Genomic DNA, 230686 nt, shown 5'->3' on the forward strand with positions numbered 1-230686 from the left:
TCCCGATACCCCCTTTGGGGGTACAACTGGGGGTACTTCCAGCGATTCCCGCAAAGCCCGTGGCCCGATTTCCCCGCGAAACCTAGCGTTCACGGCCCTTTGCCGACCGATCAACGTCTGATCGATGACCACACGACACGTCGGCGTCAGGGATGTGAACAAAAGCCGTTGAGTGGCTAGGTTCGTCAGCGCTGATATTGTCGCAAAGAGGCCGCCCATGGGTGGCCTCATTTTTTTGGGCTGCAAATCTCGCACTATTAGTATGTTATAACATTCAACTAATAATAGAGCGGCCGGCCTCCTGTGGGGGAGCGAATCGGCCGCTCGATGTGCCGGGGTAGGGATCCAGGGGGATTGCCGCGTAAACCGGTGCATCCCTTGGAGAGGTTCATGCGCCCCTATCTACCTGGCTTGGCGGCTGCGAGCGAACGCCGGCCGCTGTCCTGCCTTGCCGTCCTGCCACTGATCTTTGCGCCCGTTCCCGGTTTCGCGGCCGAAGCAACGGAAGAAGCGGCTCAGAACCTTGAAACAATCACGGTGATCGGCACGCGTGAGCGCCCGTACCGTGCGTTTGTCGCACCTACCGCCAACAAGAGTGACACGCTGGTGAAGGAGACGCCTTTCTCCATCCAGACGGTCACGAGCGAGTTGATCGAAGACCGCGGCGTCACCACGCTGGGCGGCGCGATCAGTACCGTGCCGGGGGTGACGAGCCAAGTCGGCTGGGGCGGCAGCAATGATCGCTTTCGCCTGCGCGGCTTCGCCACGACAAGCAACCTGAAGAATGGCTTTCGCCGCAGTGTTTTCGCACCGGTCGACGAATTGGTGAATATTCAGCAGATCGAGGTATTGAAGGGGCCCGCGTCGGCGCTCTACGGCCGTTTCGAACCTGGCGGCGTGGTGAATATTGTCACCAAGAAGCCGCTGGACAAAGCCCAGACCGATATCGAGGTGACCGCGGGCCGCTATGACTTCTATCGCATCACGGCCGACAGCACGGGGCCGCTGGGCGACCAGCTCGGTTATCGCCTGACGGGCTCGGTGCAGAGCAACCATGGCTTCCGCGATTTCGCCGACAACGACACGCAGTTCATTTCGCCCGTGTTTCAGTGGACACCCTCTAGCCGTACCAGCGTCACCGCTGAATTCGAATTCGGAAAGAAGAAAGCGGCTTTCGACCGCGGCTTCGGCAATAGCCCGCTGTTCCTGCAAGTGCCTATCCACTACAACTACGGCGAACGGGACGCCAGTTTAGAGAACGACAGTGCGCTGGCCAGCCTGGTGTTGGACCATAAGCTGGAGAACGGTTGGGACATGCGCGCCGGCCTGCAGGGTTCGCGGGCACGGTCCGATGCGCTTTGGTATGCCTATGGCTTTCCGCCGGTGAACGGCGGGGATTCTGCGGATCCGATCGTCAATCGGCGTAAACAGCGCAGCATCGACGAACAGAAAGACATGTCCGCATTGGCGGAAGCGTCGCGACGCTTCACCACGGGAGGCATCGGGCACCGAGTCTTGGTGGGTACGGACTACAACTACGAAGACTGGGACTTTACGGCGGACGCCTACCTGAACGACTTCGGGTTTCCCGTCAACCTTCCCATCAGTTTGCGTAATCCGGTGCACGGCGTCCAAACCGGCGCTATGCGGCATTACGACTCTTCGCGCTACACGAGCCACAACTTCGGCATTTACGCTCAGGATGAATTGGAGTTGGGCACGCAGTGGCGCCTCCTGATGGGGCTGCGCTATGACCGCGCGCGCACCAAGGGCCGCGCGGAGTATCTCGTGGCGGACGGTCCTTTGACGCGCACGGATGACGCTTATTCTCCACGCATCGGATTGACGTGGACGCCCGCCGAGCAAGTGTCCGTCTATGGCAGCTGGTCAAAATCCTTCCTGACAGAGCCGGGCGGCGGCATGCTGCGAAGCGGAGGTCTGCCCGAGCCTTCGCGCGGCGAACAATTCGAGGTGGGCGCCAAGTTCAACCTATTGGAGGGACGCCTGGAACCCACGATCGCGCTATTCGACATCCGCCGTACCAATGGGGTGGTGAGCGACCCGGATGATTTCAATTACGTGATTCAGGTCGGCGAACAACGTAGCCGCGGCTGGGAGCTCGACATCCCGTACACGATCACGCCCCAGTGGCGCCTGCTTGCCTCCTACACCCATCTGACCGCTGAAGTCACCGAAGACAGCGACGCCACCCTGGTGGGCAACCGGGTCGCCAACGCACCGCGGCGCTCGGCGAGTCTGTGGACCACCTACGATCTTACCGGCTGGGCTCGGGGGCTGCGCGTCGGCCTGGGCGCCACCTACGTCGGTGCGCGGCAGGCAAACACGGCGAATACATTCGACTTGCCGGCCTACACCCGATGGGACGCCAACGCGATCTATCGTTTTGGGCCGGCCGAGCGCTACAAAGTCCAACTGACCCTGCAGAACCTGACAAACAAACGCTATTACGAATCCGGGGGGGCTTACGTCCCGACCTTTGCCGGTGCGCCACGCACGGTCATGGTTTCGTTGGGGATCCGGATCTGATGAGCTTGGTTGCCAGGAACTTGGTGGCCGGCTACGGAGGGCGGCCGTTGCTGGGGCCTTACCAGCTCCACGTGCCGTCGGGATATTTCTTGTGCCTGATCGGCGCTAACGGCGCCGGCAAGTCCACGCTGATCCGCACACTGTGCGGCATGCAGCCCACGCTGGCAGGCGATATCCTGCTGGACGGCCAGTCGTTGGCAGGGCTATCCAGTCTTGAACGTGCGCGTAGGCTGGCGGTCGTGCTCACCGACCGAGTGGATACGATGCTGATGACGGGCTTCGAATTGGCATGCCTGGGACGGTATCCCCACATCGGCTGGGGCGGCCGGCTGCGCGACGCCGACCACGAGATTGTGCAAGCTGCTCTGCACCAGGCTGGCGCCGCGTCCCTGTCGGGCAAGCTGGTATCGCGCATGTCTGACGGCGAACGGCAAAGGGTAATGATCGCGCGCGCGTTGGCGCAGCAGCCCAGCCTGCTGGTCTTGGACGAAGCCACGGCTTTTCTGGATCTTCCGCGACGCATTGAACTCATGCAGTTGCTGCAAGACCTGGCCCGCCAACAGCGCTTGACGATCGTTCTTTCTACCCACGATCTGGAGCTGGCGCTGCGTTACGCCGACGCGCTCTGGTTGATCGACCCCCAACGGCAACTGCACGCCGGCGCCCCGGAAGACCTGGCTTTGAATGGTGCGCTATCGGCTGCCTTTACGGGCGACGGCTTGGCATTCGATCTGGAGCGCGGGGAACTGCGCGTGGGCCGCGGCGGCGCCGTCCCGATTCGCGTTGTTGGCAGCGGCTCGCGGCGAGTATGGGCGGAACGGGCCTTACAACGTCTGGGCTACTACATCGGTGAAGACGCCAGGCAAACATTGAGTGTGCTGCCAGACGGCTACGCGCTGTCGTCTCCGCACGACGGCACTACTCGTTACGACACGCTGGCGGAGCTGGCAGTAGCGATACGTACGGCCGGCGATGAGCGGTCTCCGGCCAGCCCGCCGCCATGAAAACCCGACTCCTGGGCGCTTTCCTCGTCGTATCGCTTTCAGCTTGCATGCAGGTGTCCGCGCCGCCACGAAGCGCGCTGCCCGCTCGGGTCGTGGGCCCGGCTGGCCCTGCACAGAACCTGCAGGCTGCCTGCGTTGCCGATTACCGGCCCGGCGTTGACTATTTTCCCGATAAGACCGCGTTCCACCATTCGACGCAACTGCAGGTGCAATACGGTCTTCACTACAAGCGCGTGCGCTTCACGCCAAGCGTCGCTACTGGAGAGGTGCTTGAATACCTGTTGGTCCAATGCGGAACGCCGACGCCGGCGCACGCCCCGAATGTGCCCGTCATCCAGGTCCCCATACAACGACTCGTGACAGGGACCGCCGCCATCCTGGGCGCCCTTGATGAGCTGGACATGGTGGATGTCCTGGTCGGGGCGGAAAATACTCGCAACGCTACGGTGCCGGCCGTTCGTCAGCGTATTCAAGCCGGGCTGGTGCACGACATGTGGGGCTACGGCCACGGCAGTATCGAGCAGGTCATGGCGGCCAAGCCCGACGTCTACCTGAGTTTCTACTCTGCGTACCCTGCAAGCAACATGCACCCGCGCCTATGGGAACTGGGCGTACGCGCCATTGCTCAAGCCGATCACCACGAGACGCATCCGCTGGGCCGCGCAGAATGGATGAAGTTCCTGGCAATGCTCGGCAATCGCGAAGCGCGCGCGGATGCGCATCATAAGCGCATCGAAGCGGAGTACGAGCGATTAGCCCACTTGGTAGCTGGCGTGTCCACGCGCCCGGCAGTCATGTCCGGCTTTGGCGCGGGCCGCGACATGTTCGAGACGTTCGGTTCGGCCAATCAGCGTGCACAACTGATCCGTGATGCGGGCGGCGAGTATGTGCTGGATGACTCCCGGCCAAGCAGCCTGATCTATGTGCCCTTTGAAAAAATCTACGCGGAGGGCGCCCGTGCCGATGTCTGGCTCGGCACGCTGGGCGGTCAGCCTCAGATCAGTACCTGGATCCGCGCCAACCCGTTGCATGGCCGGTTTCGACCCGCCGCCACGCGTGAGGTCTACGCGTGGGATCGCGGCTATGTCGGCGCATGGGCCAACCCTTATCAGGATCAGAGCATGACCAAGCCGCATGTGCAGCTCGCCGAAGCCATCAGTGTCCTGCATCCCGAAAGGCTGGGTATGGCCGACAGCCAGTATGAATTCTTGCGGAGGCTTCCATGACCGTAACTGTCCGCACCCTGCACGCGACGCCCCGATCCGGCCCGGGGTTGCGCGCTTGCTCGTGGCCAGTGTTCCTGGCGCTTGCCGCCGCAATTGTGCTTCTGTTCATCGCGGAGCTGGCGCTGGGAAGCGTGGCGATTCCGCTTAAGGCAGTGTTGCAATCGTTGTTTTCAGGTGCGACGCTTGAGAACCCGGCTTGGCGCGACATCGTGCTCGGGTTTCGAATGCCGCGCGCCCTGAACGCGCTTGTGTCCGGTGCCGCGCTGGGTGTCGCAGGACTCATGCTGCAGACCCTGTTTCGCAACCCGTTGGCGGATCCGTTTGTCCTGGGCATTGTGCACGGCGCCAGATTGGGGAGCGCCGTCCTGGTGACGATCGCTGGTGTGGCCGGTAATGCTCTCTTGTTGAAATTCGGCCTTGTCGGAGATGTCGGCATGGCGGCAGCGTCCATCGCGGGCTCGACGCTTGTCCTGATGTTGCTGGCCAAGCTGTCACGGCATATCGGGCTTGTGACGTTGCTGATTGTGGGCCTGATGCTGGGTTATCTTGCGGTTGGATTGATCAGTGTATTGATGCACTTCATCGACGAAACCCAGGCTCGCGCTTTCAAGGTGTGGGATGACGCCAGCTTCGCCGGGGCGACGCGCCAGCAGCTTGAAATTCTGATTCCTGGGCTGTTGGCGGGCATGGCGGGCTGCGCCTTGCTGATAAAGCCAATGAACGGTCTATTGTTGGGGGAACGGTACGCGCAATCCATGGGCGTTCGGGTTGCGGCGGTAAAGCGCAGCGCGCTTCTGGGCGCCGCGTGGCTCTGCGGCCTGGTGTCGGCATTCTGCGGGCCCGTGGCGTTTCTCGGCTTGGTTGCTGCCCAGGTTGCTCGCGCGCTCACCCGTACGGCGGACCATCGCGTTTTGCTTCCTGCGGCAGGCCTGACCGGAGCGGCGCTGGGCTTGGCCGCCGACCTGGTCGTGCATCTGCCGTGGAGCCGGCACGTACTTCATCTGAACGCCGTCATCGGCCTGGTCGGCGCTCCGGTGGCGTTGTATATGCTCTACCGTACACGAGCGTTGCAGTCTGAGTAGGGCGTCGCATGAGTGGCGCGTCGAAAAGAGATCGCGCCCCCTGCACATGCCCCGCCACGCGGATCAAGGCGTAGCTGGCGTACTCGAAATTGGCCAGCGCAGGAATCCGCAAGAATAGCCAGGCGCCGGCCGTTATGCCGCGGCAGCGGGCTTGCCGCCCGCCGCACGCACGAAGTTCTCTTCCAGCACGCTCAACACCCGGTTCAAGGTCTCGACATCGGCGGCCGACAAGCCCTTTAGCGATTCGTCGAAGAAGGCCGCGCGCTTGGGCAGGGCTTCGTTCACCACGGCCTGCCCGGCCGGCGTGAGGGTGGCGTTGGTCAGCCGATTGTCTTGCGCATCGACCGCGCGCGAAATCCATCCCAGTTTCTGCATGGCCTGCAGTTGGCGGGTCAATGAGGCGGGGTCCAGGCGGCAGCGTTCGGCCAGATGTTTTTGCGAACACTGTCCGCACTCGTGCAGCGCCAGCAGGATGCGCCAGCGGGGCAGGGCGTGGCCGACTTTGCTGCTGAACGCGCTTTGCATCACACGGTACGTCTGCCCCATGTGTTGGATGACTTGCAGGCCTTGTTGTTGTTTGGGCAAAAGCTACTCTCCGACGCTTGCGGGCTCCGCTTTCGGAGGCCGGGCCAATTGCACCAGGGGCACGCGCCGCACGCACCACAGCGCGAAGATGGCGACGGCCAGGGCGATGAGCTGCCCTTCGTGGATGGCGCCTACCAGCGCGACCCGCGCGATCTCGATCAACGACGTCCCGTCCTGGCCTTGATGCGCCAATTGTGCCAGGAACTGCGTTTGCGCCGCCGGATTGACCAGCATCTGCGGGTCGTTCAGCTCGGGCAGCCATTGCGCCGAGGCGCCGCGCAAGGTGGATTCGACGCCGCTGAAGTAGCTGTGGCTCACCATGGTGCCGACGACCGCGGTGCCGAGCATGCCGCCGATCATGCGCAGGGACTGCAGCAGCGCCGTGGCGATGCCCAGGTGCGTGCGCCCGGCGGTCTGCTGCGCAAAGACGGTCAGGTTGGGCATGATGAAACCCATGCCCAGGCCGGCCATCAGCATGTAGGCGGCGATCAGCCCATGTGACGTATAGCTGTGGGTGGTAACAATACCCAAACAGGACAAGGCCATCAGCAGGAAGCCGGCGTAGAGCATCCGGTTGGGGTTGCGGATGCGCGTGATGACGCGGCCGTTGATGATGCTGCCCACGGTGATGAAGACGACCATGGGCGTGATCAGCAGGCCGGCGTCCTGGGGCGACAGGCCAAAGCCGCCTTGCAGCAGCAAGGGCGCGTAGAACAGCAGCGAATACATCGTCACGCCCACCAGCAGCGCCAGCGTGAAGAGCGTGGCCAGGCCGCGGTTGCGGAACATGTCTAGCGGCAAGAGCGGGTGCGGGCAACGCTTTTCCCACCAGTACAGCAGCGCAAAGGCGGCGATGCTGCCCACGCCCAGCAGCACGATCGCCGTGCTGATGCCTTCCTTGGGCAGCAGCTCGACCAGCAATTGCAGGCTGCCCAGCGCCAGTGCAATCAGCACCGCGCCCTGCCAGTCCAGCCGCACCTTGCCGGACGTATGGTTGCGCAGGTGCGGCAGGTAGCGCGCCACGAACCACAGGCCCAGGATGCCGATGGGCAGGTTCACGTAGAACACCGAGCGCCAGCCGTAGTGCTCGGTTAGCGCGCCGCCCAGCGTCGGACCCACCGCATTGGCGATGCCGAAGGCGGAGCTGAGCATCACCTGCCAGCGCAGGCGCACGTGGGGGTCGGGGAACAGATCGGGGATGGAGGCGAAGGCCGTGCCCACCAGCATGCCGCCGCCGATGCCCTGCAACGCCCGCGCCAGCACCAGCGTGAACATGCTGTTGGCCGCGCCGCACAGGACCGAGGCCAGGGTGAACAGGATGATCGCCGCCACCACGAAGGGTTTGCGGCCGTAGTAGTCGCCCAGCCTGCCGAAGATCGGCACCGTGATCACCGAGGTCAGCAGGTAAGACGTCGCAACCCATGCATACAGTTCGAATCCCTTGAGTTCGGCCACAATGGTCGGCAGCGCGGTGCCCACCACGGTCTGGTCGATGGCGACCATCATCATGACGAAGCACATGCCCAGCATGGCCAGCAAGGTTTGGCGGAAAGGAAGCACCTGTCCGGGCGAATGCGGGGTGCTGGGGGTGGGGGCGGGCATTGTTGGATGCATCAACGATTGATAGATCAATCATTCTAGTCCTACAATCCGCCTGACAGAAAACCGTCAGCTTCATGACCCCGCCAACGGTCTGCGGCGGGGGTGAATGGCCCGGGTTTTGGCATTGAGGCCCGATCGGGCATCGCGAAGCCGGTCTGATTTGTTACGATAGCGGAATCTGCACGCTGGTCATGCCGGCGTCTTCAGCAGGCCTTCCTTGGTAGACCCTCTTTCCTGGCGCCGTAGCCACAGGCTTCCGGCAGGAGCGAGGACTCGCCCTAAAAGGCATAAAGCTCCAATTGGCGCGTGGTTTTCCACCGCTACAGCACCATCCCCGCGCTTGGGCGCGGTGGGCGGCATTCAAGGATTTCCAGTCGAGGTACCGACGGGGCGGCAATGAAAACGTGGTTCAAGCGCATTTTGATAGGCCTGGTGGTGTTGGTTGTCGTGGCCGTCGTTGGCCTGGCCATCTTCTTGCTGACATTCGATCCCAACGCGTACAAGTACAAGCTGGAAGAGCTTGTGCAGGAACGCTATCACCGCACCCTCACGATCGACGGCGAGATCGAGCTTTCGCTCTTCCCGCGCATCGGCCTGTCGGTCCAGGGCGTCTCGCTGTCCGAGCCCAATAGCCCGGACACCTTCGCCTCTATCGAAAGCACCCGCCTGGCGGTTGCGGTGTGGCCGCTGCTGTCCAACAGCTTCGTGGTGGACCACGTGGCCATCAGCGGCTTCAAGGCGCGCGTGGTGCGCGACAAGGAAGGCCAGTTCAACTTCAGCAACCTCGTGGGCGGCACGCCCGCGATCACCTCCGCGCCTTCCAATCCGGCCGAAGCGCTGGTGGGAGCCGCCCAGACCGCGGCGCAGGCCATCACCAGCGGGACGTTGCCGCCGTCACGCAACAACATGCAGATCGACATCGCCGGCCTGGACTTGAAGGACGGCGAAGTGCAGTTGCAGGACGCGATTTCGGGCATGGCAGTGGCCGTGACGAAGATCAACGCCAACACCGGCCGCGTCACCTTCAACCAGCCTTTCGATGTGCGCCTGACGGCGCGCGTCGAAGGCGGCAACCCCCGTGTCGACGCCAACCTGACCGGCCAGGCCCTGCTGACGCTGGACCCCTCGGCCAAGCGCTATGCGGCCCAGAAGCTGGATCTGCGCATGGACGGCAAGCTGCCCGGCGCGGAAGCCAAGAGCCTGGCCATGCGCGGCAACCTGGCCTTCAACGGCCAGAAGTCGGCGCTGGACGTGGCGGGCCTGGAAGTGGTTTTCCAGGGCGACATCACCGACCCGGCCGCGCGCGCCACCAATGTGGAAGCCAGCGTGGCCATGCCCAAGCTGGCGATCGATCCGCACAAGAGCCAGCTGCAGATCGAAAAGCTGGCCGTGCGCGCCAAGGGCAATTCCCCGGACGGTCCGTTTGAATTGGCCGTGGACGCGCCCGCGCTGAACATTTCGCCCGCGTCAGCCACCGGCGAAGCGCTGACCGGCCGCGTGCGCATCAGCGGCCTGGACGCCAGCTTCGGCCTGAACGGCATCAGCGGCAACGCCGCCGAGCTGGACATCAAGGAAGCCAAGGTGGATAGCACGTCCAAGAATGGCGAGCGCGTGGTCAAGCTGAATTTCGCTTCGCCGCTGACCTTGAACCTGCTGCAGCGCAGTGGCGGCCTGTCCGGCCTGCGCGGCGACGTGAACATCACCGACCCGGGCCTGCCCAAGGGCAATCTTCAGATTCCCGTCATTGGCAGCTTGAACGTGGACCTGCTGAAAGACCAGGCCACCAGCAAGATCAACGCCGTGCTGGAAGGCGGCAAGTTCGACCTCAGCGCCGACATCACCAAGCTGTCCGATGCGCCGCTGGTGAATTTTGCGCTGGCGGTGGATACGCTGGATCTGGACAAGCTGGTGCCGCCTGTTGCGGCAGCGCCGGCCAAGCCGCCTGCCGATGGCAAGAAAGACGAGTCCAAGCCGGCTGCGCCTGCTGCACCGGCGGATGATTCGATCAACCTGTCCGCGTTGATCGGCCCCAGCGTCAACGGCACCCTGAAGGTCGGCAAGTTGGTCGTGCGCGGCCTGAAGGCCGATGACGTAGCCGCCGCCGTCAAGCTGGACAAGGGCAAGCTCGAGATCTCCAGCCTGACAGCCGGCCTGTACGGCGGCAAGCTGGCGGGTGCGCTGTCGGTTGATGCCGCGCAGGGCAACCAGTTGGCCACCAAGATGTCGTTGGCCGGAATTTCGATCGAACCGTTGCTGATGGACTTGGCAAAGCAGAACGTGCTGACCGGCGCGGGCAGCTTGGCGCTGGACCTGAAGACTGCGGGCGCCAATGTCTACGCCATGAAGAGCGGCCTGGGCGGTACCTTGCAATTGCGCCTGCGTGACGGTGCGGTCAAGGGGATCAACCTGACGCAGACGCTGCGTGAGCTCAAGGCGGCGTTCAAGCCGGAATCGCAAGACGAGACCGTGCCCGCCGACACCAGCAAGCAGACGGAGTTCTCCGAGATGGATGCCGACCTGGCCTTCACCAAGGGTGTGGCTGCCGTGAAGCGCCTGAACGTCGTATCGGCGTTGCTGCGCGTGACCCAAGGCGATCCGGCCAGCATCGACTTCGTGAAGGACGAGCTGAACCTGGTGGCGCGTGTGCGTGTCGTCAACCCGGCGGCCGACCCCGAAGGCAAGGAACTGATCGACCTGAAGGACGTGACGATCCCGGTGCACGTGAAGGGGCCTTTCGACAAGCCGTCCTACACGGTGATGTGGAAGGACGCCATCGGCAACATCCTCAAGCGCAGCCTGGAAAACAAGCTGCGTGAAGCGGTGACGGGCAAGGGCAAGAACGGCGCGGCCGTGGACAAGGCCTTGAAGGGATTGCTGGGAAAATGAGCACTTCGGACTTCCAGCCCATCGCGGAATGCGGCGTGACGCCGCAGCCCGCCGCGGCCGCCTACCACCGGCAATGGTTGATCGCCAATGATTCCGGCCAGTGGCTGAACCGCGAACTGTGCCCGCGGCTGGCCGATGTGTCGGTGGAATTGCGTTTGGGTTATCTGGTGCTGAAGGCGCCGGGCATGCTGCGCATGGACATCCCGCTGGACGTCATCGAAGACGACGACAGCGTGCGCTACAGCATGAAGGTGGGCGAACAGACCATCGACGTGGTCGACGAAGGCGAACTGGCCGCGGCCTGGATCTCGAACTTCGTGCAGGTGCCTTGCCGCATCATGAAGGTGCACCCGGATACGCCCGTGGCCGTCTGGCCCGCCTGAACTGGTTCAGGAAAGCTGCCGGAGGGATCCGGCGGCGCGCTCTCAGGCGCCTGCCTTGGCGCGCTTGTATTCGAAAGCGGTATGTGCCAGCAGGCCTGCCGCCAGGCCCCAGAAGGCCGATCCGATTCCCCAGAAACTGAAACCCGATGCCGTCGCCAGCAAGGTGATGAGCGCGGCTTCGCGCCGTTGCGGATTGGCCATGGCCGCCGCCATGCCGCCCACGATCGTGCCCAGCAGCGCCAGGCCGGCCAGCGCGGCCAGCAGTGCCGCGGGCAAGGCCTGGAAGAAGACCGCCACCGCGCCCGCCACGACGCTCAATCCGACATACCCCAGCCCATAGGTGGCCGCCGCGATATAGCGCTTGGCGGGATCCGGGTGGGCTTCGGGGCCGGTGCAGATGGCGGCGCTGATGGCGCCCATCGTCACGCTGTGCGCGCCGAAGGGGGCGGCCAGCAGGCCAAGCAGGCCCGTGGCGGCCACAATGCGGGAGGCAGGGGGGAGATAGCCGGCGGCTTGCAGGATCGCCAGGCCGGGCAGGTTCTGCGACGCCATGGCCACGACGAACAGCGGGATGCCCAGGCTGACCGCGGCCTGGGCGCTGAAAGCGGGCGTGGTCCAGACGAATTCCGTCAGGTGCCAGTCCAGCAGATCCAGCCGGATCAGATCCAGCCCGAACGCCAGCGCGATGGCGACCACCATCACCACCAGCACCGCATAGCGCGGCGCCCAGCGCCGACAGGCAAGGTAGGTGGCGCACATCGCCAGCACCAGCGCCGGCTGCTTGCCGACGTTGCTGAAGATGCCCATGCCGAAGTTGAGCAGTACGCCGGCCAGCATGGCGGCGGCGATTTCACCGGGAATCCGGCGCAGGATAGGGTCGATCCAGCCGAACAGCCCGCAGATCAACGTCAGGCCGGCGGCCAGCACGTAGGCGCCGATCGCCTCATTGAACGGGACCCCGACCAGTGCGGTGACGAGCAGCGCAGCGCCGGGCGTGGACCAGGCCATCACGATGGGCAGGCCGGTGCGCAGGCTGTAGAAGGCGCCGCCGAAGCCGAACGCCAGGCTCAGCGAGCCGATCCAGGAGCCGATGCGCGCCGCGTCCAGGCCGGCTGCATGGCCGGCTTGCACCATCAGGACGGCGGTGCCGCCGAAGCTGACCAGCACGGCGACCAGGCCGGCGGCGACCGCGGACGCGGAGATGTCGCGGCGGGCGTGATGGGGGGCGGGGGACGGGGAGGGAAGGTTGATGCCGGACTGCGTCGTGTCGCTCATGCGGCACCGGTCAGGCGGCGGTACTTGGCCATGAGCTGTTCCTGGCCTTCGTTCCATTGCGGGTGCAGTTCAATGCACTCCACCGGGCACACCACCTTGCACTGGGGTTCGTCGTGATGGCCGACGCACTCCGTGCATTTGTCGGGATCGATGACGTAATAGTCCTCGCCCATGGAAATCGCGTCGTTCGGGCACTGGGGCTCGCAAACGTCGCAATTGATGCATTCTTCGGTGATCAAGAGGGCCATGATGGGCAGCGGAGGAAAGCCGGGGGCGACCCACATTGTACTGCCGGGCAGAAAAGCGCAAGAAGGGCGCGAAATCGCGCCCTTCCGGGATGGTGCGGGGCGTGGCGGATCAGCCCGGCCAGGACTGTTCGCGGCGTTCTTTGGCCTTTTCCTGCAACCAGCGTTCCACGGACGGGAACACGAACTTGCTGACGTCGCCGCCCAGTTGGGCGATTTCGCGCACGATCGTGCCCGAAATGAACTGGTATTGATCCGACGGCGTCATGAACAGCGTTTCCACGTCGGGCAGCAGATGGCGGTTCATGCCGGCCATCTGGAATTCGTATTCGAAGTCGGACACGGCGCGCAGGCCGCGGACGATGACTCGCCCGCCTTGGTCGCGGACGAAATCCTTCAGCAGGCCGCCGAAGCTCTGCACTTCGACGTTGGGATAATGGCCCAGGACTTCACGGGCGATCTCCACACGTTCGTCGATGCTGAAGAAAGGCTTCTTGTTGCGGCTAAGGGCGATGCCCACCACCACTTTGTCGAAAAGCGTGGCCGCGCGGCGGACCAGGTCTTCGTGGCCCCGGGTCAGCGGGTCGAAAGTGCCGGGATATACAGCGATGATCATGCGAGCTCCGTACCGTTATTAGTGGTGTACACCATCCTCCGAAGCTCGGATTATTGATCTATTTCCGCAATGCAGCAAATTCGAGCAGATGGTAGTGGACCGCGCCTGCCTTGTCCTGCCGCAAGATCTGGAATCCTTCGGGGGCTTCGATGGGGGTTTCCGCCTCGACATAGACTAGCCCATGCTCGGCCAGAATGCCCGGCAGGATCGGCCACAGGCGCGGCAGCCAGCCCTGTCCGAAGGGCGGATCCAACAGGATGAGGTCAAATCGGGACGCATCCATCCGTTCGGCGACCTGCATCGCATCGCCCACATGGATGCGTATCATGTCGGCTTTGAGCTTGTCGCGCAGTGTCCGCAGCGCGGACGCCGCGGTCTTGTCCCGCTCGACCATCTGCACATGCGCCACGCCGCGCGAGGCCGCCTCGAATCCCAGGGCGCCGCTGCCGGCGAACAGATCCAGTACCTGCTTGTCGGCGAATTCGCCGGCCCACAGGTGATTCAGCCAGTTGAACAGCGTCTCGCGCACCCGGTCGGGCGTGGGGCGCAGCGTCTCCACGTCGGGCACGGCGATGGGGGTGCGCCTGTATTGGCCACCGACGATACGAATATACTTGTTACCCATGTTTAGCCGCTTCTTCAAGAAAAAAACCCCTCCGCCCGCCGCGCCGGCCCAGCCCGCGCCGCCGCCAGAGGTCGTAGACGCCGTCGTGGCGCCTGCGCAGCCCGCTGCCGCGCCGGTGATTCCGCCGCCGCCCGCCGCGCCTGCTCCGACTCCCGAGGTCGTTGCACCGGCGCCTGCGCCGGTTTCCCGTCCTGCTTTCGAGCCGACTCCCGCACCGACCGCGCCTGCCGCGCCGCCGGCTGCGACGCCTACGCCGACTGTAGCGCCGTATGCGCGAGCCGAGGCTCCGGTCCAGGCCCCCGTCCAGGCGCCGATCAGCCCGCCGCCGGTCGCCGTGGTTCCGGCCGCAGCGCCTGCACCCGCACCGGCGCCCATGCCGGCTCCAGCGCCGGCTCCAGCGCCGCCTGTCGCGGCAATCGCCCCGGCGCCGGCCCCTGTGCCTGCGCCGCCTCCCGCCGCTGAACCTGTTGCCGCCGAGGCGCCCAAGAAGGCGTCGTGGCTGTCGCGCTTGAAGCAGGGCTTGTCGCGCACCGGCCAGAGCATTGGCGGCATCTTCATCGGCGTCAAGGTCGACGAAAACCTGTTTGAGGAACTCGAATCGGCGCTCATTATGGCCGATGCCGGCCTGGAGGCCACCGAGAAGCTGCTGACCGCGCTGCGTGCGCGCGTCAAGAAGGAACGCATCGAAGACCCGGCCAAGGTGAAGACGGCGCTGCGCCAGTTGCTGGCCGATCACCTGCGTCCGCTGGAGCGCGCGTTTGACCTGACTCGCGCCAAGCCGCTGGTGGTGATGATCGCCGGCGTGAACGGCGCGGGCAAGACGACGTCCATCGGCAAGCTGGCCCACACGTTCCAACGCCAGGGCGCCAGCGTCCTGCTGGCCGCGGGCGACACGTTCCGCGCCGCGGCGCGCGAACAGCTCGTGGAATGGGGCAGCCGCAACAACGTCAGCGTGATCGCGCAGGATGGCGGCGACCCCGCCGCCGTGGCGTTCGACTCGGTCAACGCGGGCCGCGCGCGCGGCATGGGCGTGGTCATGGTGGATACCGCCGGCCGCTTGCCCACGCAACTGCACCTGATGGAAGAACTGAAGAAGATCCGCCGCGTCATCGGCAAGGCGGACGCCACCGCACCGCATGAAGTGCTGCTGGTGGTGGACGGCAACACCGGGCAGAACGCGCTGGCGCAGATCCGCGCGTTCGACGCGGCCATCACGCTGACGGGCCTGGTCGTGACCAAGCTGGACGGCACCGCCAAGGGCGGCACCTTGGCAGCGGTCGCGGCGGGCAGCCAGGGCGTACGCCCGATTCCGGTCTACTGGATCGGCGTGGGCGAAAGCCTGGAAGACTTGCAGCCGTTCGTGGCGGACGAGTTCGCCGCGGCCTTGCTGGCGGACTGAGCCACCCGCAGAAGGAACAGAGAAACGGGGCGGCGCGCAAGCGCCGCCCCGTTTCTATTGGCGCTGAATCAAGCCTCAGGCGACTTGGCCCATCGCCGGGTCGCTGACGCCGTCTTTGCCCGTTTCCATGCGCCCGGCAAAGCGGCGCTGGAATGCGCCGTAGCCGTCGCAGGCCACCGCAAAGTCGTACCACTGGCCGCTGTCGCCGACCGGCCAGCTCAGTTCGCCGGTCTGGCCCGGTTGCACGGTGGCGGTCCAGGGGCCGTCGCTGCGGTACGCCATCGCGCGCACGTTGAACGTGCAAGCCTGGCTGCCGTTGTTGTGCAGCTTGACCTGCACCTGCGGGTCGTCGCAAGGCACGTAGCAAACCTGGATCTCGGGCTGCGCGCCGCCCGTCTGCATCAGGTCGCCCGCGAAGGCGCGGTGGTAACCGTTCGGCCCCAGCACCCACAGGTCGTACTTGCCGCTGTCGCCCGCGACGTCCCAGGCATCGTCCAGCGATTTGCCCGCCTCGACCACATAGCGGCGGGGAATGCGATCCAGGTGCAGCTTGTCGTACACATGGAAGACGGCCGCCGCCTGGCTGCTGCTGGCGTTGGCGAACAGCAGCGTCACGCGGTTCTCGCGCGCGTCTTCGCGTGCGCTCGTATGCAGTTCGTAGGGCAGGGCGCGCGATGGGCGCGTGCCGGGCGCCTGCTTGGCCAGCGTCTGTTGCGTGGGGACGGCGATGGCGGGCTGCGCTTCCTGCCAGGTCGTCAGCCCGTCGGCGTCCGTCTTGGTCGTGCGGCCCGGCAAGGTCGGCAGCGCCGCGCTGTTGGGTGACACGAAATTCAGGGTTGAGGTGAGGTCGCCGCAAACGGCGCGGCGGAACGCGCTGATGTTGGGTTCGACGACGCCGAAGCGCTGCTCCAGAAAGCGCAGCGCCGAGGTGTGGTCGAACACTTGCGAATTGACCCAGCCGCCGCGGCTCCACGGCGAAATCACCCACATCGGCACGCGCATGCCGGGACCGAACGGCTTGCCGTCGGCCGTCAGTTGCTTGGGCGTGGCGGGCGGGTACGTGAAGTACTCGAATGCCATCTCGGCGTCCGTCAGCGTGGACTTGCCCACCAAGCTGCCGTCGTCGTTGCGTGACGGCGCGGACGGCGTGGGCATGTGGTCGAAGAAGCCGTCGTTCTCGTCGTAGGTGACGAGGAACACGGTCTTGCTCCAGACCTCGGGTGATTGCGTCAAGGCGTCCAGCGCGGCCTGGATGTACCACGCGCCCTTGGCGGGGCTGGAAGGGCCGGGGTGTTCGCTGTATGCGGCCGGCGGGATGATCCACGACACCTCGGGCAGCGTGCCGTTCATGACGTCGTCGCGCAGGCTCTGCAGGAAGCCGCCGTCGGGCATGGTGTTGCCGAAGCCCTTGGCCAGCGGGCTGTACTGGTCGTCGATGGCGGGGTTGTAGGCGGGGCCGCCCTGGTTGGTCACTTGCCGGTCAGCCGGCATCTTTTCGATCTCGGCGCGCCAGTGCCGGAAGCTCATCATCTCGTTGCAGCCGAAGTTGTCCGGGATGTTCTGGTAGACCTTCCAGCTGACGCCGGCCTTTTGCAGGCGGTCGGCGTAGGTGGTCCACGTCCAGCCTTCGGTGGACGGGCCCACGTCGGCGCCGTCGTTCATTTCGTTCATCACCACCGATACGTTGTCGCCGGACGGGCCGTTGGTGCCGGTCCAGAAGAACAGGCGGTTGGGGATGGTGCCCGCGTGCATCGCACAGTGGTAGTTGTCGCACAGCGTGAAGGCGTCAGCCAGCGCGCGGTGGAACGGGACTTCCGCGTTCTCGTAATAGCCCATCGACAACGGCTGCTTGGCGCTGGGCCACTTGTTCATGCGGCCATGATCCCAGGCCGCCTGGCAATTGGGCCACGAGTGCGGCGTGCTGCCGGCGCGTTGGGCGTTGCCCAGCGTGGTGTCCAGGTGATAGGGCAGCTCTTCGGTGCCGTCGCTGCGCGTCTGATGGAACACGGACTTGCCGTTGGCCAGCGGAATGGGGAAGCGGTCGCCGAAGCCGCGCACGCCGGGGAAGGTGCCGAAGTAGCCGTCGAAGGAACGGTTTTCCAGCATCAGCATCACGACGTGCTTGACGTCCTGGATGGTGCCGGTCGGGCTGCTGGCTTCAATGGCCAGGGCGCGGCGGATGCTGGGCGGGAACATCGATAAGGCGCTTACGGCGGCCGTGGTTCCCAGTGTGGTTTTGAAGAACTTTCTCTTTGAGGCGTCGAACGTCATTGGCTTCTCTGTCGTTGAGGGTCGGAGGGGAACGGGCTCATGGGGCGCAGTGCGACGCGCACGCGGCGGGCGGCGTGGTGGGCGTCGTAGGCGGGGGAGGAGCCGGTTCGTCCGAATCGTTGTCGTCGCCGCCGCAGGCGGACAGCGAAAACACGAGCGACAGTGCGCAAAAGGCCGCGAGGCCTCGTCTTGCATGGGCGAGCAAGTGGGAAGTGGGTTCCATGGTTCGGTCAGGTGTGGATGGGCTGACGGCCCGCAGGGGCCGTTGCCGTCACACAGGACGAATGTCGGGCGGATGCTGCGGGCCACGAGAGCGCCCGGCGCATGCTGGCCGGACGACAGCGATCCAGTATTGGCGCGTCGGATGTCGTTCTTTTGACAGCCAGCTGACCCGTTGCTGTGCGCGCCGCTTTTTTTGAAACGCGGTGCTAGATGCGTGTCGAAGTGAAAACGTATTCAACGATTGACTTACCGTTGCGGTAAACGCGCGCGCCCGCCATGGCCGCCCGGGCCATGGCGCGACATGCGGCGTTTTACTTCCAGAACGGCTTGCTGCGCGCCAGGTTATCGAAGGCTTTCTGCGCTTCGACGGCCAGCTCGTCCAGGCGTGCGCTGATCCAGCCCAGCGCGAACCAGGCTTGCGGGTGCGTGGCCGTACATGACTCGTAGTATTCCTTGGCGACGGCCAGGTCGTTGATTTCGCCCAGCACGTCCTGCACCTTGGACAGCAGCTTGCGGTAGCCGCGCAGCTTGCCCGAGGGCAACAGCGATTCCGCAAACGCCAGGCTGTAGCGCAGTCGCTTGCCGCGCTTGCGCAGCTCGTGTCGCGTGGGGATGTCCAGCGTGGCGAACTGCGTGCCCTGGTCGGCCACCTTGCTGTGCCAGCGATGCAGGCGGCGCGCCAATTGCTTGTGCAGGCGCTGCGGATCGGGTTCCGGCGCCAGCATGGGGATGATGGTGGGCTTGACGCTGGGGCCGGCCACGCCGCCTTCCAGGCGGATGGCAGGCTCGGGCGCCGCGTCGCTGGGCGTGCCGTTGGCGATGGTCTGGCCATTGCCGGCGGGCACCGCAGGCGGCACATCCAGGCTCCACTCCAGCAGTTCCAGCAACCAGGCCTGGAAGGCCTTGCCGCCGGCAATGGTCTGGGCGTCTTGTTCGGGCGGCGCGGCTTCCATCGGAATCACGGGCATGCCGGCGCGGATCAGCGCGGGCGCCACGGTTTCGTTCAGCACGTCCTGGTCGCGGTTGGCGCCGAAGGCGGCGAAGTGCGTGCGCACGCCTTGCAGCATGGCGTCAGGCACCGGCGCGATCCAGCCGTCGAAGAGTTTCCAGGCCGACCGCAGGCGGCGCACGCCCACGCGCAGCTGGTGCACGTGTTCGGAGTTGCCGGCGCGATAGACGCCTTCCGTGTCCACTTCGGCCAGCACCGCAGCGTTGCGCGCGATCTGGTCCAGGCATTCCGCGGCGATGCGGCCCATTGCCTGCGACGGCGTCATGTCGTCGCGCAGCTTCACGGCGGCCGCGCCGCGCGGCGCCCAGAACTGGGCGATGGCCTGGGCGCGGCGGGCTTCCTGATCGTCGCCGGGGAGGGCGTCCACATCGGCCAGGCGTTGCGCCAACTGGGCCAGCGCGTCACCGCGTTCGGATTTGCTGCGCGGGTCCAGCACGAGGCTGTGGCGCTGCTGCCAGCCGCGTGCGCAGGCAAAGATGGCGGCAGGGCGGCCCGACACCAGTTCGAATTCCAGTTCCGAGATGGGCAGTTCCAATGGGCCGGCGCGCAGGATGCCGGTGTCGTACGCAAGCTCTACGGTGCCAAAGCGCGTGCGGACCTTGCGCAGCAGGCGCTGCACATCGGTTTCGTAGCGCAGGCCAAGTTCGCCCTTGATGGCGGCAAGCGCCGCTTCGACTTCCGTGCCGGCATACACCGACAGGTCCAGCACGGGGCCTGGGCGCGGGTGGTTCAGTTCAATCCGGGTGATGGCGTTGATGCCGGGCATCTTCAGCGTCTGGACCCAGTCGCGGCCCTCCTGGCGCAGCCGGATGGCGATGCGCGCCCGCGCGAGTTCGCGTTCGGGCGTGTCGAAATACATGGCATGCAGGCGGATGCGCGTGGCCTCGCGTTGCTTGATCTCTCGCAGCACGGCCTGGCGCGAAGCCGTGGGCACGTGCAGTTTCAATTCCTGTTCCGACATGGCGGTGGGTGTCCAACGGCAAAAGCCGAGATCTTAATCAACCGGGGGGCGGGATTTGATGACGGTTCATATTTTGTTCACATTGAGCATAGACGTGAACGCGCGTCGCGGACAAGCGAAGGCGCATGCCACGCAAGAAAAAACGCCGCCCCTTTGCAAGGGCGGCGCCAAGGAGCGCTGGTCAGGGGAAACCGACAAGCGTAAAAGGGGACGCGATTAAAGAATGCGTTTGCGCGCCTGGGTGATGATGATTTCGGCCAATACGACCACCACGAAGATCGCGGCCAGCACCAGGGCGACGCGGTCCCACTGGAACAGGTTCAACGCGGTGTCCAGCGCCATGCCGATGCCGCCGGCGCCCACCAGCCCCAGCACGGCCGATTCGCGCACGTTGATGTCCCAGCGCAGCAGCACGATGGACCAGAACGCCGGGCGGATCTGCGGCCAGTAGGCGTACCACAGCACCGATGCCTTGCTGGCGCCGGTGGCGGTCACCGCCTCGATGGGGCCGCGCTGCGCTTCTTCGATGGCTTCGCCCACCAGCTTGCCCACGAAGCCGATCGAGCGGAACGCGATGGCCAGCGTGCCGGCGAGCGCGCCCGGCCCGAAGATGGCGATGAACAGCAGCGCCCAGACCAGCGAATTGACCGAGCGGCTGGACACCAGGATCAGCCGGGCCAGCATGTTGATGGTTTTGCTGGGCGTCAGGTTGTTGGCCGCAAGCAGGCCCACCGGCACCGCCATGAAGACGGACAGGATGGTGCCCAGGGTGGCGATGTGCAGCGTTTCGATCAGCGCGTTGTGCACGCCGTCCGGGTAGTAGGCCCAGTCGATCGGCCACATGCGGCGGAACAGGTCGGCCATCTGCTCGGGCGCGTCATACAGGAACTCCGGTATGACTTCGACGCCGCGGATGGCCTGGACGATGGCGGCCACGACCAGCAGGTACAGCGCGAAGCGCAGCAGCCGCTGGCCCATGCTGTAGCGCTGCCACACGCGCGGCGAACCCGCCGGGTTCAGGGTGGAGGCATGGACGTTCATTCTTCCACCTCCGCCTTGCGCGCCGCCGGCGGCTTGGTCGAGCCGATGCCGCGGGCACCCGCGAAACGGCCTTGCAGGATGCGGTCAAAGCCCAGGTTGTCCAGGAACACGGCGCGCACGAAGCCTGCGAGGATTTCGCCCAGCATGATGATGGCGATCAGCGTCAGCAGGATGGCGCTGACGAAGTCGTAATCAAAGCGCTGGAAGGCCGAGAACAGTGTGCCGCCCACGCCGCCCGCACCCACGATCCCCACCATGGTGGAGTTGCGCAGGTTGGAGTCGAACTGGTAGGTGGCAAAGCCGATGAAGCGGGCGAACACCTGCGGCAGCACGCCGAAGATGATGACGTTGGCGAACGAGGCGCCGCTTGCGCGCACCGCTTCCACCTGCTTGAGCGAGATTTCTTCGATGGCCTCGGTGAATAGCTTGCCGATAAAGCCGATGGAGGCCACCGTCAGCGCCAGGATGCCGGCCAGTGCGCCAAAGCCCACGGCCTTGACGAACAGGATGGCGACGATGACCGGGTGCAGGGCGCGGCACAGCGCCACCAGCGAACGCGCGGGCCACGACACCCAGGCAGGCATCATGTTGCGCGCGCCCAAAAGGCCCACGGGCAGCGCAAACAGGATGCCCAGCACCGAGGCCAGCACCGCGATTTCCAGGCTTTCCGCGATGCCCTTCCACAAGGTCGCGGGTTTTTCGAAATTGGGCGGGAACATGCGCGAAAGAAACGTCGACGCGTGTCCCATGCCGGTTTCAAAGCGTGCCCAGCTGAAATCCAGCTGCGCGCCGGCGTAGATGGTGTAGATCACCAGCAACACCAGGCCCGCCTTGGCGCGCCCGGACATGGCGAAGGGGCGGTTGCCCCGGGGGTGCGTCATTCCAGCCAAGACTCGCCTCCGTAGATCGTCTTGAGCATGGTCGCGTCCAGTCCCTGGCCGTCGCCGTCATACACCACGTGCCCGCCGGACATGCCGACGATGCGGGTGGCGTAGCGACGCGCCAGTTCGACGTCGTGGATGTTCACGATGACGGGAATACCGGTGGCGCTGCCCTGAACGGACAGCAGCTCCATGATTTCCACCGAGGTCTTGGGATCCAGCGACGACGTCGGTTCGTCCGCCAGCAGCAGCTGCGGCCGCTGCATCAGCGCGCGGGCGATGCCCACCCGCTGGCGCTGCCCGCCCGACAGCGCATCGGCGCGCTGGTCGGCAAAGCCGGCCAGGCCGACGGTATCCAGCAGCTTGTAGGCATGCTCGATGTCTTCGGGTTCGAAGCGGCGCATCCAGGCCTTCAGGGCGGAGGTGTAGCCCAGCCGCCCCGTCAGCAGGTTTTCCATGACGGTCAGGCGTTCGACCAGGTTGTATTCCTGGAACACCATGCCGATGCGCCGGCGCGCGCGGCGCAGCGACGCGCCGCGCACGCGAGCCAGATCCACGGAACCGTCCTTGGACTGCAGCACGATCTCGCCCTGGGTGGGTTCGATCAGCCGGTTGATGCAGCGCAGAAGCGTGCTCTTGCCGGTGCCGGAGGGGCCAATGATGGCGGTCAGTCCTTGACCGGCGATTTCAAGGTTGATGCCATTGAGAACCGGCCGGCCGGCCCGGTATTCCTTGACCAGGCCGGAAATGCGTAGCGACGTCGTCATGCTGGATTACTTCTTGCTCTTGGCGGATTCGCGGTCGTAGGCGGCGCGGTTGAAGCTTTCGCCACCCGATTCAGCCACTTGGCGGACGATGGCCCAGTCCTTCTGATAGGTCACCGGATAGAAGCGGTCGGCGCCGTCGAAGGCCTTCGACATCTCCGCGGGGAAGCGGTAGTCGTAGAAGCACTTGAGCATCTGGTCGCGGAACTTCGGCTCCAGGTCATGCGCGTAGGCGAACGACGAGGTGGGGAATTTCTCGCTCTTGTAGATCACGCGGAAGTCGGCTTCCTTGACCTGGCCGCGTTCGACCATGCGCTTGAACACGTCGGAGGCCACGGCGGCGGCGTCATAGTCGCCGGAGTTCACGCCCATGACGGACTGGTCGTGCTTGCCCGAGAAGACCACCTTGTAGTCCTTGTCCGGCGTCAGGCCTTCCTTGGGGAAGAGCGCCACGGGCGCCATGTGGCCCGAGTTCGAGGACGGCGCGGTGTGCGCCAGCTTCTTGCCCTTCAAGTCGGTCAGCTTCTGGTAGGGGCTGTCCTTCTTGACGATGACGATCAGGTTGTAGCCCTGGAAACCGTCGGCATAGCCCTTGACGGCGAACGGCACGGCGCCGGCGATGTTCACGGCGAACGCGGTCGGGCCGGTCGAAAAGCCGCCCACGTGCAGGCGGCCCGAGCGCATGGCTTCGATTTCGGCGGCGTTGCTTTGTACCTGGTAGAACACGACGCGCTTGCCCGTGCATTCGGACAGGTGTTTGGTGAACGGCTTGAAGATGTCTTCGTAGACCGCCGGGTCTTCGACCGGGGTGTAGGTGAACACCAGGGTCGACGGCGTCTTCTGCTTGGAAGCGTCGGTGGGGGTATCGGCCACCAGATCGTTATTGGCGTCGCAATACATCTGGTCCAGGTCGCCCCGGTTGGAGCAGGTGTCGGCGGCGTGGGCGGCGGTGCCGCCAACGGCGAACGCGGCCAGGGCGGCCGCTTGCAATAGACGCATTGCGTGCATGGTTTGTCTCCTCTTGTGGGATGAATTTGAATATTTGCTGAATTCAACCACACAAGCGGGGACGGGCACACTTGGGAAAGTCCCTGCCTTTCTTTTCGTGTTTTGTTCGAATTGTTCGCTTTATGTTCGTTTGTTTGCGATCAATCGAACAAGCCCGACACCGGGTCCGAGCCGGACCCGGGGGCCAGACCCGAGCCAACTCCGTGTCAGGCCCGGTAGCCGAGCTTGCGCGAGATCTCCTGCGCGCAGGCCAGCAGCGGCCGGGCAATGGCGCCGTCCCAGCTCACGTCGAACAGGCCCGTCGGCCCCAGGCTGGTCAGCCCCAGGACGATGTTGCCGGTGTTGTCGAACACGGGCACCGACAAGGCGTCCACGCCCGGCAGCGGGTTGCCCAGCGCGCGGGCCATGCCGTGCACGCGGATGTCGGCCAACTGGGCTTCGATGTTGGCGCGCGAGGCCTTGCGTGGGGGCGGCACGCTGGCGATGACGGCCGTATCGCCCTCTTCGCGGGCGATGTAGTGCTCGCTGACCTTGGGCGGCAGCCAGGCCGCGAATACCAGGCCGGTGGCGGTGTGCAGCATGGACATCACGGTGCCCTTGCGCATGTTCACGTGCACCGGGTAGCTGGCTTCGGTCATGTGGATCATGGTGGGCCCGTGCGAGCCCAGCACCGCGATGCCCAGCGTATGGCCGATCTCGGATTGCAGCTTGGCGATCTCGGGCATGGCGATGCGCACCGGGTCCAGCCGTTGCAGGCTGACCAGGCCCATCTGCAAGGCGAAGGGGCCCAGCTCGTACTGGCCGGTGATGGCGTCTTGCTGCACCAGGCCCACGCGGATGAAGCTGACCAGGTAGGGATGCGCCTTGGCGGACGTCATGCCGGCGCCCGCAGCCAGGTCGCGCAGGGTCAGGGGCTTGGCGGCGTCGACCAGGGCGGCCAGCAGCGGCACGCCAACTTCGATGGACTGGATGCTGCGGCGGCCGTCGTTGGCGGCGGGGGCGGGAGTCTTGGTGGTGGCCACGGTGTGCGGACCTCAGGCCGGTTGCGCGTGCAACTGCGGGGCCTGGCGGGCCGCCAGCAGCCGGTTCGCCATTTCGACGAAACCCGCGCCGCCGTGGAAGGCGGCGACAAAGGCGGGGCGATGCGTCAGGCGATGCAGCTGGGCCTGGATGTTGGCCACGCCGACTGAAATCGGGAAGTACGCGAACATGGGTTCGTCGTTGGGCGAATCGCCGATGAACAGCGTGCTGTCCAGGGCGCTGGCCACGTCCGCGCCGAATTCGCGCTGGAACATGGTGCGGGTCATGGTCAGCTTGTCGTAGTCGCCGAACCAGCCGTTGACGTGGATCGAACTGACTTTGGCCTGGGCGCCGGCGTCGTGGAAGATCTGGACGATCTTGCTGATGGCCGAGTCGGGCAGGGCGGGCACGTCTTCGCAGAAGTCGATGGCCAGGTCGGCCACACGGTAGTCCTGGTCGCTGGCGACGGCCGAGCCCGGCACTTCGGCCAGGACGCGGGCGCGGATCGCGTCGAGCTGCTTGCGGCTGGCCTGGCGCGAGGCGGCGTCCGTCCAGTAATGGGTCGTCATGCGGCGGGCCTGGCGGTCGTAGGCGTAGTAGAAGGCGCCGTTCTCCCCCACCACGGCGCGCACGGGCCACATGCGGGCGATATGGTCGCACCAGCCAGCTGGGCGGCCGGTGATCGGCACCACCTGGATGCCCGCCTGTTCCAGGCGCTCCAGCGCGGCGTAGGCGTCGGCCGGCAGGCGGCCTTCGGTGGTCAGCGTGTCGTCGATGTCGGTCAGGACGACCCGAACCGCCGCGGCGACGGTCAAAGGCATGGCCGCAAGGGCTTGCATGGGGTTTTTCCTCGTTGGGGACGTGATTTTTATGGGGGGATCTCCGGCCGAAAGTTTAACCGGATGGCCCGGCTGGACGCCGTTCTGGCGGCCCGATAGGGGATCCGGCGCCAGGGGCGGTAAAATCCGGGCTTTCCCGCCTGGTTTGCGTGCCCGCCATGTCCGTCCAGTTGTCCTCTTTGCCCGGCTCCGAGCCGGAATCCTTCGGTATCGCTTCCGTTGCCGAGATCATCGCCGAGCTGCGCGCCGGCCGTATCGTCATTCTTGTTGACGAAGAAGACCGTGAAAATGAAGGCGACCTGGTCATGGCCGCCGAATTCGTCACGCCTGAAGCCATCAACTTCATGGTGACCCACGGCCGCGGCCTGGTGTGCCTGACGCTGACCGAAGAGCGCTGCCGCCAACTCGAGCTGCCCATGATGGCGGCCCGTAACGGTACGCGATACGGCACCAATTTCACGCAGTCGATCGAAGCCGCCGTGGGCGTCGAAACCGGTATTTCGGCCGCCGACCGCGCCCGCACCATTCAGGTGGCGGTGGCGCGCGACGCCAAGCCGGCCGACCTGGTCCAGCCTGGCCACATCTTCCCCGTGCGGGCGGTGCCCGGCGGCGTGCTGGTGCGCGCCGGCCACACCGAAGCTGGCTGCGATCTGACCGCCATGGCCGGCCTGACGCCCGCCGCGGTGATCTGCGAAATCCTCAAGCCGGACGGCACCATGGCCCGCCTGCCGGACCTGGTGGAATTCGGCCGCCAGCACAACCTGAAGATCGGCACGATCGCCGACCTGATCCAATACCGCAGCGAACACGAATCCATCGTCAAGCGCGTGGGCAAGCGCCCCATGCAGACGGCCTGGGGCACCTTCGAGGCCGTGGCCTATGAAGACGCGGCCACCGGCTCCGCCCATTTGGCGCTGGTGCATGGTAACGTGAGCCCCGACGTCGAAACGCTGGTGCGCGTGCACGAGCCGGCCTCCGTGCTGGACGTGCTGGATACCGGCGCCAGCCCGCATAGCTGGGGCGTGGCGCAAGCCCTGCAGGCCATTGCAGCCGCTCCGGCCGGGGTGCTGGTGTTGATGAACTGCCAATCGTCCACCGAGCACCTGTTCGGCCAGATCGCCGGCTGGAACGACCCGAAGGCCCAGGCCGACGCGGCCGCCAGCACGGACCGTTTCGGCCTGCGCACTTACGGCATCGGCGCCCAGATCCTGCGCGACCTGAATGTGGGCCAGATGAAGCTGCTGGCCCGGCCGCGCAAGATGCCCAGCATGGCGGGCTTTTCGCTCACCATTACGGGTTACGATTGCGACCCGCAGAATACTCCCGCAACACACTGAAGGCCGACACATGAACCCTTACATCCTTACCCCCGACCTGAACGGCGAAGGGCTGCACATCGGCATCGTACGCGCCCGCTTCAATGAAGAAATCGGCCAGGCCGAACTCGAAGCGTGCCTGAAGGAACTGGCCGAACTGGGCGTGGACGAGCGCGACGTGATGGTCGCCACCGTTCCCGGCGCCCTGGAACTGGGCGTGGCCCTGTCCCACATGGCCGAAACGTTTGAATTCGACGCCTTGATCGCGCTGGGCGCCGTCATCCGTGGCGAGACCTATCACTTTGAAGTGGTCAGCAATGAAATGGCCATGGCAATCACCCGTATCTCCCTGGAAACCGGCATCCCCGTCGCAAACGGCGTGTTGACCGTCGACACCGACGAGCAGGCGCAAGCCCGCGCCGCCGGCAAGGGCCGCGATTGCGCTCAGGTGGCCGTTGAAATGGCCAACCTGGTGGCGGCGCTGGAACCTGAGGAAGAAGACGAAGACGACGAAGACGAGGACGAAGATTTTGACGACGAAGAAGACGACGACCAGCGCTGATAGCGCGGCGCAAGCCCGCGCCAATGCGCGCAGCGCCCGCCGCCGTGCACGCGAATTCGCACTGCAGGGCGTGTACGCGTGGCTGCTGCGCGGTGGCGAAGGCACGCAAGACGCCGGCGAGATCGATGCCCACCTGCGCGACACCGAGGATTTTTCCGAGGCCGACGCGCAGTGGTTCAAGACCTTGCTGCACGGCGTCCTGCGCGAAGCGCCCGCGTTGCGCGAGCGGTTCACGCCTTACGTCGACCGCCCGCTGGCCGAGCTGTCGCCCGTTGAGCATGGCATCCTGCTGATCGGCAGCTTCGAACTGATTCATCATGTCGAAGTGCCGTACAAGGTCGCCATCAATGAAGCCGTTGAACTTGCCAAATCGTTTGGCGGCACCGACGGCTTCAAGTTCGTCAACGGCGTGCTCGACAAGCTGGCTGCCGACGTGCGTGCGAACGAGGTCCAGGCCGCCGCCCAACAGCGGCGCTGACCCGCGCTTGCCGGACTCCGAAGGGGTCAGGCGCATGCCGCCCTGCGCGTACCCTAGCCGGTGCGCCAGGCGTGGCCTGCGTCTGACCCCTTCGGCTTGTTTCACCGCCGGTTTCCCGACCGGCTTCTCGGAGTTGCCGTGGCGTCCGAATTCGATCTGATCGCGCGCTATTTCACCCGGACCGCACCGGCGGGCCTGCTGGGCGTGGGCGACGATTGCGCCCTGTTTCCTGTACCGCCTGGCGAACAGGTCGCCACCAGCACCGACCTGCTGCTGGAAGGCCGCCATTTCTTTCCCGACGTGGATCCTCGCGCCCTGGGCCACAAGGCCCTGGCCGTGAACCTGTCTGACCTGGCCGCCATGGGCGCCCGGCCGATTGGCTGCGTGCTGGGGCTGGCCTTGCCGCGCCTGGACGAGCCCTGGCTGGCCGCCTTCGCGGACGGGTTTCACGCCTTGGCCGATGCCCATGGCTGCCCGCTGATCGGCGGCGACACCACGCGTAGCGCGCATGACCTGGCGATCAGCGTCACCGTGTTCGGCGCCGTGCCCGCCGGCCAGGCGCTGCGGCGCGACGGCGCGCAGGCGGGCGACGATATCTGGGTATCGGGCGAACTGGGCGCGGCCGACGTGGCCTATCGCCTGCTGGACGGCCAGTATCCGGCCGATGGGTCCTTGCTGGCCGCGACCCGTGACGCACTGGAATGGCCCCAACCGCAGGTTGCGCTGGGGCTGGCGCTGCGCGGCATCGCGCACGCCGCCATCGATCTGTCCGATGGGCTGCTGCAAGACCTGGGCCACATCCTGGCCGCCAGCCGGGTGGGCGCTTGCCTGGAGTACGCCCGGATGCCGGCGGCCACGGCCCTGGCGGGCCTGGACGAGGCGCTGTTGCGCCGCGCGGTGCTGGGCGGCGGCGACGTCTATCAGCTGTGCTTTACCGCGCCCGCCGCCCGCCGCGATGCTGTGGCGCAAGCCGCCCGCGCAGCCAATGCCCGCGTGACCCGGGTGGGCCACACGCTGGCGCAGGCGGGCCTCACCGTGCTGGACGGGCAGGGCCAGCCGATGACCGCGCTGCCGGCCGGTTTCGATCACTTTCCCGCAGCCTGATCCGCAGCGGTTCCCCTACCGACATTCCCCCTCTATCAACGGCCCAGGAACGCCATGTCCCTTACCGATAAGCCATCCCCGTCCATGCGTGAACGCTCGCGGGCCGTGTATCCGTCACTGTCCTGGGTGTGCCGCGATCCGGGCCGCCTGATCGCCTTTGGCCTGGGCAGCGGCCTCGTCCGGCCGGCCTCGGGCACCTGGGGCACCTTGCTGGCCTGGGGCATCTGGGTGGCGGCCGCGCCCGCCGCGTCGGACATGGCCATCGGTGTGTTCCTGGCGCTGGCCTTTCTTTATGGTTGCTGGGCCTGCCACCGCGTCGGCCGTGAACTTGGGCAGCCGGATCATGTCGGAATGGTCTGGGACGAGATGGTGGCGTTCTGGCTGGTGCTCTGGTTGACGCCCGCTGGCTGGCTGTCGCAGTTGCTGGCGTTCGGGCTGTTCCGCCTGTTCGACATCGTCAAGCCGCCGCCCATCAAGTTCTTCGACGCCCATATCAAGGGCGGCTTCGGCGTAATGTGGGACGATATCGTGGCGGCCGGCTATGCCTTGCTGGTGATGGCGCTGGTCGCACGCACAGGAGTCTTGGGATGAACGAGCAACAAGAAGTGGGATCGCGGTCGAACCTGTCGGCCGCCCAGTTGACTGAAGCCACCACCGTCGGCCTGGCCGAACGGCTGGGCGATTCGATGCGGCGCCATGGCTGGATGCTGGGCACTGCGGAATCCTGCACGGGCGGCCTGCTGGCCGGCGCGATGACGTCGGTCGCTGGCTCCAGCGAATGGTTCGAGCGGGGATTCGTCACCTACAGCAACGAAGCCAAGGTGGAAGAGCTGGACGTCTCTCCCGACGCGCTGCATCACTTCGGCGCGGTCAGCGAACCCGTTGCGCTGGAGATGGCAAATGGCGTGTTGCTGATGGCGCCTGCCGCGCATGTGGCCGTGTCCACCACCGGCATCGCCGGGCCGGGCGGCGCCACACCGGGCAAGCCGGTTGGCATGGTGTGCTTCGGTTTTGCGATGCGGGTGGGCGAGGGCATCACCAGCCGCGCCGTGACGCACGTGTTCCCGGGCGACCGCACGCAAGTGCGCCAGGCCGCGGTGGAATTCGCGTTGCGGGGATTGCTGGAGTTCGTGGGGGCGCCGGTCAATCGCCGCTAAGGTCGAAAAAAAAACGGGTTGCCTGTTAGCAACCCGTTTTTTTAGATTCAACGCACCGCGTTGATCGCGTCGCGCAGGCCCATGGCTGCGCGGCCGGCGGCCTCGCGCCAGTCGTCGCCGCCGCTGGCGTAGATGATGGCGCGCGAGGAGTTGATCATCATGCCGCTGCGGGCGGCGTTGGCGCCGGCGTTCACGGTGGCGGTGATGTCGCCGCCCTGGGCGCCGATGCCCGGGACCAGCAGGGGCAGGGCGTCGCCGATGCGCTGGCGCACGGCGGCCAGTTCGTTCGGGAACGTGGCGCCCACCACCAGGCCGCATTGGCCATTGGCGTTCCATTTGTCGGCCACCAGGCCTGCGACGTGCAGGTACAGCGGTTCGCCGTTATCCATCTTCAGGAACTGCAGGTCCGACCCACCGGGGTTGGACGTGCGGCACAGCACGATCACGCCGCGGTCGCGCCAGGCCAGGTAGGGCTCGACGGAATCCAGGCCCATGTAGGGGCTGACGGTGAGCGCGTGCGCCTGGTAGCGCTCGTAGGCTTCGCGGGCGTAGTTCTCGGCGGTGGAGCCGATGTCGCCACGCTTGGCGTCCAGCACGATGGGCAGGTCCGGGTGCTTGTCGCGGATGTGCTGGCACAGCGCTTCCAGCTGGTCTTCGGCGCGGTGCGCGGCGAAATACGCGATCTGCGGCTTGAAGCTGCAGGCGTAGGGCGCGGTGGCGTCGACGATGTCGCGGCAGAACTGGAAGATGGCGTCCGGCTTGTCCTGCAATTCGCGCGGAAAGCGCTGGGGATCGGGATCCAGCCCGACTTGCAGGAGCGAGTTGCTGGTGGTCCAGGCGTGTTCGAGTTTTTGCAGGAAATTCATGGGGGAGTTCAGTGCAGTTTGACCCGGGGGCGCGTGCGCCGCATAAGCAGGCGGGCCAGGGCCAGGGAGGCGGTGCGAGAGATGCCCAGCACCGCTTTGTGGTGCATCAGGTGCAGGCTCATGTACATCAAGCGCGCCAGTGTACCGCTTACGAACAGTCCCCGTCCGGCCAGCTTGCCCATCAGGCTGCCCACCCCGGCGTCCTGGCCCAGCGACACCAGCGAACCGTGATCCTGGTAGACATAGGGGCCGGTGGGCTCTGCCGTGTTGCGCAGGCGCGCCGTCAGCTTCTTGGCCAGGTAATCGGCCTGTTGGTGCGCGGCCTGGGCGCGGGCGGGCACCGTGCGGCCATCGCGCCAGGGCACCGAGCAGCAATCGCCCAGCGCCAGGATGTGCGGATCGGCGGTTTCCAGCCGTTCGTTCACTTCCAGCTGTCCCAGCTTGTTCAGCGGCAGGTCCAGGTCGGCAAGCAGGGCGGGGCCCTTGATGCCGGCGGCCCACATGCATAGCTGGGCGGGGAATTCGCGGCCGTCCGCGGTTTTCACGCTGTTGCCGGTCACTTCCGAGACGCGGCAGGACGTTTCCACGCCGATGCCCAGTTCCTTCAACCGGTTGGTTGCGGCTTCGGAGATCTTTTCGGGCAGCGCCGACAGGATGCGCGGCGCGCCTTCCACCAGCGTGATGGCCAGGTCGCGTTCGGCGCGGAAGTTCGGCAGGCCGTAGGCGCTGACGACGTGGCTGGCTTCGGTCAGTTCAACGGCCAGTTCGACGCCGGTGGCGCCGCCGCCCACGATGACCAGATCCAGCCGGGCCGACGGATTGCGCACCTTGGCCAGGTCAACCTGCGCCATCGCCTTCAGCATGGTCAGGCGGAACTGTTCGGCGTTTTCGGTGGTGTCGAGCGTGACGGCGTGTTCGGCCGCGCCGGGCGTATTGAAGAAATTGGAGGTGCTGCCCAGGGCCAGCACCAGCGTGTCGTAGCCGAGATCGCGGCGGGGCAGGACTTCCTGGCCTTGCGAATCGTTGACGGCGTCCACCACGATCTGGCGGCGCGCCCGGTCTACGCTGAGCAAGCGGCCCTGCGCGAACGAAAAGCCGTTCATGTGGGCCAGCATCAGGTAGGACAAGCCTTCCTGGTGGATGTCCAGCGTGCCCGCGGCTGCTTCGTGCAGCGAGGGCTTCCAGATATGGAAGGGGCGGCTGTCGACCAGGGCGATGTGTTGGCGGCCATGGATCCGGCCCAACTTGGCGGCCAATTCCAGGCCGCCGGCACCGCCGCCGACGATGACGATGCGTTGAGAGGGGGCTGACGTCGATTTAGGCATCATGGCTCCCAGTATAAAGACAGGCGCGTCCCCCGTGGGATGCGGCCCGTGTCAATGCATGACGAAACGGCTGATGGCCACCCCGATCCAGACCGCCCCGGCGAAGATCAGCAGCAGCATCACGGCTGCGCTGCCCAGGTCCTTGGCGCGCCCCAGCAGCGGGTGGCGTTCGACGGACAGCGCATCGGCCAGCGCCTCGATCGCGGAATTCAGCAATTCCGCCGCCAGCACCATGATCACCGTGCCCACCAGGAAAAAGACCTCGACGGTGGTGCGGCCCAGGAAGAACGCGGCGGGGATCATCAGCACGGCCAGCGCCAGTTCCTGGCGGAACGCAGCTTCGTATTTGACGGCCGCTTTCAAGCCCTGCCAGGAGTAGCGCAGCGCATTCAGGATGCGGCGCAGGCCGCCGGTGCTTTTAAAGGGCGAGTGTTGCGGGTCGTAGGTCATGGATTCGGAAGAAGGCCGGGTGTGGCGGCTTTTTAACAGATAAGGGTTGCCCGCGTGATGCGACGTGCGGCTATGGGCAAACCCTAATTGTGACCGATCGAAGGCAGGCGCACGATTCTGGTCAATTGGTAAGGCCACTTTACCTTTCCGTCGTTGCCACCCACCGACTCCCATGCCGATCCAGACTATCGAGCCGCGCCGCTTGTATCGCCAGATCGCCGATCAGCTCAGGTTGCTGATCGAGGCGGGCGAATTCCCGGTCGGCGCCCGGCTGCCGCCCGAGCGCGACCTGGCGCTGAAGCTGGGCGTGTCGCGGCCGTCGGTGCGGGAAGCGCTGATCGCGCTGGAGGTCGAAGGGTGGGTGGAAGTGCGCATGGGGTCGGGCGTCTACGTCCAAAGCCTGGCCGGCGCGCCGCGCGCCAGCCTGACCGCCGAAAGCCCGCTGGAAACCATCCGCGCACGCTGGACCATCGAAGGCGAACTTGCCGCCCAGGCGGCCCGCAACCCCGTCCCCGCGCTGGTTGACGGCCTGCTGGAAGCAGTGGGTGCGATGGAAGACGAGGCCCAGGCGGGCAGCGTGCCCATCCGCGGCGACCGCCTGTTCCATCTGCGCGTGGCGGAAATGGCGGGCAACACCGTCCTGGTCCGCGTCGTGGGCGAACTGTTCGACGAACGCCACAACCCCCTGTCCGTGAAGCTGGGCGATTACTTCGAGAACCCCGACAGCTGGGCCGTCGCCATCACCGAGCACCGCCGCGTCATCGCCGCCATCACGGCCGGCGACGAGACCGCCGCGCGGGCCGCCATGCATCACCATCTTTCTTGCTCGTTCGACCGTTTGACGGCCAGTTGGCCGGCGGGCGCGGACGCGTTGCGTGCCGATAGCAAAGAACCGGCGGCGTCTTGACGCCTTCGGGGAACCGTAGTCGCTGTACGAAGGTGCAACCTGTATGTGAAATCCCCATGTGAAACATAAAGCGGGCCGGCGCGTGACGACAGTCGCCGGACTCGCTACCTCAGAGAGAGGAGACATCATGAATCGAGGCAACGCTATCAAAGTGCTGTTTGCCGCCGCGCTGCTTGCCGCAACAGGCAGCGCGCTGGCGCAAACCAAGCTGAAATGGGCGCATGTGTACGAGACCTCCGAACCCTTCCATACCTCGTCGGTGTGGGCGGCCCAGGAGATCGAGAAACGCACCAACGGCCGCTATCACATCGATGTCTATCCCGCCTCTCAGCTGGGCAAGGAAAACGACATCAACCAGGGGCTGACCTTGGGCACGGTGGACATGATCATTTCCGGGTCCAGCTTTGCCGCCAAGAGCTTTCCCCGCATCGGCGTCACGTACTACCCCTACATATTCCGCAATCCCGAACACCTGATCGCCTACACCAAGAGCGATATCTACAAAGAGCTCACCCGCGGCTACGACGAGAAAAGCGGCAACCACATCGTCGCTACCACCTATTACGGCACGCGCCAGACGACCTCCAACCGCGCCTTCACCAAATGCTCTGAAATGAAGGGCATGAAGATCCGCGTGCCGGACGTGGCGGCCTACCTGGCGATGCCGCGCGCCTGTGGCGCCAACACCGCGCCCATCGCGTTCGCCGAGGTCTACCTGGCCTTGCAGAACGGCACGGTGGAAGCGCAGGAAAACCCGTTGACCACCATCGAGGCGAAGAAGTTCTATGAAGTGCAGAAGAACATCGTCCTGACGGGCCACATCGTCGATCACCTGAATACGGTGATCTCGGGCAAGCTGTGGAAGAGCCTGTCCGACGAAGACAAGAAGATCTTCTCCGAAGTCGCCCAACAGGCGTCGGAAAAGGCCTCGTCCGAAGTCGCCGAGAGCGAGAAGAAGATGGTCGAGGTATTCAAGAAGCGCGGGCTGAATGTGGCAGAGGTCAATGTCGAAGACTTCCGCAAGACTGTGCTGGAGAAGGTGCCGTTCGAGCAGTACGGCTATCAGAAGTCGGATTGGGAAAAGATCCAGGCGGTGAAGTAAGCCGCGCGGGCGGGCCCTAGCGGCCCGCCGCCCGACACCCGATTCCGACCAGGGGAACCCCATGCACTTGAACGCGAAGGCGGCGCCGATGGCGGCCGCCAGCCACGGCCCGAGCGTTGCGCCCGGCCACTCTGCCACTGCGGCAGGCCCGCACCAGACGTCCGTGGACGAGATCGTCCAAAGCTTCGAGGAGGCCGACCATCACGAGGTCAGCCTGGCGGGTTACCAACCCGAAGACTGGATCTGCCTGGCCATGTTCTGGACGATGGCGATGCTGGTCTTCCTGCAGTTCTTCTCCCGCTACGTGCTGAACGATTCCTACGCCTGGACCGAAGAGCTGGCGGTGTACTGCCTGATCGGCGTGGTGTTCCTGGGCTCTGCGATGTGCGTGCGGGCCTGTCGCCATATCCAGGTGGATTTCCTGTACCGCTACCTGCCCAAGCGGGTGGGCCGCGTGCTGGCGACGGTGATCGACATCCTGCGCACGGCCTTTTTCGGCTATGCCGTGTGGCTGACCTACCGCTACATCGTGCTGGTGGGCGACGAGCCCATGACCACGCTGTTCTGGAACAAGTCCTATGTCTACTGGGTCGCGCTGGCGGGCTTCGTCATGATGTTCCTGCGATCGCTGCAAGTGTCCGTGCAGAACTGGCGGCAAGGTTATTCGATCCTGGAAAACCCCGCGGCCTACGAGTCGCAGGACTGAGATCGCCGGATCGCTGCGCAGCACCGAAACCCTTACGAATCCGCAGTGCCTTTCCAGGAGCAAGACATGGGCACACTGATTGGAACCTTTCTACTGTTGATGATCCTGGGCCTGCCGGTGGCGGTGTCCATGGCGGGCGCGTCGCTGTTGTTCGTTTTGATCTCCGGCAGCGTGCCGGACGTGGTGGTCGCGCAGCGCATGATCGCGGGCGTCGAGTCGTTCCCGCTGCTGGCCGTGCCGTTTTTCATCCTGGCCGGCAACCTGATGAACATCGCCGGCATCACCGGGCGCATCTACAACTTCGCCGTGGCGCTGGTGGGCTGGATGCGCGGAGGTCTGGGGCAGGTGAACATCATCGGCTCCGTGGTGTTCGCCGGCATGTCGGGCACGGCCATCGCGGACGCCGCCGGCCTGGGCACCATCGAGATCAAGGCCATGAAAGACCATGGCTACGAGACCGAATTCGCGGTGGGCGTCACCGCCGCGTCTGCGACCTTGGGCCCCATCATTCCGCCGTCGCTGCCGTTCGTGATCTACGGCATGATGGCCAACGTGTCGATCGGTTCGCTGTTCCTGGCGGGCCTGCTGCCGGGCGCCGTGCTGACGATACTGATGATGCTGACCGTGGCCTACTACGCCCGCCGCAACAACTGGGGCGGCGATGTGGCCTTCAATTGGAAGCGGCTGGGCGGCGCAGGCCTGGAAGTGCTGATCGTGTTGTCCTTTCCCTTATCCATCTGGCTGATGACGCTGGCCGGCGTGTCGCCCAACGTGGCGACCGGCATCGCGTTCGTCGCATTGCTGGCGCTGGATTGGCGTTTCAATTTCTCGGCCGTGATGGCGTTGATGGCGCCGGTGATCCTGATCGGCGGCATGACGCTGGGCTGGTTCACGCCCACCGAGGCCGCCGTGGCCGCGGTCATCTGGGCGCTGTTCCTGGGGCTGGTGCGCTACCGCTCGATGACGTTCAAGACCTTGGCCAAAGCCACGTTCGACACCATCGAGACCACGGCCTCGGTGCTGTTCATCGTGACGGCTGCGTCCGTCTTCGCCTGGTTGCTGACCACCACGCAGGCGGCGCAGACGCTGACCGACGCCATCCTGAGCGTGACGCAGAACAAGTGGGTGTTCCTGCTGATGGCCAACGTGCTGATCCTGATCGTCGGCTGCTTCATCGACACCATCGCCGCCATCACGATCCTGGTGCCGATCCTGCTACCCATCGTACTGAAACTGGGCATCGACCCGATCCACTTCGGCCTGATCATGACCCTGAACCTGATGATCGGCCTGCTGCATCCACCCATGGGCATGGTGCTGTTCGTGCTGGCCCGCGTGGCGCGCCTGTCGGTCGAGCGCACCACGATGGCCATCCTTCCCTGGCTGGTGCCGCTGTTCGTGGCACTGATCGCCATCACCTACATCCCCCAGATCACGCTGTGGCTGCCCACTGCAATGGGCATGGCCGGCAAATAACAGGAGCGCATCCATGTCGGGAAGACTGCAAGGCAAGACCGCCATCGTGACCGCCGCGGGCCAGGGCATCGGCCGGGCGGTGGCCGAGGCGTACGCGCGCGAAGGCGCCGACGTGCTGGCCGTGGACATCAATGCGGGGGCGCTGCAAACGCTCTCCGGTTGCCGCACCCAGGTGCTGGACGTGACGGACGGGCGCGCCATCCAGGCGCTGGCCGACAGCGCGGGTGCCATCGACGTGCTGTTCAACGGCGCGGGCTTCGTGCACGCCGGCACCATCCTGGATTGCGACGAAGACGCCTGGGACTTTTCCTTCAACCTGAACGTGCGGTCCATGTACCGGCTGATCCGCGCCTGCCTGCCCGGCATGCTGGCGCAAGGGTCGGGCTCCATCGTCAACATGGCGTCGGTGGCCGGCAGCATCAAAGGGGCGCCGAACCGCTGCGCCTACGGGGCGACCAAGGCTGCGGTCATCGGGCTGACCAAGGCCGTCGCGGCCGACTTCGTGGCCCGGGGCATTCGCTGCAACGCCATCTGCCCGGGCACGGTAGAGTCGCCGTCGTTGCGCCAGCGCATCGAGGCGCAGGCGCAGGCCAGCGGCCAATCCATTGCCGCGGTGGAAGCCGCCTTCACGGCGCGCCAGCCCAAGGGCCGCATCGGGCGCACCACTGAAATCGCCGCGCTGGCGGTGTATCTTGCCAGCGACGAATCCGCCTTCACGACGGGCACCACCCAAGTGATCGACGGCGGCTGGTCCAATTGAACGCTTAACCCTTTCCGCAACAAGGAACCTGCTATGAAACTGATGCGCTATGGCGCCAAGGGCGCCGAGAAGCCCGGCCTGATCGATGCCCAGGGCAAGGTGCGCGACCTGTCCGGCGTGCTGCCCGACATCACCGCGCAGACGCTTGGGCGCGCCAAGCTTGCCGAACTGCGTGCGCTGGACCCGTCCGCGCTGCCGCTGGTGGCGAACCCCGGCCGCGTGGCGCCGCCCTGGAGCGGGATGGGCAAGTTCATCTGCATCGGCCTGAACTATGCCGACCATGCCGCCGAATCCGGCCTGGCCGTGCCGGCCGAACCGGTCATCTTCATGAAGCCCACGTCCGCCGTCGTGGGCCCCAACGACCCGGTCGTGCTGCCGCAGGATTCGGTCAAGACCGACTGGGAAGTCGAACTCGGCGTGGTGATCGGCGAGACGGCGCGCTATGTCAGCGAAGCCGACGCCATGAAGTACGTGGCGGGCTACTGCGTGGTGAACGACGTTTCCGAGCGCGAATACCAGATCGAACGCGGCGGCACCTGGGACAAAGGCAAGGGCTGCGACACGTTTGGCCCGGTCGGACCGTGGCTGGCAACCGCCGACGAAGTCCCCAATCCGCAAGACCTGGAGATGTGGCTGGAAGTGAACGGCAAGCGTTACCAGAACGGCAGCACGCGCACGATGGTGTTCGGCGTGGCGCAATTGGTGGCCTATGTCAGCCGCTTCATGACGCTGTATCCGGGCGACCTGATCAGCACCGGCACGCCGCCGGGCGTGGGCATGGGCCAGAAGCCCGCGCCCGTCTACCTGAAGGCGGGCGACGAGATGAAGCTGGGCATTGCCGGGCTGGGCGAACAGCGCCAGCGGGTCCATGCCTGGGATCCGGCGCTGATCGACGGGTAACCGCCCGCTGAATCCGCACCCCTTACTTTCCGGAGTCCTCATGTCCCAGAACGACACGGCAGTGATACGCATCCACCCGGCCGACAACGTCGTGATCGCCCGGCGTCAGCTGGTCAGCGGCACGCGGCTGGAAAGCGAAGGGGTGACGGTGCAGGGCCTGGTGCCGCCCGGCCACAAGGTGGCCGTGCGCGCCATCGCGGCGGGCCAACCCGTGCGCCGCTACAACCAGATCATCGGGGTGGCGCGGCAAGACATTGCGCCGGGCCAGCACGTGCACACGCACAACCTGGAGTTCTCGGACTTCGAGCGCGACTATGCCGTGGGGCAGGGCGCGCACGCGACAGACTACGTGGCGCAACCGGCCGCGTTCGACGGCATCGTGCGCGCCGACGGGCGCATTGCCACGCGCAACTACATCGGCATCCTGACCAGCGTGAACTGTTCGGCCACGGTGGCACGCGCCATCGCCGACCATTTCCGGCGCGACATCCACCCCGATGCGCTGGCGTCCTGTCCGAACGTGGACGGCGTGGTGGCGCTGACGCACGGCGCGGGCTGTGCCACGGGCAGCGAAGGCGAACCCTTGCGGGTGCTTCGGCGCACGCTGGGCGGCTATGCGCGCCATGCGAATTTCGGCGGGCTGATGGTGGTGGGGCTGGGTTGCGAAACCAACCAGATCGGCGGGCTGATGGAACAAGAGGGCTTGCGCGAAAGCGGCCTGCTGCACACCTTCAACATCCAGGACACCGGCGGCACGCGCAAGACAGTGGCGCGCGGCATCGAGCTGGCGGAGCGGATGCTGGAACAAGCCAATCAGGTGCGCCGCCAGCCCGTGCCGGCCAGCCATCTGACGGTGGGCCTGCAATGCGGCGGGTCCGACGGCTATTCGGGCATCAGCGCCAACCCGGCGTTGGGCGCGGCGGTGGACCTGCTGGTGCGGCACGGCGGCACCGCTATCCTGTCCGAAACGCCCGAGATCTATGGCGGCGAGCATCTGCTGACGCGCCGCGCTGAAACACCGGCCGTGGCAGACAAGCTGCTGGCCCGGGTGCGCTGGTGGGAAGACTACTGCGCCCGCAACGACGCTGAAATGGACAACAACCCGTCGGCCGGCAACAAGGCGGGCGGGCTGACCACCATCCTGGAAAAATCGCTGGGCGCGATCGCCAAGAGCGGCACCACCAACCTGACCGACGTGTTCGAGTACGCCGAACCCGTGCGCACGCGCGGGCTGGTGTTCATGGACACGCCGGGCTACGACCCCGTGTCGGCTACCGGGCAGGTAGCAGGCGGCGCCAACCTGATCTGCTTCACCACGGGGCGCGGTTCCGCCTATGGCTGCGCGCCGGCGCCGTCCCTGAAGCTGTCGACCAACACCGCGCTGTGGCAGCGCCAGAGCGACGACATCGACATCAATTGCGGCGAGGTTGTGGATGGTGCGCAGAGCGTGGCGCAGATGGGCGAGCGCATCTTCCAGCTGATGCTGCAGACTGCCTCGGGCCGTCGTACGCGCAGCGAAGAGCACGGCTACGGCCAGAACGAATTCGTGCCCTGGGCGCTGGGCGCGGTGATGTAGCGGCGGCATGGCGGGCGCCGGCGTTGCAATAGGTCACGCTGCCGATATCGACGAAATCGGCGTCAGCGGATATCCTCATCCGCGCGCCGACTGGCCGGTCATCCGACAGGTGCATGGCGCCTTACGCCATTGGTCAACCATGCTTGAACGTTTGAATACGGAGTCGTTGCCGCGCCTGCCCGCAGACGTGGAAAAACCCATCTATGACCGCAGCCGGCTCACGCCCGGCATCGTGCATCTGGGGCTGGGAGCCTTTCACCGTGCGCATCAGGCGGTGATGACGGATCTGGCCATGCAAGCCAGCGGCGACCTCAGTTGGGGCATATTGGGTGTCTCGTTACGCAGCGCCGCCACCCGCGATGCGCTGACGCCGCAAGACGGCCTGTACACCTTGGCCCTGCGCGACGGCGGGCCCGACGGCGAAACCCGCGAACAGCTGCGCGTGGTGGGTTCGGTGCTGCGCGTGATGGTCGCCGAGGAAGATCCCAACGCCGTCCTGGAACGGATCGCCTACCCGCAGACCCGCATCGTGAGCCTGACCGTGACCGAGAAGGGCTACAGCCACGAGCCCGCTACCGGCCACTTGCGCTGGGACGACCCCGACATCCTGCACGACCTCGACAACCCGCACCGCCCGCGCAGCACGATCGGCATTCTGGTCTATGGGTTGGCGCTGCGCCGCGAACGCGGGCTGCCGCCCGTCACGCTCTTGTCTTGCGACAACCTGCGTGGCAATGGCGATACCTTGCGCAGCCTGGTGCTGGCCTTTGCCTTGCGGGTGGATGTGGGGCTGACGCACTGGATCGACACGCATTGCACCTTCCCGAATTCCATGGTCGACCGCATCGTGCCGGGCACCGGCGACGATGACCGGCAGCGGATCACCCAGCGCCTGGGCGTGCAGGATGCCTGGCCGGTGGTCGGCGAGCCCTATATGAACTGGGTCATCGAAGACAAGTTCGCGGCGGGCCGGCCGGCTTGGGAAAGCCACGGCGGCGCGACCTTCGTGCGTAATGCCGCGCCCTACGAGCGGCTGAAGTTGCGCATGGTGAACGGCCCGCATTCCACCTTTGCCTATCTGGGCGCGTTGCTGGGGCACCAGACGATCTGCCAGTCGGTGCAAACACCCGCCCTGTGCGGTTTCGTCGACGCCATGATGCGGCTGGAGATCGCGCCGACGTTGAAGGGTATTCCCGATAGCGGACTGGAGGAATACCGCCGCCGATTCCTGGCACGCATCGCCAACCCGGCGCTGCCGCACCCGACGTCGCAGGTGGCGATGGATGGATCGCAAAAGGTCCCGCAGCGCCTCTTGGACACGATCCGCGACCGCTTGCGGACGGGCGACGATATCCAGCGCCTGACGCTGGCGGTGGCGGCTTGGCTGCATTACCTGCGCGGCGAAGACGAGTCGGGCGGCCGCTACAAGATCCAGGATCCGATGGCGGCACGCCTGGCCAAGCTGGTGGCGCGCGCCGACGTGGCCGCCCGCGCGTCGGCGCCGTCGCAGGCGGCCCACCGCCGCGCAATGGTGCTGTCGGGATTCAAACCCGTGTTCGGCGACCTGGGAGGCGCATCCGAATTCGTCTCGCTGCTGGCCGCGCATCTGGAAACCCTGCGTCAGCATGGCGTGATGCACGCCGTGGAGGCCGCTACCTGAGGAGTGCTGCATGAATGCGGAATGCCGAGTGGATGCTGTTGAATGGGGACGCTGGGGGCAGGACTGCCTGCGCGCCCAGGGCTTTACCGACGAGGATGCGCGGTGCCTGGCGGAAAGCCTGGCTCAGACCAGCCTGTGGGGCATCGACTCCCATGGCATCGCGCGGCTGCCCCATTATCTGAACCGCGTGGCGCACGGCTCCATCCTGGCCCGCCCCGAGATCCGCATCGAACGCACCGGCCCCGGCACCGCGCAACTGCATGGCGGCCAAGGACAGGGCATTGTGGTGGCGCATCGAGCCAATGCGTTGGCGATGGAACTGGCCCGCGACGCGGGCATTGCCGCAGTCGGTGTCAGCAACTCATCGCATTGCGGGGCGATTGGGCTGTATAGCCGCAAGGCGGCTGCGCAAGGCCTGATCGGCATCGCCTTCACGCATTCCGATTCGATCGCCGCGCCTTTTGGGGGCCATCAGGCATTCTTCGGCACCAATCCCATTTCGCTGGCGTTCCCGCGCGCGAGCGCCGAACCGCTATGCCTGGACATGGCGACCACCGCCATTCCCTGGAACCGCGTCATGAACGCCCGGCGCGACGGCGTGACGCTGCCGCCCGGCGTGGCGGTGGATGCGCAAGGGCATGATTGCGTCGACGCGGATCACGTCCGTGCGTTGCGCCCCTTGGGCGGCGAGCGCTACGGCTACAAGGGCTATGGCCTTGCCATGATGGTCGAACTGCTGTGCGGGCCCTTGAACGGCAATCCGTTCGGGCCGCATATCTCGCCCATGTACGACGCGCTGGATCGCCCGCGCGAGTTGGGCGCGTTCTTCATTGTGATCGATCCGTTGCGTTTCGCCGGCGGCGCGGCATTGGCCGGTGTCGTGGCGGCGATGGCGATGGAATTGTCCCAGGCGCCCGGTGCGCCTCGCATGCCGGGCGACCCGGAGGCCGCCGCGCAGGCCGAACGGCGGCAGCACGGCCTCCCCGTTCCGCCCGCGCTGTGGGACCAGATGGCGGACTGGAGCGCACGCCTGGGCGTGGCGCTCCCCGCGCACCGAACCTAAGGGCGCAGACCTTAAACCCCCAGGTACTGTAGCAGCCGCGGTTCGTCGTCCAGGAATGCCTGCGACGAGCCGGTCCACGCTACGCGCCCCTTTTCCACGATGGCGTGATGGTCGGCCGTGGCCAGCAGCGGTTCCAGGTTCTTGTCGATGCACAGCACCGCCAGCCCCGTCTGCTTCAGCGTGTCCAGTGCGGACCAGATTTCTTCGCGCACCACAGGCGCCAGGCCTTCGGTGGCCTCGTCCAGGATCAGCAAGCGGGGATTGGTCAGCAACGCCCGGCCGATCGCCAGCATCTGCTGTTCGCCGCCCGACAGATGGCTGCCCAGGTGACGGGCACGCTCCGACAGGCGGGGAAACAGCGCGTACACCCGGTCCAGCGTCCAGGGTTGCGACGCGCCCTGGCGGTTGTGGGCGGTGGCGACCAGGTTCTCGCGGACCGACAGGTTGGGGAAGATGTGGCGTCCTTCCGGCACCAGCCCGATGCCGCATTGCGCCACCTTATACGCGGGTAGCCGGCTGATGTCCCGTCCGTCGAAGACGATGCTGCCTTGGGACGCGCGGTTCAGCCCCATCACCGTTTTTACAGTCGTGGACTTGCCCATGCCGTTGCGTCCCAGCAGGGTCACGAATTCACCGGGCCCGATATCCAGGTCGATGCCGAACAGCGCCTGGCTGGCGCCATAGTGTGCGGTGACGCCCCGCAGTGACAGCAGGGCGCTCATGCGGGCACCGCCGGATTGCGTTGGCCCGCCGCGCGGCGGCTGCTGCGTTCGCTACCCAGGTAGCACTCGCGCACCTGCGGGTTGTTGCGAATGTCGTCGGCCGTGCCGCAAGCAAGCGCCCGGCCGTACACCAGGACCGTGATGCGGTCTGACAACGCGAAGACCGCTTGCATATCGTGTTCCACCAGCAGGATCGTGTATTGCCCGCGCAGTTGCAGCAGCAGGCGGGTCATGGCTTCGGACTCGTGCTGACTCATGCCTGCCATCGGTTCGTCCAGCAGCAGCAAGGTCGGCTGGCAGGCCAGCACCATCGCCAATTCCAGCTGGCGCAGTTCGCCGTGGGCAAGCTCGCCCGCCGGCGTGTAGGCGCGGGCGGACAGGCCGGCCAGCGCCAGGGCCTCTTGGGCGGGGTCCGTCAGCGCGGCGGTGGACAGCACCGGGCGCCAGAAGCGGAAGCTGTGACCGCGCCGCGCTTGAACCGCCATCACCACATTCTCCAAGGCCGTGAACGGCTTGAAGACCGACGTGATCTGGTACGAACGGGCCAGGCCGTGACGCACGCGCTTTTCCACCGGCATGCGGGTGATGTCGCGGCCGTCCAGCAGCACGCGGCCGCCGTCGGGCCGCAGTTCGCCGCTGAGCTGGCCGATCAACGTGGTCTTGCCCGCGCCGTTCGGCCCGATCACGGCGTGCAGTTCGCCGGCATGCACGTCCAGCGACAAGTCGTCGGTGACGGTCAGTCCGCCATAGCGCTTGAGCAGATTCTCCACACGCAGCGCGCTCATAGCGGTTCTCCCGAAGGCTGGCGCAGCGGCCGGGCCGCGCGGCGGCGCCAGGGCGTGTCGCGCAGATTGCCGTAGACGCCGCGTCGCGACACCAGCACTACGCCGACGATCAATAGCCCCATGATCAACATCCAATGGTCCGTCAGCAGCTTCAAGCCTTCTTCCAGCAACAGGAAGGCCAGCGCGCCCACGACGGGGCCGAACAGCGTGCCGATGCCGCCCAGCACCACCATCACGATCAATTCGCCCGACGTGGTCCAGGCCAGGTACGACGGCGACACATACATCGTCAGGTTAGCCAGCAACACGCCGGCCACGCCGCAGATCATTGCGGAAATCACATACGCAGCCAGGCGGTAGCGCAAGGTCGGAAAGCCCAGCGCGCGCATGCGCCGTTCATTCGCCTGGCAGCCGCGCAACGCCATGCCGAAGGGCGCGTGGACCATGCGGTGCATCAGCCCCAGCACGGCCAGCAGCACGCCGAAGGCCGCGTAGTACAGAGCCAGCGGCGTATCCAGCCGGAACGCGCCGAAGTCGCTGCCTGCGAACAGCGACATGCCGTCGTCGCCGCCGAAGCCGTCCAGGCCCGTCGCCAGGAAATAGAACATCTGCGCGAACGCCAGCGTGATCATGATGAAGGCGATGCCCGAGGTGCGCATCACCACATAACCGCTGACCAGCCCCACCACGGCGCACGCGCCGAGCGCGCCCGCCAGATGCAGCCAGCCGCTTTCGATGCCGTAGTGCGACATTACGCCAACGGAATACGCGCCCAGTCCCAGGTACAACGCGTGGCCGAAACTGACCATGCCGCCATATCCCAACAGCAGGTTCAGCGCCAGCGCGGCCACGCCGTAGACCAGCACGCGGCCGAACAGCGCCAGCAGGAAGGGTTCGCCTTGCCATTGCGCGTAGACGGGAACCAGCGCCAGCAACAGCAGCAATGTGCCGGCCACCAGGGTTCGAGGAGAAAGCCTGTGCATGGAATTCCCCCTTATCCGTGCTTGACGGGAAACAGGCCCTGCGGCCGCAAGGCCAGCACCAGCGCCATCACCACGTAGATCAGCATCGATGCGATGGCCGGGCCGGCCGCGTTGGCCGCGGCGGGTGGCAAGGCGGCGCGCAGCAACGTCGGCAGCAGCGCGCGGCCCAGCGTGTCGATCAGGCCCACCATCAGCGCGGCCAGAAAGGCGCCGCGCACCGAGCCGATGCCGCCGATCACGATCACCACCAGCGTCAGGATCAGGATGGGCTCGCCCATGCCAGTCTGCGCCGACAGGATGGGGCCGGCCATCAGCCCCGCCAGCCCCGCCAGCACCGCGCCCAGCACGAACAGCAGCGTATTCAGCCGTGCGATGTTCACCCCCAGCGCGCCGACCATCATGCGGTCGGTGGAACCCGCACGGATCAGCATGCCCAGCCGCGTGCGGTGGATCAGCACGTAGCAGCCCGCCGCCACCAGCAATCCCACAACGATGATCAGGAACCGGTAGAGCGGATACGTCACGCCCAGGATATCGATCGTGCCCGACAGCCACGATGGCAGGCCCATGCTGATGGGCGCCGGCCCCCAGATGATGCGGGTCAGCTCGTTGAAGAACAGGATGAAGCCGAATGTGGCCAGCACCTGGTCCAGATGTTCGCGCGGATACAGGCGCGCCAGCGCAATGCGGTCCAGCAGCAGGCCCAGCGCCGCCATGCCGGCGATGACCGCTGCGGCGGCCACCAGGAACGAGCCGGTGTGACGGAACACGGTGGCCGCGATGAAGGCGCCCATCATGTAGAGCGAGCCGTGCGCCAGGTTGATGAAATTCATGATGCCGAACACCAGCGTCAGGCCGGCGGCCAGCAGGAACAGCAGAATGCCAAGCTGCAGGCCGTTCAAGGCCTGCACCAGCAGCAGCGTCGTGGACATATCAGTTCACCTCTTGCCGGCGGCCGTGACAGATGTCTTGGCCGCCCGCTTTACTTCATGACGCACTGGGCGGCGTACTGGTCGGCGACTTTGGACAGGTCCGGAAAGATCGGGCCCTTGTTCACGAATGCCACCTTGCCGTCTGCGCCGGCTTCTACGTCGGCGCGGAAGAATCCGGCCACCGGGAAGTGGTTGGGCTGATAGCGGAATTCGCCGCGCACCGATGGGAAATCGGCGGCTTCCAGGGCCTTGCGCAAGGCGTCCTTGTCGTCGGTCTTGCCGCCCGTCTTCTTCAAGGCCGAGCCGATCAGCTGGGCGGCGTCGAAGGATTGCGCCGCATAGCTGGAGGGCTCGCGGCCGTACTTCTGGCGGAACGCCGCCGCAAAGGCCTTGTTGGCGGCGTTGTCCAGGTCGGGCGAGTACGGCACGTTGGTCACGGCGCCCAGCGCGTCTTTTTGCAGCGCGGGCAGGGTGGCGCCGTCGATGGTGTCCACCGACAGCAGCGGAATCTTGCCGAAGAGGCCGGCCTGGCGGTATTGCTTGATGAAGTTCACGCCCATGCCGCCGGGAAAGAATACGTAGGCGGCGTCCGGTTTGGCGTCCGCCAGCGCGGCCAGTTCCACGGAATAGTCCGGCTGGTTGACCTGGGTGAAGACTTCGTTGGCCACTTCGCCCTTGTAGAAGCGCTTGAAACCGGCCATGGCGTCCTTGCCGGCCTGATAGTTGGGCGCAAGCAGGTAGACCTTCTTGAACCCCATCTGGTTGGCCATTTCGCCGCTGCCTTCATGGCGCTGCGTGTTGTTCCAGGACGTGGAGAAGAAATAGGGCGAACAGTCCTTGCCCGCCAAATTGGTGGGGCCGGCGTTGGAACCCACCAGGAACACGCCGGCGGTCGTCACCGGCCGCACCACGGCCAACATTACGTTGGAATACACCACGCCGGTGATGATCGGCACCTTGTCGCTTTGCACCAGTTTGCGCGCGGCCTGCACACCGACTTCGGGCTTGAATTGGTCGTCTTCCTTGATGACCTGCACGGGTACGCCGCCCAGCTTGCCGCCGCCTTGCTCCACGGCCAGCATGAAGCCGTCCAGCTGGTCCTGGCCCAGCACGGAGCCGGGGCCGGTCAGTGTCGTCAGCAGGCCGATTTTCACATCGGCCATCGCGGTGGCCGATAAGGCCAGTCCCATGACCGCAGCGGCGGCCAGCGTGGTGGTGCGTTTCATGGTGTTTTCCCTTGAGTCGCCGTGTGGCACGGTCGTGGTGTTGTGAAGTGCGAAAAGCGCGTTATGCGTTCAGGCCGAAGAAGGTCAGCGTGTTGCGCAGCAGGATCTTCTGCTGCACTGTGGGGCTCAGGTCGGCATGCGTCACCAGGCGGCCGACTTCCTGTTCGCCCAGCGGGTAGGGATAGTCGGATCCCAACAGCACGCGGTCTTCGCCCATCACGTCGACCAACAGACGCAGCGAGCGCGGGTCGAACACCGCGCTGTCGGTATAGAAGCGATCGGTGTAGGACGACGGCAGTTGCGGGCAATCTTCGCGGATGATGTCGCGATGCCGCCAGGCGTTGTCCACGCGGCCCAGCAGGAAGGCGAAGCTGCCGCCGCCGTGCGCAAAACACAGCTTCAGGCTGCGGGGGATGCGTTCGAAGGCGCCGGACAGGATCAGCGACAGGATGCCCAGCTGCGTTTCGGCGGGCATGGCGACCAGCCACGGCAGCATCCATTTCTTCATGCGGCCGTCGGTCATCATGTCCCACGGATGCACCAGCACCGGGATGTCGTTGTTGGCGCAGTGGATCAGGAACTGCACCAGCGTGTCGTCATCCAGGTCGCGCGGACCGACGTGGTTGCCGATCTGTACGCCAAGATGGCCGGCGGCGCGCGAGCGCGACGCTTCCTTGCAGGCCAGATCCAGGTCTTGCAGCGGCACCTGCGCCAGCGCTTTCAGGCGCGATGGCGCGTGGGCGCAATGCTCAAGCGCCAGGTCGTTCATGCGCGCCGCCCAATCGGCCGCGGCCTGGCCCGGGTAGGTGTAGCCGAACATGATCGGCGTGGCGCACAGGATCTGTACGTCCACGCCGTGGCGGTCCATCTGGGCGATGCGCAGCGCCGGGTCCCACAGCGTCGCGTCTACGGGCCGGAACGGCCGGTCGCCGGCCATGATCTGGCCGGTGGCGCCATCGCCGTCAGCCCGCAGCCACGGCGCGTTGACGGGGTCCAGCGCGGCCGCTTCCTTCCGGGTGATCGGCGGAAAGAAGTGGGCGTGCATGTCGATTTTCTGGATCATGGGAAGCGGCTTCGCAGGGAGACTAGGCAGGGGTGGCTTGGGGCGAGGGCGCGTGGCCTTTGCCCGGGTGGATTGCTCCGCAACCAGGGCAGGTGCGCTTTTCCGTGCTGGCGTAAAAGCCTTGGAACAACGGCGGCAAGTCGGTGACGATGCTCTTTAACTGCACTTCGACGCGATGCACCAGGTGGCGGCAATGCGGGCAATACCATTCGAAGCCGTCGACCAGGCCCACGGGGCGCTGGCGCTCGATGACCAGACAGGCGCTGTCGGTCTCCGGGCGTTGCGGGGAGTGCCGCACGTGCGGGGGAAGCAGGAAGATGTCGCCTTCCTTCAGGTCCACGCGTTCGGGTTTGCCGTCCACCCACAGGGACAGCCAGGCGTTGCCTTTGATCTGGTAGAAGAATTCTTCCAGCGGGTCATCGTGATAGTCGGTGCGAAGGTTCGGGCCGCCGACGACGGTGACGATGAAGTCCGCGTCCTGCCAGATCTGCTGGTTGCCGACCGGCGGCTTCAGAAGATGCGCGTGGTCTTGTATCCAGCGCTGGAAATTCAACGGCGGGCCGTAGGCGGGCATGAGGGTCTCCGGGGAGGACGTTGTTGATGCAGTCTAGGCGGGGGGAGGGGGGCTGCATAATAGAAATTGTCGGGGTGGACATTCGGGTTATCTATCGCGGGGTTTCCCTGATGGGGCGGTTGTTGGTTCTTGAGACGCACGGCGTGGCGCGTGCCCGCGGTGCGCGGGTCAACGATTGCGGTCCGGAGCCTTCGCTCCGGACTTCCCCGTTGTCATCTTCGTTGCCGCCTACGGCGGCTGCCTTCAGATTCCCTCGGGCTTATCGACTCCCCGCGCACCGCGGGCACGCGCCACGCCGCGCTGCGTCAGCGGCAAGCGGCCGTCAGCGGGGGAGGAAGGTGTGCTTGGGGTGCTCGCCGCGGGTGGGGTGGGGGTGGAGGATCTTGCGGGGCTCGCCCCAGGCCGGCCGCGCGGGCGGCCTTTTGGGGCTTTGGCGGTGTCTTGCGTCGTGGCGTTTGAGTTGTGCTACTGGGATGGCGGATTGAATCGTGGGGGATCACGAGGTGATGACCCTGGGCACGAACGCGTGCGGTGGCATTTGTAGGATGGGTGGAGCGCGGCAAGCGGGGCAGAAGAACGCGGCTGTTCTTCGCGCGTAACCCATCATCGTGGCAAGGCCCGACGCCGCGCGCGTGCTACGGCCGTTGCGATGCGATCGCTTTCAGGTAGTCCACCAGGCGTTGGCACGCCGGGGTCAGCGGGCGGTCGGCGCGGATGGAGTAGCCGACGTCGCCGAAGTCACCGAAGACGTCGGTGGGCAGGCGGACGAGCAGGCCCATGGACAGGAATTGCGCGGCGGCGTCGTAGGGGATCAGGGCCAGGGCGTCGCTGTGCATCAGGATGCCGATATTGGTCAGCAGTGATAAGGACTCGACGTGGCGCGCGGGCAGGCGCAGGCCGGCGTCGAAGAAGGTGCGTTCGACGGAGGCGCGTAGCGGCGAGGTGGGCGCGGGCAGGATCCAGATGTGGTCGATCAGGTCAGGCAGCGATACCGATTGCGCGTGGGCCATCGGATGCTGGGCGCCCACCACCAGGCATAGCGATTCGCGGTACAGCTTGTGGTGGTCGACCGCCACGCCGGAAATCGAGGCCATGTCGGCGCCGGGCAGGCGGCCCACGACGATGTCGACGTCGCCGGTGGCCAGCGCGGGCAGCAGTTGGGCGGACGGACCTTCGCGCACCGTGACCTGGATGCCGGGGTGTTCCGTCATCAGGCGCGCGATGGCTTCGGGCAGCAGCTTCGCGGAGGCGGCGATCAGAGTGCCCACGACGACGTGGCCGCTGGCGCCGCCCAGCACGGCGTCGATGTCGTCGGCCATGTACCGGACTTCGGCCATCATGGCGTGGACTCGGCGGCCCAGCACCAGGGCCAGTTCGGTGGGCGTGACACCCCGGTTCGACCGTTCGAAGAGCGTGGCGCCGAAAAAGGCTTCCAGGTCGTGGATGGCTTTAGTGACGGTGGGCTGGGTCAGATGCAGTTCGCTGGCCGCGCGCGACAGCGAACGGCGCGCCAGCACGCGTTCGAAGATCTGCAGTTGGTGCAGCTTCAGCTTGTGGCTGAGCGCGTTGGGCGTGATGCGGAAGTTCGACATGCGTGGGGCGGCGCCGGCGGTGCGCCGCGAGCCGTCATCCTGTTCCCTGTGTGAACGCGAAATGCCGTCGCCCATCATCTGCCCGCCGCGTAGCCGGAAGCTAGCGCGCCAGCGGCTTGTAGGCGACCGCCTTGATCTCAATCAGCAATTGCGGGTGCGGCAACTGATGCACCGCGACGGTGGTGCGCGCCGGGCCATCGGCGTCGAAGAACTCGCCATAGACCTGATTGTATCCACCGAAGTCGTTCATGTTGACCAGGAAAGTACTGATCTCGACCACATCGGCCAGCGTGGCGCCGGCGGTCGCCAGGATGTCGCCGATGTTCTCGATGACGGCGCGCGTCTGCACGCGGATGTCCAGCGTGGTCGTGCCCATGGCGTCGACTTCAGCGCCAGCGATGCGATTGTCGGGCAGGCGCGAGCTGGTGCCGGAGACAAACAGGAAGTCGCCGGCGCGTTTGATGTGGGGATACTTGCCGCGCGGCGTGGCCTTGCCGGCGACGACGGTGGCGCTGACGTTGGACTGGGTCATCTTGCGTTCCTTTGTGGACAGGGTCAGAGCTTGATGCAGACGTTGGTGGGTTCAGTATAGAAATGCAGCGAATGGCGGCCGCCTTCACGGCCGATGCCGGACAGTCCGCTGCCGCCGAACGGCGTGCGCAGGTCGCGCAGGAACCAGCAGTTCACCCAGGCCAGGCCCACTTTCATGGCTTGCGCCACGCGGTGCCCGCGCGTCAGGTTCTGCGTCCAGACCGCAGCGGCCAGGCCGTAGCGCGTGTCGTTCGCCAGGCGGATGGCCTCTTCCTCGGTGTCGAAGGGCGCCACGTGGCACACCGGGCCGAACACTTCTTCCTTGATGCAGCGGGCGTCCTCTTTCAGGCCGGTCCAGATGGTGGGCTGCACATAGGCGCCCGCATCGCGAGCGTCGCCAAACACCGGCACGCCGCCGCCCGCCACCACGGTAGCGCCTTCTTCGCGCGCCAGCGCAAAGTACGACAGCACTTTCTCGCGATGCTCGCGCGACACCAGCGGGCCCATCTCCGTGGCGGGGTCCAGGGGCCAGCCGATGCGCATGTCGCGCGCGCGGGCCGCCAACGCGGCGACGAAGCGTTCGTAAATCGGGCGCTCTACGTACACGCGTTCCGTGCACAGGCAGACCTGTCCGCAATTGGCGAAGACCGACCGCGTGACGCCGTCGACCGCGGCGTCGAAGTCGGCATCGGCGAACACCAGCGCGGCATTCTTGCCGCCCAGTTCGAACGACACCGGCTTCACGCCCGGCGCGACGGCCCGCATGATGGTGGCGCCCGTGGCGGATTCACCGGTGAAGGTGATGCCGTCGATGTCCGGATGCGTGGTCAGGAATTCGCCGGCCGATCCCGGCCCGAAACCGTGCGTCAGGTTCAGCACGCCGGCGGGCAGCCCGGCCTGGTCCGCCACTTCGGCCAGCAGGGTGGCGGTGCTGGGCGTGACTTCCGACGGCTTCATGACCACGGTGTTGCCGAACGCCAACGCGGGCGCCACCTTCCAGGTCAACAGCAGCAGCGGCAGGTTCCACGGCGAGATCACGCCCACCACGCCCAGCGGCTTGCGGTAGGCGTAGTTCAGCGCCTGCCGGCCGTCGGGCGTGTCCGTCATGTAGCTTTCCATATCCAGCGTGCGGGCCAGTTCGGCAAAGGCACGAAAATTCGCGGCGCCGCGCGGGATGTCGATCTTGCCGGCCCAGCCTACCGGTTTGCCGGTGTCGCCAATCTCGGCCTGCAGGAAGTCGTCAAAGCGCCGGGTGATGCCGTCAGCCAGCGCCAGCAGGTGGTCCGTGCGCGCCTCGACCGACAAACCGGCCCAGGCCGGCAGCGCCCGATGCGCGGCCGCGATGGCGCGGTTGACCTGGTCCTGGCTCGCTTCATGGACCTGGGCAATATGCTGCCCGTCCACCGGGCTGTGCTTGTCGAAGGTGGACGCGCCGTCTTCAAAGCGGCCGTCGATGTAGTTGCGCAGTTGGCGGATCGTCACGATATGGCCCCTTGGATGGTGTTCGGGTTGGCGGTCAATAAATACGTATACGTACTATATTTTGGATCATAGGCAGTGGCCGGCGCCAAGTCAATGCGCATTTTCGAGGGAGCCAACGCCTACAATCGGCAGGCACAACCCATGGAAGCCCGATGACCGCCACCGCCCGTTCCGCAGCGGCTCCGCCCCGCGACCTGCAAGCTTTCGACCTGACCCAGGTCGCCTCGCACCTGCTGCGCCGCGCGCATTTCCGGGCCGAAGCCCTGTTCGCGCAAGCCTTCCCGGACGAAGACCTCACGCCGCGCCAGAAGGCCTTGTTGATCACCGTCTATCAGAACCCCGGCGCCACGCAGAACCGCATTGCCGAGCTGATCGCCCTGGACCGCAATTCCTTTGCAGAAATGATGGCCCGCATGACCGCGAAGGGATATGTGCGCCGCACGCGGTCCACGGAAGACGGGCGCGCCTATGCGCTGGAGATCACGGAGGAAGGGGTGGCGCTGCTGGCGCGCATCCTGCCGCAAGACGCCGACGTCGAGGCCGCGGTGCTGGCGCCGATTCCGCCAGAACTGCGGCCCGTATTTTTGAAGTGCCTGCGCTTGATGGTGGGGCTGGAGCCCCAGGATCCCGCCTGACAGCGGATCAGGCGGCGGGTGGGGGTGGGGAATCCGCCGAGGGCGGCTCCGTCGGGGCGACATCCGCCGCCTTGCCGAAGCGCAGCGCGAATTGCCGGGTGAACACCGCGCCGAAGAAGAAGATCTGCGCGGAGTAATAGATCCACAGCAGCAGGGCGATGAGCGAGCCGGCCGCGCCATACGCGGAGACCGCGGCGCCGCGGCTCAGGTAGACTCCGATGCCCCATTTGCCGACCAGGAACAGGGCCGCCGTCACGATGGCGCCGGGGATGACGTCCTGCCAGGAAATTCGCGCGCTGGGCAGCAGCTTGAAGATCACGGCGAACAGCGCCACCACCACCGAAAAAGAAAACAGGCTGGACAGCCAGTCTGCCACCGTGGCGAACGTGGACGCCATCCAGAGGTCGCCATAGAACTTGCGCGCGGCGCCCAGGCCGGCATTCACGGTCAGCGAGATCAGCAGGAACAGGGCCAGCACCAGCACCAGGCCGAACGACAGCATGCGGCTGCGCACCATGCCCTGGATGCCCCCCTTCTGGTTAGGCGGCACTTCCCACAGGTCGTCCAGGCTGGCCTTCAGTTCGGCAAACGCCGTCGTGGCGCTGAAGATCAACACAAAGATCGAAATCAGCGCCGCAATCCAGCCGCCACCCGATTCATGGGCGCTGGCCAGCACGGTCTGGATGACTTCCGCGCCACGTTCGCCAGTCAGGTCCCGCAGGGACGAGAACAACTCGGAGCGCACCGCATCCTCGCCAAAGAACGCGCCCGCCACCGCGATCACCAGGATCAGCATGGGCGCCAGCGAGAACACCATGTACAACGCCAGGGCTGCCCCCTTGCTGGAGGCGCGATGGCTTGACCATTGGTTGGCGGAATCCATCAGCAATCCGCCGATTTCTGACGGACGCAAGGCTCGCAGGCTCTGAGGAAGGCGCATGGGTCTGGACTCGGTCTGTGGACCCTTTATTGTAGGGACGCATGCGCCCAGGCGAAACCAACAGTTTGTGCGCAAACGTGTTCGCACCGCTCAGGGCGTAATTCGGCCAGTGGGCGTCCGGCGACCCCAAAAGAAAAACCCCCGGGGCGAAGGTCCGGGGGTTTCTCAGGATACTGCGTTCCCCGGCGTGAGCCGGGGAGGCGTTGCAAGGGAAGCGGGACTTAGAAGTCCATGCCGCCCATGCCGCCCATGCCACCCGGCATGGCCGGGGCAGCGGGCTTGTCTTCGGCCAGTTCGACCACGGCGGCTTCAGCCGTCAGCAGCAGGCTGGCGACGGAGGCAGCGTTTTGCAGGGCAGTGCGGGTCACCTTGGTGGGATCCAGCACGCCTTGCTCAACCAGGTCGGTGTACTCGCCGGTTGCAGCGTTGTAGCCGTAGTTGCCCTTGCCGTTCAGCACGTTGCTGACCACGACGCTGGCTTCTTCGCCGGCGTTCGTGACGATGGTGCGCAGCGGCTCTTCCACAGCACGCAGGATCAGCTTGATACCGGCGTTCTGGTCAGGCGTGTCGCCCTTCAGGTCAGCGATGGCTTGCTTGGCGCGCAGCAGTGCAACACCGCCGCCAGCCACAACGCCTTCTTCCACTGCAGCGCGGGTAGCGTGCAGGGCGTCTTCGACGCGAGCCTTCTTTTCCTTCATTTCGACTTCGGTGGCAGCGCCAACGCGAATCACGGCAACGCCGCCGGCCAGCTTGGCCACGCGTTCTTGCAGCTTTTCACGGTCGTAGTCGGACGTGGCTTCTTCGATCTGGATGCGGACTTGCTTGACGCGAGCCTCGATCGACTTGCTGTCGCCAGCGCCGTCGATGATCGTCGTGTTTTCCTTGCCCACTTCGATGCGCTTGGCTTGGCCCAATTCAGCCAGGCCGGCCTTTTCCAGCGACATGCCGGTTTCTTCGGAGATCACCGTGCCGCCCGTCAGGATGGCGATGTCTTCCAGCATGGCCTTGCGGCGGTCGCCGAAGCCCGGAGCCTTGACGGCGGTGGTCTTCAGGATGCCACGGATGTTGTTCACAACCAGGGTGGCCAGCGCTTCGCCTTCGACGTCTTCTGCGATGATCAGCAGGGGACGGCTCGACTTGGCAACTTGTTCCAGCACGGGCAGCAGGTCACGGATGTTGCTGATCTTCTTGTCGAAGATCAGGACAAACGGGTCTTCCAGCACGGCAACTTGCTTTTCCGGGCTGTTGATGAAGTAGGGCGACAGGTAGCCGCGGTCGAATTGCATACCTTCGACGACGTCCAGCTCGTTTTCCAGCGACTTGCCGTCTTCGACGGTGATGACGCCTTCCTTGCCAACCTTGTCCATCGCGTCAGCGATGATCTGGCCGATGGAGGAATCGCTGTTGGCCGAGATCGAGCCGACTTGAGCGATTTCCTTGCTGGTCGTGACCGGCTTGGATTGCTTCTTCAGTTCAGCCACGGCAGCGGCGACAGCCTTGTCGATGCCGCGCTTCAGGTCGATCGGGTTGAAACCGGCGGCAACGTACTTCAGGCCTTCCATGACGATGGCTTGAGCCAGCACGGTGGCGGTCGTGGTGCCGTCACCGGCGTTGTCGGAGGTCTTGGAAGCAACGTCCTTGACCAGTTGTGCGCCGATGTTTTCGAACTTGTCCTTCAGTTCGATTTCCTTGGCGACGGACACGCCGTCCTTGGTCACCGTCGGGGCGCCGAACGAGCGCTCCAGCACGACGTTGCGACCCTTGGGGCCCAGGGTGGTCTTGACAGCGTTGGCGAGAACATTCACGCCGCGGACGATGCGCACGCGGGCGTCGTCACCGAACAATACTTGCTTGGCAGCCATTTCTTAGCTTCCTTCGAAAATTCGTTTGAGGCGGGGGTTACTGAACCACGGCGAGGATTTCGTCCTCGCGGATGACGAGCAGTTCTTCGCCATCAACCTTCACGGACTGGCCGGCGTACTTGCCGAACAGAACCTTGTCGCCAGCCTTCAGGTCGACCGGCAGAATCTTGCCGTCTTCGGTCTTCTTGCCGGGGCCGACGGCCACGACTTCGCCTTGATCAGGCTTTTCTGCGGCGCTGTCGGGGATGACGATGCCCGAGGCAGTCTTGCGCTCGTTTTCGAGGCGTTTGACGATCACGCGATCGCCCAGGGGACGCAAGGCCATGAGGAACTCCTGTTTACTTGAAAAAAGTGAATGATCGGTTAGCCCCGGGAGGGCTGTTAGCACTCACCGGTGTCGAGTGCTAATTATAGGGATGATGTTCCGGGCTTCAAGGGGGGGAGGCCGTGTTGTTACATATTTGGGTGCGTGGAGCCGGCGTCGAACGCCACCCAACTGTCGAACGCCGCCCAACTTGGGATTTGCGTCATGCGGATTGAGATTAAACAAAATGTGTCAGCCCAAAGCAGATCTGGCACTTGGGTCGATTTCAGCCCCAAAGGTACTTAGCCCCGAGTCCGGTTTTTTGAGAATTTCTTGGCACCGGGTCGTCACGGGTGAGCGATAGCCTCGACCAGCTTTCAGAGAACTTCCGCTTTCGACCATTTGCTGACCCTCGCAAGGGACCGCATTCGCTCAGAAGTTGTGACTCGAAGATGTCTAGGATCCAAGAGTCGGTTCAGCCACTGACGGCCTGGACGCTGAGCGGATTATGTGCGCTCAGCCTGATATTCTCTTGGCTTCATTTCTTTGATGAGGCCGGTGCCTACGATGGGCTCTATCCCGAGCTGTGACTACAGAGAAGACGCCATTAGATCTCTCTCTGATATCTATGCGGTTTCCACTGAGCAAATCGACATAGTTCTTCGAAATCCGGAAGTGCTTAAAATCGCGGATGTTTACTCTCAGATTAATTCGCCGGGGTTCCACTTTGTGGTATGCCACCTGCTGAAAGCTTCCCCTCGTGCCGATATTACCCACGCTTGTTACTACCATTCGACAAGCTACGATGGCTGCCCTTCATGGTTTGATGAAGGACTGCTGGGCTCGTCGCAAGGTGTGGGGCGCTTTTTGGACAAGATCACCGAATGGCTCCCTCTTGAGAAGCAACTTGTTGCGAAGCAGTATGCTAAGGGAATCGTGAAGCTTCGCAGCGAGCTCGAGGGCACCGCAGCCGAGAAGTGTGGCCCCTACGCATGGAACACTTTCACTGCTGCCAGCTCTAGTCCAAGCGGAGTTCGTTACCGGGTTCCAGAGGCTATCCAGGATTTGTGGGTTCCCAGCTTTATTGGGCAAGGAGGGGTGGTCGATCTGAGCGGAATCATCGAAGAACGGCTGAAACCCGTCGTAGTGAAGTTCAAAGGAACAATCTCGAACATCGATGACTACTGCGCCACGCTCTGGGCCTATTTGCTATCAGATTACGGCGAGTGCCACCTTACTCATACCTTCAGGGGCAACGGATCCGCTATACCTAAAGAGGACATCGTTGCGCTGATGGACGTCCCGTAATACGCGGCTTGGGCGAAAAGGCCGGCTGCTCCACCGCGGACGCTGTGGAAACCGTTGGATACCCATGGGGGTTCCGAGTACCACTTGGATTGGTCGCTTTTGGCCGCGAGCAGTCCTTGATGAGGGGCCTCTTACGACCCGGAGCCGCCATCCAGATCCAGTCATGCAGCGTGACGGCAAGCCGAGTTCATATACATGAACACTCATTGCGCACACGATTGCTGGACACGCAGGCTATAGTGCTTACCTAATTCGATCGCAGAACTTTTATAGCGTTCACTAGCCGACGCAATGCCGCCCTGGACTGTAAATGCTAGGCCCAACACTGAGATTTATGGACTCACGACTCGCAGACGCCTGCAGTAATTACCGCGCATACGTGGCGCGCATACTCAATCCTGTAACATCAGAGTTCTCGAAAAACGTAACAAGCAACTCTGTTAGTTTGCACGAGGCCTTTGGGGTAAACCTATTTGTCGCCCATGCCGTTGACTATATACACGCAATCCGAAAGGTGGACGGTTTAAATGAGAGCCGAACTGCCTTTGTAAAAGCGTTCGACCAGCACTTTAGCGTAGAGGGAGCGCGCTTTCGCGGTAGGAAGTTCGAATTGATTGATGCGGTTAATAATTCACTCAAGCATATTCAACTCAACGAAGAGAGATACAAGAATATAATCGATCAATATGGTTCGATTTCATTCAAATGCCTTGCTCCAGAAAATGGACGGGTAATTTGTTTTCTTGAGGGGTATAGATTCGACTATGCTCGGTCCGTCCTCCTTCCTGCTATAAGTGCCGTTTCAGGGTTGGATTTCGATGATGACGACGAGGTTCTTGAGTTTGCACGCGGAAACATTCAAATCACGCATGACGACAGTATGGCCTCCTATGATTGGGAGGACCCTATTGAGCAGATGATTGAATATTGCAATCCGAACTGTGGTGAATGTAATGAGCCTGAGGATACCTGCATGTGTGCCACCTACGTTTTTGACGGCAAGCAAGGATCATTCGAGCCCAACTTTGATCCGACGTTTTCCTTTGACGACGTCATGTCTCGCATTTCCGGCGCATATCAGGCAGATAGGTAGGTGCTGCGGCCGTTAGCATCGAAGGTGAATGATGAATATTCGCTGATTGGGTCGCTTAGGAGGACGCCTCGCCTTCGGCTACGGCGCAGCTTCGTTAGCATTGAGTATCTGCCGCTTGACAGCGCCAGCGGCGGCACATTGCCGAAAACGCCCGGAGCGATCCTACGCCTCAGAAAACGGTGACCGCAAAGCAGTTGTTTGCATTGAATATTGCTGTCCTGGGACCGCACTTTGCGGTGCGTCGGAGCTTCTGCCTGAGATACACTCCGTGTGCGGCGCAACCCAAAATAGGTCAATGCCGCTTCAAAAAAGGCGCCGTGCTAGGCGAGGAAAATGATGGCATTATCAAGTGAGCCTAGACAGCACTTAGCCCGGCCTGGGCAGCACTCTGATCCATGGGGGCGATACTACACATCGTCGGACGTGAGCCGCTCGTTGATTGAGCATATTGACGTGCAAAAGCCGAGGCTAGTGGTCGAACTCGGTTCCGGTTCGGGATCCCTATGTTCTGCCGCCGCTGCCCGATGGCATGATGCCCAACTTGTCACGGTGGACGTTGATCGGCAAGCCCCAGACCGACTAGATGTGAAACGCTTTGGTTCGAGGCTGAGGCACAGCCACTTCGTGCATGACGCGCTTGATGCTGCGCTCTCTGAGAAGATCGGGTTGCGCATGGGCACAGTGGATGTGGCCGTCTGCAACCCTCCCTACATTCGGCCCCGGTGGCGCTCCGACTTTGGCAAGATTCTAGAGGATGCTGGTCTTTCAGGTGTGCTGACCTCGATCCATGACGCAGGCGCCGACCTGCTCTTCCTAGCCCAAAATCTACGTCTACTGCGCCGCAACGGAAAACTAGGCTTGATATTACCTGACGGCCTAATTGCGGCCGAGTGCTACCGTGGCGTGCGCCAAGCTCTACTGCGCCAACACATCGTCGAGCAGGTTGTGCAACTTCCGCGTCGTGTGTTCAGGGGCACGGAAGCTCAAACCTATCTCGTTATGCTCTCTAAGCTGGCGGGCGAGACTCACTACGTGAAGCTGCGGCAGATGGGAAATGACGGTAGTCTGAGCGAGCCCATTGGAGTCCCCCAGGATTTGGCGACTAAGCGGCTTGACTACAACTTTCACGCGCATACCGGCATCCGAGACGACCAACTAATCTCCGTAGGCACAGTGGTAAATGAGATCGTCCGTGGGACGATTTGCTCGTCAGAGATCGCGGATTTCGCTGCTCCGGTGTTCCACCTCGGAGATTTTGCGGCGCCGGCTGGTGAACTCGCCGTCCGCATCGTCCCAAAGCACTTCGCCCTCAGTGAGCGCGCAGCTAAGATTGCTCAGCGCGTTGCGCGCCTTGCGCAACCCGGCGACATCTTGCTGGCGCGGGTTGGGCGGGGGCTCGAGAACCGACTCGCACTCGTGGTGCACGGGCCATGCGTCATTAGTGATTGCATTTTTGCGCTGCGCACTAGCGACAAGTATCGAGAAAGGCTCTATCGCTTCTTTGAAAGCAAAGCAGGCCAGCACGCTCGAGCAACATCGGCCCACGGCGTTGCTGCCCGGTTTTTGTCGAAAGCCAATCTTTCTGAAATTCAATTCTAAACGAGCCAGACGATGTCGCAAATTCCCCAATACGGAGGTTTCGATCTACTTGGCGTGGAACGAGCAGTGCATGCGCTTAGCCGTTCGAATGTGCGCAACCCACTGTCCGTTGAGCGCATCAAGGTTTGGGTCAAGCAGTTTAGTGGAGACGAAGAAAAGACTTTGGCTTGGTTGATTCTACGCAACCTGATCTTCCGTACGAATGAGCAGCTTCAGTCATCCATGCGACAGGCGTTGAAACAGGCTGCGCTTCACTTCCTTGACGAAATTGGCGAGCGAGGGAAGGTAGCCTGGACGGATGCTTTGAGAGGTGCAGCCGGCCTCGATTTCTATTGTGGCCCGCCGTCGCTCGTCCAGTACGGCATGGGTCAACCTGGCAAAAGCGGTGACCTGATCGCGCGGGCGGTCAACCAGCGCTACGGCATCAAGAAGCAATTTCCATCGGGCGTCAACGTGCTAAGCGATAAGGAGCGGTTCATCGTCGTCGACGACGGCACCTACACTGGCACGCAACTCGCGACCTTCCTTCGGAGTTGGGACGTGAACTATTCCAGCGGCCGCGTCGCCATCGCCGTCGGTATCGCGCACCAAGATGCTTGTACTTATCTGCACGACGAGTTTCCTCAGGTAAAGTTGTTCCGCGGTGAGCTACTGACACCAGAAACCTGCTTTACTGCGCTTTCCAAAAAGTGGATCGAATCAGGGCAGTGGCAATATGAGAAGACGCCTCTTCAGGTCTACGCTGAGATTCACAAACGGGCACAACCATTTGATGAAGGCGACGGAGGAAATGGCTACGGAGACATCGGGGCATTGGTCGCATTCAGTCACGGCGTCCCCGATGACTCTATTCAGTTGCTCTGGGGCGTCTCAGCAGCTTGGAAACCTCTGATAGAACGATAGGCTTAACTATGCATATTGATGCTTCCATGCTTGCGCGCACCCGCGCAGAGGAGCTCAGCGCTGATGTGTGGGGCGAGTTCTTTATTCCTCCCTACTTCGATCGGCTGGCGCTCACGTCAGCCACACGCTCGGTCTACATTACCGGAAAGCGTGGGTGCGGCAAGACCATGCTGTTGAAGTACTTCGACTACCACACTGCGTTCTCCAAGCGTCGCAAGGAGATTCCGCCTGATGCAATCAACCATGTCGGCATCTACTGGCGAGTCGACACACAGTTCTGTAGTTCGCTTAAGTCCCGAGGTATCGAGGACAATGAATGGAGCGTGGTATTCGAGAGCTATTTCGGCTTGGTGATCGCTACCGAGTTGCTGCATTCCATCGAGGCCATTGCCGAAAGTGCTTTCCCGGGATTCACGTGTGAGGACCTCGCAGCCCTGAAATTGCTTAGCGCCGCGGACTATCTGGTAGAGGCACCCACCGACGTTCGCGAGCTTGCCAAATTCCTCGAATCGCTGCGCCGCAGGTTCACGACCTGGGTGTCCAACGTGAAAACTATGAGCTGCCCGACGCTGCCGCCGGGGCGTGAGTTCATTCAGTCTTTGATCACCGACTTGCAGGCCAATGAAGCGCTTTCGACGCTTGCAGTATTCGTATACGTCGATGAAGTCGAAAATTTGGTGCCCTACCAGCGCCACGTACTAAATGCATTCTTGAAACACAGCCAGCGCCCCTTGGTTGTGAGTTTCACTTCGAAGGAACACCCTTCGAATAACGATACGACGGGAGCCGAATCAATCAGCGCGACTCACGACTATCGACTCCTAGACCTAGATTACCTCCTCACTCTTAGCGGAGCTGCGATGCCTTTTTTTGCCGAGGTCTTCCTCGGCAACCTCGACATTGCCGCTGGCCATCTGGAGAGTGAGCGCCTGGGAATCGTCAGATCGCCTGCACGGCTGGCCGAGCGCCAGACCCCGGCGTATCAAAGGGCTGTGCTAGCGGAAATGCGCCAGCGTTTCCCACACATGACGGACAAAGAGATCGCGGTTCAAGCTTTGCAGCAGGCGCCTTTGCGCAAGAGCATTCACGAGCGAATAAGCAAGGCCCTGAAAGACCGTAAAAGCGCCCTGACTGTCGATGACTTTCTGTTTGAAGGAGCCCCGGCAGAAGCCATCGTGACATTGCCGGCGCTCTTGAACCGAGAGACACTTCAGCCCGCCAAGGTCTTAACCGAGCTAAAGAGTTTTGCGGTTGATCAGAAAGGTCAGTTCAATACCAGTTGGGTGCACAACAACTTGTTTGGCGCCCTGCTAGAGTTGTATCGGCCTTTCGGGCGGGAGTGTCCGCTGTACAGCGGCTTCGAAACCCTATGCACGATGTCCAACAACAACCTTCGAAATTTCCTGATCCTCTGCTACAAGACTCTCGAGGTGGCGGAATTGCGAGACGAGCCCGATTCGCCTTACGCTGTAGAAATCCAATGCCGCGCGGCCTATGACGCTTCAGAGCAGTTGATCAAAGAAATTCGAACCTTTGGACGGTTCGGAGAGCCGCTGCGAATGTTCGTATTGAGGCTGGGCAATATCTTCCGCGCTATGCAGGCTAGCCTGACCATGAGCGAGCCCGAACAGAATCAGTTCACGATAAATTCTGGCGGACGCGCCCTCGATGGAGAAGAGTTGGCTTTCATCGCGGAGGCTTTGCGCTATGGCATCTTGGTAGAGCAGTTAGAAACCAAATCAAAATCCGGCGTTGGCCAGGATATCGTCGACTACCAGCTCAATCCAATTTACTCGCCTTATTTCCAAATCAGCTATAGGCGAAAACGCAAGATTGAACTGTCGGTGGAACAGTTCCACATTCTCGTCTTAGGGAACGAGAACGAATACAAAGCCTTGGCACGTGGGCTTGCGCGGCAGCTTTCGGATACCGACGTGCAGCAACTGGGTCTGCATTTATCATGAGAGTAAAATTTTTTTCAGAAAAAGGAAAAAGTGCTGCGGACCTTCGGCTGCCACAGAACATGATTCTGCTGCACGGTGAAGAGCTCGATGATAGAGGGGTATCAGCATGCCAGAGCGCAGCGGAAGATGCCCGGGTTCCTCTCCACTTTGATGTGGACGACATGTCTTTGACTGTCGGTACACGGAAGGAATCCGGCGATTTGGCTGGGGAGCTACTGTCGGAATATGACTGGCGCAATGTCGTACTAGAAGCGACCACACTTGGTTTCGCCGAACTGTTTTGCGCCACGAACGCACTGCTTGCGAACGGCGCCACATCGATCAATATCATTTACGTGGAGCCGGCTGAGTACACGCGCGAGGGAAAGGGCGCTGACCTGTTCGCGCTATCCGAACCGACCCGCGGCTATGTAGCTATTCCGAATGCTATCGTAGACCTTGCAAGCGAGGAGGTGGAGGCGGGTGTCTTCTTCCTCGGCTTCGAGCCTGAGCGGCTAGACCGTGCGCTCGAGGAATATCAGATGATTGCATCCAAGGACGTAAAGGTAGTATTCGGAATCCCTGCCTTTCACCCTGGCTGGGAGCTCGATGCAATTATCCCGCACCTTGCCGCGCTGGAAGGACACAAGCTTCAGCCCGACTACTGTTCGGCCAATGACCCCGAGGCGGCGTTCGAATGCCTCGAACGCACTCGGGACACGCTTGGTCTCGACAAGCGGATGTTCGTTGCGCCTATCGGCCCGAAGCCCTGCGGTATCGCGGCTGCGATTTTTGCAAGTGTCTATCCCGAGCAGGTAGGCTTACTGTTTGATCACCCGCGTCGAAAGAAAAAGCGTTCGTCGGGTGTCGACGTATGGCACCGATTCACGGTAATGGTTGAGCGCGATAACATGTCGGCGGCCGAGGTTCCCGCCGTAACCGCTTGAAGTTGTTTAGGCCTGGGCGATGGCAGTTTGCAAGAGTTCCTTGATCTTAGGCTCGGGCTTCCAGTAATTCGGTCCCTTCAGAAACTTACCATTCCCGTCATAGATTGGTTTGCCATCTGCGCCGAGCTTGCTCTCATTGCTATCCATAATGATCGCTAATACCTCTTCGAGCGGAATGCCATACTTTAGCGCTTCAGAACGGCAATAGACGATCACGTCGCCGAGGAGATCGGCGACCGCCACAAGAACTTCCAATGGTGCCGCCTGCCGTTCGATGGCCGTGACGATCTCGTCAATCTCATTGACCTCGTCGAGCAGAGTCGCTTTGAATTTTCGCAACCTGTCGGCTGGATCAGCGGGGAGTGCGGGACTCGGCTGCGCCGGCAGCTTATACATTGCGTTCATCGCGGCGATGCGCATAGCGAAGGTCGGGGCGCTCATCTTTTTCTCCAATAAGGGTTCAGCCATCAGGGTATCGGCAACGGCCTGCCTCAATTTACTTCTTTTGGGTGCCTCCCCCAATAAAACCCAATAGAACGTCCGATACAGCTCATGCTGTCGAACGCAAGGACGCGCCAACGGTCTGCTCCTGGCCGAAATGGGTCAGAGGTGAACATCCCCAGCTAAGGTCGGTGTTGAGAGTGCCGCCGTATGAGGAAGCGACGTGGGGAGTTTCGAGAAAAATCTGGCAGTGGCGTAACCCTCGCTGTTTCTCGTTAAATCGCCGAGCAAACCGTCAGGGTTGGAGGCGGTCTCGGCCATCACGGGCGGCACCGCACCGATCAGCACCACTCGCGCAACGCGCTTGCTGCCGTGGCGGTCGATATAGCGGGCGACTTCGCCGCCGCCGGTGGAATGGCCGACCAACGTCCCGCCCTGGATGTCCAGCGCGTCAAGCAGGGCGGCCAGGTCATCGGCATAGGTGTCCATGTCGTTGCCCTGGGACGGCTGACCAGAACGGCCGTGGCCGCGACGGTCATGGGCAATGACACGAAAGCCGCGTTCCGACAGGAACAGCATCTGCGCGTCCCAGGCGTCGGCGTGCAACGGCCATCCGTGCGAGAAAACGACCGGCTGCCCTGCGCCCCAGTCCTTGTAATAGATATGGGTGCCGTCACGGGTGACGATGGTCTGGCCGGCGGTGCCCGATGCGGAGGCGGTCTGCGCTTGCGAATTCATGTTCGTTTGTCCTGTGTGCAAGATAGATTTATCGGGCCGCAACCCGGGCGATTGCCTCGTGCAATGTATGGGTGCGCTGCGGGGCCTTGTGCACCATCGTGTAGGCGTAGTCCACGCCCATGCCGTAGGCGCCGGAATGTTCCTTCACCAACGCCATCACGGCGTCGTAGGTGTCGCGGTGCGCCCAGTCGCGCTGCCATTCCAGCAGCACCTGCTGCCACGTCACCGGCACGACGCGCGCCTGGATCATGCGTTGCATGGCCTGGTCGTGCTCCTCCTTGCTGGTGCCGCCCGAGGCATCCGACATCATGTAGATCTCGTATTGGCCTTCCAGCATGGCGCACAGCGAAAACATCGTATTGCAGACTTCGGTCCATAAGCCCGCCACGACGACCTTCTTACGGCCGTTGGCGGCCAGCGCGTCACGCACCTTCTGGTCGTCCCACGAGTTCATCGACGTGCGTTCCAGCACCTTTTGGTCGGGAAACACATCCAGCAATTCGGGGTACGTGTAGCCCGAGAAACTCTCGGATTCCACGGTGGTGATCGTCGTGGGAATGTTGAAGATCTTGCCGGCCTTGGCCAGGCCGACCGTGTTGTTCTTCAGAACCTGGCGGTCGATGGACTGCACGCCAAATGCCATCTGGGGTTGGTGGTCGATGAAGATCAGTTGGCTGTTTTGCGGGGTCAAAACTTCAAGTTTGGATTGGGTCATGGCGTAGGATCAAAGGGTCTGTCGATGCGTGATTGCAGGGCGCAAGCAGACGGATTGTGAAAGGGGATGCGCGCGCATCCCGTGGCATTAAAAGGCGTCCGGCAGCGGACGAAACGAAGCTTATGGGTCGGCCCTCGGCGGCACAATAACGCCTTCGTATAGGCGTGGAATCCGATGTGTTGATGCGCCGGCGATTACCGGGCGGCGTCAGGCCTTGGCCGCGCGACGCCAAGCGCCTGGGGGCACGCCCACCACGTTGTGAAACACGCGCGTGAAGTGGGCCTGGTCGGAAAACCCGCAATCCAGCGCGATATCAGCCAGCGTCTTGTTCGGTATCTGCAATTGTTCGCGGGCTTCGGCAACACGCTGCAAAAGCACCCAATGGTGGGGCGTAGTGCCCTCCGCGTCGCGAAATACTGTCGTGAAATGCGTGCGTGACAGCTTGCAGGCACGGGCGACGTCGGCGACGGAGTTCTGGCCGCTTAGCAACATAGTCTTTGCCAGCCGCTCAAGCGTTATCGGCAAGCTGCGTTTGCGCGGCGCGAAACCGCAGGGCAGCGTGCCGCCGTCACCGGCGCGGGCGATGGATGGGCACATGGAATCCTCCGGGGAACTGGGAACGAGGGGCGTGCCCTCTCGATGGGTGAAAGGGGGCGTCGCCGCGCTTTAGCACGCAGGCGTCGGGGCCTGACGATCAGGCGCAGACGCAGAGTAGGACTCGGCTTCAACACCATCAATCAGCCATTGGTGTTAGCGATAGGTGCGCGCGCCCGAATAGCGCGCCAGGCGGGCCTGGGTTGATGACGCGACGTCGACTTTAGGCCCGCGATCAAGTCGATGGCGGTCTCCTTACGGCGTGTCGCAGATGATGAAAGCGATGCTAGCTGCGAGCGCTTTCACCCAGCCTCGGTCGGCAGCGACCTTTCGCTGAGGGCTGCTTTTGGCCGTCGAGTGCGCGCTTTGACGCGTGATCCGGCCTCGGCAGCGGGCCAAGCCCTCTCAGCGCAGGGCGTGGACGTCGTAAGGGGCGACTTTACTGATCCCACGAGCCTCGACGCCGCGCTGGCAGGAGTGGACGGCGTTTTTCAATGCAGATGGGATCGCACCCCGGAGACCCGGAGACCGAAATTCAAACCGACAGGGCTTTGATCGAGGCTGCGCACCGCGCAAATGTGCGCGTAATCGTGCACACCTCTGTCGCCCGCGCGGGTGACCACGAGAACTTTGTTGGCAGGGAGGAGGGACACTGGGAACCGCTGTATTGGAAGAACAAGGCGGCCGTGAACGACATGGTGAAGAAGCAAGGCTTCCGCCACTGGGTAATTCTGAAGCCGGCTCTGATCATGGAGGATCTGGTGCCACCCATGGCGGATTCCATGTTCCCCTCGCTCGCCGCGCGCGGTCAGTTTGAGACTGCGATTCAACCGGATACCAAGCTCGACTAGATCGCGGCGCAGGACATTGGGGCGTTCGCAGCCGCTGCCTTCGAGGACCCGGAGCGTTTCCACGGCCATGAAATTGATCTCGCCGCGGAGCCCGTCACCTTGGTAGAGGTCGCAGACAAGATTGAAAAGGTAAGGCTCGCTCAACAGCAGGTGGCGTGCCGATCTACATGAGCGTTGCCGGCGAATACGAATTTCTGGCGATAGAACGCGACTCGGGCCGCATCGTGCACGGCATCGAGCCGGAATTCGAGGACACCCGCGAGGTCGCCCCGAGCCTAGCGGCCCTGTTCGAAGACATGATCGCCGGCCGCGCCACGGCTGCGCTATGCGTCCCTTATGAACCTTGAACGACTGCGTCGCGAATTTCCCGACTTCGACGTAACAACCCTGCCTGCCCTGCCCGAAGGTTCGATGTTTTAGGGTTAGCCAGCACATCAGCATAAAAAACCCGCACCCCCGATCAGGATGCGGGTTTTTTGCGTCAGGCCCGAACCAAGCCCGCCGCGGACTCCGTCATTCCTTCTTGTATGCCAGGTAGTCCTGATGGATCCCGATATGGTCGGCGATGTAGCGGGCGTCGTGCCAAACCCCCCAGATGAATGAGGAACTGCGGTTGGTGAGGTTGGGCAGACCTAAGAAGTAGATGCCTTTTTCGGCGGAGATGCCGCGCTTGTGGATGGGGTAGCCCTTTTCGTCGAAGGTGTCGACGTCGATCCAGCTGAAGTCGACCTTGAAACCGGTTGCCCACAGGATGGTCTTGATGCCGGCCTCGGCCAGGTTCAGGCTGAGGATGGGGTAGGTGAGGCACTCCGGGTCGGGCAGCAGTTTCCAGGCGTCGGGCTCGGGCGGAAGGTCCAGGCCATTCTGCTCGATGTAGGCGTCGGCTTCGCGCAAGACTTCGAAGTAGTCGGCATCGCCCTGGGCGACATCGCGGCCGAGGTTGTCGGCGAAGTGCAGCACCCCGTTTTCGTAGGAGGTCGTGATGCCTACCAATTGGATGCCGTCGCGGGCAAGGCGCCGGAAGTCGACGGTTTTGCCGTTTTCGTAGCCGCTTACGGCGAAGGCGACGTGTTCGCGCTTGGGCTTTTTCTTGACTTCGTCCCACATGCCCAGCGCGCCCAGCCACCAGCAGTAGTCGCGTTCACGGTAGGAGCGGGGCGGCCGGTAGTGTTCGCCCACGGACAGGTAGACGGTGCGGCCAGCCTGGCGGAGCTCTTCGGCGATCTGCGAACCGGAGGCGCCCGCGCCGACGACGAGCACGGCGCCGTCGGCCAATTGCCCCGGGTTCTTGTAGGCCGAGGAATGAAGCTGCTGGATGCCGGCGCTTTCCGGCACGATTTTCGGATAGGTGGGGACCTGGAAGGGGCCAGTCGCGGCGACGACGTGCTGGGCTTCGATGGTGCCTGCGGAGGTGGTGACGGTGAAGCCCGGACGCTTCTCGTTGCGCTGGACGCGCAGGACTTCGACGCCGGTGCGCACCGGCGCATTGAGCATCTTGGCGTAGTCTTCAAAGTACTGGGCCATGCGCTCCTTAGGCGGGAAGACATCGGGTCCGACGTCATCGAACTTCAAGCCGGGAAAGCGGTCGTGCCAGGCGGGGCCGTTGGCCACCAACGAGTCCCAGCGTTCGGAGCGCCAGCGTTCGGCGATCCGCTTGCGTTCGAGCACGATATGCGCAATCCCCATGGCGCCGAGGTGCTCGCTCATTGCGATGCCGGCCTGGCCGGCGCCGATCACCAGCGTATTGGTTTTTTCAATTGACATGTGAAGATCCTAAGAAATACCGAGACCCTGGTGCGTCTCGAGGCTGACACGACGATCCGATTGGCACGCAGTGTGACCCCGAAGCCCTAAGTTGATAACTTCGTTTTTCAGACGGCTGACTTAGGAAAAAGCAAAGGTGTCTGTTTAGCCGGGCGGCACGCGCGAACGCGCTTGGGCCGTCGTGATTTCTTTTTTCCGATGGCCCCCATCAGCATCGGCAACGCACTGGAAACAGGGCTTTACCGTATTCTTGACTGCACCAGAAACGCTGGCGCCGCAGCCTTGCGTGCCATGCGGCCACCGCCTGTTTTTCCCGGAATCTTCGCGCCGGGAAACTGAACTCCGTGAGTGCAGCAGCCATGCCGAATAGTCCCTATTCCTCCGATAGCTCCAGCGCCGTCCGCCTGGAGGGAGTGGTCAAGAAATATCGCGATCACGCGGTGCTCCAACAGGTGTCCCTGAAGATTGAGCGCGGGGAGTTCCTGACGCTGCTGGGCCCGTCGGGCTGCGGCAAGACCACCTTGCTGAACCTGATTGCGGGCTTCGCCGACGCCGACGAGGGCGAGATCTTTATCGACGACACGCCCGTCACGGCGCTGCCGCCGTATCAGCGCCAGATCGGCATCGTGTTCCAGAACTACGCGTTGTTTCCGCACATGACCGTGGAACGCAACATTGCATACGGCCTGCGGATGCGGCGCGTGCCGGCCGCCGAGATCGAGCGGCGGGTGCGTGAAGCCATGGCCCTGGTAAAGCTGGAGGGATTGGGCGAGCGCAAGCCGCGCGAACTGTCAGGCGGCCAGCAGCAGCGGGTGGCGCTGGCGCGGGCGCTGGTGATCCGTCCCAAGGTCCTGTTGCTCGACGAGCCATTTTCCGCGCTGGACAAGAGCCTGCGCGGCGCCATGCAGGTGGAAATCCGCGATATCCAGCGCAGGCTGGGCGTGACGACGATCTTCGTCACGCATGACCAGGGCGAGGCCCTCAGCATGTCGGATCGCATCGCCGTGATGAACCAGGGCGTGATCCGGCAAGTCGCCACGCCCGACGAGCTCTACCGTAATCCGCAGGATCCGTTCGTGGCATCGTTCCTGGGCGACGTCAACATCCTGCCCGCGCACTATCACGGCACCAGCGCGGAAACCATCCAGCTGCGCCTGGGCGCGGGACTGACGCATATTCCCCGCCAGCGTCTGGTGGGCGGGTCGCATGAGGGCCACCGGCTTGATCTTTATGTACGGCCAGAACATATCAAGCTGGAAGCCCTGCATAGCGGATCAGTCCTGAGCGGCACGGTCGTCAACCACGTGTTCCAGGGCGATCACGTGGATCTGTACCTGGATGTGCACATTCCCGTGGAAGGGCGCCAGCACGTCATGGTGCGCACCTTCGACCTGAATTGCCTGCATGAATGGCCCGTGGGCGCCGTGGCGGGCCTTGCTCTGCCCGGCCACGGGGTCAGTGTCTTCAACGCGCCGTCCTGAAGACGGCTTCACGCGATGCCCTTTCCTGGCGGTGGCGCCTGCGCAGCCGCCGAGTTTCCATTCGTCCGCGAGGCACAGTGCCATGAATCAAATTCCCGCTGAAATGCAAGCCATCATCGCCCGCGAGCCCGGCGATGCCACGGTATTGACGCTGGCCGGCAGGCCCGTCCCGGCGCCCGGCCCGGGCGAAGTGTTGTTGCGCGTGCATTCGGCCGGCATCAACCGGCCCGACATCATGCAGCGCCAGGGCGTGAGCAAGCCGGCGCCGGGCGTGACCGACGTGCTGGGGCTGGAGGCTTGCGGCGAGGTAGTGGCTTGCGGGCCAGGCGTGCCGGATGCCTTGCGCGGGCGGCGCCTCATGAGCCTGCTTGCGGGCGGCGGCTATGCGCCGTGGTGCGTGGCGCGCGTGGATCACTCGCTGGCAGTGCCCGAGGCGTTGGACGATGCGCAGGCAAGCGCCCTGCCGGAAGGCCTGTTCACCGTGTGGCACAACCTGTTCGAACTGGGCCGCCTGCGCATGGGGGAGACCGTGCTGATCCATGGCGGCGGCGGCGGTATCGGCACGCTGGCCATCCAGATGGCGCACGCCGCCGGCGCGCGGGTCATCGCCACGGACGGCGAACGCGACCGCCTGGACGCCTTGCGCGAACTCGGCGCCGACGAGGTGATCTGCTTTCATGACACGGATTTCGTCGAAGCCTGCGCCACTTTCACGCAGGGCCGTGGCGTGGATGTCGTGCTGGATATCGTCGGCGGCGATTATGTGCGGCGCAATCTGCAGGCGCTGGCCTTCGGCGGGCGTCACGTGAGCCTTTCGTTCCTGCAGGGATCGGCCGTCACGATCGAACTGCTGACCCTGATGCAAAAGCAGTTGAGCCTGCATTCTTCGACCATGCGTCCGCAGACCGATGGCGAGAAGGCCCGGATGGCGGTTGCGCTCAGACGTCATGTGCTGCCGTTGGTGGCCGCGGGCCGTATCCGGCCGAGGATGGCGCAAAGCCTGCCCCTGGCCGAGGCCGTGCGTGCGCATCAGTTGCTGGAAAGCGGCAAGGTGTTTGGCAAGCTGGTCCTCAAACCCTGACAAACGGAGAATGGATTGAAACTGCTCTATGCCCCGACGTCCCCCTTCGTGCGCAAGGTGATGGTGTGCGCGCACTTGACCGGCCAGGCCAGACAGATCGAATGGCTGGCCAGCGCCGCGCATCCGGTCAACCGCGATACGCGCATCGCCGCCCACAATCCGCTGGCCAAGGTGCCCACCCTGATCCTGCCGGACGGTAGAGCGCTCTACGACAGCCGCGTGATCTGCGAGTATCTGGCCGAGGCTGCCGGCGATACGCAGTTGTTTCCGGCGGGGCCAGCCCGCTGGGTGGCGTTGACGCGCCAGGCCCTGGGCGACGGCCTGCTGGATGCCGCGCTGCTGGCGCGCTACGAGCACACGGCCCGGCCGGCCGAGATCCAGTGGCCCCAGTGGCGCGAGGCGCAGCTCGTCAAAGTCCAGGCCTGCCTGGCGGATATCGAGTCGCAGGCAGACGAGCTGCCGCGAACGCATCCGAGCATCGGAGACCTGACCCTCGCCTGCGCCCTGGGGTATCTGGATTTCCGCTTTCCTGAACTGGACTGGCGTACTGCGCATCCGAGCGCCGCAGCGTGGTTTTCCGTGTTCAACGAATTGCCTGCCATGCAGGTGACCCTTCCCCATGACGCCTGAGACTGCCTCCATGACGACGCCAAGCGCCACCACTACCTCTTCCACGGTCTGGTTTCTGAACGGGCCGAACGCCAATCTCTACGGGCTGGATGCCAACAAGACCTATGGCTCCGACAGTTTTCCCGTGCTGCAGCAGCGTTGCGAAAGCAAGGCCGCCTCGCTGGGCATCCAGTTGCACTTCGTCCAGTCCAACCACGAAGGCCAGTTGGTCGACTGGATCCAGGAAGCGCGCGGCGCCGCGCAGGGCGTCATCATCAACGCGGCTGGCCTGACCTATTCGTCGGTGCCGATCCTGGATGCCTTGTTATCCTTTCCAGGCAGGATCATCGAAGTTCACATGAGCAACATCTGGCGGCGGGAAGCCTTCCGCCATCATTCCTATATTTCCAAGGCCGCGGATGGTGTCATCGCGGGGCTGGGCGGCGATGGCTACGAACTTGCCATCGAGGCCATGTCCCGCCTGATCAACCGCGGCACCTGAGGTAGACCGGCCATGCACGCATCCCCCCGTCCCGCCGTGTCGGGCGCAATGATCTTCTATAGCGATTTCGACGACTACACGGCCTGGCGCGATGCCATGCAGGCCTGCCTGCCCGGTTTGCGTGTGGTGCACGGCAACGACGCGTACGATCCGGCCGACATCCATTACGCGTTGGTCTGGAAGGCGCCGCAGGGCTTCTTCGACCGCATGAAGAACCTGCGCCTTATCGTGAATCTGGGCGCTGGGGTGGATTCACTCGTGGGCCGCGAAGACCTGCCCGCCGAGGTACCCATCACCCGCCTCACCGATCCCAATATGGCGCGCATGATGGCGGGCTATGTGCTATTTGCCGCCCTGCGGTATGCGCGTGACATTCCACATTTCGAAGCGGCGCAGCGGCGGGGCGAGTGGGCCTATCGCCATCCCCGCTCGCCGGAGACGGTGCGCGTGGCGGTGCTGGGCCTGGGCGAACTGGGCGCCTATGCGGCGCGGGAACTGTCCCGCCAGGGGCTGACCGTGCTGGGTTGGTCGCGCAGCCCGCGCGACGTCGAAGGCGTCGAGTGCCACGCCGGCATGGCGGCGCTGGATACCGTACTGTCGCGCGCCGACATTTTGGTGGTGATGCTTCCGCTTACGCGGCAGACGCGTGGTCTGTTGGACCGTGAGCGTCTGCAGCGCCTGCCGCGCGGCGCGGCCCTGATCAATGTGGCCCGGGGGGCGCTGGTGGACCAGGCCGCCCTGACCGAGCTGCTGCGCAGTGGTCATCTGGACGGCGCGACGCTGGATGTCTTCGAGCGCGAGCCCCTGCCACCTGGCGACCCGCTCTGGGCAATGGAAAACGTGCTGATCACGCCGCACCTGGCATCGGTCGCCATTCCGGCATCCGCTGCCGAACAGATCGCCGACAACGTCCTGCGAGTCAGCCAGGGTCTGGAGCCCGACAACCGCGTCGATCCGGCGCGCGGCTATTGAAGGGCTGGGCGCGTCCGCTCGCGGTCGTTCTGGCGAATTTTTTGCTTGGGTGTTGATATTCGGGATCTTGATCGCTGGTGGTCAGGTTTCCAGCTTGTGGATGTCAGAGCTTGCGGATGTCGGGGTTCTGAACTCGCCGAGGCTGCCCTGCGCCATTCCGATGCTCGCCCCACTGGGGCTGTGCTTCGGATGGCTCCGGGGTCCTCGGCTGACAGCCGCGTCATGCGATTGTTTTGGCCCTGGTTCCTGGGTATATGCGGTGAGCCGGGGGCCGGGCGGAGGGATCCGAAGCGCAGGACCACCGGGCCGAGCATCGGAATCCCGCAGTCCGGACGCCGGCGGCTTCAGAACTCCGGCATTTCAAAGCCAACCTTCAACATTCCACCAAAAAATCTAGTGGTTGTCCTCGATATTGAGGATCCTGCCCAGCCCCAGGAAGCGGTTGGCGAAGATCAGCAACGTGGCTGTCACCACGATATACACCACCGACAACGCGGCCAAGGTCGGGTCGGCGAACTCGCGCACGTAGTTGTACATCGTCACGGGAAGGGTCTGCGTGCTCTGAGTGGTCACGAAGAGCGACGCGGTGAATTCGCTGAACGACATGATGGCGGCGAACAGCCAGCCGCCGAACAAGCCGGGCGCCAGCAAGGGCACGGTGATGGTGAACAGGACCCGCACGGGTGACGCTCCCAGGCTGGCGGCGCTTTGCTCCAGGCGCTCATCCAGGTTCTCCATCGAGACATAGACGCTGCGCAGCACGAAAGGCAGGACGAGGATGACGTGGCACAAGATCACGATGCCGTAGCCACGATCGATGTTCAGCTGCGCCACCAGGATCAACAGGCCCAATCCCACCGTGAAGTGAGGGATCACCAGCGGCGAGAGCAGAATCGCCTGCAGGATGTTCTTGCCGGGAAACGCCATGCGCTTGACGGCAATCGCCAGGCCGGTGCCGATGACCAGCGCCAGTAACGACGACCAGAACGTCACCACCACGCTGGCGTGAAAGCCGTCGCGAAAGTCGGAGTAGGTGAAGACACGCTCGAACCAGCGCCAGGACCAGGCCTGCGGCGGAAACGTGAGCAAGGCTTTTTCATTGAAGGAAGCCAGCACCACCACCACGACGGGCAGCAGCACAAAGGCCAGAATCAGCGTGATCAGCACCGGCGCGCCGATACGCAGCCACAGGGGCAGGGATTTACGGAGACCCATGTCAGTGTCCTCCAATGACCTTGAGACGGCGCGTGACGCGGCCAAGCAGCATCAGCGCAATCGCCGTCAGGCCCAGGCCCATGACGCTCAGGCTGGCCGCCAGGGGAAAGTTCATGGACGAGAACCCCAGCTGGTAGACCAATGTGGAAACCGTCGGAACGCGGCCCCCGCCGATCATTTGCGGCGTGGCGAAGGCGCTGAACGTCCAGGCGAACGAGGTCGTGATGCTGGCCAGGATGCCCGGCATCGACAGGGGAAGCGTGATGGTCAGGAAAGTGCGGACCGGCCCGGCGCCCAGGCTTTCGGCGGCTTTCTCGTAATCACGGTCGATGTGCGAGATGGCGGTGGCCAGCATCAGCACGACCACTGGAACGGTAACGTGCACCAGCGCCACCAGCACGCCAAGATGGCTGAACATCAGCGCCAGCGGCGTATCGATCAATCCCAGCTTGAGCAGCATCGAATTGATGAAGCCCGTGCTGCCCAGCACGATGATCCAGGAATAGGTGCGCACGATTTCGCCCAGGAACAGCGGCGTGATGGAGACGATCAGGATGAAAGACTTGATGTAGCGGTTTCGCACCCTGACCAGGGCATACGCCAAGGGGTACGCGACGAGCAGGGAGAAGACTGTCGTTTCCACGCTCAGGCGCAAGGTGTTGACAAAGGCATCGACGTAGATCTGCTTGCCCATGCCCGAAAAATTCGAGAGCGTCAGGCCGCCGACATCCAGCGAACCGGGAATGAAAGTGCGCAAGCTGTACTGCAGCACGGCCGCCATGGCGACGCAGATGCACAGCGCGATGAAGCTGGCCGGGGATATCAGCCATCCCCGCAGGGTGGAACGCGCATCCATGGTGGACCCATCCTTCGTGTACGGTGAAAGCGTGGCGGCGCCGCGGCCCGCAAGGCCGCGAGGCCGCGGTATCGGCAATCAATTCATGATGTTTTCGGTAAACCACTTGCGCCACTCAGCGGTTTTTTCGGCACGCAGCTTGTCGTCGATGACGATGGCCTGGGTATCCCATTGCTGCTTGGTCGTGAAGACGCCCGGCAGCGCGGCGTCTTCGGGCGAGACCTTGGCGTCGTCGATGACGGGGCTGGCCTTCTTGGCGGCCACGATCTTGGCCTGCACTTCCGGCGACAGCGCAATGTTCATGAACTTGTGCGCCAGGTCGGCTTTGGTGCTGCCTTTCATGATGGCCATGGTGTCCACCCCCAGGACTGCGCCTTCCTTGGGCATCGCGACCTTGATCGGCACCCCCTGGCCGATCATGTAATAGGCGTTCATGGACAGCACGATCTGCACGGGCGTCTCGCCGGCGGCGATCAGTTGCTGGCTGTTGGCATCGTTGGTGTAGAAGGCCTTGAAGTTGGGCTTCAGCGCCTTGAGTTTGTCCTGGCCCTTTTCCCAGCTGCTTGCGTCGCCGCCCGAGAGCAAGGCCGAAATGTCGATGATATGGCTGGGGTCGAAATCGGGCGCGGACAGCTTGCCTTTCAGCGCCGGGTTCCAGAGATCGTTCCAGCTGTTGAAGGTGATGCCGGCGGGAACCAGGTCGGGGCGATAGCCGATGGTGTACACATACGCCCAGCTGCCGATGTGGTACGGGCTGATCTTGGCGCGATCGACCAGGTGCGAATAGTTGGGGATTTTGCTCAGGTCCAGCTTCTCGTACAGACCGGCATTGACGTAGAGCCAGCCGATGTGCGATGTGGTGAACGTGATGTCGCTTTCCGGCTTGGTGGCGAGCTTGGCCTTGTTCAAGCGGTCGATGGTGCCGCCCGTGATGTACTTCACCGGCACTCCGGTCTGCCGCGTGAACTCCTTGGCGATGGTCTCATCGATAAGGTCCCGGAAGCTGCCGCCCCAGGTGCTTACCACCAGGGCATCCTGCGCATGCGCCGTGCCGGCGAGGGCCGCGCCGGCAAGCATGCCCGCGCAAATAAGTTTCTTGATCATGACAACCCCTTGTCTATGTTGTTGGCTACAGAACCTGTTCGAGGAAATGCTTCAGGCGCTCGCTCCTCGGCGAGGCAAAGAACTGTTCAGCGGGCGCGGTCTCGATGATTTCGCCGCACTCCATGAACACACAGCGGTCGGCCACCCTGCGGGCGAAGCCGATCTCGTGGGTGACGCAGATCATGGTGATGCCGGTCTGGGCCAGGTCTTCCATGATGCGCAGCACGGAACCGACCGATTCCGGATCCAGCGCGGACGTCGGTTCGTCGAAAAGCATGATGCGCGGCCGCAGGCAGAGCGCGCGCGCGATGGCCACGCGCTGCTGCTGCCCGCCGGAAAGCTGGATCGGATACTTGCCGGCCTGTTCGATCACATTGACCTTGGCGAGGTACTCCCGTGCGGTCTGCTCGGCCTCGGCGGCCGGCGTCTTCAAGGCGATCTTCAGCGCGAAGGTGCAGTTCTCCAGCACCGTCATGTGCGGAAAGAGATTGAAGCTCTGGAACACCATGCCCAGCTGGCGCCGGACTTGCTCCACGCTCTCCGGGCGCCGGGTGAGCGCCGTGCCATTGACGTGGATATCGCCAGAGTCGTGCTGTTCCAGATGGTTGATGCAGCGGATGAGCGACGACTTGCCGGATCCCGAAGGGCCGCACAGGATGACGATTTCGCCGCTGGATACCTCAAGGTGGATATCTCGCAACGCGTGGAACGACCCGTAGAACTTGTTCAATCCCGAGATGGATACCGCGGGCGCGCATTCAGAACGGACGGAGGACAACGGCGGCGTGATGCTGGACAGGATGGCAGTCATGATGGTTCGCGCTCTGAAGGACGGTCGGCCGGGCGGCTCAGACTCTGGCAAGATAGCGGTTCAACTTACGATCCGCGATCGAGAATCCAAGACGTATGCTGTTGGTAATGCACCAGTAGATGGCCGCCGCCGTGATCAGGGGCGTGAACGGGTCATAGGTGTAGTCGAACACGGTATTGGCGGCGGCCGTCAGGTCGACCAGGGTGATGGCGCTGACGGCCGCCGTGCTTTTCACCATGATCAGCAACTCGTTCTGATAGGCGCGCAGCACATAGCGCGCGACCAGCGGAAGCCGCAGTCGGAACAGGATTTGCGCGGGCTTCAGGCCCAGGGTCTGCGCGGCTTCGATGGTGCCCTTCGGAATTGCCGCCAGCCCGCCGCGGATGATTTCCGCCATGAAGCCGGAGTGCGTCAGCGCCAAGCCCAGCCAGGCGCAGACATACGCGCTGGAAAAGACGTTCCACAGAAAGGTATCGCGCACGAAAGAGAACTGCGGCAGTCCGCTATAAATCAGATACAGCAACACCAGGCTGGGCACTCCGCGGAAAAAACCGATGTAGCTGCTGGCGAAGAGGGCGCGCGGACCCGCGCGGAAGCTTGCCAGGGCAACCGGCAGCGCCAGCAGCAGGCCGATGACAAGCACCGGCAGCAGCACGGCGAATGTCGTGCCGGCGCCGGCCAGCAGTTTGGGCAGACTCTCCCAGGCCACCTGGAAATCAAAGTGCATGAGACGCTCCCTGGGTCACGATGGGATGGAAGCCGCGCGCGGCCCACGTTTCAACGCGACGGGCCACGTAGTAGGTCAGCCAGGTCATCAAGAGGAAGAAGAACGCCGCGAGCAGGTAGTAGACGAAAGGTTCCTTGGTTACGCCGGAAGCGAGCTTGGCGTAGGCCATGATTTCCTTCAGGCCGATCAACGAAATGAGAGCGGTGTCCTTGAGGACTACGATCCACATATTGGTCATGCCGGGCAAGGCCAGGCGCAGCATCTGGGGCAGGATCACCTTCAACCAGATGGCGCTGCGCGGCACCAGCAGCACGCGCGCGGCTTCGAACTGGCCGTGGGGCACGTTCTGGATGGCGCTGCGTATCAAGTCGGCCAGGTAGGCGCCGTACACCATGCCCAGCGCCGCCACTGCCGCCATGAAAGGCGTGATCTCGATACGCTGGCCGATGCCAAACGGCGAGAGCAAGCCGGCGACGATCTGCGAGCCGCCGTAATAGAACAGGAATCCCACCAGCAGCGAAGGCACGCCAGTGAAGATGGAGGCATACGGGATCCAGATGATCCTGGCCAGCCATGTCGGCCGTAGCGTGATCAGGGCGAAGAACGTCCCGATCGCCAGCGCCAGCAGATAGGCACAGACGGCGACCTGGATCGTCATCATCGCGCCGGTCGCGAGTTGCTGCACGAAACCCATCGAAGGCATGAGGTATTCCTATAGCCTGTTCACATTGAAAGGCGCCTTGCGCAGGCCCTGGCAAGCGTATGAAACATGCCGTCTGGCCCGCCGGCCTTGTGGCGGACGGCCCAGGCGGGGCGCGGGTATCCGGCTAGCGGCAGGCTGCTTCTTCGGGCAGGAGCTCCACTTCCATATAGGGTTTGCGCAGCGTGGTGAAGGTGCAGTCCTTGATAATGGTTTCCAGCGTGGCGCTCATGCGGTTGAGCAGTTCGCCGCCGTCCTTGCGGGCAATCCAGCTTGAGCCGGCTTCGCCGCCACCGGTCCACAAGTCGCCACCCGCGAATTTCCAGCCCTTGCCCTGGGGCTTGGACAGGAACTCGTTGGTCCAGCTGATCTTGGGACCCAGGCTCATGTCCAGCCGCCCGTTGGCAAGGTCTAGCCGGATCTGGTCGGGGTTGTCGTAGAACACGATCTGCACCCCGCTGCCGAACGTCTCGGACACGTATTTGGCTTGCGCCGACCCGCGTTGCAGGCCGATGCGCACGCCCTTGAGCCCTTCAGGCGTGAAGGTGTAGTTCTTCGCTTCCGGCACCACGTAGGAATCCGGATTGAACAGCACCGGGCGGCCAAACAACACCTTTTCCTTGCGTTCCGGCAGCGGCTTTGTCTGGCTGACCACGGCGTCCAGCTTTTTCTGCAGCAGTGCTGGAATCAGGGCCTTGAAGTCCATGACGACGATTTCGCAATCGACTTTCATCCGCTTGCACATTTCGCGCGCCAGGTCGGGTTCGAAGCCCGTCAGGCGACCCGAGGGATCGACCATGCTGAACGGGGGATAACTTCCCTCGTTGCCAAGCACCAGCTTCTCGGCGTGGGCCGGCGCCAGGACGAATAACGAGGCGCTTGCGAGTGTCAGCGCCGTGATGGTTTTGTGCAGATGCATCTTTTTTCCCCTTGTTTATTGGTTATCCGCCGTGGCGAAGTGCTTACATCGTGTTGGCCTTGGTCAGGTGGGCGTTGAACAGCGACCCGTAACCGGGCTTGGCGCCTGCCGCGCCGGTAAGTTCCAGGCAGTGCCAGAACGAGGCCTGGATGGCTGAGATCACCGGCTTGCCCAGTTTCTGTTCCAGCGCCTCGATGGCCCCGACGGTCCGGAAGTTGGTGCACGAAACGAAGATGGCGGTGGCATCGGGGTGGTCGACCGAGATCACATGGTCATAGACCTTCTCTAGCGACACCTCGGCCAGCGCATGGTCATCCGAAATGCCCAGGCAGGCGCTCTTGACGACCTCGTGGCCGTTTTCCTGCAGAAAGCGGATGGCGCGCTCATGGATTTCCGGCAGATACGGCGTGGCCAGCGCAACCTTGCCCGCCTTCACCTGCTTCAAGGCCGCGAGCGTGGCGGTGGACGCCGTGGTGATCTGCGGCCCTGGCACCCATTGCCGCAGCTTCTGGATCAGCGCCTGGTCGTAGGCGGTGCCGTGCAGAAACGAGGCGCTGGTCCCGCCGAACAGCAACACGTCGATGGGTGCCGCGCCGGCCAGGCGCGCGGCCTGTTCGAGTTCCGGCGCGTTCATCATTTCCTCGATGCCCTGCACGGTGACCTTGGGCAGCTTGATGCGCGCGGTATGGGTGGAAACCCCCGGACCGGACATGGCCCACATTTCTTCTTCCATCACGACGCTGGAGGCGATGTAGATCAGCCCGATGCGGGCAAGATCGCCAGAGCCGTCGTAGCGGAATCGGGGGTAAGCGGCGGGTAGGGGCGTTCGTGCGGTGTTCATCCGGTTTCCCTGCAATAAGAGGTTGCTTCGGCCAGCGAAAACCAATGATGAGAGACGGGGTCCGAGCGACCAAGTCGCCTTTTCCGTTGGCATGGATCGATTTTCCTGATGGCCGGACGAGGCGTCCCAAGCCATGGTGAGGGCGCATCGCCGGGGCGCCGCCCGCGTCAGGATTTCCGAGACGGGACGCCGGAAAAAACAAATAGGCTGCCGCCCCGCTTGAGCCGACCATCAGCGGGCAGGTCACGGCCTTATGCGATGCCGCTTGCCAGGCAGACGCAGGGTCCCCGGATAAACCCTAATAATGAGTCGAGCCATGAAGCACAAGCGCATACGCACCTTCAATACCAAGGCAACCTACCCGGAACAGAAACTCGACAACGATCTGTGCCAGGCCGTCGTCGCGCGCGGCAGCACCGTCTTCCTGCGCGGGCAGATCGGCCAGAACCTGGACACGTCCGAGAGCGTCTGCATCGGCGATGCCACCGGCCAGGCGGAGCAGGCGATGAAGAACATCGACATGCTGCTTAAGGAAGCCGGCGGCGAACTGCAGGACATCTGCAAGATCACGATCTACATCATCGATCCCCGTTATCGCGAGGCGGTCTATCTTGTGGTCGGCAAGTGGCTCAAGGGCGTGTTCCCTGTGTCCACCGGCATCGTGGTGTCGGCATTGGCGCGCCCGGAATGGCTGGTGGAAATCGACGCGACTGCTGTTATTCCGGATTGACGCCTCAGGAGGCCCAGGTCATGACTTTTTCGATCATTGCCCGTTGTCCAGCCACAGGCCAATTCGGCGCGGCCGTCTCATCGTCGTCGCCCGCGGTCGCAGCGCGTTGCGTCCGCGCGCGCGCAGGCGTTGGCGCCGCGGTCAGCCAGAACATCACCGACCCCGCCCTTGGGCCGCTGATCCTTGACGCGATGGGCCAGGGCCACTCGCCTGAACGCGCGCTGCAGTCCCTGGCCGAACGTCCTTTCATCAGCTACCGGCAACTGATGGCCATCGATGCCACGCAGGCGCCGGCCATCTTCACCGGGTCGAACGCGCTGGGCCGGCTGGCCAGCGCAAAGGGCGAGCACGCCGCGTGCGCGGGCAATATGCTGGCGTCGCTGGATGTGCCCGCCGCCATGCTGTCGGCGTTCGAGAAGACGCCGGGTTCGCTGGCTGAACGCCTGATGCAGGCCATGCTGGCGGGGCAGGCGGCGGGCGGCGAAGAGGGGCCGGTGCATTCGGCCGGGCTGCTGGTGGTTGCGGAGCTGGATTGGCCTATCGTCGACCTGCGCATGGACTGGGTGGAGCAATGCCCCGTCGAGACGCTTTACGAGGCCTGGAAGGTCTACGAGCCCCAGATCCAGGACTACGTTACCCGCGCCCGGGATCCGCGCGCCGCGCCAAGCTTCGGCGTGCCCGGCAATCTGTGACAGGCTGTGGAAGTTGGCGAGTGCGAGAAAACCCGAGGAGCGTCCTGGCCGCTGTCCGGGCATAGTGGGACACTTTTCCTCGGTGCGGCGCATGCCGGCGCCGGGCCACGGTGACGGTCTGCCAGCCGGAACGCCATCTCCCTCCAGCCTGCTCCAGTTTTCTCACTTCGAACTATGCTCAATCGCATTTCGCTGCGCCAGATGGAGTACTTCGTCGCCACGGCCAAGCATGGCAGTATCGCCGCGGCATCCAGCCAGATCCACATTTCGGCGCCTTCGATTTCGGCCGCCATCGCACATGTCGAAACCGAGTTGGACGTGCAGTTGTTCGTCCGGCATCCGTCCAAGGGCCTGGCCCTGACGGTGCTAGGCCAACAGGTCATGAGCGAATGCGAAGACCTGCTCGACCGCGCGTCCCGCCTCTACAAGATCGCGTCCGTCTCCAGCAATGCCATTCAGGGCGCTTTGCGCGTGGGCTGCTTTCAGTCGCTCACGGCCATGATCGCGCCCGAGGTGATCTTCGGTTTCGCGCGCGCATTCGACAAGGTCGAGCTGCATATGGTCGAAGGCGACCAGCAGTTGCTGATCGACAAGCTGCATACCCTGGAGATCGACGTCGCGCTGAGCTACGACCTGAGGCTGGGCGACGAGATATCGTTCGAGGCATTGGCGCGCCTGCCGCCGCATGTGGTGGTCAGCGAACTGCATCCGCTTTCGCAGCAGATCGCGGTGACGCTGGAGGACCTGGCCCGCCTGCCCATGGTGTTGCTGGACCTGCCTTTGAGCCGTGACTACTTCATGTCCCTATTCGCGAAGGTCGGGCTGGAACCAAACATCGTGGCGCGTTCGCGTTCGGAGGAAGTGGTGCGGTCCATGGTGGCCAACGGGATCGGCTATGCCCTGTTCAACGTGCGGCCGAAGTCCACGCAAGCGCTGGATGGCAAGCGGCTGGTACGGCTGCGCCTGGTGGGTGAACACCGTCCCATGCTGCTAGGCCTGACGACCTACAAGCCGATGAAGCCGTCGCGCCTGACCGAGGTGTTCATGCAGCGCTGCCGCTCCTATATCTCGGATCAATACATTCCCGGCATGAGCGAAGGCAGTTTCTTCGATCCTTACGTGCTTCCCGAAAACAAATGAACGGACGGCGCGCGCCGCCGCCTTCCACAGTCTTGCAGGCCCATGCCATGAACAAGCCGACTCCGGACAACAGTCCAGACCTATTGCGCGAATTGCTCGCGTTCCAATCCGTCACGCTGACGCCGAACATCGAACTCATCGAGCGTGTGCGGGAATTGCTGGCGCAGGCCGGCATCGCGTCCACGCTGGTGGCAGACCCGCAGGACGCCGGGCGCAGCAATCTGTACGCGTCCGTAGGCCCGTTGGATGTGCCCGGCATCTTGCTCTCGGGCCACACCGATGTGGTCCCCGTGACGGGTCAGCCCTGGACCTCGCCGCCCTTCGAGGCAACCCTGCGCGATGGGCGCATTTATGGACGGGGCAGCGCCGACATGAAGGGCTTTGTCGCCTGCGCCGTGATGGCCATGATCCGCGCCGCCCGCCAGCCGCTTGCGCGTCCCTTGCAACTGGCGCTGTCGTTCGATGAGGAAATCGGCTGCGTGGGTGTGCGCCATATGCTGCGGGCGCTGGAACACATGGAACCGGCTCCCCTACTCTGCGTCGTAGGAGAGCCCACGCTGATGAAGATCGGCACCGGCAACAAGGGCAAAGCGGCCTACCGGGCCTTGTGCTGCGGCCAGGCAGGCCACTCGGGGCTGGCGCCTCATTTCGTCAATGCCATCCACACGGCCAGCGATCTGATCAGCGCCTTGCGCGACGTGCAGCACGACCTTGCCGAACACGGGCCGCGCGAATCCGGCTATGACGTGCCGTACACGACAGTGCATGCGGGCACCATCAAGGGCGGCACGGCGCTGAACATCGTGCCCGCGGAATGTGAAGTCAATTTCGAGATCCGCAACGTCGCGCAGGATGACCCGAACCAGATCCTGGAGCGGGTGTTGGCGCTTACCAGAACGAAAATGCGCGCCGCGGGCGCCCGGCCCGATGCCGAGCCGCCCCAGGTCACGACCGTCAATACCTATCCCGGCCTTGCCACGGCGGACGACTCGGAAGCCGTCACGCTGCTGGCCTCGTGGCTGCCGCCGGACACGCCGCTCGTCAAAGCCGCTTTCGGCACCGAGGGCGGGTTGTTCCAGCAGCTGTGGGCGCAGACGTCGGTGCTGATCTGTGGACCGGGCAGCATCGAAGTGGCGCACAAGGCCGACGAGTACGTCGAGCTATCGCAGCTGGAAGCGTGCGACGCCATGATGGAGAAGCTGACGCAGTATCTGATGGCGTAAAGCCGGGATCCGGATCTTCACTAGAGGATTCAGTCTCGCCTGTTGCCTGCCGCACGCGCCACGAACCACGCTTCGGTGTGGTTAGTCAGATAGCGGCCATCGCTGCCATTGAATCGCGCGGCGGCGTCGGGCCAGGCTATCAGCTTGCGCTCGGCCCGGCGCGCGGTCTCGCCATTGACAAGGTCCAAGCCGTAGACCTTGTGCGCCTGCGCCGCAGTATCGAAGGCGATGTCAGCAAGCGCAGCGGTCTCGGTGTCAGACGCCGGGATGGCGGCGCGAAGTTCGCCGTTCAGCAGGCAGTCGGGCGCATAGTTCGCCGGCGTGGCGCGCAGCAGGTTGATCAGCCCGCGCCCAACGATGGCGTATATCCAGTGATCGCCACCGGGATGGCGAACCACGTACCGCGCGTGAAAGTCGGATTCCGGAACGAGGTCTGAATCGACCAGCGTGACGAGGCGGCCCGCGCAAGCGGAAATATCAGTCCCATAGACGGGCGTGGCGGTATGAGTTTGTTGGGACACATCGATGCAGCGAATCGCCGGCAATCGAGTGTGAAGCGCATTGAAGAACGCCACTTCGTCGTCAGCGGTCATGAATACGCCCAACTGGCGCGTTTTGTTGGTTCCCATCCCGGGCTCCGGCTCCTGGCGGTGTTCGAGATGGTATCGCTTTATGGATGCGGGTCCTGTCCTTTTTGCGAACGGCTTCCGTTCAGGGAAAGGATTGATGATGACTCAAGGCGTGACCTGATACCCGCGTTGTTGCATGCAACTCGTGTAGGCCGAAGACGCGGCGGCGTTGGTTTGCGCCGTTTCGCGCCGATCCTGGCGCTGGCGGGAACCGCCTACCACTGCGCCGGCCACCGCGGCGTTTTTCGCCTTCTCTTGTCGATAGTCTTGCTTGACGTCGTCGTCGACGCGGTCAGAGAGCGCTTCGTGTTGATTGCTACGTACGCCCGCGACCGCCGCGCCGGCAACCGCTCCGGTCGCCGCGCCTCGGGCACGGCCGCCGGATGGCGGCGGCGCGGCGTTGCCTGTGCCGCCAGCTTGCGATTGGCATGCGGCGACGTCTTGCTGAGTCAATTCGGCAGACTGGCCGTTCATTGGCGTCACGGTCTGTGCGGTCGCGCAAAGGCAATAAAGAACTAGGGGAGCCGCCCCGGGGAAGATGGACTTTTTCATGAAAAACTCCATTCAGGTGATGGGGACCCTGACGCTTTCAGTCTAGCTTGGCCTAGGGGTACCGAGTCCCGCTCATCCATACCCAAGATGGGGTATGGGCCTTTGCCTGGCCTGTTTTTTACTAATTTATATCCGGGTAATATTGACGGATTTATTTAATCCGGGTAAAAATGCGTCCAGCGATTATCGCGATCAAGGATGCAACGATGAGCTCATTCGATTTGAACGCTGGCGCCACCGCGCCGCTGTCCAATGAAATCGACCTGATGGACCTGCCCGTGGAGGGCGCGCTGCCGCCCGAGCTGGACGGGGTGCTGGTGCGCAACGGCCCCAATCCGCTGCGCGGGCGCTTCGAGGGCAATGACGTGCTGTCGTGGTGGCCCCAGCCGGCGATGCTGCACGCCATTGAATTCCGGGAGGGCCGGGCGGCAAGCTACCGCAACCGCTGGGCTCGCACCCGGATCTGGGCGAGCGAACATGCGCCGCATCTGGCGGCCGACCTGCCTGACACCAACCCCAACGTCAACGTGCTGCGCCACGCCGGTGAAACGCTGGCGCTGGCCGAGGGCGGCGCGCCGCTGGCGATGACGCCGGGATTGGACTTTCTGGGAACCAGCCGGCGTCATCCAGGCCTGGCGGGCAGCATGACCGCGCATCCGAAGGTGGACCCCGTGACCGGCGAGTTGATGAGCTTCCGTTCCCACTGGGAACAGCCCTGGTTGCGCTATGGCGTGGCGGACGCAGATGGCCAGCCGGTGCTGGACCAACTGATCGACATGCCTGCGTCGTCGATGATGCACGACATGGCGATCACCGGCCGCTACAGCATCCTGTTGGACCTGAACGTCGCGTACGACTTTTCCATGCTGTCGCGCGGCTACCGCATGCCGCTGCGCTGGCACGACGAACGGCAGTCGCGACTGGGCGTGATTGCGCGCCATGGCGGGCCGATACGCTGGTTCGAGGTGGCGCCATGCTTCATCCTGCACGTGGTGAACGCGTACGATCTGGATGCCACGACGCTGGTGCTGGATGTGGTGCGCTACCCGGAATACCTGCGTGTGTCGCGCAGCGGCGCGGGCTTCGAAGAGAACCCCTTGGGCGCGCTGTGGCGTTATGTGATCGATCTGGCGCGCGGCGGGGTCAGCGAGCGGCAATGGGACGAGGCCGGCATCGAATTGCCGCGCATCAACGAGGGCCGCACCGGGCGCTCTTACCGTTATGCCTACGCGGTGCAGCAGCCTAGCAACGTGGAAATGCGCGGCGTGGTGCGCTACGACCTGGAAAACGGCCCGACCCAGCAGTATCGCGTGCCGCCCGGCGACCAGAACAGCGAGCCGGTCTTCGTGCCGCGTCCCGACGCGCGGGATGAGGACGATGGCTGGGTGCTCGCGTGCGTGTATCGCCAGGCCAGCGACACCAGTGACGTGGTGGTGCTGGATGGGCGTGATCTGGATGCGGGGCCGTTGGCGACAGTGCGGTTGCCGCAGCGGATTCCGGCGGGGTTCCATGGGGCGTGGCTGCCACGGGGAGACGGAACGGGTTAAGGCACTGGGTCAGCGCGTGCCACCCCGGCCGACAGGGCAAGGCATGCAAATGCGATCACGGCGTAATGGGCCGTCAGCCGGTCCATCAGCAGCCCGAAGCCTGCGGCCCCTGCGGTCTGCCCAATAGCCAGGGCCAGAAACGCGATCGTCACGCCGGTGGCGGGCCGGTGGGGCAGCGCCGCCACTCCCCACAGCAGATAGACCCCTGTCAGCATGATGTAGGCGGCGCCGAATAGCACGCCGCCGCTTAGCGTCAGGGCTGTCGAAGTGCCTTCGACGCCGATCAGCAGAATGCTTGCCGCCATCGCCGTCAGAAACGCCCGATGCACCCCGTCGATGCCAAACCGCGCGATCAAATGGCCGGCGCCTGCACCTGCGATACCGGCCGTCCCGATGGCGATCCAAAGCAGGCCCGCTCCGGTGCTGCCCCAGTTGAGTCGAAGGGCGACAAGTTGCCCGCCAAAGGACCAGACCGCCGTGCTGGCCGCGCCCGCGAGGAACGCCGCCAACACCAGGCGCTGGAGCACGCCGTCAAGCGATGGCATGCCATGCGCGCCTGTTGTCGTGCGGGGTGGGTTTCGCGGCAGGGTCAGCGCCACGGCGAATGCCAGGGCGATCGCGGCGGCGGCAAACCCCGCGAACGCGAAGCGCCATAGGTCGCCCATCATTAGCGCCACGGCACCCGACAAGGCAACGCCTGCACCGGTGCCGGCGTTGATGATCGTGTTGGTCGCGTCCTGCCGATCGGGCCTGACCGCCGCAGCCACTGCCGCCGCCAACGGCGGCGAAGCCAGCCCCGTGCTTGATCCGGCCAGCATGACCGCGCCGGCAAGCCAGGCGGGCGAGGGCGCTGCCGCGATGCCCGCCATGCCTGCTGCTGCGATCAGCGCGGCGCCGATGGTCACAGCGCGCGCGCCGATTCGTTCGGTCAGCCACGCGGACAGCGTGACCGCAATGCAATATGTCAGGAACGCTGCGCCTGAAATCAACCCGCTCAAGGTCGACGACAAAGTCAGGTCCGCATCGATCCGGGGCAGAAACAACCCGAACGCGAAGCGGGCAAACCCGTAGCAGACGGCGATCAGCGCGAAGCCCGTTGCACCCAGCTTAAGCCCCGGGTTCATGGACTCGTCCGTCCCTGGGGCAGACCTGGCGCTGGCGTCACTCGGCATCCAACGGAACGAGACTTCCACCTTCGGCCTGCAAGCGAGACAGATACGTGCGTTGATCGATGACCTGGAAGGGGAAATACAAGCCGGCCGGGGTCGGCGTATTGCCGTCCAGGCCCGCCAGCCGCTCAAGAATCATGCTGACGCCCAGTGCGGTCAGGTTGGCGGCGCCGCGCGGATGGACGACGGCATGACGTGTGTGCTGCGCTAGCCCGTCATGATCCTTGCCCGACAGTTCGATGATGATCTCCGTCGATTTGGGTTCGCCGCGACGCCGGGACGAAGTGATTCCGGTCGCCATGTTGAACTGCACGTTCGGCGCCCCGGTTGCGGCCGCCAGGCCGGCAACATCGATAGACGAGAAGCCGGTCCCTTGCATCGTCGTGCCATCGATGGCACGGAATTCGGCTTTGGCATCGTCTTCATCGCGCCAGATATAACGGCCGTCCTGACGCGTCAGTGCCGCGGGCATCATGCGGTTCAGGCGCTCGAAATCCTCGGCGACGGCGGGGCCGCCGCCATCCTGTTCATCGACAAGCGCACCGATCTTGATGTCGTGCAGCTGCGCGTAGGCTTTCGCGCACGCGAACGTGGCGACGGTCGTGGCGCCCACCAGCCATTCGTAGCCCAGCACGATCGCGGCGGCGTCGGGCGCCTGCATATAGGCCGCGACTTTGGGGGCGATTTCATAGATGCCGGAAGAAATGCCCAGGTGGGGCAGGTTGCGACCTTGCGCGTAGCGCAGTCCGGCCAGTCGATCATCCGCGTAAAACACCGCGACGGCTGCTACCGGGCGATCACCCAGGCCAAGGTCTTCTGCGCTGGGGTCAATCGCCACCCCCTCGGCGTTACCCAAGTCGCTCGCGGCTTGGGCACTTTTTACCGCGTCGCGCCCGCCGATCAGTAGCGGCACATCAGGGTAGACGGCGCGCAGTGCGCCTGCGCTCAAGCGGCCGATAGCGCCTGTACCGCCCATCAACAAAATAGGTTTTGTCATCAAGGTACCTCCGGACGTGGGCCCCGGCGCAGGCGTGCAAGGGATGACCAAGCCGCACCTTGAAAAACGCGGTGCTGGCGAACGGGTCATCCCCCGGCACGATCAGCCTGCCGTGGCGGGTACCGGCGTGTTCAGCAACTGCTGTTCCCACAGATAGGCAATGCCGCTACCGGCGGCATGCTGAACGAGGATGTCGGTCAGCCCGGCGGCGGTGTCGACGCGCGCCCAGTCGCGTTGCCACTCGGCGGCCACCGCCATCCACGTCATCAGATTCACGCCGGCCGCCGCCATGCGCTGAAGGGCGACTTCGTGCGCTTCGACCGACACGCCGCCGGAGGCATCGGTGACGACCGTCACATCCCAACCTTCGCCCGCCGCCTGGATCGCCGGCATTGCGACGCAGACCTCCGTCCACAGCCCGGCGATGATCAGCTGCTTGCGGCCTGTGGCCTTGGCCGCGTCGACCACTTTTTTGTCTTCCCACGTGTTGATGAACGTGCGATCTATGACTTCCTGGCCGGGATAGACATCGGTGATCTGGGGAAAGATGACGCCGCCCCGCGCCGCGATCACGCTCGTCAGAATCGTGGGCACGCCGAAGACCTTGGCGGCCTTTGCCAACGCCGTCGAGTTGTTGACCACGGCATGCGGGTCGTGGCTGTTCAGGTTGGTAAGTTGATAAGGCTGGTGGTCGATCAGGACGAGTACCGAGTCCTCAGGACGGAGAAGCGAATCGAGGCCATTACGAAAAGTCATTAGTGATCCCTGGTTTGCTGTAGTTGCGAAGATTGCATTGCGAGTCGCGCTGCAAGTGCCTTCCGGAAAGCGTGCGCTTGTGGCGACGTTGCCCGGATCCCGCATTATGTTTTCGCGCATCTTGATGCGGTAGTTCCGTTCCAAGGCAAGCTGTGTCGCACAAACGGGAACACCACCACAGTAGGCTGTCGCAACGCGGAGCAGGCTGATTCAACGCGGGTCACGTAGTGCTATCCTGCGGCGAAGTGCGTCGCAAAACGGGGAGCCACGCAAATTGGATATCGAAGAACTTCAGACCTTCATCGAAGTCGCCGATGCGGGCGGCGTATCGCCCGCTGCACTTAGACTAGGCATTTCCAAATCGATCGTCAGCCGTCGGTTGCTGCGCTTGGAAACGGAGCTTGGCGTCCAGTTGCTTGCGCGAACCACACGCGGGGCGGCGCTTACCGAGGCCGGGGCGATTTTCCGGGACCATGCGGCCAGGGCCTGCGCTGAAATCGACATCGCCCGGGAAACGATCGTACCCGCCGGCGAGCTGCATGGCCGCTTGCGAGTTGCCGTGCCGGTGTCGTTCGGCCTGACGCATTTTGCGCCGGTGGTCGCGGAGTTGGCGCGACGCCACCCCAAGCTTCATGTCCAGACCTGCTACAGCGATCGCTTCGTCGATCTCATCGCTGAAGGCTACGACTGTGCGATACGAGTGGGCTATCTGCAGGACTCCAACCTGATCGCACGGCGCGTCGGTCCCATTCACGGCAAGCTGCTCGCCAGCCCCGGCTACATCCAGGCGCATGGGGCGCCCGAGGCGCCAAACGAACTCGCCGCGCATGAGGCCCTTATGCAGGGCACCGAGACCTGGGAGTTCATGGATGGCGACAAGACCATCACGGTCCGCCCGCAAGGGCGCTTCAAGGCCGACAACGGCGCGGCCTTGGTCGCCGCCGCGACGGCCGGACTGGGGGTCGCTTATCTGCCCGATTGCCTCACCCATGGCTACGTGGCCGCCGGTGCGTTGGTGCCCATCATGACCCGTTATCCCCCGCCGCCTGCCGGCGCCTACGTGATCCGCCCGCCGGGCCAGCATCCCGCACGAAAGATACGCGTCTTGACGGACCTGTTGATCGAGCATTTCGGGCCGTCGCCGCATTTTGCGGGGAGCTGAGGTGGGGCGAAGGGGCGGCTTCCGACCTTTCTGTCCTGCACGCCCGGTCCGTGCTGCGCGTTCCTAGGCTGGGTCCGTCCGCCGCAACGTATCCAGGAAATGCAGGGCTGCCGCCGACAAGGAGCGCTGCTTCTTGAGCAATATGCCAATTTCGCGCGAAGCGATGGGCGAGTGCAGGGCCAAGCTGCACAGGCGCGTGGCATCCATCAGGCGCAGGGCCAACTGCGGTACCGCCGCGATGCCTACGCCGGCGGCCACCATCGCGCCCACCACCGAAATATTGTCGGACACGTAGTTCATTTCCGGCATCCGCCCCGAGGCGGCAAGGATGCGGTCGGTTACCTGGCGAATGCTGCTGGCCGGACCGCTCGCGATATAGGGACGGTCGGCGAAAACACTCCAGTCCACGCGCTTTTTCCGCGCCAGCGGATCGTCGATGGGGCAGATCAGCACGAACTTTTCTTGCAGCAGCGGAGAGAAGGTCACGCTGGCCGGCTGGTCGGGAACTTCGATGGAGATGCCGATGTCCGCATTGCCTTCCGACACGGCCTGCGTGATCTGGCGCGCAGACACGGCGTGGATATTCAGCCGCACCTGGGGGTGCGACTTCTGGAAGGCCCGTGCCGCCGTTGGCAACAAGGCGGAAGCTACCGAGGGCAACGCCCACACGTTGATGCTGCCGCGACGGCCCGCGATGAACTCCGACAGATCGCTGAGGGAATCGCGGAATTCCGACAGCATGCGCGTCGCGATGGGCACCAGTTCCGCGCCGGCGGCGGTAAGCGCGACGCCGTGCTTGTCACGATCAAAGAGCCTGGCATCAAGCTTTTGTTCCGCGGCCTGCACGCGGCGGCTCAGGGCCGGCTGCGAGATATGCGCGCGTTCGGCAGCCATGCGGAAGTTCAGCGTCTCAGCCACCAACAGCACGGCTTCCAATTCGGAAATGGTCAGGGTCATCGCTTGCGTGATGCGTTTGGGTTATCACCAAGATGTAAATATAGCAATTTCCATATCAGGAAAGTCGAACCATACTGGGGTGAAACGTAAGTACGGACGGAGACAGACATGAATGAACCGCGCAAGCGGCTACGCATCGGCGTTGGCGCCGGCATGGCCGATGACCGCATCGGCCCCGCCATGCCATTGCTGGAAAGCTGCGATATCGACTATCTGGTGTGCGAGTGCCTGGCCGAGCGAACCATCGCGCGCGAAACACTTTCGCGCAGGCACGACGGGGCTCACGGCTATAACCCGATGCTGCAGGAGCGCATGCGCGCCTTTCTGCCCGCCTGCCGGGACAAGGGCGTTCGGCTGGTGTCCAACATGGGCGCGGCTAATCCGGCGGGCGCCGCCCAGGCCGCGCTGGAGATCGGCCACGAGTTGGGGTGGGGCGACCTGAAATGCGCCGCCATCGTCGGCGATGACGTCGCCGACCGAGTGCGCCAGCATCCAGGACTTCGATTGATGGACCGCGACCTGCCGCTGGAATCGATCCTGCCACAGCTGGCTTCCGCGAATGCGTATCTGGGCGCCGATGTCGTCCGCGATGCGCTGGCCACCGGTGCGCACGTCGTCATGACTGGCCGAGTTGCTGATCCCTCGCTGTTTCTCGGGGTGGCCCTGCATCACCACGGTTGGGGCTACGACGACCTGCCCAGACTGGCGGCCGGCACCATCATGGGCCACCTGTTGGAATGCTCTGCCCAGATCACCGGCGGCTACTTCGCCGACCCCGGCAAGAAAGACGTTCCGCGATTGGCCGAGCTGGCGTATCCCTATGCCGATCTATACAGCGACGGGGAGCTTTATATCGGTAAGCCCGCCGGCTCGGGCGGGCGCCTGGACCGCATGACGTGCGCCGAGCAGGCCCTCTACGAAATTCACGACCCAAGGGCCTATGTCACGCCCGATTGCGTACTGAACCTGGATGGCCTGCATTTCGAAGAACAGAACGCTGACCGGGTGGCTGTGCGCGGTATTCACGCCGCGCCGCGCACCGACAGCTATAAGGTCGTGGTCGGATACTTCGACGGCTGGATCGGCACGGGAGAAGTGGCCTACGCAGGCGTGAATGCCATCGCGCGGGCCCGGCTGGCAGCCGACACGGTGAAGGAACGGTTTCGTCTCGATGGCGGCGAGGCCAGCGAAATCCAGGTCGACCTGATCGGCATCACCAGCCTACATGGCGACCATGCGCAAGCGCTGGCCGGCCATCCCTACGAGGTTCGGCTGCGGGTCGCCGCGCGCTGCCCGGACAGAAAGAGCGCCCACTTGCTTGGCGACCACGTTCGGCAGCTGAATATGCAGGGGCCTTACGGCGCAGGCGGCCCGGTGAACCTGGGCGCCAAGGAGGTCATCGCTGTGGATTCCTTGCTGATTCCGCGCGATTGGGTCACCCCGGAAGTGCTTACCTTGGGAGCTTGACCATGAGCATTCTGGTTTATGACCTGGCGCATGCGCGCGCCGGCGACAAGGGCAATACCTCGAGCATCGCCGTCATTGCTTACGACGACGACGGTTGGCGGGTGCTGCGCCAGGCGCTTACCGACGAACGCGTCGAGCGGGCCTTTGCGCATCTGGGAGCAGGAAAGGTGCGTCGTTACGAGGTGGAAAGCCTGAGGGCGCTGAATTTCGTCATCCCGAACGTGCTGTCCGGCGGCGTCACGCGGTCGCTGCGGCTGGATCCGCACGGCAAGTCGCTCAGTTCGCTGATCCTGGGAATCGAGCTTCCGGCCAATCAACCGCAATCCTGAAAGGATCACCCATGTATCCACCCGCCGAACCCATGGGCACCGAGGTATTCGCCCGGCTGCCCGAATCCCTGTACCTGACCGAGCAGGCTTCAAGCTGGCTGGCCGCGCGCCACGTGAAGATGCACTCTTTTCTGGAGGGGCCTTCGTTCGATCGCGCCGGCAATCTGTGGTGCGTCGATCTGGCGCATGGGCGCATCCTGCGCGTGGATCCCGCAGGCAACTTCGAGGTCATCGTCAGCTACGAAGGCGAGCCCAACGGCCTGAAAATCCATCGCGACGGACGCATCTTCGTTGCCGATCACCTGCACGGGCTGATGCTGCTGGATCCCGAGGCCCGCACCATCCGGCCGTACCTGCAGCACGTGCAGCGTGAAGGGCTGAAGGGCTTGAACGATCTGTTCTTCGCATCCAACGGCGACCTGTACTTCACCGATCAGGGTGAAAGCGCGCTGGAGAACCCAACTGGCCGCGTCTTCCGCCTGCGCGCCGACGGCAAGACCGTGGATCTCCTGATGGATGGCCTGGCTGGGCCGAACGGCCTGGTCATGAACAAAGCCGAGACGGTGCTTTATGTGGCCATCACGCACGACAACGCGATCTATGCGTTGCGGCTGGAACCCGGTGGCCAGATGAAGAAAGCCAGCCGCTTCATCCAGCTGTCCGGCAGCACCGCCGGGCCGGACGGCATGGCCATCGACGACGCCGGCAATCTGGCGGTGGTCCACGCGCAGGCCGGCACCGTATGGCTATTCAGCCCGCTGGGCGAACCCCTCTACCGCATCCGGTCCTGCGCAGGCATGCGCACCACCAATGTCGCATTCGGCGGCGAGGACATGCGCAGCTTGTATATCACAGAAGCGGAGCAGGGCGTCATTCTGCGGGCCCGCCTGCCGCATCCCGGCAAGCCGATGTACTCGCATAGAGATTGACCTGCATACCGCGCACACCATTCACGCATAAAAATCACCGTACACCGGAGACAAGATCATGATTTCTTTCCGATTGATTGCCGGGCTGGCGTTGAGCCTGGCGGCCTTCACGAGCGCACAGGCTGCCGATTCCTATCCCGCGCGTCCCATCCGCCTGATCGCCACCTTTGGCCCGGGCAGCTCCATCGACATCATTGCTCGCCTGGTCGCCAAGCCTTTGGGCGAGCAACTCGGCCAGCCCGTGATCGTCGAGAACAAGTCCGGGGCCGGCGGAGACCTGGGCACCGACCTCGTCGCCAAGTCCGCCAAGGATGGCTACACCATCGGCTTCGCCTCCGCCGGGCCGATCACGGTCAATCCCAATGCGCGCAGCAGGATGCCCTATGACCCGCTCAAAGACCTGACGCCCGTCGCCCTGGTGGCGACGGGCCCGAACGTCATCCTGGTCAACGCCTCGATTCCGGTAACGAACCTGAAAGAATTGATCGCCTACATCAAGGCTAATCCGAACAAGGTCAATTACGCCTCGGCGGGCGTCGGCACCAGCGGCCATATCGCCGGTGAGTTGTTCCAGCACCTGTCCAAGACCGAAATCCTGCACGTGCCCTACAAGGGCAATAGCGATGCCATCACCGACACCCTGGGCGGTCGCACCCAGATGGTCATCAGCGGCGTTCCGCCCATCCTGTCGTTCGTGAAGTCCGGCCAGCTACGCGCCTTGGCCGTGGCGGACACCAAACGCTCGCCCCTGCTGCCGGACGTTCCCACCGTTGCCGAAGCCGGCCTGCCGGGCGCGGAAAGCGTCGCCTGGTACGGAATCGTGGCGCCCGCCGGTACGCCGCAGGCCATCCTGGACCGTCTGCACGACGAAATCGTCAAGGCGGTGAATACCCCGGAAACGCAGGAAAAGTTCGCCAGCCTGGGCGTGGTTCCGTCCACGGACAGCCGCGCGGTCTTCGGCAAGCGCATGACGGATGAGTACGTGCGCTTCAAGGAGCTCTTCAAGCAGATCAACCTTGTAATGGACTGAGGCAATCATGTCGCGTACCGTTATCGTCACTGGGGCCAGCGGGTTGGTGGGCTCCGCGGCCATCGACTCCTTCCTGAACGCCGGCTGGGAAGTCATCGCCGTCTCCCGGCGGCGTCCGGAGATCATCAGCCAACGGCCGTTCACCCATCTGCAGATAGACCTGCAGGACGCCGAGGCCTGCCGTCGCGCCTTCGAGTCCTTGCCGCAAGTCACCCATGTCTTCTATGCGGCCGTCTATGAAAAGCCGGGCCTCATTGCGGGCTGGCAGGATCCGGAGCAGATGACCACCAACCTGACCATGATCAGGAACGTGATCGAGCCGCTGGCCCGCAGCGGTGGGCTGCGCCATGTCACGGTGCTGCAGGGCACCAAGGCCTATGGCGTGCACCTGCACCCCATCCGCATTCCCGCGCGCGAGCGCCAGCCCCGGGACGACCATCCGAACTCTTACTGGTTCCAGGAAGACTACATTCGCGAAACCGCCGCGCGGTGCGGCTTCGGCTGGACGATATTCCGTCCCACTATCGTGGTCGGCCCCAACGTGGGCGTGGCCATGAATACCGTGCCAGTCATCGGTGTCTATGCGGCGGTGTGCCGCGCCGAAGGCAAGCCGTTCGGGTATCCCGGGCATATTTCCTATCCGCGCGAAGCCGTGGATGTGCGTCTCATCGGCGATGCGGGCGTCTGGACCGCGGAGAACCCGCAGTCCTGGAACGAACACTTCAACCTGACTAACGGCGAGGTCTTCAGTTGGCGCGACCTGTGGCCGTCGCTGACGGAGTTCCTGGGCGTCGAACCTGGTCCGGATCACCCCGTCCGTCTGGCCGATTATCTGCCCAGCCGCGCGAGGCTGTGGGACGAGATCGTCAAGCGGCATGGCTTGCGCCCTCTGACCATGGCCCAAATCCTGGGTGAATCCCATTATTCCGCCGATGCCCGGTTCGGCTACGGCCTGAAAACGCCACCACCCCCGGCCTTTGTCAGCACGGTGAAGATCAAGCAGGCGGGTTTCACGCAGGTCTACGACACCGAGGCGTGCGTCAAGCACTGGCTGGAGGTGCTGATGGAGCGCAAGATCATTCCGCCCCGCCCATCGCATGGCGCTTGCGCGCAAACGAACTCGGCGACATCCCGATCGACCGACTGAACGCCGCACTGAATGCGCTGGCGGACTGATACCCGATGGCGTGCGCCACCTCGCCCAGCGACAGGCCGTCATGCCACAGCAGGTCCTTGGCCAACGCCATCCGCCACCGCAGCACATATTCCATCGGCGCAACGCCCAGTACCTGCGTGAACCGCGCCGCGAAGGCCGCGCGCGACATGCTGACCTTGGCGGCCAAGTCCGCAATCGTCCAGCGTCGGGCCACGTCGTCGTGAATATGCCGCAATGCCTGCGATAGGCGCGCATCCGCCAGCCCTGCCAGTAATCCTGCCAGGGGCGCGGCTTCTTGCGTGGGTGTCCATCGCAACGCCTCGATCAGCATCACTTCGACCAGCCTCACCAGGATGGCGTCGGCGCCCGGTCGCGACTGGGCGGTCTCTTCGCCAATCGCGCGGGCGATCCAGCCCAGCCGGGCGCTGCCAGGGTCTGACGCCTTGATGTGCACGACAGGGGGCAACAGCCCCACCAATAGCGGCGCGTTCACCGGGTCGAACAGGAAATGGCCGCCCAGCATCCGCACCGCGGGTTCCCCGTCGACGGCCCCGTGACGGACCTCGTTGATCTCGCAGACTTCGGCCACGCGTGGGATCGGGTATTGCAGGGCGTCCAGGTCGCTGCCCATCCGGAAACCCGGGGTCGCGGGCAGCAGTACGTAGTCCCCCGTCTGCATCAGGAAGGGCTCCGCGCCTTCAAGCGCCAGCCAGCTTGCGCCCGCCGTCATCAGGCCGAAGCTGGGATGGCCGAAAGTGGGGTATTGGACGGCCCAGCGGCCCGCCCCGCTGACGAATTTCGACAGCACGGTCCGGGGGCGCAGCAACGCCACGATGGATGCCAGGGGGTCATTATTTAGACGATCTCGCATAATTCAAAGACTATACGCTATTGGTCGTCTTGGCTGACGCGCCTAGCATGAGGTCTGGATCAACTGGAGCCTCTATGCAAACCGTCCTTATCACCGGCGCCTCGTCCGGCTACGGCCACGCCACTGCCAACCATTTCCTGCAGCAGGGGTGGAGCGTCATTGCCACCATGCGCCGGCCCGACTCGACCCTGTTTGCGCCGTCCGAACGCTTGCGAGTGGTGGAACTGGATGTCACCGATGACGCCAGCATCGCGCGCGCCATTCGTGACGGCATCCAGGCCTTTGGCGGGATCGACGCGCTGGTCAACAACGCCGGCATCGGCCTGTTCTCGGCGGTGGAGGCCACGCCTGCCGCCACCTTCCGCGCCGTGTTCGACACCAACACCTTTGGCGTCATGGCCGTAAGCCAGGCCCTCATTCCCCATCTGCGCGAACGGGGGGGTGGCGTCATCATCAACGTCACCTCCAGCGTCTGCTTTGCCGGCATGCCGCTGGTGGCGCCGTACGCCGCCAGCAAATGGGCAGTCGAAGGGTTCACCGAAGCCCTGTTCTACGAGCTTGATGCCGTGGGCGTACGCGTCAAGCTGGTCGAACCGGGCTATGCCCCCAGCACGCGTTTCACCGCGAACGTCCAGGACCGGGGAGCAGGCCTTATCCCTCCGGCCTACCAGGCCTACGCCGACCAGTTCATCCAGTCTTTTGCTGACGCGGGCAGCGTGACGCTGCCCGAGCACGTTGCCAGCGCCATCTTCGCCGCGGCCAACGACGTGAGTGACCGCCTGCGCTTTCCCGCCGGGCCGGATAGCGAAGCCCTGGCGAACGCGCGGTGGAACAGCACGGATGAGCAGTTCCTTACGGGGATGCGGTCGGTGATGCGGATGAAGCGATAGGCGCAACGCGCGGGGGCGGGGGCGTTGGTCAATGACGTGCTGGGTGTCCTTTGCGCCGAATGCGGAAAGCCCTTCTCCGAATGATCAGTCCCCAATAAGCCCGGGACGCCGGTCGGTTTGATCCCGGGCGCCCGGATGGGCTGTCGCCGCAAACAGTCGGCCGCCCCGGCCCACACCTTTCCGTCAGACGGCTATTATTGGCATCCATCGGGCGATAGAGGTGCTAATCAATGAACGCCCCGACATTGCGAGACAAGAATTTCACGGAAAGAGCCGTCTATGAAGAGCATTAAAAAATCCAGCAAGCTGGCGCACGTCCTGTACGACATCCGTGGTCCCATCATGGATCGCGCCAAGCAGATGGAAGACGAAGGCCAGCAGCTCATCAAGCTCAATATCGGCAATCTGGCCGTGTTCGGCTTCGATGCCCCCGAGGAAGTCCAACAGGACATGATCCGCAACCTGCCCAATTCGGCGGGCTATTCGGACAGCAAGGGCATCTTCGCGGCGCGCAAGGCGGTCATGCACTACACCCAGCAGCAGGGCGTGCAGGGTGTGACGCTGGAAGACGTCTATTTGGGCAACGGCGCGTCCGACCTGATTGCGATGGCGACCAACGCGCTGCTGGACGATGGCGACGAATTGCTGCTGCCCACGCCCGATTACCCGCTGTGGACGGCGGTGACGAGCCTGTCGGGCGGGACGCCCGTGCATTACCTGTGCGACGAAGACAAGGGCTGGATCCCGGACCTGGACGACATACGCGCCAAGATCACGCCGCGCACCAAGGGCATCGTGGTCATCAACCCGAACAACCCGACCGGCGTGCTCTACCCCGATGACGTGCTGCGGGAAATCATCGCCATCGCGCGCGAACACGGGCTGGTCATCCTGGCCGACGAGGTCTATGACAAGGTGCTGTACGACGACGTGCAGCACACCGCGCTGGCAAGCTTGTCGACTGATGTGCTGACGCTGACCTTCAATTCGCTGTCCAAGAGCTACCGCGCCTGCGGGTATCGCGCAGGGTGGCTGGTGGTCTCGGGTGACAAGCACAGCGCCCGCGACTACATCGAAGGCTTGAACATGCTTGCCAACATGAGGCTGTGCGCAAACGTGCCCGGCCAGTGGGCAATCCAGACGGCACTGGGCGGCTACCAGAGCATCAATGACCTGGTATGCGAAGGCGGGCGGTTGCGCCGCCAGCGCGACCTGGCCTACGAGTTGATCACCGCCATTCCGGGCGTGACTTGCGTCAAGCCGCAGGCTGCGCTGTACATGTTCCCGCGGCTGGACCCGGACGTCTATCCCATCGAGGACGACCGCCAGTTCTTCCTGCAGCTTCTTGAAGCGACCCGCGTGATGCTGGTGCAGGGCACGGGCTTTAACTGGTCGCGTCCCGACCACTTCCGTATCGTGTTCTTGCCGCACGAGCCAGACCTGCGGATCGCCATTGGCCGGATCGCCAAGTTCCTGGAAGACTACCGCGCCAAACAGGGCAAGAAGCTGCCGGCTTCTGCCAATGCCGAGTCGGCAAAGGACGCCGTCGCGTCGCCCGTGGAATTGGCGGTGGACGCCGATTAAATGAAGGCCGGACCGGCGAGGATGCCGGTCCACCTCTCGCCGCCTGTCTGGCGGTGGATATCCCCGTATTGACCCCCAGGCGCGAGCGGCGTTCGTTCGCCGCCATCAGCGTAGTCACTGCGTACCCCTTCCCGTGTCACGGTCAAGTCATCTGGCTGAGCTAGCCTGCTGGCCGGCGTAGCCCTGTCCGGGCGTCCGCCGGCCCATTCCATTTCCCGACGTCCATATCGCGCAATGATAGGTACCCCGGCACCGCTCAGTGTGTTGGCGCTGGTTGGCGTGTGTCTCCTGTGTTTGGGGATGCCCGTCCTGGCGGGCGGCGCCGCGTCTGCGTCCGCCGCGTCGCCGGACCGCTTGCGCGGCGAGCGCTATGAATTCGCATTGCCGGCGCAGCCACTGGGCGACAGCCTGGAGGCCATCGGGCGTCTGGCGGGCGTGGCGGTGCTGGTCGACGAGCGTCACGCGCGGCAACGTGCGCCAGCGCTGTCGGGCCGCCATACGGTCATGGAGGCGCTGCGCCGGCTGCTGGACGGATCGGGGCTGCGCATCCGCCAGACAGACGGCGAAGCCATCGTGGTCTACGCGCCGGCCGCCGACGGGACGGCCCGGCAGCCCACGAGCGGCGCGGCCCCGCTGAACGTCGAGGACATTCCGGGGGCGCGGGCCGGCGGCGCGGATTTCAGCGGTTATATCGGACGCTTGCAGAAGGCCATCTTGCGCACGCTGTGCGGCAATGCCGCCGCGAAGCCGGGCGGCTATCGCCTGGCGCTGCAACTGCGGCTGGATGACGGTGGGCATGTGGCGCGGATGCGCCTGCTGGACACGACTGGCAGCGACCGGGTGGATATGGCCGTGACGCGCGCCATCACCGGGATGGATGTCGGGGCGCCGCCGCCTGCGGGCATGCCGCAGCCCGTCTCGGTATTGCTGCTGCCTGGCGGCACCCATTGCGCGGCCCCGCGCCGGCCGGCGGAGTGACCGCATGTCCATGATTTCCGCCGCGCTGCTGCGCCTGCGCCTGATCACCCGCTACGCCGAACTGCGACGCAGCCTGGAACGCATCGTCGGATCGCGCGACCAGGCGTCGGCCGCGCTGCATGAAACCTGGTTGCGCCTGGACGTGGCCAAGCCCGCCAGTCCGGTGCTGAATCCCGATGCCTACCTGCTGCGCATGGCGGCGCGCATCGCCACCGACGATTGGCGGCGCAACCGCGAATTGCTGGGCGACGACGAGCGCGAGGCCTTGCTGCACGTGGTGGACGAAGCTGCGGACCCGCAGCGGATTGTCGCGGCGCGCCGCGACGTGCGAACGCTTGAGGCGGCCATGGACGAGCTGCCGCCGCGCCAGCGCGCCATCCTGGCGGCGGCGCGGGTGGACGGACTGCTCAATGCCGAGATCGCGGAACGTTTCCAGATATCGGTGGCCATGGTGAAAAAGGAACTGGCCGCGGCCATGCGGCATTGCCGCGAACGCCTGGCCGGCACGGAGGCCGTGGCCAATGGCGATCTTGTAGGCCGACGGAAATTCTGACACGATGCTCGGCGCCATGAACCCTTCAGAAGACCCCGACCGCTTGCGGCGCGAAGCCGAGCAATGGTGGTTGCGCCTGCGCGACCGCGACGCGACGCGCGGCGATGCCGAGGCGATGAAGCAATGGCGCGCGCGCAGCCCCTCGCACGCGCGCGCCTGGAACGAGGTGGCGCGCTTGTGGCAGGACATGGATCCGGTACTGCGGCGGGCCGTTAGTCGCGATCCCGGGCTGACCCATCCTCCCGCCCGGGGCCCGAGCCGGCCGGCCCGCCGGGCGTTCCTGGGGGCGATGGCCGCCGGCGGCGCCGCGGTGGCGGTGTGGCCGCCGCTGTCCTTGTGGCCGTCATTGCTGGATTTCACCGCGGACTTCCGTACCGGCACGGCGGAGCAGCGCGAGCTTGCGCTGTCGGACCAGCTACGCGTACAGATGAACACGCAGACGCGCATCAATCAGCGTGGCGCGCAAGCCGGCAACGAGGCCATTGAACTGGTGGCGGGCGAAGCCCAGGTCGAAGCCGCCGGCAGCGGCGCGCCGGTGGTCGTCTACGCCGGGGCGGGCGCCACGCGCGCACGGCAGGCGCGCTTCAACCTGCGCTATACCGGGCCGCAGGTCTGCGTCACGTGCTTGCAGGGGGCGGTCCAGGTGGAAGCGGCGGGCGCAATGCAGACTCTGGCGCCAGGCGAGCAGGTGATCTACGACGATACCGGCCTGCAACCGGCGCTGGCTGTGGATACCGCGCAAGTGGACGCCTGGCGCACGGGCACGCTCAGTTTTGCAGGGCAGACGCTTGCCGAGGTGGTCGACGAGATCAACCGTTATCGCGCCGGCCGCGTGCTGGTGCGCAACGCCGACCTGGCTGCCCGGCGTGTGCGCATGCGCTTCGAGATTACCCAGACCGATCTGGCGCTGCACATGCTGCGTGACCTGTATGGCGCGCAGCTGACGCGCCTGCCCGGCGGCATTGTGCTGTTGAGCTGATCGCGCTGTTACAAAAAAACCCGACGTTTCCGGTAGCCCTTCCATCGCGTCCTTTCGTCATTGGAGTATGAGCCGCCATCACGCGTCCTGACTGCGCCGATGACGTGCCCGTACTCCCTTGGCTACTCGGATCAGGATTGCCCGCTATGACATCGCGTCTCCGCAAACTCCCTATGACCCGCTCTGTTGCGGCCGGCTCGCGGACAGGCCGGCTCAAGCCGCTGCCGGCGGCGCTGGCGGTGTTGCTGGTGTCGGGGGGTGTCGCTGCGCCAGCGTCGGCCCAGCAGGCGTTTAGCGGCGGCTGGTTCGCGGCCAAGGGCGCGACGCAGGCCCAGGCCGCCGCCACGGGCCGGTTGCCCAATGGGGCGCCGGTGACCACGCTGACGGGCGCGCGGCAGTCGCAGGCGGCGCGCGAGCAGTTGCAGCGGTCGGTCGGCAATCTGGGCCGGACCGCGGCGGCGATCGCCGCGCAGCAGGCGGCGCAGCGCGCCGCGCGCGACGCAGCGTTGGCGTCAGGCGTGGCGGTGCCAGACGGTTTGGCTGAAGGTGGGCTGAAGGTGGACACCAATCCGCTGACGGCTGGCTGGCGCAATGCGAAGGCGCCCGTGCAGACCCTTCAGGACGGGCGCGCCAGGGTCGCCATCGAGCAGACGGGCGCGAAGGCCGTTCTGAACTGGGAGACCTTCAACGTGGGTTCGCGCACCACGGTGGAATTCCAGCAGGATTCGACCTGGGCGGTGCTTAACCGCGTCAACGACCCGCAAGCGCGGCCTTCGGTGATTCAAGGGCAGCTCAAGGCCGGCGGCACGGTCATGGTGGTCAACCGCAACGGCGTGATCTTCGACGGCTCGTCTCAGGTGAACGCACGCAACCTGGTGGCGGCGGCCGCGCGCATCACGGACGCGCAGTTCGAGAACAACGGCCTGTATGGACCCGACGACAAGACCCCGACTTTCACGGATGCGCTGGGCAAGGTGGAATTGCGGCCCGGCGCGGCTATCGAGACCAACCGTCCCGCGACCGTGACCCAGTCGGGCGGCTACGTGCTGTTGCTGGGCCGGGAAGTCGACAACGCGGGTTCCATCGTGACGGCCAAGGGGCAGGCGGCGCTGGCGGCAGGCGACAGCTTCGTGATCAAGCGCGGCCAGGGCACCGAGGGCAACGCCGCATCGACGACGCGCGGCAGCGAAATCGTGCCCACGGGCAGCGGCGTCGTGACCCATCGCGGCCTGATCCTGTCGCCGCAGGGCGACATCACCTTGGCGGCCCGGACGGTCGAGCAGGCCGGCGTGCTGGCGTCCACCACGTCGGTGGACTCGCGCGGCACGATCCATTTGAGCGGCGTGGGTGCCGATGCCGCCGTGACGCTGCGGCCGGGGGCCATCACCGCCATCCTGGTGGATGCGGACAACGCGACCGCGTTGGACGGCCAGCGCGACAACCTGATGCCGCCCAGCGTCAATTCGACCGCTACGCTGGCGCTTGCCGACCGCAATCGGCGCGACCTGTCGCTGGTGCAGGTCGACAGCGGCGGCACGGTCGACTTCCAGGGCGATTCGCTGACGCTGGCGACGGGCGGCCAGGTCGCGGTCAAGGCGGGCGCGCGCACGCTTGTGCGCGATGGCGCGCAGATCGACGTGGCCGGCGCGATCGGCGTGGCCGTGTCGATGGAATCGAACAACATCAAGATCAATCTGCAAGGCAACGAACAACGCGATTCGCCGCTGAACCGCGACGACGCCCGGCTCAATAATTCCGACGTGTGGCTGGACCGGCGCACGCTGATCCAGGTGGCCAGCGGGGCAGGCGGCTACGAGGGCGACCGCTGGTACAGCGGCGGCGGCCTGCTGGAAGTGGGCGGCTACCTGGGAACGCTGGCGGTGCCGGCAAGCCATTGGCTGGCGCAGGGTGGCCTGGTCCGCTTCGAAGGCGCCGAGGTGGTGACGCAGGCCGGTTCGACCATCAACCTGTCGGGCGGCACGCTGGACGTGCAGTCCGGGACCTTGCAGCAGACCTGGCTGCGCGGCCAGGACGGGCGGCTCTACTCGGCTGACCGGGCGCCGGCCGATATGCTGTTCACCGGCATCTACCGGGGCTACGAGCAGCGCTCCGAGCGCTGGGGCGACAAGGCCACGCGCCGCTTCTACAACGCGCTGCTGGCGCCGCGCACGCGCGACGAGGATGGCTACACGGTGGGGCGCGATGCGGGGACGCTGGTCATTGCGACCCGCAGCGCCGTGCTGGAAGGGGACCTCGCCAGCGATACCTACCAGGGCGTGCGCCAGGACCTCGCGCCGCAGGCCGGGCTGGACGGCTACAGCCAGTCGCAGCGTGCGGTGGCGCGCCGCGGCGCGCTGGTGGTGGGCAACGACTTGCGCTATTACGACCCCGTCACCAAGCTTGTGCACTATCAGCTGGGCGCCACCGGTGATACGGTGGCCGACGTGACGCTGGGCACGGGCAGGGAACGCTTGGCCGACGGCCTGGATCTTGCAGCCGCCTTGCCGCAAGAGAACCAGGGCAAGCTGTTCCTGGACGTAGACCGGCTCAATGGCTTTGCGCTGGGCCGGGTGCGCATCGCCGCCGGGCGGTCCATCACCGTCGACTCGGCCCTGCGTAGCGCCGATGGCGGCGAGATCACGCTCTATGCGCCCGAGGTGGATATCAAGGCCAACCTGGTCAGTCGCGGCGGCCTGATCCAGGCGGGCAACGTGTTGCTGCAACCCAGCTTCCTGGCCCCGCGGATCGAGGATGCGGCGCTGGCGCCCCAGCCCCAGCAGCTTGCGCGGCTGCACGTCGCCGCCGGGGTGGTGCTGGATGCGCGTGGCGTTTGGGCCAACTTGCTGCGCGACGCCGAGGGCCTGGCGGGACTGCCGGTGCGCGACGGCGGCCGCGTAGCGCTGCGCGGTACGGGCGACGTGGTCGTGGACGCGGGCAGCGTGCTGGATGTGTCGGCTGGCGCATCGGTGCTGGCGGACGGCAAACTGCGGGGCGGCAAGGGGGGCAGCGTGACGCTGGCCGCCCATGTTCAGAGCAGCGTTCAGTCCAGCGGCGGCCTGCTGTCGTTTGGCGCAGAGGTGCGCGGCTACGGCGTGACGGGCGGCGGGACGTTGTCCGTCTCCAGCGGCGGGCGCATCGTGCTGGGCGGTCCGTCGGACCCGTTGGAGGCGGAGGCGTTGCGGCTGGATCCCTCCTTGTTCCGCTCCGGTTTCGGCAAGTACGAGATCAATGGCTACCAGGGGCTGGCCGTGGCAGATGGCGCGCAAATCGACGTCGCCATGCCGGTGCTGCGGTTCGAGGGCGGCACCGCGCAGGCGCCCGGTTCCAGCGCCCAACCCGGTGACGTCCTGTCGCTGTGGACGCCGCCGCTGTACACGGAAGACCCGTTGCGCGCCCGGTTGACGCAACGCGTCGGCGCCGACCTGGCGCTGTATTCGGACCGGGCCGCGCAAGGCGGGCCGATCGTCGTGGGCGAAGGCGCGCGGGTCAGTGTCGACCCTGGCCGCTCCATTCAGATCAAGGGCGCCGACCAGATCACCGTGCTGGGCCGGCTGGACGCCTGGGGCGGGCGCATTTCGATTCAGGAACCGCGCATCGGCGAGCAGCCCTACGTGCCCAAGGCCAATCCTCGGTCGGTCTGGATCGGTGAACAGGCCGTGCTGGACGTGGCCGGACGCAGCCATGTCGCGGTGGATGCCAAGGGCCTGCGCTACGGGCTGGTGCATGCTGGAGGCACGATCGAGATCGGCGGCAAGCTCGACTGGGAGGCCGATGTCGACACCACCAGCCGTCCTATCGACCGGCACCTCATCCTGCGGCCGGGTTCGCTGCTGGACGCGTCCGGCACGCAGGCCGTTCTGGATCTGTCGGGCCGCGGCGCTACGGTCGTGGGTTCCGACGGCGGCACCATCGTGTTGTCTTCGGCCAATAGCCTGCACGTGGACGGCACGATGCGCGCGGCGGCGGGATCCGATCGCGCGGCCGGCGGCACCCTGGGCATTTCGTTCGGCGGCGCGTTCTATCAGCGCAATCTTTCGCCAGAAGCGGCGGTGCAAAAGGAGCGGCAACTGGTGCTGGCGCAGCACCAGGGCGACAGCATGCTGGCCGCGGACCTGCGTCCGGGTGAATCCACGCCGGCGCTGGCCTACGGCTATGGACGCCTGGGCGTGGACCGCATCGAGGCCGGGGGCTTTGACAACCTGGCGGTGAATGCCGACGTGCGCGCTGATGGCAGCGTCGCGCTGTCCATGCGGCAGAGCCTGCGGCTGTCTGGGGCGCTGTCGCTGGTCGATGCCGCGGCTGCCGCCAGCGAGGTGAGCCTGGCCGCGCCCTACGTCTTGCTCAACCAGGCGCGTTACAAGCCGCTGGACGGCGCCGACTTCTTCCTGCAGCTGGTTTCCGCGCCGTTGAAGTATTTCAACGTCGGTCACCGGCTGGACGTGTCGGCCGGCCTGCTGGATGTGCGGGGCAGCCGGAACCTGATCAGTTTCGACGATGTGCAGTTGGACGTGCGGGGTGACGTGCGCCTGGGCGCCGCGGGGTTCGGTGACCGCGGCTTGAACAACAAACTGGCCGCACCCAATCGGCTGACGCTGACCGCCGCGCAGATCTACCCGGTCACTCGGTCGGGTGGCATTATCTCCATGGGCGAATACACGGTGCAGGGGCCGCAGGGAGAAATCGCCAAATACAACCCCGATGCCGTCCTGACGCTTCGGCGCGCCGCGGGCGACACACCGGCCACGCCCTATTCCGCGTTCGGGGCCATCACGTTGGCTGCGCCGCTGATCGAGCAGGGTGGTGTGCTGCGCGCGCCGCTGGGCGCCATTACGTTCGAAAGCAAGAATGAAACCCCGAGCACCGTCCGGTTCCTGCCGGGCAGCCTGACCTCCATCAGCGGCGCCGGGCTGGTCATGCCCTACGGCGGCACGGTGGATGGCGTGAAATACCTGTATGCCGGCAAGGAGGTGGAGCTGGATGCGACCCGCTCCGACGGTCTCCTGGGCCGCAAGATCAACATCCAGGGCAAGGTCATCGAGGTGGCCGAAGGCGCTGTGCTGGACCTGTCCGGCGGCGGCGAATTGACGGGCGGCGCCTTCGTGCGCGGACGCGGCGGTTCGGTCGACGTGCTGCGCTATGCCATGGCCGATGCCAATCCGGGATTCGGCTTCAGCCGCTCGGGCAATGCGGTCTATGCCATCGTGCCCGGCTTCGGCGGCAGCCAGGCGCCGGTGGCTCCTGACACGGGCGCCGGCAGTCCCGCCGTGGGGCGGCAGGTGACGATCGAGGCCGGGGTGCCCGGCTTGCCGGCCGGCACCTATACGTTGCTGCCATCGACCTACGCGCTGCTGCCTGGCGCATTCCGCGTCGAACTGGGCGCGCAGGGCGTAAACGATGCATCCGCGGCGGCGCGCACGCGCGGCGGCTCGTGGGTGGGCAGCGGGAGGTTGGGCACGGCCCGGACCGACCAACTCGCGGCGCTGCCCACTCGCCTCTTGATCACGCCGGCCGACGTGGTGCGGCGTCATGCGCAATACAACGAGACGACCTACAACGCCTTCGTGCTTGCCGACGCGGCGCGCAAAGGCACCCAGCGAGGGATGCTGACCACGGATGCCCGCACGTTGCACCTGAGCCTGGCGCAAGGCGCCGGCATGGCGGATAGTCCGGCGCTGTCGTTCAAGGGGACGGCGCGTTTCGACGTTCCCCAAGGCAGCGGCGCCTATGCGGGCCGTCTGGCGGTGACGGGACCGACCAGCGGGATTGAGATCCTGGCCCCGGGACAGGCGCCCATCCTGCCCCCGACAGCTGCGGCCCTTTACGCCACGGATCTGAACGCGCTGTCCCCGGGGGCGATGTTCATCGGCGGCGTGGCGGGCGTGGCGGGAACCTATGAAACTGGCGCACGCAACGTGGGCGGCGATGCCCAGCAGGTGGTGGTGCGCAGCGGCGCGGTGCTGCGGGCGCCAGAAATCTTCCTGTATGCGGTCGATGGCGGGCGCGGCATCGTGGTCGAGCAAGGCGCGACGCTGTCCACGCTTGGCCGTGGCGACGTGGCACAGGATGCGCGCACCGGGCTCTATTTCCAGTCGATCTCCGGTGCCACGCTGGCCGTATCGAACGGCCTGGTAAACCTGTTGCCGCCGTCGAACGGCGCCGGCACGGCCGTGGACGTGGGGGGCTGCATCGCGGACTGCGCGGGCATGGCCCGCTTGTTGTCGGAAGGTTCCATCGGCGCGTCCACCAACGGCGCGTTCACCTGGCGCGACACGGTGCAATACGGCACACGCAACCTGGCGCTGAGCGTCTCGGCCGTCAACATGGGCAGCGCCGAGGCGCTGGCCCAGGCCGGCGCGGCGGGCCGCCTGCCGCCGGGCATGGTGCTGAATCAGGACGTGCTGGGCAATTTGCTGCGCGGGAACACGGCGCTGGAAGCCCCGGCGCTTGAGAGCCTGATCCTGAACGCTGGCGAATCCGTCAATGTGTATGGCTCGGTATCGCTGGACGCGCGCGGCGCCGGCGGCCGGTCGCTGCAGCGCCTGGTGCTGGGCGCGCCGGCCATCTACGGTTACGGCGCGGCAGGCGACACCGCCACCATCGCCGCCGCCGAATTCGTCTGGGCGGGTTCGGTTGCCGCCGACCGCAGCGGCGCGAGCGGAGCCGGCTCCAGCAAACCCCAGGCGCCTGGGGGCGCGATGCTGGACAGCCTGGGGAACGGCGGCCTGAACATCGTGGCCGACGTGATACGGCTGGAGTCCTCGCCCTTCCAGTTGCCGAACGTGCTGGTGCCCGCTGAACGCCTGATCCTGGGCTTTGCGTCCGTGTCGCTGGATGCTGCGCAGATGATCTCGGGCCGCGCCCGTGGCGGCCTGTCCGTCTATCAGGGGCAGGACGGCTACTCCGCCGAAGCGGGCTGGCGCTATCGCGGCGGCGACCTGCTGATCCGCACGCCGCTCCTGACCGGCGAGGCCGGTTCGGCGATGGCGATCACGGCTGGCGGCGTGTTGACGCTCTCCGGCACAGGCGCGGCTCCCGCCGTGCGTGATGCGCTGGGCGCCACCTTGAGCCTGGCGGGCCGCAGCGTCGTCCTGGATACGACGGTCGCGCTGCCGTCGGGCAAGCTCTCGATCAAGGCCGAGGGCGACATCGTGCTGGGCGCAGATTCGCGGATTGATGTGTCGGGCCGCGAGGTGCGCTTGCTGGACGCGCCGCGCTACAGCTGGGGCGGCGATGTGGAACTGCAAAGCATGGCAGGCGACATCACGCAGGCGCGGGGAGGGCTTATCGACGTGTCGGCGCAGAACAACCGCGCCGGCCGCATTCAGGCCATCGCGCTGGGCGCGGACGCTGGCCGGGTGGACCTGCGCGGCGCGTTCCGCGGCACGGCCTCCGGCCTGTACGACGCGGGCGGCACGCGGGTGGCGTACGAAAGCGCCGAAGCCGTGCTGCGGGCGCAGACTCTGGCCGACTTTGCCGACTTGAATGCGCGCCTGACCGAAGGGGGTGTCTTCGGCGCTCGGCGTTTCCAGATCAAGCGTGGCGACGTGGTGGTCGGCGATGAGCTGCGGGCCAGGCACGTCGAACTGGTGGTGGACGACGGCAGCCTGACCGTCAATGGCCGCATCGATGCCAGCGGCACGCAGGTGGGCAGCATCCGTCTTGCGGCCATGCGCGACCTGGTCATCAACGGCATGCTGGATGCCCATGGCGCCGGCCTGCGCGTGGACAGCTACGGCAAGATCATCGACAGCGCCAACCGCGCCATCGTCGACCTGACGTCCCGCGAAGGCACGCTGACCCTGGGGGCAGGCGCAAGCGTGGACCTGCGCGCCGGCACCGGGGCGCAGAACCACGACGGCGTCGCCCGGGGCACGCTGGACCTGAACGCGCGCCGCCTGGGCGGCGGCGCGGAGCAGGGCGCCATTGCCGGGTCGGGCGACGGCGCCCGCGACGTGGCCGTGGTGGTGGCGGGCAGTCCCGCCATCCTGGGCGCGAAGACGATCGCCGTGAACGCCTTCCGCCGTTACAACGACGCGCCGCTGTCCGACGCGCCCGACGTCACCGGTAAGCGTCCCCAGCAGATTACGCAGGGCTATCTGGACGGCATCGATCTGCAGAGCCAGTCCTTCATGACCGCGGCGCTGGGCAATCCCGCGCTGGCGGGCCGCCTGTCCGGCCTCGGCAATTACCATTTGCGTCCCGGCGTGGAGGTAGTCAGCGCCACGTCGGACGGAGACCTGAGCGTGGTCGGCGATATCGATCTGTCCAATTACCGCTATGGGCCGGGCGCAGACCGCATGACGCCCGCGCGGCGCGGCTTTGGCGAGCCGGGCGTGCTGGTGCTGCGCGCCGGCGGCAACCTCAACGTCTACGGCAGCATCAACGACGGCTTCGCGCCGCCGCCGGATTCGCCTGACGATGCGTCGGGCTGGCAGTTGGTGGAGGGGCGCTACGGCTTGCAGGCCGTGACACCTTACGGCGGCGACCTGGTGGTGCCCATCGACGGCGTCAAGCTGGAAGCGGGTTCCTCGTTCCCGGCCGGCCGCGCGCTGAACTACGACTTGCCCGCCAGCCCCGCGACGCTGCCCGTGGGCACGGTGCTGCCGGTGGCCATGACGCTGAACGCGCCCCTGTCGCTGCCGGGCGGCCTGGTGCTGACCGGCGATGTGACGACGGCCGGCGGCACCGTGCTGCGTGCCGGCACGGTATTGCCCGGCGAAGTCAGACTCGATCCCGGCGCGCAGTTGGGCGCGGGTTTTGTCCTGCGCAGCAGCGCTTCCATGCGCGCATTCACGTGGCCCAAGGGCGTGGCGCTACCGACCGAGCTGGTCGCCAGCAGGCAGATCGTGCTGGCGCAGGGCTCGCTGATTCCGTCCCAGACCAAAGTGGTGCTGCAAGACGGCAAGCCGGTGGACCTGCGGCCCAAGGGGCCGGACGGCAAGCAGGGCCGCAACTGGGCGCTGGCGCCCATGCTGGGCCCGGGCGCCAGCGCCTGGAGCCTGACTGCGGTGGCCGGCGCCGACCTGGATTCGGCCGACGTGCTCGCCCGCAACGTGCTCAGCAAGGGCGACCTGGTGCTGGCCGATACCCACTACGGCGTCTCGGGACGAGCGACCGAAACCACCAAGACGATTTTCGTTGGTGTGATGGTCTTGACGCAGTCGGGGGCCGATGATCTGTTCGGGGACTCCACGCTGGTCGGCAAGCCCATCAAGGAACTGGCCGAGGCATGGGGCTTCGATTGGGAGGAGATGTGCGGCTGGGGCGCCTATTGCGCGCCTGCGCCGCGCACGGTGTCCGAATCGGGGTCGCTGAACTGGTGGGGCGATTTAAGCTGGGTAGGCAAACCGGTGGAGCTGCTCATCGCCGAGCTAGGCGTGACGCTGGAGGAATTCTGCGCCGATGCCAGCAATTGTGTCGGCGGCGGAAAGTCGGAAACCATCGTCACCCGCGAGTACAAGTATGGCTTTGGCTCGCCCGCGTTCAGCGTGTTGCGCACCGGCGCCGGCGACCTCTCGCTGCTGGCCGGGCGCGACGTGGGCATGGCCTCGCTGTACGGCGTCTACACCGCGGGGACGCCATCGTCACTGGGCGCGGCCGACGCGCGCTTCAACCTGCCGCGTGGTTACGACATCAATACCGGCCCGCTGGGATTGATCCAGATGGACGGCAAGTACGACGCCGCCCTGGCGGCCTACCAGGCGTGGTACCCCGACCATGGCGGCAACCTGGTCGTGCAGGCCGGGCGCGACATCTATGGCGATGCGCTAGGTTCGGGCGCCGACAACGGCGTGGTGGTCGACTATTCGTCCGCCCGCGCGCGTTATGCCAGCACGATGACCGGCACCTGGCTCTGGCGCCAGGGCAGCCTCGGCACACCGGGCGTGGCCGACATCGCGCCCAGTTGGTGGATCAACTTCGGCACCTATGCGGTCGAGGGCGCCATCGGCGGCAACAACCCGGAACCCAGGCTGGTCGGCTTTACCGGGTTCGGCACGCTGGGCGGCGGCAACCTCAGCATCGCTGCGGGGCGCGACGCCGGCATTCGCGACGCGCGCGGCGACGCGGCCCGGTACGTCAACGGCGTGGAACCGCGCTCGCAAGGCTTGACTGCCGCGGTCGGCAGCACCGGCCGGGTGGTCGATGGCAATGTCGTGCTGACGGGCGGTGGCGACCTCGATCTGCGCATCGGCGGCAGCCTCAATCCGGCATTGAACGCCACCCAACTGGACGCGATGGGACCGTATACCGGCGGTACCGATCATCTGGACTTGAACGGTGTGCTGGTCAACTTGCGTGGCCGTCTGGCCGTGTCCGCGGGCCAGTTGGGCGGCATGGAATTGCGTTACGGTGACGGCGCGGGCCTGCGCGCCAAGGATCCCTTTGCCGTGGCGTCAGCCCGGCCCATGGGCGGCCCGAGGCTGGTGCTGGGCGACGCGGTGGCGTGGATCGATACGCGCTCGGACCTGGTGCTGGGTGGCGTCAGCGATCCGGGGCGTGTCACGCAGGTCAACTCCAGCCCGTACCAGCGCAGTGGCGATCCGCAGCCGGCGACCGGCGGCGGCAATGGCTGGTTCACGTTGTGGACTCCGAACACGGCCATCAATCTGTTTTCGGCGGGCGGCAACCTGACGCCGATGACCGTCAGCAACAGCCGGTTTTCGGGCGACGAACTGAACCCGGAATATACGCATATCGGCGCGACGGGACGCAGCTACTACGTCTATCCGTCGATCCTGCGCGCCGTGGCGGCCAACGGCAGCATCATGCTCGCCGACAATGCCGCGAACCAGGCCAACCCCGTGCTGCTGCTGGCGCCGTCGGCGAGCGGCCAGCTGGAAATGCTGGCGGGCCGCTCCATCCTGGCGCAGAACGCATACACCGTGTCGATATCGTCGGCCGACGCGCCATTGCCCACGCCCTTGCGTCCGGCTTTCAGCGCGTTCACCACCGATATCCACGGCAATCCCATCCTTACCAACACCAGCAGGGAAGGGGTGATGCAAGGGGCGGCCGCGTACGCGAAGCCGCTGTTCACGTTCGGACCCGGCACGCCGCTGGGCCGCGCATTGCATGCAGGGGATGACGCCGTCGCCCGCTTTTATGCGGCCACCGGCGATGTGGTGGGTCTGAAAAGCGGTTCGGTCGTCGACATGACGGGGTCGGTCGTTCGCAGCATAGACACCTGGTATGAAGCCGCTGTGCCGGTATCGGTTCGGGCCGGCCGCGACATCCTGGGTCTGGACATCACCGCCGTGCACAACAACGCGCGCGACCTGTCGTTGATCGAAGCCGGCCGCGATATCGTTTACGCCAATGCGCGGGTCGCTGGCCCGGGCACGTTGCTGATGCAGGCGGCGCGACAGCTGCGTCAGGACGATGTGGCCAGCGTGCGCAGCCTGGGCGCTATCGTGCGCGGCGACACCCGGCCCGGCGCAGACCTGGCCGTGCTGGCCGGCGTCGGCACGGCGGGCCCGGATTATGCGCGCTTCCTGGCGCGGTATCTCGATGGTGCGCGTGGGCTGCGGGCGGGCGAGGCGTTGGGCGCGAACCCGGACAAGGTCGTGCTGGCCTATGGCGGCGAACAGACGTTACGCGGATGGCTTGCCGCCGAATTCGGCTACACGGGCGATGACGTCGGGGCGCCGGCCGAACTGGCGCGCCAGCAGGCGCTGCGCGATGCGGATGCCGGCCAGGCCCGGCGGAATCTGGCAGCCGACTTCGAGCAGGATAGCGGCGCCTATCTGGTCAACTGGCTGCGCAAGCATCACGGCTACGCAGGCGGCGAGGAAGGCGCGGGCGCCGCGTTGGCGGCGCTGGCGCCAGCCGAGCACGGCATCTACGCGCGCGAGTTGTTCTTCGCCGAACTGAAGGCGGGCGGGCGCGAGTACAACGACGTTGGCGGCCCGCGTTTCGGCAGCTACCTGCGCGGGCGCCGCGCCATCGCGGCCCTGTTCCCCGATGCGGACTCCGCAGGCACACCCTTGCGTTATGAGGGCAGCTTCACGATGTATGGCGGCGCGGGCGTGCGCAGCAATTTTGGCGGCAACATCCAGCTGCTGACGCCGGGCGGCCAGCAGGTGCTGGGCGTTGAAGGCGTGGCGCCGCCGGCCAGCGCAGGCGTGGTGACGCAAGGGCAGGGCAACATCCAGCTGTTTGCGCAAGGCAGCCTGCTGCTGGGCCAAAGCCGCATCATGACCACGTTCGGCGGGCACATCCAGGCCTGGTCGGCCGAAGGCGACATCAACGCGGGCCGCGGCGCCAAGACGACGGTGCTGTACACCCCGCCGCGGCGGGTGTACGACGCCTATGGCAACGTGGTGCTGTCGCCCACCGTGCCTTCCACCGGCGCGGGCATCGGCACGCTGGCGCCGATTCCCGAGGTGCCGGCAGGCGACGTGGACCTGATTGCGCCATTAGGCACCATCGACGCCGGCGAGGCAGGCATTCGTGTGTCGGGCAACGTCAACGTGGCGGCGCTGCATGTGGTGAACGCGGCCAACATCCAGGTGCAGGGCGACAGCAAGGGCATTCCGATTGCGGTGTCGGTCAACACCAATGCGCTGACCAGCGCCAGCGCGGCGGCGACCACCGCTTCCTCCGCAGCGCAGGACGTCATGCAGCGCGAGCGCTCGGCGGCGCGCCAGAATCAGCCGTCCGTCTTCAACGTGCAGATCCTTGGCTTCGGCACGGAGCCGCTGCCGGCGGGCAGTGGCGGGGAAACGCCGCCGCCCAGGCCGCCGGCGCCGTCAGCCTCCTATGACCCCGGCAGTGCGGTGCGGGTCTTGGGGCTGGGCGACCTGCCGGCGCAGGCGCAGCAGCAACTGACCGAACGCGAGCAAAGCAATCTGGGCCGGCTGTAGCGGAAATGATGAATCCGATATCGACCATAAGCCGGCGGCCGGCCCCCGCCTTGCCGCCGCCCTGGCGCGAGGGCGAGGCGTGGCGCGCGCCGCGTCCCCTGGCGCGGCCGGCCCCGCCGGTGGCGAGGCCCGACGAAGCGCCGGCGGCCCGGCCCGCACTTGCCGACGACCTGGCTGCCGGCATCGACACCGCGGCGCGCTTGCGCGCGCATCTGAGCGTCAGCTACGCAACGTTGCATGGCCGGCTTGCGCGGCGGTTCGGCTGCGCCGACCTGGCGCGCGAATGCCTGCACGACACCTGGCTCCGACTGGCGCGGCCGGTGGCGAAAGACGTGCGGCAGGCGGATGCCTACGTGTTCCGCATGGCCTGTCATCTGGCGATCGACCGCCTGCGCGCGCAAGCGTCATGGCTATCGCTGGATGATCCGGACACGGGATTGCCTGAGCCCATCGACGAGAGTCCCGGCCCGCAGGCCGTGGCGGAGGGCAGGTCGGCCCTGATGGCGTTGGCGCGGATCATGGAGGGGTTGCCCCGCCGGCAGCGCGCCGTGTTGATCGCGTTGCGGGTGGAGGGGCGCAGCCGGGGCGATGCCGCCGAATGGCTGGGCATGTCGTTGCGGTCGGTGGATACCGCGCTGCGCCAGGCGCTGCGGCACTGCGAGCAGGCGGCAGCGCTGGTCCGGTGAGCGGCCCGCGGCCCCGCCGCCCCGGGGCCTTGACTTGCAACCGACCAACTAGTAGATTGGCTGCATTGCGAATATCCGGGGTGACGCCACGGCGTGCCAAGAGCGGGGCTTTCGCGCGTTTTTCAGCAAATCAGAGTGGATTCCTATGAGTTTGGCGCTTTCCCCGCGGGCCCTCGAGATCGTCGAGCAGACCAAGCTGCTGCTCGCTGCCGGCGGCTATCACGGGTTCAGCTATGCCGATGTGTCCGAACGGGTCCATATCGGCAAGCCCAGCATCCATCATCATTTTCCGGCCAAGGCGGACCTGGTCCTGACGGTGGTTGCCCAACATCGCGAACAGGCCCGCGAGGGGCTGGCGGCGCTTGACCAGCAGGTCCAGGATCCGCTTGCGCGGCTGACGGCGTACACGGAATATTGGGCCAAGTGCATCCGCGAAGGCTCGATGCCCATGTGCATTTGCGCGATGCTGGCCGCCGAATTGCCTTTGATTCCCCAAGCGGTCGCGGACGAAGTGCGCGCCTATTTCCATGAGTTGACGGGATGGCTCGCGGCGGTGCTTGAGGCCGGCGTCGCCAAGGGGCAATTCCATGTGCGCAATGGCGTCCAGGTGGAAGCGCAGGCCTTCATGTCGACCATACATGGCGCCATGCTGACCGCCCGGGCGTTCGGGGACACGGAGGTGTTCGCATCGATCACGCGCGGCGCGATCAAGCAGTTGAGCGTTCCGGCCTGACCGCATCAGGAAGCGCGCCCATGTGGCGCGCCATTTTTTTAACTTGGCTACCGATCAACTAGTTGGTTGTTTTATCGAAAGGAACCCTCTTCCATGCCACATCCTATTTCCGCCTTGGGCGCCGCGCATACCCTCATCAGCCTCGTGCCCGCCACCATCGGCCTATACAGTTTTGCACGGTATCGCGGGATCGACAGCGCCACGCGAACCGGCAAGATCTATCTGGTCGGGTTGCTCGTGGCCGTGCTCACCTCGTTCGGGCTATCCAGCTCTGGCGGGTTCAACGCAGGGCATGCGCTGGGCATTCTGGCGCTCCTCTCGGTCGCGGGCGCGCTGCTTGTACCGCGGCTGCCATGGCTGTCCCGGGCGCATCCCTATCTGTCGCAGCTGGGCTTTTCCTTCAGCTTCTTCCTGATGTGGGTGCCCGGGATTGCCGAGACCCTCACGCGCCTGCCGGTGTCTCATCCGCTTGCCGAGGGGCCGCAATCCCCCCTGGTGCGCGGCGCTCTGGCCACGTGGTTCGCGCTGTTCCTGGTGGGTTGTGCGGCGCAGTTGCTGTGGATCCGTTCGCAACGGCGCGCCCAGAGGGCCCCGGCGCGGCTTTCGTAGCCGCCCTTGCGTCATGACCGGGACGTCGCGCGGTCCGGCGCGACCAGCCAAGGAGTTGCCATGAATGCCAGAGCCAGTGATCCGATGGACACCGCCCGGATTGACGATGTCCGGGACCCTTACCGCGCCGAGCGGCTGCGTGCCCAGATGCGCGCCGACCGGGTGACGCGTCCGCAGGCACCGCCGTTCGCGCGCATCCAGGCGGCGCGCCCACCGGCTGCGCCGACGGCGGCCGCGCCGCAAAAGCCAGTCATCGTCAGGAAGGACGATCGGGATCAATCCGTGAATCCGCTGCGCGACCAATACGCGGCGCACTGTCTGATGCACGCCATTGAGGCCTTCCATGACCAGCAGGCCAGGTTGGAGGCGCAAGCGCTGGCCGGCAATCAAGCGTTAAAGGACGAACAGGTCGAGCAGCAAGCGCGCGCGGAGGCGGCCAATGACCTGGGCACGATCCAGGGCCTGCTGCCGCTGCAACCCTATCGCTTCGTGGCGGGGGTTCCGCCGATCATGGTGCAGCAGGTGGCCGCCGTGTCAGGCGCTGCACCGCTTGCCGTGGGCCCGGTGGCCCATGCCGCGCCGTTGCGCAACGCCACGGACGACGCGTTCGGCACCCACGCAAGCACGCGCGAGCGTGCGCGCCGCCCGCGGAAAGAGGGCGCCTGATGCACTGATTTCAATCTTCCAGATACGCTTGCCCGCCGGGCTTCAGATAAGGCGTCAGCGCCTGGAACGGCACGGTGGCGTGCGTGCCCAGGCAAGCCCCTGATGCATGGCCCACGCCGGACACCGACAGGCTTAGCGCGCCCGGCGTCTGTGCGCCCAGGGCCAGATACTGCGGCCAGAGATCCGCGCAGTCTTCCAGGTTGGGATGTTGATCGGCGCGGTCCTCTGGCGGCCCTGCCTTGACCACCTGGTTCACCACCGCAAGCAATGCGGGGCTGGCTTGCCGGCCGACGCTGCGGCTGGCCGGCACGTACGCGTCGAACACGCGATTCCAGTCCAGGTATTCGCCGCGCAGCAGGTCGAAGGTATACGGTTCGAAATGGTTGTCGGGATGCGCACCACCGCAATCCAGGCTGCCCGCTTCGGTCACCGTCATGAGCGAGCGCGACAGCCACGTGACGTTCACGTTTTCCTCGTCGAATCCGCCCAATGTGCCCGCGCCGGAATTCGCGCCGGTGTAGGCGGATGCCATGCACTCCAGTGCCCCGAGGCTCTTGCGCCAGTGGCGTTGCTCCAGGAGGTGATTGATGCGCTGCATGACCTGCGGATCGGGATGCCGGCTCAGCCGCGGGTAGGCGAATTTGGTGCGCGGGTCTACCCACATGCGATAGGCCACCGCACCGCTGCCGATATCCTTGCCTACCGGTTGTGCGTGGCCTGCCAGCTTCAGCGTCTGGTAGGGCGCACGCGTGGCGTCGATTGCCGCCTTGATATCGACGTCGCCAAGATCAACCTGCGCGGCCCGTACGGCGTTACCGTCACGCGCCAGTTGCTCGGTGTCGTACTCGGCGACCCGGCGCAAGTCGAAGTGGCGTTGCTTGCCGCTGCGGGTGTCCGTCCATTGCCCGCGATAGCCTTTGGCATCGCGCACGCCCTGCCAGCTGGCCGCGCGGTCGGTCGGGCTGATCGGGGCCTTGGCCGAGGCCGGTGGTTGCGTCGGGTGCAGCTTGGGCTCGAACAGGACCTCCTGCGTGCCGCGCAGCGGGATATCGACGCCGTTTCTGGTGTAGAAATAGCGTCCGCTCAACCCCCCGTCAGCGCCCGCGTCGTTGTCCAGTTCCAGCACGATCTGGCCGGCGCCTTGCAGTGTTCCCTGATAGACGGTTCGCTGGGCGGCGTGGGCGTCCAGGCCAGCCAGCGACAAGGTGGTCAGCGCCACGGCGCCAAGAAGGAAACGCTGACGGCGAACGGCCAGTGCGAGCATGGGAAGAGACATCCGGGAGGGGGCGGTCTGGTCGGGGATGAGGGCGTGGCGACTACTGCGGGCGCGTTGCCGAAATCGCCTTGAGCTGTGCGCAGGTCTTTTCCTTATCAGCCGCGCTTAGCGAGCCCAGTTGACCTTTGGTCGCGGTGTACGACTGCGAGAAGGCAGCGTCGAAGTCCGCGGCGGCCATGCCCTGGGCGCCTGCCGCCGTCTTCTGCTGTTGCTTCATCTGGTCAAGTTGCGCGGCCGTATAGGCATTGCAGTATTCGGCGGCGGCATGCATCTGGCCGCTCAGCCCGGCCAGGTTGGGCATCTGGCCGGGAACGGCCTGTTGCGCCACGGCGGCGCCGCTCCCGAAGGTGAGGGCGGCGGCCAGCCAAGCGGCCTTCTGGCCGCGAGAAATAACAGCACACGCTTGCTTGAGAATCGGCAATTCAGGTCTCCAAGAGGATAAACGGATCGGGGTTGTAGGCGGGTCGGCTGCAGAGGCCGCAAGCATCGGGAAATCCGCTTGCGCCGTTGTGCGGCGCAAGTGGCGGGTGCAATATGCCCTGCCCATTGTTATGAGCTTATGAATCGATTTAACAAAATGTAGCCGTGGCGGCCCGTCTGTTGGCCCCGACGGACTTGGGGTGGCCGCAGGAGAGGGACGGATAAACCTGCTGCATGTATACGTTTTGAAACAAGGTGGGTTACAGCGCGGGCTTGAGCACCATCAGGAAGTACACCCCCACCATGGCCAGGAAGGCGGGATAGCCCAGGCGTTCCCACCATTGCGCAAAGCGCCAGTAGCGCGCCGGCAGGGCGGTGTCGCCGGCGGCGTGGGCAGCGGCCGCCATTTTGGCCATCTCGTACTGCAGCCACACGACTGGCAGCCAGCACACGCCCGCCAGCAGATACAGCGCGATCGACAGGGTGACCCACGGCGTGGTCCATTGCCAGCCGGCGGCATGCGCCAGCCACAATCCCGACAGGGGCTGGAAGACTACGGCCGGTGTGGTGAACCACAGGTCTGCACGCACCACCAGTTTCGAGACAGCGGCAATCGCCGGAATGGAACCCGTCCGGTTGGCGAAGAACAGGTAAAACGCCGTGCCGAAGCCGGTGCCCACCAGCAGCACCGATGAGAGGATGTGCAGGGTCTTGACCGTCAGATACAGGTTCATGGCTTGGTTTCCTCGGTAAGCAGAATGAATAGCAGCGCAACGACGGCCACGTTTTTCAGGACGGGTCCGAAGGGATGCAGCAGGAATTCGGGCAAGGCCACGGCGATGACGGCCGTGTACCCCAGCACCAGCGCAAGCTGCGCGGCCCAGAGGCGCCGGCCAGGCCACCAGAGCGTGGCGATGCCCAGGACGAAATCCAGCGCTGCGGCCAGGTACAACGCCGCCCGCGCAGCGGCGCCGTGCAGGCCGACGGGTTCCAGCAACGCGAGGCTGCCCGCCACGGGGTAGAGAAACGCGCTGCACACGGCCGTCCACAGCCAGATCAGCGCCAGCGCGCCGCGCAGCAGGCCGGGGCGCCAGGCAGCCAGCGCCTGGTGGCGCAGTGGCGGCGCGTCGGCGGGGCCGATAAAGGATTCGATGCCGGCGGGCGCACGTCCCAGCGCCCGGGTCGTCGTCGCGGCATCGGCCGTATTGCCCGCGCGCAGCATCCGCCAGGTGTCGCGCGTCAGCAATGACCCCGGCAGCCGGTTCAGCAACATCGCGCCGCCCGACACCAGCCATGCCGGCACGGGCACCTGCCATGCCGGCGGAAATCCCATCGATGTCCGGTAGACCGCAAGCATCTGGCGAAACTCGACCTCTTTGCCCCCGACGAGCTTCATGACGGCTAGGCCATGATCATCGCCGCGCAGCAGCCGGGCGACGATCTCGGCCAGTTCGTCCACCCGCATGGGGCGCAGCCTCTGACGCCCGCCGGCCGGCAGCAGGTGCACCGGTACCGACGCCAAGGCACGGAAGAACCGGGCCGACGCCCCTTGCTCGCCATAGACCAACGCCGGCCGCAGGATGTGGTGCGCAACGGGCAGCGATTGCAGGTGATCGTCGGCCGCGCGCTTGCTTTGGAAGTAGGGGGTATCGCCGTGTTCGGCGCCCAGGGCCGACAGTTGCACGATGTGCCGGACGCCGGCGCGGTGGGCGGCCTCGAACAGGGCGATCGGCGTGCGCCGGTGGATGTGGTCGAAAGTGGCGCCGGCCCCTTCGATCAGGATGCCCACGGCGTTGACCACCACGTGGATGCCGCGCAGCCGATCCGTCCATGCGGCCGGGTCGGTGTCCGCCATGTAGTCCATGGCGATCTCGTCCGGACGGGTCGCCACGCGCACGCCTTTCAGCACCCGATGGCCATCGCGCGACAAGGCATCGCAAAAGGCGCGGCCGACAAAGCCGTTGGCCCCGCACACCAGGATATTCATGTCGTTGCCTTCTTGAGTGAGCCGTTCATGGTTGGCGTCGCTATTCTTTTATTTCTGCAATTTCTGTATAGACAGAAATTACTGGTCAAAAAAAGGGGCACGGCGCAAGGCCCGCCCTTTGGAATCACGACTTGGTGCGTCGCATGGTCTTGCTGATCTTCGCGCCCATGCCCAACGTCTTCATCAACGTCTCGGGCTTCATGCGCAGCATCTCATCGGACCAGGTCGTCAGAATTTCCAGAAATTCCAGCGTCTCGCGTACCCGTTGTTCGGTGGCGCGGCTTTCGTTTTCGATTTCCGGACTGGCCAGGCTGTCGCGCAGCATGGTCAGCGTGGGGTCGATTTCGCGTTGCCGGCGGCCTTCGACAATGAGCTTGAACAGCTCCCAGATATCGGTCGAGGTTTCGAAGTGGTCGCGGCGGTCTTCCATCACGTGCACCACCCGGGCCAGGCGCCAAGCCTGCAATTCCTTGAGGCTGTTGCTGACGTTCGAGCGCGCAACCCCCAGCGTGTCGGCGATTTCTTCGGCGGGAACGGGGCGGCCCAGCAGATAGAGCAGGGCGTGGATCTGGGCAACGGTGCGGTTCACGCCCCAGCGCGAACCCATTTCGCCCCAGTGCAGGATGAATCGTTCGGCGATCGGAGTCAGTTTCATGGAGCCACTGTAGGAGGTTTCTGTTATTTCTGTCAAGACAGAAATAACAGAAATCGGACTCAGTCATCAAGCTGGCGGCGCGGGACGAGTGGTCCCGCGGCCAGTCTATGCATTTGCCTTCATCGGCGGCCCGCTGAAGATCCGCGGCGGCGACGCGGCGCCGCTGCGTCCGGTGGCGATACCGCTGCGCTAGGCAAGGTTCCGCAGCGCCGCTATATCGGCCGTGGCATGGACGGCGGCGCGGCGGCCTCGGCCTCGTCGCGCGCCTCGAGTTCGTTGCCAAGCACCTCGGCCGAATCTTCGCCGCTCGTTTCCGGCTTCAGGCGACGGCGCGTGTGCCCTGCGGCGCGCGCATCCTCGCCTTCGTCGGGGCGTTCCGCCTGCAACGTCACGTTGGCGGCCGGTGCGTAGCCGCGCTTGTCCTGCCCGAAGTAGACCACCGTGTGCGGATACGGCAGCTCGATGCCGGCCGCGTCGAAGTGCTTCTTCAACAGCCGGTTGTAGCCGCGCTGCACGGCCCACTGCATGCCGGGCGTGGTCTTGATCAGGATCCGGATGGTCACGCCCTTCTCGTTGACGGCCGTGACCCCGGCAACCGTAATGTCTTCCAGGATCTCGGGCCCCAGCACCGTATCGGTCATCAGTTCGGCGAAGGCGGCGCGCAGATGCTCGATCGCGTCGTCCACGCTTTCGCGGTGCGCAATGGTGTATTCGCCCAGGTGGTACGAGAAGTCGCGCATGTGGTTGGCCACCACGTCCACCGACGAGAATGGCACCAGGTGATACCCGCCATCCAGCGTGCGGATGCCCACGGAGCGTATCGTCATGCGTTCCACGGTGCCGAACACGCCTGCGACTTGCACCACGTCGTTCTCGTTCATGCCGTTCTCAAGCTGGATGAAGACGCCTGTGATGATGTCCTGCACCAGCTTCTGCGCGCCGAAGCCGATGGCCAGGCCCACCACGCCGGCGCCGGCTATCAGCGGCCCCACGTCGATGCCGATCTGCGACAGCAGCACCATCAGCGTCATCGCCACGATCACGATCAGCGCGGCATTGCGGAACAGCGCCAGCAGGGTGCGCTCGCGCGCGCTGGGCATGCCCCGTCCTTCCCGTTGGCTCAAGCGGTGTTCGATGATGCTGGCGATCACGGTCCAGGCAAGCGCCGCGATCAGCAGCACGATGACGATGTTCAGCACGACCTTGATGGCCGCCCCGCCGGCGTCCGAAGCCAGCCAGCGCGACAGGTCGAACGCGTGCCACGCATCCAGAATCAGCAGCACCACGACGATGCGGATGATCCAGCCGACTACTTTCAGGATGGCCGGGACGTAGGCGTTGACGCGCGCCTCCAGCAGCGGCAAGCGCCGCCGCAGGTCTTCCGACAATTGGATCGGCTTGGCCAGCACCGCGTTCAGCAGCAGGATCAGCAGGCTGCCCACGCCGATGACCAGCAAGGTCTGCGCGGTGGCGCGCGCCATGAAGGGCAGTGCGTTGGTGGGATCGATCTGGCTGACTACCAGCAGGATGGTGAAGTAGCCGATCCCCAGCACGTGCCACACGCGCGACAGGAAGTGCAGCCGCGAACCCACGAAGGTGGCTGCACCGGCGGCGTGGAGGTTCAGGCGTTCCCGTACCGACCGGCGGTTCTGCCAGATGACGCGCACCGCGTACACATACACCGCCAGCATGATGACCATGCTGGCCAGCCGGCCGAGTGCCGGCGACAGCGCCGCCGCCATCACCGGGCCGACCAGCAGCGTGCCGTAACCGGCCGCCGCGACGATGCGCACCAGCCAGGCGTTCCAGTACTTGGCCAATTCGTCGGACATGGGCAAGAGGCGCAGGTGCGGATGCCGCACGGCAAATACCGTGCGGACCACCACCTTCACGATCTCCACCGACACGAAGGCCCGCAGGAACACCGCAGCCAGCGTGTCCAGCGTGCCGCGCCCCGGCGTGGTCCACAGGGCGGCGGCCCCGCCCGCCATGGCGGCGAGCAGCACGACGCCCACATCGATGGCGAGCGCACCCACGATCGCCCCGGCGCGCCGGTACAGCACGCGCATGGATGCCGGTGCGCCGCGTGTCGGCGAGGCAATGGACTCAGCGCCGTGCTCGGCCACCCAGCGGTCGATGCGCGTGTAGATGCGCATCGCGATCAATCGCAGCACCAGGAAGGCAATGATCGTGGCGATGGCGGCCAGCGTCAGGGGCAGCAAGGCCGTGCTGGCGGTACCGGCGTCCATGCGCAGGCTGCGGCCCGAGGCCAGCGCACGCATGTCGTCCACGCCCTGGCCCATGTCGGCGGCCACGCCCGTCAGGAAGCGCTGCACGCCATCGGCAATGCGTTCTTGCAGGCCTGGCTCTGTCGGCTTTTTGTCGTGTCCGGCCGTGCCAGCCGGGCCGGCCGGCGCCGGCTTGACGCCGGCCGACTGCGCGCGCAGCTCGTCCACCAGCGCCTTGCGGGCCTCGGGATTGTCCAGCAGGTCGGCGAGTGCCGCAGGGGTGAGCGCGGCCGGTGTCTGTGCGGTAGAGGAAGCGGCCGGCTGCGGCGCAGGCAGCGGCGCGGCGGCCATGGCGGCGGCTTGCCAGACGAACGACAGGCAACTGAGCATCGCCGCCAGCAGCAAGGCCGCCAGCCAGGGTCTCTCTCGTCGGTGCCGCCAGAAGGTGGCGGCAGGGGGGCGGGGCGGGAAAGAAATCGATGCTGTCGTTGCGAGTCTAACCACTAATACATCTCCTCTACGATCAAGGGAAAAAACGAGGCGCGCGATTGCGGTCGCAACGCCGCTAGTGCTTAGATGATAAAGCCCCGAGGTTTCCCAAGCCTGCCGTGCGCCGTCGGGAAGCGCGGCGCGGACCCGAACGGCATCCCCCAAATTGGTGCCTGCAGGCGCCGCATTTCGCACCGCTCGGGTGCATGGCGGGGTTGCGGACGGTGCTTATCCCCCGGCTTTCCCCTGCATCTGGCCTGGCATGAAACTTGCTTGATACCCATGCAAGTGACTTGCATATGATGCCAGTGACTTACATGGCCGGGCAATCGCGCCCAGGCCGGGAATCCAGACACAGGGGAATTGTCATGCTGCTACGCCGCGTATTCGCTGGGGCGATGTCTTTATTCATGGCCGGCGCCGCGCACAGCGCCGATCTGCTGGACACGGTCAAGAGCAGGAAAGAGATCGTGGTGGGAACCGAGGCACAGTTCGCGCCGTTCGAATTCGTCCAAGACGGCAAGATCGTGGGCTACGGCCCCGACTTGATGAACCTGATCCTGGCCGAGGCGCCCGGGGTGAAGGTCAAGCAGTTCGACGTGCCGTTCCAAGGCATCCTGCCGGGCCTGGCTACCAAGCGTTTCGACTTCGTGGTGACATCCGTCACGATGACCAAGGACCGTGCCGAAAAGTTCGCGTTCACGGTGCCGATCGCCGATGCGACCACGGCGCTGGTCAAACGCAAGGACGACGCGGCATTGACGGATCCCACGGGCATCGCCGGCAAGGTAGTGGGCTCGCAAGCCGGTTCAGCCCAATTGAAAGCGCTGCAGGATTACGCCAAGAAGCTGCAGGCAGAAGGAAAGCCCGCAGTGACCATCCGTGAATACGTGAGCTTTGATGAAGCCTATGCCGATCTGGCCGCCGGCCGCTTGTCGGCCGTTGCGCAGTCGCTGGCCAATCTGGCCACGCTGGTGAAGACGCGGTCGGATGTCTATGCGGTGATCGATACGCCCATCGGTCCCAAGACCTATTTCGGCTGGGTCGGCCGCAAGGACGCAGACAGCGCGTCGCTGGTCAAATTCTTCTCAGACGGTATCGCCCGCGCGGCCAAGTCGGGGCAGTTGCAGGCGCTGCAGACCAAGTGGTTCGGCTTCACGATGGACGTGCCCACCGACGCAGTGCCGGCGCCGGAACTGTGATTCCCGTCTGTCCTCGGAGCCCCCGCTGATGAACGCCGTCTCTTTCACCGAACGGTTTATGGCATACCTGCCCGTGCTGCTGCACGGCGCAAGCATGACGCTGATCGTGGCGGCGTCGGCCATCGTCATCGGCTTCGTGCTGGGCGCGGCGTTGCTGGGCCTGTCTCTGCACCGCCGCGGCCAAGGGATGCTGCCGCGCGCCGTCGCGCTGTACGTGAGCTTTTTTCGGGGCACGCCGCTTCTTGTGCAGTTATTGATGCTGTTCTATCTGCCCAGTGCGGTGGGCCTGGATATGCCGCCGTTGCTGGTGGCCATTCTGGCGATGAGCCTGAATTCGGGTGCGTTCCAGTCGGAGATCCTGCGCGCCGGGCTAGCCGCCGTGCCCAAGGGACAGGTCGAGGCGGCAGCCATCTTCGGCTTGAGCCCGCGGCAGGTGTTCCGGTATGTGCAATTGCCGCAGGTTGCGCGCGCCGTCTGGCCCGCTGTGGTGTCCGAAGCGATAGATGTGGTCAAGAACTCGTCCATCGTGTCGGTGATCGCGGTGGCCGAATTGGCGCGTGGCAGCCGGCAGATCGTGGCCGCTAATTTCCGCCCGCTGGAGGTCTATCTGACTGTGGGTGCGGCGTATCTTCTGATGACCGGCGCGATCTTCATGCTGGGCACGTGGCTGGGCAGACGGATGGGCCAGGGGCCGCGCGCTAGCGCCGCGGTAATGAATCGCGTAGCCATCAACAAGACATGATAGACCTGACATTATTGGGCCAGTTGCTGCCCGTATTCGCTACCGCCGCCGGGCGTACCGTGGCCCTGGTGGCCGCAGGCCTGGCCGGTGGCCTGGTAATCGGATTCTTGATGCACGTGTTGCGGGAAACCGGTGTCGCCGCGCTGCGTTGGCTGTATTGGTCCTACACAGCCGTCTGGCGCGGCGTTCCGTTCCTGATTCATTTGTTCATTGTGTACTTTGGCTTGCCCGCCGCCGGCATATCGCTGGACCCCTTCGTGGCCGCGGCGGCAACCCTGTCGGTGTATGGCGGCGCCTATTTCGCCGAGATATTCCGCGCTTGCTGGCAAACCATTCCCAAGGGGCAGATCGAGGCCGCGCGTTGCATGGGGCTGACCCGACGCCAGGTGTTCCTGCGTATCGAATGCCCGCAGGCCTTGCGCGCCAGTGTGCCGTTGATCGTGAACCAGACCATCTTGCTGATGAAGGAATCGGCTTTGGCCTCGGTAATCACCTATCCGGAGCTGACGATGACTGCGGGCAAGGTGGTGTCCGAACAGTTTGTCTACATCGAGCCCTATCTGTTGCTGGCGCTGAGCTATTGGGCTTTGGCGCTGCTGATCAATCGTCTGGGCATCGTGTTCAAGCGCTGCCTGGCGCGTTGAGGAATCGCGAATATGAATACTCCCGTAACTGTCCCGATGCTGTCGTTGCGTGGCGTGGGCAAGTCGTTTGCTGGCCATCGCGTGCTGGCCGGCGTGGACCTGGATGTGCGCCAGGGCGAAGTCGTGACCTTGATCGGCCCGTCCGGCTCTGGCAAGACCACGCTCCTGCGGTGCATGAACTTCCTGGAAGCCTATGACGAAGGCGAGGTGCAAGTGCGCGGCGCGCTGCTGGGATATCGACGTGACCCCTCGGGGCAGTTGCAGCCGGAGTCTGACCGAGTCGTGGCGGAAGTGCGGGCGCCGTTGTCGATGGTCTTCCAGCAGTTCAACCTGTGGCCGCACATGACTGCGCTGGCCAATGTGATGGCGCCGTTGACGTTGGCCAAAGGCATGCGCCCGGATCGCGCACGGCAGGCCGCGGCGGATGCGCTGGCCCGGGTGGGCATGTCAGCCAAGGCCGATTCCCTGCCTGCGAACCTTAGCGGCGGTCAGCAGCAGCGAGTGGGCATTGCGCGCGCGCTGGCCGTGGGGCCGGAGGCCATGCTGCTGGATGAGCCAACGTCGGCACTGGATCCCGAGCTGGTGGATGAAGTGCTGGAAGTCATCAAGTCGCTCTCGCGCGATGGCATGACCATGGTGATGGTGACGCACGAAATGAGTTTTGCGGCAGAGGTGTCCGACCGCATCGTCTTCATGGAGAAAGGTCGGATCGTGACGATCGGCACGCCCGAACAGATCGTCTACCGGCCCGAGCATCCGCGCGTCCAGGCGTTCCTGCAGCCCTGGATACGGCGCAGTCTGGGCGGCTCGGGCCGTGAGTACGCAGCACAACCGGAGGCGACGCGATGACAACGGAATGGGTGGACGAACTGGCTGGCCGGGTGGCTGGCGCAATCGACGCACACCGCCTGGAATCGCGTCAACGCGGCCTGGCGGCGTATGGCGCCGTGGCCACGGGCGGCGTCGCACGGCAGGCGCTGACCGAACCGGAGCTTGCCGCGCGCCGCTGGCTGGTGCAGGACTTTGCTGCGCGTCCCGGCTACAGCGTGAGCATCGATGCCGCCGCCAATGTGATCGTGCGTCGGGCCGGTCGTGATGCAGGGGCCGAACCCGTGATGACCGGCAGCCATGCCGATACCCAGCCCCTGGGCGGTTGGCTGGACGGCGCCTTTGGCGTCGTGGCGGGGCTGGAGGTCATGGACGCGCTGGACAGTCTGGGCGCGGCCACCCGGCGTCCCCTGGACGTCGTGATGTGGACCAACGAGGAAGGGTCGCGCTTCGCGCCGGGGCTGATGGGGTCGGTGGCCTACACCGCGCCCGAGCGCCTGGCTGCCTTCCTGTCGGTTACGGACGCCCAAGGCGTGCGGTTCCAGGATGCACGCGATGCGGCGGTATCCGACTTCAAGACGCATGCCGGGCGCCAAGGCTGGACATGGATGGAACGGCCATTGGCCACCCCCGTGCATGCCTACATCGAAGCGCATATCGAGCAAGGCCCGGTGCTGGAATCCCAAGGGCTGCAAGTCGGCTGCGTGACGGCCATCCAAGGGGTGCGCTGGTATCGCGTCACCGTGCCCGGCCGCAGCGCGCATGCCGGCACCACGCCGCTGGCCAACCGCGACGATGCGCAAGCCAAGGCGGTGGCCCTCGCGCATGCCGTCCTCAGCCATGCGGCGCATTGCGGCGATGAGCGCCTGCGCGTCACCATCGGCCGCTGGGATTGCGCACCGGGATCGATCAACACCATTGCGAATCGGGTCATTTTCACGATTGATGCGCGGCATCCCGAGTCCGCTGCCCTGGATGCCGTGCGCGCCGCGATGGATGCCGCGTTGCCTGACGGCGCCCGCATCGAGGTTTTGCAAGATAAGGCGACCGTGCATTTTGCGCCGCCCCTGGTCGCGTTGGCCACAACCGCTTGCCAGGCCTTGGGCCTCACCCACCGGCAGATGCTATCGGGCGCGTTTCACGACGCGATGCCGATGGCTGGATTCTGCCCCTCCACGATGTTGTTCGCGCCCAGCATTGCGGGCGTCAGCCACCACCCGGCCGAAGACACGGCCATTGCCGACCTGACTGCTTGCACGCGAGCGCTTGCCTGGTGCCTGGTGCATCTGGCGGAACCTGTCACTGACCAATCTTGATTTCTCTTCACAGCCCACACCGAAGGACACGCACCATGGATCAACACATCGCCCCTATCGCCCACAGCGCCGTTCTGGACAACGGCGAGGCCGTCGGCCAGAACAACACGCACCGCGAACCGATCTCGCCGGACGGCACGCCGGAACTGGGCAAGGTCTATCAAGTACCTGCACGCCATGGGCGCGCGGTGCGCGTGGCCAAAGGCCAGGTCATTCGCATCATTAATACGCACGGAAGCCAGGTATGCGACACCTGGGCGTTCAAGAGCGATGACTTGAGCGAGTTCATGTCCATGGAGCACGCGCGTGCCGCAATCGATCGGATCATCCCCAAGGCGGGCGACCCGCTCTACAGCAATCGTCGCCGCAGCATCATGACGATGACGGCCGACACCTCGCCTGGCGTGCATGACACGCTGATGGCGGCCTGCGATGCGTATCGTTACCGCAATCTGGGCGTTGAGCACTACCACGACAATTGCGCCGATAATATGCGCCTGGCGCTCAAGGCCATCGGCCTGCGCGCCCGGGAAGTGCCCCAGCCGCTGAATCTGTGGATGAATATTCCGGTGGGTACCGACGGTGGCGTGCAATGGCTGCCGCCGGTGTCCAAGGCGGGCGACTATGTCGATCTGCGCGCTGAAATGGATTGTGTGGTCGTGCTGTCGGCCTGCCCACAGGACATCGTGCCGATCAACGACAATCGCCCGGTCGAAGTGCACTTTTCGGTGCTGGCGCAAGCCTGACCCCGCTCTCCCCGACGACAACGCAGTACAGGCTTATGGCAAAGAAAAGTACGCAATCGGCGGCAGCCCCGCGCGAGCAGGAATCTGGCGATCCGGGCATGTCCGCCCTGGGGCCGCGGCTCAAGCACGCGCGCATGGTGCACGGGCTGACGCTCAAGGCGCTGGCGCAGGCGGCCGATTGCTCGGAAAGCCTGCTGTCGCGCGTCGAGCGCGGCCAGGCCATGCCATCGTTGGCCAATCTGCACCGGCTGGCGCGGGCGCTGGGAACGAACGTGGCGGAACTTACTGCTGCGCATGCGCCGCCTTCGTCGCCCGTGATCAGGCAGGGCGAACGCCCGATCATAGAGTTCAACAGCCAGCGCGGCCGCAAGCCGGGCGTCAAGCTGGAACGGGTGATCGTGCCCATGCGCGGCCAGTTGCTGCAGGCTGACATCCACCAGTTGGAACCCAAGGCGGAAAGCCTCGAGCAGATCGCACACGCGGGCGAGGAAATGGGTTATGTGATCGAGGGCGAGTTCGAGTTGCGCCTGGGAACCGAGATCCATCACCTGCAGGCCGGCGATTCCTTCTACTTTTCCAGTGATGTGCCACATAGCTACCGCAACCCGGGGCGGACCGTGGCGCGCGTGTTGTGGGTCAACACGCCTGCCACCTTCTGATCCGGCTGCGGCCACAGGAAAATACTGATGAGCACCGATACGACGATGCAGGGTCTGCCGCGTTACAGCGGGATCCCGACTTTCATGCGCGTGCCGCTGGCCGGCGGCTTGGACGACTTCGATATCGCATTGGCGGGCGTGCCGTTTGACGGCGGCGTGACGGCGCGGCCGGGCGCGCGCTTCGGTCCGCGCGAAATCCGCAATATGTCCACCATGATGCGCGCCATCCACCATGTGACCGGCTTCAATCCGTTTGCGGCCTGCAAGGTGGCGGACGTGGGCGATGTGCCGTTTACGGATGTGTTTCATCTGGAACGGGCGCACGACGACATCCGGCGCTTCTTCGAACCGATCTTCGCGGCAGGAAAGAAAGCGCTGATCGCGGGCGGCGACCATTCCATCACGTTTCCTGTGTTCCAGGCGATTGCGCCGCGCGAGCCCTTGGGCATGGTGCACATCGACGCACACACCGACACCTGGGACTATTTCGTCGGGTCGAAATTCAGCCATGGGTCGCCGTTTCGCCGGGCGGTCGAAGCCGGCCTGCTGGATCCCAAGCGCACCATCCAGATTGGCATCCGCGGCGCCCAGAACACGGACGAGGGCTGGCGTTATTCCTTGGACAGCGGCATGCGCGTGGTGTTCATCGAAGAGTTCGACAAGGTGGGCGTCGATGCCATCATCCGCGAAGCACGCCGCGTGGTGGGAAACGGCCCTGCGTATCTGTCAGTGGATGTCGATGGGCTGGATCCGGTTTACGCGCCAGGCACGGGCACGCCGGAGGTGGGCGGCCTGTCCACCCGCGAGACGCTGGCGCTGTTGCGTGGCCTGGACGGGATGGATTTTGTCGGGGCGGATGTGGTCGAGGTGTCTCCGCCCTATGACCCCAGCGGCAACACCGCCTTGTTGGGTGCGACCCTGATGTACGAGTGCCTGTGCCTGCTGGCGCGGCGTTACGCGGCCTAGCGGTGGATATGCGGGCAGTTCCGGGCCTGCGCATGAACTGCCGCCACGCCAGCCGGTCCTGACGCCGATACAAGTCGGGGGCCCAGGTATCCTTCTGACACAGGCCTCCCAGCCATGTCCCCACAGCGAGTCATATACTTTGCGCCTGCGACGCGGCGGTCTGCGAGTGGCGTGCCTGGGCAACGCCACCCGAACGCCCCGTCTTCTGCCAAGTCGTTCTGGATGGGTTTTCGCGCCGCCCGGTGCTGATTGCTTTTCGGGAGAGAGGGATATGGTCCGCATGGACAAGGTGTTGGCGTTTGGGCCATCCCGAGGCGGGCTGGCCGTCATGGTGGCCATCGTTGGATTGTTAAGCGGGTGTTCCGTGTCTTCCGGATTGTGCGACAGGTTTGGTCCGAGCAAGCGCGCGTCGATCGCCATTCCACAGGGGGCCTCGGCCGAAGAGGTGTTTGCCTGCATCGACAAGGAGACCCTCGGCAACGCAGAGCGCGGGAGCCTCTTCGACGCCGGCTACGCCATCCGGGATGCCAAGACAGGCGTGCTTGAGACGGAACACTACGGCTCCAGCAATGTGACGGGCTTGCGGTTCCGGGCCGAAGTCTCGCAGAAGACCTCCACCCTGGATCTCTCGTTGCGAGGCGCCGGCGCTTACTGCACCGATCTTGGTGTAGACAAGGAAATGGCCCGTTTGACGACAGACGTGGCGCGCTGCCTGCAGCGATGAAAGGTCAGGCCGGGCCGAAACCATTGAAGCCTTGCGGGTTATCGCGCGCCTTGTTCCGGCCTTGCGTTCAACCGTACTCCAACTGATAGAAATTCTGGCTGGCGATCAGCGTTGCGCCGCACGAGGTGCGCATGCCTTCCAGCGCGGTCATGCGGTCCGAGCTGACGTTTTGCACCCCTTCGACGATGGTGTGCGTATCGCCGCATTTGGGGCAGGTGACGCGGTCGCCGACGCGCGCCATGGGTTGGCCGAAGATGACGACGGTTTCATCGCCGGTCACGACGACGCCGCCGTGCGACGTCTTGTCGCCCTTGCGGATGACGGAACGTTGGGACATGGGTGGGCGCGAGATATTTGTTTACAGATACGTGCCGTCCGGCGCCAGCCGGGCCGGGCCGACGACAAAGGTGCCATCGGGCGCCATGCGCACGGGACCGCCGCCACCCTTGTAGCTGCCGTCCGGTGCGCGTTGCGGCGTGCCGGCGACGTAGGTGCCGTCCGGGGCACGGGTGATCGGGCCTTCTCCGCCCACGTAGCTGCCGTCTGGGGCACGGCGTGGTGTGCCGGAGATGAAGTGCCCATCGGGCAACATACGGATCGCTTTCGTCGTCATGAATGCTCCTTGGGTGGGACCGCAAATCATAGCGAAGCATCGTGATGCGCCTTGTAATAGGACGTGTCATCTTTGAACGTTATACGTAAGCAGATGTGGGATGATTTGCGCCTACGACAGACCTGAGCCTATGACCGACATCAACGCCTTGTTGCAACCGATCCCCGGCGATGCGCCTTGTGGCGTCGACCTGGTGTTTTCGCCCGAGTTCGATGCCATCCGCGAAGCGCGCCGGCACGATGACCCCCAGCTCGACCAGGGCGACTGGGTCATTGATCTGAAAGAAGCCGACTGGCCGGAAGTCGCGCGCATCTGCTCGACAGTGCTGCGCGAGCGCAGCAAGGATATCCGTATCGCGTCGTGGCTGGCGGAAGCCTGGGCCAAGACACGCGGCTTCGCGGGCCTGCGCGACGGTTACCTGCTGATCGACGGGCTCTGCCGGGACTATTGGGAAGGACTGCACCCGGTGCCGGAAGACGGCGACGTGCAGCAGCGCGTGGGCAATCTGGCGTGGCTGCTGTCGCGCTCCCAGCAGCTGATCGGGGAAATCCCGCTGACGCAGGCGGACGGCGCGCGCTATGGCGCCGTGCTCTGGGAGGCTGCGAGCCAGCTCGCCAACGCCGTCAAGCGCACGCCCGACAATGCCAACGAACTGATCCGCGGCAAGCTTACGCTGGACCGATTCGATGCCGCGCGGCGCGATACGCCACCTTCGTTCTATTCCGAACTCGATACGCAGCTGGAAGGCTGCGCGCAAGCCTTGGCCCAACTGGAGCGCACGTTGGACGAGCGCCTGGGCGATGAAAGCCCGGCGTTCTCGCGCGTGCGCGATGCGCTGCGCAATGTCACCGAGCTTGCGCACCGTTTTGCGCGCGACGCCGGCCTGCTGGTACGCGCCGACCTGGCGCCGGCACAGGCGCCTGCGACGCCTGCCGTTTCCGTCCGTGTGGAGCCTACCTTGCCCGCCGCCGACCATTTCCCTGCCGCCGATGCAACCCCCCATGTTGCCGTGACGCCCGCCGTGCGCGGCCCGATCCAGACGCGCGAACAGGCGCTGGCGCAGTTGCGCGACGTGGCGGATTTCTTCCGGCGCACCGAACCGCATAGCCCGGTGGCCTATCTGGCCGACAAGGCCGCGAGCTGGGGCGAGATGTCCTTGCACCTGTGGTTGCGCACGGTGGTCAAGAACGACGAGACCCTGTCGGGCCTGGAAGAACTGCTGGGCATCAAGAAAGCCGGCGACGGCAACTGACAGAATGCCGGCGACGGCAATGGGCGGTCAGGCCTTGCGTCTGGAGTTCCACGCAAGGCCCATCCCGCGGCCAGTCACCCGGTCTTAACGGGCCGCGCGGAACTCGATGCGCCGGTTCTTGGCGCGTCCTTCCGCGGTGGCGTTGGTCGCCACGGGCTGGTCGGGGCCGGCGCCCATGGCCTCGAAACGCGATACCGGCAACCCCTTGTCCACCAGATAGTCCCGAACCGCATCCGCGCGCGCCTGGCTCAGCGCCAGGTTGGTGCTGCGGCTGCCCGAGCTATCGGTATGGCCGATGATCTGGATCTTGTCGGCGCGCAGCTTGGGCACCGCGTCGGCCACCCGGTCAAGCAGTTCGCGGCCGCGGGCGGTCAGGCGGGTGCTGCCGGTCTCGAATTCCACAACGCGGTTGCTCAGCAGGTTATCCAGCACGTCCTGCTCGTCCTTGTCGGCCGACACACGCAGGCCGTTGACGATCTTGTAGGTGGGGTTCAGCGACGTGGCGAAGGTGCTGGCGATCTGCTGGCGCGAGGCCTCATTGTCGACCTCGCCGCGTAGCCGGATCTGCGTCCCGTCGATTTCCAGCTGACCGCGGTTGATCTGCTTGAGCGGGCTGTCCAGCAGCTTGCCTACGTGCTGGGACCAGTTCGGCGGAGCCACCACGCCGCCCACGTCGATGCGGTCGATCACATTGCCCACGCCATAGACCTTCTGCAGGCGGGCCAGCACGTCGGCCTTGGTGGCCTCGTCCGGCACCGCGCCGCTGGCGACGACCTGGCCGGGTTGAGGGATGACGTTGGCGGGAACCACCGTGGCGGCATCCTGGGCATGGGCCGTGCACGACAACGCGGCGGCCAGGATGAGGGTAAGCGTACGCATGCCTAGGCTCCGATGAAGACTTCGCGGAACGTCTCCAGCGCCTGGCGCAGGGAGAGCCGCGGTTGATCCAGATAGCTCGACAGCTTGGCCAGGCCGTGGCTGGCGCTGACGTGGTCGCGCACCCACGGCGCGTCCTCCAGCACGATGTAGTGCTGCGACAAGGTCTGCGGCGTGGACAGCAGGGTGGCCAGCGTCTGCGGGGAAGCGCCTCGAAAGCCTACTACCAGCCGATGCTTGCCGGCGATCTGCCCGATGAACATGGCGATCTCGAAATCCGCACGCGTGAGGAACGGCGCGATCAGCGTCATCCAGTACGTCGCGACCAGATTGATGTAGAGCGGATCGTCCGGCAACGGTAGCGCCAGGCCGGTGTCCAGCTGCGACGAACCGCTGGACATCACCGGCGCAAGCAGGATGCCCAGCGCCAGCACGATGTCGTGCATGCTGGCGGCGTGGCCGTTGCCGCGCAGCATCGCCTCGACGCGTTCAACCGTCTGCAAGTCGATGAAGGCGTCGAAGCCGTCATCGGCGGCGGTCCGGATCTCGCCTTCCAGATCATTCAGTGTCTGCAGGGCGGGGCCCGGATCCCCTTCGCGCATCAGTTGCGCAGCGGCGGTGCCCATGCGGTTCCACATGCGGCTGAAGGCCAGCGGACTGCGTGCGATGAAATCCAGTGGGCGGGCGACTTCGACGGAGGTCGCGCTGATGAACGGGAAGCGACGTCCGGACTGGTCGCGGCTGGGCTGCAGATGGCCGGCAATAGCCAGCTTGCCGCGCGAGCCCAGCACGGCGAACGGAACGGGCTGCGCTTCGTCGTACAGGGTCTTCCAGTGAGGATCCTGGGCCAGGACCTCCATGGTGTTGGCCACCCACGCGTCCAGCGTCGACATCAGCTGGGGATGCGAGGTGTTTTTGACGAAGTCGCCACGGGACGGGATTTTGCCGAAGTAGGCCGTACGGAACATGGGAGACTGCGGGTTGCTCATTGCTGCGCTCCGGCAGGCGTCGGGGCGACGGGAGGTTGAGGGGAAGCGCCCGCCACCGTAGCGGGAAGGCGCAGGTTGCGCAGGCCTTGGCTGCCCGGCTCGGTGCCGCCGGCGCTGGCCGCTTGCGCGTTGCTGATGATGCGAAGCTTGACCGGCACGGTGATATTGGACTTGCTCCAGCTCATCTCGAAGCTGCCGTCCGGGTTCGGCTTGCGTTGCGACCCCGAGATCAGGCGCTCCAGGCCGAAGCGGCCCGGTTCGTTGACGATCTCGACGACGGTGCCATCGAACGCCGTGGCCGTGATGCGCGCGCCGGGTGCGCCTTGCGCGTTGGGCCAGACGAAGTTCACCCATTGCGGCGGCGTGTTGCGATAGCGCAGTTGCTGGCCGTCGATCTCGATCGTGTACTCGGTCACGCCGCTGGCGGGTTTGGGCTGGATCTGGAACAGCGTCTGCGGCTGGCTGGCTGACCCCGAACCTGCGGCGCCGCCCGACAGCGGAGCCACCCACTGCGCGAAGTTGGCGGTGAACGACGGTTGCAGGTCGATGCCCATGTCGCCCCAGGTGCGCGCGGTCAGGATGTCGCCGCGGCGTACCGTCAGCGGGCCCAGCGTGTCGTTGACGTATTTGGCGATGCTGCCCTGCGGGCCGAACACCTGTCCGATTTCTTCGCCGCTGGCTTCGACGCCGGCCTTGGTCGAAAACGGATACTTGTCGGCCAAGGTCTGTGAGAAGGGCTGGTAGACCTGGGCGTTCCAGACCTTGTTCAGCTCGGTCTGCGCAGGCTGCATGGCCACGGCATAGCCCTGGATCAACGGGCGGACCAGCAGCGGACGCAGGGTCTCGCGTTGCGCCGGCGTCAGGCCGGCCAGCATTTGCTCGTCAACCAGCTTGAGCGCGTCGGCCAGCTCTGAGTCCTTGCCTTCCAGCGTCTGGCGCATCAGCAGCAGCGCGCCAGGCCCGGGGTCGCCCTGGTTGTTGATCAGGTTGAAACGGGTGCGGATCTTCGACAGGGCGTTCATGTAGTTGCCCAGCAGCGACTGGTTGTCGCGCGTGACCACCAGGCGGGCCACGTCGGAGAACTCGCGGCCCACTGGCCCCATCGGGATCTGCTCCCCGCCCGGCGCAACTTCGGTGGGCTTGGGCTGGCCCTGGCGCAGGATCACCCGCTTGAACCAGGCGACCACGCCCGTCTGTGCCTGCGAAATGCCGGTGTTGATCAGCGAGGGGTTGTCCCAGGACGTCTGTTCATAAGTCGTGTTGATCAGTTTTACCAGCGGCGAATTCTGCGGATCGCCCAGCCGGTTCATGCCCTGGACCGCCTGGTCGAAGCTCGTGAACGGCTTGATCGTGACCCCGCGCAGCATCTTCTGCCACTCCTGCGCGTACTCGGTCTTGTACATCGTGGCCAGGCTCTTCTGGATTTGCTCCGGGCTGCCTTCCAGCGTCAGGTCGTCGCGCGCGTTCACGCCCAGCACCCAGTCGCTGGTCTGCACCTCGCGGCGCGCGGCTTCGCCGATGGCGGGCTCGATGTATTGCTCCCAGGCCTCGCGGGTGAAGGTGCCGGGCACCGCGTAGCTACCGGCCACCACGGCGGCGTCGGCTTCGCCCATGATCCGCGCCACGGTCATGGCGGGGAAGCGCGTGGCCGCGCGTGCCTTCAACGTGGCATAGGCGCGTTCGCGCGCCGGCATGCCTTGCATAACGCTGCGCAAGTTGCCGCGCGTGCGCTCGACCATGGCCAGGTTGGTGTCGATCTGAGGCCAGTCGGCGTCGGCCGCGCGCGCCACGTAGAACGAGATCAGCCGTTCCGCGCTGCGGATCAGCTGGTCGCGCGGCATGGCGCCGCGGTTGGTCTCAAGCCAGCCCCGCCAGAAGCGGGTGATCTGGTCGGACAGGTGGGTGGGGTCCACGTGTTCGCGGTTGGCCATCATCAGGTACGTCTTCAGCGCGTTGTAGGCGTCGTCGACGTTGGTGGGCGAGGCATCCTGGAACAGCATGTCGCCCGCGTTGGCGCGCACGGGCTGCGCCTGGGGCGGGGCAGCCGGCCGAGTGCCGGCTGCCGCCGCCTGAGAGACGTCGACGCGGCCCAGATAATCCTCAAGGCTGGCCTTGACCGGCACCAGCATGAACTGGCGCAGGCCGTTGTAGTACTCGGCCAGCAATCGATCCTTGAGCACGTCGCCCTGATACAGCCCTAAGCCCAGCGACAGCGGCCGGCTCGAGGAATAGCGATCCAGCTGCTCGATGCGGTCCTGCAGGATCTCCATCGCTTCCAGCCGGCTTTGCAGATCGGTGCGCTCGCTTTGCAGGCGCACCACCTTGTCCAGGTCCGCCTGCACATTGGTCGCCAACTGCCGGTTGCCCAGGTACGACCAGCTCCAGCCCCCCAGCACCAGGCCCAGCGCAAGCACCAGCCCGAAGAACGTCAGGTAGCGCATGCGGACCTTGTTCGGGCTGGCGTGCTGGCGCACCAGCTTCTTGTCGGCAAAGATCACGCTTGAGAACAGGTCGCGCAGGAAGAAGCCGTTGTGGGAGCTCACGCTGCGGGCGGCCTCGTGCGCGGCCGGGCGCAGGGTGAAGCGCTCGGCGAGTTTTTCGGTGGAGGTGCTGCGCGAGGCGCCTTCCTGCAGCGCGCTGGTGAAGTAGAAGCCCCGGAAGACGGGCTTGTATTGGAACGGGTTGGTCTCGAACAACGTCGACAGGAAGGTGCGTAGCGCCGGTTTGACGCCCGCGAACTCCAGCGGGAAGGTCAGCAGGCCCGGGGGCAGGGCGCCGCTGCGCCGCAGCGAGATCTGGGCTGTGCCCATTTCCTTGAGCCCTTCATACAGTTCGTCGAAGCGCTCGTCGAACAGCGTCAGCACGTCGCGGTTTTCGTCGGCGCCGTACGGCAGCGTTGCGCCCCAGACTCGGTCGCGCTCGCGGGCGTCGGCGTCGGCAAAGAACTCCGAGAAGCCGGCGATCAGGTCGGCCTTGGTGAAGATCACATACACCGGCGCAAAGACTTCCAGCCTGTCGGTCAGTTCCTGCACGCGCTGGCGAAGGTTCTTGGCCAGGTTGATGGCGAACTCGGGGCCGGAATCCGTCAGTTCGCTGATGCTGGCCGCCACGATGATGCCGTTGATCGGCGCCTTGGGGCGATGGCGCTTGAGCAGGTCCAGGAAGCTCATCCACTCGTTGCGGTCTTCTTCGTGGACCGAGTAGCGGCCCGCCGTGTCCAGCAGGATGCCTTCGGTCGTGAAGAACCAGTCGCAGTTGCGGGTGCCCCCCACGCCGCGCACGGCTGCGCCGTTCTTGTCGGCGAACGGGAACTGCAGCCCCGAATTGATCACGGCACTGCTCTTGCCGGCGGCGGGGTTGCCGATGACGATGTACCAGGGCAGCTCGTACAGCGCTTCGTTGCCAGAGGTCTGGCCGATCTTGGACGTCTTGATGGTGCGCACCGCCTGCGTCAGGCGCGTGCGCAGCGCGTCGACCTCGTTGCGGTTGGCGGCGGGGCTGGCCGCTGCGCCTGTCTGCACCTGTTGTTCCAGCATGTCGCCCAGCTTCTGGTTGGCGCGCCGGGTGCGGCGCCGGCGCCACAGCCACACGCAGAGCCACAGGAACAGCAGCACCCCCAGCAAGGCGCCGGCCCAGGTCATGGCGATCTGCATGGTGTCGGCGAACAGGAACAGAAACACGATCAGCGCGATCAGTCCGATCACCATGAAGGTGCGTGGGTTGGCGAACACCCGAGCGCTCCAGTAGCGGAAGTCGCTCATGGCGCTGGAAAAACGAGAAAACAATCCTGATGGGCTACGCATGGTTTTCGCTGTTGTTTTTGGGGTCAGGCGGTAGCGCTGGCGGCGGGTCGGGAGACCAGCGCCGCGCAGCGCAATGCGGGGTCTTGCAGGGTTAGGGTCAGTACGGGCTGTTCCAGCTGGACGCAGGCTTCGCCGGCCACGGCCAGCGTCAGCAGCGACGCGGCCACGCCGGTGTGGCCACAGGCGGCGCCGACCGCCTGGCAATCCTTGCTGGCGTCCAGATGGGCAAACAGTTGAGACGCGACGTTAAGCGGCTCAAGTGGACGGCTGCCGCGGTGATCGGCGTCGCTGATGACGTGGGCGACGCGCTCGGGCGCGACGTCCGCGCGTTGCAGCAGTTCGCGCGCCAGATCGGCCAGGGGCGGCTCGGCCAGCGCGCCACGGGCGTCGGCGGACTTCTGTCGATGCCATACCGGAGACAGGGCGATGCGCAGGTCGGCGTCGGCATCTGCGGGGCCAAGCAGCAGCCCGGCGGCCGCTTCACCCGGCACGCGGCCCTGCGGATTGGCGTGGGTAAGCAACTTGGCAAGGCCATCCCAGAGCGCAACCTGGTCGGCGTCGATGTAGCCGTCGCCCGCCAGCACGATGCGCCACAGCGGCTGCGCGTGGGCATCCGGCGGTGCGGATGCCAGTTCCCGCAACAGGTGGTCGCCAGCCATGGCGTTGCGTGCCAGGTGCTCGGCGACGCTGACGCGGGCATCGGGCCAGACGCCGGCCGCGGCCAGGATTTCCTTGCGCGCACGCTCGCGTGCCGCTTCCGGCCAGTCGGCTGACAGCAGTATCTCGAAGCGCAGCAAAGGCCAGTCGTCGTCGCGCGCGGGCACGTCCAGTTCAGTGACGCGCCGGTGGGCATCGCCGGTGAGGGTGCGCGCGATATCCGTCAGCAGTGCCGTGACGCGCAGCGTGGCCGTTGCCAGGGCCTCCGGCGGCGCGCCGCGTTCGTGGGCCGCCGCGTACAGCTCCAGGTCGTTCAGGCCCGGCACGCGCCCGGCAAAGATGGGAAAGCCCTGGGGCGTCTTGAGTTCGGCATCCAGTTCGGGCCGCTTCTGTTCGGCCAGCGCCTGCGCGATGGCGGCGGTATCGGCGCCCGCCGCCGCGCGCGCGGCGACGGCGACCACGCGCAATTCGGCAAGGCGCGGCGCGGGCGGCGTCTGCGCCTGGGGCTCGGCCACCGGTTCGGGCTTGGGCGCGCGCGCTGCTCGCACGGCGCGCACGCCCAGCCACAGCGCCGCCAGCAAGGCCAGCGGCAATGCGAAAAGATAGAGCCCGATGTCCACGCCGGTGGGCAGCGTGCGCGATTCCTGCCACCAGATGATGACGGCTAGCCACACAACGGCAAACAACGCCAGGATCAACAGCCCTTTTTTCAGCACGCGCGCCATTATTTCGTGGCCTCCCGCGCACGCTGCATCACGCCGGGGCGGCGCAGCTCGACATGGCCAAAGTCCATCATCTTCCAGCGTCCGCCCCACGTCAGGCCAACGAGTTCCGCGGTCTCGCCAAACAGTTCATAGCCGCGCATGGCCCAGGGGTCCTTCTCGGAAATGACGATCTTGCCGTCGCGGTAGAACGCGCTGTCGGCCGCCAGGCCATATTGGTGATAGCTCTGGAAGGCGCCGGCGTTCGTCACATGCGTGCCCATGCCGGCTAGCTCTTCCTGCCGCTCGGGGCTGCGGTAGCCCTCGATCAGCGCCATTTCGTAGCCGTGCTGCTCGCGCATGATGCGGTAAGCCAACAGCAGGCGCTGACGGAAATCGGCGTCGAACAGGTCCCAGTTGCGGCTTGCGCCACCCAGCTTCGGACGCACCAGTTCGACCTCGCGCGTGGTGAACGCTTCCGGGGGCAGCGCAGCCGGCGGAGCCAGCCTTTCACCCTCCAGCAATGCCTGGATTCGGCGGTCCGGACCGGCCGTTTGGGTGCTGTAAACGAATGTGTGATTGTGTCGCATCAAGAAAGCGAAAAGTGACGGAAGCAACACAACTGTCAACCCGATCGCGACCTGCCAACGATACCTTCCGACCCAATCCAGCGACGCGCTCATGCCGTCCCGGACGGCACCTGCCGTACCGCCGACGGCCCCGCCCGCATGACTCGCGCCACGCGTTGCGCCCCTTGCCACGCCCTGTACGCACGCGCGCAAACTCCGGACTGCGCCTTGGCGCAGAGCCGGAAAAAACAGGAGAGCGGAGACGCCCACCGCCAGTAAAAAATACAGGGGCAGTAGCAGCAGCAAATTAGGTCCCTCATGTGAAGGCGTAATCTTTTGTTTTATTCGCGCATGAGGCAAGCGATCCGGCGTTGCAAACAGCGTCCGACCCTTAGGAATCGTAACAAGGAGCAATGATCGAAATAGGCCTATCGGGTATTCTCGTCGAGCTTGGTTACAGGGGGGCTGCACACGCCTCCTGCTGACACGGGAACCCGCATGGCAGAAGACAAAGAAGACGCTCGCCCTACGATGACCGCGCCGAGTTTGCTCAGCGCCTCCACGCCCGCGCGCGGCGAGGCCGAGTCGTCGCGAATCCTTGCTGCACTGGAAGGACGCGAACCGGAAGCCGAGGTCAAACATCTAGCGACGCCACGCAACTCCCGCGCAGGGCGTTGGGTGGCGTTGGCGCTGCTGTTGGCGCTATTGGCCGGCGGCATCACCTGGATCATTCAGGAAGACGGAGCCGTGCCGATGGTGGCGCAGGCGCCGTCGCCTGCCGTCGCTTCCACGCCCAGCCCGATGGCTTCGCTGCCGCACGCCTCGATGGCAAGTCCGCCCGCGCCGGCGGGCGAACTTGCGCTGAAGCCCATGGATAAGCCCCCTGCAGTGGCCGCCATCATTGATGAAGCGCCGCCCGCTCGAGACGCAGATGTCGGGCGAGGCGAGCCCGAGCCCCTGGCGGCGCCTACCAATCCGCTTTCCGTGCTGGCAATGACGCCGCCTGCGGCGGCTGCTGCGCCCGCGCCTGCACCCGCAGCCGGCCCCACGCGCCAGGCCGCGGAACAGCGTGCGCAACAGGCGGGCGCGCCGCGCGCGGCCAAGCCTGCCAGCACGCCGCCGCGCAAGACCGCAAAACCGTCCGATACCGATGCTGCGTTGTTGTCGGCCCTGATGAACTACGGGCTGCCCCCGGCCTCGCCGCCCGGCACGCGTGTTTACAAATCCGACGGTGTCTTCATGCGCGAGATGCCGGGCTCGCCGCTGGCGGAGCGGTTGAAGGAATGCCGCAAGCTCAGCTTTATTGAAGGCGAGCAGTGCCGCCTGCGTGTGTGCGCGGGCCAATGGGGCACTGCGATCGAATGCCCGACGCCGCAGGCCAACGTCGAACCCTGACGCTCCACCGTCCGAACCGGGCCGGTGTTGCCCACGTCCCCCAAGAGGTTTTTGCTCCATGGCTGTGAACGCAAGCAACGGCAGTTTCAGCGCCCAGTCCCGTCTCTACCGGCTTGATGGCGAGGGCGCGATGTCGTCCCTGGAGGTCGAGGGGTGGGTCGCGCGCGAGGGCCTGTCCGAGCTCGGTGAAATGCGCATCGTGGCGCTGGCCGACAACGCGGCGCTGGATCTGAACGACATGGTGTCGCGTCCGGCCACGCTGTGGACTACGCGCGCCGACGGTAGCGAGACGGGCCGCAGCGGCGTCGTGCGCGCCGCCGAGATGCTGGGCGGCAACGCCGGCATGGCGCGTTATCGCGTCACGCTGGCGCCGTGGCTGTGGCTGGCCACGCAACGGCGTGACAGCCGCATCTACGAGAACCAGCCCGTGCTGGAGATTGTGCGGCACGTGCTGGACGGCTACGAGGGTTATACCTACAAGGTCTCGGCCGGAGTCGAGCACCATCTGGCCGATCTGCCCGCGCGGTCCTACACCACCCAGTATCGCGAGACGGACTACGCCTTCCTGTCACGCCTGCTTGCGGAATCCGGCCTGGGCTGGACGACGGTCGAAGACGAGGCCGCGCCCGCGCGCCACGCCGTGCTGATCTTTGCCGACAGCCGCAGCCTGGCCGAAGACGCCGAGTCGGCCGGCGCGGGTGTGCGCTTTCAGCGTGCCCATGCGACGGAATCCCGCGATGGCGTGCAGGCGCTGGCGCGCCGGCGCCGTAGAGGCGTCGAGCGCGTGACGGTGCTGGCTTGGCACGAAAGCGGCAAGCACGCCATTTCAGGCCAGGCGTTGGCCGGCCCCGCCCATGCGTCCGGTGATGACGGCGCCGGGTTGGAGTGGTTCGAGCCCCTGGGTCACGGCGGCCTCTTGAATCAGGCGCATGCGCAGTTCCAGGCGACGTTGCTGATGGAAGCGGTGCAGGCCAATGCCGAGACGTTTCTGGGGCGCGGCAATGTGCGCACGTTCCGGTCCGGTACGCGCTTCACGTTGCAAGACATGTCGCCGCTGGGGCCGGCGGGGGAAGCGGGCTTCGAGCCCGTCTTCGCCCTGGACCGCCTGGAACATGCCGGCGTCAACAACCTGCCCGGCCAGGCCGATGCCAGCATGGCGGCCAAGCTGGGTACGCTGGATGACTTCCTGTGCTTTGAAGACGACGAGGCGCGCGAGGCCGCCGACGACATACGCGACCATGACGATGCGTCGATCGGCGTGGGCCGGCCCGAGGCGGCCGTACTGGCGCGGGCGCACGAGGTCGGTTATGCCAACCGCTTCCGCGCCGTGCGCTGTGATCGACCCTGGCGGGCCTTGCCTGCCGGGGCGCGCGGAGCACGGCTTGCCGGCGCGCCGTCCGCGGTGGGTGTGCACACGGCGATCGTGACCAATGCCGAGGGCGCGACCGAGGCCAGTGGCGAAGACGAGATCTACCGCAACGCGCGCGGCGACGTGCGCGTGCGCTTTCACTGGCAGGCCGATGGCGATGGTTTGGCCAAAAGCCGCTGGGCGCGCGTGGCCCAACGCCAGGCCGGCGCGGGCATGGGCATGAGCTTCGTGCCGCGCATCGGGCAGGAAGTGCTGGTGCGGTTTCTGGACGAGGACATCGACCAGCCGCTCGTCGTGGGCGCGCTCTACAACGGGCGAGGCGAAGGCGGCATCCCGTCGACCCCCGGCGGCAAGTCCGGCGAGGCCATGAACACTGAAGTGTTTGCCGCCGCCACCGACGGCAAGCCAAGTGCGCAGGCCAACCTGGCCAGCGGCAACGCACCGGCCTGGCACGGCGCGGCAGGCGGCGACGAGCAACATCGCAACGCAGCCGCGCTAAGCGGCTTCAAGAGCAAGGAGTTTGGCGGCGACGGCTACAACCAGATCGTGTTCGACGACAGCGACGGCCAACTGCGCATGCAGATCAAGTCCACGCAGTCCGCCAGCGAGCTGAACCTGGGCCACCTGATCCACCAGAGCGGCAACTATCGCGGCAACGTGCGTGGCGTGGGCGCGGAGCTGCGCACAGACGGATTCGGCGCATTGCGCGGCGGCGGCGGCGTGCTGCTCTCTACCTATACGGCCGGCGCCAGTGAACCTGCGGGTGACGCGGCGGCGCCGTTGGCGCTGGCAGGGCAGGCCGACATCATGGCGCAGTCGTTCGACGGCGTGGTCGGCGCGCACCAGGGCGTGCGGCTGGCCTCGGCGCGGGGTACGACTTCCGCGGGCGCGAGCCGGCTGGACGGAGAGCGCGCACCACTTGCCGCCATGACGCACGCGGTTTCCGGCACGGTGGCCGGCGACGCGGTGGGCGGGGCGGCGGGCGACGCCTCGGCCAAGCACACGGAAGTGGTCGACGGCAAGGTGCCGCACCTGACCGACCCGCTGGTGCTGATGGCGGGGCGCGCGGGCCTCACGCAGGCCGCGGGACGCAATGTGCAGGTCACAGCCGGCGAGTTGGTGCATTGGTCATCGGGCCAGGACCACAACCTGGCCGTCATCGGTTCGCTGCGCGTGCATACCGGCCAGGCGCTGGGCATCGTGGCTGGCGTGCAGAAAGGCGGCGCCGAATCGGGCCTGGATCTGATCGCCGGCACCGGCGAAGTCGACGTGATCTCGCAGCACGACGTTCTGACCATGCAGGCGCAGCAGGACCTGCGCATGGTCAGCGCCAACGCCGGCATCGAATACGCCTCGCCCAAGCGCATTCGCATCGCCAATGCGGCGGGCGCCAGCATCGTGATCGAAGGCGGCAACATCACCGTCACGGCCCCGGGCCGCATCGACGTGAAGACCGGCAACAAACAATTCGCCGGGCCGACGCAGATGCCGTATCCGTTTCCGCAGTTCACCGTCTGCAAGAGCTGCGTGCTGGACGCCCAGGAGAGCGTGCAGTCCATCACCGACAAGGCGTGAGGAAGATGGCTTATTCCTGGCAAGAAGCCCTGCTTTCCACGTTTGCGGAATTGCCGCAGCACCGTGGCCCCTACGGGGAAGCCGCGCGGGCTTACGTGATCGTGGATTTTCGCGGGCACCCCGATTTGCTGGCGCGCATCACCGCCACCGAGGATCTGAGCTTCGGCTCGGTGTGGGCGCAGACCGGCCTGGACATCTATGGCGACGTGGCGCCGTTGCTGATCGAGGTGGACGGTGCCTCGCAAGGAGTCCTGCGCGGGCCGCGTTATGAGAATTTCAATACCGTGCTGGTGCGTGTGCTGGAGGCGCTGCACGAACGGACGAGCGGCCGCTATGCAATGATGAGTTTCGCTTCTGCCGTGCCGCTGGAAAAGCTCATTGCGCACTTTGGCCGCTTCTGCGACTACGCCTTGCCTGATGCCAGCGAGTTCTTCCTGCACTGGTACGACAGCCGCATTCTGGCGCGCGCCTTGAAGGTGTGGACCGCCGAGCAGCGGGCGCGTTTCGCCGCGCCCGTGATTACGTTGCGCTATGCGTTGCGAGACGGGGCCGGGGCCGAACTGGCCGGCGCCGGTCGGCTGCCCGCCGACAGGCCGGAAGGGATCGAACGTTTCACGCCCGAACAGCATCAGATGCTGTTCGACCTGGACTACCCGGACAAGCTCGCGGTGCAGCTGCGCCGTCTGTATCCCGGCCTGTTGCCCGGCAACCCCGATCAGGATGCGCTGGTGCCGCGCGTCGAGGCGCAGCTGGAACGCGCGCGTGCGTACGGCGTGAAGGGCGACAAGGACACATTCGATTATGTGGCGTGGGGCGTGTCGATCTCACCGCGCTTCGATGAGTATCCCTTGATCCGTGAAGGGCTGCTGGCCTATCGGCCAGATGCCGAGGGCGGTTTGGCCAAGGTGCTGGAAGGCGTGCCGGATGCGGTGTGGGATGAGGTGCAGGCGCTGCACCTGGAGAACTTGGGAGTGGAAGATGCGTAAGGGACTGATCGCCGCGCTATTGTGGCTAGGCATGTTGGCGGGTTGCAACAGCGAACCGGTCTACCAAGGGGTCAGTTTCATTGCCTACAACTACACCCCGTGGAATATCCGGTCGATCAGCGTCAAGGACAAGGGCGATGGCGTGGCGTCGACGATGCAGGTCAGTCCTGGCGGCGGCGAAGGCTCGGTCACCTGCTGCTTTACGCTCAAGGGCACGGCGTTCACGGTCGACTGGCGTGGCGTCGATGGAGAGCTGCTGCGCAAGCATCTGCACGATGGCAAAGCCGACTCGCTTTATTTCGACCGGCAGGGTGCCATCAACTTCCCGGCAGCCGAGATTCCGCCTGGGGACGGCCCGCTGTATCTGGAGCTGCACATTTATCCGGATGAACACATGGAACTGGCGTTAAGCCGCAAGCTGCTGGGCCAGACGCGGATCCCTCTCGTGGACACCGTGGACTGGTTGTGGCGCGACCATCGCGCCTCGCTTGGCGACTACCGCAGCGATGCTGAGCTGCTGCGCGTCACGGCCAAGGTGTTGCAATCCGCATGGAAGAAGTACCGCATCGAAGACAAACAGGACCTGCGCCAGTACATGCTGCTGTATTTCACGGTGGCGTCGAATTTCGATACTGATCCGCAGGTGAAGGCGATCCTGGAAAAAACGGGGCGCGCGCCAGGTGACTTTGCCCGGGAAGTGGCGGCATTGCCGCAGACGAAGCTGGATCAGATAAAGAAGACAGGTACACCCCCGGGAGACAAGAATGTCTGACGTGCAATCCAGCGACCTGCCGCAGGAGAACCGTACGCCGGCATCCGTGCTGAAGGCCATGGCCCAGAACGAGGCGGCGTACCCCAAGGACGACTGCAATGAATGCGGCGCGGTCCTGCGGATGGGATTCTTCTTCGACGGATTTGGCCGCAACCGCGATGAGGATGCGAAGCGTCCGACCTACTACTCGAACATCTGCCGGCTCTGGGAAGCGCACTACGTCCAGAGCGATCCCGGCCGTCCCGAAAAGCATCACTGGTTCCGGTTCTACTATTCGGGTCTGGGAACAGACCTGAACGCCGACGCCGAGAATGACGACATGATTTATGCGGCCGCGAAGGCCGGCATGAAGCTGGCGAGTAATGCGCAGAAGGCGGTTTCAAGCAACGTCGGCAATGTGCTTCGCACGGACGAGATTCCGAACCATAATCTCACCGGCCGCGTGACGGCGGCCGTGAAGAAGTCGCTGCGGGAATCGTCGTATCAACCCATGGTCAAGGCGTATAAGGACGTCGTCAAGGATGTGCAGACATTGCCAGAGAAGGCTGTGCGCATCTGGAACGCCTGGGATCCCGAGAGGTTGGTGAACCGAGCGAAGGCGACGATTCGCGGCTTCTGGGCAGGGTTCAAGAAAAACCCGTTGAAGGTGGCTTGGACTGCCGGCAAGGAAGCCGTGAAATCGACCATGATGGAGACGGTTCCGGTCATCCGAGATCAGGAAACGGTGGCCTATCTGATGGGCACGGGGGTCGACGTGCGTGTCGATTCTGCGTTGCGGCAATTCAAAGCTGCCTACGACGCTGTGAGCGAAGGCCAGAATGTTCGCCGCATCGAGATCACCGTGTTCGGGGGGGACCGGGGTGGGGTGGTGGCGCGTCAATTCGTCAATGATCTGGTCAAGAAGTACCGCCGGCGTCACGATTCGGACCTGGCTGTACGGGGCGACCTTACCAAGAACAAGCCCGATGCCGATATCCAGATCCGCTTCATGGGATTGTTCGATTCCGTTGCGTCCATCATGGACGAGAACACGTTTCTGGGTTTTCTACCCGTTACCGACCTCATCAAGCAGACGCATAAGGATAGGAAGCTGACGGTGCCGGCCGCCGTGCAAATGTGCGTGCATTTCGCGGCGGCACACGAATTGCGGCGCAACCAGCGCATGGACAGCCTGGAAAAGACGCGGGGCCTGCAGTACCTCTATCCGGGATCCAGCGGCGACGTGACAGGCGTCAGCCCGCCCGGATCGCTGAATTCGCGCGTGGAACTGTCCCGTGTACCGCTGCGCGACATGATGAACCAGGCCCTGTCACACGGTGGCGCATTTCACAGTTTGGAGCGGCTTGCCGATCTGAAGCCTGACACCTACCTGCAGTTTTCCTTGTCGGAGCCGATCGTGGACGGCAACAGCCGCCATAAGATCCTGGAGCTCGTCAACGCGTATCGAGAAGTCGTGAAGTACGAACCCGGCATCGACTTCCTTCCGCACATGGAGACATTCCTGCGGTGGTTGGCCGTGCGCTATCAGGATGCGACGTTCCGGGCCGAGCTATCGGATCCAGCCGAAGCATGGATCAAGGATCGCGATTTCTACACGCCTGAGCAGGAGTTCAACGAAGAGCTGCGGCGCGTATCTGCGCTGTCTGCGGAGGAACGGAGCAAGCCCGAGAACACCGCGCGCTTGCGCGAACTTGAAGCGCTAAAGAATGAGCGTTGGAAGCGCGCGTCAGAAAGCCGTGGAGAGTTGCCGCCGCAACGGTTCAAACCGCTATGGGAGCGCCTTGAAGAGGAATACAAGAATCTGGAAAAGGCCGAGCAGAACGATGCCGATACCGAGCGGCGCCGAGCGGACCTGGAGCGCAATAACCCACAAGTGCTGCGGGCGATAGAGCAGATGGACAAGGACATGCGCGACCGCGAAAACATGCGCAACGAACTGATCAAGCGGGGAGGTGGCACACCTCAGAAGATGGCCGACCCGTTGGCCGACATGAAGGCCGAGCGCGAAACCCAGAAGCGCCTTTTGGCCGTGTGGCGCGATGCGCGCGACGGCAAGACGCAGTTGCCGGCGAAGGTGATGACTTTGTTCGACTGGCTGGTACACGACGCCATGTTGAGCAGCTGGCCCGACCATTTGCTGGCCAGCACCACGATGTACTTCCGCGTGCGTGACAAGGACGTGTTCGCCAAGACCGACGCCAAGGCGGAAATGGAGCAGCGCGGGAAAGACATGCGTAACGCGGAAAAGGTCGAGGCCCAGGCGGCGCGCAACGAGCAGAATATCCAGCAGATGACGCCGGCGCGGCCCTGAGCGGCGGCGTGGCGCTGGTTTGCGGACCTTGCCCGGCCCTTTTACTTCTGCCCGGCTTCGACCTCGATGGTCACCGTGTTGGACTTCACGTCTTCGGCTTCGATATAGACCTCATAGGTCGCCGGCGTGGCGGGCAGGTGCAGGACGCCGGCCATGTCGGTGGTGAAGCGTGTTTCGACCGTCATGCCGGGCGGCAACGCCAGCTTGGGCGGCCGAGCCCCTTCGCTCGGATCGACCGACACATTGGGCAGCGTGGGGCGCTTGTAGTTGAAGGCGATGCCGCGATAGACCTTGCCCGTGCGCGTATCGACCGCCACGAAGCGCGGCAGTTGCGGGTTTTCCACCACGGGCAGGATGCCGCGGGCGCATATCGGAATCGTCAGGGGTTTGCCGTCGCGGATCTTCACGCGCGAGGGCGCGGCGATGCGCATCTGCGCGTCGTACCCTTGCAAGGGCGGCATGCAGGCGTGCTCCTTCTGCGAGTGCGTGGGCACCGAGGCGAAGGTGGCGGGTTCAATCCAGTCGGTAGTCATGATCGGCATGTCGGCATCGAAATTTGCGGAGAAGGAGCGGCGGCGGTTGTTGTCGTTGGCGGTGGTCGGTGACGAGGCGGCTGCCTCAGAACGAGGTCCAGCCTTCAGAGCAGTCGACCTTGCGCACGGCCTTGCTGCAGCTTGGGCAGAAGTGGATGTTCGCGCAGGTGATGCCGTACATCACGCATTGCCCGATTTCCTGGTTGTACTGGCCATTCTGGTCAGGCAGGCCAAAGTAGCAGTGGCCGCCCATGTTGTAGTAGAAGTGCGTCGGCGGGTCCAGCTTGGAGTCGTCCGCCGAGGTGTCCACGTTGCGCAGGCCCGGCCAGTCCGGGCCGCTGGGCACCATGCCCAGCAAGTGGCCCATTTCGTGGGCGAGCGTTTCGGTCAGGTAGGCCTGCGAGTTGGGCACGAAGGGATCCAGCGTGGAGACGAACAGCAGGTTGGTCCCCGTGATGGCCAGGCCGGCGTAGCTGGCGGCCACCGTGTTGAACTGGATGTTGAGCATGCCTGTCAGCGGCGTAGGTGACACCTGCGTCAAATCCACCGACACCGACCAGACGCCGCCCGATTCATCGCGGATCGGCGTGATCAGGTGGCGGGGGATCGGCAGCGAGCGTTCTGCGCCTGAGGCGTCCCGGTACAGGTATCGCGCGTGCACGAGCCAGTCGTCGCCTTGGTCGAACTCGTACCAAAGCGGCGATTGGCTGCGGTCGTCGTTGACGATGGGTACGGTCATGACCCGGCCGCCGGGGCCAGCAGGCACCGGCAAGCGCATGTCGCCGCTGACGCCCGGCGCCACCAGCCGATCGACGTGGCACACCACCAACGTGTAGGGCTCGCGTTGTTTGCCGGACGATGGGGTGTAGGCCTGTCTCACGGCCTGCATGATGGCGTGCTGCGCGTCGGCGTCGTCGGCGGCATTCACGGCGGAGCGGCCGCGGAACTGCACACGCGGCAGCTGGATCATGTCGATGCCATGCAGCGCAAATTCGGCCGTGACGGGCGTCACGTCGGCCAGATGGCCGGCCGGGCGCGGGCTCATGCACATCACTTCCTGGATGTACAGGCGGCGCACGGTTTCAACCCGTTCGGTCTTGATCAGCTGGCCGCGTTCGTCGCGCACTTCGAACAGGTACAGGTTCAGCCCGGCGGCCGGCAGTGTGATGTCGTCCACGATGCGGGTGCCGTCCGCGTTCGTGACATAGCTGCGTGGATTGCTGTGCGGCTCTTGGTAGCTGGCGCGCCGGCCGCGTTCCCGGGCGGAGTACGGGATATTGGCAGGGTCGGGCTTCACGGTGATGGTGAAGCGATGCTGGCCGGGGCGGTTGAACTCCACATGGATGCGGGGACGGTTCGATTGCCGTTCCGTGGTGGTCAACGCGCTGCCGTCGTTCCAGCGGTCGGCGACTTGAGCCAGGTTAACGTATTGCAGGCGCGCGCCGTCCTGGCGGGCGCGATAGGTCGATACGCCAGGCACCACGCGTCCGGAGCCCGAGGGGGCAGGCGTGTCGCCCGGCAGGTTCGTGCCTTGCGTGCGCGCCACGGGTCCCAGCCCGATCGTATCCAATATGTCGCGGGCAATCTGCGGTAGCGGTGAATCCGCAACGCCGGGTATTTTCATCAACACCTCGGCCACCTTGGGCAGCGTCTCCGTGGCGAGCGTGGGCGATTGCAGGATGGCGCCGATCACGCCCGGCACCGAGGACGACGACAGGCCTGGCATGCTCAGGATGGCGCCAGCGACGGACGGGATGTTGGCTTGCTTGACGTCGGGCAGCGTGAACAGCGTGTCGACGGCGGACCCCAAGGCGGCCATGCGGTCGCCGCTGGCGTTCAGGGCCTGCGTCATGACCGGCACGATGGCCGCGCTGACGCTGGCGCTGACGCCGCCCGCGGCGAACGTGGACGCGCTGGACAGCGCGGTAGAGGCGGCGCTGGCCTGTTGCGCAAAGGTCGCCAGCCCACCGCCCGCCGCGACCGCGCCGATGCCTGCGACGCCGGCGCTGCTGGCGCCCGTGGTGGCGCCGGCGGCTGCCCCCGCGCCACCGGCGGCGGATAGATCGGTGGCACGGGTGGCCGGGGTGCTGTCGGCCATGCCCGCGGCCCGCGCCGTCGTGTTGCCGAGCACGGAATCCGGGCTGCCGGCGGAAGTGCTGGCAGCCGAGGGCGCGGCCGGGGCAGAGGGGGCCGCGGTTCCCGCAGGGGCTGCGGTGGCGACGGTTGGCGTGGCGGTGGCAGGCGGGGTAGCTGCGGAAGAGGCTGGCGTCGCGCCTGTCGCCCCGGTTGCGGAGGTCGGGGTGCTGCCAGCCGTGGCGCTAGTGCCTGCGCCGGTTGTCGACGCCGTGCCGCCTGTCGCGGCTGAGCCGCTAGCCGCGGTTTGGGACGGGGCCGGGGAGGCTCCGGTGCCAGCGCCGGATGGGGATTCGGCCGTGCCCGCGCTTGCCGCGCCCGGGGCGGTGCTGTTTGCGGCTGCGTCTGCACTGGTGCCTGCGCGGGTGCCTGCGATGGCGCCGGCATTCGAATCGGTTGCGCCTGCCGTACCAGCGATGCCGCCGGATGCGGAGCCGGCTCCAGCGACGGCGCCGGTGTCGGGGGGGGAAGTGGTATTGAGACCCGGGCCGGCGCCTGTTCCGAGGGTCGTACCGGCGCCCGATGCGACGGCCGGCGTTGCCGTCGTGGCGGCGCTCGCGCTTGTCGTGGCCGAGGCGGCGGCCGCCGCCGTGCTCGCACCGGCCGCGCCCACGGCGGCGGATGCACTGGTCGATGCCTCGGCGCCTGGAACGGCCATGCCTCCCGCCTCTTGCATGCCAGGCAGACCAGCACCTTGTGGGAAGTTTGTACCGGCAGCCGGCACGAAACCGGGTGTTTGTGCAGAGACACCCGAGAGGGAGGGGGCGCTGTCTGACAGGGAGGGCGTACCGGTTAATGCCGCGTCCGAACTCGGCAGGGAAGGCGTGCTGGACAGCATGGCGTCCGATCCAGGTTGGGTCGGCACACTAGTCAACGCAGCCTTCGTTGCCGGCATGGCGGTATTGGTCGCGACGACAGAGGCAGTATCCGGGGATATGCGTGGGATGGCGTCAAGCATGTGCAGCCCGGGCTGCGCCGTGCCGGTGTGCGACGCAATGGCCGGCAAGTCCACGGTGGCGGGCAAGGCGCCTTCCGTGACCGAGGCAACTGATGCGGCACGTGTCGCGCTGCTGGCAGCGGATGCGGTCGCGCTGAACAGGGCGCCGGCGCCCGCGGCAAGCGTCGAGAGCAGGGCGGCGTTGGGCGGTTCGCCACGACGATGCGTGGTGTTTTCGTAGTGTGCGTCGTGGTCGGTCTGCTCGGTGCGGCCGTTGTTTTCAGCGCGTTCGTCGTCGTGACGTGTGTCGCGAGCGCCAGTCTTTGTGCTTACTTGTGCTTCTGTCGTGCCCTGTGCGATTGGCGCAGGCGATTGCGCGTCCTTGGCATCGACATCGGCAATGGCATTGGCACGATCTGCGTCGCCCCGGGCACGTAGCGGCGTTGCCGCTGCAATGGTCGTGGCAACCGCCGCGATCATGCCGGCGCCCGTTGCGCCGAGAGGCAAGGCATGAGGCGCGAGGCGCTCTGCTGTACGCGAGGCCTCGTGCGTGGTCTCGGCGGTTGCGGCCGACGCCTGCGGCGTCGCGCGGGGGGTGTTTGAGACCGCTTGGGTGTTGCTGACATTGCTCGCACCGACCACGCCTGCGCCGACGACGCTTGCCGCCATCCAGCCCGTGCCTGACGGGCTCGCCGTCTCGGGATTCGCGGCTATCTGACTCGGGGCGGTTGCGCTGAATGTCGACGGCACGGTATCCGGGCCGACGTGGCCGTGCGCCCAGTCGGGCAGGCCAGGCGCGTTGAGCGTGCTGGCGGTGGTTGTGGCGTTGCCGACCGACGCCGACATTTCTGACGTGGCGGACGGGGACGCCAGCGTGCCCGAGGCTATCGAGGCCGGCGTATCCAGTCCCGGCGAACCGAGCGACGGTGCAAGGTTCTGTGCGTTCAAGGGCGCGTTGCCAAGAGGCGTGAGGTCGACGCCGGTGGGCACAGATGTGTTGCTCAGCGTGGCGGCCGAGAGGGCGCCACCGGCTTCGGATGGGGCCAGCGCACCCGTTGCAGCGATGCCCCCGTCCGCGGCGATAGTCGGGCTTGCGCTTGCGCCTGTGGCTCCCGCAATGCTCGTGCCTGCACCAGTGACTGCCGCACCTGCGGCGACGGTCGTGCTTGTGCCAGCGGCTGCTGCGTTCGCTGCGATGCTGGTGCCTGCACCCGCGGCGAGGCCCGCATTCGCGCTGGCACCCGCTCCCTGGCTAGCAATGATGCCCGCCTCTGGGGCCAGCGTAGACGGGGCGACCGGAGAGCTTGCACTCGCTGCGCCTGCCGGAGGCGTGCTGGCCGTGTTCTGGCCGCCCGTGTGGGTCGCGACGGAAGGGGATGTGGCCGCCGTTGCCGCAGCGGAAGCGTCAGGGGACGCCGGGGCGGAGGCAGAGGCGGTCTGTAAGGCTGGTGCCGTGGCGGAGTCGGGAGCCGAGTTCGGAGCCGCAGCAGCCATCGCAACCGGCGCCGATGCTGCTTGTGCCTGTGCCTGTGCGGGTGTCTGTGCCGCAGCAGGAGCCGAAGTCGAGACGGGTGCCGAACCCGAACCCGACACAGGCGTAACTCCCCCTGCCGCCGTTCCGCCATCGGGCTGGGGCGTCTGCGGCGCGACCTTGTCGCCTTGTGCACTGTTTGCGGCACTGGCCTCGCCAGTCATTGCCGGCGCGGCGCTTCCCGCCGTCCCCGCATTCGAGACGTCGGCCTGCGGCGTCGGGCTTGCTCCTGCCGATGCGGCCGGCGATGTCGAGGAGGCACCCGGCAGCGCCGAGCCTGCGCCCGCGCCGCCATCCCCCCCCGTCGCCGCGCCCGCACCCGTCCCCACGCCCGCAAACGTCGCCGCGCTGCTGATCATCTTCGACGCGCCCTCGGGCGCGACGGAGGCCAGCATGTCGGTCGCGGCGGGCATTGCCGCCATGGGGTTCTTGATCAGTTCTGCGGCCTTCGTCACCGTGCCGGCGGCCGCTGTTGCGCTGTCGATCATGCCGCCCGCGCCAGGCGCGACCGAGCCTAGCAGGCCGGACGCGGCCGGCAGCGCCGACATCGGGTTCGCGATCATCGCCCGCGCCTGCGACACCATGCCCATCGTGTTCTTGGCGGTGTTCAGCAGCCCGCCCACGGCGGGGCTTGCGCCGCCCGGCAGCCCAGGGGCGGCCGACAGCGCGCCCATCGGATTCTTGGCCAATCCGGCCAGCGTGTTCGCCTGGCCGGCCAGTTGCGAGAGCTTGGAGGCCGCGCCGGCGGCGGTCTTGCCCAATTCGCCCAAACCGGCAGGCAGGGCAGCGCCCAGTGCGCCCACGCCGCTGTCCGCGGCGCCAGCAGTGCCAGCACCGCCGAAGCCGGCCATCAGGCTGGCGCCAGCCTTCTTTGCCGCCGTGGCGAAGACGCCATCCTTGTGCACCAGCTCCGCGCTGACGATGAGCGGGTCATCGACCGTGGTGCTGGGCAGGGCGGGAAGATTGGCCGCATCGCTGCCCGGGCCAACAAAGTTGTGCGTGGCGCCCTTGACCGAGAACAGGCCGGGTCCCTTGAAGACGATGTCGGCGCCGTCGAGCGTGACGCTGCCGCCGGCGGCCTGCAAGGTGACGCGCTGGTTGCCCAGGATCTCGATGCCCTCGGCGGACGAGGTGACGGTGATGTCCTGGCCGGCCAGCGCCTCCAGGATGTCGGTATGCGCATGCAACGAGACGGGCGCTTGCGCCGAGATGGCGCGGATCGGGCCCTGCTGCGCGAACACGCTGGCAGACCGGGCCGAGACAGCGGCGTACGTCTGTTGAGCCGCGACGTGGGCGTCGGATTGGGCAGTGGTGTGCAGGTGCTCGCCCGCATGCAGCACGGCGCTGGCCGGGGTGGCCAGGTTCAACGAATTCGGCGCATCGACAAAAAGGTGGGGGCCATTGATGCGTTCGACGGGGGCATCGCCAGTGCGCTGGCCGCTGGCGGCCTTGCCAGCGGCCTGGCCGTTGACCTGCGGTGTGTAGCGGCCTTCTTGATCGGGATCCAGGGCCTGGAGCAATGCGTCGTAGCCCTCGGCCGCAGCCAAGGTGCGTGCCTGATGCTGGCCGGCGCTATCGTTCAGGCGCCGCGAGGCGTCTTGCGCGCCGCGCAGCAGCAACAGCGCTTCCTGCGCGTCCGCCTGCGTGGACTTGCCCTGTTCGCGCGCGGTGGCCGACACCAGCATGCCTTGGCCCGATCGCACGACCGCCCAGGCGTCCGAGCGCAGTTCGAAGCCGGTGCCGCGCCATTGCCCACGGCTGGCGGCATCCAGTTCCTGCTCCACCAGGTAACCCAGACCCAGTTGCGTGGCGGCGGTGGAGCTAGCCAGGCGCGTGCGCAGTTTGCCCTTGGTGTCGTCAAAAACCCATTGGTTGCGCCCCGCGCCGTCCAGCCCCTGGCTGTGCCAGCCGCTCAGGACGCCCGCGTGATTGGCGTCGCCGTTCTCACCGGCGGACCACGGCGGCAGGTCGGCATCGTTGTAGAGCTGGCCTGCGACCACGGGCTGGTCGATGTCGCCGTCGATGAATTCGACGATGACCTCGGTGCCGCTGCGCGGCAGATGATGCGCGCCCCAGTTCGGTCCTGCCTGCGCACTGGCCACGCGCAACCAGGTGCCGGACCGTTCGTCGCCCGGCGCGTTGCCGCTGGCGTCGCCGTGGGTGCGGTGCGGCAGGCCGCCCGGCAGCGGCTTGTCGCCGCGTTGCCAGGGGAATTGCACCTTCACGCGCAGATCGCGATCGGACGTGATGGATGCGTCGCTGGCGCTGACCACGACGGCGGCAAGGCCTTCCGGGGCGGTCGGACGGGGCCGCCAGACGGGCATCAGCGCCGCGGCCTCGGGCTGCGCGCTGAAGCGGTTGCGGTAGGTGCCACGCTCCATGTCGGGCGTGTCCAGCACCTGGGCAGCCTGTCCGCCCAGGTTGTTGGTGGCCTCGTGGATGACCTCCAGCAGGGCGTAGCGGTTGCCGCCCAGTTCGTCGATCGCCTGCCCGCCGCCGCCTTGCGCGTAGCGTTCGTGCTGGGTCAGCGCGAACAGCCGGCCCGGCGCCAGCGAACGCACGGTGCCCGCGCCGTCGAAGCGCACCAGTCGGGATTCATGGGTGCGCAGCGACCGGGCCACGCTTTGTTCGGCGGCGTCGTCGTCGGCATAGCGGCCGTGTCCGGCGTAGTCGTAGTCCTCAAGCACGGGCAAGGCTTCGACCTGGACCTGCGATCGGGTCTGTGCGGCGTGGGCGGTCAGCGTGCGTTCGTTCCAGGCCGCTCGCGCGACGACGTTCGGACGCACGGCCTGGGCCGCCGCGAAGCGCGTAATGCTGTCGCTGGTTTCCGTGGCGTCGCTGCGGTGAAAGCGCAAGGGCGACGCCGGATCTTCGGGGCGGGCGGCATCCGCATCGAAAATCACCACGCGATGGCGTGCACCGCCGCCTGAAGCCTGTGCATCATCTTGCTGATGCTCGAAGCGATAGCTCAAGCCGGCTTCGGCCAGGATGCGCGCAACGAAGTCCAGATCGGATTCGCGGTACTGCGTGCACGTCGCGCGCGGCGCAGGCGCATCGGTCAGCTCAAAGGCGAACGCGGCCTGGGGATAATCCGCAAACACTTCGCTGACGATGTCCTGCACCGACAGGTCCTGATAGATGAAGCTGTCGCGCCGCAGCGCCAACGCGGCCATCCACGGCGCGGCATGCAGGCGGTAGCGGGCCAGTCCGCCATCGGCGCCCAGGGCATCAACGCCTTCGACGACCGCGTGCCAGCGCCGCATCGAGCCGTCGGCCTGCAGCAGGCTGACGGTGATCTCCTTGCCCAGCAAGGCCGCCACGTCGATCTCGGCGCTGGCGGCCAGGCAGTCGAGAGTCAGCGAGAACAGGCGCGAGACGCCTTCGCGCAGCGTCATGCGTTCGGCAACCAGCTCCGCGTCCAGCGGTGCGCTCACGCGCAAGAGGCGCGCTTGTTGCGACAGGGTGGCGATGTTCAGCGACGAGTAGGCCGGGGCGTTCGAAGGCAAGGCGTTCATAGGGCTTGGCGGTATTCGATCGGCGGAGCCGAAGGCGCGCAGCGCGCGCCGGAAGGGACGGGGGCGTGTTGTGCGGGGCGCGCTAGGGCAGCGATATCGTCAGATGCGCTGCGCGCGGGCCTAGCTTGACGATGTCGTGATAGGGCGCCATGGCGGTTTGCATTTCCGTGTTCAGGAAGTGGCCGATACCCAGGAATGCCAGCAAGCCCATCAGTGCAAACACGGCCATGATCGACCACAGCGGCACGTCACGCTTGAGCGTGTGGGCAACCTTGTCCGGCAGCGGCCAGTGCGGCGCGAAGCCGGTGCGCTTGCCGCGCAACAGCGCGATCTCGTCGCCCAGCCGCGCCGTCAGATAACCCAGCTTCTCCTGGCCTTCGATCAGGTACTTGCCCTGAAAGCCCAGCAGCAGGCACATGTAATAGATTTCCAGCGATTGCAGGCGCGGCGCGCCTTGGGCGCGCAGGTCTTCAAGCCGGGCAAAGAAGTTCTCGCCAGCCAGTTGCTCGCCGAACAGGGTCAGCTGCAACGGCTGCAGCATCCACGTATCGCGGATGGCGAAGCCGGAGTTCAGCACCGTTTCGTCGACGGCCGCGCAGAACGCGTACTTGGTGGCGTACACGTCTTCAGCGGGGATATCCATCTTCTTGGCGGCGCGTTCGTAGTCCGCCAGGAACTGTTGCACGCGCGCGGAGAAGGCAGCCGCATCAGTGGGTTCCTGCCCGCTCTTCAACAGGAACAGCATCAGGAAGCCGTCGTACAGCAGGTCCAGCAATGACTTGGCGGGGCGGCTGGCGTGGAAGTCGGCAGCACGCGGAGGCAGTGTCGCGCCGGGCATCAGGGAGGGGGCGTCAGCGGTCATGGCGATGTCGTTCCTGTCAGCGGGTCACTGCGATCAAATCCAGCTTGAGTTCGGGAATGCCTGCCGGGGCATAGATGGCAATGCTGCGCGCTTGCAGCATGCGGTCGTACAGCGACCCGCGCGTCTGCAAGGCGAAGTACACGGCACCCGGCTTTACCGGCACGGCGGGCGGCACTTGCGGCGTGTAGCTCAGCGGCACGCCGGGCATGGCGGATAGCACCAGCTTGTCGACGTCTTCCGGCGCGCCCACCTTGAAGCGCATGGGCACGCTCTCGGCGAGTTCGGCGGCTGGCATCGCCGCTTGCACGGCCAGATAGAGCGACGTCGTTTCGTCGAGCTTTTCCGAATCCAGCCGTCCCATGTGGAACGATGGCCGCAGTTCTTCAAGCACGATCGAGAAGTAACGCGTGGAGATCACGGTTTCAAGCAGGTCGCGCAGGATCTCGTCCATGCGGGCGAACGCGGGCCCAGGCGCATCGTGGCGATACACGGGCAGGTCGGCCAGTGTGTGGACCTTGGAGAACGTCATCAGCGCACCGGCCAGCCGCGCCAGTTCCTGGAACAGGCGTTCGGGATGCAGCTGCGGGTGATGGAACAGGTGCGAAAGCGTCGCGTAGGCTTCGTTTGCGGTGTGCAGCAGCCAGAACGACGCAACGTCGCCCGAGCGGAATTCAATGATGTTCTTGCTGGGCTCGCGATGAAAGCCGTAGAGCGCGTTGACCTTGGCCTGCAACGCGTCAAGCAGGCGGCGCAGTTGCTCATGCAGCGCGCCGGAGGCCGTCAGCGACAGACTGGGGGCGATGAACGTGGTGTCCAGCTCATACCCGGCGCTTGCCGTGCGCCGCACGCGCGCGACGGGAATCGCCAGCAGTTCGTCACGCGGTTCGAATTCGGAGATCAGCCGCACGTCCTTGCGCAGGAAGGCGAGCTCTGCGGTCGTGGCGCCCGTGTAGAGATCGGGCGCGGGCGTGTTGTTGTGCGTGTAGCGCGTGTCGAAACTTGCCGCTGCCTGGCCATCGCGATAATTGCCGCCGATCGCCTTCAAGGGATGGATCGCCAGATAGAACACCGCTTCGCTCACGCCGTCCAGCGCCGTCAGCGCCACGGGCGGCGGAAGCTCATCGCCGTGCGGCGCGTTGTAGAGCTCGCCATCCGGAAACACGGCGCTCATCTCGGTCGCGCGCAGCATGCCGTTGGCCAGCGCCGACGCATCGAAGCGCGCCGCGCGCAGGCCCCACGCATACGGATGCAATGCGCGGGCCATCTCGGCCAGCCGATCTTCGTGATACGCGTCCTGCCGCTGGAAATGCTGCGGTCGCAGGAACAATCCTTCGCCCCAAAGGACTTTGGCTGAGTAACTCAAGTTGGCGCTCCCTCTCTTGTCTTTCTATGTCTATATATAGAAGGCGGGCGGCCGCGCAGTGCGCGTCAACCGGGACACTGCACGCCGGACAGGCGCGCAGGATCATAGGTTGGTATGCCCGCCGGCAACGTGGGTTTACCCGTGGCGACCGTCAGCGCGCACGCATGCGCGCCCAGGACGATGCCACTGTCTTCCACGCCGTCGACCTTGAATACGTACTTCCAACGCATCGGCGCGGGGGCATAGAACAGCCCTGCTATCGCGATGTAATCCGCTTGCTTGGGGACTTTTTCCACGCCCTCGTAGCGCTGTCCTGGCGTGAGCGTGAGCTCGCGCGAACCCAACAACGTTTCACCTAGCGCCGCTTTCTCTTGCGCAGTGTCTATCAATTGCGTGAGCGGTGCACGTTGGAATTGCTCAGGATTCTTCAGGTAGTATATTTTTGTAACGACAGCCATCGATTGCCCGCTGCTGGCATTCAAATTTTCTCCGGCGTGTATCGCCAATTTCACTTCCACAGGCGCGTTTTCTTGCTTTTTCAAGCCCGCCATCTCCATCGCATTACCCGTCAAACCGGCCACTGCGCCGATAGCCGAAACGGCCGCACATCCAGTAACGGCGGTGCTTGCGAGCGCGCAAGCAATCACGGCGAAGAAGCGTGATAAATGGATATGTTTAGACATGGCCCTTTATACCGGAACTGTGTGAAGCAATACAGATCGCGGCATGATGAATGCAAATTCGACGCAAGTAACATGAAGACACTCGCTGTAGCGCTGTACTAACAAAAGGTTGTTGAAATACGGCCCCTAGTTACAACCTTGCTAGGTGCTTAACAATGCCCTTTCCCCGCCTCGTTGTTCTTGCCGGTGTCGTTGCAGTAATGGCCGGCTGTGCATCGGTAAAACCGCAGTCGGAAGCGGAATTCAAACAATCCATGGACGCGGCGCAAAAGACGCTGGAACAGAAGGGATCTGACCAGGCTGTCGCGCAGTTCGAAGAGATCGCGCAGCGCAATCCGTCCAAGGGGGAACCCTGGTCTTACATCGCGAAGATCCGGTTCGACGAACAGAAATACGGCCAGGCCATCGTCGCCGCCGATGAGACGCTAAGCCGCGACCCGCAGGATTTCGTCGCCAAGACCGTGCGTGCGGTGGGCGGCCTGCGGGTGGCGATGCAGTCGCTGGCCGACCTGCGCGCGGACGCGCTGCTGGCCGGTAATGCACGCGCCGATGCCGTGGCGCTGGCCGCGTCGATGCGCGAGACCTTGGGGCAGGACGTGTTGTTCCCCGAAGGCCGCCGTCCGCCGCCGCCGCGTCCCCGCCAGCCGCGCAAGGTGGAACCCGCCACGCCCGTTGGCGCGGCGCAGGATGCCGGCGGGGCAGCCCCCGCATCGCAAGCCGCATCGTCCAGTGCGGCGCCCGCAACCATTCCCGCAGCACCGCCAGCGGCCCAGCCGTCAGCGCCCAAAGTCCCCACCCCGCCCGCCCAGCAGCCTAATCGCGCGCCGAATCCGTTCGGCGACCTGCTTACCAAGTGATTCGCCTCGGCGTGTGCCGCGCCATGCGGCGCACGCTTGACCGACAGACACGATCCTTTGCACGGAGCCTTCCATGGCCAAGAAAGAAAGCGTTCAGAAACGATTGCAGAAAGTTCGCCCGCCGCGCGTTCAGCTCACGTATGACGTGGAGAAGGGCGACGCCATCGAACAGAAGGAGCTTCCCTTCGTGGTTGGCGTGGTGGGTGACTTCAGCGCGCAATCCGAAGCCGAGCTGCCGCGGCTGAAGGACCGCAAGTTCGTCAACATCGACGTCGATAATTTCGATGACGTGATGCGCGGATTGGAGCCGCGCGCCGCGTACCGCGTGAAGAACAGCCTGACCGAAGAGGGCGGCACGTTCGGTGTGGACCTGAAGTTCCGGTCGATCGAGGATTTCCGTCCGGAGGCCGTCGTGCAGCAGGTAGACCCCCTGCGCGAGCTGCTGGACATCCGCACCAAGCTGGCCGACCTGCGCAACAAGCTGGCCGGCAACGACAAGCTTGAAGACCTGCTGGGCGAAGTGCTGACCAGCACGGAAAAACTGCAACAGCTGACCAGCGAGACCGACAAGGGAGGCCGCAATGAGTAATTCCGCCGCCGCGCAAAACACCGCCGCCGCCGCCGCGGCCGATACCCAGAGCGGGCTGCTGGATCAGATCGTCGAGCAAAGCCGCGTGGCCAAGTCCACGGCCGAGCACGATCGCGCCAAGGACATCATCGGCGAACTGGTGCGCGAAGTGATGAAGGGCACCGTGGTCGTTTCCGACAACCTGTCGGCGATGCTGGATGCGCGCGTCGCCGAGCTGGACCGCCTGATCTCGGCGCAGCTTAGCGAAGTGATGCATGCGCCCGAATTCCAGAAGCTCGAGAGCACGTGGCGCGGCCTGCACTACCTGTGCCAAGAGACCGACACCAGCCCGATGCTGAAGATCAAGGTGCTGAACACCACCAAGCGCGACTTGGTGCGCGACTTCCAGACCGCGATCGATTTCGATCAGAGCCTGATGTTCAAGAAGGTCTATGAAGAAGAGTTCGGCACCTTCGGCGGCGCGCCGTTCGGCGCCTTGCTGGGCAACTTCGAGATCACGCGCCAACCCGAGGACATGTACTTCATCGAACAGATGTCGCACGTGGCCGCGGCCTCGCACGCGCCGTTCATCGCCTCGGCGTCGCCCGAGCTGCTGGGGCTGGACAGCTTCGCTGACCTGGGCCGTCCGCGCGACCTGGCCAAGGTGTTCGACACCGTGGAATACACCAAGTGGCGCAGCTTCCGCGACTCGGAAGATTCGCGCTACGTGGGCCTGACCATGCCGCGTTTCCTGGGCCGCCTGCCGTATGACCCCGTAGAGGGCACCACCGTCGAAGGCTTCAATTTCGTCGAGGACGTCGACGGCACCGACCATTCCAAGTATCTCTGGTGCAACGCTGCATGGGCGTTCGGCGCGCGCCTGACAGCCGCGTTCGCGGACTTCGGCTGGTGCGCGGCGATTCGCGGCGTGGAAGGCGGCGGCCTGGTCGAAAACCTGCCCACCCACACCTTCAAGACGGACGACGGCGAAATCGCGCTGAAGTGCCCGACCGAAATCGCGATCACGGACCGTCGCGAAAAGGAATTGAGCGACCAGGGGCTGATCCCGCTGGTGCACTGCAAGAACTCCGACTATGCGGCCTTCTTCGGCGCGCAGTCGGTGCAGAAGGCCAAGAAATACAACACGGACAGCGCCAACGCCAACGCGGTGCTGTCGGCGCAGTTGCAATACATCTTCTCGGTCTCGCGCGTGGCGCATTACCTGAAGGCGATGATGCGCGACAAGATCGGCAGCTTCGCGTCGGCGCAGTCCGTAGAGAGTTTCCTGAATCGCTGGGTGTCGCAGTACGTGCTGCTGGACGACAACGCGACGCAGGAACAAAAAGCGCAGTTCCCGCTGCGTGAAGCTTCGGTGCAGGTGGCCGAGGTCCCTGGACGTCCCGGCGTCTTCCGTGCCGTGGCGTTCTTGCGGCCGCATTTCCAGCTTGACGAACTCTCGATCTCGTTGCGCCTGGTTGCCGAATTGCCGGCCCAGGCCCAGAAATCCTGAGCGTCATTGCACTGACAACTCATCCATTAAAAGAGGTTATCAACAATGAAGGACATCTACGTCAAGTTCGGCAATCCGGCGCTCAAGGGCGAGTCGCAAGACAAGGACCACCCGGATTGGATCGAAGTCAGTTCGTGGCGCCACGAGATCATCCAGCCGCGCTCGGCCACCGCCTCGACCTCGGGCGGCCATACCGCTGAGCGTACCGAACATGGGGAAATGGTCTTCACCAAGGACCTGGACGTCGTCAGCCCGCTGCTGTATCAGCACGCCTCGGGCGGCACCACCTTCGACGAAGTCACCATCGACTTCCTGCGCGCCGACGGCGAAGGCAACCGCGTCAAGTACCTCGAGATCAAGCTGAAGTACGTGATCATCGCCCGCGTCGCGCCCGAAGTGGTCGCCGAAGGGCTGCCGCACGAGTCGTTCTCGCTGAAGTACGCCGCCGTGCAGTGGAAGTACACGCAGCAGAAGGTGGGCGGAAACCAGGGCGGTAATGCCCAGGGCGCCTGGAGTCTGACCAAGAACGACAAGACCTACTCGGTCTGATCGCGGCTGCGTCGGCAAGAAGACCGCGGCCCGTGCCGGGTCGCTGTCTTTTTTATTTGAGGCCCCGATGAAAGGATTCGAACCGAGTCTGTTCGACAAGCTGTTCGAAGGAGAGGGCCAGTCGCCCTATGCGTTGCGCCGCCTGTCGATCGAAGAAATGAAAGAGACGGTGGCGCGCGACATCGAGGCCTTGCTGAACACCCGCATGGTGTTCACCGAGGACGACTTGAGGCGCTATCCGAACTGCCAGCGGTCGTTGCTGACGTACGGGCTGTCCGACTTTTCCGGATTGAGCCTGGCCAGTCACTACGACCGCGAGTTCATCTGCCGTTCGCTGGAACAGGCGATCGCGCGGCACGAGCCCCGGTTGACCCATGTGCGGGTGATGCTGCAGGTCGACAGCCGGGCGACGTCGGTGCTGTATTTCGCGATCACGGCCATGCTGGACGTGGGGCCAGCCCACGAGCCCGTGACCTTCGACGCGACATTGCAGCCGTCGACCTTGCAGTACTCCGTGACCAAGGGTTGGGCCAAGAGCCCGGCCACGGTCTGACGCATCAATCCGTAGTGCAGATGCACTGGCGCGCTGGAAGGGAAGACAACAATGGAAGAATTGCTGCCTTATTACGAGCGCGAACTTGGTTTTCTACGCAGTTCGTCGCGCGACTTCGCCGAACGGTATCCGAAGATCGCCGCCCGTCTCGGGCTGTCTGGCGAGACCTGCGAGGATCCGCACGTCGAACGCATGATCGAATCGTTCGCATTGCTGAGCGCCCGCATCAACAAGAAGCTGGACGACGACTACCCCGAATTCACCGAGGCGCTGTTCGAGGTGATGTACCCGCACTATCTGCGGCCGTTTCCGTCTTGCAGCGTGGCCCAGTTCGACCTGGGTGGCGCGGGCGCCCAATTGACAGCGCCTGTGCGCATCGCGCGTGGCACGGAGTTGAAATCGCATCCCGTGCGCGGGGTGGCGTGCCGGTTCCGCACGGCCTATGCCGTGACGCTGGCGCCCATCGAGGTGCAGCGCGCCGGTTTCGTGTCCAGCGCCAACGCGCCGGCCACGGCCAAGCTGCCTGCGGGCGTCACCGGCCGGTTCTCGGTCACGCTGGGATGTCAGGGCGAAACCCAGCATTTTGGCCTGCCTGGCGTGGACAAGCTGCGGGTGTACCTGCATGGCGAACCGTCATTCGTGGCGGCGCTGCGCGATGCGCTGTTCCTGCGCACGGCGGCGGCATATGTCGAGTTGCAGCCGGGGCGATGGGACCGCTTGCCCGCGATTCCGCTGGCGCAGGTCGGTCTTGCCGAGGACGATGCCCTGATCGATTTTCCGGCCAGCTCGCATCCGGCTTATCGGCTGCTGGCCGAATACTTCGTCTTTTCCGAAAAATTCAATTTCGTCGATATCGACTTGGCCGCGCTGCGCCCCTACCTGGGCACGGCGCGGCAGTTCACGCTGCATCTGCCGGTCAGCGGGTTGCGCGCCGATTCCAATACCGCGCGCCTGCTGGAGTCGACCACGGTGGACAATCTGCGGCTGGGCTGCACGCCGGTGGTGAACCTGTTCACGCAGCGCGCCGACCCCATCCGCGTGACGCATGCGGCCGCCTCGTACCCGGTGGTGGCCGACGCGCGGCGCGCTTTTGGCTACGAGGTCTATTCGATCGACCGCGTGCGCCAGGTGCGCCAGAACGCGCAGGGCGACGCGGTGGTGGACTTCCGGCCGTTCTATTCGCTGCATCATGGCGAGTCGCCGGAGGCCGCCGGCCATTACTGGACGATGCGGCGCGATGCGGCCATGGCGCAACGCAGCCCGGGCTACGAGACCGAGATCTCGATCGTCGACATCGATTTCGACCCGTCCGTGCCGCAGACCGAAACGCTCAGCCTGGACCTGACCTGCACCAACCGTGACCTGCCTTCGCACATCGCCGTGGGCCAATCGGGCGGCGACCTGTTCCTGGAGGGCGGCACGGTGGCGCGCGCCATCCGCATGCTGCGCCGGCCGACGAACTCGCACCGGTTCCAGCAGGGCCGTGCCGCGCACTGGCGGTTGATTTCGCATCTGGCGCTGAACCACTTGTCGCTGGTGCAAAGCGGACTGCCCGCTTTGAAGGAAACCTTGCGCTTGTATGACCTGTCCGGGTCGGCCGTGGCCGCGCGCCAGATCGAAGGGCTGGTGGGCCTGGACTACAAGCCAGCCACGCACTGGATGCCTGGCGAGCCTTTCGCAACCTTCGTGCGCGGCATCGAGATCCGCCTGACCGTCAATGAAGACCATTTCGTGGGCACCAGCCTGCATACCTTCGTGGCGGTCATCAACCGATTCTTCGGCCTTTACGTGCACGCCAACAGCTTCGTGCAACTGGTCGTGCTGTCGCGCCGCGGCGCAGAGGAACTACTACGATGCCCCCCATGCAACGGCGACGCCATCCTAGCGTGATGGATACGCTGCTGGCAGAGCCGCAGCGATTCAAGTTCTTCCAGGCGGTGCGCTTGCTCGAGCAATGTTTTGCTCGCCAGGAGCGGGGCGGCACGCGGCACACGGTGCCCGTGCATCTGCGCTTTCCCAATTCGCCGGGGCTGGGCTTTCCCCCCAGCGAAATCGTCGATGCGGTGGCGTACGACAAGAACGGCGACGTGCTGGCCGACGAGGCGGCGCGCAAGGCCGCCGTGGCCGAGGGGCGGCTGGGGCGGGTGGACCTGACCCCGGCGTTTTTTGGCCTGCTTGGGGCGCAGGGCGCATTGCCGCTGCACTATTCCGAGATGCTGGCCAATCGCGAGAGCCTGCGGCGCGACCGCGGCGCGCGCGCCTTCTTCGACATCTTCTCGAACCGGGCGGCGGCGCTGTTCTATGCGGCCTGGAAAAAGTACCGCATGCCATTGCGGCACGAAACCGAGCAGGACCATCATTACCTGCCGCTGCTGCTGGCGCTGGGCGGCATCGGTCACCCCGCGCTGCGCGACCGACTGCACAACGGTGCCGGCCGGGTCTATGACGAATCCGTCGCCCACTACGCCGCGGCGGCGCGCCAACGGCCCGTGTCCGCGCCGTTCCTGCAACGCGTGCTTCAGGATTACTTCGGCGTGCCCTTGCGCGTCGAACAGTTCGTGGGCCGCTGGTACGACGTGCCGCCGCAGAACCGCACGCAACTGGGGCACCCGGGGGCCGTGCTGGGCGTGTCGGCGCTGGCTGGCGACCGCATCTGGCAGCGCGACCTGCGCATCCGCCTGTGGATCGGGCCGCTGTCGCGTCAGGCGTTCGCGGACTTCCTGCCGGGCGGCGAGCGTGCCCAGGCGTTGGAGAAATTGCTGACGATGTTCGGCGGCATGACCTTCGAATACGAGGTACGGCTGGTGCTGGCGCGCGAGAGCGTCACCCCCAGCCAACTGGGCGAAGGCGGCGAGGTGCGCCTGGGCTGGAACTCGTTCCTGTGCACCGGCCCGGCCGACGCGGACCGCGACGACGCCAGCTACGAACTGCACACCATTCACTGATCCATCAGACATAGAGACTCATGGCTACACCGCTGAAGACCTTGATCGGGAAGTTGAACCAGACGTGCCGCCAGGCTGCCGAACGCGCCGCCAGCCTGTGCATGGCGCAAGGCCATTACGAGGTGGATCTGGAGCACCTGTTCCTGGCGCTGCTGGAAAAGCCGGCCAGCGACGTGAGCATCATCGCGCGGCGCTGCCATATCCATACCGACGCGCTGGAAGCCGACCTGAAAGCCGAGATCGGCCGCTTCAAGAACGGCAACACGCGCACGCCGGTGTTTTCGGCACATCTGCCCAAGTTGTTCGAGCACGCCTGGCTGATCGCGTCGCTGGACACGCAGACGACGCGCATCCGCTCCGGGCACCTGTTGCTGGCGCTGCTGACCGAACCTGATCTGGCGCAACTGGCCCGGCGGGGGTCTACCTTGTTTGAGTCGTTCCGGCTGGATGAACTCAAGCATGACTTCGCGGCGCTGACGGAAGGGTCGGAGGAGGCCGGGCAGGCCGTCGCCTTCTCCGATGGCGCGGCGTCCCAAGGCGAGGCCGGGCAGCCGGCGCCGGGGCTGACCCAGACACCCGCGCTGGACCAGTACACCACCAACCTGACCGAACGCGCCCGCGAAGGCAAGATCGATCCGGTGATCGGCCGCGACGCCGAGATCCGCCAGATGATCGACATCCTGACGCGGCGCCGGCAGAACAATCCCATCTTGACCGGCGAGGCGGGCGTGGGCAAGACCGCCGTGGTCGAGGGCCTGGCGCTGCGTATCGTGGCAGGCGACGTGCCGCCGGCCTTGGCCGACGTGACGCTGCGGGTACTGGACATGGGTTTGCTGCAGGCCGGCGCCAGCGTCAAGGGCGAGTTCGAAAACCGCCTGAAGAACGTGATCGACGAGGTCAAGAAAAGCCCGTCGCCCATCATCCTGTTCATCGACGAAGCCCACACGATGATCGGCGCGGGCGGGCAGGCGGGCCAGAGCGACGCGGCGAACCTGCTCAAGCCGGCGTTGGCGCGCGGCGAGCTGCGCACCATCGCCGCTACGACGTGGAGCGAATACAAGAAGTTCTTCGAGAAAGACGCGGCGCTGGCCCGCCGCTTTCAGGTGGTCAAGGTGGAAGAGCCTGACGAGGGGTTGGCCGCGTCCATGCTGCGCGGCATGGCGCCGCTGATGGAGCGGCATTTCGGCGTGCGCATCCTGGACGAGGCCATCAGTGCCGCCGCCCGGCTGTCGCATCGCTACATTACCGGCAGGCAGTTGCCCGACAAGGCGGTCAGCGTGCTGGACACGGCCTGCGCGCGGGTGGCCCTGGGCCGCAGCGCGACGCCCGCCTTGATCGACGACGCGCGCCATCGCCTGACCCGCCTGCGCACGGAACAGGCGGCGTTGCGCCGCGAGGCTGCCACGGGTACGCCAAATGCGCGCCTGGCTGAACTGGACCAGGAGATCACGACGGTCGAGCAGACGCTGGCGGACGCCGAAGCGCGCCATGCGGCCGAGACCAGCTTGGTGGAACGGATCCACGCGTTGCGAGGCGAGCTTGAGGCTCAAGGGCGGGACGCGCCGGTGGCAGATGCCGCGGCGCCGTCCTCGTCGCGGCGCAAGGCTGCCGCGCCAGCTCTGACGCCGGAGCAGCAGCGGCTGGCCGGATTGATGGACGAACTGCGGGCATTGCAAGGCGAGCAGCCGCTGGTGCCCGCCTGCGTGGACGCCCAGATCGTGGCCGAAATCGTGTCGGCGTGGACGGGCATCCCGCTGGGGCGCATGGTCAACGACGAGATCCGCACGGTGCTGCAGCTGCAGCCGATGCTGGCAGAGCGCGTCATTGGCCAGGACCATGCCTTGCATGCCATCGCGCAGCGCGTGCGCACCGCGCGCGCCGGCCTGGAAGATCCGGACAAGCCCAAGGGCGTCTTCCTGTTCGTGGGGCCGTCGGGCGTAGGCAAGACCGAGACGGCGCTAGCGCTGGCCGACATCCTGTACGGCGGCGAGCGCAAACTGGTCACGATCAACATGAGCGAATACCAGGAAGCCCACAGCATCTCGGGCCTGAAGGGGTCGCCGCCCGGCTACGTGGGTTACGGGGAAGGGGGCGTCCTGACCGAGGCGGTGCGGCGCCAGCCCTACAGCGTCGTGCTGCTGGATGAAATCGAAAAGGCCCACCCCGACGTGCTGGAGCTGTTCTTCCAGGTGTTCGACAAAGGCGTGATGGACGACGCGGAGGGCCGCGAGATCGACTTCCGCAATACGCTGATCATCCTCACGTCCAACGTGGGGTCCAGCACGATCATGCAGGCGTGCCTGAACAAGCCGGCCGACGAACGCCCGTCGCCTGACCAGTTGTCGGAACTGCTGACGCCGCAGCTGTACAAGGCGTTCAAGCCCGCCTTCCTGGGCCGCATGAAGACCATTCCCTATTTTCCCGTGGACGACGACGCGCTGGCGCACATCATCGGGCTGAAGCTCGGACGCATTGCGCGCCGGGTGCAGGCTACGCACCGCGCCGTATTCGAATGGGACGAGGCGCTGGTCGAGGCGGTGCTGGCGCGTTGCACCGAAGTGGATACCGGGGCGCGCAATGTGGACCATATCCTCAACGGCGCGTTGCTGCCCGAGATCGCTGAACAGGTGCTCAGCCGCATGGCGCAGGGCGAAACCATCGCCAAGATCCGCGTGGGCGCGGGCAAGAACGGCGACTTCCGCTTCCGCATGAGCTGACCAGAGGAGACGCCGACATGGCCCTTGAACTAGCCGCCGCCAGCCTGTTGGGCGCAGGCTTCACCCAGGCCGATCGCCTGCTGGACCTGAGCACGCCGCTGGGCCAGGACAAATTGCTGGCGGAGCGGCTTTACGGCACCGAGCAACTGAGCGACGGCGGCTTCGTCCTGCACGTGGATGCGCTGTCCGATGATGCGCACATCCCGCTGAAGTCGCTGATTGGCCAGCCGGTGCAGGTGACGCTGCAGACCGCCTTGGGCCGCGACGAACACCGTGCCTGGTGCGGCCTGGTGTCCGAGGCCCGCTTCGACGGCGCGAACGGCGGCTTTGCGCGCTATCGGCTGCGCATCGAGCCGTGGCTGGCGTTGCTGCGCCAGCGGCGCGACAGTTACGCGTTCCAGGACTTGTCGGTGATCGAGATCATCGACAGCGTCTTTGGCGACTACAACGGCCAGGGCGCGGTGGCGCCGCAATGGCGCTGGGAAGTGAAGGACTGCGACGCCTACGCGAAACGCAGCCTGACCATCCAGTACCGCGAAACTGACTACGCCTTTGTCGAGCGCTTGCTGGCCGAAGAAGGGCTGTTCTATTGGGTCGAGCACGAGGCGGGCGAGGGCGAACCCGGCACGCATACTGTCGTCATCGCCGACCACAACGGAGCGTTCGAAGCCGGCCCGCAAGAGAGCGTCAAGTTCCAGCGCGCGGATGCGACCGAGACCGAAGACACCATCCAGGCTTGGCGGCAAAGCCGCACCTGGCGCACCAATGCCGTGCGCCTGGCCACCTGGGACTACCGCGCGATGCAGGCCCGCAAGGCCAGCGCCCAGGTCGACGACAAGCTGCCCAACGCCATGGAGCTGGCCGACTCCGATTACCCCGGCCAGTATCTGTTCGAGGACGGAGATCAAGGCGACCGACTGGCCCACAACGCGCTGGCCGCACAACGCGTGCGCCAGGCCCTGTATGAAGGCGAGGGCACCGTGCGCACGCTGGCGGCGGCGCAGCGATTTACGTTGACGGGCCATTGGGGGCCGTCGCAAGGCGCTGGCGCGGATTTCGTGGTGCTGCGCATCCACCACGAAGCGCGCAACAATTTCGACGAGAGCTTGGGGCGCGCGGTGGCCGACGCGCTGGGCGCGGCCGGCGAGTCCCAGGACGACAAGGCGGACTTCTACCGGAATCGGTTCGAGGCAATTGCCGCCTCGCTGGAGTATCGGCCCAGTACCCGGGATGGCCACGGCGCGCGGCTGCATCCGCGCCCCACGGTGCATGGCGCCCAGACCGCGCTGGTGGTGGGCGCGGCCGACCCGGTGCATACAGACCGTGACCATCGCATCAAGATCCAGTTCCATTGGCAGCGCGGCAGCGCTTCCAGCAATCGCCAGGATCACCCGGCGGGCGCGGACAATGCACCGGCCAGCGATGCGCTGGGCACGTGGGTGCGTGTCGCCGAGCCGGTGGCCGGGTCCGATTGGGGCGGCCATTTCGTGCCGCGACTGGGGCAGGAAGTGCTGGTGCAATTCCTGCATGGTGATATCGACCGCCCGGTGGTGGTGGGCGCGTTGTACAACGGCGCGGGCACCGAGAACGCCGCGAATAACCAGGTGCAGGGCGGGGCCGCCAAGGCCACCGGCAACGCGCCTGCCTGGTTTGCGGGTAGTGAAGCGGGCCATGCGCACAATGTCGTGATGTCGGGCTTCAAGACGCAGGCCCTGGCCGAAAGCGGGCGGGGCATGGGCGGGTTCAACCAGCTGGTGCAGGACGACACGCCGGGGCAATCGCGCCTGACCGCTTCCACCACGCAGGCCGAGGCGCGGTTGAACCTGGGGCACTTGAAGCAGCAGCGTGACAACGAACGGCTGTCTGACCTTGGCCACGGCGCCGAGTTGGCCACAAGCGAAGCGCTGGCGCTGCGGGCAGGCGAAGGCTTGCTGATCAGCGCGGACAAGCGCGAGGGTGCTGCCGGCGGCTTGCTGGACAGCGAAGAGGCCATCAAGCAGATGGAAAAGGCGATCGAACAGGCGGGCGAGCTAGCCGCCACGGCCGTACGCCAGGAGGCCACGCTGTCGGGCGATAGCGACAAGACGCGCGCGTTGAATGAGCTGGACGCGGTGCGCAAAGTGATCGAGGGCACCAAGGCGGAGGAATCCGTCACGGTGCCTGCCTATACGCAGCCGCACATCCAGGTGAGTGCACCCAAAGGCATCGGCCAGTACACGCCGCACAACGCTTTCACGGTAGCCGGAACCACCTTGTGCCAAGTCGCGCCCGACGTGAACTGGGCCGCGGGCGCGAACCTGGCCATCTGCGTGGCGCAGGGCGTGGTGCTCTTCACCAAGGGACTGGGCGGTAGTGGCCGCGCGGTCGAGGAACAAGGCATCCGTCTGCATGCCGCCGGCGGCAAGTTGCGCTTGCAGAGCCAGAAGGCGCGCATGCGTCTGGCCGCGGAAAAGGCGGTGACCCTGGTATCGGCGCAAGGCGCCGTCGACGTGAACGCGTCGAAGAAAGTGCTGGCCACGGCAGCGGGCGCCTATATGCGCATCGAGGGCGGCGGCATTCAGCTGCATGCCCCGGGCAAGGTCGAACTGAAGGCGGGTGTGCATAACTGGGTGGGGCCGCAAAGCGGAGCAGGACCGGCCCAGCCGCCGCAGGGGGATATGGAAGGCTGCGCCGCGGCGCTTGAAGACGCGGCCGGCAGCGGCGCGTTGGCGGCGTGACGATGGACGTGACGCGGCATAACCCCACACCCTGGACGGCTCGCGCCGAGGATTGCGTCGAGCGGGCGATCGCAGGCTTGCGCGCGGTGCTGGACGGGCGCCGCGACCGGCGCGTGCTGCTGTTGTGCGACTCGACGCTGGCCGACCCGCTGGCCGACGACATCGCCGCGGCGGGGCTGGCCCGGCGCGAGGTCGATCTGATTTCACAGGGCGCGACCGCGCCGCCCTTGTATCTGGCCGAGGTGCCCGACGAAATCCGGCATGAGCGCCTGGTCAACGCCAGCATCAGGCTGGCCATCGACGAGGCCATGCGCCCGGCGCCGGCGGGCAAGCGCCCGCGTTCGATGTCGGCGTGGCTGGCCACCGACCTGCCCCTGGCGGAAGTGGCGCAGCGCCTGGTCCTGCGTGCGCGCTTGCGCGATGCGCAAGGCCGCGTGCGCATCCTGCGGTTCTGGGATCCGCGCACGACGCAGTATCAAAGCGAGCTCTACGCCGGCACGGCGCCGGCCTCGTGGATACCGGGCGCAACCTGGATGACCGTGGACGGATTCGCGCGATGGCAAACGCTACCGGATACGCCCGGCCCGATGCAGACGGTCACGCCGGCTTGGCCGCGCCTGGCGCGCCTGGGCCGCATTAACGCCGTGTTGCAACGGCTGAATGCGGACGGGTTGCGTGTCGGTCCGTCGGTGCTGGATGCGGTGCGCCAGGCGCTGGACGCCGGCGCGGCATGCGGCATCGATGACGATGAGGACGTCGCGCTGTTCGCGGCATGGCGGGTACGTCTGGATGCGCCCCTGGAGCGCGCACCGTCGTTTGCGGCCTTGCTGCGCGAGGTGCAGGAAGAGGGCGGCCGGTTGCGCAACGCGGCCCAAGACATGGATGACGAAGATTGGGAGCGCTTTGCGCAGGAAGCGCAAACGCGGGAGGACTTGCAAGCATGACTGACTACGACGCGCTGCCCTGCAAGGGCAAGTTCTGCGGCCGCCCCGGGCTGCCCATCCTGCCGATGCGGATTGCCTATGTGCCGGGCGGCAAGAACGACCTGCCCGACGGCGTCTACCTGGATACCGAGCTGTATTACGACACCATGCGCCAGGGCGCATACATGCTGCGCGCAATCACGGCGGGTTATGTGTACATCTGGGATCCGCGCCGCAGTTACGGCTGGCGCGCGTTTGCGGCGACGGCGACGGGCCAGATGAAGGAAGTGCCGGTGGATGACGACGACCGGCCGTCCCAGCAGCCGACGTTCACCTGCACGCGTGAAGGGCACGGCCTGGAATCCGCGCTGATCAACGTGGAGGCGCCCGCCAATGCGTCGCGCACGGTGTGGGTGGGGTACTCGCGCGTGTGGTGGACGCGTGATATCCGCCGCGAGCTGGCGCGCGACGAAGGCTGGCGCAAGAAGGTCATGGTGGAGCTGGACGCCAAGGCGGTGTGGGCCGGCGGCTACCCCAAGGCCGATACCGGCTACCGCGTGGCGGAAGATGGCGCCAATCTGGCGAAGCACTCGATCGAATTCCGCGATGCCGCGGGGGCGGCGACCCTGTTCAGCAATACCTTGTCGCCGGGCGTCACCGTCTTCGGCGGTCAGGCCGCGGCGTTGGCGGCCAAGATGCGCCAGATGACACCCAAGGGCGGCATCGTGCTGGCGTTGCGGGACCCGGTGGGGATCCTCGCCGACATTTCCACCTGGCGAAACAAGTGGATGGGCGATCTGGCTGCCCATCATCTGGACCCGACGCGGCTGCGGGAAGTGGGCGTGGCGCAGATCATCGAAGGTCTGGAAAAGCAGATGCAGTCGTCCGGCGATGACCGCAAGCGTCTGCGAGAGCGCGTCGACAGGGGCAAGGTCAGTAAGACGCTCAGTGACAACAAGGCGGCCATTGCCCGCATGCGCGAACATATCGAGGGAGCGGGCAAGGACTGGGCGTGGTGGTACGGGCGAGATACGTTCTGGCTGGCGCTCAAGGCGTATTCGTCCAAGGACGCCGCCGCGGGCGTGCGGCTGGAAGAAGACATGGCCCTGTGCGTGGACGGCGCAGGGGCGGTGGAATCCGAGCACAAGGCCATCGATGACTCGCTGAAAGACGAGGACATGACGGGCACGTACGAGGCGATCTGGCGCTCACTGGCGGCCAACGACGACGAGCTGCTGGGTTTCCTGAACCGCGAGGGCAAGGGCAAGGTCATCTCGAAACAGGTTTCGAGTATCCGCAAACTGGTCAAGGCCTACAACGATTGGCTGAAGAAGCGTGCGTCGAAGGGGCAGTTGCCGCCGATGCGTGCGGCGGGCGCCGCCATCGGCCGATTCATGGCGACCCAGTTGCTGCGATTGACCCTGTCGGGTGACCCCATCGCCGAGCGCGTCGCCGCGCGGGTCACGTTGACGATGGCCGCACGCATGAACATCGTGATGACGGTGCGCGTGCACACGACTACGCTGCCCCGGATGATTTCGGACATGCACCAGATCATCTGGGAACCCAATCTAAGCTCGGTGACGGTGGGCGGCGGCGGTGGACTGTACGCCAACAAGCACATGCAGGCCGGTTGGATGGGAACGCAGGCCGAGCGTTCGACATCGATCACGACCAACTACATCATTCCCGAAGAAGTCGATGCGCAACTGAACGCGGCGGCAGCCAATGCGCGCCCGCGGCCAGGCGCGGGGGGCTCGCCGCAATTGGCGCTACCGGCGCCTGCGCCAGTCCTGGCCTTGCCCGCGCCGACGATGTCGCCGCTGGCGGGTTTGGTGAAGTGGGCCAAGTCGCGAGACGGCGCCAATGCGGGGGCGACGGGGGTGTTGACGCTGGTGGCGCTATACACCTCGGTATCGGACCTGAGCAAGGCAGAGGCGATCAAGGACGCCAAGGCGGCGCGCAAGGCCTGGTTCGGCATCACCTCCGGCGTGCTGGGGGTGGGCAGCGTGGCGATCGAAGTGACGGCGGGCGCGATCGGCGCGCGCGTGGGGGCGAACACCGCGTACACGATGAATCTGCAGCTGAACTTGCGGTTGACGGCAGTTCGTACCGCTGGCGCGGTCTTCGCCGCGGCGGCCACCTTCGTCGATGGCGCCAACAATGCCCTGAACGCGGTCGATCAGTACGACGTGAAGAACTACGAGGCCGGGGGCGCCTACGCGACATCCTCATTCTTCTTGTTGTTGTCCGGCCTGACCGGCGTTGCGACGGCCCTCGTTTCGCTGGGAGGCGCGTTCAGCGCTGCCGGCGTGGTGGCGGGCGCCGGGGGGGTGGGAGGCGCCATGGTGGGCCTGACGAGCGGCGGTACGGTGCTGCTGGGCATCCCGGTATGGGGCTGGATCGTGCTGGGCCTTTGCCTGTTGGCGGCGGGCCTATACTTTAAATTCTGGGGCGACAGCGCCAAGGACAGCGAGTTGGAGATCTGGTTTACGCGCTGCTGCATGCGGTCTGCGGAATTCGAGGATGTGAAGGACCGCCCGCCTTTCGAAGACCGGGTGGAAGAGTTGGAGGCGTTCAATCGCGCGGTGTTCGGCGTGCGGGTGACGCTGGATTGGAAGGGGTTTTTGAAGGGCGAGGTATTTGGCCGCGACCGGCTGGTGCTGGAAGTGATCATGCCGGGCTACTCCGACCATAGCGACTACGCATATAGCCTCACGCTGGTCGGGGATGGCGTCAGTGCGGTCGTCTCAAGCAAGGGATCTGTGCGCGCGGAAGATCCCGAATTGCAGCCGCGCGGTCCGTCGAATCTGCAGTTCGTGAAAGGCAGGCCGCGGGAGGAAACCTGGGCCGACCGCGTGGACCAGTATGTCGACAACCTGAGCGCGCGGCCCGGTTGGGCCGACGTGTGGCGCTGGATACGCAAGGACCGCAGCCAGGCGATCGAATTCACCGGCAAGCCGTGGGACGATGTGGTGCAATTCCACGTCAGCAGCGGATGCGGGATTTTGCGGACCGAGGTCCTGGTGGACGACGATATCTTCCACGAGGCGTTGCTCAAGGTGGAATACTGGCCCGATCCGGACCGCATGCCCGACATCCGGTCGCTGCCCATGGGCGGCAGCGGATCCAATCTGGTGAAAGCCAATAACTGACAGGGTTTCAAGCATGAACAGCAACGAAGGAGTCCAGGCGGCGGTCTACACCCGCTGGCATCAGCTGTCGGTGCCATTGGCCTTCGCGTTGGCGGCCGGCAGTTTCATGCTCGTGGTGCTGAACCGCGGCCCGATCGGCCTGGCCGCCGTGCTGGCGGTACTCGGCCTGCTCGTGCCGCCCTTGGTGGCCTTCAAGGGCTTTCCCACCCGCAACGCGGTCAAGGTGACGCCGGACGGGCTGGAATTCTCCCGTCGCGGGCCGATCGCCTTTGCTGATCTGAAAAGCTGGGGCACCGACGACTACCTAAAACTCATCCGCCCGGGCTTGCCTACGGTGCTGGTAAGCCCGGTGGATCTGCCTAGCCGCGAGCGCTTGCTGCGCGACTTCGAACAGGCGCTGCAGGCGTGGCAGAAGCGGCAGCCTGCCGGTACGGCCGCGGCGCGCCGCACGCATTTCTACGGTTCCACCGCCGGCCGTCTGGTCGGGCTGCTGATCACCGCGCTGGGTGCCGGCTCCGCCGTCATGGCGCTGAGCCAGCGGGAACCGTCGATCTCGCTGGCCATCGTGGGCGGACTGGGCGCGTTGTTCGGCCTGGCGATGCTGTTCGGCAAGCGGGGCTGAATCCAGAGCCTTTCACCCCCGCGCCCAGGCCTTTTCGGCTAGGACAGGGCCTCGCTGACGGTACCCTGCACCGCGGCGCAACGCGTGCACAGATCGGTATCGTCCGACACGGACGGCTCATGCTTCCTGCAGCAGGCGCATGCACGCCAGCTCGTGGGCGTGAAGCTCACATCACCGCCGTCATCTGACCGGTCATCGGGGAAGACCGCCGCGGCGCCCAGAACGTCCGAAAATGCGCCAAGCCTTGCTGCCTTCGCCTGCGACCACGTGACGTTGACCTGGGCCGCGCCCTTGACCCATTCGTCCCGGTGGGCTTCCACCCAACGGTTGAGCGTGCCTTTCAGTTCTACCGCCTCGCCATAGGCTGCAAGAGTCGCGGCTTCGTTCTCCGCGACAGGCAAGGACACGTCGGCAAGCGTGGCCAGCAGCACGCTATCGCCCTGTTCCGCGCCTGCTGCGCGCAGGTACTGAAAGACCTCCTCGCAAGAGTAGGGCAGCACCGGCGTCAGCAGGCGCACCAATGTGCGCACCACCAGGCCAAGCACCTGCTGCGCCTGACGCCGTCGGGGCGCGTCCGGCCGGTCGCAGTAAAGGCTGTCTTTCACCGCCGGAAAGTAATCGCTGGATGCGCTTTCCGCGTAGCGCAGCAGATGGGACACGGCTGCGGCAAAATCATACCGGTCGGCCGCCAGGCACACGTCGACGCCCAACTGGCGCAGCAAGGCCACTTGAACCCGGTCCAACGGGTGCGACACGGGCTGCGTCTGCCAATCGAAATCCTGAAGGTTCTGCAGACAGAAGCGCATGGTGTTGCGCAGTTTGCGAAAGCGCTCCTTGGTCAGCGCAAGCGCCTCGCCCGAGAACTTCAGTTCGCGCGTGAAGTCCTGCTGCAGTGTCCACAAGCGCAGCACATCTGGGCTCAGGGTCTTGAGCATCTGGTCCAGCGGCTGGTAGTTCTTGCTGGACTTCGAGAACTTCTGGCCCGTGCCGTCCACCACGAAGCCGTGGGTCACGACCTGCTTATAGGGGGCGCCGTGGCCGGCCGCCGCGCACGTCAGCAGCGAAGACTGGAACCAGCCGCGGTGCTGGTCGGAGCCTTCCAGGTACACGTCGGCCGTGCGGCCGTAGCGCTGCATCAGCACCAGTTGATGGGTGACGCCGCTGTCGAACCAGACGTCCAGTGTGCGGCGGGGACCTTCGCTTTGCCAGGCTTCCACGCCTTCGGTCGCGACGCGCGCCGCCAGCCGCAGGTCATCGGGGTCGGCCGGATCCACGAGCGGCGTTCCCCACAGCCGGTTGCGCGAGACGCACCAGGCTCCGCGCCCGGCCAGCATGCTGGTAAGCCGTTCGCGGCCGGCGGCGGGCACGAACTCCACGTCGTCCAGCGCGCGTAGCGCCTGCTGCCGGGTGTCGGCCAGGTCCAGGAACCACTCTTGCGAAGCGCGGAAGAAAACTGGCGTCTTGTGGCGCCAGCAATGCGGATACTCGTGCTCCAGGGTGGACACGGACACTACGAAGGGCGCCACGCGTTCCAGCACGTGGGCCCTGGCTTGAGCCAGGTCCATGCCTTGCATGCCCGCCACGACAAAGCGGCCATGCTCGTCCAGGTATTGCTCGACGGCCAGGCCGTACGGCTCGCAGACGCGGAAATCATCGGTGCCGAAGGCCGGCGCCATGTGCACCAGCCCCGTGCCCGCCCGGCTCACGAAATCCGCCGGCAGGACGGGCACAGCGTCTCGTGTGTAGGGGCTGACTACCGTCAACCCCGCCAGGTCGACGTCGGGCAGTTGCTCGTCGCCGGCCTGGCGCAGCCGCACCCGGTTACGCGTGCCGTCGCTGACGGCGACATAGCTCAGGGCCGGGTTGTAGGCGACGGCCTTGTTGGCAGGCAGCGTGTACGGCGTGGTGGTCCATACATCCAGGAACAGATCCTCGTGGCCCACAACCGGAAACAGCACGACCAGGCTGTCGCCCACCTTGGTTTTGTATTCGACCTCGGCTTCGGCCAGCGACGAGGCGCATGCCGGACACCAATGCACGGGCCGCAGACGCCTGACGGCGCCGGGCAGCGCCTGGAACACCTTCGCTGCGCCCGACTCGAAGCCGGGCGCCATGGTCAGATAGGGCTGCTCCCAGTCGGCGGCCACGCCCAGGTCGCGGAATTGAGCGGTCTGCAAATCCACCTGCGAGCGGGCGTAGGACCGGCAGGCCGCCACGAAGGCCGGCGGATCGTCCTTGCCGTGGCCCACACGTTCGACCTCCAGCTCAACCGGCAGGCCGTGGCAATCGAAGCCCGGCACATACGGCGCGAAGTAGCCTTGCAGCCGTTTGAACTTCACTACCGAGTCCTTCAGGCCTTTGTTGACGGCATGGCCAAGGTGCAAGCCGCCGTTGGCATAGGGCGGCCCGTCGTGCAGCAGGAAGAGCGGGCGCGAGCCTTGCGTGCGATGCAGGCCGTCGACGACCGCCTTGCTCGACCAGCGCCGCAGGGTTTCCGCCTTGTCGGCGTGGGTGGTGGCCAGCGGGAATTCATGCTTGAAAAGATTCAGCGTGTACATGTTTCGATTCCAGAAATGCAAAAAGGGCAGCGTTCTGTACGCTGCCCTTTGGAAGGTGAGGTGCGAAGGTGGGGCTTAGCCGCCCAACGTAATTCGCCCCCGACGCCCAATGGCAGCGGAGGTGCGAATAATCACGATCGACAGGAATCTGGACACGGGTTTTGGCTGGTTGGCGTGTTGACGTTGTGGATTCACTCTAGCACAACATCAAGACCCGAAACAAACGCAACAATAATTTTCGAGTTCCAAGCAGCCGTCCTTGCCCGCGCAGCTTGCGGCTGGCTTGGCGGGGGGGCGGCGGTGGCCCGCGCCATTGCTGGCGTTCTGGCCGTGGCGTGGTTTTGAAGCGACAGCACGGGCCCGCCGGGATGCGCGCGGCCCCGCCTCGGGCCATGTTTCAGCCTGCCAAGCAGGCATTGCGATCCGGCCCTGAATCAGTAGTATGCCGGCTCAACGATCCGATTCCGCCTTATTCAAGGACCGCTCCATGATGTTGCCGCGACCGCGACTTGCCCTGTCCGCCCTGGCCTTTTCGCTTGCCTTGTCCGGCTGCGCCACCCAGCCATTCTCGAGCAGCGAGGGCACCATGGACGATCCGCGCTATGCGCAGCTGCTGGATCTGATCGACGAAGCGCTGAAATCGGACATGGCAGTGGTGCTGGTGGCCGATCTGACGCCGCACCCCACGCTGGGCGACGCGCTGGCCATGACGAAGTACACCACCCGCGTGATCTGGATGAACGAAGCGGCGCCGCAAGTGACCTTCAGCCGCAGCTTCCAGAACAATTCGCTGCAGAAGGACACCAAGACGCCTCTTCTGTTCAATTCGTTCGAGGTGCATATCCTGCCGCCTGGCAAGTATCTTCTGACCGGTGGCGACGATTACAAGCTGAATGCGCTGCTGGATGAGGTGGGCGCCCAAAGCGGCCCGGTGGGCTCGGGCCGCGGCGCGAACGGCACGTCTTATCTGTCGCCGGAGCTCTATCGCGAGTTCTACAAGCAGACCAATTGGCACGATGCCAGCTACGGCACACAGACGGGGTCGCGAACAGTCTGCACCGCCGTGCATGCGGCGTCGGGTGCGTGCGTGAGCTGGGGCGAGCAGCAATACAGCCAGACGACACAGACCGGGGCCGCAGGCTACCGCGAAGATACGCAGTATCGCGACATCCCCGCCATCAAGATCCAGTCGCGCATTCCGCCCAAACAGGCGTTGGCAAGCTTCACCCTCAAGGCCGGCCAATTGGTGCTGAGCCAGCGCATGCACTTGAAGACACCCAGCTACAAGTACCGGCAGTCCGCCTGCCGCGCAGTCGAGGCCAAGATGATCGAGTGCCCGCTTGAGGACATGACCGTCTACACCCGCCCGGCGCCGATGGAGTTTTCGCAGAAACTCATCGCGCGACGCAAGAACGTCAGCGCGGAACATCAGCAGCTGCTGGCCAAGCTCCAACCCATGCAGATCACGACGCTGGGCAAGCAGGGCATGGAAGACCCGGTCTGGGGTGTGCCGGTGTCGCTGCGCAAGGGAAAATGAACGAAGCCGGGGGCGGTGATCCGCGCAAGCGCTGGCGCGAGCAGCAGCGGGCCCAGCGTCTGGAACAAGCCGACGATCAGCGCGCCGCGTTCGACGCGCAGGCGGCGCGGCAACGGGCGTGGGCCGAACGGGCACGGCAGCCGCCGGCCCTGGCCCGTGTGGCATGGCAGGGCCTGACGCTGCGGGTGGTGAACCTGGCGCAGGCCCAGACGCTTCTGAGCCGGATCCGAGATACCGACAATGCTGCGTATTACACGCTGCTGGACGAGGCCGCGGCCGCGCAGCTGCCCGACAGCGCCGGGCAGCAGTGGGTGTTCCTCGTGGCCGACGCGCCGGTGACGGCAACGACTTTGGACCTGCCCGCGCAACTGCCGGACCATCCGGCATTGCGGGTGGCCGGCTGGGTGTTCACGGCGGGTCTGGATGCCGACGTGCTGCGTGTCGGCAACGCGGCCAATCCGGACATGGCAAGCGGCGAATCCGAGGCCAATATTGGGCCTGATGCCGGGCCTGATACCGGGCCTGACACTGGGCCCGACACCCGGTCTGGCACGATGGTGGTTGCATTGGGCCCGGCACGCGCCGGACTGCTGATGTTGCCCGCGGGACGGCACGCGTTCACGGAAGGGCTGCATGCCACGACGCTGCTGTGCCGGCACTATCGGTGCCAGGTGCTGGTGCGTGGCGCCTTGCGCGCAGATTGCTTGATTGCCGCAGGCGGTGACGTGTACTGCACTGAGGCGCCGCGTATCGCCCTGCTGGCGACCGACGACGCTGACCGCAATCGCAGCCGCGTCATGTCGCGCCCGGGGCGCAGCTATCGCTTTCATCCCCCCACGCATGCGCTGGAGGACATCGTGGCGCCGCCCTGGTTGCGGCGGGATGCGCGCGGCCATGCGCGGCTTGCACCGCGCCTGGCGGATCTTGCCGATGCGCAAGCCTTGCTGCGCCCGCGCAAGGCGATCGATGGGGTCTATGACGGCTTCACGGCCGAACTCGAGCAGGCCATGCAGACGCTGTCGGCGTTGCTGCGCACCGCGGGCCCGGCGCAGCTATCTGTGCGGTTCGGGCCCAGCCCCTCGAATCACGCCCGGTATTCCGAGAATGCCGCAGGCGCGCGCGAGCTGGTGCGGCAGATCGATCATTCGGAATATGTGCGTATCAGCGCGACGCAGCCGGGCGCGGGCGGGGCCATTGCGCTGCGGGCGGAACAGCTGAGCGCACCCGTGCGGGATCGTTCTGTGCGCGATGCCCGGCCAGAAGACGACGACCCCGAGGCGCGCATGATCAAGCTGGCGCTGCGCGACGCAATCGCGCGGCTATTGGCGCACTACGGTCCGGCGTAACCGGCCGGGAAAATCCGCCCTGCGCGTTGTCACCCGGTCGGTTGGGAGTCAAAGATGTCGGTGGCTGCACGCCATCGGCGCATCGATCATTTTGCCCACGGCGTCCGCCATCTTTCTTGCGCTTTCTTCGTCCAGCCAGGCCGTGCGTATCGATCGAAAGCCCAGGCCAAGGCTGAAGTGCCAATCCAGATCGAAAATTCGATAGGCCTTGCCGGTGGCAGGGCAGTGCCATTGCACGTCGGGGTCTTCGAAGGCCGCCCCAATGAAATCGACGTGGTCGCCATAGGGAGGCAGGTCCGGTAGCGGCTCGCCGGTTTCCGGCAGGCTAGGGACTTCCAGATTTTCGCCGACATGCACGGCGGGATTCGGGCCGTCATAGGCCAGCAGCATCAAGCCGAATTGTTGCGGATCGGTGTCGTACGTCTGGGCGATATGCGGGCTCATGAATGCGCGTGCCGCGGGCCCGACCAGGTAATGCGGGCTGCGCCACGAGCTGCCCTCGTCATTCTGAAGGGTGCAGTCGAGTTCGATGCCGTGGCCGGTCAGCAGTTCGAGCGTTTGCGCGATGCTGAAGTCCGGCGCGGCCTTCAGGCCGGCGGGCAGGGCGGGACACCCTTCGTACAACGCCAGCACCTCGGCGGGGCTGCGCATCGTATCTTCGTATCGGTAGGTGCAGTTCAGGGTCTGTGCCAGCGTCAAGCTCAGGTCCACCAGCGCCGGCATCGGCACATTGCATCCGAACGGAGGCAGCACCATGCCGGTTTCCAGCAGACGGGCTTCAAGCTGTTTCCAGTCCGGCGGCGGCAGATGGGGATACCGCGGGAACAGGAACTGGTGATGTTCAGACATGCGCCGCGTCTAGAACGACGTGCGGCCGCGCGAGGGCATCGGGGTTGCCCCGGTAACGGGGCTGCCGCGCAGGCGCGGGCGTCAGGCGGCGGATCGTCTTCAGCACTTCTTCCGGTTCTGCCGGTTTGCGCAGGTAGGCCGCATAGCCGTCGCAGGTCTCGCTGATTTCATGCTCGGGCCGGCCGCTCAGCACCAGCACGGGCGTTTCGCTCAGATAGGCGTTTTCGCGCATCGCGGTGAGCAGTGCGCCGCCGTGCATGCCCGGCATGGAAAAGTCGGTGATTACGAGGTCAGGGCGCAGGTCAAGCATCTGCCGAAGCGCGGTCAGGCCGTCGGTATGCGTCGTGACGTCATAGCCTTCCATGCGCAAGATCTCGCTCAACATGTCGACCAGCATCGGCTGATCGTCGACCAAAAGTATTTTTTTCATGATGGTTCAGTGCCACGTACTGCAGCGTTTGGATTTCTGGCCGCCCTGGCCGTCCGCAAGCGCCGTTGTTGTACGGCCATGCGAAGTGTGGTGGGGCAGGGCCAGCGGCATTTCGCTCCTTCCGGGCGCTGACGGGGCAGGCGAAAGGAGGATGGCGGACCGTGGATAGGCGCATCCTAGGGCATGCGCGTTGTTCATGTGTGTCGTAATTGTATCGGGAGGAAACGAGTGCTTGGCTCGCCGTCGTGCCACGGCGTAGATGCGGAGCGGCACGGACACTTTTTGCCATGCTTGAGCGGTGCGTCGATCGGAAATTGAGCGGTGGGCCCCGTGCTTTAATTCGATCTGGATCACGCGCGCGGCAACGCGCCAAGCAACCCACGGGAGCCCGACTTGCCCATAGAATTCGAACAGATCGAGAGCGTTTTCATGGACACGTTGCGGGCGCACTCCGCCTTCGCGGGATGGAAGAAGAAGCGCAAGCGTTGCCTTTGGCGCGCGCTTGGCGACGTACAGCAAGGCGTGGAGCTGATCCGCTACAAGGCCTCTTTCGACAACCGGCAATTGGTGTCCGTGGGCCTGTACGTATCCGTGCCCTGCGAGCGCGAGTGGCCGGTGTACGTGCCCACCGAAATCTGGGACAAGGGTCGTCTGTACCGCCGGGCGTATCTGGTACCCGGCCAAGGTCTGGTCGACGAACCCACCTTCGCCAGCGGTGCTTCGATCGCTATCGCTTCCGCGGAAGCGTTGGCCGCCTGGCTGGCCACCCTTCCGGCCGATATCGACGCGCACGTCACTCCCTGGTTCAAGCAATACGAGACGCTGGAAGCCGCCTCGTATGAGTATCAGATTCCTCGCTGGCGGCTGGAGAAGGCGGGTCTGATTCCCTTGACGCCGGGAAGTTCGGGCTGATCGTCGCCGCGCAGAAAGCGATTGAAACCGCTTATACACCCCGTATCCCGGCCTGCGGGACTGACACATACCTGAAGTGATAACTTGCTTGCCAGACGAATGATTTCTGGTTCAAGCCGTTATGCATGGCTGCATCGCAGAAGCAGCCCGCTACAGGAGAATAAAGATGGCCATCACGAAACGACTCATTCAGGCGGTTCTCGCGGGCGTCCTGGCGTTGGGCGTCAGCATGACCGCCCAGGCCGACAAACAGACCCGCAATACCGTCATCGGCGCCGGGCTGGGCGGCGTGGCGGGGGCATTGCTGTCCGAAGGCGATCCTTGGGCGACCGTGGGCGGCGCGGCTGCCGGCGGCTTGCTGGGACACGTCATCACCGATGACGACCGCGGCGGGCGCCGCCACGGCTGGGACCGCGACCGGGGGCGCGACCATTCCTACCGTCGTGCAGGCTACCGGGGTTATGACGGTTATCGCGGCCACGACGGATACCGAGGCCATAACCGTTCAAACGGGCGGCACCACCACCGCCGCTGATCCTGTCGGGCGCTTCTGGAGCCAGTCGACCACGAACTCCCCCGATTCATGGATGTGCGTGCGCATGGACTGGCGCGCGGCCGCAGGGTCGCGCGCCACAAGCGCCTCGACGATCGCCGCATGATGCTCGATATTCTTCTTCATGCGCGACGCGTACATACCCAGCACGGTCATGTTCAGGATGTTCCTGGTGTAATCGGTATGCAGGTCCTTGATGACGCGCTCCAGCGACGAGTTGCCGGAAGCCTGGAAAATCAGGGAATGGAATTCGTGGTTCCTGGTCACCCATTGCCGCATCGGCCCCGCGGCATGCCGGTTGGCGGCGGGGCCGCCCTTGTTGACTTCCGCATATAGCGCCGAGACCGCCTCCACGCATGCGGCGTGGGCGGATTGCAGCCTATGCAGATCGGCGTCGGTGATCCAGCGCGCTGCCAACTCCGCGGCCATTCCCTCCAGCTCTCCCCGCAGCCAATAGTTCTGGCCGATGTCTTTGACGGTGGGGGCGACCACGGTAGCGCCGTAGCGGGGTTGCTGGACGATCAGGCCCTTGATCTCCAGCTGCCGGAATGCCTCGCGCACCGGAGTCCGGCTGACGTCATACTCCTCGGCCAACGCCTCCTGCCGCAGCTTCCGTCCGGGCGGGTAGGTGCCGTCGAAGATCTTTCTGGAAATCTCGTCAACGAGTTGCTGCACGAGGTCTTCCTGGGATTGCGGCGGCCTCGCCGGATCGGCCCGGCTGCCGGGCGAGAAAGGTTGTTGCATGGTTCGCTCCCGCCCCGACATGCTGCACCCGGGGCTTCTGCCTCAGTGTTCCAGGTCCTTTTCGGTGATCTCGGGCAATTCGCCCTTGATGTTCATCCTGCCTTCGTACACGGGGCCGGCCTTGGTGGTGGGGCCCGGGTACTGCACGAAGAAGATCGTGCCGCCGGTTTGTGTGCTGAGCGCCTCTTCGATGTGCGGGTCCGGATGGAAGACGACGGTGCCCGGCCCGAAGCGCTTGCCTCCCATATCGAACTCGCCGTCGATCACGTACCAGACCTGCGCAAAGTCGTGCCGGTGCAGCTTGAAGCCTGCTCCCGCTTCATAGCGCAGAAAGCCGGCGTTCGGTTCCGTCGGCCGTTCCGGGCGGGTATGGAACAGAAATTTCGTCTTGTTCTTGAACCGGCCCATTTCCCATTCCATGTCTTCGGGCACCCGGTACTCGGGCATGTGGTGAACCAGGGTCTGATCGTTCGCGTTGTTGCTGCTCATGGCAAGCTCCTTTTCTTGATGCGGCCGCCAAAGTCTATCGAGCTTGCGGCAAAAATACTGGATACAAGATTGGGGTGAGTGCGCGCGTACAGCAGGCTGGCTGGCATGCGGGCAAGGCATATCAGGCGCCTATAAATTTGATATTGGACCCGTCTGTCCAACCCTTCATAGACTTCATCGAATTATGGAGAGGTGACCTATGCACTTGAAGGGAATCATCGGGTATCTGCTGACGCCGTGCGACGACGGCGGCCGTGTCGATCATGCATTGCTGGCGCGCCACGCAGAACGGCTGATCAGCGAAGGCGTGCACGCGCTGGCGCCGTTGGGTAGCGTCGGTTGTTTGCCTTATCTGGCCGACCACGAACGCGAAGACGTCATCCGCACGGTCGTGGGTGTCGCCAATGGGCGGCTTCCCGTGCTGGCGGGCGTGTCCAGCCTGACCACGGCCAGCACCATCCGGCACGCGCAGTACGCGGAGCGCGCCGGCGCAAGCGCCATCCAGGTGCTGCCCAGCACCTACTGGAAGCTGACGGAACCCGAGATCTACGCGTATTACCGCGAGGTGAGCGAGGCGGTGTCTCTGCCGGTGATGGTCTACAACAATCCGTTCACCACCGGCATCGATCTGTCCGTGCAGTTCCTGGCCAGGCTGGCGGAGCTGCCCACCGTGACGATGATCAAGGAAAGCAGCCCCGACGCCACAAAGATCGCCCGCCTGCGCGAGGCCTGCCCCGACAAGACCGCCATCTACGTCGGCCTGAACAGCATGGCGCTGCGCGGCTTTGCTGACGGCGCGGCGGGCTGGTGCACGGCGTCGCCCAACGTCAGCGCGCGGTTCGCGCTGAACCTGTATCGCTGTGCGATGTCCGGCGACAGCGAAGGCGCGCAAGCGTGGTTTGCGAAACAGATCGATCTGTTGGATTTCCTGATCGAGCATGGCCTGCCGAGATCCGTCTCTGCGGGCATGCAACTCCAGGGCGTATCGCCGGGACGATTGCGCGCGCCATTGTCCGCGCTGGGCGTGGAGCATGAACAAGCGCTTCTTGAAATCCTTAAAGGCATGGAGATCGTGAAATGAACAATGCACTGCGACGCTGCGCGGCAGGTCTGTTGGGAGTCGTCGTCCCGGTCGCGGCCGCCTGGGCGGGCGGATATCCGTCGCAACCCATCCGCCTGATCGTTCCTTTCGGCGCAGGCGGAGTGACTGACACGACCGCGCGGGTGTTCGCCGAAGGGCTGACTCGGGAATTGGGGCAACCCGTCGTGGTCGAGAACCGGGCAGGGGCCGGCGGCTCGATCGCCGCCGGGGCGGTGGCGAAGTCGGCCGGAGACGGCTACACCCTGCTGGTCATCACCAACGGCATGGTTGCCGTCAACCCGCTTATCTACAAGACGCTGCCGTACGATCCTAACAATGACTTCACCTACGTCGCCATGCTCGCCAACACGCCTACCGTTCTGGCAGTAGGGGCGGACAGCCCCTATCGGTCGCTGCGCGAGCTGGTCGATGCGGCGGCAGTCCAGGCCGACAAGATCTCGTTTTCCACGGCAGGCGAGGGGTCCGACAACTATCAGGTGCTGGAGCTTTTGCAGCAGGCGACCGGCGTGAAGATGCTGCACGTTCCCTATAAGAGCGGCAACGAGTCTCTGACGGCCGTGATGAGCCGCAATACGGATGTGACGGCGGTGTCCGCAGTGACGGCGGTAGGCTTTATCGAGGCGGGTCAGATCCGGCCATTCGCCGTGACCGCTTCCCGCCGCCTTGCGAGCCTTCCGGATATTCCGACCGTCAAGGAAGTGCTGGGCAAAGAAGCCGAGGGCGGATCGCTTTCAGGCATTGCCGTGCCCGTGGCCACGCCCGCGGAAATCGTCGCGCGCCTGAATGCCGCCATTTCCGTGGTGGCGGCCAGGCCTTCGGTGCAGGAAAAGATCTACGCGCGCGGCAGTGAACCTGTGGACAGGTCGCAGGATGCGTTCGCGCGCAAAGTCGTCGAAGAACAGAAGAAGTGGGCGGGCATCCTGGCAGGCGTGCGGAAATAGGGGTGAACGCCTCAGGCTGGCTGCGCATCGCCTTGCGCGGCCAGTACCTCGCGGGCCGTGTCGGTAAACCAGCGGACCGCGGGGTTCATGCTATGGGCATGTACCGCCAGCGCCATGGGGTAGGTCAGCGGCGCGCCGGACACGTCCACCAGGTCCACATAGGCCACGTTGTCGATCGCAATCTGACGCAGGGCTTCAGGCACGATCGCCACGCCGAGTTCGGCTGCAATCAACGGCAGGCTGATCAAGGCGTGGGAGGATTCCTGCATGACCTTCGGATGAAACCCGGCTTGCCGGCAGGCTGCCACGATTTCGCCCGCGAACCCCGGGCTGTCCGAATGGGCCAGTGTCACCAGCGTGTCGTCGCCCAAGTCGGACAGGGCTACCGTCCCCTGGCCTGCTGTGGGGTGCGTCCCGGGAACGGCCAGGATCAGTCGCTGCCGGTTCAGCGTGATCATATCGATGCCTGGCACCCTGGACGCGGGGGGAACCAGGAACGCGGCATCCAGCTCGCCGCGCTGCAATTCGCCCAAGATGTTGACAGTGCTACCGCTGGTCAAGCGCAGCCGGATGTGCGGAAAGCGCCGCGTGAATTCGGGCAGGATCAGTGGCAGCAACCGCAGCGCCGCGCTGGGAACCGCGCATACCCGCAGGGTGCCGATGCGGCCATGGGCGGCATCCCGCGTGACCTCAAGCGCAGATTGCGCGCCGTCCAACAGGCGCGTGGCCTCCCCCAGGAAGGCGCCGCCCGCGGCCGTCAGCCGTACTCCCAGCCGGTCGCGTTCAAACAGTGGCGCGCCGATCTCGGCTTCCAGCCGCTTGATGGCAATGCTCAAGGGCGGTTGCGTCATATTGAGGCGTTCGGCCGCGCGCCGGTAGTTCAGCTCCGTGGCAAGCACCACGAACTGCTTGAGCTGCCTGAAATCCATGTCTTGCTCCGCCTGCCCGGCTGGTAGGACGTCTAATAAGGAAGCGGGAATCGCTTGGCCAGATCCGCGACGCCTGCGCGAACTGCGTCTTCCGTGCGGGCGTTGACCGTGCCCGCGCGTACGTCGCCGAGCACTGCCAGGATCATGTCTCCGATCTCTTTGAAGGCGTCGGGGCCCATGCCTCGGGAAGTGCAGGCCGCGCTCCCCACGCGTATGCCCGAGGTCACGGTCGGCTTGGCATCGTCGAACGGCACCGCGTTCTTGTTCAAGGTAATGCCGACCTGCTCCAGGGCCAGTTCGGCCGCATTGCCGGCCAGTCCCCATGGGCGCAGGTCGACCACGCCCAGGTGGCAGTCGGTGCCGCCAGACACGATGGACAGGCCGCCCTCGGTAAGCCGGTCGCACAGCGTTTGCGCGTTGCCCACCACGGCTCGGACGTAGGTGCGGAACGACGGTTGCAGGGCCTCGCCCAGCGCGACGGCCTTGGCCGCGACGATGTGCATCAGCGGGCCGCCCTGCAGGCCGGGGAAAACGGCCGAATCGATTTTCTTCGCGATGTCGCCGTCATTGCTCAGGATCATGCCGCCACGCGGCCCGCGCAGCGTCTTGTGCGTGGTGGTTGTGGTGACGTGGGCATGCGGCACGGGCGACGGGTAGACGCCACCGGCGACCAGCCCTGCGAAGTGCGCCATGTCGGCCATGAAGACCGCGCCCACGTCGTCGGCAATGGCGCGGAACCGCGCAAAGTCCAGCGTCCGGGAATAGGACGAGCCGCCCGCGACGATCAGCTTGGGCCGTTCGCGTTTGGCAATGCGTTCCACGTCATCCATGTCTACCCGCTGCGATACCGGGTCCACCCCATAGCTCAGGGTCTGGAACCAGCGGCCCGACATGTTGACCTTGGCGCCGTGCGTCAGATGCCCTCCCGCCTTCAGGTCCAGGCCAAGGATCTTGTCTCCGGGCGTCAGCAACGCCAGATAGACGGCCTGGTTCGCCTGGCTTCCCGAATGGGGCTGCACGTTCACGTACCCGGCGCCGAACAGCAGCTTCGCCCGGGCGATCGCGATGTTCTCCGCGACGTCCACGTTCATGCAGCCGCCGTAGTAGCGGCGCCCGGAATAGCCTTCAGCGTACTTGTTCGTCAGCACCGAGCCCTGGGTATCGAGCACCGCTCGGCTGGCGAAGTTCTCAGAGGCGATCAGTTCGATCGAGTGCATCTGCCGATGTCGTTCCGCGTCGATGGCGGCCCAGATGTCGCGGTCGGCCTGTGGCAAGGCAAGGGCGCTGACAACGGGCAGCGGGCCGTCGGGGAGTGCAATGGTCGTCATGATGGATGCCTGCGGCAAAAAGAGGGGCGGTCAGGCCCGGCTTTTCGGCGCGTCGCTAGCGTCTGCAAAAGTGACGATGGCGTCCAGGCGCCGGCCTGGGCCAAAGAGGCAGTGTAGGAGGGGAGTGGCATAGCTATTCATGCCACTTTTTTTACAATGGGCAGACCACTTGGTCTGCCCGAGGCGCCCGGTCGCAAGGCTTGCTGCGTCAGGGGTTGAACAGCAGGAAACCGTAGGTGATGAACAGCGCCAGGTGCATGGCGCCCTGCATGATGGAGGTCCGCTGCCCGTTGAATGACAGCATGCCCAGCAGCACTGTCAAGGCCAGCAACACGGTTTCCAACGGCGATATCCCCATGACGACCTGCTTGCCCGTGATGAGGCCGATGGCCAGCACGGCGGGGACGGTCAGGCCGACGGTGGACACGAAGGCGCCCAGACACAGATTGATGGCGCGCTGCATCTCATTGTTCAGGGCGGCCTTGATGGCGGTCAGGGATTCCGGCGTGAAAACGATGATGGCGATCAGCACGCCGCTGACGGCGACGGGCGCGCCCGCGGTCGCCACGCCGTAGTCGATGACGATGGCAAGGTGATGCGCCAGCAGGACGATCGGAATGATCATGCCAAGCAGCAGCAGGCTGCTGCGCACGATGGCGGACCGCTCGCCGGGAGCGGATGCCGTGTCTTTCGTCTGCGCTGCGGTTTTTTCGGGCTGCGCCGCCACGGCCATCAGGCCGGGATGCGGCTGAATGAAGAGCCGCTTCTCGTTGCGCATCTGAAGCAGCAGGAACACCGCATACAGCGCGGCGGTGATCGCAGCAATCGTCCAGCCTTGCAGCGTCGTGAATTCGCCCGCGCCCGACAGGTAGTTGGGCAGGACCAGCGCCGTGCCGGTCAGCAGCACGATCATCGCCAGATAGGCGTTGGCGCCTTGGGCGTTGAACTCTTGCTCGCCATACTTCAGGCCGCCCGCGACCAGGCAGATCCCCATGACGAGATTCACGATGATCATCATCACCGCGAAGATCGAGTCGCGCCCGATGGTCGGAAACTCGCCCGGGCCAAGCAGCACCGAGGCAATCAGGATCACCTCGATCGACACGATCGAAAGCGTCAGGATCAGCGTCCCGTAGGGTTCGCCCAGCTTGTGCGCCAGAAGATCGGCTTCATGGACCACGCCGAACGAGGCGGCGATGATCGTGAAGAACAGCACCGCAAAGCAGGCGATGGCGGCGACGGGGGCAAGCGGCTCCGCCAGCCATGCGCCGCCATAGACCGTGAAGGCGATCACGACAAGCCAGGCCCAGCCCAGCTTGAACCAGGTGGCCTTGGGAATGCGAGGAGCGTGCGAAGGGGGCGGGGCAGTCTCCGGTTCGGTCGCGGCAACCGAAGGCGCGCGAGGAACGACAGAGGTGGGGAGGAGGGCGGGGAATAGCGGGACGCGCATCGCTGGTCTTTCCATGAAAGATAAGCGGGGTCGTCCCCGATAAAGTCACGCCAGTCAGGTCGTCCTGGCTGGCGAGAGCGAGCTGCTCGATCGCTGAAATTCTAACCGATCGGGACTTGGGGCAAGGTGCCCGGGGCGCGTTGGCACATCTTTCCCGTCCTGGGCTAGACTGATCTCCCTTTCATCTGCTCGCCTTAGCCATGGCCCTGCACAGCTGGCTCATCTACCTGGTCGCCGTCATCGGCCTGTCGATCACGCCTGGTCCCAACACGCTGCTTGCGCTGACCCACGGCGCGCTGCACGGCCATCGCAAGGCGTTGTGCACCATCGCCGGCGGCGCGGTGGGTTTCATCGCCTTGATCGCCTTGTCCATGCTGGGCATCAGCGCGCTCTTGAAAGCCTGGGGGCCGGCGCTGACGGTGTTGAAGTGGGCGGGCGGCGCCTATCTGATCTGGCTGGGCATCCAGCTGTGGCGTGCGCCGGGCGTGCAGCTGACGCCCGCGCCCGACATGCCCCGGCCGCGTCGCACGCGGATGTTCAGCCAGGGCCTTTTGTCCGCGATCTCCAATCCCAAGGCGTTGCTCTTTTACGGCGCGTTCCTGCCGCAATTCATCGATCCGGCGCGCAGCCTGTTCACGCAGTTCGTGATCATGGCGGGCACCTTCGCCGTCATCGAATTCCTGGTCGAGTATGTGCTGGCGCGGCTGGCGCACCGGGTGCGGCCGTGGCTGGAGCGTACCGGACGCCGCTTCAACAAGGTGTGTGGCGGCCTGTTCGCCGCCATGGGGGCGGCGCTGCCGGGTTCTTGACGCCTACTGCACCGTCGTAGGCGTTGCGGCGCGCGAGGACTGCGTGGGCATGCGCTCCAGGGTCAGTGTGCCAGGTTCGCTGGACGATGGGCGGACCACCACGGCCTTGTTGGTATTGTTTGCGCCCAGGTTGGGTAGATCCGTCGGGCGGGCGGCCACGGCCGCGAAGGGGCCGCCGCCCGTCGACGGCACGCCGTCCAGGGTCAGGGTGCCAGCCCACAGGCCGTCGCGGCGCGATAGCACCTGGTATTGCTGGGGCGCGCCGGCAGTGCGTGCCACCACGTACAGCGTGCCATCAACGATATTGAGCGCCGGGGGCGACGCGGCCAGGGCGTCCAGTTTGGCCGGCTTGCCGTGCTCGACGAGCCAGAGCGGTCCGCCCGTGCGTTCCAGCAGCGCCAGGACGACGTTGCCTTGCGCATCGGCGCTGATGGCCGGGCGCCCGATGTAGGGCACGCCCAGATCCGTGGCCGTGCTCCAGTCCATGTCGAGGTCGGTGGTGTCGCCGGCTTCCACCAGCTTGATCAGATGGTTGTTGCTGCGCTGGCGGAAATAGAGTTCCACGCGGTTTTCGTGGTTGCGGATCGCGGCCAGGCCGCCTGCCGCTTCGGGTGCCGGCACGCGGCGCCAGCCTTGCCATTCCGGCCGATGGCCTTTGGCGGCCGGCAGTTGGCGCGTGTAGAACAGTTCGCCCGCACCGGCCGACGCAAAGATCACATAGCGCCCGTCGGCGCCGCGCGCGGCAGCCGGAGCGCCGGTGGCGCCGTCCAGCGGCGGCAGGTCTTGCCAGGTGCTCCAGCTGCCGTCGATGCCGGAGGGCGTGATCCAGTGCAGCACGCCGTCATAGCCCAAGGCCACGGCGGCCGCTTCACCGCGCGGCGCAACAGCCGGGATCTGCGTGACGCGCAGGCCGCCCAGCGCCTGCCAGCCTTGCCAGGTGCCATCGTGGCGCTGTTTGTTCGCCCACACGCCGCCTAGCGGGTCGCGCGCCATCAGGCCGGCCGTGCCGTCGGCATGGGTGAAGGAAACCAGCGGACCGCTGGTGCGCCCGCCCAGGCTTTGCCAGCGGCGCTGGCTGGAATCCCAGCGGTTGACGGCGGCATTGGTTTCACCGGCGGCGAACACCACGAGGCCACCGCGCCCGTCCGGATACAGCTGCGGCGCGATGTCCTGGCTGGAGACGTAATAGGCGCGCTGCACCCAGGCGGCGGCGGGGCCGGCCGGCTCTTTGCAGCCCGTCGGGCCGGCGCAATAGTGGTAGTCGTTCCAGGCGTAGTGCTGGAAGATCACCGACTTGCTGGCGATTTCCGTGTCGGCCAGGTTGGTGGCGCGTTCCTGGCTGGGGTAGTCGATGTAGCCAGTCTCGGCATAGTTGCCGGGCACGCGCAGCATGGCTTCGCGCACCAGTCGCGCGCTGGCGATGTGGTCCGGATGCCCATGGCCCGCGCAACGCCAGCAAAGCTGCGTATAGGGCACGACGATGGTGTCGTCCAGATGGCGCACCGTGGTCGGCTTGTATTGGCGGATCAGGTCCGCCAGGGTGTCGATCAGTTGTTCGCGCGTGTAGACCTGGGGGTAGGGGCCCAGCGTATCGACGCTTTGCCCGGGTTCCGATTCGGTGCGGCTCAGCGGCGTGAGGCTACCCCAGCCCTTGCCCAGCCATGGATCCTTCAGGCGCATGTGCCAAAGCTGCACGCGCGGATTGTCCTGCAAGGTGAAGCGCGCGATGGCGCGCCCGCCTGCCATGCCGGCATCTTCCTTCCACTGGTCGGGCTTGTGCGCCATGTAGGCGTAGGCGGCGCGGATGCCGCGTTCGCGACCCAGCATGTAGCCATCGCCTTCGCCCGCGTCGCTGGCCGTCAGGTAGACGACGCGCACGCAGCCGCCCGCCTCGATGTTGGAGGCGATGTCGGGGTTCATGAACAGCAGGTCGTCATCCAGGTGGGCCACGAAGGCCAAGTCCTTGATGCCATGGCATTGTTCCAGCGTCGGCGGGGCGGCCAACGCGGACGCGGAGACTAGAACGGTGACTGCACAGAACAGCGCCCGGCAAACGGGGCGTACTAAGGCCATCAAAGCTGGCATAGGTGGGCGTCGCTTAAAAGGCGCGGCGCGGCAGTGTGTTTTTGGTTCAACGAGTATAGCGGGCAGGTGTTGCGGGCTGACGAAGGAACCGGAACAGAGTGTTGGATAGGGTGTCAGTCTGCAAAGGCGCGGTTTGACGTATGGTCCGTCACCTTTTTTCATTGGTAGACTGGTGGCCCGCAGCCCCGATCTGCAGTCAGAAGGCCCATTCCGTGAACATCCGTCCGGCCCTACACAGTGACATCCTTTTGCTTGTGGAACTTGATCCGATCGCCGATCGCGAATCGGGCCGGCGGGAATTCATCGCACGAAGCGTCGCCGCGGGTCAATGCTGGGTGGCGACGGGGCCAGGGCAGGAGGCGTCGCCCCTCGGGTACGGGGTCCTCAATCGCGCGTTCTTCGACCACCCCTTCATTGCCCTGGTCGTCGTGAAATCGTCTGCGCGGCGCCGTGGCGTCGCGACGGCAATTGTTCGAAGCTTGGCTTCGCAATGCGACGGCGCCAAACTGTTCACGTCGACGAACACGTCCAATTTTCCGATGCGGGCCCTGCTTGAGCGGTTGGGATTCATCGCCAGCGGCCGGATCGATAACCTGGACGACGGCGATCCTGAACTGGTGTTCGTGAAGTTCTTCGACTGATATGTGGCGCGGCGGACGCGCTCGCGCCTTATGCGGCCGGCTCCCACCGTCCCGAGGCCGGGTCCACCACCGCGCGCACGCCGCCCGCCCACACCTGCTCATCCGCCATGCCTGCCGCCCGTTGCGGGTCGATATCGAATACCACGCCCAGCGCCTGCGCGACGCACGCCGCTTCAACCGGCAATTCCCAGGTCAGGAATAGCTGAGTGAGATCCTCATCGGAAGCGAAGTCGGTAGCTTGAAAACCGTTGCCGCCACGTGGGATCACGGCATGCGGCTGGCAGGTATCGAAGAGGATGGCGGTGCCCCGGACGAGCGGGATGCGATGCCCGGAATACGGGAAGTGCACGTCCAGCCCTTTGTCGTCGCTCAGGAACAGGTTGCAGAAGGCAGCACTGCCGTATTGTTCGCCGTCATGGTGATACCTGGCGCCGCGGCATGCCATCAGGGCAATGTCGCTGTCGGCAAGCACGTCGCCCAACCCCAGCGCGCGTGTCCAGGTGCCCATGGCCTGCACGCAGCGCTCGTATTCGGGCCAGCGCACTTGCGTTCGGGCCAGCGGCATCTGTTCGACGTCGCCAGGCTCCAGGGACAACCGGGTGGTGATTTCGCGATGCCAATCGGCGACTACGCGGGTGGGGGGCGGGGGCACGTCAACCGTGCCTGACAGCACCGTGCCGCCCACGCTGCGGCTGCGGATCGCGTTGCCGCTCCAGAAGTAGGAGATGAGAGGCATCATTTTTCCGCCGCCTGGTTCAGCAAGGTGAACACTTCCTGCACGCAGTCCGCCATTTTCCTGGCCAGCGCGCCCACGGGGAAGTGGTCGGAGGTCACCGCGTAGCTAGGGAATTCGATTTTTTCCGAGAACGGGATTTCGCGCAATTCAGGCATGTTCAACGCCCGCGATACGACGGGGTTGATGATTGAGACGCCCAGCCCTCTGCCGACCATCGAGCAGATGGTCGTGGCGTAAGGCGTTTCGATCGACAGGATCCGCGAATCATCGGGGAAGTGCCGGTCGACCGATGCGCGGTTGAAACTGCCTGCCGGCAACGAGATGAAATTCTCGTCGTTGAAGTCGGCGGGCTTCAGTATTTTCTTGCGGGCCAGCCGGTGCATGCGCGGCACGATCGCCACGCCGTGCGCCGCGTTGATCCGCGCGTACTGCAAGCCTGGCACGTCGGCCTGGATGGAAGCGAAGCCGATGTCGCAAAAGCCGGTGGCCATCCACTTCGCCACCACGTCAGACCCACCCGTGCTGACCACGACGGGAATGTCCGAGACCTTGTCCCTGAACAGCCGGAGCGCGTCTGGCAGCACGCATTGCGTGATGGAGCCCACCGCGCCGACCCGCAGCAGGCCCGTGCCCCGGCGGCGAATGGAACTGGCGCTGTCGTTCAACGATTCCAGGCCGATGAAGGCGCGTTCGACGTCGGCGTAGAACGCATCGGCTTCAGGGGTAGGGATCAGCCGGGTGCCGACGCGTTTGAACAGCACGAAACCCAGCGTATTTTCAAGCAGCGCGATCCAGCGGCTGACGTTTGGCTGCGAGGTGTGCAGCAGCCCCGCCGCCGTCGTCATCGAGCGCGTCATCATCACGGCGCGAAAAGCTTCGACCTGCTTGAAATTCATCGTTCAGTCCAGAAAAACGGCGTACGGATAATCATATCAATTTTGTATTTGAAGCCGTAAATATCTGATTTGACGCATAACTTGGCGCAGACGGAGACTACAGTTTTCGTGTTCCTACCGGACTGAAATGGAATCCAAAGTCAGCAGCCGCCTGAAGCAACCGCTTGCCCCGGAAGTGCTTCAATATATTTTCCTTCCGCGCTTGAATCGCGAGTTCTTCGCCAATTTCGAGATGCTGAATCAGATCAACCTTGCGCATCTGGTGATGCTGCACGAGCAGGGCATCCTGGACCACGACGCGTCGGTCCGGTTGGCCCAGGCGTTGCTCAAGATGCAGGCCGACGGGCCGGATGCGGTGGAGTTGGATGCCGCACGCGAAGAGGCCTATTTCAACTACGAGGCCCATCTGATCAAGCTGGTGGGGCAGGAGCTGGGCGGGCGCCTGCATACCGCGCGCAGCCGCAACGACATCGGCGCCACCGTCGACCGCATCCGTGCGCGGGATTTCACGGCCCGGATCGCGACCGCCTTGATCGACGTCGCCGATGCGGCACTGCGCCAGGCTGGCCAGTACGCCGACTGCGTGATGCCCGGCTATACGCATATGCAGGCCGCGCAGCCGATCACTTATGGCTATTACCTGTCAGCGCTGGTCGACGCCTGGTCACGTGATGTCGACCGCTTGCTGCACGTGTTGGAAACCACGGACGCGTCCCCGTTGGGCGCCTGCGCGCTGGCCGGCACGTCGTTTCCGATCGACCGCGACACAACCAGCGCGATGCTGGGCTTCAGCCGCCCGCTGGCGAGTTCGCTGGACAGTGTCGCATCGCGGGATTTTGCGCTGGAGCTGAGCGCTTCGCTGTCGATCATGATGATCACCAGCAGCAGGATGGTGCAGGACTTCTATATCTGGTCGACGCCGGAGTTCGGCTACCTGTCGTTCCCGGACAGCATCGCCAGCACGTCCAGCATCATGCCGCAGAAGAAGAACCCGGCGGTGTTGGAATACCTGCGTGGCAAGACCGGCCACTTGATCGGCCTGACCTCGGCGGCTTTCGCAACGGTGAAGTCGACGCATTTCACGCACTCGGGCGACAGCAGCCGCGAGAGCACGCGGACGTGCTGGGAAGCCTGCGAAGAGGCGTTGAGATCGTTGGCGCTGATCAAGCTGCTGGTGGAACGGGTCGAACCGAACCGCGCGCGCATGGCCTCGCGCGCGGCCGAGGACTTCTCCACCGTCACCGACCTGGCCGACCTGCTGGTGCGCAAGGCCGACGCGTCGTTCCGCGACGCGCATCACATCATCGGCGCCGTGGTCCGGCAGGCATTGGAAGCGGGAATTCCCGCCAAGGACATCACGCCCCAGATGGTCAATGCCGCAGCCGCCCAGCAGCTTGGCCGGCGGGTCGCGCTGCGCGAAGACGATATCGCCGCATGCCTGGACCCGGTCCGCAATGTGGCGGCGCGCCAGTCGTTCGGCGGGCCCGCGCCAAGCCTCGTGACCGGCCGTATCGGCGAGCAGCAGGCAGAGCTGGCCAAGCAGCGCAGCGCCATCGCCGCGACGGTGCAGCGCGTGGCGGATGCGCAGGATCTGTTGCGGCAATGCGTGCAAACGCTTATTTCATCCGAGTCAGCGGTGACTTCCGTCCTGGAAGCTTGACTGGCCATAACAATCAAGGGGAATTCCATCATGCTGAAAACTATCGGGGCGGCTATCGTAGCCATGGGGATCAGCCTGGGCACTCAGGCCCAGGCCCAGGCCCAGACCTATCCCTCCAAGCCCATCACCATGATCGTGCCGTTCGCGCCGGGCGGCACGGTGAACCTGATGGGGCGTCTGCTGGCCAATCGGATGTCGGAAGCGCTGGGCCAGACGGTCATCGTGGAAAACAAGCCGGGAGGCGGCGGCAGTATCGGGGCGAACTTCGTCGCGAAGGCACCGGCCGACGGGTACACCTTGCTGTTGGCGACGATGGGGCAACAGTCGATCCAACCGCTGCTGACCAAGAACCTGCCGTACGACGCGATCAGGGACTTTGCGCCGGTCGCGCTGTTTTCCACGGTGCCGAACGTGCTCGCCGTGTCGGCCGACTTGCCGGCCAATAACGTTGCCGAACTGGTCGAATACGCCAAGCAGCATCCTGGTAGGCTGAACATGGCTTCGGCCGGCATGGGGTCGGTCAACCACCTGACGGGCGAGCTGTTCATGTACCGCTCGGGCGCCAAGTTCGAACACTTGCCGTACCGCGGTGCGGGCCCGGCGACGGCCGACTTGCTGTCGGGGCAGGTGCAGGTGCTGTTCGCGAACCTGCCCAACGTGCTGGCCTACATCAAGCCGGGCAAGGTGCGCGTGCTGGCCGTGGCCAGCGAGCAGCGCAGCCCCGCGATTCCGGATGTGCCGACGCTGGCGGAGGCCGGCGTGAAGGATGCCGTGGTGGAATCCTGGTATGGCGTCATGGCGCCGGCAGGCACGCCGCCCGAGGTGATCCGCAAGCTGCAGGACACGGTCATCGACCTGGCCAAGGACCCGTCCATGATCGCGCATCTGGCCGAGCAGGGCGCCGTGCCGTTTGCCGGCACCAGCGCGGACCTTGCCAAGCTGTCCGGCGAAGAGACCGAGCGCTGGAAGCGCATCATCGACAGCGCCGACGTCCAGACGAACTGATCAGCCGCCGCGGTTGTCGTACGCGGCCTCTTTGCCGTCCCCGTCATCCATCGCGGCGCGGGTCCGTTCCATTAGATGCTGTTTCAGGCCGGCCAGCGCATCGGCCGGCCAATCCGGCGCACCGGTCACCGCCAGCCAGGCGTCCACATAATGCTGCGGCGCGTACACATGGCCGTAGCCGATCGGCGTGTGGGTGCTGACGGACATGTCCAGCGCAAGTTGCAGCATGGTCACGACCGGCACCCAGCGCAGGTCGGGCGAGACGTCGGGGCCGTAGGGAGGATCCATCCACGCGGGTCGCCGGTACAGGTCGCGATAGTCGAAGAACGTGACGGCGTCGCTGGCGTACTGCAGGTAGACGATGCGCATCGGGCCCCAGGGCGCGTCGGCGGGCACCGGCGAGCCGTCCTGGTTCATGAAGCGCACGAAGGCGCCGTCGCGCAGTTGCGGCAGCCAGGCGGGGGAGTCCGGGTTGCGGGCGTCGGTGATGGCGCGCCAGACCCGGCTTTCAAACGGCGGGCCGCTCCAGAGTGCGCCCTGGATGGGGTCGCCGATCATTTCGAAGAGCTCGGCGGACCGCGCGGAATTCATGGCGCCCAGACTCAGGCCATGCAGATACAGCTTGGGCCGCTGGTCTTTGGGCAGGGCGGTCCAGTGGTTGTAGATTTCGACGAAGAGCGCGCGTGCGGCTTCGGCGCCATACTCGGGCTGGGCCAGCAGCGATAGCGGGCTGGACAGGTAGGAATACTGGATCGCCACGCTGGCCACGTCGCCGTGCAGCAGGTATTCGACGGCGTCCATGGCGGCCGGGTCGATCCACCCCGTGCCCGTGGGCGTTACCACCACCAGCGCAGACCGCTTGAACGCGCCGACGCGCTTCAATTCTTCCAGCGCCAGCCGGGCCCGCGCCTGCGCCGTGGCGGCGCCGGGCAATCCCACGTACACGCGGATGGGTTCCAGCGCGTCGCGACCGGTCTGCGTGCGGATTTCACGCGCGCTGGGGCCGGAGGCGATGTATTCGCGGCCTGCCCGGCCCAACTGCTTCCAGGCGATCAGCGAGTCGGGGCTGCCCGTCTTGGCCGGGTCAGTGGGCTGCGGGCGCTCGGGCTCGATCAGCGCGTCGTACTCGCGGAACGAGGCGTCCAGCACGTGCAGTGCCGCCCGGAAAAACACGTTGTTGGCCAACGACCAGAAGATCACGATCGCGATGGCCGCGCCGGCCACGTTGGCGACGCGCCGCGGCACCACGCGGCGCACCTGCGCGGACAGCGTGCGGGCCAGCAGCTTGAACAAGCGGCCCAGCGCCAGCAGCACGGCAAAGGTGATCAGCGCCGTGGCGCTGACCTTGAAGGGGTGCGCGCTGGTGACGGGTTCCATCTTCATCAGGGCGCGGATCGTGTTCTGCCATTCCGCCGCGCGCCACAGGAACAGCACCAGCACGGACAGGCACAGCACGGTGATCAGCGCGTTGGTGATGCGGGCGGCGCGTGCCTTGGGTTCAGGCAGTTCCAGATAGGCCCATAGCCAGTGCCACAGCACGCCCAGCCCATAACCGGCGGCTAGGCAGGTACCGGCCAGCACGCCCTGGGTCAGGTAGGTGCGGGGAACCAGGGTGGGCGTGAGCGAGGCCGCAAAGAACAGCGTGCCCAGCAGCAGGCCGACCCCGGACAGCGATTCCAGGTGCGAACGGAAAAAGGCAGGCAGACGGTGTGGGAGGCCAGGGCGCAGGGACGTCATCCTGTCAGTCCCGGTCCGGTGGCCCACGCGCGGCCACCCAGCTGCCCATCCAGCCAGGCGTAGGCCAGTTCCAGCTGTTCCGTCGCAAGCGCCAGGCCTTCCCGCCGCTTGGCGTCGTCGCCCGTCAAGGCGCCGTTGACCGCGTGCCTCACCCCGTTCATGACGTGCAAGTCGAAGAAGCGGTCCAGGAAACGCACCTCCAGCGCGGCGGCCGGGTCGGCGGGTACCAGGCTTGCCGGCCCGGGGTGGGCCAGTTGCAGGTATTCGATGATGATGCTGGTTTCGGCGACGTTGCGGTCGCCGTCCACCAGCAGCGGGAACTTGTGCAAGGGCCAGCGCCGCAGCCATTCGGCCGCGTGCTCCGGCGTCTGCGGACCGATGCAGCGGAATTCGAACGGGATGGCGTTCTCGTACAGCGCGATCAGGACTTTCTGCGTGTACGAGGAAAACGGATGGCCGTAGAGCGCAAGCGACATGGCGGGGTCTCCTGATTCGGTCGGCCTTTATTATGCAAGCGCAAGCCCGCCATGGGGGAAAACTGGTAGCGAAGCCGGTTGGATAATTGTTTCCACCAGACGGACGGCAGCCGTTTCCGCCATGCCGGATCCGCCCAAAACTAATACAGTGTCCGACAAGCCGACGGCAAGGTCGCCGCGGGACAACATGAAGTCTGGATACCAGGACTGGAGACGGGATGGATACGATTAGCAAACAGGGCGCCAGCGTGCGCGATCAAGTCAGCGCAACGGAATGGCAGGTCCGCACGGACTTGGCCGCCCTGTATCGGCTGGTGGCGCTGTTCGGGTGGGACGACCTGATTTTCACGCACATCACCGCCAAGGTGCCAGGCACCGAGCATTTCCTGATCAACCCCTACGGCATGATGTTCGACGAGATCACGGCGTCCAGCCTGGTCAAGATCGACCTGAACGGCAACAAGGTCATGGCGTCGGAATACGACATCAACCCGGCCGGCTTCACCATCCACAGCTGTATCCACGCGGCCCGCAAGGATGCGATGTGCGTGTTGCATACGCACTCCATCAACGGCGTGGCGGTATCGGCGCAGAAGGCGGGGTTGCTGCCGTTGTCGCAATTCGCGTTCATTGCGCTGCGTTCGTTGAGCTATCACGATTACGAAGGCCTGGCGCTGAACCCGGAAGAGCAGCCGCGTCTGGTGCGCGACCTGGGCAGCAACAACTACCTGATCCTGCGCAACCACGGCTTGCTGACGGTGGGCCAGACAATGGCCGAAGCGTTCCAGGCCATGCACCGCCTGGAAGCCGCCTGCATGGCGCAGGTGCGGGCGCAGGCGGGCGGCAGCGAACTGATCTTCATTCCGCCGGAAGTCCTGGCGCGCGCCGCAGTCGAATCCCCGGCCGACCGGGCGCACAAGGCAGCGCTGGCGTGGCCGGGCCTGCTGCGCCGGTTGGACCGGAAGAACCCGGGCTACGCAGAGTAAAGCGGCGGCAGCGCTCTTTTTAGGGGCGCTGCCTGATCCGGTTGCGGCGTTACGGCTTCGCCTTGGGCGAGGCCTGCAGGAATTCGGCGCAATCGGGCAGCGGCGACGTCGGTGCATAGACCGAACCGTCGGATTTCCATTTGTAGGTCACCGTGTAGCTGCACTGCTTGTCGGCCGCAGGAGCAACCTCGGCCTTCGTCGGCGCCGGCTTCGCGCTGGAGTCGGCGTAGCGGCTGGCGGTCGCTGGCGCGCGCGTTGCCTGGGTGGTGACTTGCAGGTCCGGATACTCCGCGCCGCTGGCCGTCTTGGTTCCGGGCAAGGCTTTCAGAGCGGCCTTGAATTGATAGGCATCGATGCAGTGGCCATCACGCTTGCGCTGGTCGGCTTCATTGAAGCAGGCGCGGATCGTCGCTTCCGTCGACGACGGCATGATGAACACCAGATTGCTGGCGGAAGGTTCGCCCAGCGTGACCTCGAACAGATAGAGGTCCTGGCGGATGAAGCTGCCGCCTGAGAATTGCGTCTCTAGTTTGTAGTCGGGTTCGGCCGGGCCGACCACGCCCACCAGCGCGCGATCTTCGCTCAGGCGGATCAGCTGGGGCCAAACGGTGAACTTGGAAAAATCCGGAATGTCGGGCAAGTCCCAGAATGCGCGGTCGGAGCGCAGCGTGCGGCTGGTAGCGAACGGGCCGTTGGTTTCGAAGGACCCGTCCGTTTTGATGCCGACGCACCAGTCGGTCTGCGCGTTGCAGAAAAGCTTGTTGTCCGGGTTCAGCTTCAATGGTTCAGTGTCCGGCTGTGCCAGGGCAGCAACCGGCAGGGCGGCCGAAATCAGTAAGGCAAACACTTTTTTCATTGTCGTTTCCGTGATCGCGGTAGAGATGCGGCGCATTATTGCCTGAATCAAGTTTTGTTCATTTCAATCTGGCAGGAATGCCGACAGGACGTTTCAGTCCTATTTTTACGGCTGACTCCAAGCTGAATGTTATGGTTTGGCTTCCAATCGGTGGCTGCGCTGTATCGCGCGCGGCCCCGTTCCCGTCATGAGGAGCCCTGATGAAGTCGATCCCGTCCCTGCTGCTGGGCGCAAGCGCGCTGATGTTGGCATTACCGGCCGCCGCTGCGCCGGTCACCTACGATCTGGACCCGTCGCATACCTACCCCAGCTTTGAAGCCGATCACATGGGTGGCCTGTCGACGTGGCGCGGCAAGTTCAACAAGTCCAAGGGGGTGGTGGTGCTGGACCGCGAAGCGCGCACCGGCACGGTGGAAGTCACGGTGGACATCAATTCCGTCGATTTCGGCCACGACGAAATGAACCAGCATGCCGTCGCGCCCGACATCTTCGACGCCGCCCGCTATCCCACGGCCACCTTCAAGGGCAAGTTCACCAAGTTCGACGGCGACCGCCCCGAAGAGGCTACGGGTGACCTGACCCTGCGCGGCGTCACGCGGCCCGTCAAGATGGAGATCGACGATTTCAAGTGCATCCAGCACCCGATGGAAAAACGCGAGGTCTGCGGTGCCGACGTGTCAACGAAGTTCAGCCGCAAGGACTTCGGGCTGGAGTTCGGCCTGGACATGGGGTTCAAGCCGGAAGTGGAGTTGAAGATCCAGGTGGAGGCGGGGCGGCGTCCTTGAGCATCACGTCACGCGCCGCGCCGCCTCTCAAAGCCGCACCACCGCCAACACCGCCTCTGCAAACGCCTCAGGCGCCTCTTGCGGCAGGTTGTGGCCGATGCCGCCCGTGATGTCGCGGTGCTGGTATTTGCCGCTGAACTGCTTGGCGTAGCTGGCGGGGGGCGGATGCGGGGCGCCGTTGGCGTCGCCTTCCAGGGTGATCGTCGGCACCGTGATCTTCGGTGTGGCCGCTAGGCGTTTTTCCAGTTCGTCGTAATGCGATTCGCCTTCGGCCAATGCCAGGCGCCAGCGGTAGTTGTGCACCACGATCGCCACGTGGTCAGGGTTGTCGAATGACTGTGCGGAACGTTGATACGTCGCGTCGTCGAACTTCCACTGCGGCGATGCCAACTGCCAGATCAGCTTGTTGAAGCCGTCGCGGTTGGCGGCGTAGCCCGCTGCGCCGCGTTCGGTGGCGAAGTAGAACTGGTACCACCACTGGAATTCCGCTTGCGGGGGCAACGGTTTGCGGTTGGCTTCCTGGCTGCCGATCAGGTAGCCGCTGACGGACACCAGCGCCTGGCAACGTTCGGGCCACAGCGCGGCCATGATGTTGGCGGTGCGCGCGCCCCAATCGAAGCCGGCAATGACCGCACGTTCGATCTTCAGCGCATCCATCAGCGCGATGATGTCCACGGCGACCACTGCCTGTTCGCCGTTGCGGGGCGTGTCGGCCGACAGGAAGCGCGTCGAGCCGTAGCCGCGCAGGTACGGGACGATGACGCGATAACCGGCGGCGGTCAGCCGTGGCACGACGTCGACAAAGGCGTGGATGTCGTAAGGCCAGCCGTGCAGCAGGATGGCGACAGGGCCGGTGCTGGGGCCGGCGTCCACATAACCGACATCGAGCGTGCCGGCCCGGATCTGGCGGATGCCGTCGAACGACGCGGCGCTGCGGCGGGGTGTAGTGTTGGCGGGTTGCGCAGGGCTGGACTTGGCCTGCGCCGTGCCGCTCACGCCAAGGTTCAGCAGGCTGATGCCTGCCAGGGTGGACGTCGTGGCGAGCAGGCGGCGACGCCGGGTGTCGATAGGGTCTGTCATGGCGGAGGCTCCATAAAGGGTTCGCAGGGTTGGGGACTTGCTGCGAACGATTTATAGAGGTCCGGCGCGCGCGCCGGGTGTCCGAATGTATGGGCCCCAGGGGCGGATACAGTGCGATTCAAATCTGCCGGTTTTCCGCCATGGATTCGGCTCAGTCGGGAATTTCCGGTTCGACGAGCTTGGCCAGCTGCGTCAGCGATTCCTGCCAGCCCAGGTAGCACATCTCGGGCGGAATGACGGCAGGGATGCCTTCCTGAACGATGCTGATGTCGGTGCCGCAGGATACCTTGCGCAGCGTGATCGTGGTCTGCATCTGTCCGGGCAGGTTCGGGTCGTCGAAGCGGTCCGTGTAGCGGATTTTTTCGGAGGGGACCAGCTCCAGGTATTCACCGCCGAAACCGCTGCTGTTGCCGGTCGAGAAATTGCGGAACGACATCTTGTGGACGCCGCCCACCTTGGCGTCCAGCTGGTGGACCTGGCAGGTGAATCCATAGGGGGGAAGCCATTTCGCGACGGCGTCGGGCTCAAGGAAAGCGCGGTAGACGCGTTCGGGCGCGGCGCGCAGGACGCGGTGGAAGGTAACGGTGCCGGTAGTCATGGTGTGTCCGCCTTGGAATGAGAGGGTCGTACTCATACGACGTTCAGAGGACAACGAAATCGACATGGCCGGAGCTAGTGAAAACCCCTAGTTCTGTAACCGTCCGATGTACGCCGACAGCGCTTCGGCATGCCCCTGTTCGGCACGCAGGCCGACGTGGCCATCGGCCCGGACGACCACGAGCACAATGCCGCGCACGCCCAGCGCATGGGCGATGTCGGGCGCCAGGTAGGCATGCACCCCGGATACCCCGGCATTCGCGGTCAGGACGATCACTTGTTCGATGATGGCTCCGCCAGCTAGCGCGTCCATGTCGCGGCGCACCTGCTCCAGGGCGTCCTCCGGCGTCGCGGCGCAGCCGATCAGCAGGGCGGTGTGGCCCAGGCGGCGAGTGCAGGCATGCAGGTGGCCGACGCCGCCCGATGCGAACGTCAGGGGAATCTGATCAGGCAGACGCTGGCCCGGCCAAAGGGCTTCGTGCGGATCGCCCATGACGATAGGTGATCCTGCGTAGTCGATATCAAGCTCGGCCTCCGCTACCGCTTCATGGTGCCGCGTGCCAGGATCGGCAAAGGCCGTCCGGATCGCTGCATCTCGTTCGCGGCGGGCGCGTTCCCCCTTGACCATCTGTGCGCGTTCGGCGGCATCGCCCGAGGCCATCACCTGATCGGCCACGGGGCGCCGTTCGGCGTGATAGCTGTCCAGCAGCGTGTCGGAACAATGTCCCTGGCAAACCAGCGCAAGCTTCCAGCCCAGGTTGTAGGCATCTTGCAGCCCGGTATTCATGCCATGCCCTTGCGCCGGGCTGCAGGTGTGCGCAGCGTCACCGGCCAGCAACACACGGCCCGATCGGAAGTTCCGGGCAACCTTGGTGTGGCAATCGAAGCGTGCGGGATGCGAAATCTGGTCAAACCTCGCGTCAGGCAGGTAGCGTTGCAAGGTGGCCAGCGCGTCGGCGACCAGATCGGATTGCGCGGAGCGGGGCCGCAGGTACACGCGCCAGCGGCGGTCGGGCAGGGCCGTCAGAATGACCGGCGTCGGATCCAGATAGGCGTAGTTGGCTTCAAAGGATTCCGGCCATGCCGGGATGGCCGCGTCAAACACGGCCCAAGGCTGGTGGATGTCGTGGCCGTCTTGTTCGATACCCATCAACGTGCGGACGGTGCTGTGGTGTCCGTCGCATCCGACTACCCATTGCGCGTGGACCTCTGACCGCGCGCCCCGCTGATCGATTGTGGCTGCAACGCCATCGGGTTGCGCCACCAAGCCCACAAGCGTGGTGGCGCGGGTGACCGCGCCGCCGTGTGCGACGAGATAGTCGTGGAGGATGGATTCGGTCATTTCTTCCGAGATGCCGATATTGAATGGATACCGGCTGGCGCACAGCGACAGGTCAATGTCGCCCAGCACGGCGCCATCGGCATGGATACGGGCATGGCGCTGTTTGACGCCCAGACGCAAGAGCGGGTCGGCGATGCCCAGTGCGTCCAGTATTTCGATTGATCGAGGATGCACGACGGTGGCGCGGTCCCATTCCATGGGCTGCTCGTGTGCGTCGATCAACAGGCATTGGACGCCGCGCCGAACCAGCTCCACGGCGGTGAGCAGGCCGGCTGGGCCCGCGCCTACGACCAGAACGGTTGTCGCGATCATCATGGATCTCCCTGAGCGGGGGGCATTGGCGGGGGGGCTTGCGTCACGCGATTCGCGTCTGGCGAAATTAGAGCAAGCGGGATGCCCTCGTCAACGGTTCCGGAGCCCGTCGCATGGCTGAGGGATCGGAAGACCGGTACGGGCTTACCAGTGCCGGCACAATGAAAAAGGCCACGGGATCAGCGCCGTGGCCTTTTTCAATGGTGCGGCGTCAGGTCCGCACGCACTTATGTGTCATCAGTACGCGCCCATGTAATCGCGCTTGCCGACTTCGATGCCGTTGTGGCGCAGGATCGCGTAGGACGTTGTCACGTGGAAGAAGAACTGCGGCAGGCCGTAGTGCAGCAGGTAGGCGCTGCCCGACAGCTTCTTTTCTTTCGGCGTGCCCGGGCGCAGCACGATTTCCAGGGACGCGCTTTGCTCGAACTGTTCCGGTTTGAAAGAACCGACATGCGCCAGGGTCTTGGCGATCAGGGCCTGCAGCTCGGCGAAGGTGGGTTCACAGTCGGGCCAGGACGGCACTTCCGCGCCGGCCAGGCGGGACGTGATGCCCTTGGCGAAGTCGGTGGCGATCTGCACCTGGCGCGATAGCGGGAACATGTCCGGGAACAGGCGGGCGCCCAGGTAGGCGGACGGGTCGATGTTTTTGTCGGTGGCGTGGGCTTCGGCCTTCTTCAGCACGTCCGACAGCGCGGACAGCATTTGCTTGATGACAGGGACGGAAGCGTCGTACATGGGGGTGGTCATGAGGGGACTCGCAAAATGAGTGAGGCGGGCGCGGGGCTCCCCGCGCGGCAGGCCCAAGACTACCAGCAATTGGCGACAGGATGGCCGCTTACAGGATCCCCGCGGTCAGGGCCTTCAAGGTCGCGGCGACGCGGGTCGAGCACTCCAGCTTGCGGAACACGCTTTCCACGTGGGTACGCACCGTGCTGGGGCTGATATTCAACGCCCGGGCAGCCTCCTTGTTGCTGGCCCCCAGGCTGATCTGGCGCAAGACTTCCAGCTCCCGTTGCGACAGCGTGCTGGTCGTGCGGCGTGCCGCGGGGGCGCCGCCGGATGCAGCGGTGATGGCGGCGGCCGCCACCTCTGCATCGAAGCGGCCCGCCTCGGCTTCCTCGCGCAGGATGCGGGCGGCCTCCTGCAGGGAATAAGCCGGCCGCCAGGGGCGGTCTTCCAGCAACGCCTGCAGCGCGACCGTCGTGGACAACACGCGTTGCGCAGGGCTTAGCGCGGACCCGGATGAGCCGCGGAAATAGCCGCTGCCGTCCAGGCGTTCGTAGGCGTAAGACGCCAGTTCGGCCGCTTCGCTCAGGCCCTGGATCTGGCGGGCGGCCCGGGCGGTCCAATAGGGCATCAACCGGACTTGTTCCCACTGGTCGGCGGACAGTTTGCCGGGCGTGTTCCACAACCGGTTCGGCAAGGCGGCGCGGCCGATGCCGTGCACCAGCGCAGCCGCCTGCAACGATTCCTGCGCGGCCGGGCCCATGCCCAGCAGCGCGCCGCAACGGGCGGCCAACTGCGCGACCCGGCGGGAATAGCCTGCCAGCCACGGCAGCTTGAGTTCGGCTACGTCCGCCAGCAGCGTCAGGTCTGCGGCGGGCGCGTCGAGCGGGGCGTCGGCCAACGCCCATTCGGTGCCTGACGGCGGGTGGGCGTCGATGTCGTCAAGCCAGGCAGGGCCATGGCGGATCGCCAGGTCTGCGACTGCGGCGGGATACTTGGCGCCGGCCTGCGTGCGCAGGTAGTCCATCGCGCTGTCGCGGCCATGCGCACGGCTCAGGATTTCCAGATCGCTTGCCGCATTCACGTAGAACACGACCCCCGGGATGGCGTCCCCGGCCACGCCCTGCGGCATGCCCTTGCCGTCATGGCGTTCGAAGGCGTGGCGCAGACCCGCCACCACGTCGTCCGGCATGCCCAGGTTGACGGCCACGTCGCCCGAGATTTCGCAATGGATCAACGCCAGCGGCACGATCAGCGATTGCGTGCGGGGATCCAGGGGCGGCAGCGTCTGCGCCATCATGGCCTCGCGCGAGGCCACATCGTCGCCCAGCAGGTCCGCGAAGCCGCTGGCGTTGGCCGTGCAGCCCGACCAGCGCAGCAGCGCCACCGCACGGGCGTGGTTCTGGGCGGCCTCGCCCGCACCATGGGCCGCGGCCAGTTTGCCGGCCAGGCACGCGGTGCGGCGCGAATGATCGGTGGCGCGCCCCATGCTCAGGTCGCCGACAAAGGCCATGGCCAGCACGGCATCGGTGAGTTCCATCGTACTGGCGGCGGTCATCGGGGGCGGGCGGTCAAAGGGGCAGGGGGCGGGCTGATTGCGAGGCTGATCGCGGCCTTATCGGTTAATCAACCGATACCGGCCTGGCGGGAGGATGACGACACTGGAACCCAGCAAGCACGACACCGTCGCTTGGCACCCAACCTAAAGGAAATTCAGTATGAAACGCCATATTATCGCAGCCTCATTGCTGGCAGCCGGCCTGTTCGCAGGCCCGGTTTCGCAGGCCTTTGCGGCCCAGCCTTCCGTCGTGATCGTGCACGGCGCCTTCGCCGACGGCTCGGATTGGGCGAAGGTGATCGCCCTGCTGCAAGACAAGGGCGTGCAGGTCCAGGCGGTGCAGAACCCGCTGGATTCGCTGGCCGGCGACGTGGCCGCGGCCAATCGCGCCATCGACAATCAACCCGGGAAAGTGGTGCTGGTCGGCCATTCGTGGGGCGGCGTGGTGATTACCGAGGCGGGCAAGCACGAGAAGGTCGCCAACCTGGTCTACGTGGCGGCGTTTGCGCCCGATGCAGGCCAGTCGGTGGCGTCGATGACCAAGAATGAGCCCAAGGCGCCGGGCACGGACAGCATCGCCGCTGACAGCCATGGCTGGCTGAGCATGCCGCCCCAGGGCATCGCGCGGGACTTCGCGCAAGACGTGCCGGCCGCTCAGGCCCGCGTGATGGCGGCCACCCAAGGGCCGATCAAGGCGACGGCGTTTGGCGAAGCCGTAACCTCCGCCGCCTGGAAGACGAAGCCGTCGTGGTTCATCGTGGCCGAGAACGACCGCATGATCCTGCCCGCCTTGCAGCGCACGATGGCAGCGCAGATCGGCGCGAAAGTGACGGCCCTGCCGTCCAGCCATGTGCCGCAGCAATCGCGCCCCGCAGATGTGGCCCGCGTGATCCTGGATGCAGTCGCCAGCGTGAAGTAAGGCGCACCCTGCCCGCCCGGTGGTTGCCAAGGCGCCGGGCGGATGAGTCCGCAATGTTCCTAAAATGTACTTTTTATGTTCTGAGACACCCTGAAATACTCGGGTTAACACTAGTGATTCCCAGCCTTTCAGTCAGGCTATAACCATGTTTGTATTTTTTTTGTATTTATGAACATGAAAATTGCACTGATTGGTTGTGGTGAAGTGGGGGACTGCTATGCAGCGGCGTGGGTGGCCGCCGGCCATTCGATCGTGGGTATCTGCGAGCTGCGCCAGGACGCCGAGATGCAGGCGCGCGCGGCCTCCTATGGCAGCGCGTTGCATGCCGAGCCCGGCCCGTGGCTGGCTCAGGCCGACATCGTGGTGTCGGCCGTCTTCGGCCACGCGGCGCTGAAAGTCGCCACGCAGGCGCTGCCGCACTTGCGCGACGACGCGTCCTACGCCGACTTCACGACCGCAAGTGCTGCCGACATGCGCGCCGCTGCCGACATCGCCGCGCAGCGCGGCGTGCCCTTTACCGATGTGGCGATCATGGGCGCCATTGCGCTGCTGGGCGCCCGGACCCCGCTGTTGTGCGCCGGCACGGGCGCGCCCGCCGTGGCCGCCTTCACGCTGTCCGCGGGAGCCCCCGCGCAGGCGATCGACGGCCAGGCGGGCGACGCCGTCCGCTTGAAGCTATTGCGCAGCATCCTGACCAAGGGCATGGAAAGCCTGGCCGTCGAGTGCCTGGTCGCCGCTGAAAGCATGGGCCTGCGCGCCTCCCTCTATGAAGTCCTGTCCGATATGGACCGGACGCCGCTGACGACATTCGTCGATTCCTTCGTCCGCTCGCATGTGCTGCATGCACCGCGCCGCCTGGCCGAAGTGCGCGAAGCGCGCGAGCAATTGGTCGAGGCCGGCTTGCAGCCGCTGGTGCTGGACGGCGTCGAACGGCTCTTCGCGCGTACGGCCAAGGGCATCGAAACGGCACGCGAGGCCGGTTCGTTCAACGTGCCCGACTCCGTGGCGGACCGCCTGGCATGGCTGACGCCCCTGGCGCGCCAATCCTGAATCGCGGCAAAAGGCCCCTCAGAGGGCCGTGCAATTCCCAAACATCAGTGAGGAAGACAATGAAATCCCTGAAGACTGTGTTGGCAGCCACGCTGCTGGCCTCGTGCGCCGCGGCCAGCGCGGCCGACATGGGCTCCGCGCCCATTACGCTGATTTCCCCGTTTCCCCCGGGCGGTGGAACCGACACCCTGACCCGCATGATCGGGTCGGCCATCGCGCAGGACACGGGCTGGAACATCGTGGTCGAGAATAAGCCGGGCGCGGGCGGCAACCTGGCGCTGGACGCCACGGCGCGCGCCAAGCCTGATGGCCACACACTGGTCATGGCGCAGACCGACAACATCGTGCTGAACCCGTGGCTGTACAACAAGCTCAGCTACGACACCTTCAAGGACTTCAAACCAGTCGGCCTGGTGGCCTCGTCACCCAGCGTATTCGTGGTGGTGCCGGAGTCTCCGTACAAGACGCTGGACGACGTGGTGAAGGCCGCCCGCGCGCGGCCGGGCCAGGTATCGCTGGGCATTCCCGGCATCGGCGGCAGCGGCGACTTGATCGGCCACCTGTGGCGCAAGGCGGCGGGCATGGAACTGATGCACGTGCCGTACCGCGGCTGGTCGCAGGCGTTTCCGGATCTGGCCAGCGGCCGCATCGACCTCTACACCGGTTCCGTGGCATCGCTGTTGCCGCAGATCCGCGGCGGCAAGGTCCGCGCGCTGGCCGTGGTGGCCGACGAGCGTTCGCCGGCGCTGCCGGATGTGCCAACCTTCGCGGAAAGCGGTTTCAAGACCATTAACCAGACGATCTGGTGGGGGCTGATGGCGCCCGGCAAGACGCCGGACGACGTGGTCGCCACATTGAACCAGGCGCTGAATAAATCCCAGGCGCAGGCGGATGTCGTGAAGAAGCTTGAAGACTCCGGCTACAGCGTCATGACGGGCACGCCGGCGGATCTGGGCAAGCGCCATCGCGCCGACCACGACATTTTCGGCAAGGTCGTGCAGGAAGCCGGCATCCCCAAACAATGATCGTGCGAGATCCACAGACAACGCATCAGGAGAACCCCAATGATCGGTTTTGAGATTCACCCGCGCAAACGCGCGGTCGCGAGCGAGTTCGTCGAGAAGTTCCGCCGCATTCCCGTCGCCAACATCAGCGACTGCATGTCGCGCATGACGGCCGGCGGCGCGCGCCTGCGGCCCATGCATGACGGCCATCCGCTGGCCGGCCCCGCGCTGACGGTGCGCTCCCGCCCCGGCGACAACCTGCTGGTGCACAAGGCGCTGGAACTGGCGCAGCCGGGCGACGTGGTGGTGGTGGATGCGGGCGGCGACCTGACCAACGCCATCATCGGCGAAATCATGACCACCTACGCGCAGAAGCGCGGCCTGGCCGGCATCGTGATCAACGGCGCGATCCGCGACGCCGGCACCATTCGCCGCGGCTCGTTCCCGGTGTATGCCGCCGGCGTGACGCACCGTGGGCCCTACAAGGATGGCCCGGGCGAGATCAATGGCGTCATCGCGCTGGACGGCATGACGATCGAACCGGGCGACCTGATCCTGGGCGATGAGGACGGCCTGCTGGCCTTGCCGTATGACCAGGTGGCCGCGCTTTACGAAGCCGCGTCGGCCAAGCATGCGGTCGAAGAAGAGATGCTGGCGCAGATCGCCGCCGGCACGCTGGATACGTCGTGGATCGATGCGCGGCTGAAGGCGCAGGGCTGGAAGCCCTGATCAAGCTATCGGCAATCAGCCTTGGGCGATGCCCAGGCGGCGCAGGACCCGGTCTTTGACTGCGCCGCCGTAGGCCCACGACAGCACCGCCAGCACCAGCATCGCCACGGTGAAGTAGGCACGTGCGGCCATCGGTACCGGATTCAGTTCGGCGATGGTCCGCATCGGTTCATAGGACGTGAAATCGCTGGCCGCCAGCACGCTGAACACCAGGGCCAGCACCGGCCCGGTGAAATGCGGCCGTTCGCCTCGCGTCGCCTTGTCGGCGTTGAATGACCAGCGCAAGAGCTGCACCAGTTGCACGGCTACCGTGACAAGCGGAATGGCCACGGCCAGCAACAGGACGAACAGGGCGACAAGGATCTGGGGCGAATACATGAAAGCGAATATAGGGAAAGACTGACACCCGCGGGCCGCGTCACGCGGCGGGCGCATCGGCCGGCGGCTTGCGCTGGCTGCGGAAAAGCAGGTGGGTCGTGGTCAGGTGAAAACGCATGGCGATATCCGCACATCCCGGATCGCGCGCGCGCAACGCGGCGATGATCTGGCGATGGTGCTCCACGCTGCGCAGCATGTCGTCATGCGTGTAGAAGTAGAACGAGCCGATGATGATCGGCATGTCCAGCAGGTTTTCCACCATCGTCCGCACGCGCGCGGATTGCGCCGCATCCAGCAAGGCATGGTGGAAGAGGTTGTTGCAGTGCTGGACCCGCGCCACGCGGTCGGTGTCGTCGGAAAGGATGGCCTCCAGCATGCGCTGGTTGATCTGTTCCAGATGGTCGATCTGTTCAGGCGTGGCGCGCTCCGCGGCGCTGCGCGCGGCATAGGGTTCCAGCAGCAGGCGCAGTTCGAACGCCTCGTTGATGTCGCGGTCCACCCAACCCAGCACCACCGCACCGCGGTGGCCTTCGCGCTTGACCAGGCCGTCGGTGATCAGCCGGTCGATGGCGCTGCGCACCGGCGTGCGGCTGACGGAAAGCTCGGCCGCGATATGCTCTTCGCGCAACCGCTCGCCAGGCAGGAACACGCCGGACATCAGCCGTCGGCGGAGTTCCCCATAGACTAGGTCGCGGGCGCTGGTCATGGTGGCGCAGGATTCCTGAGGGCGCGAAAGAGATCCAGACTATACCCGAAGGGGGCAGGCCAAATCACCCGTGCATCCGCACGTTTCAGGCGCCGGCAGGAAACGTCACCGTGATGCCCACGCCGCGGCCGTCCAGCCCGGGTCCCCATTCGATTCGCGCGCCGTGCTTGGCGGCGATCTGCGCCACCAGCGACAGGCCGATGCCGCTGCCGCGTTCGACCGTGCCGGCCTTGCGGTAGAAGCGGTCGAATACGCGTTCGCGCTCGGCGGGCGCGATGCCCGGCCCGTTGTCGGCCACGGACAGTTGTGCGCCGCCGTCCGCTAGCGACACGCAGGACACGGCCACGCGGCCGCCCTCGGGGGTGTAGCGCAAGGCATTGTCCAGCAGGTTGCGCAGCAGCACGCCCAACGCATCGACGCCGCCCTCCACGGAGGCGGGCTGGGCATCCAGGCTGATGCGCTGGTGCTTGCGGTGGGCGAGCGCCTCGTTGTCGCGCACGATCATTTCGGCCAGCCGGTCCAGTGCGACGGATTCGGCGGGGCCTTCGCTCAGGGCTTCGGTGCGAGCCTGGTCCAGCAATTGCTCGGCCAGGCGGGTGGTGCGGGTCGCGACGTCGCGCAGCTTGTCCACCGCTTGGTCGCGCGCCTGCTGGGTGTCGCTGCGCACGGCCAACTCCGCGTAGGCGCTCAAGGCTGCGAGCGGCGTGCGCAGTTCGTGCGCCGCATCGGCCAGGAAGCGCCGCTCCCGGTCCAGCGAGGCCGACAGACGTTCCAGAAGGCTGTTGATGGACTGGATGAACGGTTGCAGTTCGCCCGGCATGCCCGAGGTCGGCAAGGGGGCCAAGTCCATGGCCGGGCGGCTCAGGATGGCGTCGCGCGCGCGGTCCACCGGGCGGAAGGCCCGGCGCATGACCAGCCACGTCATTCCAGTCAATATCAGGAAAAGCACGCTCAGGAACGCGAGGCCGTTACGCATGCGCTCGGTCGTTTCCTTGCGCAGTTGCGCTTCGGATTTGGCGAACTGGACCTGTATGCGGCCGTCCCTGTCCGCCACCGCGTAGGCGCGCCAGCGTTCGCCGCCCAGCGTGACGTTCTGGAAGCCGTTTTGAAAATCGCTGATCAAGGGTTCATCAGGCGCCCATGGCGACTGCACGAGCAGCCGCTTGTCGGCCAGCGACCAGACCTGGAAGTTGAAGGACTCTCCGTCGAAGCGGTTGGAGTTGGGGAGTTCGAATCGGTCTTCACTGGAAGGCGCGGCCCGCAGCAGGCTGGCGGGCAGGGACAGCAGCGCCTTCTGGGCTGCGTCGCGCATGTCCCGGTCCAGCATGCCGGTTTCGGCGCGCGTCTGCTCGTTGTAGATCAAGGCGAACACCGTCAGCCACGTCGCAAGCATGGCAAGCAGCAAGGTGACCGCGACTTGTCTGCGCAGCGTCTTCATGGCGGACCGTCCTGCACGATGCGGTACCCCAGGCCGTGCTGGGTTTCGATCAACCCGTCACCCAGCTTGCGCCGCAACTGGTGGATGTACACGGCCACGGTATTGCTTTCGATGGTACCGCTGCTGCCGTAGACGGCGACTTCCAGCTGATCGCGGCTGACGGTGTTGCCCATGCGTTGCATCAGCGCCAGCAGCGTGTGGTATTCGTGGGCGCTCAAACTTACTTCGCTGCCGTCCTGCGTCACGGTGCGGCGCGCGGGTTCCAGCACGACGTTGCGGCAACGCAGCGCCGACACCACGCTGTTGCTGCTGCGGCGGAGCACGGCGCGCATCCGGGCCAGCAGCTCGTCCAGCTGGAAGGGCTTGACCAGGTAGTCGTCGGCGCCGGCGTCCAGTCCCTGGATGCGGTCGCTCAAACGGTCGCGGGCGGTGATGATCAGCACGGGCGTTGTGTCGAAGCGGGCGCGCAGCGCCTTGAGCACTGTCAGGCCGCTGCCGTCGGGCAAGCCCAGGTCCAGCAGGACGGCTTGATAACCGTGGTCCACCAGCGCCAGGTGCGCTTGGGGCATGTCGCGCGCCCAGTCGACGTCGGCGCCGTCTTGAATCAGGCCCGCGCGCAAGGCATCGCCCAGCATGGGATCGTCTTCTACCAGCAGGATACGCAAGCAAGCTCCACGGCCGTCTCCAGCAGTGCCGCCGGAGCCTTAAAGAATTATTAAAAGATGCTCAGGACAATGCAGGCCAAGCCCGGGGGCGGTCGCCCACGGCCATTGTCATAGAACGGAAGGAAGCCCTGATGCGGATGGGTATATTAGCAAGAGGCGTCTTCGCGGGCGCGGTTTTCAGTGCAGCTGGCGCCGCCTCTGCGCAAAGCACAAACTTCATCGGATTGGGGGTCGGAGCGGTCCCCGTTTATGAGGGTTCCCGCGAGTACCGGGCGCTGCCGGTTCCGCTGATCAACTATCAATCGGGCAATTTCTTCATCACGCCGCGCATGGGCCTGCCGGCGATGGGACTGAAGACGTCGCTGGCCTCCGACCTGGACGCGGGCGTTTTCGTGGGGATGAGCCTGGGGCGCAAGGCCGATGACGCCGACCGCTTGAAGGGGCTGGACGACATCAAGTTCCACGGCGCCTACGGCGCTTATGTGGAGTGGCGGCCGGGCCGGTATTCGCTGGGGGCCGGCTACAAGCAGGCGGCGCGCAGCGGCTACGGCGGCACGTTGGAGCTGCGCGCATCGTACGCCGCGCTGATGACCGAGCAGCACAACGTGCAGGTCGGCGTCCGCACCGAATGGGCCAACAGCGACTACATGCAGACCTGGTTCGGCGTGACGCCGTCGCAGGCCGCACGTAGCCGCGAAGGCTTGTCGACCTATTCGCCGTCTTCAGGCTTCAAGTCGGCGGGCATCTACACGACGTGGTCGTACCGCATCAACCCCAGCTGGAGCACGGTGTCCACGATCGGGGTCAATACCTTGCTGGGAGATGCGCGGGATAGCCCGCTGACGGAACGCAAGGCCAACGTGTTCGGCTCGGTGGGGGTGGCGTACCGCTTCTGACGCGAGGGGATGAACGGCGGGGGATCGGGGCGTATCGGGGCGGATCGGGGCGGATATTCAGGCGGAACAGATACAATTTCCGCCAGAATTTCCGTCATCACGTCCTGAAGATCCGATCCCATGCCTGACTTTCCGCCCGAACCTCAAGCCGTCCACAGTCCCCCTACGCGTCACGCGATATTCATCGTCGCCACGCTGAACCCCGGCGCGGCCGCCGCCGAAACCGTCCGCGGCTGGTGCGCCGGCGTGGCCACGCTGACGCGCACCGTCGGCACGCGTTCGCCGCAAGAGAACCTGTCGTGCGTCTGTGCATTCGGGTCCGACGCCTGGGACGCGCTGTTCGGCCAGCCGCGGCCCACGGGCCTGCATCCTTTCCGCGTGTTCGGCGAGGGCACGCGCGTGGCCGTGTCCACGCCGGGCGATCTGCTGCTGCACATCCGCGCGGATTCCATGGACCTTTGTTTTGAATTGGCGACCTTGCTGGTCAACGGCCTGGGCGATGCGGTGACCGTGGTTGATGAAGTCCATGGCTTTCGCTACTTCGACCGGCGCGCCATCATCGGTTTTGTCGACGGCACTGAAAATCCCGAAGGGCGCGAGGCCGTCAATTTCACCGTGATCGGCGATGAAGACGCCGAATTCGCCGGCGGCAGCTACGTCCTGGTGCAGAAGTACCTGCACGACATGACGGGCTGGAACGCGCTGACCGTGGAGAACCAGGAAGGCATCATTGGCCGCCACAAGCTGTCGAACGTGGAACTGGACGACGACATCAAGCCGACCTCTTCTCATAGCGCCTTGACGACGCTGGAAGAGAACGGGCAGGAAGTGAAGATCCTGCGCGACAACATGCCCTTCGGCCGTGCGGGCGTGGGCGAGTTCGGCACGTACTTCATCGGCTATGCGCGTTCGCCCGCCCCGATCGAACAGATGCTTGAGAACATGTTCGTGGGCCGCCCGGCGGGCAATTACGACCGCCTGTTGGACTACAGCCGCGCGGTGACGGGCAGCCTGTTCTTCGTGCCGTCCGCCGAACTGCTGGAAGACTTGGAAACGCGCGCGGTCCGTGCAGAAGCGCCGCAGCAGGCGACGACAGCGACGACCTCTCCTTCGATCGCTTGAATGTAGCGTCGGGTGCCGCTCCGGCACTTGACGCTACCCGTAGATAGTCATTGATCGGCGCCAACGCTGCCCTGCCGCGCGCCCCGGATGCGGGGCGGTAGTGCCCCTGTATCAGGCATCTACGACTAAAGACCGATGCGCTCATACCTGTGCGTTGCTACTGTTCTCCCCGAGCAGTTCAGCGAATTGGGCTCTGGATTTCCGTTGGCTTTGCAAGACGGCGAGAGCCGGGCGCCTGTGGCTGCTCGGCCGATGCCGGCACGGACTCCTTTGCCGGCAAGCAGGAGATACCTATGCAGAAAACCACTCAACCGGATCCATCGGACAAGGCATCGGACGTTACCGTCCAGCCCCTGACCGCGGCAGAGATCCAGCAGGTCAGCGGCGGCGTCGGGCCGAATCGCTCCCCGGGCGTGGTGGCTCGGACGCCCGCCTCGCAGGCTAGCCGCGGGGCCGCTGCGCCCGGCAAGACCATCTACTGCAGCTGACCCGGAAATCGCGAACCGCAATGGTGCGCTTGAACAGGAGTTCCAATGGAAAAGACCGACAATCTGGCGTCTCTCGATAACGCCGCAGAAGAAAAAATCCAGCCGCTGAGCGAGACCGAGGTCCAGGACGTGAGCGGGGGCGCTGGCGGCGGCAAACCCAACATCGTCCTCAAGATGTCGGGCGCTCCCGGCGCCCCGGCCGGACTTGGCACCGGTCGTCAGCCCTATTTCAAATGACCTGAGCCGGGACTGCAACCTTGAATCGCGGCGGCCTGGCCGTCGCGCTTTTTTCAATTGTCTTCGGCCTCGATCCGATGTCGCTCTATCGCAAACAGGCGCTTGCCGCGCAACGTTCCGTCGGGCTGGGTGACATCGTCCTGATCCGGCCGGTGTCGTTCGCGCTCGTCACCGCCGTGTTGGGCGGCTTCGTGCTGGCCGTGTGCCTGTTCCTGGCGTTTGGCAGCTATACCAAGCGCGCCACCGTCAGCGGCCAGCTTGCGCCGGACACGGGTCTGCTCAAACTCTACGTGCCGCAGGCCGGGGTGGTGCTGGAGCGTCCGGTCCACGAGGGCCAGCACGTCAATGCAGGCGACGTGTTGTACGTGGTGTCGGGCGACCAGCAAAGCGCGCTGGGTGACACGCAAGAAGCCATCAGCGGGCAGATACGGCAGCGCGAAGACAGCCTGCGCCTGGCCCGCCAGAAGACATTGCTGCTGCAGCAAAGCGAGCATGACACCCTGGCGGCCGGCATTGGCGGCTTGACGTCGCAATTGGCGGCGATAGACAGCCAGATCGCCGGCCAGCGCAGCCGGATCAAACTGGCCGAGGACAGCGCCCAGCGTTATCGGAATTTGATGGAAAAGGGCTATCTGTCGCCCGAAGAGTCCGACCAGAAGCGGGCCGAGCTGCTGGAGCAGCGCAACCAGTTGCAGGCCCTGCTGCGCGACCGAATCGGCATCGCCATGGACCTGTCCAACCGGAAAGCCACGCTGGCGGACCTGACCCTGCGCCAGCAGAACCAGCTGGCGCAGCTGGACCGCGACCTGGCCGGCGTGGCGGTGGACCTGACCCAGAGCGAAGCCAAGCGGCGCATCGTCGTCACGGCGCCGCAATCGGGCGTGCTGACCGCTGTGACGGCCGAGGTGGGGCAGGCGGTGGATACCCGGCGTCCGTTGGCCGCCATCGTGCCCGACGGCGCCAAGCTGCTGGTGGAGTTGCTGGCGCCCAGCCGCGCAGTGGGCTTCGTGGCGCCGGGCGATGCCGTGCTGATCCGCCTGGCCGCCTATCCGTACCAGACCTTCGGCCAGCAGCGTGGGGTGGTTCAGACCGTGACGCGCAGCGCGTTGCCGGAAGGGCAGATGAACGACGGTGCCGCGGCGCAGGGCGATAAGGAATCGATGTACCGGATCACCGTGTCGCTGGAGGCACCCGTGCGCGGGCCGCAGGGCCAAACGCTGGCATTGCGGCCCGGCATGCGGCTGGATGCGGATTTGCTTCAGCAGACGCGCCCCTTGTACCAATGGGCATTCGATCCTGCCTACCGATTGTCGGGGAAATTGTGACCATGCTTGAACGCCTGACGCTGGGCGTCAAACGGCGGGTGCCCAGGCTCCTGCAAACCGAAGCCGCTGAATGCGGCCTGGCCTGCGTGGGCATGGTGGCCGGTTTTCATGGGCATCATCAAAGCCTGGCCAGCCTGCGCGGCCGTTTCCCCGTGTCGCTCAAAGGCGCCACGCTGGCAACGCTGATCCACGTGGCCGGCCAACTTGGGCTGGCATCCAGGCCGGTCAAGGCGGGCCTGGGGGCGCTCAGCAAACTGAAGTTGCCTTGCATCCTGCATTGGGAATTCAACCACTTCGTGGTGCTGACCGACATCAATGCGCGGTCGGCCACGCTGATCGATCCGGCCTCTGGTATCCGCAAATGCACCAACAGCGAGCTGTCGGCGTCCTACACCGGCGTGGCGTTGGAGCTTTGGCCCACGCCGGACTTCGTGACGGCCAACGAAAACAAGCCGGTCCGGCTGCGCGAACTGACGGGGCGCGTCACGGGTCTGGGGGCGGCGTTCTTGCAAGTGATGCTGCTGGCGCTGGCGCTGGAAGTGCTGACGGTGGTTCAGCCGTTCTTTCTGCAATGGGTCGTGGACCACGTGCTGAACACCGGTGACCGCGACTTGCTGACCACGTTGGCGCTGGCCTTCGGCCTGTTGATGGTGATGCTGCAGCTGACGTCGGTTGCGCGTAGCTGGATGCTGATGTTCATGGGCACGACGCTGAACCTGCAATGGCGCAGCAATGTCTTCACGCACCTGCTCCGGCTACCGGTCAGCTATTTCGAAAAGCGGCACCTGGGCGACATCGTGTCGCGCTTCGGCGCCATCGACACCATTCAGCGCACCGTCACCACGTCGTTCCTCGAGGCCCTGCTGGATGGCATCGTCATGGTGATCACGCTGGTGCTGATGTTCCTGTACAGCCCGCCGCTGGCGTGGATCGCCGTGGGCGCCATGACGCTGTACGGCTTGGCGCGCTGGTCGGGCTATGCGTCGCTGCGCTATGCCACCGAAGAGCACATCATCCATGCTGCAAAAGAGCAGTCGCACTTTCTGGAAACGGTGCGCGGGGTCAAGGCCATCAAGCTGTTCCAGCATCAGAACGACCGGCGTTCGCGTTGGCTGGCGTTGCTGGTCAACGAAATCAACGCGGATCTGCGCGTGCAGAAATGGGCGCTGTTCTTTCGGACCTTCAACGGCCTGCTGTTCGGGCTGTCGTCGATCGCGATTCTGTGGCTGGGGGCGCGGCTGGTGCTGGACGGGCAGTTCACCGTGGGCGCCTTGCTGGCATTCATCGTCTATAAAACCTTGTTCGACAAGCGCGTGGCGGCGCTGCTGGACAAGTTCGTGGAAGTGAAGATGCTGCGGCTGCAAGGCGAGCGCCTGGCCGACATCGTGCGCGAGGCGCCGGAGCCCATCGACGAGATGCCGCGGGCGGACGGCGCCGTGACGCGCTCGCCGGCCATCGAAGTGCGCAATCTGCGCTTTCGCTATAGCCCTCAAGAGCCGTATGTGCTGGATGGCATCAGCCTGCGCATCGAGCCTGGCGAATCCGTCGCCATCACTGGGCCGTCCGGGGGTGGCAAGACGACCCTGATCAACATCCTGCTGGGCATCCTGACGCCGACCGAAGGCGAGGTGCTGGTCGATGGCGTGGCCGTGCGCGGGATGGGCGCGGCCGCCCTGCGCAGGATGGCCGGCACCGTGTTGCAGGACGATGTGCTGTTCGCCGGGTCCATCGGCGAGAACATCAGTTTCTTCGACCCGCAGTACGATCCCGACCGCGCCAGGGAGTGCGCGGAAATCGCCGCCATCCACGACGACATCTGCGCGATGCCCATGGGCTACAACACGTTGGTGGGCGACATGGGAACGGTGCTGTCCGGTGGGCAGAAGCAACGCGTGTTGCTTGCGCGCGCGCTGTACAAGCAGCCGGCGATGCTGTTCCTGGACGAGGCGACCAGCCATCTGGACATCACGCGGGAACGGGTGGTCAACATGGCCATCTCCCGCCTGAACATGACGCGGGTGATCGTGGCGCACCGGCCCGACACCATCGCCGCGGCGGGACGCGAAATCGCGCTCGCAGGCGGCAAGATCGCCTCGGACGGCGGTGCGCTCAGGTCGGCTTGCCGAACACGCCGCCGCGCCGAGCCACAAGTGTCGCCTGTGTTCGATTAAGCACGCCCAGCGTGGCCAGGATGGCCGACACATGCGTCTTGACGGTCTTCTCCGTCATGTTCAGCCGTTCGGATATTTCCTTGTTGCGCAGGCCATCGCAGATCAACCGCAAGACTTCGCTTTGCCGCGGCGTCAGGGTGCGCAACAGGGCGGCGTCATCAGGCGAACGCGGCGGCGTGCCTCCGGCAGACGGGATGCGAGGCGCATCCGCCGCATTGATCGCTTCCAGGGCAGCGGTCAGCGCCTGGCAACTGGCGGATTTGTTCAGGAACCCCCGCGCGCCGGCCTCCATGGCGCGGCGTTCGTCATCGGGATCCTGCGAGGCGGACAGCACCAGCACCCGCAGTTGCGCACGCCGCTGGCGCAGGCGCTTCAAGAGCTCCGCACCGGCCATGTCCGGCAGGTAGTAATCCATGATGACGTTGCCGATGTCGGCATGGCGGTCCAAGAGCGCCAGTGCCTCCTGGCCGCTGGCGGCGGGGTGCACCGCCAGCGTGGGCATGGCGTGCGCCAGCGCCATGACCAGCGCCTCGCGGAACATGGCGTGGTCGTCGATAAGCAGTACGGCGTTCATTCGACGTCTCCGTCCGAGGGTTTTTCTGCCGCGTCTTGCAGCAGGGCGGCCAGATCGGATCGTTGTATTCCTCGCGCAGGATGGGCCTGTACCGGGAGGACCCCCGGTTCGGAACGTGGGCGGATTTTAGACCGATTGCGCCGCGGCGGGGCGCAATTGCAGCACCGCGGTCAACACGGTCTTGCCCGGCGCGGACGAGATGTCCAGCGTCCCGTGCACGCGGGTGATGCGGGCGTGCATGCTGCGCATGCCGACGCTGACACCGGCCTGCCGCACCGCGGCCACGTCGAAGCCGGCGCCGTCGTCTTCGATCCGCAGTTGCAGCTGGTCGGGCTGAGGCTGCTGCAGTTGCAGCTGTACGCGGCGCGCGCGGCTGTGCTTGACCACGTTGGTCAGCGCTTCCTCCACCAGCCGGGTCAGCGCCAGGCATTGCAAGGGGGAGGGCGGCGTGGTCCATTGCGGCGGAAATTGCCAGCTGGAATCCAGGTCCAGTTCGTCGAACAACTGCACGAAGCGGTGGCGCAGCGGGGCAGCCCACTCTGGAGGCGTCTCCGGGACTTTGACGCCCGCGCTGGAGCCGCTGTCGATCGTTTGGCGCAGGTCGTCGCGCAGCAGTTTCAGCATGGACAGGAATTGCTGGCCCTGCAGCGGGGCCTTGGCCTGTTCCACCATGGCCATCATGCGCACCAGCGATCCGCCCAGTCCGTCATGCAGGTCGTGCGCGATCTGCAAGCGTTCCTGCAGCCGGGTGTTGCTCATTGCCAGCGCGTGCTCGCGCTCCAGGGTGGTGGCCAATTCCGTGCGCGCCTCTGCGATGCTGTCGGCCAGCTCGTGGTTGAAGCGTTCAATCCGGCGCACGTTGCGCGCATGGCGCAATCCCAGGATCGCGGACATGCAGAGAGTGACGGCGATGCTGGAGAACGAGGTGTAGGTCGGGCCGGGACCGATCAGTTTCATGAGCCGCAGCAGATCGTGGATGATGACCACGAAGATGATCAGCAGGCAGGCCGCCAGCATGCGTTGTTCGGGTCGCCGGGTACGCCATGCATGCGCGCAGAACTGCAGGCAATTGGCGAGGAAAATGCCCGCGCTACCCAATACGGCGGCGCGCTGCGCTTCGGGCAACGCGGTATCCGGCGTGATCGCCAGCATGGCCAGCATCGCGGCCGCGACTGCCCACAGCACGCGTTCGGTACGTGGCAGAAACCGTTCGCTGAAACGCCAGGTGAACAGGCAGAAGCACGCCGTATACAGCACCAGCGCCATGGAATTGGCCCGGGCCGCCATCAGCGTGGTGGCGAACGGCCAGGGGCTGGTCGCCAGCACGTTGGCGACGAACAGCACCCAGAACAGAGCCATAAGCGCGTACCAGCCGTAGGTGGTCTGTTCGCGGCGGACGATCCAGATGCAGAAGAACAGGGCGCCCAAGACGGCTGAGATGATCAGGTTCAGGACGTAAAGGGTGCGGTTGTTCCACCACAGGTCTTCCTGGAGCGCCTGCATGGCCTGCGCTGCGCCCAGGTGCACCGGACCCAGGCCGGGCGTCTGCTGCGACACGCCGACCACGCGCAGCCAGAGGGTGTTCACGCCGTCACGCAGCAGGGATTCAGGCAGGCGCCAGTAGCGCGGCAGGTTCCAGCTGCGCGACAGGGGTTCGGTCAGGTGCGCATCGCGCCAGATCAGTTCGTCGTTGATGAAGACTTCGCCGGCCATGACCACGGATTCCAGCGTCAGGCCCACCGATCCGCTTTGGCCATCCGGGCATTGGCGTTGCCAGTCGATGCGGTACCAGACCGTGCCGCTGTAGTCCGGCCATCGCTTCGCCCAGTCGTCGGGCAGCGTGACCGGCTGCCAGGGCGATGCGTCAGGCCGGCTGCCCTCGGCCGCGCCCTGGGCGGCTGTGATGGACAGCAATTGGACCGTGCAGGCGGCTGGGGTCGCAGGCGCGGACAGCGCCGGTCCCGCCAACAGCGCCAGCCAGCACGCAAACAGCCATCTCAGGCCAATAAGCCGCGCGAGCGCGCGGCATGGACCGCCCGCGTGCGCGAGGAGACGGCCAGTTTGCGGTAGATGTGCTTGATGTGGCATTCGACGGTATAGCGCGACAGGAACAACTGCTCGGCGATTTCGCGATTGGCAAGCCCCTCGGCCACCAGGCGAAGGATCTGGCTTTCGCGGGGGCTTAGTATCTCACCGCTTGCCGTGTCGGGTTGCTCCGTGGGCCGGGGGCGCAGTTCGTCGATGATGCGGCGGGCCACAAAGGGGTCGATCGGCGCGCCGCCACGCAGCACGCTGCGCAACGACAGCGAGACCTCCAGGTCGTCGCGTTCCTTCAGCACATAGCCCGTGGCGCCGGCCCGCAGGGCAGCCAGGATCGCGTCTTCCGTGCACCAGGCGGAAATCACCAGGATGGCCAGGCCGGGATCGGCCGCGTGCATCTCGGCGATCAGATCGATGCCGCTGCCGTCCGGCAGGCCCAGGTCCACCAGCGCCAGGGCGACCGGCTGGTTGGCCAGACAGGCGCGAGCCTCGGCCAAGGATCCGGCATGCACCAGCGCGTCGGGCTGATAGCCCAGTTGTAGCAGCAGGCCCTCCAGCCGCCGGCGGACCAGCGGTTCGTCTTCCACCAGCAGCACCGGGGCGGGCAGGGTGAGCTCGGGAGTTTGCAGGGTGGCGGACATAGGTGCGGGGGGAGGGAAGACCGGGAAAGGCAGGATTGCCCGATTCTAATTGTGAGGGGGCGGGTGCCAGGGCGGCTATCCCTGGAAACAGGTAATTGACGAAAATTCAAGGGTTTACCCCTAAAGTCCCGACCCGCCATGCCGTAAGCCCATGGTGGCTGCCGGTTTTCGCCAGCGGGCCGCAGACCCGTGTCCTCCGATATGGGAAATGGCTGAAAAAAAGGCAGGCATGAAAATTACCTCGTTGCGCAACCGTATCTTGTTGATTACTTGCTTTACCGTTGTGGGTGCCCTGGTCCTCTCC

The 230686-nt window shown here is 65.3% G+C and carries 200 protein-coding genes and 3 pseudogenes (1 of these 203 cut by a window edge); 109 read left to right on the top strand and 94 right to left on the bottom strand.

What is annotated here, in order from left to right; all coding sequences use genetic code 11:
• Positions 1-390: 390 nt before the first annotated feature.
• Genes CEY09_RS15265 through CEY09_RS15280 form a run of 4 tightly spaced genes read left to right on the top strand, consistent with a single transcriptional unit; the run spans position 391 to position 5859 of the window.
• Complete coding sequence (locus CEY09_RS15265) at positions 391-2547, top strand: TonB-dependent siderophore receptor (RefSeq protein ID WP_088589292.1); 2157 nt, start codon at positions 391-393, stop codon at positions 2545-2547.
• A complete protein-coding gene (locus CEY09_RS15270; protein WP_088589293.1) occupies positions 2547-3551 on the top strand; it encodes an ABC transporter ATP-binding protein in 1005 nt (334 codons plus the stop codon). The genes CEY09_RS15265 and CEY09_RS15270 overlap by 1 nt, the downstream gene beginning before the upstream one ends.
• Positions 3548-4777 carry an ABC transporter substrate-binding protein gene (locus CEY09_RS15275; RefSeq protein ID WP_088589294.1) on the top strand — a complete coding sequence of 410 codons (1230 nt, stop codon included), beginning with the start codon at positions 3548-3550 and terminating at the stop codon, positions 4775-4777. The genes CEY09_RS15270 and CEY09_RS15275 overlap by 4 nt, the downstream gene beginning before the upstream one ends.
• Positions 4774-5859, top strand: a complete 1086-nt coding sequence (locus CEY09_RS15280) for a FecCD family ABC transporter permease (protein WP_088589295.1) — start codon at positions 4774-4776, stop codon at positions 5857-5859. Before CEY09_RS15275 ends, CEY09_RS15280 begins: the two co-directional genes overlap by 4 nt.
• Positions 5860-5991: 132 nt before the next feature.
• Here the strand turns inward: CEY09_RS15280 and CEY09_RS15285 are convergent, their stop codons facing one another.
• Both CEY09_RS15285 and CEY09_RS15290 read right to left on the bottom strand, forming a co-directional pair.
• Positions 5992-6444, bottom strand: a complete 453-nt coding sequence (locus CEY09_RS15285; protein ID WP_088589296.1) for a MarR family winged helix-turn-helix transcriptional regulator — start codon at positions 6442-6444, stop codon at positions 5992-5994.
• A gap of 3 nt (positions 6445-6447) precedes the next feature.
• A complete protein-coding gene (locus CEY09_RS15290) occupies positions 6448-8046 on the bottom strand; it encodes an MDR family MFS transporter (protein WP_088589297.1) in 1599 nt (532 codons plus the stop codon).
• A gap of 396 nt (positions 8047-8442) precedes the next feature.
• Between CEY09_RS15290 and CEY09_RS15295 the strand changes: the two genes are divergently transcribed.
• Positions 8443-10932, top strand: a complete 2490-nt coding sequence (locus CEY09_RS15295; RefSeq protein WP_088589298.1) for an AsmA family protein — start codon at positions 8443-8445, stop codon at positions 10930-10932.
• Positions 10929-11315, top strand: coding sequence for an MOSC N-terminal beta barrel domain-containing protein (locus CEY09_RS15300; RefSeq protein WP_088589299.1), 387 nt, complete (start codon positions 10929-10931; stop codon positions 11313-11315). Before CEY09_RS15295 ends, CEY09_RS15300 begins: the two co-directional genes overlap by 4 nt.
• A 42-nt stretch (positions 11316-11357) precedes the next feature.
• On the opposite strand, the gene CEY09_RS15305 is transcribed toward CEY09_RS15300, so the two are convergent.
• From CEY09_RS15305 to rsmD, 4 genes are all read right to left on the bottom strand, one after another.
• The gene (locus CEY09_RS15305) at positions 11358-12590 is read right to left on the bottom strand and encodes a benzoate/H(+) symporter BenE family transporter (RefSeq protein ID WP_088589300.1); all 1233 of its coding nucleotides are present in this window, start codon (positions 12588-12590) and stop codon (positions 11358-11360) included.
• Positions 12587-12838: a YfhL family 4Fe-4S dicluster ferredoxin gene (locus CEY09_RS15310; protein ID WP_006227600.1), complete on the bottom strand. Its 252-nt coding sequence runs from the start codon at positions 12836-12838 to the stop codon at positions 12587-12589. The genes CEY09_RS15305 and CEY09_RS15310 overlap by 4 nt, the downstream gene beginning before the upstream one ends.
• Before the next feature lie 109 nt (positions 12839-12947).
• Complete coding sequence (gene coaD, locus CEY09_RS15315) at positions 12948-13451, bottom strand: pantetheine-phosphate adenylyltransferase (protein WP_006227601.1); 504 nt, start codon at positions 13449-13451, stop codon at positions 12948-12950.
• Between the two features lie 58 nt (positions 13452-13509).
• Positions 13510-14076, bottom strand: a complete 567-nt coding sequence (gene rsmD / locus CEY09_RS15320) for a 16S rRNA (guanine(966)-N(2))-methyltransferase RsmD (RefSeq protein ID WP_006227602.1) — start codon at positions 14074-14076, stop codon at positions 13510-13512.
• A 373-nt stretch (positions 14077-14449) separates the two neighbouring features.
• On the opposite strand from rsmD, the gene ftsY reads away from it, so the two are divergent.
• Positions 14450-15475: a signal recognition particle-docking protein FtsY gene (ftsY, locus tag CEY09_RS15325; RefSeq protein ID WP_337360717.1), complete on the top strand. Its 1026-nt coding sequence runs from the start codon at positions 14450-14452 to the stop codon at positions 15473-15475.
• Between the two features lie 75 nt (positions 15476-15550).
• On the opposite strand, the gene CEY09_RS15330 is transcribed toward ftsY, so the two are convergent.
• From CEY09_RS15330 to CEY09_RS15365, 8 genes are all read right to left on the bottom strand, one after another.
• Positions 15551-17746, bottom strand: coding sequence for a phosphocholine-specific phospholipase C (locus CEY09_RS15330; protein WP_088589301.1), 2196 nt, complete (start codon positions 17744-17746; stop codon positions 15551-15553).
• Positions 17747-18279: 533 nt separating this feature from the next.
• Entirely contained in the window at positions 18280-19938 is a 1659-nt protein-coding gene (locus tag CEY09_RS15335; protein WP_088589302.1) for a CYTH and CHAD domain-containing protein, read from the bottom strand.
• Between the two features lie 216 nt (positions 19939-20154).
• Positions 20155-20979 (bottom strand): phosphonate ABC transporter, permease protein PhnE, encoded by an 825-nt coding sequence (phnE, locus tag CEY09_RS15340; protein WP_006227606.1) that lies wholly within the window; start codon positions 20977-20979, stop codon positions 20155-20157.
• Positions 20976-21860, bottom strand: a complete 885-nt coding sequence (gene phnE / locus CEY09_RS15345) for a phosphonate ABC transporter, permease protein PhnE (protein ID WP_006227607.1) — start codon at positions 21858-21860, stop codon at positions 20976-20978. Before phnE (CEY09_RS15345) ends, phnE (CEY09_RS15340) begins: the two co-directional genes overlap by 4 nt.
• Positions 21857-22627, bottom strand: coding sequence for a phosphonate ABC transporter ATP-binding protein (gene phnC / locus CEY09_RS15350; protein WP_006227608.1), 771 nt, complete (start codon positions 22625-22627; stop codon positions 21857-21859). The genes phnE (CEY09_RS15345) and phnC overlap by 4 nt, the downstream gene beginning before the upstream one ends.
• 6 nt (positions 22628-22633) lie before the next feature.
• A complete protein-coding gene (gene phnD, locus CEY09_RS15355) occupies positions 22634-23632 on the bottom strand; it encodes a phosphate/phosphite/phosphonate ABC transporter substrate-binding protein (protein ID WP_006227609.1) in 999 nt (332 codons plus the stop codon).
• A gap of 206 nt (positions 23633-23838) precedes the next feature.
• Positions 23839-24654: an IclR family transcriptional regulator gene (locus CEY09_RS15360; RefSeq protein ID WP_006227610.1), complete on the bottom strand. Its 816-nt coding sequence runs from the start codon at positions 24652-24654 to the stop codon at positions 23839-23841.
• A 12-nt stretch (positions 24655-24666) separates the two neighbouring features.
• Positions 24667-25491, bottom strand: a complete 825-nt coding sequence (locus CEY09_RS15365; RefSeq protein WP_088589303.1) for an HAD-IIB family hydrolase — start codon at positions 25489-25491, stop codon at positions 24667-24669.
• Between the two features lie 158 nt (positions 25492-25649).
• Here CEY09_RS15365 and ribBA point away from each other — a divergent pair, with 158 nt between their 5' ends.
• The 6 genes from ribBA (at position 25650) to CEY09_RS15395 (ending at position 30108) form a co-directional block, all read left to right on the top strand.
• Positions 25650-26828: a bifunctional 3,4-dihydroxy-2-butanone-4-phosphate synthase/GTP cyclohydrolase II gene (gene ribBA / locus CEY09_RS15370; protein ID WP_006227612.1), complete on the top strand. Its 1179-nt coding sequence runs from the start codon at positions 25650-25652 to the stop codon at positions 26826-26828.
• A gap of 10 nt (positions 26829-26838) precedes the next feature.
• On the top strand, positions 26839-27369 hold the full coding sequence (gene ribH / locus CEY09_RS15375; protein WP_006227613.1) for a 6,7-dimethyl-8-ribityllumazine synthase: 531 nt from the start codon (positions 26839-26841) through the stop codon (positions 27367-27369).
• Positions 27338-27847 (top strand): transcription antitermination factor NusB, encoded by a 510-nt coding sequence (gene nusB, locus CEY09_RS15380; RefSeq protein WP_006227614.1) that lies wholly within the window; start codon positions 27338-27340, stop codon positions 27845-27847. The genes ribH and nusB overlap by 32 nt, the downstream gene beginning before the upstream one ends.
• Before the next feature lie 138 nt (positions 27848-27985).
• The gene (gene thiL, locus CEY09_RS15385; RefSeq protein WP_088589304.1) at positions 27986-28951 is read left to right on the top strand and encodes a thiamine-phosphate kinase; all 966 of its coding nucleotides are present in this window, start codon (positions 27986-27988) and stop codon (positions 28949-28951) included.
• Between the two features lie 84 nt (positions 28952-29035).
• Positions 29036-29542: a phosphatidylglycerophosphatase A family protein gene (locus tag CEY09_RS15390; protein WP_088589305.1), complete on the top strand. Its 507-nt coding sequence runs from the start codon at positions 29036-29038 to the stop codon at positions 29540-29542.
• Positions 29539-30108 (top strand): CinA family protein, encoded by a 570-nt coding sequence (locus tag CEY09_RS15395; RefSeq protein WP_088589306.1) that lies wholly within the window; start codon positions 29539-29541, stop codon positions 30106-30108. The genes CEY09_RS15390 and CEY09_RS15395 overlap by 4 nt, the downstream gene beginning before the upstream one ends.
• 47 nt (positions 30109-30155) lie before the next feature.
• Here CEY09_RS15395 and pyrF read toward each other — a convergent pair whose 3' ends face one another.
• The 3 genes from pyrF to CEY09_RS15410 are packed head-to-tail and all read right to left on the bottom strand — an operon-like array spanning position 30156 to position 32749.
• Positions 30156-30974 carry an orotidine-5'-phosphate decarboxylase gene (pyrF, locus tag CEY09_RS15400; protein ID WP_006227618.1) on the bottom strand — a complete coding sequence of 273 codons (819 nt, stop codon included), beginning with the start codon at positions 30972-30974 and terminating at the stop codon, positions 30156-30158.
• 8 nt (positions 30975-30982) lie between these two features.
• Positions 30983-32302: an NAD(P)/FAD-dependent oxidoreductase gene (locus CEY09_RS15405; protein WP_088589307.1), complete on the bottom strand. Its 1320-nt coding sequence runs from the start codon at positions 32300-32302 to the stop codon at positions 30983-30985.
• 48 nt (positions 32303-32350) lie between these two features.
• Positions 32351-32749, bottom strand: a complete 399-nt coding sequence (locus tag CEY09_RS15410; RefSeq protein WP_006227620.1) for a diacylglycerol kinase — start codon at positions 32747-32749, stop codon at positions 32351-32353.
• 172 nt (positions 32750-32921) lie between these two features.
• Here CEY09_RS15410 and CEY09_RS15415 point away from each other — a divergent pair, with 172 nt between their 5' ends.
• The 9 genes from CEY09_RS15415 (at position 32922) to CEY09_RS15455 (ending at position 42899) form a co-directional block, all read left to right on the top strand.
• Complete coding sequence (locus tag CEY09_RS15415) at positions 32922-33656, top strand: FadR/GntR family transcriptional regulator (protein WP_088589308.1); 735 nt, start codon at positions 32922-32924, stop codon at positions 33654-33656.
• Between the two features lie 127 nt (positions 33657-33783).
• Positions 33784-34758 (top strand): sialic acid TRAP transporter substrate-binding protein SiaP, encoded by a 975-nt coding sequence (locus tag CEY09_RS15420; protein WP_006227622.1) that lies wholly within the window; start codon positions 33784-33786, stop codon positions 34756-34758.
• A 61-nt stretch (positions 34759-34819) separates the two neighbouring features.
• On the top strand, positions 34820-35464 hold the full coding sequence (locus CEY09_RS15425; RefSeq protein WP_088589309.1) for a TRAP transporter small permease: 645 nt from the start codon (positions 34820-34822) through the stop codon (positions 35462-35464).
• Between the two features lie 66 nt (positions 35465-35530).
• Positions 35531-36940, top strand: a complete 1410-nt coding sequence (locus CEY09_RS15430; RefSeq protein WP_006227624.1) for a TRAP transporter large permease — start codon at positions 35531-35533, stop codon at positions 36938-36940.
• 13 nt (positions 36941-36953) lie between these two features.
• The gene (locus CEY09_RS15435; protein WP_088589310.1) at positions 36954-37700 is read left to right on the top strand and encodes an SDR family oxidoreductase; all 747 of its coding nucleotides are present in this window, start codon (positions 36954-36956) and stop codon (positions 37698-37700) included.
• A 33-nt stretch (positions 37701-37733) separates the two neighbouring features.
• The gene (locus tag CEY09_RS15440; RefSeq protein ID WP_088589311.1) at positions 37734-38600 is read left to right on the top strand and encodes a fumarylacetoacetate hydrolase family protein; all 867 of its coding nucleotides are present in this window, start codon (positions 37734-37736) and stop codon (positions 38598-38600) included.
• Positions 38601-38640: 40 nt separating this feature from the next.
• The gene (locus CEY09_RS15445) at positions 38641-40176 is read left to right on the top strand and encodes a UxaA family hydrolase (RefSeq protein WP_088589312.1); all 1536 of its coding nucleotides are present in this window, start codon (positions 38641-38643) and stop codon (positions 40174-40176) included.
• A gap of 139 nt (positions 40177-40315) precedes the next feature.
• Entirely contained in the window at positions 40316-41836 is a 1521-nt protein-coding gene (locus CEY09_RS15450) for a mannitol dehydrogenase family protein (protein ID WP_088589605.1), read from the top strand.
• Positions 41837-41846: 10 nt separating this feature from the next.
• Positions 41847-42899, top strand: coding sequence for an Ldh family oxidoreductase (locus tag CEY09_RS15455; RefSeq protein WP_088589313.1), 1053 nt, complete (start codon positions 41847-41849; stop codon positions 42897-42899).
• 11 nt (positions 42900-42910) lie between these two features.
• Here the strand turns inward: CEY09_RS15455 and CEY09_RS15460 are convergent, their stop codons facing one another.
• From CEY09_RS15460 to CEY09_RS15505, 10 genes are all read right to left on the bottom strand, one after another.
• On the bottom strand, positions 42911-43621 hold the full coding sequence (locus tag CEY09_RS15460; protein WP_088589314.1) for an ABC transporter ATP-binding protein: 711 nt from the start codon (positions 43619-43621) through the stop codon (positions 42911-42913).
• Complete coding sequence (locus tag CEY09_RS15465) at positions 43618-44406, bottom strand: ABC transporter ATP-binding protein (protein WP_088589315.1); 789 nt, start codon at positions 44404-44406, stop codon at positions 43618-43620. The genes CEY09_RS15460 and CEY09_RS15465 overlap by 4 nt, the downstream gene beginning before the upstream one ends.
• Positions 44403-45389, bottom strand: a complete 987-nt coding sequence (locus tag CEY09_RS15470) for a branched-chain amino acid ABC transporter permease (RefSeq protein ID WP_088589316.1) — start codon at positions 45387-45389, stop codon at positions 44403-44405. Before CEY09_RS15470 ends, CEY09_RS15465 begins: the two co-directional genes overlap by 4 nt.
• 11 nt (positions 45390-45400) lie before the next feature.
• Positions 45401-46321: a branched-chain amino acid ABC transporter permease gene (locus CEY09_RS15475; RefSeq protein WP_088589317.1), complete on the bottom strand. Its 921-nt coding sequence runs from the start codon at positions 46319-46321 to the stop codon at positions 45401-45403.
• A gap of 50 nt (positions 46322-46371) precedes the next feature.
• On the bottom strand, positions 46372-47547 hold the full coding sequence (locus CEY09_RS15480) for an ABC transporter substrate-binding protein (RefSeq protein WP_088589318.1): 1176 nt from the start codon (positions 47545-47547) through the stop codon (positions 46372-46374).
• 61 nt (positions 47548-47608) lie between these two features.
• Complete coding sequence (locus tag CEY09_RS15485; RefSeq protein WP_088589319.1) at positions 47609-48610, bottom strand: amidohydrolase family protein; 1002 nt, start codon at positions 48608-48610, stop codon at positions 47609-47611.
• A 22-nt stretch (positions 48611-48632) separates the two neighbouring features.
• A complete protein-coding gene (locus CEY09_RS15490) occupies positions 48633-49184 on the bottom strand; it encodes a 3-hydroxyanthranilate 3,4-dioxygenase (protein ID WP_088589320.1) in 552 nt (183 codons plus the stop codon).
• A gap of 635 nt (positions 49185-49819) precedes the next feature.
• Positions 49820-50851 carry a LysR substrate-binding domain-containing protein gene (locus CEY09_RS15495; RefSeq protein ID WP_088589606.1) on the bottom strand — a complete coding sequence of 344 codons (1032 nt, stop codon included), beginning with the start codon at positions 50849-50851 and terminating at the stop codon, positions 49820-49822.
• Positions 50852-50876: 25 nt separating this feature from the next.
• Positions 50877-51308, bottom strand: coding sequence for a RidA family protein (locus CEY09_RS15500; RefSeq protein WP_006227638.1), 432 nt, complete (start codon positions 51306-51308; stop codon positions 50877-50879).
• A gap of 23 nt (positions 51309-51331) precedes the next feature.
• Positions 51332-52789 carry a 2-hydroxymuconic semialdehyde dehydrogenase gene (locus CEY09_RS15505; RefSeq protein WP_006227639.1) on the bottom strand — a complete coding sequence of 486 codons (1458 nt, stop codon included), beginning with the start codon at positions 52787-52789 and terminating at the stop codon, positions 51332-51334.
• Between the two features lie 152 nt (positions 52790-52941).
• On the opposite strand from CEY09_RS15505, the gene CEY09_RS15510 reads away from it, so the two are divergent.
• Complete coding sequence (locus CEY09_RS15510) at positions 52942-53424, top strand: MarR family winged helix-turn-helix transcriptional regulator (protein ID WP_088589321.1); 483 nt, start codon at positions 52942-52944, stop codon at positions 53422-53424.
• 7 nt (positions 53425-53431) lie between these two features.
• On the opposite strand, the gene CEY09_RS15515 is transcribed toward CEY09_RS15510, so the two are convergent.
• The 3 genes from CEY09_RS15515 to groES form a co-directional block, all read right to left on the bottom strand.
• Positions 53432-54364 carry a YihY/virulence factor BrkB family protein gene (locus CEY09_RS15515; protein WP_088589322.1) on the bottom strand — a complete coding sequence of 311 codons (933 nt, stop codon included), beginning with the start codon at positions 54362-54364 and terminating at the stop codon, positions 53432-53434.
• Between the two features lie 221 nt (positions 54365-54585).
• On the bottom strand, positions 54586-56226 hold the full coding sequence (gene groL / locus CEY09_RS15520) for a chaperonin GroEL (RefSeq protein ID WP_006227642.1): 1641 nt from the start codon (positions 56224-56226) through the stop codon (positions 54586-54588).
• Positions 56227-56263: 37 nt separating this feature from the next.
• Complete coding sequence (gene groES / locus CEY09_RS15525; RefSeq protein ID WP_006221616.1) at positions 56264-56551, bottom strand: co-chaperone GroES; 288 nt, start codon at positions 56549-56551, stop codon at positions 56264-56266.
• 546 nt (positions 56552-57097) lie between these two features.
• On the opposite strand from groES, the gene CEY09_RS15530 reads away from it, so the two are divergent.
• The 6 genes from CEY09_RS15530 to CEY09_RS15555 all read left to right on the top strand — a co-directional run bounded on the left by CEY09_RS15530 (position 57098) and on the right by CEY09_RS15555 (position 64323).
• Complete coding sequence (locus CEY09_RS15530; RefSeq protein WP_088589323.1) at positions 57098-57838, top strand: hypothetical protein; 741 nt, start codon at positions 57098-57100, stop codon at positions 57836-57838.
• Positions 57839-58172: 334 nt separating this feature from the next.
• Entirely contained in the window at positions 58173-58931 is a 759-nt protein-coding gene (locus tag CEY09_RS31950; RefSeq protein ID WP_143219560.1) for a hypothetical protein, read from the top strand.
• 336 nt (positions 58932-59267) lie between these two features.
• Positions 59268-60530 carry an N-6 DNA methylase gene (locus tag CEY09_RS15540; protein ID WP_234818332.1) on the top strand — a complete coding sequence of 421 codons (1263 nt, stop codon included), beginning with the start codon at positions 59268-59270 and terminating at the stop codon, positions 60528-60530.
• A 12-nt stretch (positions 60531-60542) separates the two neighbouring features.
• Positions 60543-61433, top strand: a complete 891-nt coding sequence (locus tag CEY09_RS15545) for a phosphoribosyltransferase-like protein (protein WP_143219561.1) — start codon at positions 60543-60545, stop codon at positions 61431-61433.
• 8 nt (positions 61434-61441) lie between these two features.
• Positions 61442-63397 carry an ORC-CDC6 family AAA ATPase gene (locus CEY09_RS15550; RefSeq protein ID WP_088589327.1) on the top strand — a complete coding sequence of 652 codons (1956 nt, stop codon included), beginning with the start codon at positions 61442-61444 and terminating at the stop codon, positions 63395-63397.
• Positions 63394-64323 (top strand): hypothetical protein, encoded by a 930-nt coding sequence (locus tag CEY09_RS15555; RefSeq protein WP_143219562.1) that lies wholly within the window; start codon positions 63394-63396, stop codon positions 64321-64323. Before CEY09_RS15550 ends, CEY09_RS15555 begins: the two co-directional genes overlap by 4 nt.
• 6 nt (positions 64324-64329) lie before the next feature.
• Here the strand turns inward: CEY09_RS15555 and CEY09_RS15560 are convergent, their stop codons facing one another.
• From CEY09_RS15560 to CEY09_RS15575, 4 genes and pseudogenes are all read right to left on the bottom strand, one after another.
• Positions 64330-64764, bottom strand: a complete 435-nt coding sequence (locus CEY09_RS15560) for a pyrophosphatase (RefSeq protein ID WP_088589329.1) — start codon at positions 64762-64764, stop codon at positions 64330-64332.
• A 228-nt stretch (positions 64765-64992) separates the two neighbouring features.
• Positions 64993-65502, bottom strand: a pseudogene (locus CEY09_RS15565) (alpha/beta fold hydrolase); the annotation flags it as partial.
• 28 nt (positions 65503-65530) lie between these two features.
• A complete protein-coding gene (locus CEY09_RS15570) occupies positions 65531-66217 on the bottom strand; it encodes a hydrolase (protein WP_088589330.1) in 687 nt (228 codons plus the stop codon).
• A gap of 207 nt (positions 66218-66424) precedes the next feature.
• Complete coding sequence (locus CEY09_RS15575; protein WP_088589331.1) at positions 66425-66814, bottom strand: helix-turn-helix domain-containing protein; 390 nt, start codon at positions 66812-66814, stop codon at positions 66425-66427.
• A gap of 240 nt (positions 66815-67054) precedes the next feature.
• On the opposite strand from CEY09_RS15575, the gene CEY09_RS32785 reads away from it, so the two are divergent.
• From CEY09_RS32785 to CEY09_RS15590, 3 genes are all read left to right on the top strand, one after another.
• Positions 67055-67366 carry an NmrA family NAD(P)-binding protein gene (locus tag CEY09_RS32785; RefSeq protein ID WP_088589332.1) on the top strand — a complete coding sequence of 104 codons (312 nt, stop codon included), beginning with the start codon at positions 67055-67057 and terminating at the stop codon, positions 67364-67366.
• Positions 67306-67662 carry an SDR family oxidoreductase gene (locus tag CEY09_RS15585; RefSeq protein WP_143219563.1) on the top strand — a complete coding sequence of 119 codons (357 nt, stop codon included), beginning with the start codon at positions 67306-67308 and terminating at the stop codon, positions 67660-67662. Before CEY09_RS32785 ends, CEY09_RS15585 begins: the two co-directional genes overlap by 61 nt.
• A 167-nt stretch (positions 67663-67829) precedes the next feature.
• Positions 67830-68009: a hypothetical protein gene (locus CEY09_RS15590; RefSeq protein WP_234818315.1), complete on the top strand. Its 180-nt coding sequence runs from the start codon at positions 67830-67832 to the stop codon at positions 68007-68009.
• Between the two features lie 166 nt (positions 68010-68175).
• On the opposite strand, the gene CEY09_RS15595 is transcribed toward CEY09_RS15590, so the two are convergent.
• Positions 68176-69426, bottom strand: a complete 1251-nt coding sequence (locus CEY09_RS15595) for a flavin-containing monooxygenase (RefSeq protein WP_006227645.1) — start codon at positions 69424-69426, stop codon at positions 68176-68178.
• 359 nt (positions 69427-69785) lie between these two features.
• Here CEY09_RS15595 and CEY09_RS15600 point away from each other — a divergent pair, with 359 nt between their 5' ends.
• The 5 genes from CEY09_RS15600 to CEY09_RS15620 all read left to right on the top strand — a co-directional run bounded on the left by CEY09_RS15600 (position 69786) and on the right by CEY09_RS15620 (position 74071).
• Entirely contained in the window at positions 69786-70907 is a 1122-nt protein-coding gene (locus CEY09_RS15600) for an ABC transporter ATP-binding protein (protein WP_088589334.1), read from the top strand.
• 82 nt (positions 70908-70989) lie between these two features.
• Positions 70990-71988: an NAD(P)H-quinone oxidoreductase gene (locus CEY09_RS15605; protein ID WP_088589335.1), complete on the top strand. Its 999-nt coding sequence runs from the start codon at positions 70990-70992 to the stop codon at positions 71986-71988.
• A 15-nt stretch (positions 71989-72003) separates the two neighbouring features.
• The gene (locus tag CEY09_RS15610) at positions 72004-72618 is read left to right on the top strand and encodes a glutathione S-transferase (RefSeq protein WP_088589336.1); all 615 of its coding nucleotides are present in this window, start codon (positions 72004-72006) and stop codon (positions 72616-72618) included.
• A gap of 10 nt (positions 72619-72628) precedes the next feature.
• Positions 72629-73099 carry a type II 3-dehydroquinate dehydratase gene (locus CEY09_RS15615; RefSeq protein WP_088589337.1) on the top strand — a complete coding sequence of 157 codons (471 nt, stop codon included), beginning with the start codon at positions 72629-72631 and terminating at the stop codon, positions 73097-73099.
• Positions 73100-73111: 12 nt separating this feature from the next.
• Positions 73112-74071 (top strand): 2-hydroxyacid dehydrogenase, encoded by a 960-nt coding sequence (locus CEY09_RS15620; protein ID WP_088589338.1) that lies wholly within the window; start codon positions 73112-73114, stop codon positions 74069-74071.
• 393 nt (positions 74072-74464) lie between these two features.
• On the opposite strand, the gene CEY09_RS15625 is transcribed toward CEY09_RS15620, so the two are convergent.
• The 8 genes from CEY09_RS15625 to CEY09_RS15660 form a co-directional block, all read right to left on the bottom strand.
• Positions 74465-75286, bottom strand: a complete 822-nt coding sequence (locus tag CEY09_RS15625) for an ABC transporter permease (RefSeq protein ID WP_088589339.1) — start codon at positions 75284-75286, stop codon at positions 74465-74467.
• A gap of 1 nt (position 75287) precedes the next feature.
• A complete protein-coding gene (locus CEY09_RS15630; protein WP_006227652.1) occupies positions 75288-76142 on the bottom strand; it encodes an ABC transporter permease in 855 nt (284 codons plus the stop codon).
• 78 nt (positions 76143-76220) lie between these two features.
• Positions 76221-77246, bottom strand: coding sequence for an ABC transporter substrate-binding protein (locus CEY09_RS15635; protein WP_088589340.1), 1026 nt, complete (start codon positions 77244-77246; stop codon positions 76221-76223).
• A 25-nt stretch (positions 77247-77271) separates the two neighbouring features.
• A complete protein-coding gene (locus CEY09_RS15640; RefSeq protein WP_088589341.1) occupies positions 77272-78057 on the bottom strand; it encodes an amino acid ABC transporter ATP-binding protein in 786 nt (261 codons plus the stop codon).
• Between the two features lie 37 nt (positions 78058-78094).
• Positions 78095-78784 (bottom strand): ABC transporter permease, encoded by a 690-nt coding sequence (locus CEY09_RS15645; protein WP_088589342.1) that lies wholly within the window; start codon positions 78782-78784, stop codon positions 78095-78097.
• On the bottom strand, positions 78774-79487 hold the full coding sequence (locus tag CEY09_RS15650; protein ID WP_088589343.1) for an ABC transporter permease: 714 nt from the start codon (positions 79485-79487) through the stop codon (positions 78774-78776). The genes CEY09_RS15645 and CEY09_RS15650 overlap by 11 nt, the downstream gene beginning before the upstream one ends.
• Positions 79488-79611: 124 nt before the next feature.
• A complete protein-coding gene (locus CEY09_RS15655) occupies positions 79612-80403 on the bottom strand; it encodes a transporter substrate-binding domain-containing protein (protein ID WP_088589344.1) in 792 nt (263 codons plus the stop codon).
• Positions 80404-80446: 43 nt separating this feature from the next.
• Entirely contained in the window at positions 80447-81244 is a 798-nt protein-coding gene (locus tag CEY09_RS15660; protein WP_088589345.1) for a maleate cis-trans isomerase family protein, read from the bottom strand.
• A 316-nt stretch (positions 81245-81560) separates the two neighbouring features.
• Between CEY09_RS15660 and CEY09_RS15665 the strand changes: the two genes are divergently transcribed.
• From CEY09_RS15665 to argE, 4 genes are all read left to right on the top strand, one after another.
• Positions 81561-81974: a RidA family protein gene (locus CEY09_RS15665; RefSeq protein WP_006227659.1), complete on the top strand. Its 414-nt coding sequence runs from the start codon at positions 81561-81563 to the stop codon at positions 81972-81974.
• A gap of 20 nt (positions 81975-81994) precedes the next feature.
• Entirely contained in the window at positions 81995-82666 is a 672-nt protein-coding gene (locus CEY09_RS15670) for a DUF1028 domain-containing protein (RefSeq protein ID WP_088589346.1), read from the top strand.
• Between the two features lie 174 nt (positions 82667-82840).
• A complete protein-coding gene (locus CEY09_RS15675) occupies positions 82841-83806 on the top strand; it encodes a LysR substrate-binding domain-containing protein (protein ID WP_006227661.1) in 966 nt (321 codons plus the stop codon).
• 47 nt (positions 83807-83853) lie between these two features.
• Entirely contained in the window at positions 83854-85029 is a 1176-nt protein-coding gene (argE, locus tag CEY09_RS15680) for an acetylornithine deacetylase (RefSeq protein ID WP_088589607.1), read from the top strand.
• Between the two features lie 29 nt (positions 85030-85058).
• On the opposite strand, the gene CEY09_RS15685 is transcribed toward argE, so the two are convergent.
• Positions 85059-85658, bottom strand: a complete 600-nt coding sequence (locus tag CEY09_RS15685; RefSeq protein WP_088589347.1) for a hypothetical protein — start codon at positions 85656-85658, stop codon at positions 85059-85061.
• 105 nt (positions 85659-85763) lie between these two features.
• Complete coding sequence (locus CEY09_RS15690) at positions 85764-86210, bottom strand: hypothetical protein (RefSeq protein WP_088589608.1); 447 nt, start codon at positions 86208-86210, stop codon at positions 85764-85766.
• Positions 86211-86416: 206 nt separating this feature from the next.
• On the opposite strand from CEY09_RS15690, the gene CEY09_RS15695 reads away from it, so the two are divergent.
• Positions 86417-87757 carry a carotenoid oxygenase family protein gene (locus tag CEY09_RS15695; RefSeq protein ID WP_088589348.1) on the top strand — a complete coding sequence of 447 codons (1341 nt, stop codon included), beginning with the start codon at positions 86417-86419 and terminating at the stop codon, positions 87755-87757.
• Here CEY09_RS15695 and CEY09_RS15700 read toward each other — a convergent pair.
• The 3 genes from CEY09_RS15700 to CEY09_RS15710 form a co-directional block, all read right to left on the bottom strand.
• Positions 87754-88950 carry an MFS transporter gene (locus CEY09_RS15700; protein ID WP_234818316.1) on the bottom strand — a complete coding sequence of 399 codons (1197 nt, stop codon included), beginning with the start codon at positions 88948-88950 and terminating at the stop codon, positions 87754-87756. The genes CEY09_RS15695 and CEY09_RS15700 overlap by 4 nt on opposite strands.
• Positions 88919-89875: an NAD(P)-dependent oxidoreductase gene (locus CEY09_RS15705; RefSeq protein WP_234818317.1), complete on the bottom strand. Its 957-nt coding sequence runs from the start codon at positions 89873-89875 to the stop codon at positions 88919-88921. Before CEY09_RS15705 ends, CEY09_RS15700 begins: the two co-directional genes overlap by 32 nt.
• 150 nt (positions 89876-90025) lie before the next feature.
• On the bottom strand, positions 90026-90679 hold the full coding sequence (locus tag CEY09_RS15710; RefSeq protein WP_088589351.1) for a hydrolase: 654 nt from the start codon (positions 90677-90679) through the stop codon (positions 90026-90028).
• 274 nt (positions 90680-90953) lie between these two features.
• Here CEY09_RS15710 and CEY09_RS15715 point away from each other — a divergent pair, with 274 nt between their 5' ends.
• Positions 90954-91841 carry a LysR family transcriptional regulator gene (locus CEY09_RS15715; protein ID WP_088589352.1) on the top strand — a complete coding sequence of 296 codons (888 nt, stop codon included), beginning with the start codon at positions 90954-90956 and terminating at the stop codon, positions 91839-91841.
• A 63-nt stretch (positions 91842-91904) separates the two neighbouring features.
• Here CEY09_RS15715 and CEY09_RS15720 read toward each other — a convergent pair whose 3' ends face one another.
• The gene (locus tag CEY09_RS15720) at positions 91905-92798 is read right to left on the bottom strand and encodes a LysR family transcriptional regulator (RefSeq protein ID WP_006227668.1); all 894 of its coding nucleotides are present in this window, start codon (positions 92796-92798) and stop codon (positions 91905-91907) included.
• 108 nt (positions 92799-92906) lie between these two features.
• Here CEY09_RS15720 and CEY09_RS15725 point away from each other — a divergent pair, with 108 nt between their 5' ends.
• The 5 genes from CEY09_RS15725 to CEY09_RS15745 are packed head-to-tail and all read left to right on the top strand — an operon-like array spanning position 92907 to position 97700.
• Positions 92907-94265 (top strand): acyclic terpene utilization AtuA family protein, encoded by a 1359-nt coding sequence (locus CEY09_RS15725; protein WP_088589353.1) that lies wholly within the window; start codon positions 92907-92909, stop codon positions 94263-94265.
• A gap of 2 nt (positions 94266-94267) precedes the next feature.
• Entirely contained in the window at positions 94268-94594 is a 327-nt protein-coding gene (locus CEY09_RS15730; RefSeq protein WP_088589354.1) for an AtuA-related protein, read from the top strand.
• 11 nt (positions 94595-94605) lie between these two features.
• Entirely contained in the window at positions 94606-95523 is a 918-nt protein-coding gene (locus CEY09_RS15735) for an SMP-30/gluconolactonase/LRE family protein (protein ID WP_088589355.1), read from the top strand.
• A 58-nt stretch (positions 95524-95581) separates the two neighbouring features.
• Entirely contained in the window at positions 95582-96553 is a 972-nt protein-coding gene (locus tag CEY09_RS15740) for a Bug family tripartite tricarboxylate transporter substrate binding protein (RefSeq protein ID WP_088589356.1), read from the top strand.
• A 7-nt stretch (positions 96554-96560) separates the two neighbouring features.
• Complete coding sequence (locus CEY09_RS15745) at positions 96561-97700, top strand: SDR family oxidoreductase (RefSeq protein WP_088589357.1); 1140 nt, start codon at positions 96561-96563, stop codon at positions 97698-97700.
• On the opposite strand, the gene CEY09_RS15750 is transcribed toward CEY09_RS15745, so the two are convergent.
• Positions 97630-98580, bottom strand: coding sequence for an AraC family transcriptional regulator (locus CEY09_RS15750; protein WP_088589358.1), 951 nt, complete (start codon positions 98578-98580; stop codon positions 97630-97632). The genes CEY09_RS15745 and CEY09_RS15750 overlap by 71 nt on opposite strands.
• Positions 98581-98654: 74 nt before the next feature.
• Here CEY09_RS15750 and CEY09_RS15755 point away from each other — a divergent pair, with 74 nt between their 5' ends.
• From CEY09_RS15755 to CEY09_RS15800, 10 genes are all read left to right on the top strand, one after another.
• A complete protein-coding gene (locus CEY09_RS15755; RefSeq protein WP_088589359.1) occupies positions 98655-99470 on the top strand; it encodes an SDR family oxidoreductase in 816 nt (271 codons plus the stop codon).
• A 279-nt stretch (positions 99471-99749) separates the two neighbouring features.
• On the top strand, positions 99750-101054 hold the full coding sequence (locus CEY09_RS15760) for a pyridoxal phosphate-dependent aminotransferase (RefSeq protein ID WP_088589360.1): 1305 nt from the start codon (positions 99750-99752) through the stop codon (positions 101052-101054).
• A 300-nt stretch (positions 101055-101354) separates the two neighbouring features.
• Positions 101355-102032, top strand: a complete 678-nt coding sequence (locus CEY09_RS15765) for an STN domain-containing protein (protein ID WP_088589361.1) — start codon at positions 101355-101357, stop codon at positions 102030-102032.
• Between the two features lie 4 nt (positions 102033-102036).
• Entirely contained in the window at positions 102037-102585 is a 549-nt protein-coding gene (locus tag CEY09_RS15770; RefSeq protein ID WP_088589362.1) for an RNA polymerase sigma factor, read from the top strand.
• Positions 102586-102601: 16 nt separating this feature from the next.
• Positions 102602-103564, top strand: coding sequence for a FecR family protein (locus CEY09_RS15775; protein ID WP_158218675.1), 963 nt, complete (start codon positions 102602-102604; stop codon positions 103562-103564).
• A 173-nt stretch (positions 103565-103737) separates the two neighbouring features.
• Positions 103738-116427 carry a filamentous haemagglutinin family protein gene (locus CEY09_RS15780; protein WP_088589364.1) on the top strand — a complete coding sequence of 4230 codons (12690 nt, stop codon included), beginning with the start codon at positions 103738-103740 and terminating at the stop codon, positions 116425-116427.
• A gap of 5 nt (positions 116428-116432) precedes the next feature.
• Entirely contained in the window at positions 116433-117113 is a 681-nt protein-coding gene (locus tag CEY09_RS15785; RefSeq protein ID WP_088589365.1) for an RNA polymerase sigma factor, read from the top strand.
• Positions 117114-117258: 145 nt separating this feature from the next.
• The gene (locus CEY09_RS15790) at positions 117259-117846 is read left to right on the top strand and encodes a TetR/AcrR family transcriptional regulator (protein WP_088589366.1); all 588 of its coding nucleotides are present in this window, start codon (positions 117259-117261) and stop codon (positions 117844-117846) included.
• 93 nt (positions 117847-117939) lie between these two features.
• Positions 117940-118455, top strand: a complete 516-nt coding sequence (locus CEY09_RS15795) for a hypothetical protein (protein WP_006226829.1) — start codon at positions 117940-117942, stop codon at positions 118453-118455.
• Positions 118456-118515: 60 nt separating this feature from the next.
• The gene (locus CEY09_RS15800) at positions 118516-119121 is read left to right on the top strand and encodes a hypothetical protein (RefSeq protein ID WP_088589367.1); all 606 of its coding nucleotides are present in this window, start codon (positions 118516-118518) and stop codon (positions 119119-119121) included.
• 10 nt (positions 119122-119131) lie between these two features.
• Here CEY09_RS15800 and CEY09_RS15805 read toward each other — a convergent pair whose 3' ends face one another.
• The 5 genes from CEY09_RS15805 to CEY09_RS15825 form a co-directional block, all read right to left on the bottom strand.
• Positions 119132-120385 carry a hypothetical protein gene (locus CEY09_RS15805; RefSeq protein ID WP_088589368.1) on the bottom strand — a complete coding sequence of 418 codons (1254 nt, stop codon included), beginning with the start codon at positions 120383-120385 and terminating at the stop codon, positions 119132-119134.
• Between the two features lie 52 nt (positions 120386-120437).
• Positions 120438-120818: a hypothetical protein gene (locus CEY09_RS15810; RefSeq protein WP_234818318.1), complete on the bottom strand. Its 381-nt coding sequence runs from the start codon at positions 120816-120818 to the stop codon at positions 120438-120440.
• 259 nt (positions 120819-121077) lie between these two features.
• On the bottom strand, positions 121078-121551 hold the full coding sequence (locus tag CEY09_RS15815) for a DUF2269 family protein (protein ID WP_088589369.1): 474 nt from the start codon (positions 121549-121551) through the stop codon (positions 121078-121080).
• A complete protein-coding gene (locus tag CEY09_RS15820; RefSeq protein ID WP_088589370.1) occupies positions 121548-122804 on the bottom strand; it encodes an SDR family oxidoreductase in 1257 nt (418 codons plus the stop codon). Before CEY09_RS15820 ends, CEY09_RS15815 begins: the two co-directional genes overlap by 4 nt.
• A 124-nt stretch (positions 122805-122928) precedes the next feature.
• The gene (locus CEY09_RS15825; RefSeq protein ID WP_006226837.1) at positions 122929-123459 is read right to left on the bottom strand and encodes a GbsR/MarR family transcriptional regulator; all 531 of its coding nucleotides are present in this window, start codon (positions 123457-123459) and stop codon (positions 122929-122931) included.
• A 71-nt stretch (positions 123460-123530) separates the two neighbouring features.
• Here CEY09_RS15825 and CEY09_RS32545 point away from each other — a divergent pair.
• Positions 123531-123652 (top strand): annotated as a pseudogene (locus CEY09_RS32545) (cyclase family protein); the annotation flags it as partial.
• A gap of 19 nt (positions 123653-123671) precedes the next feature.
• Here CEY09_RS32545 and CEY09_RS15830 read toward each other — a convergent pair.
• Positions 123672-126077: a mechanosensitive ion channel domain-containing protein gene (locus CEY09_RS15830; protein WP_088589610.1), complete on the bottom strand. Its 2406-nt coding sequence runs from the start codon at positions 126075-126077 to the stop codon at positions 123672-123674.
• A 467-nt stretch (positions 126078-126544) separates the two neighbouring features.
• Between CEY09_RS15830 and CEY09_RS15835 the strand changes: the two genes are divergently transcribed.
• The 9 genes from CEY09_RS15835 (at position 126545) to CEY09_RS15875 (ending at position 134003) form a co-directional block, all read left to right on the top strand.
• Complete coding sequence (locus CEY09_RS15835) at positions 126545-127378, top strand: transporter substrate-binding domain-containing protein (protein ID WP_088589371.1); 834 nt, start codon at positions 126545-126547, stop codon at positions 127376-127378.
• Between the two features lie 28 nt (positions 127379-127406).
• Complete coding sequence (locus CEY09_RS15840) at positions 127407-128120, top strand: amino acid ABC transporter permease (RefSeq protein ID WP_208625064.1); 714 nt, start codon at positions 127407-127409, stop codon at positions 128118-128120.
• Entirely contained in the window at positions 128117-128764 is a 648-nt protein-coding gene (locus tag CEY09_RS15845) for an amino acid ABC transporter permease (RefSeq protein WP_088589372.1), read from the top strand. The genes CEY09_RS15840 and CEY09_RS15845 overlap by 4 nt, the downstream gene beginning before the upstream one ends.
• A gap of 12 nt (positions 128765-128776) precedes the next feature.
• Complete coding sequence (locus tag CEY09_RS15850; protein ID WP_088589373.1) at positions 128777-129613, top strand: amino acid ABC transporter ATP-binding protein; 837 nt, start codon at positions 128777-128779, stop codon at positions 129611-129613.
• Positions 129610-130908, top strand: coding sequence for a M20 family metallo-hydrolase (locus CEY09_RS15855; RefSeq protein ID WP_088589374.1), 1299 nt, complete (start codon positions 129610-129612; stop codon positions 130906-130908). Before CEY09_RS15850 ends, CEY09_RS15855 begins: the two co-directional genes overlap by 4 nt.
• A gap of 35 nt (positions 130909-130943) precedes the next feature.
• The gene (locus tag CEY09_RS15860) at positions 130944-131654 is read left to right on the top strand and encodes a DUF1989 domain-containing protein (RefSeq protein WP_088589375.1); all 711 of its coding nucleotides are present in this window, start codon (positions 130944-130946) and stop codon (positions 131652-131654) included.
• Positions 131655-131689: 35 nt separating this feature from the next.
• Complete coding sequence (locus CEY09_RS15865) at positions 131690-132313, top strand: cupin domain-containing protein (protein WP_234818319.1); 624 nt, start codon at positions 131690-131692, stop codon at positions 132311-132313.
• A gap of 27 nt (positions 132314-132340) precedes the next feature.
• Positions 132341-133279, top strand: a complete 939-nt coding sequence (gene speB, locus CEY09_RS15870; RefSeq protein ID WP_088589377.1) for an agmatinase — start codon at positions 132341-132343, stop codon at positions 133277-133279.
• Between the two features lie 280 nt (positions 133280-133559).
• On the top strand, positions 133560-134003 hold the full coding sequence (locus tag CEY09_RS15875) for a hypothetical protein (protein ID WP_234818320.1): 444 nt from the start codon (positions 133560-133562) through the stop codon (positions 134001-134003).
• A 67-nt stretch (positions 134004-134070) separates the two neighbouring features.
• Here the strand turns inward: CEY09_RS15875 and CEY09_RS15880 are convergent, their stop codons facing one another.
• On the bottom strand, positions 134071-134340 hold the full coding sequence (locus CEY09_RS15880) for a PAAR domain-containing protein (RefSeq protein ID WP_006226845.1): 270 nt from the start codon (positions 134338-134340) through the stop codon (positions 134071-134073).
• Between the two features lie 21 nt (positions 134341-134361).
• Entirely contained in the window at positions 134362-134616 is a 255-nt protein-coding gene (locus CEY09_RS15885; protein ID WP_234818321.1) for a hypothetical protein, read from the bottom strand.
• A gap of 130 nt (positions 134617-134746) precedes the next feature.
• Between CEY09_RS15885 and tssA the strand changes: the two genes are divergently transcribed.
• Positions 134747-135868 (top strand): type VI secretion system protein TssA, encoded by a 1122-nt coding sequence (gene tssA, locus CEY09_RS15890; protein ID WP_088589379.1) that lies wholly within the window; start codon positions 134747-134749, stop codon positions 135866-135868.
• 84 nt (positions 135869-135952) lie between these two features.
• On the opposite strand, the gene CEY09_RS15895 is transcribed toward tssA, so the two are convergent.
• The 5 genes from CEY09_RS15895 to CEY09_RS15915 form a co-directional block, all read right to left on the bottom strand.
• Entirely contained in the window at positions 135953-136747 is a 795-nt protein-coding gene (locus CEY09_RS15895) for an OmpA family protein (RefSeq protein ID WP_088589380.1), read from the bottom strand.
• 2 nt (positions 136748-136749) lie between these two features.
• Complete coding sequence (gene tagF, locus CEY09_RS15900; RefSeq protein WP_088589381.1) at positions 136750-137733, bottom strand: type VI secretion system-associated protein TagF; 984 nt, start codon at positions 137731-137733, stop codon at positions 136750-136752.
• Complete coding sequence (gene tssM, locus CEY09_RS15905) at positions 137730-141494, bottom strand: type VI secretion system membrane subunit TssM (protein WP_234818333.1); 3765 nt, start codon at positions 141492-141494, stop codon at positions 137730-137732. The genes tagF and tssM overlap by 4 nt, the downstream gene beginning before the upstream one ends.
• A 65-nt stretch (positions 141495-141559) precedes the next feature.
• Positions 141560-142918 carry a hypothetical protein gene (locus tag CEY09_RS15910; RefSeq protein WP_088589382.1) on the bottom strand — a complete coding sequence of 453 codons (1359 nt, stop codon included), beginning with the start codon at positions 142916-142918 and terminating at the stop codon, positions 141560-141562.
• Positions 142918-143769 (bottom strand): M15 family metallopeptidase, encoded by an 852-nt coding sequence (locus CEY09_RS15915; RefSeq protein WP_088589383.1) that lies wholly within the window; start codon positions 143767-143769, stop codon positions 142918-142920. Before CEY09_RS15915 ends, CEY09_RS15910 begins: the two co-directional genes overlap by 1 nt.
• Positions 143770-143961: 192 nt before the next feature.
• On the opposite strand from CEY09_RS15915, the gene CEY09_RS15920 reads away from it, so the two are divergent.
• From CEY09_RS15920 to CEY09_RS15940, 5 genes are read left to right on the top strand one after another with little or no spacing between them, the layout of a single operon-like run.
• The gene (locus CEY09_RS15920) at positions 143962-144858 is read left to right on the top strand and encodes a hypothetical protein (protein ID WP_088589384.1); all 897 of its coding nucleotides are present in this window, start codon (positions 143962-143964) and stop codon (positions 144856-144858) included.
• 58 nt (positions 144859-144916) lie between these two features.
• Complete coding sequence (locus tag CEY09_RS15925; protein WP_088589385.1) at positions 144917-147802, top strand: type VI secretion system Vgr family protein; 2886 nt, start codon at positions 144917-144919, stop codon at positions 147800-147802.
• A gap of 5 nt (positions 147803-147807) precedes the next feature.
• A complete protein-coding gene (locus CEY09_RS15930; protein WP_088589386.1) occupies positions 147808-148788 on the top strand; it encodes a DUF4123 domain-containing protein in 981 nt (326 codons plus the stop codon).
• Positions 148781-149560, top strand: coding sequence for a DUF3304 domain-containing protein (locus CEY09_RS15935; protein ID WP_088589387.1), 780 nt, complete (start codon positions 148781-148783; stop codon positions 149558-149560). The genes CEY09_RS15930 and CEY09_RS15935 overlap by 8 nt, the downstream gene beginning before the upstream one ends.
• Entirely contained in the window at positions 149553-151871 is a 2319-nt protein-coding gene (locus tag CEY09_RS15940; RefSeq protein WP_088589388.1) for a phospholipase effector Tle1 domain-containing protein, read from the top strand. The genes CEY09_RS15935 and CEY09_RS15940 overlap by 8 nt, the downstream gene beginning before the upstream one ends.
• 41 nt (positions 151872-151912) lie before the next feature.
• On the opposite strand, the gene CEY09_RS15945 is transcribed toward CEY09_RS15940, so the two are convergent.
• The 5 genes from CEY09_RS15945 to tssJ form a co-directional block, all read right to left on the bottom strand.
• Positions 151913-152413: a hypothetical protein gene (locus tag CEY09_RS15945; protein ID WP_088589389.1), complete on the bottom strand. Its 501-nt coding sequence runs from the start codon at positions 152411-152413 to the stop codon at positions 151913-151915.
• Between the two features lie 76 nt (positions 152414-152489).
• Complete coding sequence (gene tssI / locus CEY09_RS32695) at positions 152490-160520, bottom strand: type VI secretion system Vgr family protein (RefSeq protein ID WP_088589390.1); 8031 nt, start codon at positions 160518-160520, stop codon at positions 152490-152492.
• An 82-nt stretch (positions 160521-160602) separates the two neighbouring features.
• Positions 160603-161382 carry a DotU family type IV/VI secretion system protein gene (locus CEY09_RS15955; RefSeq protein WP_088589391.1) on the bottom strand — a complete coding sequence of 260 codons (780 nt, stop codon included), beginning with the start codon at positions 161380-161382 and terminating at the stop codon, positions 160603-160605.
• A gap of 16 nt (positions 161383-161398) precedes the next feature.
• Positions 161399-162745: a type VI secretion system baseplate subunit TssK gene (tssK, locus tag CEY09_RS15960; RefSeq protein WP_088589392.1), complete on the bottom strand. Its 1347-nt coding sequence runs from the start codon at positions 162743-162745 to the stop codon at positions 161399-161401.
• Between the two features lie 65 nt (positions 162746-162810).
• On the bottom strand, positions 162811-163428 hold the full coding sequence (gene tssJ, locus CEY09_RS15965) for a type VI secretion system lipoprotein TssJ (protein ID WP_081534340.1): 618 nt from the start codon (positions 163426-163428) through the stop codon (positions 162811-162813).
• A gap of 254 nt (positions 163429-163682) precedes the next feature.
• Between tssJ and CEY09_RS15970 the strand changes: the two genes are divergently transcribed.
• The 12 genes from CEY09_RS15970 (at position 163683) to CEY09_RS16025 (ending at position 180544) form a co-directional block, all read left to right on the top strand.
• Positions 163683-164285, top strand: coding sequence for a tetratricopeptide repeat protein (locus CEY09_RS15970; RefSeq protein ID WP_234818322.1), 603 nt, complete (start codon positions 163683-163685; stop codon positions 164283-164285).
• Between the two features lie 73 nt (positions 164286-164358).
• Entirely contained in the window at positions 164359-164874 is a 516-nt protein-coding gene (gene tssB / locus CEY09_RS15975; RefSeq protein WP_006226593.1) for a type VI secretion system contractile sheath small subunit, read from the top strand.
• A complete protein-coding gene (gene tssC / locus CEY09_RS15980; RefSeq protein WP_088589394.1) occupies positions 164867-166363 on the top strand; it encodes a type VI secretion system contractile sheath large subunit in 1497 nt (498 codons plus the stop codon). Before tssB ends, tssC begins: the two co-directional genes overlap by 8 nt.
• A 45-nt stretch (positions 166364-166408) precedes the next feature.
• Complete coding sequence (locus CEY09_RS15985) at positions 166409-166912, top strand: Hcp family type VI secretion system effector (RefSeq protein WP_006226591.1); 504 nt, start codon at positions 166409-166411, stop codon at positions 166910-166912.
• Positions 166913-166979: 67 nt separating this feature from the next.
• Positions 166980-167465 (top strand): type VI secretion system baseplate subunit TssE, encoded by a 486-nt coding sequence (tssE, locus tag CEY09_RS15990; protein ID WP_088589395.1) that lies wholly within the window; start codon positions 166980-166982, stop codon positions 167463-167465.
• A 51-nt stretch (positions 167466-167516) separates the two neighbouring features.
• Positions 167517-169355 carry a type VI secretion system baseplate subunit TssF gene (gene tssF, locus CEY09_RS15995; protein WP_088589396.1) on the top strand — a complete coding sequence of 613 codons (1839 nt, stop codon included), beginning with the start codon at positions 167517-167519 and terminating at the stop codon, positions 169353-169355.
• On the top strand, positions 169319-170410 hold the full coding sequence (gene tssG, locus CEY09_RS16000) for a type VI secretion system baseplate subunit TssG (protein WP_167390087.1): 1092 nt from the start codon (positions 169319-169321) through the stop codon (positions 170408-170410). The genes tssF and tssG overlap by 37 nt, the downstream gene beginning before the upstream one ends.
• Positions 170411-170430: 20 nt before the next feature.
• Positions 170431-173127, top strand: a complete 2697-nt coding sequence (gene tssH / locus CEY09_RS16005) for a type VI secretion system ATPase TssH (protein WP_088589398.1) — start codon at positions 170431-170433, stop codon at positions 173125-173127.
• 17 nt (positions 173128-173144) lie between these two features.
• Positions 173145-175844, top strand: coding sequence for a type VI secretion system Vgr family protein (locus tag CEY09_RS16010; protein WP_088589399.1), 2700 nt, complete (start codon positions 173145-173147; stop codon positions 175842-175844).
• A 2-nt stretch (positions 175845-175846) separates the two neighbouring features.
• Positions 175847-176788, top strand: a complete 942-nt coding sequence (locus tag CEY09_RS16015; protein WP_234818334.1) for a DUF4123 domain-containing protein — start codon at positions 175847-175849, stop codon at positions 176786-176788.
• Positions 176785-179922 (top strand): T6SS effector BTH_I2691 family protein, encoded by a 3138-nt coding sequence (locus CEY09_RS16020; protein WP_088589400.1) that lies wholly within the window; start codon positions 176785-176787, stop codon positions 179920-179922. The genes CEY09_RS16015 and CEY09_RS16020 overlap by 4 nt, the downstream gene beginning before the upstream one ends.
• A gap of 13 nt (positions 179923-179935) precedes the next feature.
• On the top strand, positions 179936-180544 hold the full coding sequence (locus tag CEY09_RS16025) for a hypothetical protein (RefSeq protein WP_006226583.1): 609 nt from the start codon (positions 179936-179938) through the stop codon (positions 180542-180544).
• 38 nt (positions 180545-180582) lie between these two features.
• Here CEY09_RS16025 and CEY09_RS16030 read toward each other — a convergent pair whose 3' ends face one another.
• The gene (locus tag CEY09_RS16030; RefSeq protein WP_088589401.1) at positions 180583-183102 is read right to left on the bottom strand and encodes an isoleucine--tRNA ligase; all 2520 of its coding nucleotides are present in this window, start codon (positions 183100-183102) and stop codon (positions 180583-180585) included.
• Positions 183103-183589: 487 nt separating this feature from the next.
• Between CEY09_RS16030 and CEY09_RS16035 the strand changes: the two genes are divergently transcribed.
• Together CEY09_RS16035 and CEY09_RS16040 are read left to right on the top strand one after the other, a co-directional pair.
• Positions 183590-184639: a hypothetical protein gene (locus CEY09_RS16035; protein WP_088589615.1), complete on the top strand. Its 1050-nt coding sequence runs from the start codon at positions 183590-183592 to the stop codon at positions 184637-184639.
• Positions 184636-185985: a hypothetical protein gene (locus tag CEY09_RS16040; protein ID WP_088589402.1), complete on the top strand. Its 1350-nt coding sequence runs from the start codon at positions 184636-184638 to the stop codon at positions 185983-185985. Before CEY09_RS16035 ends, CEY09_RS16040 begins: the two co-directional genes overlap by 4 nt.
• Positions 185986-186033: 48 nt before the next feature.
• Here CEY09_RS16040 and CEY09_RS16045 read toward each other — a convergent pair whose 3' ends face one another.
• Together CEY09_RS16045 and CEY09_RS16050 are read right to left on the bottom strand one after the other, a co-directional pair.
• The gene (locus CEY09_RS16045; RefSeq protein ID WP_088589403.1) at positions 186034-186834 is read right to left on the bottom strand and encodes a hypothetical protein; all 801 of its coding nucleotides are present in this window, start codon (positions 186832-186834) and stop codon (positions 186034-186036) included.
• Positions 186827-187264, bottom strand: a complete 438-nt coding sequence (locus CEY09_RS16050) for a response regulator (RefSeq protein WP_234818323.1) — start codon at positions 187262-187264, stop codon at positions 186827-186829. Before CEY09_RS16050 ends, CEY09_RS16045 begins: the two co-directional genes overlap by 8 nt.
• Before the next feature lie 393 nt (positions 187265-187657).
• Here CEY09_RS16050 and CEY09_RS16055 point away from each other — a divergent pair, with 393 nt between their 5' ends.
• Entirely contained in the window at positions 187658-188176 is a 519-nt protein-coding gene (locus CEY09_RS16055; RefSeq protein WP_088589405.1) for a hypothetical protein, read from the top strand.
• A gap of 166 nt (positions 188177-188342) precedes the next feature.
• Positions 188343-188711 (top strand): glycine zipper 2TM domain-containing protein, encoded by a 369-nt coding sequence (locus CEY09_RS16060; protein WP_006226576.1) that lies wholly within the window; start codon positions 188343-188345, stop codon positions 188709-188711.
• Here CEY09_RS16060 and CEY09_RS16065 read toward each other — a convergent pair.
• Together CEY09_RS16065 and CEY09_RS16070 are read right to left on the bottom strand one after the other, a co-directional pair.
• The gene (locus CEY09_RS16065; protein WP_234818324.1) at positions 188682-189473 is read right to left on the bottom strand and encodes a GntR family transcriptional regulator; all 792 of its coding nucleotides are present in this window, start codon (positions 189471-189473) and stop codon (positions 188682-188684) included. The two genes, CEY09_RS16060 and CEY09_RS16065, sit on opposite strands and share 30 nt — an antisense overlap.
• A gap of 42 nt (positions 189474-189515) precedes the next feature.
• Positions 189516-189962, bottom strand: a complete 447-nt coding sequence (locus tag CEY09_RS16070) for a cupin domain-containing protein (RefSeq protein WP_088589406.1) — start codon at positions 189960-189962, stop codon at positions 189516-189518.
• A 199-nt stretch (positions 189963-190161) separates the two neighbouring features.
• On the opposite strand from CEY09_RS16070, the gene CEY09_RS16075 reads away from it, so the two are divergent.
• The gene (locus CEY09_RS16075) at positions 190162-191043 is read left to right on the top strand and encodes a dihydrodipicolinate synthase family protein (protein WP_088589407.1); all 882 of its coding nucleotides are present in this window, start codon (positions 190162-190164) and stop codon (positions 191041-191043) included.
• Positions 191040-192005, top strand: coding sequence for a Bug family tripartite tricarboxylate transporter substrate binding protein (locus tag CEY09_RS16080; protein WP_088589408.1), 966 nt, complete (start codon positions 191040-191042; stop codon positions 192003-192005). The genes CEY09_RS16075 and CEY09_RS16080 overlap by 4 nt, the downstream gene beginning before the upstream one ends.
• Before the next feature lie 11 nt (positions 192006-192016).
• Here CEY09_RS16080 and CEY09_RS16085 read toward each other — a convergent pair whose 3' ends face one another.
• The 3 genes from CEY09_RS16085 to CEY09_RS16095 all read right to left on the bottom strand — a co-directional run bounded on the left by CEY09_RS16085 (position 192017) and on the right by CEY09_RS16095 (position 195712).
• Entirely contained in the window at positions 192017-192934 is a 918-nt protein-coding gene (locus tag CEY09_RS16085; RefSeq protein WP_088589409.1) for a LysR family transcriptional regulator, read from the bottom strand.
• 32 nt (positions 192935-192966) lie between these two features.
• On the bottom strand, positions 192967-194262 hold the full coding sequence (locus CEY09_RS16090) for a serine hydroxymethyltransferase (RefSeq protein WP_088589410.1): 1296 nt from the start codon (positions 194260-194262) through the stop codon (positions 192967-192969).
• Positions 194263-194470: 208 nt separating this feature from the next.
• Positions 194471-195712, bottom strand: coding sequence for a calcium:cation antiporter (locus CEY09_RS16095; protein WP_088589411.1), 1242 nt, complete (start codon positions 195710-195712; stop codon positions 194471-194473).
• A 200-nt stretch (positions 195713-195912) separates the two neighbouring features.
• Between CEY09_RS16095 and CEY09_RS16100 the strand changes: the two genes are divergently transcribed.
• Positions 195913-196521 carry a LysE family translocator gene (locus CEY09_RS16100; RefSeq protein WP_088589412.1) on the top strand — a complete coding sequence of 203 codons (609 nt, stop codon included), beginning with the start codon at positions 195913-195915 and terminating at the stop codon, positions 196519-196521.
• A gap of 3 nt (positions 196522-196524) precedes the next feature.
• Here the strand turns inward: CEY09_RS16100 and CEY09_RS16105 are convergent, their stop codons facing one another.
• Positions 196525-198594 (bottom strand): DUF8189 domain-containing protein, encoded by a 2070-nt coding sequence (locus tag CEY09_RS16105; protein ID WP_234818325.1) that lies wholly within the window; start codon positions 198592-198594, stop codon positions 196525-196527.
• A gap of 224 nt (positions 198595-198818) precedes the next feature.
• On the opposite strand from CEY09_RS16105, the gene CEY09_RS16110 reads away from it, so the two are divergent.
• Positions 198819-199247 carry a GNAT family N-acetyltransferase gene (locus CEY09_RS16110; RefSeq protein WP_234818326.1) on the top strand — a complete coding sequence of 143 codons (429 nt, stop codon included), beginning with the start codon at positions 198819-198821 and terminating at the stop codon, positions 199245-199247.
• A 28-nt stretch (positions 199248-199275) separates the two neighbouring features.
• Here the strand turns inward: CEY09_RS16110 and CEY09_RS16115 are convergent, their stop codons facing one another.
• Together CEY09_RS16115 and CEY09_RS16120 are read right to left on the bottom strand one after the other, a co-directional pair.
• Complete coding sequence (locus CEY09_RS16115) at positions 199276-199983, bottom strand: hypothetical protein (RefSeq protein ID WP_088589415.1); 708 nt, start codon at positions 199981-199983, stop codon at positions 199276-199278.
• On the bottom strand, positions 199983-200879 hold the full coding sequence (locus CEY09_RS16120) for a LysR substrate-binding domain-containing protein (RefSeq protein WP_088589416.1): 897 nt from the start codon (positions 200877-200879) through the stop codon (positions 199983-199985). Before CEY09_RS16120 ends, CEY09_RS16115 begins: the two co-directional genes overlap by 1 nt.
• A gap of 127 nt (positions 200880-201006) precedes the next feature.
• On the opposite strand from CEY09_RS16120, the gene argH reads away from it, so the two are divergent.
• Positions 201007-202539, top strand: coding sequence for an argininosuccinate lyase (gene argH / locus CEY09_RS16125; protein WP_088589417.1), 1533 nt, complete (start codon positions 201007-201009; stop codon positions 202537-202539).
• A 30-nt stretch (positions 202540-202569) separates the two neighbouring features.
• Complete coding sequence (locus CEY09_RS16130; RefSeq protein WP_088589418.1) at positions 202570-203544, top strand: Bug family tripartite tricarboxylate transporter substrate binding protein; 975 nt, start codon at positions 202570-202572, stop codon at positions 203542-203544.
• Here CEY09_RS16130 and CEY09_RS16135 read toward each other — a convergent pair whose 3' ends face one another.
• The gene (locus tag CEY09_RS16135; protein WP_088589419.1) at positions 203545-205281 is read right to left on the bottom strand and encodes an alpha/beta hydrolase; all 1737 of its coding nucleotides are present in this window, start codon (positions 205279-205281) and stop codon (positions 203545-203547) included.
• A gap of 2 nt (positions 205282-205283) precedes the next feature.
• Positions 205284-205757: pseudogene (locus CEY09_RS16140) on the bottom strand (glutathione S-transferase family protein); the annotation flags it as partial.
• 218 nt (positions 205758-205975) lie between these two features.
• On the opposite strand from CEY09_RS16140, the gene CEY09_RS16145 reads away from it, so the two are divergent.
• Positions 205976-206743 (top strand): class II aldolase/adducin family protein, encoded by a 768-nt coding sequence (locus tag CEY09_RS16145; RefSeq protein WP_088589420.1) that lies wholly within the window; start codon positions 205976-205978, stop codon positions 206741-206743.
• A gap of 49 nt (positions 206744-206792) precedes the next feature.
• Here CEY09_RS16145 and CEY09_RS16150 read toward each other — a convergent pair whose 3' ends face one another.
• Positions 206793-207599, bottom strand: a complete 807-nt coding sequence (locus tag CEY09_RS16150) for a hypothetical protein (protein ID WP_088589421.1) — start codon at positions 207597-207599, stop codon at positions 206793-206795.
• Positions 207600-207799: 200 nt separating this feature from the next.
• Here CEY09_RS16150 and CEY09_RS16155 point away from each other — a divergent pair, with 200 nt between their 5' ends.
• Positions 207800-208384, top strand: coding sequence for a YceI family protein (locus CEY09_RS16155; protein ID WP_088589422.1), 585 nt, complete (start codon positions 207800-207802; stop codon positions 208382-208384).
• A 27-nt stretch (positions 208385-208411) separates the two neighbouring features.
• Here the strand turns inward: CEY09_RS16155 and CEY09_RS16160 are convergent, their stop codons facing one another.
• The 5 genes from CEY09_RS16160 to CEY09_RS16180 form a co-directional block, all read right to left on the bottom strand.
• Complete coding sequence (locus CEY09_RS16160; RefSeq protein ID WP_088589423.1) at positions 208412-209464, bottom strand: alpha/beta fold hydrolase; 1053 nt, start codon at positions 209462-209464, stop codon at positions 208412-208414.
• A gap of 151 nt (positions 209465-209615) precedes the next feature.
• Entirely contained in the window at positions 209616-210062 is a 447-nt protein-coding gene (locus CEY09_RS16165; RefSeq protein WP_088589424.1) for an SRPBCC family protein, read from the bottom strand.
• 87 nt (positions 210063-210149) lie between these two features.
• Entirely contained in the window at positions 210150-211718 is a 1569-nt protein-coding gene (locus CEY09_RS16170) for an FAD-dependent monooxygenase (protein ID WP_088589425.1), read from the bottom strand.
• 234 nt (positions 211719-211952) lie between these two features.
• Positions 211953-212462 (bottom strand): DUF1993 domain-containing protein, encoded by a 510-nt coding sequence (locus tag CEY09_RS16175; RefSeq protein ID WP_088589426.1) that lies wholly within the window; start codon positions 212460-212462, stop codon positions 211953-211955.
• Between the two features lie 88 nt (positions 212463-212550).
• Positions 212551-213999, bottom strand: a complete 1449-nt coding sequence (locus CEY09_RS16180) for an HD domain-containing phosphohydrolase (RefSeq protein WP_088589427.1) — start codon at positions 213997-213999, stop codon at positions 212551-212553.
• 160 nt (positions 214000-214159) lie between these two features.
• Here CEY09_RS16180 and CEY09_RS16185 point away from each other — a divergent pair, with 160 nt between their 5' ends.
• The 4 genes from CEY09_RS16185 to CEY09_RS16200 all read left to right on the top strand — a co-directional run bounded on the left by CEY09_RS16185 (position 214160) and on the right by CEY09_RS16200 (position 217701).
• Positions 214160-214918 (top strand): alpha/beta fold hydrolase, encoded by a 759-nt coding sequence (locus CEY09_RS16185; RefSeq protein WP_088589428.1) that lies wholly within the window; start codon positions 214160-214162, stop codon positions 214916-214918.
• Positions 214919-215092: 174 nt separating this feature from the next.
• Positions 215093-215968 (top strand): NAD(P)-dependent oxidoreductase, encoded by an 876-nt coding sequence (locus CEY09_RS16190; protein WP_088589617.1) that lies wholly within the window; start codon positions 215093-215095, stop codon positions 215966-215968.
• Between the two features lie 59 nt (positions 215969-216027).
• Entirely contained in the window at positions 216028-216993 is a 966-nt protein-coding gene (locus CEY09_RS16195; protein ID WP_006226551.1) for a Bug family tripartite tricarboxylate transporter substrate binding protein, read from the top strand.
• A 39-nt stretch (positions 216994-217032) separates the two neighbouring features.
• On the top strand, positions 217033-217701 hold the full coding sequence (locus CEY09_RS16200) for an RraA family protein (protein ID WP_088589429.1): 669 nt from the start codon (positions 217033-217035) through the stop codon (positions 217699-217701).
• Between the two features lie 15 nt (positions 217702-217716).
• On the opposite strand, the gene CEY09_RS16205 is transcribed toward CEY09_RS16200, so the two are convergent.
• From CEY09_RS16205 to CEY09_RS16220, 4 genes are all read right to left on the bottom strand, one after another.
• Positions 217717-218079, bottom strand: coding sequence for a hypothetical protein (locus tag CEY09_RS16205; RefSeq protein ID WP_088589430.1), 363 nt, complete (start codon positions 218077-218079; stop codon positions 217717-217719).
• Positions 218080-218119: 40 nt separating this feature from the next.
• The gene (locus CEY09_RS16210) at positions 218120-218785 is read right to left on the bottom strand and encodes a GntR family transcriptional regulator (RefSeq protein ID WP_006226548.1); all 666 of its coding nucleotides are present in this window, start codon (positions 218783-218785) and stop codon (positions 218120-218122) included.
• A gap of 85 nt (positions 218786-218870) precedes the next feature.
• Positions 218871-220223 carry an ATP-binding protein gene (locus tag CEY09_RS16215; RefSeq protein WP_088589431.1) on the bottom strand — a complete coding sequence of 451 codons (1353 nt, stop codon included), beginning with the start codon at positions 220221-220223 and terminating at the stop codon, positions 218871-218873.
• Positions 220220-220888 (bottom strand): response regulator transcription factor, encoded by a 669-nt coding sequence (locus CEY09_RS16220; RefSeq protein WP_088589432.1) that lies wholly within the window; start codon positions 220886-220888, stop codon positions 220220-220222. The genes CEY09_RS16215 and CEY09_RS16220 overlap by 4 nt, the downstream gene beginning before the upstream one ends.
• A 131-nt stretch (positions 220889-221019) precedes the next feature.
• Here CEY09_RS16220 and CEY09_RS16225 point away from each other — a divergent pair, with 131 nt between their 5' ends.
• The 6 genes from CEY09_RS16225 to CEY09_RS16250 all read left to right on the top strand — a co-directional run bounded on the left by CEY09_RS16225 (position 221020) and on the right by CEY09_RS16250 (position 227127).
• On the top strand, positions 221020-221784 hold the full coding sequence (locus CEY09_RS16225) for a MipA/OmpV family protein (RefSeq protein WP_377785548.1): 765 nt from the start codon (positions 221020-221022) through the stop codon (positions 221782-221784).
• Positions 221785-221904: 120 nt separating this feature from the next.
• Positions 221905-222906 (top strand): Dyp-type peroxidase, encoded by a 1002-nt coding sequence (locus tag CEY09_RS16230; protein ID WP_088589434.1) that lies wholly within the window; start codon positions 221905-221907, stop codon positions 222904-222906.
• A gap of 293 nt (positions 222907-223199) precedes the next feature.
• On the top strand, positions 223200-223394 hold the full coding sequence (locus tag CEY09_RS16235) for a hypothetical protein (RefSeq protein WP_088589435.1): 195 nt from the start codon (positions 223200-223202) through the stop codon (positions 223392-223394).
• Between the two features lie 45 nt (positions 223395-223439).
• Positions 223440-223631, top strand: coding sequence for a hypothetical protein (locus CEY09_RS16240; RefSeq protein ID WP_088589436.1), 192 nt, complete (start codon positions 223440-223442; stop codon positions 223629-223631).
• A gap of 77 nt (positions 223632-223708) precedes the next feature.
• A complete protein-coding gene (locus tag CEY09_RS16245) occupies positions 223709-224956 on the top strand; it encodes an HlyD family secretion protein (protein WP_088589618.1) in 1248 nt (415 codons plus the stop codon).
• Positions 224953-227127: a peptidase domain-containing ABC transporter gene (locus CEY09_RS16250; RefSeq protein ID WP_234818327.1), complete on the top strand. Its 2175-nt coding sequence runs from the start codon at positions 224953-224955 to the stop codon at positions 227125-227127. Before CEY09_RS16245 ends, CEY09_RS16250 begins: the two co-directional genes overlap by 4 nt.
• Here the strand turns inward: CEY09_RS16250 and CEY09_RS16255 are convergent.
• The 3 genes from CEY09_RS16255 to CEY09_RS16265 all read right to left on the bottom strand — a co-directional run bounded on the left by CEY09_RS16255 (position 227066) and on the right by CEY09_RS16265 (position 230382).
• The gene (locus CEY09_RS16255) at positions 227066-227701 is read right to left on the bottom strand and encodes a response regulator transcription factor (RefSeq protein ID WP_088589438.1); all 636 of its coding nucleotides are present in this window, start codon (positions 227699-227701) and stop codon (positions 227066-227068) included. The genes CEY09_RS16250 and CEY09_RS16255 overlap by 62 nt on opposite strands.
• Before the next feature lie 126 nt (positions 227702-227827).
• Positions 227828-229615 carry a sensor histidine kinase gene (locus CEY09_RS16260; protein ID WP_088589619.1) on the bottom strand — a complete coding sequence of 596 codons (1788 nt, stop codon included), beginning with the start codon at positions 229613-229615 and terminating at the stop codon, positions 227828-227830.
• Between the two features lie 83 nt (positions 229616-229698).
• Complete coding sequence (locus CEY09_RS16265) at positions 229699-230382, bottom strand: LuxR C-terminal-related transcriptional regulator (RefSeq protein WP_006226533.1); 684 nt, start codon at positions 230380-230382, stop codon at positions 229699-229701.
• Between the two features lie 229 nt (positions 230383-230611).
• On the opposite strand from CEY09_RS16265, the gene CEY09_RS16270 reads away from it, so the two are divergent.
• Positions 230612-230686: the 5' portion of a methyl-accepting chemotaxis protein gene (locus CEY09_RS16270; protein ID WP_006226532.1), read on the top strand. 1785 nt of this gene lie beyond the right edge of the window; the window shows 75 of its 1860 coding nt (coding positions 1-75); its start codon is at positions 230612-230614; the stop codon falls past the right edge of the window.

Origin of the sequence: Achromobacter marplatensis (genome assembly GCF_002209535.1) — a bacterium.
In the GTDB taxonomy this organism is placed as follows: Bacteria; Pseudomonadota; Gammaproteobacteria; order Burkholderiales; family Burkholderiaceae_B; genus Achromobacter; species Achromobacter marplatensis.

Excerpts from the sequence above, each read along its gene's own strand:
- CEY09_RS15265 (WP_088589292.1), top strand. The coding sequence starts at position 391 with ATGCGCCCCTATCTACCTGGCTTGGCGGCTGCGAGCGAACGCCGGCCG.
- CEY09_RS15270 (WP_088589293.1), top strand. The coding sequence starts at position 2,547 with ATGAGCTTGGTTGCCAGGAACTTGGTGGCCGGCTACGGAGGGCGGCCG.
- CEY09_RS15275 (WP_088589294.1), top strand. The coding sequence starts at position 3,548 with ATGAAAACCCGACTCCTGGGCGCTTTCCTCGTCGTATCGCTTTCAGCT.
- CEY09_RS15280 (WP_088589295.1), top strand. The coding sequence starts at position 4,774 with ATGACCGTAACTGTCCGCACCCTGCACGCGACGCCCCGATCCGGCCCG.
- CEY09_RS15290 (WP_088589297.1), bottom strand. The coding sequence starts at position 8,046 with ATGCCCGCCCCCACCCCCAGCACCCCGCATTCGCCCGGACAGGTGCTT.
- CEY09_RS15295 (WP_088589298.1), top strand. The coding sequence starts at position 8,443 with ATGAAAACGTGGTTCAAGCGCATTTTGATAGGCCTGGTGGTGTTGGTT.
- CEY09_RS15300 (WP_088589299.1), top strand. The coding sequence starts at position 10,929 with ATGAGCACTTCGGACTTCCAGCCCATCGCGGAATGCGGCGTGACGCCG.
- CEY09_RS15305 (WP_088589300.1), bottom strand. The coding sequence starts at position 12,590 with ATGAGCGACACGACGCAGTCCGGCATCAACCTTCCCTCCCCGTCCCCC.
- CEY09_RS15310 (WP_006227600.1), bottom strand. The coding sequence starts at position 12,838 with ATGGCCCTCTTGATCACCGAAGAATGCATCAATTGCGACGTTTGCGAG.
- coaD (WP_006227601.1), bottom strand. The coding sequence starts at position 13,451 with ATGATCATCGCTGTATATCCCGGCACTTTCGACCCGCTGACCCGGGGC.
- rsmD (WP_006227602.1), bottom strand. The coding sequence starts at position 14,076 with ATGGGTAACAAGTATATTCGTATCGTCGGTGGCCAATACAGGCGCACC.
- ftsY (WP_337360717.1), top strand. The coding sequence starts at position 14,450 with ATGCCGGCTCCAGCGCCGGCTCCAGCGCCGCCTGTCGCGGCAATCGCC.
- CEY09_RS15330 (WP_088589301.1), bottom strand. The coding sequence starts at position 17,746 with ATGACGTTCGACGCCTCAAAGAGAAAGTTCTTCAAAACCACACTGGGA.
- CEY09_RS15335 (WP_088589302.1), bottom strand. The coding sequence starts at position 19,938 with ATGTCGGAACAGGAATTGAAACTGCACGTGCCCACGGCTTCGCGCCAG.
- phnE (WP_006227606.1), bottom strand. The coding sequence starts at position 20,979 with ATGAACGTCCATGCCTCCACCCTGAACCCGGCGGGTTCGCCGCGCGTG.
- phnE (WP_006227607.1), bottom strand. The coding sequence starts at position 21,860 with ATGACGCACCCCCGGGGCAACCGCCCCTTCGCCATGTCCGGGCGCGCC.
- phnC (WP_006227608.1), bottom strand. The coding sequence starts at position 22,627 with ATGACGACGTCGCTACGCATTTCCGGCCTGGTCAAGGAATACCGGGCC.
- phnD (WP_006227609.1), bottom strand. The coding sequence starts at position 23,632 with ATGCACGCAATGCGTCTATTGCAAGCGGCCGCCCTGGCCGCGTTCGCC.
- CEY09_RS15365 (WP_088589303.1), bottom strand. The coding sequence starts at position 25,491 with ATGCAAGCCCTTGCGGCCATGCCTTTGACCGTCGCCGCGGCGGTTCGG.
- ribBA (WP_006227612.1), top strand. The coding sequence starts at position 25,650 with ATGTCCGTCCAGTTGTCCTCTTTGCCCGGCTCCGAGCCGGAATCCTTC.
- ribH (WP_006227613.1), top strand. The coding sequence starts at position 26,839 with ATGAACCCTTACATCCTTACCCCCGACCTGAACGGCGAAGGGCTGCAC.
- CEY09_RS15390 (WP_088589305.1), top strand. The coding sequence starts at position 29,036 with ATGCGTGAACGCTCGCGGGCCGTGTATCCGTCACTGTCCTGGGTGTGC.
- CEY09_RS15395 (WP_088589306.1), top strand. The coding sequence starts at position 29,539 with ATGAACGAGCAACAAGAAGTGGGATCGCGGTCGAACCTGTCGGCCGCC.
- pyrF (WP_006227618.1), bottom strand. The coding sequence starts at position 30,974 with ATGAATTTCCTGCAAAAACTCGAACACGCCTGGACCACCAGCAACTCG.
- CEY09_RS15405 (WP_088589307.1), bottom strand. The coding sequence starts at position 32,302 with ATGATGCCTAAATCGACGTCAGCCCCCTCTCAACGCATCGTCATCGTC.
- CEY09_RS15410 (WP_006227620.1), bottom strand. The coding sequence starts at position 32,749 with ATGACCTACGACCCGCAACACTCGCCCTTTAAAAGCACCGGCGGCCTG.
- CEY09_RS15415 (WP_088589308.1), top strand. The coding sequence starts at position 32,922 with ATGCCGATCCAGACTATCGAGCCGCGCCGCTTGTATCGCCAGATCGCC.
- CEY09_RS15420 (WP_006227622.1), top strand. The coding sequence starts at position 33,784 with ATGAATCGAGGCAACGCTATCAAAGTGCTGTTTGCCGCCGCGCTGCTT.
- CEY09_RS15425 (WP_088589309.1), top strand. The coding sequence starts at position 34,820 with ATGCACTTGAACGCGAAGGCGGCGCCGATGGCGGCCGCCAGCCACGGC.
- CEY09_RS15430 (WP_006227624.1), top strand. The coding sequence starts at position 35,531 with ATGGGCACACTGATTGGAACCTTTCTACTGTTGATGATCCTGGGCCTG.
- CEY09_RS15435 (WP_088589310.1), top strand. The coding sequence starts at position 36,954 with ATGTCGGGAAGACTGCAAGGCAAGACCGCCATCGTGACCGCCGCGGGC.
- CEY09_RS15440 (WP_088589311.1), top strand. The coding sequence starts at position 37,734 with ATGAAACTGATGCGCTATGGCGCCAAGGGCGCCGAGAAGCCCGGCCTG.
- CEY09_RS15445 (WP_088589312.1), top strand. The coding sequence starts at position 38,641 with ATGTCCCAGAACGACACGGCAGTGATACGCATCCACCCGGCCGACAAC.
- CEY09_RS15450 (WP_088589605.1), top strand. The coding sequence starts at position 40,316 with ATGCTTGAACGTTTGAATACGGAGTCGTTGCCGCGCCTGCCCGCAGAC.
- CEY09_RS15455 (WP_088589313.1), top strand. The coding sequence starts at position 41,847 with ATGAATGCGGAATGCCGAGTGGATGCTGTTGAATGGGGACGCTGGGGG.
- CEY09_RS15460 (WP_088589314.1), bottom strand. The coding sequence starts at position 43,621 with ATGAGCGCCCTGCTGTCACTGCGGGGCGTCACCGCACACTATGGCGCC.
- CEY09_RS15465 (WP_088589315.1), bottom strand. The coding sequence starts at position 44,406 with ATGAGCGCGCTGCGTGTGGAGAATCTGCTCAAGCGCTATGGCGGACTG.
- CEY09_RS15470 (WP_088589316.1), bottom strand. The coding sequence starts at position 45,389 with ATGCACAGGCTTTCTCCTCGAACCCTGGTGGCCGGCACATTGCTGCTG.
- CEY09_RS15475 (WP_088589317.1), bottom strand. The coding sequence starts at position 46,321 with ATGTCCACGACGCTGCTGCTGGTGCAGGCCTTGAACGGCCTGCAGCTT.
- CEY09_RS15480 (WP_088589318.1), bottom strand. The coding sequence starts at position 47,547 with ATGAAACGCACCACCACGCTGGCCGCCGCTGCGGTCATGGGACTGGCC.
- CEY09_RS15485 (WP_088589319.1), bottom strand. The coding sequence starts at position 48,610 with ATGATCCAGAAAATCGACATGCACGCCCACTTCTTTCCGCCGATCACC.
- CEY09_RS15490 (WP_088589320.1), bottom strand. The coding sequence starts at position 49,184 with ATGCCCGCCTACGGCCCGCCGTTGAATTTCCAGCGCTGGATACAAGAC.
- CEY09_RS15495 (WP_088589606.1), bottom strand. The coding sequence starts at position 50,851 with ATGGGCGACGGCATTTCGCGTTCACACAGGGAACAGGATGACGGCTCG.
- CEY09_RS15500 (WP_006227638.1), bottom strand. The coding sequence starts at position 51,308 with ATGACCCAGTCCAACGTCAGCGCCACCGTCGTCGCCGGCAAGGCCACG.
- CEY09_RS15510 (WP_088589321.1), top strand. The coding sequence starts at position 52,942 with ATGACCGCCACCGCCCGTTCCGCAGCGGCTCCGCCCCGCGACCTGCAA.
- CEY09_RS15515 (WP_088589322.1), bottom strand. The coding sequence starts at position 54,364 with ATGCGCCTTCCTCAGAGCCTGCGAGCCTTGCGTCCGTCAGAAATCGGC.
- groL (WP_006227642.1), bottom strand. The coding sequence starts at position 56,226 with ATGGCTGCCAAGCAAGTATTGTTCGGTGACGACGCCCGCGTGCGCATC.
- groES (WP_006221616.1), bottom strand. The coding sequence starts at position 56,551 with ATGGCCTTGCGTCCCCTGGGCGATCGCGTGATCGTCAAACGCCTCGAA.
- CEY09_RS15530 (WP_088589323.1), top strand. The coding sequence starts at position 57,098 with ATGGGCTCTATCCCGAGCTGTGACTACAGAGAAGACGCCATTAGATCT.
- CEY09_RS31950 (WP_143219560.1), top strand. The coding sequence starts at position 58,173 with ATGGACTCACGACTCGCAGACGCCTGCAGTAATTACCGCGCATACGTG.
- CEY09_RS15540 (WP_234818332.1), top strand. The coding sequence starts at position 59,268 with ATGGCATTATCAAGTGAGCCTAGACAGCACTTAGCCCGGCCTGGGCAG.
- CEY09_RS15545 (WP_143219561.1), top strand. The coding sequence starts at position 60,543 with ATGTCGCAAATTCCCCAATACGGAGGTTTCGATCTACTTGGCGTGGAA.
- CEY09_RS15550 (WP_088589327.1), top strand. The coding sequence starts at position 61,442 with ATGCATATTGATGCTTCCATGCTTGCGCGCACCCGCGCAGAGGAGCTC.
- CEY09_RS15555 (WP_143219562.1), top strand. The coding sequence starts at position 63,394 with ATGAGAGTAAAATTTTTTTCAGAAAAAGGAAAAAGTGCTGCGGACCTT.
- CEY09_RS15560 (WP_088589329.1), bottom strand. The coding sequence starts at position 64,764 with ATGAGCGCCCCGACCTTCGCTATGCGCATCGCCGCGATGAACGCAATG.
- CEY09_RS15570 (WP_088589330.1), bottom strand. The coding sequence starts at position 66,217 with ATGACCCAATCCAAACTTGAAGTTTTGACCCCGCAAAACAGCCAACTG.
- CEY09_RS15575 (WP_088589331.1), bottom strand. The coding sequence starts at position 66,814 with ATGTGCCCATCCATCGCCCGCGCCGGTGACGGCGGCACGCTGCCCTGC.
- CEY09_RS32785 (WP_088589332.1), top strand. The coding sequence starts at position 67,055 with ATGGCGGTCTCCTTACGGCGTGTCGCAGATGATGAAAGCGATGCTAGC.
- CEY09_RS15585 (WP_143219563.1), top strand. The coding sequence starts at position 67,306 with ATGCAGATGGGATCGCACCCCGGAGACCCGGAGACCGAAATTCAAACC.
- CEY09_RS15590 (WP_234818315.1), top strand. The coding sequence starts at position 67,830 with ATGAGCGTTGCCGGCGAATACGAATTTCTGGCGATAGAACGCGACTCG.
- CEY09_RS15595 (WP_006227645.1), bottom strand. The coding sequence starts at position 69,426 with ATGTCAATTGAAAAAACCAATACGCTGGTGATCGGCGCCGGCCAGGCC.
- CEY09_RS15600 (WP_088589334.1), top strand. The coding sequence starts at position 69,786 with ATGCCGAATAGTCCCTATTCCTCCGATAGCTCCAGCGCCGTCCGCCTG.
- CEY09_RS15605 (WP_088589335.1), top strand. The coding sequence starts at position 70,990 with ATGAATCAAATTCCCGCTGAAATGCAAGCCATCATCGCCCGCGAGCCC.
- CEY09_RS15615 (WP_088589337.1), top strand. The coding sequence starts at position 72,629 with ATGACGACGCCAAGCGCCACCACTACCTCTTCCACGGTCTGGTTTCTG.
- CEY09_RS15620 (WP_088589338.1), top strand. The coding sequence starts at position 73,112 with ATGCACGCATCCCCCCGTCCCGCCGTGTCGGGCGCAATGATCTTCTAT.
- CEY09_RS15625 (WP_088589339.1), bottom strand. The coding sequence starts at position 75,286 with ATGGGTCTCCGTAAATCCCTGCCCCTGTGGCTGCGTATCGGCGCGCCG.
- CEY09_RS15630 (WP_006227652.1), bottom strand. The coding sequence starts at position 76,142 with ATGGATGCGCGTTCCACCCTGCGGGGATGGCTGATATCCCCGGCCAGC.
- CEY09_RS15635 (WP_088589340.1), bottom strand. The coding sequence starts at position 77,246 with ATGATCAAGAAACTTATTTGCGCGGGCATGCTTGCCGGCGCGGCCCTC.
- CEY09_RS15640 (WP_088589341.1), bottom strand. The coding sequence starts at position 78,057 with ATGACTGCCATCCTGTCCAGCATCACGCCGCCGTTGTCCTCCGTCCGT.
- CEY09_RS15645 (WP_088589342.1), bottom strand. The coding sequence starts at position 78,784 with ATGCACTTTGATTTCCAGGTGGCCTGGGAGAGTCTGCCCAAACTGCTG.
- CEY09_RS15650 (WP_088589343.1), bottom strand. The coding sequence starts at position 79,487 with ATGCCTTCGATGGGTTTCGTGCAGCAACTCGCGACCGGCGCGATGATG.
- CEY09_RS15655 (WP_088589344.1), bottom strand. The coding sequence starts at position 80,403 with ATGCATCTGCACAAAACCATCACGGCGCTGACACTCGCAAGCGCCTCG.
- CEY09_RS15660 (WP_088589345.1), bottom strand. The coding sequence starts at position 81,244 with ATGAACACCGCACGAACGCCCCTACCCGCCGCTTACCCCCGATTCCGC.
- CEY09_RS15665 (WP_006227659.1), top strand. The coding sequence starts at position 81,561 with ATGAAGCACAAGCGCATACGCACCTTCAATACCAAGGCAACCTACCCG.
- CEY09_RS15670 (WP_088589346.1), top strand. The coding sequence starts at position 81,995 with ATGACTTTTTCGATCATTGCCCGTTGTCCAGCCACAGGCCAATTCGGC.
- CEY09_RS15675 (WP_006227661.1), top strand. The coding sequence starts at position 82,841 with ATGCTCAATCGCATTTCGCTGCGCCAGATGGAGTACTTCGTCGCCACG.
- argE (WP_088589607.1), top strand. The coding sequence starts at position 83,854 with ATGAACAAGCCGACTCCGGACAACAGTCCAGACCTATTGCGCGAATTG.
- CEY09_RS15685 (WP_088589347.1), bottom strand. The coding sequence starts at position 85,658 with ATGGGAACCAACAAAACGCGCCAGTTGGGCGTATTCATGACCGCTGAC.
- CEY09_RS15690 (WP_088589608.1), bottom strand. The coding sequence starts at position 86,210 with ATGAAAAAGTCCATCTTCCCCGGGGCGGCTCCCCTAGTTCTTTATTGC.
- CEY09_RS15695 (WP_088589348.1), top strand. The coding sequence starts at position 86,417 with ATGAGCTCATTCGATTTGAACGCTGGCGCCACCGCGCCGCTGTCCAAT.
- CEY09_RS15710 (WP_088589351.1), bottom strand. The coding sequence starts at position 90,679 with ATGACTTTTCGTAATGGCCTCGATTCGCTTCTCCGTCCTGAGGACTCG.
- CEY09_RS15720 (WP_006227668.1), bottom strand. The coding sequence starts at position 92,798 with ATGACCCTGACCATTTCCGAATTGGAAGCCGTGCTGTTGGTGGCTGAG.
- CEY09_RS15725 (WP_088589353.1), top strand. The coding sequence starts at position 92,907 with ATGAATGAACCGCGCAAGCGGCTACGCATCGGCGTTGGCGCCGGCATG.
- CEY09_RS15730 (WP_088589354.1), top strand. The coding sequence starts at position 94,268 with ATGAGCATTCTGGTTTATGACCTGGCGCATGCGCGCGCCGGCGACAAG.
- CEY09_RS15735 (WP_088589355.1), top strand. The coding sequence starts at position 94,606 with ATGTATCCACCCGCCGAACCCATGGGCACCGAGGTATTCGCCCGGCTG.
- CEY09_RS15740 (WP_088589356.1), top strand. The coding sequence starts at position 95,582 with ATGATTTCTTTCCGATTGATTGCCGGGCTGGCGTTGAGCCTGGCGGCC.
- CEY09_RS15745 (WP_088589357.1), top strand. The coding sequence starts at position 96,561 with ATGTCGCGTACCGTTATCGTCACTGGGGCCAGCGGGTTGGTGGGCTCC.
- CEY09_RS15750 (WP_088589358.1), bottom strand. The coding sequence starts at position 98,580 with ATGCGAGATCGTCTAAATAATGACCCCCTGGCATCCATCGTGGCGTTG.
- CEY09_RS15755 (WP_088589359.1), top strand. The coding sequence starts at position 98,655 with ATGCAAACCGTCCTTATCACCGGCGCCTCGTCCGGCTACGGCCACGCC.
- CEY09_RS15760 (WP_088589360.1), top strand. The coding sequence starts at position 99,750 with ATGAAGAGCATTAAAAAATCCAGCAAGCTGGCGCACGTCCTGTACGAC.
- CEY09_RS15765 (WP_088589361.1), top strand. The coding sequence starts at position 101,355 with ATGCCCGTCCTGGCGGGCGGCGCCGCGTCTGCGTCCGCCGCGTCGCCG.
- CEY09_RS15770 (WP_088589362.1), top strand. The coding sequence starts at position 102,037 with ATGTCCATGATTTCCGCCGCGCTGCTGCGCCTGCGCCTGATCACCCGC.
- CEY09_RS15775 (WP_158218675.1), top strand. The coding sequence starts at position 102,602 with ATGAACCCTTCAGAAGACCCCGACCGCTTGCGGCGCGAAGCCGAGCAA.
- CEY09_RS15780 (WP_088589364.1), top strand. The coding sequence starts at position 103,738 with ATGACCCGCTCTGTTGCGGCCGGCTCGCGGACAGGCCGGCTCAAGCCG.
- CEY09_RS15785 (WP_088589365.1), top strand. The coding sequence starts at position 116,433 with ATGATGAATCCGATATCGACCATAAGCCGGCGGCCGGCCCCCGCCTTG.
- CEY09_RS15790 (WP_088589366.1), top strand. The coding sequence starts at position 117,259 with ATGAGTTTGGCGCTTTCCCCGCGGGCCCTCGAGATCGTCGAGCAGACC.
- CEY09_RS15795 (WP_006226829.1), top strand. The coding sequence starts at position 117,940 with ATGCCACATCCTATTTCCGCCTTGGGCGCCGCGCATACCCTCATCAGC.
- CEY09_RS15800 (WP_088589367.1), top strand. The coding sequence starts at position 118,516 with ATGAATGCCAGAGCCAGTGATCCGATGGACACCGCCCGGATTGACGAT.
- CEY09_RS15805 (WP_088589368.1), bottom strand. The coding sequence starts at position 120,385 with ATGCTCGCACTGGCCGTTCGCCGTCAGCGTTTCCTTCTTGGCGCCGTG.
- CEY09_RS15815 (WP_088589369.1), bottom strand. The coding sequence starts at position 121,551 with ATGAACCTGTATCTGACGGTCAAGACCCTGCACATCCTCTCATCGGTG.
- CEY09_RS15820 (WP_088589370.1), bottom strand. The coding sequence starts at position 122,804 with ATGAATATCCTGGTGTGCGGGGCCAACGGCTTTGTCGGCCGCGCCTTT.
- CEY09_RS15825 (WP_006226837.1), bottom strand. The coding sequence starts at position 123,459 with ATGAAACTGACTCCGATCGCCGAACGATTCATCCTGCACTGGGGCGAA.
- CEY09_RS15830 (WP_088589610.1), bottom strand. The coding sequence starts at position 126,077 with ATGCTCAGTTGCCTGTCGTTCGTCTGGCAAGCCGCCGCCATGGCCGCC.
- CEY09_RS15835 (WP_088589371.1), top strand. The coding sequence starts at position 126,545 with ATGCTGCTACGCCGCGTATTCGCTGGGGCGATGTCTTTATTCATGGCC.
- CEY09_RS15840 (WP_208625064.1), top strand. The coding sequence starts at position 127,407 with ATGAACGCCGTCTCTTTCACCGAACGGTTTATGGCATACCTGCCCGTG.
- CEY09_RS15845 (WP_088589372.1), top strand. The coding sequence starts at position 128,117 with ATGATAGACCTGACATTATTGGGCCAGTTGCTGCCCGTATTCGCTACC.
- CEY09_RS15850 (WP_088589373.1), top strand. The coding sequence starts at position 128,777 with ATGAATACTCCCGTAACTGTCCCGATGCTGTCGTTGCGTGGCGTGGGC.
- CEY09_RS15855 (WP_088589374.1), top strand. The coding sequence starts at position 129,610 with ATGACAACGGAATGGGTGGACGAACTGGCTGGCCGGGTGGCTGGCGCA.
- CEY09_RS15860 (WP_088589375.1), top strand. The coding sequence starts at position 130,944 with ATGGATCAACACATCGCCCCTATCGCCCACAGCGCCGTTCTGGACAAC.
- CEY09_RS15865 (WP_234818319.1), top strand. The coding sequence starts at position 131,690 with ATGGCAAAGAAAAGTACGCAATCGGCGGCAGCCCCGCGCGAGCAGGAA.
- speB (WP_088589377.1), top strand. The coding sequence starts at position 132,341 with ATGAGCACCGATACGACGATGCAGGGTCTGCCGCGTTACAGCGGGATC.
- CEY09_RS15875 (WP_234818320.1), top strand. The coding sequence starts at position 133,560 with ATGGACAAGGTGTTGGCGTTTGGGCCATCCCGAGGCGGGCTGGCCGTC.
- CEY09_RS15880 (WP_006226845.1), bottom strand. The coding sequence starts at position 134,340 with ATGTCCCAACGTTCCGTCATCCGCAAGGGCGACAAGACGTCGCACGGC.
- CEY09_RS15885 (WP_234818321.1), bottom strand. The coding sequence starts at position 134,616 with ATGACGACGAAAGCGATCCGTATGTTGCCCGATGGGCACTTCATCTCC.
- tssA (WP_088589379.1), top strand. The coding sequence starts at position 134,747 with ATGACCGACATCAACGCCTTGTTGCAACCGATCCCCGGCGATGCGCCT.
- CEY09_RS15895 (WP_088589380.1), bottom strand. The coding sequence starts at position 136,747 with ATGCGTACGCTTACCCTCATCCTGGCCGCCGCGTTGTCGTGCACGGCC.
- tagF (WP_088589381.1), bottom strand. The coding sequence starts at position 137,733 with ATGAGCAACCCGCAGTCTCCCATGTTCCGTACGGCCTACTTCGGCAAA.
- tssM (WP_234818333.1), bottom strand. The coding sequence starts at position 141,494 with ATGAGCGACTTCCGCTACTGGAGCGCTCGGGTGTTCGCCAACCCACGC.
- CEY09_RS15910 (WP_088589382.1), bottom strand. The coding sequence starts at position 142,918 with ATGGCGCGCGTGCTGAAAAAAGGGCTGTTGATCCTGGCGTTGTTTGCC.
- CEY09_RS15920 (WP_088589384.1), top strand. The coding sequence starts at position 143,962 with ATGGCAGAAGACAAAGAAGACGCTCGCCCTACGATGACCGCGCCGAGT.
- CEY09_RS15925 (WP_088589385.1), top strand. The coding sequence starts at position 144,917 with ATGGCTGTGAACGCAAGCAACGGCAGTTTCAGCGCCCAGTCCCGTCTC.
- CEY09_RS15930 (WP_088589386.1), top strand. The coding sequence starts at position 147,808 with ATGGCTTATTCCTGGCAAGAAGCCCTGCTTTCCACGTTTGCGGAATTG.
- CEY09_RS15935 (WP_088589387.1), top strand. The coding sequence starts at position 148,781 with ATGCGTAAGGGACTGATCGCCGCGCTATTGTGGCTAGGCATGTTGGCG.
- CEY09_RS15940 (WP_088589388.1), top strand. The coding sequence starts at position 149,553 with ATGTCTGACGTGCAATCCAGCGACCTGCCGCAGGAGAACCGTACGCCG.
- CEY09_RS15945 (WP_088589389.1), bottom strand. The coding sequence starts at position 152,413 with ATGCCGATCATGACTACCGACTGGATTGAACCCGCCACCTTCGCCTCG.
- tssI (WP_088589390.1), bottom strand. The coding sequence starts at position 160,520 with ATGAACGCCTTGCCTTCGAACGCCCCGGCCTACTCGTCGCTGAACATC.
- CEY09_RS15955 (WP_088589391.1), bottom strand. The coding sequence starts at position 161,382 with ATGACCGCTGACGCCCCCTCCCTGATGCCCGGCGCGACACTGCCTCCG.
- tssJ (WP_081534340.1), bottom strand. The coding sequence starts at position 163,428 with ATGTCTAAACATATCCATTTATCACGCTTCTTCGCCGTGATTGCTTGC.
- CEY09_RS15970 (WP_234818322.1), top strand. The coding sequence starts at position 163,683 with ATGGACGCGGCGCAAAAGACGCTGGAACAGAAGGGATCTGACCAGGCT.
- tssB (WP_006226593.1), top strand. The coding sequence starts at position 164,359 with ATGGCCAAGAAAGAAAGCGTTCAGAAACGATTGCAGAAAGTTCGCCCG.
- tssC (WP_088589394.1), top strand. The coding sequence starts at position 164,867 with ATGAGTAATTCCGCCGCCGCGCAAAACACCGCCGCCGCCGCCGCGGCC.
- CEY09_RS15985 (WP_006226591.1), top strand. The coding sequence starts at position 166,409 with ATGAAGGACATCTACGTCAAGTTCGGCAATCCGGCGCTCAAGGGCGAG.
- tssE (WP_088589395.1), top strand. The coding sequence starts at position 166,980 with ATGAAAGGATTCGAACCGAGTCTGTTCGACAAGCTGTTCGAAGGAGAG.
- tssF (WP_088589396.1), top strand. The coding sequence starts at position 167,517 with ATGGAAGAATTGCTGCCTTATTACGAGCGCGAACTTGGTTTTCTACGC.
- tssG (WP_167390087.1), top strand. The coding sequence starts at position 169,319 with ATGCCCCCCATGCAACGGCGACGCCATCCTAGCGTGATGGATACGCTG.
- tssH (WP_088589398.1), top strand. The coding sequence starts at position 170,431 with ATGGCTACACCGCTGAAGACCTTGATCGGGAAGTTGAACCAGACGTGC.
- CEY09_RS16010 (WP_088589399.1), top strand. The coding sequence starts at position 173,145 with ATGGCCCTTGAACTAGCCGCCGCCAGCCTGTTGGGCGCAGGCTTCACC.
- CEY09_RS16015 (WP_234818334.1), top strand. The coding sequence starts at position 175,847 with ATGGACGTGACGCGGCATAACCCCACACCCTGGACGGCTCGCGCCGAG.
- CEY09_RS16020 (WP_088589400.1), top strand. The coding sequence starts at position 176,785 with ATGACTGACTACGACGCGCTGCCCTGCAAGGGCAAGTTCTGCGGCCGC.
- CEY09_RS16025 (WP_006226583.1), top strand. The coding sequence starts at position 179,936 with ATGAACAGCAACGAAGGAGTCCAGGCGGCGGTCTACACCCGCTGGCAT.
- CEY09_RS16030 (WP_088589401.1), bottom strand. The coding sequence starts at position 183,102 with ATGTACACGCTGAATCTTTTCAAGCATGAATTCCCGCTGGCCACCACC.
- CEY09_RS16035 (WP_088589615.1), top strand. The coding sequence starts at position 183,590 with ATGATGTTGCCGCGACCGCGACTTGCCCTGTCCGCCCTGGCCTTTTCG.
- CEY09_RS16040 (WP_088589402.1), top strand. The coding sequence starts at position 184,636 with ATGAACGAAGCCGGGGGCGGTGATCCGCGCAAGCGCTGGCGCGAGCAG.
- CEY09_RS16045 (WP_088589403.1), bottom strand. The coding sequence starts at position 186,834 with ATGTCTGAACATCACCAGTTCCTGTTCCCGCGGTATCCCCATCTGCCG.
- CEY09_RS16050 (WP_234818323.1), bottom strand. The coding sequence starts at position 187,264 with ATGAAAAAAATACTTTTGGTCGACGATCAGCCGATGCTGGTCGACATG.
- CEY09_RS16060 (WP_006226576.1), top strand. The coding sequence starts at position 188,343 with ATGGCCATCACGAAACGACTCATTCAGGCGGTTCTCGCGGGCGTCCTG.
- CEY09_RS16065 (WP_234818324.1), bottom strand. The coding sequence starts at position 189,473 with ATGCAACAACCTTTCTCGCCCGGCAGCCGGGCCGATCCGGCGAGGCCG.
- CEY09_RS16070 (WP_088589406.1), bottom strand. The coding sequence starts at position 189,962 with ATGAGCAGCAACAACGCGAACGATCAGACCCTGGTTCACCACATGCCC.
- CEY09_RS16075 (WP_088589407.1), top strand. The coding sequence starts at position 190,162 with ATGCACTTGAAGGGAATCATCGGGTATCTGCTGACGCCGTGCGACGAC.
- CEY09_RS16080 (WP_088589408.1), top strand. The coding sequence starts at position 191,040 with ATGAACAATGCACTGCGACGCTGCGCGGCAGGTCTGTTGGGAGTCGTC.
- CEY09_RS16085 (WP_088589409.1), bottom strand. The coding sequence starts at position 192,934 with ATGGATTTCAGGCAGCTCAAGCAGTTCGTGGTGCTTGCCACGGAGCTG.
- CEY09_RS16090 (WP_088589410.1), bottom strand. The coding sequence starts at position 194,262 with ATGACGACCATTGCACTCCCCGACGGCCCGCTGCCCGTTGTCAGCGCC.
- CEY09_RS16095 (WP_088589411.1), bottom strand. The coding sequence starts at position 195,712 with ATGCGCGTCCCGCTATTCCCCGCCCTCCTCCCCACCTCTGTCGTTCCT.
- CEY09_RS16100 (WP_088589412.1), top strand. The coding sequence starts at position 195,913 with ATGGCCCTGCACAGCTGGCTCATCTACCTGGTCGCCGTCATCGGCCTG.
- CEY09_RS16105 (WP_234818325.1), bottom strand. The coding sequence starts at position 198,594 with ATGGCCTTAGTACGCCCCGTTTGCCGGGCGCTGTTCTGTGCAGTCACC.
- CEY09_RS16115 (WP_088589415.1), bottom strand. The coding sequence starts at position 199,983 with ATGCCTCTCATCTCCTACTTCTGGAGCGGCAACGCGATCCGCAGCCGC.
- CEY09_RS16120 (WP_088589416.1), bottom strand. The coding sequence starts at position 200,879 with ATGAATTTCAAGCAGGTCGAAGCTTTTCGCGCCGTGATGATGACGCGC.
- argH (WP_088589417.1), top strand. The coding sequence starts at position 201,007 with ATGGAATCCAAAGTCAGCAGCCGCCTGAAGCAACCGCTTGCCCCGGAA.
- CEY09_RS16130 (WP_088589418.1), top strand. The coding sequence starts at position 202,570 with ATGCTGAAAACTATCGGGGCGGCTATCGTAGCCATGGGGATCAGCCTG.
- CEY09_RS16135 (WP_088589419.1), bottom strand. The coding sequence starts at position 205,281 with ATGACGTCCCTGCGCCCTGGCCTCCCACACCGTCTGCCTGCCTTTTTC.
- CEY09_RS16145 (WP_088589420.1), top strand. The coding sequence starts at position 205,976 with ATGGATACGATTAGCAAACAGGGCGCCAGCGTGCGCGATCAAGTCAGC.
- CEY09_RS16150 (WP_088589421.1), bottom strand. The coding sequence starts at position 207,599 with ATGAAAAAAGTGTTTGCCTTACTGATTTCGGCCGCCCTGCCGGTTGCT.
- CEY09_RS16155 (WP_088589422.1), top strand. The coding sequence starts at position 207,800 with ATGAAGTCGATCCCGTCCCTGCTGCTGGGCGCAAGCGCGCTGATGTTG.
- CEY09_RS16160 (WP_088589423.1), bottom strand. The coding sequence starts at position 209,464 with ATGACAGACCCTATCGACACCCGGCGTCGCCGCCTGCTCGCCACGACG.
- CEY09_RS16165 (WP_088589424.1), bottom strand. The coding sequence starts at position 210,062 with ATGACTACCGGCACCGTTACCTTCCACCGCGTCCTGCGCGCCGCGCCC.
- CEY09_RS16170 (WP_088589425.1), bottom strand. The coding sequence starts at position 211,718 with ATGATGATCGCGACAACCGTTCTGGTCGTAGGCGCGGGCCCAGCCGGC.
- CEY09_RS16175 (WP_088589426.1), bottom strand. The coding sequence starts at position 212,462 with ATGACCACCCCCATGTACGACGCTTCCGTCCCTGTCATCAAGCAAATG.
- CEY09_RS16180 (WP_088589427.1), bottom strand. The coding sequence starts at position 213,999 with ATGACCGCCGCCAGTACGATGGAACTCACCGATGCCGTGCTGGCCATG.
- CEY09_RS16185 (WP_088589428.1), top strand. The coding sequence starts at position 214,160 with ATGAAACGCCATATTATCGCAGCCTCATTGCTGGCAGCCGGCCTGTTC.
- CEY09_RS16190 (WP_088589617.1), top strand. The coding sequence starts at position 215,093 with ATGAAAATTGCACTGATTGGTTGTGGTGAAGTGGGGGACTGCTATGCA.
- CEY09_RS16195 (WP_006226551.1), top strand. The coding sequence starts at position 216,028 with ATGAAATCCCTGAAGACTGTGTTGGCAGCCACGCTGCTGGCCTCGTGC.
- CEY09_RS16200 (WP_088589429.1), top strand. The coding sequence starts at position 217,033 with ATGATCGGTTTTGAGATTCACCCGCGCAAACGCGCGGTCGCGAGCGAG.
- CEY09_RS16205 (WP_088589430.1), bottom strand. The coding sequence starts at position 218,079 with ATGTATTCGCCCCAGATCCTTGTCGCCCTGTTCGTCCTGTTGCTGGCC.
- CEY09_RS16210 (WP_006226548.1), bottom strand. The coding sequence starts at position 218,785 with ATGACCAGCGCCCGCGACCTAGTCTATGGGGAACTCCGCCGACGGCTG.
- CEY09_RS16215 (WP_088589431.1), bottom strand. The coding sequence starts at position 220,223 with ATGAAGACGCTGCGCAGACAAGTCGCGGTCACCTTGCTGCTTGCCATG.
- CEY09_RS16225 (WP_377785548.1), top strand. The coding sequence starts at position 221,020 with ATGCGGATGGGTATATTAGCAAGAGGCGTCTTCGCGGGCGCGGTTTTC.
- CEY09_RS16230 (WP_088589434.1), top strand. The coding sequence starts at position 221,905 with ATGCCTGACTTTCCGCCCGAACCTCAAGCCGTCCACAGTCCCCCTACG.
- CEY09_RS16235 (WP_088589435.1), top strand. The coding sequence starts at position 223,200 with ATGCAGAAAACCACTCAACCGGATCCATCGGACAAGGCATCGGACGTT.
- CEY09_RS16240 (WP_088589436.1), top strand. The coding sequence starts at position 223,440 with ATGGAAAAGACCGACAATCTGGCGTCTCTCGATAACGCCGCAGAAGAA.
- CEY09_RS16245 (WP_088589618.1), top strand. The coding sequence starts at position 223,709 with ATGTCGCTCTATCGCAAACAGGCGCTTGCCGCGCAACGTTCCGTCGGG.
- CEY09_RS16255 (WP_088589438.1), bottom strand. The coding sequence starts at position 227,701 with ATGAACGCCGTACTGCTTATCGACGACCACGCCATGTTCCGCGAGGCG.
- CEY09_RS16265 (WP_006226533.1), bottom strand. The coding sequence starts at position 230,382 with ATGTCCGCCACCCTGCAAACTCCCGAGCTCACCCTGCCCGCCCCGGTG.